Source organism: Falsiphaeobacter marinintestinus (assembly GCF_007923355.1).
Lineage (GTDB): Bacteria > Pseudomonadota > Alphaproteobacteria > Rhodobacterales > Rhodobacteraceae > Phaeobacter_A > Phaeobacter_A marinintestinus.
Window position 1 is genome coordinate 1 of sequence record NZ_VOGO01000003.1, and the last position, 227,261, is coordinate 227,261.

Annotated in this window: 223 protein-coding genes and 2 tRNA genes (1 of these 225 running past the window's edge); 113 read left to right on the forward strand and 112 right to left on the reverse strand. The window is 58.7% G+C overall.

Annotated elements, in window-relative coordinates; genetic code table 11:
• Positions 1-39: 39 nt before the first annotated feature.
• Positions 40-807 carry a hypothetical protein gene (locus FOY56_RS07200; RefSeq protein WP_146345169.1) on the reverse strand — a complete coding sequence of 256 codons (768 nt, stop codon included), beginning with the start codon at positions 805-807 and terminating at the stop codon, positions 40-42.
• A 544-nt stretch (positions 808-1,351) separates the two neighbouring features.
• On the opposite strand from FOY56_RS07200, the gene FOY56_RS07205 reads away from it, so the two are divergent.
• Both FOY56_RS07205 and FOY56_RS07210 read left to right on the forward strand, forming a co-directional pair.
• Entirely contained in the window at positions 1,352-2,323 is a 972-nt protein-coding gene (locus FOY56_RS07205) for a DUF808 domain-containing protein (protein WP_146345170.1), read from the forward strand.
• A gap of 70 nt (positions 2,324-2,393) precedes the next feature.
• A complete protein-coding gene (locus tag FOY56_RS07210) occupies positions 2,394-3,194 on the forward strand; it encodes a thioesterase family protein (RefSeq protein ID WP_146345171.1) in 801 nt (266 codons plus the stop codon).
• A gap of 161 nt (positions 3,195-3,355) precedes the next feature.
• Here FOY56_RS07210 and tkt read toward each other — a convergent pair whose 3' ends face one another.
• Positions 3,356-5,380, reverse strand: coding sequence for a transketolase (gene tkt / locus FOY56_RS07215; RefSeq protein ID WP_146345172.1), 2,025 nt, complete (start codon positions 5,378-5,380; stop codon positions 3,356-3,358).
• Between the two features lie 260 nt (positions 5,381-5,640).
• Here tkt and FOY56_RS07220 point away from each other — a divergent pair, with 260 nt between their 5' ends.
• From FOY56_RS07220 to FOY56_RS07235, 4 genes are all read left to right on the forward strand, one after another.
• Positions 5,641-6,486 (forward strand): coiled-coil domain-containing protein, encoded by an 846-nt coding sequence (locus FOY56_RS07220; protein WP_146345173.1) that lies wholly within the window; start codon positions 5,641-5,643, stop codon positions 6,484-6,486.
• On the forward strand, positions 6,486-6,881 hold the full coding sequence (locus tag FOY56_RS07225) for a cell division protein ZapA (protein ID WP_146345174.1): 396 nt from the start codon (positions 6,486-6,488) through the stop codon (positions 6,879-6,881). Before FOY56_RS07220 ends, FOY56_RS07225 begins: the two co-directional genes overlap by 1 nt.
• Positions 6,882-6,957: 76 nt before the next feature.
• Positions 6,958-8,508 carry a sialate O-acetylesterase gene (locus FOY56_RS07230; protein WP_146345175.1) on the forward strand — a complete coding sequence of 517 codons (1,551 nt, stop codon included), beginning with the start codon at positions 6,958-6,960 and terminating at the stop codon, positions 8,506-8,508.
• A gap of 93 nt (positions 8,509-8,601) precedes the next feature.
• Positions 8,602-9,141, forward strand: coding sequence for a cytochrome b (locus FOY56_RS07235; protein ID WP_146345176.1), 540 nt, complete (start codon positions 8,602-8,604; stop codon positions 9,139-9,141).
• Positions 9,142-9,210: 69 nt separating this feature from the next.
• On the opposite strand, the gene grxD is transcribed toward FOY56_RS07235, so the two are convergent.
• The 8 genes from grxD to FOY56_RS07275 all read right to left on the reverse strand — a co-directional run bounded on the left by grxD (position 9,211) and on the right by FOY56_RS07275 (position 15,916).
• Positions 9,211-9,573, reverse strand: coding sequence for a Grx4 family monothiol glutaredoxin (gene grxD / locus FOY56_RS07240; protein ID WP_146345177.1), 363 nt, complete (start codon positions 9,571-9,573; stop codon positions 9,211-9,213).
• 168 nt (positions 9,574-9,741) lie between these two features.
• Positions 9,742-9,999: a hypothetical protein gene (locus FOY56_RS07245; RefSeq protein ID WP_146345178.1), complete on the reverse strand. Its 258-nt coding sequence runs from the start codon at positions 9,997-9,999 to the stop codon at positions 9,742-9,744.
• Complete coding sequence (locus FOY56_RS07250) at positions 10,000-10,236, reverse strand: BolA/IbaG family iron-sulfur metabolism protein (protein ID WP_146345179.1); 237 nt, start codon at positions 10,234-10,236, stop codon at positions 10,000-10,002. It lies immediately after the preceding gene.
• Between the two features lie 96 nt (positions 10,237-10,332).
• The gene (gene purL, locus FOY56_RS07255) at positions 10,333-12,492 is read right to left on the reverse strand and encodes a phosphoribosylformylglycinamidine synthase subunit PurL (RefSeq protein ID WP_146345180.1); all 2,160 of its coding nucleotides are present in this window, start codon (positions 12,490-12,492) and stop codon (positions 10,333-10,335) included.
• A 131-nt stretch (positions 12,493-12,623) separates the two neighbouring features.
• Positions 12,624-13,223 carry a cytochrome b/b6 domain-containing protein gene (locus FOY56_RS07260; RefSeq protein ID WP_246139436.1) on the reverse strand — a complete coding sequence of 200 codons (600 nt, stop codon included), beginning with the start codon at positions 13,221-13,223 and terminating at the stop codon, positions 12,624-12,626.
• Positions 13,224-13,235: 12 nt separating this feature from the next.
• Entirely contained in the window at positions 13,236-13,679 is a 444-nt protein-coding gene (locus FOY56_RS07265; protein ID WP_146345181.1) for a c-type cytochrome, read from the reverse strand.
• 162 nt (positions 13,680-13,841) lie between these two features.
• Entirely contained in the window at positions 13,842-14,486 is a 645-nt protein-coding gene (locus FOY56_RS07270) for a response regulator transcription factor (RefSeq protein WP_146345182.1), read from the reverse strand.
• Positions 14,483-15,916, reverse strand: coding sequence for a cache domain-containing protein (locus FOY56_RS07275; RefSeq protein ID WP_146345660.1), 1,434 nt, complete (start codon positions 15,914-15,916; stop codon positions 14,483-14,485). The genes FOY56_RS07270 and FOY56_RS07275 overlap by 4 nt, the downstream gene beginning before the upstream one ends.
• Before the next feature lie 253 nt (positions 15,917-16,169).
• Here FOY56_RS07275 and FOY56_RS07280 point away from each other — a divergent pair, with 253 nt between their 5' ends.
• The 4 genes from FOY56_RS07280 to FOY56_RS07295 all read left to right on the forward strand — a co-directional run bounded on the left by FOY56_RS07280 (position 16,170) and on the right by FOY56_RS07295 (position 21,367).
• On the forward strand, positions 16,170-17,252 hold the full coding sequence (locus tag FOY56_RS07280) for a TRAP transporter substrate-binding protein (protein ID WP_146345183.1): 1,083 nt from the start codon (positions 16,170-16,172) through the stop codon (positions 17,250-17,252).
• 99 nt (positions 17,253-17,351) lie between these two features.
• On the forward strand, positions 17,352-18,242 hold the full coding sequence (locus FOY56_RS07285) for a TRAP transporter small permease subunit (protein WP_146345184.1): 891 nt from the start codon (positions 17,352-17,354) through the stop codon (positions 18,240-18,242).
• A gap of 18 nt (positions 18,243-18,260) precedes the next feature.
• Positions 18,261-20,615, forward strand: coding sequence for a TRAP transporter large permease (locus FOY56_RS07290; protein WP_146345185.1), 2,355 nt, complete (start codon positions 18,261-18,263; stop codon positions 20,613-20,615).
• A gap of 125 nt (positions 20,616-20,740) precedes the next feature.
• Complete coding sequence (locus tag FOY56_RS07295) at positions 20,741-21,367, forward strand: hypothetical protein (protein WP_146345186.1); 627 nt, start codon at positions 20,741-20,743, stop codon at positions 21,365-21,367.
• 42 nt (positions 21,368-21,409) lie between these two features.
• Here the strand turns inward: FOY56_RS07295 and FOY56_RS07300 are convergent, their stop codons facing one another.
• The 6 genes from FOY56_RS07300 to FOY56_RS07325 form a co-directional block, all read right to left on the reverse strand.
• Entirely contained in the window at positions 21,410-22,501 is a 1,092-nt protein-coding gene (locus FOY56_RS07300) for a DUF2855 family protein (RefSeq protein ID WP_146345187.1), read from the reverse strand.
• A gap of 62 nt (positions 22,502-22,563) precedes the next feature.
• A complete protein-coding gene (locus FOY56_RS07305) occupies positions 22,564-22,947 on the reverse strand; it encodes a VOC family protein (protein WP_146345188.1) in 384 nt (127 codons plus the stop codon).
• Positions 22,948-22,952: 5 nt separating this feature from the next.
• Positions 22,953-23,768, reverse strand: coding sequence for an arginyltransferase (locus tag FOY56_RS07310; protein ID WP_146345189.1), 816 nt, complete (start codon positions 23,766-23,768; stop codon positions 22,953-22,955).
• Positions 23,769-23,839: 71 nt separating this feature from the next.
• Complete coding sequence (locus tag FOY56_RS07315) at positions 23,840-24,277, reverse strand: RDD family protein (RefSeq protein ID WP_146345190.1); 438 nt, start codon at positions 24,275-24,277, stop codon at positions 23,840-23,842.
• Positions 24,278-24,352: 75 nt separating this feature from the next.
• Positions 24,353-24,823, reverse strand: a complete 471-nt coding sequence (locus tag FOY56_RS07320) for a DUF2852 domain-containing protein (RefSeq protein WP_146345191.1) — start codon at positions 24,821-24,823, stop codon at positions 24,353-24,355.
• Positions 24,824-24,937: 114 nt separating this feature from the next.
• Positions 24,938-25,405: a YbaK/EbsC family protein gene (locus FOY56_RS07325; protein ID WP_146345192.1), complete on the reverse strand. Its 468-nt coding sequence runs from the start codon at positions 25,403-25,405 to the stop codon at positions 24,938-24,940.
• A gap of 74 nt (positions 25,406-25,479) precedes the next feature.
• On the opposite strand from FOY56_RS07325, the gene FOY56_RS07330 reads away from it, so the two are divergent.
• The 5 genes from FOY56_RS07330 to FOY56_RS07350 all read left to right on the forward strand — a co-directional run bounded on the left by FOY56_RS07330 (position 25,480) and on the right by FOY56_RS07350 (position 31,235).
• The gene (locus FOY56_RS07330; protein WP_146345193.1) at positions 25,480-28,269 is read left to right on the forward strand and encodes a [protein-PII] uridylyltransferase family protein; all 2,790 of its coding nucleotides are present in this window, start codon (positions 25,480-25,482) and stop codon (positions 28,267-28,269) included.
• Positions 28,259-28,531 carry a hypothetical protein gene (locus FOY56_RS07335; RefSeq protein WP_146345194.1) on the forward strand — a complete coding sequence of 91 codons (273 nt, stop codon included), beginning with the start codon at positions 28,259-28,261 and terminating at the stop codon, positions 28,529-28,531. Before FOY56_RS07330 ends, FOY56_RS07335 begins: the two co-directional genes overlap by 11 nt.
• Before the next feature lie 155 nt (positions 28,532-28,686).
• The gene (locus FOY56_RS07340; protein WP_146345195.1) at positions 28,687-29,442 is read left to right on the forward strand and encodes a DUF6778 family protein; all 756 of its coding nucleotides are present in this window, start codon (positions 28,687-28,689) and stop codon (positions 29,440-29,442) included.
• A gap of 39 nt (positions 29,443-29,481) precedes the next feature.
• Positions 29,482-30,693 (forward strand): RSP_2647 family RNA methyltransferase, encoded by a 1,212-nt coding sequence (locus FOY56_RS07345; RefSeq protein WP_146345196.1) that lies wholly within the window; start codon positions 29,482-29,484, stop codon positions 30,691-30,693.
• Complete coding sequence (locus tag FOY56_RS07350) at positions 30,690-31,235, forward strand: RSP_2648 family PIN domain-containing protein (RefSeq protein ID WP_146345197.1); 546 nt, start codon at positions 30,690-30,692, stop codon at positions 31,233-31,235. Before FOY56_RS07345 ends, FOY56_RS07350 begins: the two co-directional genes overlap by 4 nt.
• A gap of 8 nt (positions 31,236-31,243) precedes the next feature.
• On the opposite strand, the gene FOY56_RS07355 is transcribed toward FOY56_RS07350, so the two are convergent.
• From FOY56_RS07355 to FOY56_RS07365, 3 genes are all read right to left on the reverse strand, one after another.
• Positions 31,244-31,933: a M48 family metallopeptidase gene (locus FOY56_RS07355; protein ID WP_146345198.1), complete on the reverse strand. Its 690-nt coding sequence runs from the start codon at positions 31,931-31,933 to the stop codon at positions 31,244-31,246.
• A gap of 102 nt (positions 31,934-32,035) precedes the next feature.
• A complete protein-coding gene (locus FOY56_RS07360) occupies positions 32,036-33,931 on the reverse strand; it encodes a DUF3604 domain-containing protein (protein WP_146345199.1) in 1,896 nt (631 codons plus the stop codon).
• Positions 33,932-33,987: 56 nt separating this feature from the next.
• Positions 33,988-35,901 carry a DUF3604 domain-containing protein gene (locus FOY56_RS07365; RefSeq protein ID WP_146345200.1) on the reverse strand — a complete coding sequence of 638 codons (1,914 nt, stop codon included), beginning with the start codon at positions 35,899-35,901 and terminating at the stop codon, positions 33,988-33,990.
• A gap of 226 nt (positions 35,902-36,127) precedes the next feature.
• Here FOY56_RS07365 and FOY56_RS07370 point away from each other — a divergent pair, with 226 nt between their 5' ends.
• Positions 36,128-37,894, forward strand: a complete 1,767-nt coding sequence (locus tag FOY56_RS07370; protein WP_146345201.1) for an adenylate/guanylate cyclase domain-containing protein — start codon at positions 36,128-36,130, stop codon at positions 37,892-37,894.
• A gap of 107 nt (positions 37,895-38,001) precedes the next feature.
• On the opposite strand, the gene FOY56_RS07375 is transcribed toward FOY56_RS07370, so the two are convergent.
• From FOY56_RS07375 to FOY56_RS07395, 5 genes are all read right to left on the reverse strand, one after another.
• Positions 38,002-39,186 carry a vWA domain-containing protein gene (locus FOY56_RS07375; RefSeq protein WP_146345202.1) on the reverse strand — a complete coding sequence of 395 codons (1,185 nt, stop codon included), beginning with the start codon at positions 39,184-39,186 and terminating at the stop codon, positions 38,002-38,004.
• Between the two features lie 3 nt (positions 39,187-39,189).
• Positions 39,190-39,357 carry an apolipoprotein acyltransferase gene (locus FOY56_RS07380; protein WP_146345203.1) on the reverse strand — a complete coding sequence of 56 codons (168 nt, stop codon included), beginning with the start codon at positions 39,355-39,357 and terminating at the stop codon, positions 39,190-39,192.
• A gap of 6 nt (positions 39,358-39,363) precedes the next feature.
• Entirely contained in the window at positions 39,364-40,734 is a 1,371-nt protein-coding gene (locus FOY56_RS07385; RefSeq protein WP_146345204.1) for a DUF2927 domain-containing protein, read from the reverse strand.
• Complete coding sequence (locus tag FOY56_RS07390; RefSeq protein WP_146345205.1) at positions 40,731-41,186, reverse strand: GNAT family N-acetyltransferase; 456 nt, start codon at positions 41,184-41,186, stop codon at positions 40,731-40,733. Before FOY56_RS07390 ends, FOY56_RS07385 begins: the two co-directional genes overlap by 4 nt.
• A gap of 322 nt (positions 41,187-41,508) precedes the next feature.
• A complete protein-coding gene (locus FOY56_RS07395) occupies positions 41,509-42,354 on the reverse strand; it encodes an AAA family ATPase (protein ID WP_146345206.1) in 846 nt (281 codons plus the stop codon).
• Between the two features lie 473 nt (positions 42,355-42,827).
• Between FOY56_RS07395 and dksA the strand changes: the two genes are divergently transcribed.
• Together dksA and FOY56_RS07405 are read left to right on the forward strand one after the other, a co-directional pair.
• Complete coding sequence (dksA, locus tag FOY56_RS07400) at positions 42,828-43,250, forward strand: RNA polymerase-binding protein DksA (protein WP_146345207.1); 423 nt, start codon at positions 42,828-42,830, stop codon at positions 43,248-43,250.
• A gap of 101 nt (positions 43,251-43,351) precedes the next feature.
• The gene (locus FOY56_RS07405; protein WP_146345208.1) at positions 43,352-44,524 is read left to right on the forward strand and encodes an FAD-dependent monooxygenase; all 1,173 of its coding nucleotides are present in this window, start codon (positions 43,352-43,354) and stop codon (positions 44,522-44,524) included.
• A gap of 7 nt (positions 44,525-44,531) precedes the next feature.
• Here the strand turns inward: FOY56_RS07405 and xth are convergent, their stop codons facing one another.
• Positions 44,532-45,311, reverse strand: coding sequence for an exodeoxyribonuclease III (gene xth / locus FOY56_RS07410; RefSeq protein WP_146345209.1), 780 nt, complete (start codon positions 45,309-45,311; stop codon positions 44,532-44,534).
• A 366-nt stretch (positions 45,312-45,677) separates the two neighbouring features.
• On the opposite strand from xth, the gene FOY56_RS23535 reads away from it, so the two are divergent.
• From FOY56_RS23535 to FOY56_RS07425, 3 genes are all read left to right on the forward strand, one after another.
• On the forward strand, positions 45,678-46,664 hold the full coding sequence (locus tag FOY56_RS23535; protein ID WP_186766274.1) for a DUF6749 family protein: 987 nt from the start codon (positions 45,678-45,680) through the stop codon (positions 46,662-46,664).
• Positions 46,665-46,731: 67 nt separating this feature from the next.
• Positions 46,732-47,808, forward strand: coding sequence for a DUF6902 family protein (locus FOY56_RS07420; protein ID WP_146345210.1), 1,077 nt, complete (start codon positions 46,732-46,734; stop codon positions 47,806-47,808).
• Positions 47,805-48,737 (forward strand): DMT family transporter, encoded by a 933-nt coding sequence (locus FOY56_RS07425; RefSeq protein WP_146345211.1) that lies wholly within the window; start codon positions 47,805-47,807, stop codon positions 48,735-48,737. The genes FOY56_RS07420 and FOY56_RS07425 overlap by 4 nt, the downstream gene beginning before the upstream one ends.
• A gap of 6 nt (positions 48,738-48,743) precedes the next feature.
• Here FOY56_RS07425 and FOY56_RS07430 read toward each other — a convergent pair whose 3' ends face one another.
• Complete coding sequence (locus tag FOY56_RS07430) at positions 48,744-49,067, reverse strand: HesB/IscA family protein (protein WP_146345661.1); 324 nt, start codon at positions 49,065-49,067, stop codon at positions 48,744-48,746.
• An 81-nt stretch (positions 49,068-49,148) separates the two neighbouring features.
• Between FOY56_RS07430 and FOY56_RS07435 the strand changes: the two genes are divergently transcribed.
• The 7 genes from FOY56_RS07435 to FOY56_RS07465 all read left to right on the forward strand — a co-directional run bounded on the left by FOY56_RS07435 (position 49,149) and on the right by FOY56_RS07465 (position 56,141).
• A complete protein-coding gene (locus FOY56_RS07435; RefSeq protein ID WP_146345212.1) occupies positions 49,149-50,324 on the forward strand; it encodes a deoxyguanosinetriphosphate triphosphohydrolase in 1,176 nt (391 codons plus the stop codon).
• Positions 50,325-50,411: 87 nt separating this feature from the next.
• Entirely contained in the window at positions 50,412-52,157 is a 1,746-nt protein-coding gene (gene argS, locus FOY56_RS07440; RefSeq protein WP_146345213.1) for an arginine--tRNA ligase, read from the forward strand.
• A gap of 89 nt (positions 52,158-52,246) precedes the next feature.
• Positions 52,247-53,308, forward strand: a complete 1,062-nt coding sequence (locus FOY56_RS07445; RefSeq protein ID WP_146345214.1) for an SPOR domain-containing protein — start codon at positions 52,247-52,249, stop codon at positions 53,306-53,308.
• Positions 53,305-54,312 carry a beta-N-acetylhexosaminidase gene (gene nagZ, locus FOY56_RS07450; RefSeq protein WP_146345215.1) on the forward strand — a complete coding sequence of 336 codons (1,008 nt, stop codon included), beginning with the start codon at positions 53,305-53,307 and terminating at the stop codon, positions 54,310-54,312. The genes FOY56_RS07445 and nagZ overlap by 4 nt, the downstream gene beginning before the upstream one ends.
• On the forward strand, positions 54,302-55,093 hold the full coding sequence (locus tag FOY56_RS07455; protein ID WP_146345216.1) for a segregation and condensation protein A: 792 nt from the start codon (positions 54,302-54,304) through the stop codon (positions 55,091-55,093). Before nagZ ends, FOY56_RS07455 begins: the two co-directional genes overlap by 11 nt.
• A 50-nt stretch (positions 55,094-55,143) precedes the next feature.
• On the forward strand, positions 55,144-55,758 hold the full coding sequence (scpB, locus tag FOY56_RS07460; protein ID WP_146345662.1) for an SMC-Scp complex subunit ScpB: 615 nt from the start codon (positions 55,144-55,146) through the stop codon (positions 55,756-55,758).
• A 110-nt stretch (positions 55,759-55,868) separates the two neighbouring features.
• Positions 55,869-56,141 carry a hypothetical protein gene (locus FOY56_RS07465; RefSeq protein WP_146345217.1) on the forward strand — a complete coding sequence of 91 codons (273 nt, stop codon included), beginning with the start codon at positions 55,869-55,871 and terminating at the stop codon, positions 56,139-56,141.
• Positions 56,142-56,207: 66 nt separating this feature from the next.
• On the opposite strand, the gene FOY56_RS07470 is transcribed toward FOY56_RS07465, so the two are convergent.
• The 9 genes from FOY56_RS07470 to FOY56_RS07510 all read right to left on the reverse strand — a co-directional run bounded on the left by FOY56_RS07470 (position 56,208) and on the right by FOY56_RS07510 (position 61,967).
• Positions 56,208-56,396: a hypothetical protein gene (locus tag FOY56_RS07470; RefSeq protein WP_146345218.1), complete on the reverse strand. Its 189-nt coding sequence runs from the start codon at positions 56,394-56,396 to the stop codon at positions 56,208-56,210.
• A 92-nt stretch (positions 56,397-56,488) separates the two neighbouring features.
• Complete coding sequence (locus tag FOY56_RS07475) at positions 56,489-57,565, reverse strand: 2'-deoxycytidine 5'-triphosphate deaminase (protein ID WP_146345219.1); 1,077 nt, start codon at positions 57,563-57,565, stop codon at positions 56,489-56,491.
• A 58-nt stretch (positions 57,566-57,623) separates the two neighbouring features.
• Positions 57,624-57,700 (reverse strand) — tRNA-Pro (locus FOY56_RS07480).
• A 58-nt stretch (positions 57,701-57,758) separates the two neighbouring features.
• On the reverse strand, positions 57,759-58,481 hold the full coding sequence (locus FOY56_RS07485; RefSeq protein ID WP_146345220.1) for a MerR family transcriptional regulator: 723 nt from the start codon (positions 58,479-58,481) through the stop codon (positions 57,759-57,761).
• A gap of 13 nt (positions 58,482-58,494) precedes the next feature.
• Entirely contained in the window at positions 58,495-58,803 is a 309-nt protein-coding gene (gene ihfA / locus FOY56_RS07490) for an integration host factor subunit alpha (protein ID WP_146345221.1), read from the reverse strand.
• 100 nt (positions 58,804-58,903) lie between these two features.
• The gene (locus FOY56_RS07495) at positions 58,904-59,875 is read right to left on the reverse strand and encodes a beta-ketoacyl-ACP synthase III (RefSeq protein WP_146345222.1); all 972 of its coding nucleotides are present in this window, start codon (positions 59,873-59,875) and stop codon (positions 58,904-58,906) included.
• Complete coding sequence (gene plsX / locus FOY56_RS07500) at positions 59,872-61,002, reverse strand: phosphate acyltransferase PlsX (protein WP_146345223.1); 1,131 nt, start codon at positions 61,000-61,002, stop codon at positions 59,872-59,874. The genes FOY56_RS07495 and plsX overlap by 4 nt, the downstream gene beginning before the upstream one ends.
• Positions 61,003-61,022: 20 nt before the next feature.
• Positions 61,023-61,229 carry a 50S ribosomal protein L32 gene (gene rpmF / locus FOY56_RS07505; protein WP_146345224.1) on the reverse strand — a complete coding sequence of 69 codons (207 nt, stop codon included), beginning with the start codon at positions 61,227-61,229 and terminating at the stop codon, positions 61,023-61,025.
• Positions 61,230-61,430: 201 nt separating this feature from the next.
• Complete coding sequence (locus FOY56_RS07510; RefSeq protein ID WP_146345225.1) at positions 61,431-61,967, reverse strand: YceD family protein; 537 nt, start codon at positions 61,965-61,967, stop codon at positions 61,431-61,433.
• A gap of 84 nt (positions 61,968-62,051) precedes the next feature.
• Between FOY56_RS07510 and FOY56_RS07515 the strand changes: the two genes are divergently transcribed.
• The 3 genes from FOY56_RS07515 (at position 62,052) to FOY56_RS07525 (ending at position 65,283) form a co-directional block, all read left to right on the forward strand.
• Positions 62,052-62,522 (forward strand): outer membrane protein assembly factor BamE, encoded by a 471-nt coding sequence (locus FOY56_RS07515; protein ID WP_146345226.1) that lies wholly within the window; start codon positions 62,052-62,054, stop codon positions 62,520-62,522.
• Positions 62,523-62,673: 151 nt separating this feature from the next.
• The gene (locus FOY56_RS07520; protein ID WP_146345227.1) at positions 62,674-63,402 is read left to right on the forward strand and encodes a GNAT family N-acetyltransferase; all 729 of its coding nucleotides are present in this window, start codon (positions 62,674-62,676) and stop codon (positions 63,400-63,402) included.
• Positions 63,403-63,471: 69 nt separating this feature from the next.
• A complete protein-coding gene (locus FOY56_RS07525; protein ID WP_146345228.1) occupies positions 63,472-65,283 on the forward strand; it encodes an ABC-F family ATP-binding cassette domain-containing protein in 1,812 nt (603 codons plus the stop codon).
• A 63-nt stretch (positions 65,284-65,346) separates the two neighbouring features.
• Here the strand turns inward: FOY56_RS07525 and FOY56_RS07530 are convergent, their stop codons facing one another.
• Positions 65,347-66,201 (reverse strand): GNAT family N-acetyltransferase, encoded by an 855-nt coding sequence (locus FOY56_RS07530; protein ID WP_146345229.1) that lies wholly within the window; start codon positions 66,199-66,201, stop codon positions 65,347-65,349.
• A 234-nt stretch (positions 66,202-66,435) separates the two neighbouring features.
• Here FOY56_RS07530 and FOY56_RS07535 point away from each other — a divergent pair, with 234 nt between their 5' ends.
• Positions 66,436-66,933: a lactoylglutathione lyase family protein gene (locus tag FOY56_RS07535; protein WP_146345230.1), complete on the forward strand. Its 498-nt coding sequence runs from the start codon at positions 66,436-66,438 to the stop codon at positions 66,931-66,933.
• An 87-nt stretch (positions 66,934-67,020) separates the two neighbouring features.
• On the opposite strand, the gene tyrS is transcribed toward FOY56_RS07535, so the two are convergent.
• A complete protein-coding gene (tyrS, locus tag FOY56_RS07540; RefSeq protein WP_146345231.1) occupies positions 67,021-68,268 on the reverse strand; it encodes a tyrosine--tRNA ligase in 1,248 nt (415 codons plus the stop codon).
• A 107-nt stretch (positions 68,269-68,375) separates the two neighbouring features.
• On the opposite strand from tyrS, the gene FOY56_RS07545 reads away from it, so the two are divergent.
• Entirely contained in the window at positions 68,376-69,485 is a 1,110-nt protein-coding gene (locus FOY56_RS07545) for an anhydro-N-acetylmuramic acid kinase (RefSeq protein ID WP_146345232.1), read from the forward strand.
• A 72-nt stretch (positions 69,486-69,557) separates the two neighbouring features.
• Here FOY56_RS07545 and FOY56_RS07550 read toward each other — a convergent pair whose 3' ends face one another.
• Together FOY56_RS07550 and FOY56_RS07555 are read right to left on the reverse strand one after the other, a co-directional pair.
• Positions 69,558-70,448 carry a fatty acid desaturase gene (locus FOY56_RS07550; RefSeq protein WP_146345233.1) on the reverse strand — a complete coding sequence of 297 codons (891 nt, stop codon included), beginning with the start codon at positions 70,446-70,448 and terminating at the stop codon, positions 69,558-69,560.
• Between the two features lie 42 nt (positions 70,449-70,490).
• Complete coding sequence (locus tag FOY56_RS07555) at positions 70,491-70,910, reverse strand: cupin domain-containing protein (protein WP_146345234.1); 420 nt, start codon at positions 70,908-70,910, stop codon at positions 70,491-70,493.
• A gap of 69 nt (positions 70,911-70,979) precedes the next feature.
• Between FOY56_RS07555 and FOY56_RS07560 the strand changes: the two genes are divergently transcribed.
• Positions 70,980-72,398, forward strand: a complete 1,419-nt coding sequence (locus FOY56_RS07560) for a protein adenylyltransferase SelO (protein WP_146345235.1) — start codon at positions 70,980-70,982, stop codon at positions 72,396-72,398.
• A 59-nt stretch (positions 72,399-72,457) separates the two neighbouring features.
• Here FOY56_RS07560 and FOY56_RS07565 read toward each other — a convergent pair whose 3' ends face one another.
• Complete coding sequence (locus tag FOY56_RS07565; RefSeq protein ID WP_146345236.1) at positions 72,458-73,003, reverse strand: hypothetical protein; 546 nt, start codon at positions 73,001-73,003, stop codon at positions 72,458-72,460.
• Positions 73,004-73,280: 277 nt separating this feature from the next.
• Positions 73,281-74,138 (reverse strand): DMT family transporter, encoded by an 858-nt coding sequence (locus FOY56_RS07570; RefSeq protein ID WP_246139437.1) that lies wholly within the window; start codon positions 74,136-74,138, stop codon positions 73,281-73,283.
• Positions 74,139-74,262: 124 nt separating this feature from the next.
• Here FOY56_RS07570 and FOY56_RS07575 point away from each other — a divergent pair, with 124 nt between their 5' ends.
• The gene (locus FOY56_RS07575; RefSeq protein ID WP_146345238.1) at positions 74,263-74,982 is read left to right on the forward strand and encodes an endonuclease/exonuclease/phosphatase family protein; all 720 of its coding nucleotides are present in this window, start codon (positions 74,263-74,265) and stop codon (positions 74,980-74,982) included.
• Between the two features lie 71 nt (positions 74,983-75,053).
• Positions 75,054-75,470: a Fur family transcriptional regulator gene (locus FOY56_RS07580; RefSeq protein WP_146345239.1), complete on the forward strand. Its 417-nt coding sequence runs from the start codon at positions 75,054-75,056 to the stop codon at positions 75,468-75,470.
• 61 nt (positions 75,471-75,531) lie between these two features.
• Here FOY56_RS07580 and FOY56_RS07585 read toward each other — a convergent pair whose 3' ends face one another.
• Positions 75,532-76,740: a glutaredoxin family protein gene (locus tag FOY56_RS07585; RefSeq protein WP_146345240.1), complete on the reverse strand. Its 1,209-nt coding sequence runs from the start codon at positions 76,738-76,740 to the stop codon at positions 75,532-75,534.
• 156 nt (positions 76,741-76,896) lie between these two features.
• Here FOY56_RS07585 and FOY56_RS07590 point away from each other — a divergent pair, with 156 nt between their 5' ends.
• The 3 genes from FOY56_RS07590 to FOY56_RS07600 all read left to right on the forward strand — a co-directional run bounded on the left by FOY56_RS07590 (position 76,897) and on the right by FOY56_RS07600 (position 79,898).
• Positions 76,897-77,766, forward strand: coding sequence for a DMT family transporter (locus tag FOY56_RS07590; protein ID WP_146345241.1), 870 nt, complete (start codon positions 76,897-76,899; stop codon positions 77,764-77,766).
• Positions 77,767-77,847: 81 nt separating this feature from the next.
• A complete protein-coding gene (eno, locus tag FOY56_RS07595; protein ID WP_146345242.1) occupies positions 77,848-79,125 on the forward strand; it encodes a phosphopyruvate hydratase in 1,278 nt (425 codons plus the stop codon).
• A gap of 86 nt (positions 79,126-79,211) precedes the next feature.
• Positions 79,212-79,898 (forward strand): haloacid dehalogenase type II, encoded by a 687-nt coding sequence (locus FOY56_RS07600; RefSeq protein WP_146345243.1) that lies wholly within the window; start codon positions 79,212-79,214, stop codon positions 79,896-79,898.
• 7 nt (positions 79,899-79,905) lie between these two features.
• Here the strand turns inward: FOY56_RS07600 and FOY56_RS07605 are convergent, their stop codons facing one another.
• A complete protein-coding gene (locus FOY56_RS07605) occupies positions 79,906-80,355 on the reverse strand; it encodes a GNAT family N-acetyltransferase (RefSeq protein ID WP_146345244.1) in 450 nt (149 codons plus the stop codon).
• Positions 80,352-81,293: a nucleoside hydrolase gene (locus tag FOY56_RS07610; RefSeq protein WP_146345245.1), complete on the reverse strand. Its 942-nt coding sequence runs from the start codon at positions 81,291-81,293 to the stop codon at positions 80,352-80,354. The genes FOY56_RS07605 and FOY56_RS07610 overlap by 4 nt, the downstream gene beginning before the upstream one ends.
• A gap of 112 nt (positions 81,294-81,405) precedes the next feature.
• On the opposite strand from FOY56_RS07610, the gene FOY56_RS07615 reads away from it, so the two are divergent.
• Positions 81,406-82,281 carry a hypothetical protein gene (locus FOY56_RS07615; protein WP_146345246.1) on the forward strand — a complete coding sequence of 292 codons (876 nt, stop codon included), beginning with the start codon at positions 81,406-81,408 and terminating at the stop codon, positions 82,279-82,281.
• A gap of 198 nt (positions 82,282-82,479) precedes the next feature.
• Entirely contained in the window at positions 82,480-83,880 is a 1,401-nt protein-coding gene (locus FOY56_RS07620) for an MATE family efflux transporter (RefSeq protein WP_146345247.1), read from the forward strand.
• 23 nt (positions 83,881-83,903) lie between these two features.
• Here the strand turns inward: FOY56_RS07620 and mazG are convergent, their stop codons facing one another.
• Entirely contained in the window at positions 83,904-84,719 is an 816-nt protein-coding gene (mazG, locus tag FOY56_RS07625) for a nucleoside triphosphate pyrophosphohydrolase (protein ID WP_146345248.1), read from the reverse strand.
• 65 nt (positions 84,720-84,784) lie between these two features.
• On the opposite strand from mazG, the gene FOY56_RS07630 reads away from it, so the two are divergent.
• From FOY56_RS07630 to FOY56_RS07645, 4 genes are all read left to right on the forward strand, one after another.
• Positions 84,785-85,960 (forward strand): M20 aminoacylase family protein, encoded by a 1,176-nt coding sequence (locus tag FOY56_RS07630; RefSeq protein ID WP_146345249.1) that lies wholly within the window; start codon positions 84,785-84,787, stop codon positions 85,958-85,960.
• Positions 85,961-85,972: 12 nt separating this feature from the next.
• Positions 85,973-86,938: an agmatinase gene (gene speB / locus FOY56_RS07635; protein WP_146345250.1), complete on the forward strand. Its 966-nt coding sequence runs from the start codon at positions 85,973-85,975 to the stop codon at positions 86,936-86,938.
• Positions 86,935-87,882 (forward strand): agmatinase, encoded by a 948-nt coding sequence (gene speB, locus FOY56_RS07640; RefSeq protein ID WP_146345251.1) that lies wholly within the window; start codon positions 86,935-86,937, stop codon positions 87,880-87,882. The genes speB (FOY56_RS07635) and speB (FOY56_RS07640) overlap by 4 nt, the downstream gene beginning before the upstream one ends.
• A gap of 69 nt (positions 87,883-87,951) precedes the next feature.
• Positions 87,952-88,353 (forward strand): DUF1499 domain-containing protein, encoded by a 402-nt coding sequence (locus FOY56_RS07645; RefSeq protein WP_246139438.1) that lies wholly within the window; start codon positions 87,952-87,954, stop codon positions 88,351-88,353.
• On the opposite strand, the gene FOY56_RS07650 is transcribed toward FOY56_RS07645, so the two are convergent.
• Positions 88,291-88,578, reverse strand: a complete 288-nt coding sequence (locus FOY56_RS07650) for a hypothetical protein (RefSeq protein ID WP_146345253.1) — start codon at positions 88,576-88,578, stop codon at positions 88,291-88,293. The genes FOY56_RS07645 and FOY56_RS07650 overlap by 63 nt on opposite strands.
• Positions 88,579-88,723: 145 nt before the next feature.
• Here FOY56_RS07650 and FOY56_RS07655 point away from each other — a divergent pair, with 145 nt between their 5' ends.
• From FOY56_RS07655 to FOY56_RS07670, 4 genes are all read left to right on the forward strand, one after another.
• Positions 88,724-89,719: a calcium-binding protein gene (locus FOY56_RS07655; protein ID WP_146345254.1), complete on the forward strand. Its 996-nt coding sequence runs from the start codon at positions 88,724-88,726 to the stop codon at positions 89,717-89,719.
• Positions 89,720-89,810: 91 nt separating this feature from the next.
• Positions 89,811-90,866, forward strand: a complete 1,056-nt coding sequence (gene prfA, locus FOY56_RS07660; protein WP_146345255.1) for a peptide chain release factor 1 — start codon at positions 89,811-89,813, stop codon at positions 90,864-90,866.
• Between the two features lie 17 nt (positions 90,867-90,883).
• Positions 90,884-91,696, forward strand: coding sequence for a peptide chain release factor N(5)-glutamine methyltransferase (gene prmC / locus FOY56_RS07665; protein WP_146345663.1), 813 nt, complete (start codon positions 90,884-90,886; stop codon positions 91,694-91,696).
• A 233-nt stretch (positions 91,697-91,929) separates the two neighbouring features.
• Positions 91,930-92,574: a DUF4167 domain-containing protein gene (locus FOY56_RS07670; protein WP_146345256.1), complete on the forward strand. Its 645-nt coding sequence runs from the start codon at positions 91,930-91,932 to the stop codon at positions 92,572-92,574.
• A gap of 41 nt (positions 92,575-92,615) precedes the next feature.
• Here FOY56_RS07670 and FOY56_RS07675 read toward each other — a convergent pair whose 3' ends face one another.
• The 6 genes from FOY56_RS07675 to lptG form a co-directional block, all read right to left on the reverse strand.
• Positions 92,616-93,386, reverse strand: a complete 771-nt coding sequence (locus tag FOY56_RS07675; RefSeq protein WP_146345257.1) for a hypothetical protein — start codon at positions 93,384-93,386, stop codon at positions 92,616-92,618.
• Between the two features lie 81 nt (positions 93,387-93,467).
• Positions 93,468-94,307 carry a 16S rRNA (adenine(1518)-N(6)/adenine(1519)-N(6))-dimethyltransferase RsmA gene (gene rsmA, locus FOY56_RS07680; RefSeq protein ID WP_146345258.1) on the reverse strand — a complete coding sequence of 280 codons (840 nt, stop codon included), beginning with the start codon at positions 94,305-94,307 and terminating at the stop codon, positions 93,468-93,470.
• Positions 94,304-95,335 carry a 4-hydroxythreonine-4-phosphate dehydrogenase PdxA gene (gene pdxA, locus FOY56_RS07685; protein ID WP_146345259.1) on the reverse strand — a complete coding sequence of 344 codons (1,032 nt, stop codon included), beginning with the start codon at positions 95,333-95,335 and terminating at the stop codon, positions 94,304-94,306. Before pdxA ends, rsmA begins: the two co-directional genes overlap by 4 nt.
• Entirely contained in the window at positions 95,332-96,570 is a 1,239-nt protein-coding gene (locus tag FOY56_RS07690; protein WP_146345260.1) for a peptidylprolyl isomerase, read from the reverse strand. Before FOY56_RS07690 ends, pdxA begins: the two co-directional genes overlap by 4 nt.
• Positions 96,555-98,714: an LPS-assembly protein LptD gene (locus tag FOY56_RS07695; protein WP_146345261.1), complete on the reverse strand. Its 2,160-nt coding sequence runs from the start codon at positions 98,712-98,714 to the stop codon at positions 96,555-96,557. Before FOY56_RS07695 ends, FOY56_RS07690 begins: the two co-directional genes overlap by 16 nt.
• Positions 98,711-99,811 (reverse strand): LPS export ABC transporter permease LptG, encoded by a 1,101-nt coding sequence (lptG, locus tag FOY56_RS07700; protein ID WP_146345262.1) that lies wholly within the window; start codon positions 99,809-99,811, stop codon positions 98,711-98,713. Before lptG ends, FOY56_RS07695 begins: the two co-directional genes overlap by 4 nt.
• A 226-nt stretch (positions 99,812-100,037) precedes the next feature.
• Here lptG and FOY56_RS07705 point away from each other — a divergent pair, with 226 nt between their 5' ends.
• The 3 genes from FOY56_RS07705 to FOY56_RS07715 are packed head-to-tail and all read left to right on the forward strand — an operon-like array spanning position 100,038 to position 102,435.
• A complete protein-coding gene (locus tag FOY56_RS07705; RefSeq protein ID WP_146345263.1) occupies positions 100,038-101,522 on the forward strand; it encodes a leucyl aminopeptidase in 1,485 nt (494 codons plus the stop codon).
• 51 nt (positions 101,523-101,573) lie between these two features.
• Positions 101,574-101,975: a VOC family protein gene (locus FOY56_RS07710; protein ID WP_146345264.1), complete on the forward strand. Its 402-nt coding sequence runs from the start codon at positions 101,574-101,576 to the stop codon at positions 101,973-101,975.
• A gap of 1 nt (position 101,976) precedes the next feature.
• Positions 101,977-102,435, forward strand: a complete 459-nt coding sequence (locus FOY56_RS07715) for a DNA polymerase III subunit chi (protein WP_146345664.1) — start codon at positions 101,977-101,979, stop codon at positions 102,433-102,435.
• Between the two features lie 8 nt (positions 102,436-102,443).
• On the opposite strand, the gene FOY56_RS23540 is transcribed toward FOY56_RS07715, so the two are convergent.
• Positions 102,444-103,562 carry a calcium-binding protein gene (locus FOY56_RS23540; RefSeq protein WP_186766275.1) on the reverse strand — a complete coding sequence of 373 codons (1,119 nt, stop codon included), beginning with the start codon at positions 103,560-103,562 and terminating at the stop codon, positions 102,444-102,446.
• A 119-nt stretch (positions 103,563-103,681) separates the two neighbouring features.
• Between FOY56_RS23540 and FOY56_RS07725 the strand changes: the two genes are divergently transcribed.
• Complete coding sequence (locus FOY56_RS07725) at positions 103,682-104,524, forward strand: LytTR family DNA-binding domain-containing protein (RefSeq protein ID WP_186766276.1); 843 nt, start codon at positions 103,682-103,684, stop codon at positions 104,522-104,524.
• On the opposite strand, the gene FOY56_RS07730 is transcribed toward FOY56_RS07725, so the two are convergent.
• From FOY56_RS07730 to FOY56_RS07745, 4 genes are read right to left on the reverse strand one after another with little or no spacing between them, the layout of a single operon-like run.
• Positions 104,493-105,074 carry a retropepsin-like aspartic protease family protein gene (locus FOY56_RS07730; RefSeq protein WP_146345266.1) on the reverse strand — a complete coding sequence of 194 codons (582 nt, stop codon included), beginning with the start codon at positions 105,072-105,074 and terminating at the stop codon, positions 104,493-104,495. The two genes, FOY56_RS07725 and FOY56_RS07730, sit on opposite strands and share 32 nt — an antisense overlap.
• A 54-nt stretch (positions 105,075-105,128) precedes the next feature.
• Positions 105,129-105,746: a MarC family protein gene (locus FOY56_RS07735; RefSeq protein WP_146345267.1), complete on the reverse strand. Its 618-nt coding sequence runs from the start codon at positions 105,744-105,746 to the stop codon at positions 105,129-105,131.
• 6 nt (positions 105,747-105,752) lie between these two features.
• Complete coding sequence (locus FOY56_RS07740) at positions 105,753-106,148, reverse strand: ACT domain-containing protein (RefSeq protein WP_146345268.1); 396 nt, start codon at positions 106,146-106,148, stop codon at positions 105,753-105,755.
• Positions 106,145-108,007: an ABC-F family ATP-binding cassette domain-containing protein gene (locus FOY56_RS07745; RefSeq protein WP_146345269.1), complete on the reverse strand. Its 1,863-nt coding sequence runs from the start codon at positions 108,005-108,007 to the stop codon at positions 106,145-106,147. Before FOY56_RS07745 ends, FOY56_RS07740 begins: the two co-directional genes overlap by 4 nt.
• A gap of 142 nt (positions 108,008-108,149) precedes the next feature.
• On the opposite strand from FOY56_RS07745, the gene ndk reads away from it, so the two are divergent.
• Positions 108,150-108,572 (forward strand): nucleoside-diphosphate kinase, encoded by a 423-nt coding sequence (gene ndk, locus FOY56_RS07750; RefSeq protein ID WP_146345270.1) that lies wholly within the window; start codon positions 108,150-108,152, stop codon positions 108,570-108,572.
• A gap of 86 nt (positions 108,573-108,658) precedes the next feature.
• Here ndk and gph read toward each other — a convergent pair whose 3' ends face one another.
• Positions 108,659-109,312 carry a phosphoglycolate phosphatase gene (gph, locus tag FOY56_RS07755; RefSeq protein WP_146345271.1) on the reverse strand — a complete coding sequence of 218 codons (654 nt, stop codon included), beginning with the start codon at positions 109,310-109,312 and terminating at the stop codon, positions 108,659-108,661.
• A complete protein-coding gene (locus tag FOY56_RS07760) occupies positions 109,312-109,869 on the reverse strand; it encodes a thioredoxin family protein (RefSeq protein WP_146345272.1) in 558 nt (185 codons plus the stop codon). Before FOY56_RS07760 ends, gph begins: the two co-directional genes overlap by 1 nt.
• Positions 109,870-110,065: 196 nt before the next feature.
• Here FOY56_RS07760 and FOY56_RS07765 point away from each other — a divergent pair, with 196 nt between their 5' ends.
• From FOY56_RS07765 to FOY56_RS07775, 3 genes are all read left to right on the forward strand, one after another.
• A complete protein-coding gene (locus FOY56_RS07765) occupies positions 110,066-111,682 on the forward strand; it encodes an acyl-CoA carboxylase subunit beta (protein WP_146345273.1) in 1,617 nt (538 codons plus the stop codon).
• A 14-nt stretch (positions 111,683-111,696) separates the two neighbouring features.
• Positions 111,697-113,631, forward strand: coding sequence for an acetyl-CoA carboxylase biotin carboxylase subunit (locus FOY56_RS07770; protein ID WP_146345274.1), 1,935 nt, complete (start codon positions 111,697-111,699; stop codon positions 113,629-113,631).
• A 198-nt stretch (positions 113,632-113,829) separates the two neighbouring features.
• Positions 113,830-114,042 carry a hypothetical protein gene (locus tag FOY56_RS07775; RefSeq protein WP_186766277.1) on the forward strand — a complete coding sequence of 71 codons (213 nt, stop codon included), beginning with the start codon at positions 113,830-113,832 and terminating at the stop codon, positions 114,040-114,042.
• Between the two features lie 460 nt (positions 114,043-114,502).
• On the opposite strand, the gene FOY56_RS07780 is transcribed toward FOY56_RS07775, so the two are convergent.
• Positions 114,503-114,592, reverse strand: a tRNA-Ser gene (locus FOY56_RS07780).
• Positions 114,593-114,711: 119 nt separating this feature from the next.
• On the opposite strand from FOY56_RS07780, the gene FOY56_RS07785 reads away from it, so the two are divergent.
• The 9 genes from FOY56_RS07785 (at position 114,712) to FOY56_RS07825 (ending at position 122,411) form a co-directional block, all read left to right on the forward strand.
• Complete coding sequence (locus tag FOY56_RS07785) at positions 114,712-115,551, forward strand: DUF2059 domain-containing protein (RefSeq protein ID WP_146345276.1); 840 nt, start codon at positions 114,712-114,714, stop codon at positions 115,549-115,551.
• The gene (locus FOY56_RS07790) at positions 115,551-116,360 is read left to right on the forward strand and encodes a DUF2059 domain-containing protein (RefSeq protein ID WP_146345277.1); all 810 of its coding nucleotides are present in this window, start codon (positions 115,551-115,553) and stop codon (positions 116,358-116,360) included. The genes FOY56_RS07785 and FOY56_RS07790 overlap by 1 nt, the downstream gene beginning before the upstream one ends.
• Positions 116,361-116,673: 313 nt before the next feature.
• Positions 116,674-117,309, forward strand: a complete 636-nt coding sequence (locus tag FOY56_RS07795; RefSeq protein ID WP_146345278.1) for a 50S ribosomal protein L21 — start codon at positions 116,674-116,676, stop codon at positions 117,307-117,309.
• Between the two features lie 11 nt (positions 117,310-117,320).
• A complete protein-coding gene (gene rpmA / locus FOY56_RS07800) occupies positions 117,321-117,590 on the forward strand; it encodes a 50S ribosomal protein L27 (protein WP_146345279.1) in 270 nt (89 codons plus the stop codon).
• A gap of 179 nt (positions 117,591-117,769) precedes the next feature.
• Positions 117,770-118,378 carry a LysE family translocator gene (locus tag FOY56_RS07805; RefSeq protein ID WP_146345280.1) on the forward strand — a complete coding sequence of 203 codons (609 nt, stop codon included), beginning with the start codon at positions 117,770-117,772 and terminating at the stop codon, positions 118,376-118,378.
• Positions 118,375-118,905 carry a GNAT family N-acetyltransferase gene (locus FOY56_RS07810; protein ID WP_146345281.1) on the forward strand — a complete coding sequence of 177 codons (531 nt, stop codon included), beginning with the start codon at positions 118,375-118,377 and terminating at the stop codon, positions 118,903-118,905. The genes FOY56_RS07805 and FOY56_RS07810 overlap by 4 nt, the downstream gene beginning before the upstream one ends.
• 35 nt (positions 118,906-118,940) lie before the next feature.
• A complete protein-coding gene (obgE, locus tag FOY56_RS07815; RefSeq protein ID WP_146345282.1) occupies positions 118,941-119,975 on the forward strand; it encodes a GTPase ObgE in 1,035 nt (344 codons plus the stop codon).
• Positions 119,963-121,069: a glutamate 5-kinase gene (gene proB, locus FOY56_RS07820; RefSeq protein WP_146345283.1), complete on the forward strand. Its 1,107-nt coding sequence runs from the start codon at positions 119,963-119,965 to the stop codon at positions 121,067-121,069. The genes obgE and proB overlap by 13 nt, the downstream gene beginning before the upstream one ends.
• A 79-nt stretch (positions 121,070-121,148) precedes the next feature.
• On the forward strand, positions 121,149-122,411 hold the full coding sequence (locus FOY56_RS07825; RefSeq protein WP_146345284.1) for a glutamate-5-semialdehyde dehydrogenase: 1,263 nt from the start codon (positions 121,149-121,151) through the stop codon (positions 122,409-122,411).
• A 7-nt stretch (positions 122,412-122,418) separates the two neighbouring features.
• Here FOY56_RS07825 and FOY56_RS07830 read toward each other — a convergent pair whose 3' ends face one another.
• Positions 122,419-123,015 carry a histidine phosphotransferase family protein gene (locus FOY56_RS07830; RefSeq protein ID WP_146345285.1) on the reverse strand — a complete coding sequence of 199 codons (597 nt, stop codon included), beginning with the start codon at positions 123,013-123,015 and terminating at the stop codon, positions 122,419-122,421.
• Positions 123,016-123,044: 29 nt separating this feature from the next.
• Here FOY56_RS07830 and FOY56_RS07835 point away from each other — a divergent pair, with 29 nt between their 5' ends.
• From FOY56_RS07835 to olsA, 3 genes are all read left to right on the forward strand, one after another.
• Positions 123,045-123,227 (forward strand): DUF3553 domain-containing protein, encoded by a 183-nt coding sequence (locus FOY56_RS07835; protein WP_146345286.1) that lies wholly within the window; start codon positions 123,045-123,047, stop codon positions 123,225-123,227.
• A gap of 116 nt (positions 123,228-123,343) precedes the next feature.
• Positions 123,344-124,108 (forward strand): L-ornithine N(alpha)-acyltransferase, encoded by a 765-nt coding sequence (olsB, locus tag FOY56_RS07840; RefSeq protein WP_146345287.1) that lies wholly within the window; start codon positions 123,344-123,346, stop codon positions 124,106-124,108.
• A complete protein-coding gene (olsA, locus tag FOY56_RS07845) occupies positions 124,105-124,935 on the forward strand; it encodes a lyso-ornithine lipid O-acyltransferase (protein ID WP_146345288.1) in 831 nt (276 codons plus the stop codon). Before olsB ends, olsA begins: the two co-directional genes overlap by 4 nt.
• A gap of 18 nt (positions 124,936-124,953) precedes the next feature.
• Here the strand turns inward: olsA and FOY56_RS07850 are convergent, their stop codons facing one another.
• From FOY56_RS07850 to FOY56_RS07860, 3 genes are read right to left on the reverse strand one after another with little or no spacing between them, the layout of a single operon-like run.
• Entirely contained in the window at positions 124,954-125,994 is a 1,041-nt protein-coding gene (locus FOY56_RS07850) for a lipocalin-like domain-containing protein (protein ID WP_146345289.1), read from the reverse strand.
• Positions 125,984-128,395 carry an ABC transporter permease gene (locus tag FOY56_RS07855; protein WP_146345290.1) on the reverse strand — a complete coding sequence of 804 codons (2,412 nt, stop codon included), beginning with the start codon at positions 128,393-128,395 and terminating at the stop codon, positions 125,984-125,986. Before FOY56_RS07855 ends, FOY56_RS07850 begins: the two co-directional genes overlap by 11 nt.
• Entirely contained in the window at positions 128,392-129,045 is a 654-nt protein-coding gene (locus FOY56_RS07860; RefSeq protein ID WP_246139439.1) for an ABC transporter ATP-binding protein, read from the reverse strand. The genes FOY56_RS07855 and FOY56_RS07860 overlap by 4 nt, the downstream gene beginning before the upstream one ends.
• A 168-nt stretch (positions 129,046-129,213) precedes the next feature.
• Here FOY56_RS07860 and FOY56_RS07865 point away from each other — a divergent pair, with 168 nt between their 5' ends.
• Entirely contained in the window at positions 129,214-129,657 is a 444-nt protein-coding gene (locus FOY56_RS07865; protein ID WP_146345292.1) for a potassium channel family protein, read from the forward strand.
• Here the strand turns inward: FOY56_RS07865 and cls are convergent.
• From cls to FOY56_RS07930, 13 genes are all read right to left on the reverse strand, one after another.
• Complete coding sequence (gene cls / locus FOY56_RS07870) at positions 129,654-131,066, reverse strand: cardiolipin synthase (protein WP_146345293.1); 1,413 nt, start codon at positions 131,064-131,066, stop codon at positions 129,654-129,656. The two genes, FOY56_RS07865 and cls, sit on opposite strands and share 4 nt — an antisense overlap.
• 20 nt (positions 131,067-131,086) lie before the next feature.
• Entirely contained in the window at positions 131,087-132,064 is a 978-nt protein-coding gene (locus FOY56_RS07875) for an HAD family hydrolase (RefSeq protein WP_146345294.1), read from the reverse strand.
• Positions 132,065-132,146: 82 nt separating this feature from the next.
• Complete coding sequence (locus FOY56_RS07880) at positions 132,147-133,697, reverse strand: arylsulfatase (protein WP_246139447.1); 1,551 nt, start codon at positions 133,695-133,697, stop codon at positions 132,147-132,149.
• Positions 133,698-134,105: 408 nt separating this feature from the next.
• The gene (locus tag FOY56_RS07885) at positions 134,106-135,362 is read right to left on the reverse strand and encodes a BatD family protein (RefSeq protein ID WP_146345296.1); all 1,257 of its coding nucleotides are present in this window, start codon (positions 135,360-135,362) and stop codon (positions 134,106-134,108) included.
• Positions 135,359-136,870, reverse strand: a complete 1,512-nt coding sequence (locus tag FOY56_RS07890; RefSeq protein ID WP_146345297.1) for a VWA domain-containing protein — start codon at positions 136,868-136,870, stop codon at positions 135,359-135,361. Before FOY56_RS07890 ends, FOY56_RS07885 begins: the two co-directional genes overlap by 4 nt.
• Positions 136,867-137,853: a VWA domain-containing protein gene (locus FOY56_RS07895; protein WP_146345298.1), complete on the reverse strand. Its 987-nt coding sequence runs from the start codon at positions 137,851-137,853 to the stop codon at positions 136,867-136,869. Before FOY56_RS07895 ends, FOY56_RS07890 begins: the two co-directional genes overlap by 4 nt.
• Positions 137,853-138,329, reverse strand: a complete 477-nt coding sequence (locus FOY56_RS07900) for a DUF4381 domain-containing protein (protein ID WP_146345299.1) — start codon at positions 138,327-138,329, stop codon at positions 137,853-137,855. Before FOY56_RS07900 ends, FOY56_RS07895 begins: the two co-directional genes overlap by 1 nt.
• Complete coding sequence (locus FOY56_RS07905; protein WP_146345300.1) at positions 138,326-139,279, reverse strand: DUF58 domain-containing protein; 954 nt, start codon at positions 139,277-139,279, stop codon at positions 138,326-138,328. Before FOY56_RS07905 ends, FOY56_RS07900 begins: the two co-directional genes overlap by 4 nt.
• 11 nt (positions 139,280-139,290) lie before the next feature.
• Positions 139,291-140,283, reverse strand: a complete 993-nt coding sequence (locus FOY56_RS07910) for an AAA family ATPase (RefSeq protein WP_146345301.1) — start codon at positions 140,281-140,283, stop codon at positions 139,291-139,293.
• Between the two features lie 88 nt (positions 140,284-140,371).
• Positions 140,372-140,860, reverse strand: coding sequence for a phage holin family protein (locus FOY56_RS07915; RefSeq protein ID WP_146345302.1), 489 nt, complete (start codon positions 140,858-140,860; stop codon positions 140,372-140,374).
• Positions 140,857-141,123, reverse strand: coding sequence for a hypothetical protein (locus FOY56_RS07920; RefSeq protein WP_146345303.1), 267 nt, complete (start codon positions 141,121-141,123; stop codon positions 140,857-140,859). Before FOY56_RS07920 ends, FOY56_RS07915 begins: the two co-directional genes overlap by 4 nt.
• Positions 141,123-142,229 (reverse strand): AI-2E family transporter, encoded by a 1,107-nt coding sequence (locus FOY56_RS07925; protein WP_246139440.1) that lies wholly within the window; start codon positions 142,227-142,229, stop codon positions 141,123-141,125. The genes FOY56_RS07920 and FOY56_RS07925 overlap by 1 nt, the downstream gene beginning before the upstream one ends.
• Before the next feature lie 14 nt (positions 142,230-142,243).
• On the reverse strand, positions 142,244-142,477 hold the full coding sequence (locus FOY56_RS07930) for a hypothetical protein (RefSeq protein ID WP_146345304.1): 234 nt from the start codon (positions 142,475-142,477) through the stop codon (positions 142,244-142,246).
• 132 nt (positions 142,478-142,609) lie between these two features.
• Between FOY56_RS07930 and FOY56_RS07935 the strand changes: the two genes are divergently transcribed.
• The 4 genes from FOY56_RS07935 (at position 142,610) to FOY56_RS07950 (ending at position 146,796) form a co-directional block, all read left to right on the forward strand.
• Positions 142,610-143,695 (forward strand): AI-2E family transporter, encoded by a 1,086-nt coding sequence (locus FOY56_RS07935; protein WP_186766278.1) that lies wholly within the window; start codon positions 142,610-142,612, stop codon positions 143,693-143,695.
• Positions 143,688-144,590, forward strand: a complete 903-nt coding sequence (locus FOY56_RS07940; protein ID WP_146345306.1) for a YihY/virulence factor BrkB family protein — start codon at positions 143,688-143,690, stop codon at positions 144,588-144,590. Before FOY56_RS07935 ends, FOY56_RS07940 begins: the two co-directional genes overlap by 8 nt.
• Positions 144,583-146,511 (forward strand): multiheme c-type cytochrome, encoded by a 1,929-nt coding sequence (locus FOY56_RS07945; protein WP_146345307.1) that lies wholly within the window; start codon positions 144,583-144,585, stop codon positions 146,509-146,511. Before FOY56_RS07940 ends, FOY56_RS07945 begins: the two co-directional genes overlap by 8 nt.
• A 90-nt stretch (positions 146,512-146,601) precedes the next feature.
• Complete coding sequence (locus FOY56_RS07950; protein WP_146345308.1) at positions 146,602-146,796, forward strand: hypothetical protein; 195 nt, start codon at positions 146,602-146,604, stop codon at positions 146,794-146,796.
• A 9-nt stretch (positions 146,797-146,805) separates the two neighbouring features.
• Here the strand turns inward: FOY56_RS07950 and FOY56_RS07955 are convergent, their stop codons facing one another.
• A complete protein-coding gene (locus FOY56_RS07955; protein ID WP_146345309.1) occupies positions 146,806-147,522 on the reverse strand; it encodes an RlmE family RNA methyltransferase in 717 nt (238 codons plus the stop codon).
• 83 nt (positions 147,523-147,605) lie between these two features.
• Complete coding sequence (locus FOY56_RS07960; protein WP_146345310.1) at positions 147,606-148,718, reverse strand: Ppx/GppA phosphatase family protein; 1,113 nt, start codon at positions 148,716-148,718, stop codon at positions 147,606-147,608.
• A gap of 243 nt (positions 148,719-148,961) precedes the next feature.
• Between FOY56_RS07960 and FOY56_RS07965 the strand changes: the two genes are divergently transcribed.
• From FOY56_RS07965 to FOY56_RS07990, 6 genes are all read left to right on the forward strand, one after another.
• The gene (locus FOY56_RS07965) at positions 148,962-149,258 is read left to right on the forward strand and encodes a virulence factor (RefSeq protein ID WP_146345311.1); all 297 of its coding nucleotides are present in this window, start codon (positions 148,962-148,964) and stop codon (positions 149,256-149,258) included.
• 26 nt (positions 149,259-149,284) lie between these two features.
• Positions 149,285-150,211 carry a methylenetetrahydrofolate reductase gene (locus tag FOY56_RS07970; RefSeq protein WP_146345667.1) on the forward strand — a complete coding sequence of 309 codons (927 nt, stop codon included), beginning with the start codon at positions 149,285-149,287 and terminating at the stop codon, positions 150,209-150,211.
• A 12-nt stretch (positions 150,212-150,223) separates the two neighbouring features.
• Entirely contained in the window at positions 150,224-151,300 is a 1,077-nt protein-coding gene (locus tag FOY56_RS07975; RefSeq protein ID WP_146345312.1) for a methyltetrahydrofolate cobalamin methyltransferase, read from the forward strand.
• Positions 151,301-151,406: 106 nt separating this feature from the next.
• Positions 151,407-152,579 (forward strand): M24 family metallopeptidase, encoded by a 1,173-nt coding sequence (locus FOY56_RS07980; RefSeq protein WP_146345313.1) that lies wholly within the window; start codon positions 151,407-151,409, stop codon positions 152,577-152,579.
• 3 nt (positions 152,580-152,582) lie between these two features.
• Complete coding sequence (locus FOY56_RS07985) at positions 152,583-153,344, forward strand: maleate cis-trans isomerase family protein (RefSeq protein WP_146345314.1); 762 nt, start codon at positions 152,583-152,585, stop codon at positions 153,342-153,344.
• Positions 153,341-154,174, forward strand: coding sequence for a polyphosphate kinase 2 family protein (locus tag FOY56_RS07990; RefSeq protein WP_146345315.1), 834 nt, complete (start codon positions 153,341-153,343; stop codon positions 154,172-154,174). The genes FOY56_RS07985 and FOY56_RS07990 overlap by 4 nt, the downstream gene beginning before the upstream one ends.
• Before the next feature lies 1 nt (position 154,175).
• On the opposite strand, the gene FOY56_RS07995 is transcribed toward FOY56_RS07990, so the two are convergent.
• Both FOY56_RS07995 and FOY56_RS08000 read right to left on the reverse strand, forming a co-directional pair.
• On the reverse strand, positions 154,176-155,042 hold the full coding sequence (locus FOY56_RS07995) for a CobW family GTP-binding protein (protein WP_146345316.1): 867 nt from the start codon (positions 155,040-155,042) through the stop codon (positions 154,176-154,178).
• On the reverse strand, positions 155,039-156,667 hold the full coding sequence (locus FOY56_RS08000; RefSeq protein WP_146345317.1) for an amidohydrolase: 1,629 nt from the start codon (positions 156,665-156,667) through the stop codon (positions 155,039-155,041). Before FOY56_RS08000 ends, FOY56_RS07995 begins: the two co-directional genes overlap by 4 nt.
• Before the next feature lie 936 nt (positions 156,668-157,603).
• Between FOY56_RS08000 and FOY56_RS23915 the strand changes: the two genes are divergently transcribed.
• On the forward strand, positions 157,604-162,691 hold the full coding sequence (locus FOY56_RS23915; RefSeq protein WP_246139441.1) for a Hint domain-containing protein: 5,088 nt from the start codon (positions 157,604-157,606) through the stop codon (positions 162,689-162,691).
• An 81-nt stretch (positions 162,692-162,772) separates the two neighbouring features.
• Here the strand turns inward: FOY56_RS23915 and FOY56_RS08025 are convergent, their stop codons facing one another.
• Together FOY56_RS08025 and FOY56_RS08030 are read right to left on the reverse strand one after the other, a co-directional pair.
• Entirely contained in the window at positions 162,773-163,378 is a 606-nt protein-coding gene (locus FOY56_RS08025) for a nucleotidyltransferase family protein (RefSeq protein ID WP_146345318.1), read from the reverse strand.
• Between the two features lie 31 nt (positions 163,379-163,409).
• On the reverse strand, positions 163,410-165,818 hold the full coding sequence (locus FOY56_RS08030) for a GcvT family protein (RefSeq protein WP_146345319.1): 2,409 nt from the start codon (positions 165,816-165,818) through the stop codon (positions 163,410-163,412).
• Positions 165,819-166,026: 208 nt separating this feature from the next.
• On the opposite strand from FOY56_RS08030, the gene FOY56_RS08035 reads away from it, so the two are divergent.
• Together FOY56_RS08035 and FOY56_RS08040 are read left to right on the forward strand one after the other, a co-directional pair.
• On the forward strand, positions 166,027-166,248 hold the full coding sequence (locus tag FOY56_RS08035) for a hypothetical protein (RefSeq protein WP_146345320.1): 222 nt from the start codon (positions 166,027-166,029) through the stop codon (positions 166,246-166,248).
• Positions 166,249-166,374: 126 nt separating this feature from the next.
• Entirely contained in the window at positions 166,375-168,795 is a 2,421-nt protein-coding gene (locus tag FOY56_RS08040; RefSeq protein ID WP_146345321.1) for a GcvT family protein, read from the forward strand.
• A 69-nt stretch (positions 168,796-168,864) separates the two neighbouring features.
• On the opposite strand, the gene FOY56_RS08045 is transcribed toward FOY56_RS08040, so the two are convergent.
• From FOY56_RS08045 to FOY56_RS23555, 5 genes are read right to left on the reverse strand one after another with little or no spacing between them, the layout of a single operon-like run.
• Complete coding sequence (locus FOY56_RS08045; RefSeq protein ID WP_146345322.1) at positions 168,865-170,487, reverse strand: MFS transporter; 1,623 nt, start codon at positions 170,485-170,487, stop codon at positions 168,865-168,867.
• The gene (locus FOY56_RS08050; RefSeq protein ID WP_146345323.1) at positions 170,484-171,779 is read right to left on the reverse strand and encodes an HlyC/CorC family transporter; all 1,296 of its coding nucleotides are present in this window, start codon (positions 171,777-171,779) and stop codon (positions 170,484-170,486) included. Before FOY56_RS08050 ends, FOY56_RS08045 begins: the two co-directional genes overlap by 4 nt.
• A gap of 54 nt (positions 171,780-171,833) precedes the next feature.
• Positions 171,834-172,790, reverse strand: coding sequence for a tyrosine recombinase (locus FOY56_RS08055; protein WP_146345324.1), 957 nt, complete (start codon positions 172,788-172,790; stop codon positions 171,834-171,836).
• 3 nt (positions 172,791-172,793) lie between these two features.
• Entirely contained in the window at positions 172,794-174,314 is a 1,521-nt protein-coding gene (locus FOY56_RS08060) for a hypothetical protein (RefSeq protein ID WP_146345325.1), read from the reverse strand.
• Positions 174,304-174,453 (reverse strand): hypothetical protein, encoded by a 150-nt coding sequence (locus FOY56_RS23555; protein ID WP_186766279.1) that lies wholly within the window; start codon positions 174,451-174,453, stop codon positions 174,304-174,306. The genes FOY56_RS08060 and FOY56_RS23555 overlap by 11 nt, the downstream gene beginning before the upstream one ends.
• Positions 174,454-174,535: 82 nt before the next feature.
• On the opposite strand from FOY56_RS23555, the gene FOY56_RS08065 reads away from it, so the two are divergent.
• Entirely contained in the window at positions 174,536-175,126 is a 591-nt protein-coding gene (locus tag FOY56_RS08065) for a shikimate kinase (protein ID WP_146345326.1), read from the forward strand.
• Positions 175,126-176,238 carry a 3-dehydroquinate synthase gene (aroB, locus tag FOY56_RS08070; RefSeq protein WP_146345327.1) on the forward strand — a complete coding sequence of 371 codons (1,113 nt, stop codon included), beginning with the start codon at positions 175,126-175,128 and terminating at the stop codon, positions 176,236-176,238. The genes FOY56_RS08065 and aroB overlap by 1 nt, the downstream gene beginning before the upstream one ends.
• Positions 176,239-176,249: 11 nt before the next feature.
• On the opposite strand, the gene FOY56_RS08075 is transcribed toward aroB, so the two are convergent.
• On the reverse strand, positions 176,250-177,320 hold the full coding sequence (locus FOY56_RS08075) for a site-2 protease family protein (RefSeq protein ID WP_146345328.1): 1,071 nt from the start codon (positions 177,318-177,320) through the stop codon (positions 176,250-176,252).
• Positions 177,321-177,352: 32 nt separating this feature from the next.
• Positions 177,353-177,877, reverse strand: a complete 525-nt coding sequence (locus tag FOY56_RS08080) for a single-stranded DNA-binding protein (RefSeq protein ID WP_146345329.1) — start codon at positions 177,875-177,877, stop codon at positions 177,353-177,355.
• Between the two features lie 194 nt (positions 177,878-178,071).
• Between FOY56_RS08080 and FOY56_RS08085 the strand changes: the two genes are divergently transcribed.
• On the forward strand, positions 178,072-178,668 hold the full coding sequence (locus FOY56_RS08085; protein ID WP_146345330.1) for a lytic transglycosylase domain-containing protein: 597 nt from the start codon (positions 178,072-178,074) through the stop codon (positions 178,666-178,668).
• Between the two features lie 88 nt (positions 178,669-178,756).
• Complete coding sequence (locus FOY56_RS08090) at positions 178,757-179,905, forward strand: cytochrome-c peroxidase (protein WP_146345331.1); 1,149 nt, start codon at positions 178,757-178,759, stop codon at positions 179,903-179,905.
• 121 nt (positions 179,906-180,026) lie between these two features.
• Here the strand turns inward: FOY56_RS08090 and FOY56_RS08095 are convergent, their stop codons facing one another.
• The 5 genes from FOY56_RS08095 to miaA form a co-directional block, all read right to left on the reverse strand.
• Positions 180,027-182,114 (reverse strand): dipeptide ABC transporter ATP-binding protein, encoded by a 2,088-nt coding sequence (locus FOY56_RS08095; RefSeq protein WP_146345332.1) that lies wholly within the window; start codon positions 182,112-182,114, stop codon positions 180,027-180,029.
• A gap of 98 nt (positions 182,115-182,212) precedes the next feature.
• Entirely contained in the window at positions 182,213-183,400 is a 1,188-nt protein-coding gene (locus FOY56_RS08100; RefSeq protein ID WP_146345333.1) for an ABC transporter permease, read from the reverse strand.
• Positions 183,401-183,415: 15 nt separating this feature from the next.
• Complete coding sequence (locus FOY56_RS08105) at positions 183,416-184,471, reverse strand: ABC transporter permease (RefSeq protein ID WP_146345334.1); 1,056 nt, start codon at positions 184,469-184,471, stop codon at positions 183,416-183,418.
• A 370-nt stretch (positions 184,472-184,841) separates the two neighbouring features.
• On the reverse strand, positions 184,842-185,654 hold the full coding sequence (locus FOY56_RS08110) for a helix-turn-helix transcriptional regulator (RefSeq protein ID WP_146345335.1): 813 nt from the start codon (positions 185,652-185,654) through the stop codon (positions 184,842-184,844).
• 78 nt (positions 185,655-185,732) lie between these two features.
• A complete protein-coding gene (gene miaA, locus FOY56_RS08115) occupies positions 185,733-186,608 on the reverse strand; it encodes a tRNA (adenosine(37)-N6)-dimethylallyltransferase MiaA (protein ID WP_146345336.1) in 876 nt (291 codons plus the stop codon).
• 117 nt (positions 186,609-186,725) lie between these two features.
• Between miaA and pyrH the strand changes: the two genes are divergently transcribed.
• The 13 genes from pyrH to FOY56_RS08180 all read left to right on the forward strand — a co-directional run bounded on the left by pyrH (position 186,726) and on the right by FOY56_RS08180 (position 199,583).
• A complete protein-coding gene (gene pyrH, locus FOY56_RS08120; protein WP_146345337.1) occupies positions 186,726-187,472 on the forward strand; it encodes a UMP kinase in 747 nt (248 codons plus the stop codon).
• A 279-nt stretch (positions 187,473-187,751) separates the two neighbouring features.
• Positions 187,752-188,315: a ribosome recycling factor gene (gene frr / locus FOY56_RS08125; RefSeq protein ID WP_146345338.1), complete on the forward strand. Its 564-nt coding sequence runs from the start codon at positions 187,752-187,754 to the stop codon at positions 188,313-188,315.
• A gap of 10 nt (positions 188,316-188,325) precedes the next feature.
• Positions 188,326-189,060 (forward strand): polyprenyl diphosphate synthase, encoded by a 735-nt coding sequence (uppS, locus tag FOY56_RS08130; protein WP_146345339.1) that lies wholly within the window; start codon positions 188,326-188,328, stop codon positions 189,058-189,060.
• Complete coding sequence (locus tag FOY56_RS08135; RefSeq protein ID WP_146345340.1) at positions 189,057-189,845, forward strand: phosphatidate cytidylyltransferase; 789 nt, start codon at positions 189,057-189,059, stop codon at positions 189,843-189,845. The genes uppS and FOY56_RS08135 overlap by 4 nt, the downstream gene beginning before the upstream one ends.
• Positions 189,845-191,005 (forward strand): 1-deoxy-D-xylulose-5-phosphate reductoisomerase, encoded by a 1,161-nt coding sequence (dxr, locus tag FOY56_RS08140; RefSeq protein ID WP_146345341.1) that lies wholly within the window; start codon positions 189,845-189,847, stop codon positions 191,003-191,005. The genes FOY56_RS08135 and dxr overlap by 1 nt, the downstream gene beginning before the upstream one ends.
• 16 nt (positions 191,006-191,021) lie before the next feature.
• Positions 191,022-192,371 carry an RIP metalloprotease RseP gene (rseP, locus tag FOY56_RS08145; RefSeq protein WP_146345342.1) on the forward strand — a complete coding sequence of 450 codons (1,350 nt, stop codon included), beginning with the start codon at positions 191,022-191,024 and terminating at the stop codon, positions 192,369-192,371.
• 359 nt (positions 192,372-192,730) lie between these two features.
• Complete coding sequence (gene bamA, locus FOY56_RS08150; RefSeq protein WP_146345343.1) at positions 192,731-195,124, forward strand: outer membrane protein assembly factor BamA; 2,394 nt, start codon at positions 192,731-192,733, stop codon at positions 195,122-195,124.
• A 7-nt stretch (positions 195,125-195,131) separates the two neighbouring features.
• Positions 195,132-195,716 (forward strand): OmpH/Skp family outer membrane protein, encoded by a 585-nt coding sequence (locus tag FOY56_RS08155; protein WP_146345344.1) that lies wholly within the window; start codon positions 195,132-195,134, stop codon positions 195,714-195,716.
• A 75-nt stretch (positions 195,717-195,791) separates the two neighbouring features.
• Entirely contained in the window at positions 195,792-196,259 is a 468-nt protein-coding gene (fabZ, locus tag FOY56_RS08160) for a 3-hydroxyacyl-ACP dehydratase FabZ (protein ID WP_146345345.1), read from the forward strand.
• Between the two features lie 2 nt (positions 196,260-196,261).
• Positions 196,262-197,047: an acyl-ACP--UDP-N-acetylglucosamine O-acyltransferase gene (gene lpxA, locus FOY56_RS08165; protein WP_146345346.1), complete on the forward strand. Its 786-nt coding sequence runs from the start codon at positions 196,262-196,264 to the stop codon at positions 197,045-197,047.
• Between the two features lie 2 nt (positions 197,048-197,049).
• Positions 197,050-197,844 (forward strand): LpxI family protein, encoded by a 795-nt coding sequence (locus tag FOY56_RS08170; RefSeq protein WP_146345347.1) that lies wholly within the window; start codon positions 197,050-197,052, stop codon positions 197,842-197,844.
• Positions 197,844-199,001 carry a lipid-A-disaccharide synthase gene (gene lpxB, locus FOY56_RS08175; RefSeq protein ID WP_146345348.1) on the forward strand — a complete coding sequence of 386 codons (1,158 nt, stop codon included), beginning with the start codon at positions 197,844-197,846 and terminating at the stop codon, positions 198,999-199,001. Before FOY56_RS08170 ends, lpxB begins: the two co-directional genes overlap by 1 nt.
• A 3-nt stretch (positions 199,002-199,004) precedes the next feature.
• On the forward strand, positions 199,005-199,583 hold the full coding sequence (locus FOY56_RS08180; RefSeq protein WP_146345349.1) for a hypothetical protein: 579 nt from the start codon (positions 199,005-199,007) through the stop codon (positions 199,581-199,583).
• 6 nt (positions 199,584-199,589) lie between these two features.
• Here FOY56_RS08180 and mnmA read toward each other — a convergent pair whose 3' ends face one another.
• Positions 199,590-200,735, reverse strand: coding sequence for a tRNA 2-thiouridine(34) synthase MnmA (gene mnmA, locus FOY56_RS08185; protein WP_146345350.1), 1,146 nt, complete (start codon positions 200,733-200,735; stop codon positions 199,590-199,592).
• A 131-nt stretch (positions 200,736-200,866) separates the two neighbouring features.
• On the opposite strand from mnmA, the gene sciP reads away from it, so the two are divergent.
• The 5 genes from sciP (at position 200,867) to FOY56_RS24055 (ending at position 206,689) form a co-directional block, all read left to right on the forward strand.
• The gene (sciP, locus tag FOY56_RS08190; protein ID WP_146345351.1) at positions 200,867-201,145 is read left to right on the forward strand and encodes a CtrA inhibitor SciP; all 279 of its coding nucleotides are present in this window, start codon (positions 200,867-200,869) and stop codon (positions 201,143-201,145) included.
• Positions 201,146-201,242: 97 nt separating this feature from the next.
• Positions 201,243-201,959: a response regulator transcription factor CtrA gene (gene ctrA / locus FOY56_RS08195; RefSeq protein ID WP_146345352.1), complete on the forward strand. Its 717-nt coding sequence runs from the start codon at positions 201,243-201,245 to the stop codon at positions 201,957-201,959.
• A gap of 131 nt (positions 201,960-202,090) precedes the next feature.
• Positions 202,091-204,307, forward strand: a complete 2,217-nt coding sequence (gene ligA / locus FOY56_RS08200) for an NAD-dependent DNA ligase LigA (RefSeq protein ID WP_146345669.1) — start codon at positions 202,091-202,093, stop codon at positions 204,305-204,307.
• Positions 204,304-206,394, forward strand: a complete 2,091-nt coding sequence (gene recG / locus FOY56_RS08205) for an ATP-dependent DNA helicase RecG (RefSeq protein WP_146345353.1) — start codon at positions 204,304-204,306, stop codon at positions 206,392-206,394. Before ligA ends, recG begins: the two co-directional genes overlap by 4 nt.
• Positions 206,395-206,566: 172 nt before the next feature.
• Positions 206,567-206,689: a hypothetical protein gene (locus tag FOY56_RS24055; protein ID WP_281288807.1), complete on the forward strand. Its 123-nt coding sequence runs from the start codon at positions 206,567-206,569 to the stop codon at positions 206,687-206,689.
• 193 nt (positions 206,690-206,882) lie between these two features.
• Here FOY56_RS24055 and FOY56_RS08210 read toward each other — a convergent pair whose 3' ends face one another.
• Complete coding sequence (locus tag FOY56_RS08210; RefSeq protein WP_146345354.1) at positions 206,883-207,512, reverse strand: MarC family protein; 630 nt, start codon at positions 207,510-207,512, stop codon at positions 206,883-206,885.
• 57 nt (positions 207,513-207,569) lie between these two features.
• A complete protein-coding gene (locus FOY56_RS08215; RefSeq protein WP_146345355.1) occupies positions 207,570-208,022 on the reverse strand; it encodes an iron-sulfur cluster assembly scaffold protein in 453 nt (150 codons plus the stop codon).
• Between the two features lie 68 nt (positions 208,023-208,090).
• On the opposite strand from FOY56_RS08215, the gene hisI reads away from it, so the two are divergent.
• Positions 208,091-208,450 (forward strand): phosphoribosyl-AMP cyclohydrolase, encoded by a 360-nt coding sequence (gene hisI / locus FOY56_RS08220; RefSeq protein WP_146345356.1) that lies wholly within the window; start codon positions 208,091-208,093, stop codon positions 208,448-208,450.
• Between the two features lie 74 nt (positions 208,451-208,524).
• Here the strand turns inward: hisI and gluQRS are convergent, their stop codons facing one another.
• The 4 genes from gluQRS to FOY56_RS08240 all read right to left on the reverse strand — a co-directional run bounded on the left by gluQRS (position 208,525) and on the right by FOY56_RS08240 (position 212,425).
• The gene (gene gluQRS / locus FOY56_RS08225; RefSeq protein ID WP_146345357.1) at positions 208,525-209,370 is read right to left on the reverse strand and encodes a tRNA glutamyl-Q(34) synthetase GluQRS; all 846 of its coding nucleotides are present in this window, start codon (positions 209,368-209,370) and stop codon (positions 208,525-208,527) included.
• The gene (locus FOY56_RS08230) at positions 209,367-209,981 is read right to left on the reverse strand and encodes a class I SAM-dependent DNA methyltransferase (protein ID WP_146345358.1); all 615 of its coding nucleotides are present in this window, start codon (positions 209,979-209,981) and stop codon (positions 209,367-209,369) included. Before FOY56_RS08230 ends, gluQRS begins: the two co-directional genes overlap by 4 nt.
• A gap of 22 nt (positions 209,982-210,003) precedes the next feature.
• Complete coding sequence (trmFO, locus tag FOY56_RS08235) at positions 210,004-211,359, reverse strand: methylenetetrahydrofolate--tRNA-(uracil(54)-C(5))-methyltransferase (FADH(2)-oxidizing) TrmFO (RefSeq protein WP_146345359.1); 1,356 nt, start codon at positions 211,357-211,359, stop codon at positions 210,004-210,006.
• A 280-nt stretch (positions 211,360-211,639) separates the two neighbouring features.
• On the reverse strand, positions 211,640-212,425 hold the full coding sequence (locus FOY56_RS08240) for an enoyl-CoA hydratase (protein WP_146345360.1): 786 nt from the start codon (positions 212,423-212,425) through the stop codon (positions 211,640-211,642).
• A gap of 58 nt (positions 212,426-212,483) precedes the next feature.
• Between FOY56_RS08240 and FOY56_RS08245 the strand changes: the two genes are divergently transcribed.
• Both FOY56_RS08245 and FOY56_RS08250 read left to right on the forward strand, forming a co-directional pair.
• Positions 212,484-212,912 (forward strand): PaaI family thioesterase, encoded by a 429-nt coding sequence (locus FOY56_RS08245; RefSeq protein ID WP_146345361.1) that lies wholly within the window; start codon positions 212,484-212,486, stop codon positions 212,910-212,912.
• 121 nt (positions 212,913-213,033) lie between these two features.
• Positions 213,034-214,026 (forward strand): SLAC1 anion channel family protein, encoded by a 993-nt coding sequence (locus FOY56_RS08250; protein WP_146345362.1) that lies wholly within the window; start codon positions 213,034-213,036, stop codon positions 214,024-214,026.
• Positions 214,027-214,102: 76 nt separating this feature from the next.
• Here FOY56_RS08250 and FOY56_RS08255 read toward each other — a convergent pair whose 3' ends face one another.
• Entirely contained in the window at positions 214,103-214,330 is a 228-nt protein-coding gene (locus tag FOY56_RS08255; protein WP_146345363.1) for a DUF1127 domain-containing protein, read from the reverse strand.
• Positions 214,331-214,428: 98 nt separating this feature from the next.
• Between FOY56_RS08255 and FOY56_RS08260 the strand changes: the two genes are divergently transcribed.
• The 4 genes from FOY56_RS08260 to FOY56_RS08275 all read left to right on the forward strand — a co-directional run bounded on the left by FOY56_RS08260 (position 214,429) and on the right by FOY56_RS08275 (position 217,685).
• A complete protein-coding gene (locus tag FOY56_RS08260; RefSeq protein WP_146345364.1) occupies positions 214,429-215,847 on the forward strand; it encodes an aminotransferase-like domain-containing protein in 1,419 nt (472 codons plus the stop codon).
• 161 nt (positions 215,848-216,008) lie between these two features.
• On the forward strand, positions 216,009-216,467 hold the full coding sequence (gene rplM / locus FOY56_RS08265) for a 50S ribosomal protein L13 (RefSeq protein WP_146345365.1): 459 nt from the start codon (positions 216,009-216,011) through the stop codon (positions 216,465-216,467).
• 5 nt (positions 216,468-216,472) lie between these two features.
• Entirely contained in the window at positions 216,473-216,958 is a 486-nt protein-coding gene (gene rpsI, locus FOY56_RS08270; protein WP_146345366.1) for a 30S ribosomal protein S9, read from the forward strand.
• Between the two features lie 109 nt (positions 216,959-217,067).
• Positions 217,068-217,685, forward strand: coding sequence for a class I SAM-dependent methyltransferase (locus FOY56_RS08275; RefSeq protein ID WP_146345367.1), 618 nt, complete (start codon positions 217,068-217,070; stop codon positions 217,683-217,685).
• A 34-nt stretch (positions 217,686-217,719) separates the two neighbouring features.
• Here FOY56_RS08275 and FOY56_RS08280 read toward each other — a convergent pair whose 3' ends face one another.
• From FOY56_RS08280 to FOY56_RS08320, 9 genes are all read right to left on the reverse strand, one after another.
• Positions 217,720-218,628: a glycosyltransferase gene (locus FOY56_RS08280; RefSeq protein WP_186766280.1), complete on the reverse strand. Its 909-nt coding sequence runs from the start codon at positions 218,626-218,628 to the stop codon at positions 217,720-217,722.
• Between the two features lie 134 nt (positions 218,629-218,762).
• Entirely contained in the window at positions 218,763-219,380 is a 618-nt protein-coding gene (locus tag FOY56_RS08285; protein ID WP_146345369.1) for a TetR/AcrR family transcriptional regulator, read from the reverse strand.
• A complete protein-coding gene (gene ppk2 / locus FOY56_RS08290) occupies positions 219,373-220,242 on the reverse strand; it encodes a polyphosphate kinase 2 (RefSeq protein WP_146345370.1) in 870 nt (289 codons plus the stop codon). The genes FOY56_RS08285 and ppk2 overlap by 8 nt, the downstream gene beginning before the upstream one ends.
• A gap of 52 nt (positions 220,243-220,294) precedes the next feature.
• Positions 220,295-221,248 carry an alpha/beta fold hydrolase gene (locus tag FOY56_RS08295; RefSeq protein ID WP_146345371.1) on the reverse strand — a complete coding sequence of 318 codons (954 nt, stop codon included), beginning with the start codon at positions 221,246-221,248 and terminating at the stop codon, positions 220,295-220,297.
• The gene (gene metA, locus FOY56_RS08300; protein WP_146345372.1) at positions 221,238-222,155 is read right to left on the reverse strand and encodes a homoserine O-acetyltransferase MetA; all 918 of its coding nucleotides are present in this window, start codon (positions 222,153-222,155) and stop codon (positions 221,238-221,240) included. The genes FOY56_RS08295 and metA overlap by 11 nt, the downstream gene beginning before the upstream one ends.
• Positions 222,156-222,209: 54 nt before the next feature.
• Entirely contained in the window at positions 222,210-223,073 is an 864-nt protein-coding gene (locus FOY56_RS08305; RefSeq protein WP_146345373.1) for an ATPase, read from the reverse strand.
• A gap of 50 nt (positions 223,074-223,123) precedes the next feature.
• On the reverse strand, positions 223,124-224,026 hold the full coding sequence (locus FOY56_RS08310; RefSeq protein WP_146345374.1) for a DMT family transporter: 903 nt from the start codon (positions 224,024-224,026) through the stop codon (positions 223,124-223,126).
• 27 nt (positions 224,027-224,053) lie between these two features.
• Positions 224,054-224,923 carry a DMT family transporter gene (locus tag FOY56_RS08315; protein WP_146345375.1) on the reverse strand — a complete coding sequence of 290 codons (870 nt, stop codon included), beginning with the start codon at positions 224,921-224,923 and terminating at the stop codon, positions 224,054-224,056.
• Between the two features lie 247 nt (positions 224,924-225,170).
• Positions 225,171-226,715 (reverse strand): trimethylamine methyltransferase family protein, encoded by a 1,545-nt coding sequence (locus FOY56_RS08320; protein ID WP_146345376.1) that lies wholly within the window; start codon positions 226,713-226,715, stop codon positions 225,171-225,173.
• Positions 226,716-226,797: 82 nt separating this feature from the next.
• Between FOY56_RS08320 and FOY56_RS08325 the strand changes: the two genes are divergently transcribed.
• A protein-coding gene (locus tag FOY56_RS08325; RefSeq protein WP_146345377.1) for a DUF2270 domain-containing protein crosses the window boundary here: on the forward strand, positions 226,798-227,261 show its 5' portion. It continues 361 nt past the right edge of the window; only the first 464 of its 825 coding nucleotides appear in the window; it begins with the start codon at positions 226,798-226,800; the stop codon falls past the right edge of the window.

Below are 227,261 nucleotides of genomic sequence, written 5' to 3' on the forward strand. Positions count from 1 at the left end.
AGATCAGACATGTCACCGCTCCGTTTTGGAAGCGGTGAATCACGCAGCGCGCCGAAAATCAATGCATCCTGACCCTAGGTAGTCATCCATGTTTTTTGTGCGAGAAAACTCTGCTGAATTTCTCATATCGCTGTAAAACAAGGCACACTCAATTTCGGTGCCGTCACCACGGCTCGTTTGACCCTTCAGAACCCGAGAGCCTGAGATGGGTCCCAGATACCGATCCAGCAATTCTGACACCAAAATTCGGTCGATTGCCACGCGTATACAGACACACAGTGGAGAAATTAATCGCTCTAATCCGTCGAGTTCAGATGACGAAAAACCAGCAAGCCGCTTTGTACAAAAAGCAATAACCGCACCTTTCAAATCAATCGGAGAAGCAGGCAACGGTGTTCCAGGCGGCGTGAAGCTTCGACCAAAACCGAGGTAGTGCGTGACTCCCTGTTCATACAATTTTTCGAAGATCAAGAACCGCTTGACTTCCTCAGGGTTTGTCAATCGCGCTGAAATGACTTTCTCCTCTGTGAGTGACAGATGTCCGAAAGGAGTGGCTAGCACCTCTTCTCTGATAAGTTGCGATGGCGGGGTGAACGTGATGTCAACGTTCCGGTGGTCCGGGGTCCATTCTAGTGTTGCTAAGCCGATGACTGGATGCGCCATACCCCTACCGATAACGATACGGCAAACCGGCACGCCCGCGGCGACAAGCCGTTTGCCTAACTCGTCCAGCGTTTCAGAGAGATCGGCGTCCTCAATGGCCTGGTTCAGAAGCCATTTACCAATCGTGTCGAATACGTCCGCCATGTTCCATCCAATTGTAAAGTCTGCACTCCATCAATTATATCTTAATCTTTTTGAAAGGGCATTGTTTCCTGCCGCCTTCGGCCTTGAACTTGCCATTTACAGCGAAAATCAGCAGCGACGGATCAAGGCTAGAAGCCGCCTTGCGGCAGTGCAGAGAACATCTCAGTTTCAAGCGAATGTGAATGTCGGCTTCCAGTGTCTCGGCAGAGTTGGTTTGCAGGCGCAGCGAATGGCCGGTCTCCGCCCTCTGTGACCGGTGTTGTGACGTCCTGGAATTTCCTGAATCGGTCTCCAACGCATCGCGGGGATCTCTCAAGCAGTCGGAGTTGAAAGTCCCAAAGTCAAAATCCGCGTGGCCAAATCCGGGCTCTCGCCGCCCAAGGGCACTGAACATCCCTGATCACGGGGAAAATCCCGACAATTCCTTTTGTACAAAACGGAACACACTGCCCCCACACCATGTACAAAACGGTCAAAATTCGCTTAACCCCCGGGGGTTTCCGCGTTATGAGGGCAAAGGTTTCGAGTAGAGAAAGAGTATGTCATGAGCGGTCTTCTGGCACTTCTGGATGATGTGGCGGGTATCGCCAAAGTGGCTGCCGCATCGATTGACGATGTCGCAGCCCAAGCCGCCAAGGCAGGCGCCAAGGCCGCCGGGGCGGTGATCGACGATGCGGCCGTCACGCCAAAATACCTGCACGGTTTTGAGGCCAAACGCGAACTGCCGATCATTTGGAGAATTGCCAAAGGGTCGTTTAAAAACAAGCTGTTATACCTGTTACCTGCGGGATTGTTGCTGGCCGAATTCGCACCTTGGGCGATCTCTCCGCTGTTGATGCTGGGTGGGGCCTACCTGTGTTTTGAAGGCGCGGAAAAGGTCTATCACGTCCTTGTGCCCCATGATCAAACCCATGTGTTCAAAGAGGACGAACCCGGCGACCCGGCCCATTTGGAAGAAAAGAAAGCCGCAGGTGCCATCAAGACCGACTTCATCCTCTCCGCCGAAATCATGACCATCTCCCTCGCCGCGATTCCCGACAACAACATCTGGATGGAAGCCGCAACGCTGGCCCTGGTCGGGATCGGCATTACCGTAGCCGTTTATGGAAGCGTGGCGCTGATCGTGAAAGCCGATGATGTTGGCCTGTACGCCGCCCAAAATGGCCGCCTGGGGATCACCCGTTGGTTGGGGCGTGGCTTGGTCAAGGCGATGCCTAGCTTTATGAAATTGCTGACAATTGTCGGCACGGCCGCGATGCTTTGGGTCGGCGGATCCATCGTGATTCACGGGATGGAAGAGTTGGGTTTTGGCTGGCTTGGTCATCACATCCATGACTGGGCTTATGCCGTGGGCCATGCGGTGCCGGCTCAGTACACTGGCTTTGTGGAATGGGTCGCAAAGGCCGGAATGGACGGCGTGTTCGGTCTGGCGCTTGGCTTTGTACTGATCCCCGTCGCGACCAAGGTCCTTGCGCCAATGATCGGGGCGATTACCGGAAAATCCGCCGCACACTGACGCAAGGTTCCTATTCGGTTCGCGGCGTCCTTCTGGGTAGGGTCGCAGGCAGGGACAGGAGAATACGCGCATGACCGATCTGACATTTACCGACGTGCTAAGCGCGGTGCAGGAAACCGAACCTGGGCTGGTGTTTCCGATCGCCGAAAACTGGACACAGGGACGCACGGCGTATGGCGGGTTTTCTGCAGGGCTGTTGCTGGCGGGCGCGCGGTATGGGCTCGTTGACCTGCCGCCGCTGCGGTCTGCCCTGATCAACTTCACCGCTCCCGTTGTCGCGCCGCCCACGATCCAAACCGAAGTATTGCGACAGGGGCGCAACGTGACCACGATCAGCAGCCGGGCCGAGATCGACGGAAAGGTCGTCGCAACCGGCACGTTTTCCTTCGGGGCGTCTCAGGATAGCCATGTTTCGTTGACATGCCCGTCCAAACCGTCGACGCCGCCAGAAGAAACCGAGGATTTCTTTCCGCCCAACATGACCCGGCTTCCGGCGCGGTTTTTTGAGAACTTCGACTCCAAACTGATCGAAGGGGATCGTCCGTTTGCCGGGGCTGATCGCGGGTATGTACGGGTCTGGGCGCGCCACAAAGACCCAGCCGCGCGGGGCACGATCGAAGGGCTGCTGTCCATCGCGGATATGCTTCCGCCTGCGGTTTTCTCGATGTGTAAAACCGTCGGACCGAATTCGTCGATGACGTGGATTTGCAACGTGTTGACCGACGATCTTGCGACGCGCGATGGTTGGTACATGATCGAGTCCGACCTGTCTGTGGCCCACGATGGGTACAGCTCGCAGGTCATGCGGATCTGGAACACGGATGGCGACCTGATTGTCGAAGGCATGCAATCGGTGATCATTTTTATCTGACATCTCACCGCAGGCTCCGGTTCGCTTCATCTTCCAAAGCACTCCGGGAAGTTCCCCGATTGAATCGGGGACGAGGCAGCACCGCCGAGTGCACGCCCAAAACGAAAAACCCCGGCACAAGGCCGGGGCAATTCCAATCATTCACTTCAAAGCCCGGGGCGTCAGCTCAGCAGGTCTTTGGCCTTGGCCGCTGTTGCGTCTGCGGTGATGCCGAACTTTTCATACAGCTCGTTTGCAGGCGCAGATGCGCCAAACCCGGCCATACCGATGAAGGCCGCTTTGGGTTCGCGTCCGCGTTCCCCCAGCAACCAGCGATCCCAGCCGCCATCGCGCACAGCGGCTTCAATGCCGATGCGAACGGGTCCAGCGGGCAGAACCTTGCGGCGATAGGCTTCGTCCTGTTCTGCGAACAGCTCCATGCACGGCATCGAAACCACGCGGGTGCCAATGCCTTCGGCTTCCAGCGTGGCGCGGGCCTCCATGGCGATGGCAACCTCGGATCCGGTTGCGATCAGGATCACGCGCCGCTTGCCAGCTTCTGCATCGGCCAGAACATAGGCTCCGCGCGCCGTCAGGTTGGTCTGTTTATAGTCGGTGCGCAGGGTCGGCAGGCCCTGACGGGTCAGCGACAGCACGGTCGGCGTGGTCTTTGACGTCAGCGCAATTTCCCAGGCTTCGGCCGTTTCCACGGTGTCGGCAGGGCGCATCACATAGGTGTTGGGCGTGGCACGGCTGATGGCCAGATGTTCGACCGGCTGGTGGGTTGGGCCATCTTCGCCCAAACCGATCGAGTCATGGGTCATCACGAAGACGGTCGGGATTCCCATCAGTGCAGCAAGGCGCATCGAGGGGCGCGCATAGTCGGTGAACGCCATGAATGTGCCACCATAGGGACGCACGCCGCCATGCAGGACCATGCCGTTCATCGCGGCGGCCATGCCATGTTCGCGAATGCCAAAATGGATGTACCGGCCTTTGCGGTTCTCCGGCAGGAAGATGCCCAGATCTGCGGTCTTGGTGTTGTTCGATCCGGTCAGATCCGCTGATCCACCAACGGTTTCGGGCATGATCGGGTTGACCACTTCCAGTACCATTTCCGAGCTTTTGCGCGTTGCGACCTTGGGGGCAGATTCGGCCATTTGCCGTTTCAGTGCGCGGATGGTGCCCGCCAGTTTCTTCGGTGCATCCCCGGCATAGGCGCGTTCGAAATCGGCGCGACGACGGTCTGAGGCTTCGGCCAGTCGGCCTTCCCACTGGGCGCGTTCTTCGGCACCGCGGACCCCGATGGTTTCCCATGCCGACTTGACGTCTTCGGGAATAATAAAGGCGGGTGCCGTCCAGCCATAATTTGCTTTGGCATCAGCGATCAGGGTCTCATCCGTCAGGGCACCGTGGCCTTTGGATGTATCCTGAGCCGAAGACCCGATCGCGATATGGGTCTTGCAGGCGATCATCGTGGGCTTTTTGCCCTTCTTGGCCTCGGTCAGCGCCTCGTCGATGGCCTGCGGATCGTGACCGTCGATTTCCAGAACCTGCCAGCCAGATGCCTTAAAGCGCAGGACCTGATCGGTGCGGTCAGCAATATCGACGGTGCCGTCGATGGTGATGTTGTTGTTGTCCCACAGGACGATCAGTTTACCAAGTTCCTGCCGTCCGGCCAGAGCGATAGCTTCCTGACTGACACCTTCCATCAGGCATCCGTCGCCCGCGATGACATATGTATGGTGATCGACCAACTTCTTACCGAACCGGGCGCGCTGAACTTCTTCGGCGATGGCAAAGCCGACCGAATTTGCAATGCCCTGACCCAGCGGGCCGGTGGTGGTTTCGATCCCGGTGGCGTGGCCATATTCCGGATGGCCTGCGGTTTTGGCGCCCCACTGTCGGAAGTTTTTGATCTGCTCAAGCGTCATGTCCTGATAACCGGTCAGGTGCAGCAGCGAATACAGCAGCATCGACCCGTGGCCCGCTGACAGGATAAACCGGTCACGGTCCGGCCAGTTCGGGGCGGATGCATCAAACTTGAGATGTTTTTCGAACAAAACGGTCGCGACATCGGCCATGCCCATGGGCATGCCCGAGTGGCCGGAATTTGCTGCATGAATGGCGTCGAGCGTCAGCGCGCGGATAGCGGCGGCCTTGGTCCAATGGTCGGGATTTGCGGTGCGCAGGGCAGTAAGATCCACGGGTGGTATCCTTTGGCGTTAAAAGCTGTTTTTTTGCTAATAGCAGTGCCTCTGCAAAGTTCAACCCGCAACGGGTCTTAGGCTGTTCGTGCTACATCAGGTGAGGGCCGCAAGTGCTTGAAAGCAAACAGGGGGGTATTTTTCCTGCGCATTAGGTAGACTAAGCAGAAATTGGCGTCAGCCCGATTCGCCGACTTGGGCCTTTCGGAGCCGCCACAGGCAAAAAAACAGCAAACCAACCGGTAAGGAAGGTGCGAGGCATGAGTCAGATTGAGGAATTGCAAAGCCGGATCACCGCTGCGATGGAGCGGATCGGCAAAGGTGTCGCGGTTTTGTCCACTGCGGCAGATACAGCGGCGCAAAGCCAGGCCAGCGCCGAAGCGGACGCTGAGCTGACAGTTGCGCTGGAAGAAGAAAAGCTTGTCAGCGCCCAACTGCAGGAGCGTCTGAAAAGGCTGAAAGCGCGCCATGCCGACGAACTGGCCGAGGCGCGACAGCATGGGCAGGATGTCGATGCCTTAAAGGCCGAACTGGAAAATCTGAAGTCTGACGCCGGCAAGGTCGAAGCCTTGCAGGCTGAATTGGACGACGCCAAAGCGGCGCTCGGCGGGTCCGGGGAAGCCGAAGCGTTGAAAGCCGAGCTGGCAGCCGCTCATGCGCAGCTTGAGGATACCAGCGAAACCGACGCCCTGCGGGACGAGATCGCCAGACTGCAGACCCGACTGGACGAGATGGCCGAGGTTGGGTCGTTGCGCGCCGATTTTGAAGGATCAGACAGCAGCGCCGAAGCCGAAGCCCTGAAGACCGACCTTGCGACGTTGAAAACTGAATATCGGGTTCAGGCCGACGCCATGGCGGATCTGGATGCCGACATGCAGCGTTTGCGCAAGTCGAACGATCAATTGCGCGAAGCGGTCATTGCCCTGCGCGATGCCAATGCCGCTGGCGTCGGTGACGCCGACCTGATCAACACCGCGCTACAGGCCGAGCTTGAAGGGCTGCGCGCGATCCGGGCCTCGGACGTGACCGAAGCAGGGGCTGTTCTGGCCCGACTGGAACCGCTGCTGGCCCAAGCGGCGAACTTGCCTGAAGGAGAAGCCGAATAATGCCTGAAGTGACAATTCATATCGGCGGTCGTGGATTCGATGTCTCTTGCCAATTGGGAGAAGAGGAGTTTCTGCATTCCGCCGCCAAGATGCTGGATGACGAAGCCCAGGTTCTGTCCGACCAGATCGGTCGCATGCCCGAAGCGCGGATGCTGCTGATGGCGGGCCTGTTGCTGGCCGATAAAACAGCCGCCGTCGAAGACCGCATCAAGGAAGTTGAAGCCCAGCTTGAACAGCGCGAGGCCGAATTGACGGAATTGCAGTCTGCTCCTGCGCCCGAGCCTGAGCGGGTCGAAGTCCCGGTTGTTCCTGATGCCGTGACCGATACGTTGGCCGAAATTGCTGCACGCGCCGAAGCGCTGGCAGGTGAGATCGAAGACCGCACAGCTGAATAAACGACGCGGATTGATGTGTCTCAAAGACTTCGGGGTCGGGGATCGGTTTAAACCTTAGCAATGGCGGGGAAAGACCATGCCCGACTCGACCGAAGTCAAGATTTTCATATTTGCCGGGCAGTCGAATATGTTCGGCAAGATGCTTGGCGACACTCCGGTCGACGCGGCAACTGTCAAAGAAAAGATCTATTACAGCTATCTTGATCAGGAAGTGCGGTCTGAGAATGGGCAGGATCCTGACAATCTTGCCAATTTCGGCCCTGAGTACGGGTTTATCAAATCGCTGCAGGCAAATGGCGTGGATGACTTTTATGTCCTGAAAACAGCCTGGTCCGGGACCTCGCTTACCCCTGACCGTGTCGGCCCTTTGCCCGATTGGCACCCCGACTCGGATGGCGAGCTTTTTGATGTCATGATCGCCGATTATCAGGCGTTGATTGCACAGGTCATCGCCGATGGCGGCACGCCGGTTCTGGAAGGGTTCTATTGGTCGCAGGGAGGAGGCGATCGCAAATTCCTGTCGACCTATGAAGAAAACCTGGAAGATTACTTTTCGCAGCTGCAGATCGAATTGGGACAAACAGTGGATGTCTTCTTCCTGGAAGAAACCCATACCACTGACCCGTTCCTGATCGATGATCTGAACGCGATACGCGACATTCAGCACAGCTTTGCCAGCACCCATGAGTACGTGACGATGATCAGCACGGCGGGTTACAGTTTTATCGACGGGCTGCATTTTGACGCGGCCAGCCAGTACGACATCGGCCGAAATCTGGCAGAGCGGTATCTGGCCACTGGCGACGACCCCGTGCTTGAGCCTGAACAGGCAGAGAACGTGTTTTTCGACCACGACGACCGCAACAGGTTTTTCGGAACAGACGCCGACGAGATCGTTTTTGGATACCGGGGCAATGACCGGCTGGATGGGGCAGACGGAAATGACAGCCTGATCGGGGATGGCGGTGACGACATCCTGTATGGCCGCGCCGGAGATGATTATCTGGACGGGGGCGTCGGGTTCAACGTGTTGTACGGCGGTACGGGGGAAGATGTTCTGAACGCCAAACACGGATCGGTCCGGGGCTTTGGCGGTGGCGACAACGACATACTGATCGGCTGGCTCTTGGACGACGTTTTTCGCGGCGGCCTTGGCCACGACCTTCTTCTCGGGGATCGCGGCGATGACCGGCTGTTTGGTGGGTTGGGCAATGACGAGCTCCTTGGCGATGACGGCAATGACATTCTGTTTGGTGATGGCGGCAAGGATTCGATCCGGGCCGGTGCTGGCGATGATCAGATCACCGGCGGGCAGGGCGATGACACCATCATTCTGGGGGAAGGACACAACCAGGTGAGGTTTGACATCGAAGACATGTTGAACGGATCTGACGTCATCTACTTCTTCGATGTTGAGCAGGATAGCCTTTTGATTAAACGGGATGCTTCTCTTGGGTATTCTCGGGTCGATTTGCCCGAACTGGTGACCATGCAGATAAATCAGGGCAAAGCGAAATTGTATCTGGACACGGATGACGGTGCCGTTTTGTTCCTGACCCTCGTCGATGTCGACGACTCTTTGACAGTGGCCGATATGGTTGAAGACGGGTCTCTGATCTTCCTATAAGCGACCCGACTGTCAGACGTACCAGAATTCTTGCGACGGAATTGCCCGGCTTGCGCGTGTAAGGGGTGAATTGCACGTCACAAGGAGTTACCGATGGCTGCTGTCAGAAGATTGTATAGCTATGATTTCATGTCGCGTCTGAACCATTGGATCGTGGCCGCTTTGATGATCGGGATGCTGGCGATGGGCATCTACGTTTTCAAAATCATGCCACCCAGCCCGGATCGGGGGGCCATTGTCGGGATTCACAAAAGCATCGGGTTGCTGGTGCTGTTCTTTGGAACGTGGCGTGTTGGATGGCGATTGGCGCAGGGCTTCCCGGAAGAGGTGACGCATGGGATGCAGGCCGTGTTCGCGCGCGTGGTGCATTGGGTTCTGCTTATCGGCATCGTGATCATGCCCGTGTCCGGTTTGATTGGATCAGCATATGGTGGGCGCGAAACGTCGTTCTTTGGCCTGTTTGCCATTCCGGCGGGCCCCAAGATCGAATGGATTCACGATGTGGCCTATGGTGTGCAAGGCGTGTTCGCGATGCTGCTGATCGGGGCTACGGTGTTACACGTGGCAGGCGCTCTGAAGCATCACTTCATCAACCGGGATTTCACACTTTTGCGGATGGTTGGCAAAGCCTGACCACTCACGATGAACGACATCCGCAAAGATCAGTTCCGGCCCGTAAGGCCGGAACTTTTTCATTAAAAATCAGCCGTTTGCTTCGCGGATCTTATCCGCAGCGTCTTTGTCGTATGTGACGTCATTGTCTTCGAAAAGCTGGTCCAGTTCGCCGGACAGTGTCATCTCGGTGATGATGTCACAGCCGCCGACAAATTCGCCTTTGACGTAAAGCTGCGGAATGGTCGGCCAGTCGGAAAATTCCTTGATCCCGCCACGGATGGCTTCGTCGGCCAGAACGTTCACATCGGCGAAATCTACGCCCATATAGTTCAGCACGCCGGCCACGCGGGACGAGAACCCGCATTGCGGCATTTCCTTGGTGCCCTTCATGAACAGCACAACGTCATTGGCTTTTACGGTTTCGGCGATCTGGGTCTTGGTATCGGTCATATTTTACTCCGTTCGTAAGCGCGACGTTTGATCGCGCGCATGACACGCCAATAGCGGGGGCCATGGCGTAGAAATCCGATGATGTCCGGGCACCACCTCAGAGACTCCAAGGTATCGGCCATCGCAAGCATCATGGTTCACCATCGGGTGTGCCAACCGGTTCACCATTCATTTCTCTGTCCGTTCGGTGCCTTTGGGCACGAACAGGCGGTTGTATTCTTGTGGATCACGAGGGATTTCATACGTCGTATGATGTCCGCCCAACCCCGACGAATATTCCGCATTGATCGTATGATAGCCCTCTCCGGGTTCGGAGCCGCGCATCGGACCTTGAGCGGCCTCACGCCGGACTACGTAAAGCGCCCGGGCCAGCAGGATCACAACGATCAGCGTTGATACTGTCGCTATGAACCCGAAAGACGACATTTAGTCGGGCGCCTTGGTGGTCAGGGCCAAGGCATGCAGTTTGCCGCTGTCGATATCGGCCTTGACGGTCGCGTTGACAGCCCTCTGCTGCTGAATCCGGCTCATCCCCTGAAAGCTGGCATCCACCACCTCGGCGGCCCAGTGGTTTCCATCGCCAGCAAGGTCGGTGATGGTGATCTTGGCGTCGGGAAACCCGGCGCGGATCAACTGTTCGATTTCATGGGCTTGCATTGCCATGCGGCAGTCTCCTGATACGTCTTGTTCAAAACTAGGTCGTCACCGCTATAGGTGCAAGTGATCTGCGCCTTTTCAAGGTGAAACGGTACAGATGCGTCAGGCGATTGCCGCAGCAAAGCTGCTGCGGAACAGGTCGCTCAATTCGGCAAGCGGGGCTTCGCTGCTGCCGATGCGGACTGTGTCACCCGTGAACTTGCCGACCGAACTGATTGACACGCCCGCCTGACCCGCAACGATCATCAGCGCCTCGGCCTGATCGAAATTGCAGGCGATCAGGTAACGGGCCTGATCTTCGCCAAACAGGATTTCGGTTGTCGCGTCATCCAGTTGAACACCGACACCAGCGCCTTCGGCCAGTTCGAACGCAGCCAGAACCAGCCCGCCATCGGACAGATCAGTGCAGCCTTTGATGAATTCGTGGTTGTCGCGAATGAAGTCGCCGTTTGTTTTTTCTGCGTCCAGATCGACTGCAGGGGCATCGCCGTCTTCGCGGTTGAACACTTCGGCCAGAAGGGCGGACTGACCCAGATGCCCGGTGGTTTCACCAACCAGAAGCAACACATGCCCGTCGCGGACTTCGCATCCGATCACGTCTTCGGCGTTTTCGATCAGGCCGACAGCGCCGATGGTGGGGGTCGGAAGAATGCCTTCGCCGTCAGTTTCGTTGTACAGCGACACGTTGCCCGACACGATGGGCATATCAAGCGCTAAACAGGCTTCGCCAATGCCTTTGATCGCACCAACGAACTGGCCCATGATCTCGGGCTTTTCGGGATTTCCGAAGTTCATGTTATCTGTTGTTGCCAATGGCTTGGCGCCTGTTGCTATCAGATTTCGATAGGCTTCGGCCACGGCCTGCTTGCCGCCCTCGAACGGGTTGGCGCGGACATAGCGCGGGGTCACGTCGCTGGTGAACGACAGCACCTTATCTGTGCCGTGGACACGCAATAGGCCAGCACCCAGACCCGGCGTGCGGACGGTGTCGGCCATGACCATCGTGTCGTATTGCTCGTACACCCATTGCTTGGCCGCATAGTTGGGCGATGAGATCAGCGCCTTCAAACCGTCAATCGGGTCGATCTGAGGCACGTCGGCCAGCGGTTCAGCCTCGGGTGTTGGCACCCACGGGCGGTCGTATTCTGGTGCTTCCGAACTGAGCTTGGACAGCGGCAGGTCGGCTTTGCAGATGTTGTTGTGCATGATCAGGAAGCGGTCTTCGGCGATGGTTTCCCCGACGATTGCGAAATCCAGATCCCATTTGTCGAACACCGCTTTGGCTTCAGCCTCAAGCTCGGGTTTCAGGACCATCAGCATCCGTTCCTGCGACTCTGACAGCATCATTTCATAGGCGGTCATGTTTTCTTCGCGGCAGGGAACCTTTTCGAGGTCAAGCCGGACGCCCAGTTTGCCCTTGTCGCCCATCTCGACGGCTGAACAGGTCAGGCCAGCCGCGCCCATATCCTGGATCGAAATCACGGCCCCGGTTGCCATCAGCTCAAGCGTGGCTTCCATAAGGCGCTTTTCGGTGAACGGATCACCAACCTGAACAGTGGGGCGCTTTTCTTCGATCGTATCATCGAACTCGGCCGAGGCCATGGTGGCCCCGCCAACGCCGTCGCGTCCGGTTTTTGCACCAAGGTACACAACCGGCATCCCGATGCCTGAGGCCGCAGAATAAAAGATCTTGTCCGCATCCGCCAACCCGGCGGCAAAGGCGTTTACAAGGCAATTGCCGTTGTAGGCTGGGTGAAAGCGCACTTCGCCACCTGCGCAAGGCACGCCGAAACAGTTGCCATAGCCGCCGATACCTTCGACCACACCATTGACCAGCTGCCGGGTCTTGGGGTGCGAGGTTTCACCAAAGCTGAGCGCGTTCATCGATGCGATGGGCCGCGCGCCCATTGTGAAGACATCGCGCAAAATACCGCCAACACCGGTCGCCGCGCCCTGATAGGGTTCGATATACGACGGGTGATTGTGGCTTTCCATCTTGAACACCACGGCCTGACCATCACCGATATCGACAATCCCGGCGTTTTCGCCCGGGCCACAGATCACTTGCGGGCCTTCGGTCGGCAAGGTGCGCAGCCACTTTTTTGAGGACTTGTAAGAACAGTGTTCGTTCCACATGGCCGAGAAAATACCCAGCTCGGTAAAGCTGGGTTCGCGTCCTATGATGTCGAGAATGCGGTCGTACTCATCCGGTTTGAGCCCATGGCTTGCGATCAGGTCGGGCGTGATGGCCGGTTCTTGCATTCTTGTGAGTCCCCAGATGTGGAAGTTGGCAAGGGTTTAGTGCAAGCCAGACCGGGGGAAAAGCCCCTGTCAGGGTGCTTCCGTCGATTTGAGCCGGGACAAAACGATAAAAGGGGCGTTGCGTGGCTTGATCAGTCCTTGGGTTGGCGGACCAGCTTCCATCCGGTGATCATCGGCGTGACCAGATTTTCGCCTTTATAGCGCTTGTAAAAGACGATGGCCGCGATGTGCAAAAGCACCAGCACAAGGATCAGCCATTTCACTCTGTTGTGGACCCAGGTCGCGGTGCGATTGGTTTCCGAGCTGACCATATCGGCCAGCGGACCCACATTGATGTAATCATCTGGATCAGCAAACAGGCCGGTCGACACCTGAATGATCAATGCCGCGAGCAGGGCGAACACCGACAAGGCCCCAACCGGATTGTGACCGGGCCAATAAGAAGGTTTGCGATCTTTCAATGTTGCGACGTACCGCGCCGTCGTCGCCGGGCCATAGATGAAATGGGAAAAGCGGGCAGGGGCCGGGCCAACCAGCCCCCAGACCACGCGGAACACCAACAGCGCGATGACCGTGTATCCGACATAGAAATGAAGCGTCATGATATTGGGGCCAAACTGCCCCAGATACCAAGCCGCACAAACACAGATCGCCAGCGACCAGTGAAACAGGCGCAAGCCAATGTCCCAGAGCTTTACCCGTTTAACGCCCTCGGGGATCTGGTCGGACACGAATATCAGCCCTTAGTCGGCGCGATAATTGTCGTGGCACCCTTTACACGCACCGCCAAGGGTTCCCAAGGCAGAGGTCATTTCGGCTTTGCCCTGACCTGCCAGGGTCTGCATTTCGGCCGCGGCCGATGCAAAGGCGCCTGCTTTGTCCTGAACACCTGGGAAATCATCCCAGATCTTTGCCAGGGCGCGCGTGTCTTTCATATCGCTGGACGATGTGCCCGGCGCAAACAGATGTGTCAGGTCATATTTTGTGAGTGTGACAAGGTTGTCTGCTGCCGTCTGGGCCGCCGCAGCATCATATTCGATCTTGCCTTTGGCCATCCCCGCCAAAGCGCCCATATTGGCACCAACCAGTTTGAAATACCCTTGACGTGCAGCAACAGTATCTTCGGCAGGTCCGGCCAGCGATAGGGTCGGGGCGGCGATAAGAGCGGCAATAATGGCATAACGCATGATGTGGGGTCCTTAAAAATGGTGGCTGCGGTTTGTGGCTGCACTCAGTCTACCCGCACTGTGTTACAGTTCGTCAACGAAATCCGACGCCAAAGCGCGGCAGATCACCGAAATGTTAACGTAGCGGCAGCGTGTTGCGGCCCGTTTGCGCAATCCCGCACCTCAGAACTTGACGCTGGTGCCCTGCAGAACGCCGTGTTCCAACGCATAGCGGGTCAGCCCGGCGGTCGAGGATATGCCCAGCTTGCGCTTGATGTTCTTGCGATGGGTTTCGACCGTGCGGACCGAAATATCAAGCGCGATGGCAACTTCCTTGTTGGACTTTCCCTGCGCCAGCTGCAGTAAAATGGTCTGCTCGCGACCGGTCAGTGCCTCGCGACCTCCGGTCTCTTTCGGCTCCAAAGATCCCTTGGCCCCGGTGCACAGATATCTTTCTCCGCGCATCACCGTATCGATGGCTTGCTTGATCTCTTCTGTCGGCACGTCCTTCAAGACATAGCCCATCGCCCCATGGCTGAGTGCGGATGAGATGTATTCGGGGCTGTCATGCATCGACAGGATCAGGATCCGCGTGTCGGGGGCGCGTTCCAGCAGAATTTCAGTCGCCGACAGCCCCCCCAGTTCGGGCATGTTCAGATCCATCAGGATCACATCCGGTTGCAAATCCAAAGCCTGATCGACGGCTTCCTGTCCGTTGCACAGCGTCGCAACGACATCAACATCGTCATAGCTTTCCAGAATCGACTGGATGCCTTCGGCCACCATCGGGTGGTCATCGACGATCAGAACCCGAACCGGGGATGTCATGCTTTGGCCTCCAATTGCGTGACACCTGCATCCTCGGGTGGGAGCAGATGGCTAAGCGGAACGCGTGCTTCGATCACGGTGCCGCTGTCAGCGCCGCGTGATGACAGAATACGCAATGTGCCGTCAAGCTGTTCGATCCGTTCCTGCATGTTGCGCAAGCCCAAACCGGCCTTGTCGCGCTCGGACCCGGTCACCAGACCACGGCCATTGTCCGAAATCCTGAGCGTTGCCCCGGTCTTGTGCCCGCGCAGATCAATCGTGACCTTGGTCGCGCCCGAGTGACGTTCGATATTGGTCAGCGCCTCTTGCGCGATCCGGTAGAGCGCGGTTTTGCTGTCCTGATCAAGTCGATTGCGAAACACCACAGTGGCGAAATCGGTGTCTATACCGGTGCGTTCGCGGAAATCATCGGCAAGCGCCTTGACCGCAGGCCCAAGCCCAAGGTCATCCAGAACACCGGGGCGCAGGTCGCGGCTGATCCGGCGGACTTCGGTAATGGCGGTCCCCAGGTTTTCGATCCCTTTGTCCAAGGGGGGCAGGGCGCCTTTTTGGTCATCACGCCCCAGGCGGCGACGCGCGTTGTCCAGCGTATAGCGAACCCCAACCAGAATTTGGCTGATCCCGTCATGCAATTCGCGCGCCACACGTCCGCGTTCTTCTTCCTGGGCGTCAAAGACCCTTTGGGTCAGTTCTTTCAACTTGGCATCGGCCAGACGCCGTTCCCGGATGTTCAGCAGCATTCCGGATACGAACACGATGAACAGCGCCAGCAATGTAATGACACCGATGTAAATGAATGTCGTGCGCACCCGGTTTTCCACTTCGGCCCGGGCCGAGGCGACCGTGGCCAGCACGTCGTCGATAAAAACGCCGGTTCCAACGGCCCATCGCCAATCCTGCAACCCCAGAACATAGGCCACCATCAAAGCCTCTTCGCCTGTGGAGGGTTTCGGCCAGAGAAACGTGTGATACCCGGACCCTTGCCGTGCCAAGTTGATCAGCTCATCAACAATCGGCGTGCCTGCGCTATCGGTCAGGCCGGACAGGTCATTACCGATCAAACCGGTGCGACGTGGGTTAACAAGGTTCATCCCGTCATAGTCGTAGACAAAAAAGGACCCCTCAGTGCCATAGATCATCGCGGCCAGAATTTGTGCCACTTCAGTTTTGGCCAGATCATCGTCAGGGGCGGCCAGACCATAGATGAAGTAAAACCCGTTGCGCGCCTGGGTGACATAGTTGCGTAATTCGGCCTTCTTGGCCTCAAGCAACTGATGTTCCAGCGATTGAACTTCACGCTCGGCCAGAACCCGGGACTGATAGGCGACAATGGCTGCAATCGCGGCCACGGCCAAAATCAGCGGAATGGCCGCCAGAAGCGACAGCTTCTGAGCATAGTCCGGACGTAGAATGCGGCGCAACTGACCCATGGCGAATCGATATGCGGTTTTGAGGCGGAAATCAAAGACCACACTGTCCGGCAACTTCATCCCCAGATGACCGCCATGCCCCCAAGTTCAGTATAACTGCGTAATCCCGCACCAGAAAACCTGCGATGTGGTCGATTTCTACGCAGTAATAGGTATTCACAACCCGATCCGAATGCGTAGTCTAGGCGCACTCAAAAACGATCCGCCCGTGCGATAACGGTGCGGACATTTCCATTCTAGGGGAGGATACCTTATGGATCGTCGTTCATTTCTGAGAACTTCGGCACTTGGTGGCGGCGCAGCCGCGGCTACGACACTGGCAGCACCGGCATATGCCCAGGGCAAGCGCACACTGACCATGGTAACATCGTGGGGCCGTGGCCTTGCTGGCGTTTTCGACGCGGCTCAGCACTCGGCAGATTCGATCACCGCGATGTCCGATGGCGACCTGACGGTCGAAATCAAAGCGGCTGGCGAACTTGTTGGCGCGTTTGAAGTCTTTGACGCCGTGACCGCCGGTCAGGCAGACATGTATCACGCGGCTGACTATTACTTCACTGGTCAGCACCCGGCTTATCAGTACTTTACGGCTGCACCTTTCGGCATGACCGCACAGGAACTGGCCAACTGGTACTACCATGGCGAAGGCGGCATGCTGCATGACGAACTGGGCCAGATCTTTGGCCTGAAATCCTTCCTTGCGGGGAACACCGGTGCCCAGGCGGGCGGCTGGTTCTCGAAAGAAATCAATGGTCCGGAAGACTTCAACGGTCTGAAGTTCCGTATGCCCGGCATGGGTGGTCAGGCGCTTGGCAAACTGGGCGCATCGGTTCAGAACCTTCCGGGTTCGGAAGTGTACCAGGCGCTGGCGTCCGGTGCGATTGACGGCACCGAGTGGATTGGTCCCTGGGCCGACGAAAAGGCCGGTTTCCAGGAAATCACCAAGATCTATTACACCGCTGGTTTCCACGAGCCGGGCGCAGCCCTGACACTGGCGACCAACCGCGACGTGTTCGAAAGCCTGTCGCCGGCACACCAGAAGATCATCGAGATCGCGGCTGCCGAAACCCACCAGTGGAACCTGGCTCAGTACCTGAACAACAACGGCGCAGCCCTGCAGCGTTTGCAGGCCGCAGGCGTGAAAACCCTGCAGTTCCCGGATGCTGTTTGGGATGCCTTCGGTGGCGCGGCTGCCGAGACTCTCGACGGGTACATGGACGACGAACTGTTCGCGAAAGTCCGCGCCAGCGTCGAAGCCTCGATGAAAGACTCGTCGGGCTGGCTGGTGAAGTCGGAAGGCGCGTACCGCGCTCAGCGTGACCGGATCCTGGGTTAATCCCCGATCTTCTAACGTAAAACAAAAGCAGGCTCGCCATAAGGCGGGCCTGTCAACGCAGGTTCAACTGCGCGCAAGTCAAGACGGGGGATGGGACAAATGCTGGACGCACTGTCCTGGTTTTTCACCAATATCGCCAATGCCTTTGTGAATTTCGGCTATGCCATTTCGCATCCAAGCATGTGGCTGGACTGGTCCGATAAGAAAGCGGTTATGCGCTTTGTCTATTATGGCGGATCGGTCGAGTTTTTCTTTGTCGTACTCACGTTTTTTCTGGTTCTGACCATCATCTGCCTGACAAACCGCAAATGGATGTGGGGCGTTGTGCGCGTGACAGAAGGATTTGCCAACTCGATTGGCCGGGTTGTCGCCTGGGCCGGTTTGCTCATGGTGTTGCAGCAGATCGTCATCGTGTTCATGCAGCGGATCTTTACGGCCGCCCAAATCTCGTTCGGGTTTGGGATTCCTTTGACGAAAGATGTCAGTTGGTGGGCCGAAGAACTGAAGCTTTATAACGCGATGGTTGTCGCTTTGTGTGCCACCTACACCTTTGTGCAGGGCGGGCATGTGCGGGTCGATCTGGTCTATTCAGCCGTCAGTTTCCGCACCAAGAAAGTCATCGACATGTTCGGGGCCGTGGTCTTCATGATGCCTGCCGCCGTGCTGGTCTGGATGTATGGCTGGTACTTCCTGTGGCGCCATCTGATCGTGCCAAAACCGTCGGCCAGTGACACGCTGGAACGACTGCTGCTGAAATCGCGCGCCATGCGCTGGAACGTTGAGACAATCGGGTTCAGCCCGAACGGGTTCGACGGCTACTTCCTGTTCAAGATCCTGTTGTGTGCCTTTGCCGGGATGGTCTTTATCCAGGCCTGGTCAATGCTGTACCGGTCGTATCTTGAATTCCGCGAAGGCGAAGAGAGCGAAAACAAATTCCTCGACAAGGACACGCTTGGCGAGGGCGAAGAAGCCTTTGAAGGCGCGCATTAAAGCGAAGGACGAAACCAAATGCTTTTCGGTCTTGATGGCGTCGAAGTCGGCCTGATCATCCTGTTCCTCTGCCTTTTCGGAGGCATCCTGTCCGGTTTCCCGGTGGCCTTTGCCATCGGCGGAGCTGGCGTAATCTCTTTCGGGATCATTGCGGCGCTCGACAGCGCCGGGATCCTGATTCACCAAGCCATCGACACCTCGTCGCAGGCGTACCGCGACCTTGTCGCAACCGGGATGCATCCCGACAAGATTTCGATCTTCCGAAATCCGGACCTGCCACGTGTGGCGGAATCCGTGTTCCCGGGCGGATGGGAAACTGCGCTGGATCGTAACGTATCGTTCATCGTGAACCGTATGAATGAACGGGTCTTTGCCGGTCAGTCGATTGAAACGCTTCTGGCGGTTTTGATGTTCGTCATGATGGGCATCACGCTGGAACGGTCCAAGATCGCCAACGATCTGCTGACCACAATGGCACGCGTCTTTGGCCCGCTGCCGGGTGGTCTGGCCGTGTCGATTGTAGTTGTTGGGGCGTTTCTGGCGGCTTCCACAGGCATCGTCGGTGCAACCGTGGTCACCATGGGCCTGCTGGCCCTGCCAACCATGCTGCGCAACAATTACTCACCGGAACTCGCGACCGGTGTGATCGCCGCGTCGGGCACTTTGGGGCAGATCATTCCGCCCTCGATCGTGATCGTTCTGCTGGGAACCCTTGCTGGCGATTTGTATTCCACCGCGCAAGAGGCGCGCGCAAACACCGCTGGCTGTTCGGACGCTCTGACCTATCTGGGCGAACCTGCCGTTGTGTCGGTCGGGACGTTGTTCCAGGCGGCGCTGTTGCCGGGGATCATGCTGGCGTTGCTCTATGCGCTTTATGCCTTTGGCTATGCGCTGTTGAACCCTGAAAAGGCCCCTGCGGTCGAAATGGGCGCCAGCAATCAGGAACCCATCACCAAGGGCGAGGCTTTTGGCTGGTTCCTTGGCGCGCCCATCGCTCTGATCGGCGGCGCGATCCTGCTGGGGCAGGTCGGTCTGATCGGCAGCCAGGACGTTACGGTTTCAAGCTATTCCAATGTGACTCAGTCTGCCAGCCTGCGCACAAACGTATCGGAACAATGTCAGGCGTCGATGATCGAGCTGCACGGGCAAGAGGCTTGGGACAGCGCGTTGGAAGAGCAGGCAGCGATTGATGCCGCAGGCGGTGCCAGTCAGTCCCAGCGCTTGAACGATGAGGAAATCGCGGCCGCAAAAGAAGCCAAAATCGCCACGGCTGCGCCGATTGGCACTGGTGTTGCTGTGATCCTCGTCATGATGGGTTTGGTTCTGGTTATGGGGCGCGGTATCTCGCCAAGCTCAGATTCGCGTCCGTTGCTGATTGGCGCTGTCGGTCTGATCCTTGCGATCCTGATCGACATGTTCCTGATCTCGCCGGTCTCGTCGCCGGGCGTGACATTCGTGTTGATGGCCGGTCCGTTGGCGATTGCCTTCTATGGGTGCAAGGCTGCTGCGGCGCGTCTGGCCAAAAACGAACTGATCCGCGTGGTGTTCCCACCGCTGGTTCTGATTGTTGCGGTTCTGGGCTCTATCCTGGGCGGTATCACCAACCCGACGCCGGCAGCGGCGCTTGGGGCCGGTGGTGCGATCATGCTTGCGGCCTATCGCAAGCTGCAGGACGAGAACAAGTCAGGCAAGGTCGTGATCTGGTCCACTTTCGCGATCCTGATCTGTATCCTGATCGGGGTGAATTTCGATCTGCGGATTACTCAGGAAACCGTCAGCTTTGAAACCTGGGTTGCCTTTGCCTTTGCCAAGCTCACCTATCTCTATGCCTTCTTCGGCCTGCTCTATGGCTGCTGGGTGCTATTCGCCGGCGGGGTTCTGACACCGGTTGTGCGCGAAACGGCCAAGGTGACCTCGATGGTGTTTACCATCCTGATCGGATCGCAACTGCTGAACCTTGTGGTGATCTCGTTCGGTGGTGAGCACTATATCCAGCAATTCCTGAAGAGCTTTGACAATGAATTCACGGTCTTCCTGATCGTGATGCTGGTGTTGTTCTTCCTGGGCTTCGTGCTGGATTTCCTTGAGATCATCTACATCGTGATCCCCATCGTCGGGCCAGTGATCTATGGCGGATCGTTCGATCCGAAATGGGTGACCATCATGGTGGCGGTGAACCTGCAGACGTCGTTCCTGACGCCGCCGTTCGGGTTTGCGCTGTTCTATCTCAGGGGCGTTGCGCCCAAGGAAGTCACCACGGGCCACATCTATCGCGGGATCCTGCCGTTTGTACTGATCCAGGTCGGGGGGCTTGCGTTGTTGTGGTTCTTCCCAACCATTGTGACCATCATCCCGGATCTGATCCCGAACTGATCAAAGCGCTTAGTACCAAAACTAAAGGGGGCCGTTTGGCCCCCTTTTTCGTGCTTGCTGCTGGTTCGGGGTTTCCTGTCGCGCTAAGGTTCCTGCTGGACAGATTGCACCGGACGTTGCCCCAGATGACCATTCAGATCCTTCCGCTGACCAAAGACCGGATGCCGGAGGCGTTCGCGCTTGCCACCAAAGTGTTCATAGATGCCAGTACCTTACACCGGGTTCTTGGCGTGGATGTCGACATCTATCGAGAGTACCTGCGGGCCCCGTTTCAACAGATGATCGAACAAGGGCTATCGGTAGCGGCCATTGACACGGCGACGGACAAAATGGTCGGCTGCCTGATCCTGTCGGACTACGTCTGTCAACCGTCGGCGGATGTCGCGCGCTTTCCCACGTTTCTACCACTGTCGGCATTGGCGGGCGAATTGGATCAACAGTACAGGGCCAAGCGAACCCTTGCCCCCGGTCAGGCGGCGCTGGTCGATATGGGGGCCGTGTCGCCAGATGCTGGCGGCTCAGGCATCTACCAGATGCTGCGATCCAAAGCGCATAAGATCGCGCGGGAAAAGGGATTCAGGTGGATCATCGGTGAACTGTCATCTGCTGCGACGCAGCACGTTATCCTGACCCGACTGGGGCATAAAAAGATGGCCGAAGTCAGGTTTGACAGCTTTCAAATCAATGGCCGCTGTCCCTTTCGCAAGATCACCGAGCCGCCCAGTATCATTTTGGCAGAAGGCCCGTTGTAACCCGATGATCGGGGCAACCTGGCCTTCTGCGGAATACGGACTTCAGTCGCCTACGGTCACAGTCCATGCACGGTCAGCCGGGGTTTTACCTGCCAGCACCTCGCGATAAGCGGCTTCCGCCTCAGTTGCTCCGTCAGCGTGGGACAGGGTCAGCCAATCCGCACTTTTGCGCATGGCTTCTTGCCAGAACGCGCCTGAGCGGCGTTCGAACTCACCCGGACCCCAGTCATCATTTCGCTTGGCGATATGGCCGGGGGCGAAAAACATTTCGGATCGGTCGCGAATATACCCTTCACCCATTCCGGCCTCGGAATAATGCGTCAGGCCGACATGGCTGGTGAACTGCATGTTGTCGCCCAGTAGGCCGTGTAACCGGCTGATAACGCTGCCGGACCCGGACATGTCGATGATCAGGGTTGCCTTGTCCGAAGGCAGATGGGTTTCGATCTGATCATAGGTCAACACATCGTCATAAAGGTCCAGTGCGACGACCTTGTCCTTGTTCCCGGCCGACGTCAGGCCGATCACTTTTGGGGCGTCCGGATCAGCCTTGAACGCGTATCCCGTGCCGATCCCGGTTTTGGACGAGGCGGACACAATCAGCACCTGTTCAGCTCCGAACCATTTGTTATCAAGCGCAAAATCGTAAAGGCAAAACGACGTCGCATAAAGCGGCCACAGCACCATCCGCATGTCATCTGTCGACGGATCATCCTTGGGGTCGTTCGACAGGCGCAGATAGCGGTTATAGACGGCGGCCAGTTTTGAGCGGTGTGCCGCGCCGTCGAAAAACTGCAAGTCCTTGATCCGCGTCGGCTCCAACATCGTATGACTGCCCATCGGCCAGTACCCATAAAGCCGTTCGCCAACCGCAATACCCTCAACGCCGCTTTGTTCAACGACACCGATGCCCCAGACCGGGATCACACCCCAGTCAGAATCGGCGGTCGGAAAGAACTGCCAATACCCGATGCGGTCGCCCACGACCCCATAGGTGATGTTGTTGGCCGTCAGTCCGAAACGTACAATCCGTACAAAAACCTGACCGTTTTGTACGGTCGGGGCGGGCGTGTCTGTGACGCGCAGATCCGACAGATCGGATTTGCGGATTTCGAGTGTGGTGATTCCGGTCATGCGTTCCTCCCGTTTCAGCGCAGCCTAGCGGGTTTGGCAGACGACGGGGCAGGGACGCCACGTCAGGTGAACTGGATCAGATCCCAGCGGTTGCCGAACGGGTCGCGCCAGACGGCGACGGTGCCATAGGGTTCGTGGCGCGGGTCTTCTTCGAATGTCACGCCGTTTGCCGTCATCGCCGCGTGGTCGCGGGCAAAATCGTCTGTCGCCAGAAACAGCCCGACGCGCCCGCCAAACTGATCCCCGATGGCCCTGCGCTGCGCGTCGTTTTCGGCGCGGGCCAGGATCAAGCTGCCAGTCTCGGCACCGGGTGGCAGGATGCGGACCCAGCGCTTGCGGCCCTGATCAACGTCTTCGGCCAAAGAGAACCCAAGCGTTCCACAATAAAACGAAATCGCGTCGTCATAATCGGGCACGACAAGGGAAACGGCGTGAAGAAATTGCACCGGACCTAGGACTTGGGTGCACGCCGATCAGGAAGCGCGATATTGGCGACCTGTTCGGCAATCGGATCTGTCGACAGCGGATGGGTGCTGGCGGAAAACTCCTCGGGATCCGTCATTGGCCGCCATTCGCCACCAAAATAAACTTCCAGTCCTTTGAAGTTCGCCTTGTATCCCATCTTGGGACTGCCGGGCACCCAATAGCCGAGATAGACATAGGGCAGGCCGTTTTCCCGGGCGATGTCGATGTGATCCAGGATCATCCATGTTCCGAGGGATGCTTTCTGGCGGTCCGGGGCATAGAACGAGTAGACCATGCTTAGCCCGTCTTCCAATACATCCGTCAGACACACGGCGATCAGGTCCTGTCCATCGCCGTATTCGATGACACGGCTTCTGACCGGGGTTTCCTCGATCATCGCGGCAAATTCGAACACGTCCATATCGGCCATGCCCCCATCTGCATGGCGCGCATCCAGATAGTCCCGGAACAAGGCATATTGTTCTTCACTGGCCCAGGGCGATGTTGCGCGGCGCTTTAATCCGGCGTTCCGGCTGATCGCCCGTCTTTGGCTTTTGGAGGGGGAGAATTCCGCAAGGTTGATCCGCGCCGACAGACAGGCGGCGCAATCTGCGCAAGAGGGGCGGTACAACACGTTCTGAGATCGCCGAAACCCTTGATGCGACAGGGAATCATTCAGCCGACCAGCGCCTTCGCCCTGAAGCGCGGTAAACAGCTTTCGCTCCATCCGACCTTCAAGATAGGGGCAGGGTTGCGGGGCTGTGACATAGAATTGCGGCGCAATCGGCAGCGTGTGACGCATCAGGAACTCAGAAATTGTTTCGCTGGATGATAGCAACGGTTTTCGAACCCGCCAAGCGGGTTCTCATCCGGTCAGATTGTGGCGCGGCGATTGAGCATCACGGTACCAAGGAAGGCATCAGTCAGGCCCTGTCCACGGCTTCCGGTCAGCATCATGGCGACCGAGACCACCTGAATGACGGGAAGCGATATACTAATCGTGTATCCGGCAGTGTGTGCGATCGCTTGCCCCATATCCAAAGGCGCGCCATGGGCATCGCGCAGTTCGATCCCGGCAAACCGCATGCCCAACGTGGCCGAGCCATTCGCGATGGTCACAACGCGATAGGCAAACCCGATCGCAAGATACAGGAATGGCCAGATAAACAGGCCGACAAAAGCCGTCATCAGAACGGTCAGCAGGGCCAGCGCAAGGATGATCACGGTGTCGGCAATCCAGGCGATCAGGCGCTTGGTCGGGACCGAGTCATAGAACTGGGGTTGTTGAAACGGATCAGGAAGCAGGGACATGGCACCGATGCTCAGGGGTAAGATGACAACGGCCCCGGAGTTTGGTCCGGGGCCGGGATGTGGGTTGCGTGCGGATCAGGCGGCCTGATCGGGTTGATCGTCGTCAGACGGATCCGGGGCACGGTGGGCGCGTTCGTCCATGAACTGGTCGAATTCGGCCTTATCCTTGGCGTCACGCAGGCGTTCGAGGAAATTTTCGAACTCGCTTTGTTCGTGTTCCAGACGGGCCAGCGTGTCAGCTTTGTACTGGTCGAAAGCCGAGTTTCCACTGGGAGCGGCGGCCTTCATGGCGCTGCGTTGCCATTCGCGCTCGTTGCTCCAGGCGTTACGGTGGCCGCGTCCGCTGCGGCGACAGGACTTGCTGAACATGCGTTTGCTCCAGATCATATAGGCCAGAACGGCCAGACCAACTGGCCAGAAGAAGACAAAGCCCAGAACCATAGTGGCGATCCAGGCACCTTTGCCCTTGTCGTCAAGCCAAGCTTCTGCGCGGTAAAACCAGCCCGGGTTCTCCGGGGCAGGGAGGGGGTCGGTCATGGTTGTCATGGTTTTGGTCTCTCCTCGTCGGGGTGAATGTGAATGCTCTTCACATTACAAGAGATCGGGATTTGCCGTCGGGTTTGCAAGGTTCGATGTGAAGGTTTTTTACATTTTTCGTTTTTACTGTTTGAAATCAGAGACCTGCGCTTTGGAAATATCTTTCAGAAAGGTTGGATTGACCGGAAAAACATGGTTTGGCGTGCCTGCAGCGGCCCAAATCGTATCAAAATCGCTCAAACGGGCATCCATAAAGCAGCGGATCGGGGTCAAATGGCCCACGGGCGACACCCCACCAATGGCGAAGCCGGTTTGTGCGCGAACCAATGCTGCATCCGCCTTGCCCAGCGGTTCACCGGCCAAAACGCTGGCTTTGTCCGGATCGACCTGATTGCCGCCTGCGGTCAGAAACAGGATCGCGCGGCCGGACACGTCGCCGCGAAAGACAATCGACTTGACGATCTGGTCAATGTCACATCCTACGGCGGCTGCCGCATCGGCAGCGGTGCGTGACCCTTGGGTTTCCTTGATCTCGGGTGTCACCCCGGCGGCTTCCAAAGCGGCGCGGACGCGTTTCAGGCTTTTGCTCATATCGGGAATGTCGCGCTGTCCCCGCGCGAATTCAACCCATTGACGTCCCCCTTGGGCAGTCGCACGTTGCGAACATGTCCAATGCTCTGACCATCACCCGCCTGCCGCGCCCGTTTGACCCAGCTTTAGGGGCCGAAACGCGGGCATCCATCCCCGACCTGTCCGACGACCACGCGGCCTTGATCGAAGGCGTTGGCGGGTCCAGCCCCTATCTGAACGGGTTGATCGCGCGCGAAGCCGATTGGCTGGTGGGGGCCTTGGATGATCCTGATGCCAGGGTGGCGGATCTGTTTGATACTGTCCGGTCTCTGGCGCCGGATCAGTTGCCGGTCGGGTTGCGACAGGGCAAACGACGTTTGGCGCTGATAACGGCCTTGGCGGATCTTGCTGGCGCCTGGCCTTTGGAGAAGGTCACCGGATTGCTGACAGAGTACGGCGGTCTGGCCTGCGATGTGGCGCTTAAATCCGAGATTGCCAAGTTGATAAAGCGCAAGAAACTGCCGGGCATGACCGAAGACGACATCGAAACAGCTGGCGGGATGACCGTGCTTGCGATGGGCAAGATGGGCGCGTACGAGCTGAATTACAGCTCGGACATTGATCTGATTTGCCTGTTCGACGAAACCCGGTTTAATCCCGACGATTATTTCGAGGCGCGTCAGGGCATGACCCGGGCCACACGCCACATGAGTGCGCTGCTGAACGACCGGACTGCGGAAGGGTATGTTTTTCGCACCGACCTGCGCCTGCGGCCTGACCCGGCAGTGACCCCGGTTTGCATGGCGATGGCAGCGGCTGAAACCTATTACGAAAGCCTTGGTCGCACGTGGGAGCGTGCCGCGTATATCAAGGCGCGGCCCTGCGCCGGGGATATCGAGGCAGGCACGCGGTTCCTGCGCACCTTACGGCCTTTCGTCTGGCGGCGACATCTGGATTTTGCAGCCATACAGGATGCGCATGACATGCGTCTGCGCATTCGCGAGAACAAGGGCGGGCACGGGCCGGTTGTCGTGCCGGGGCATGACATGAAACTGGGGCGCGGCGGCATTCGCGAGATCGAGTTTTTCACCCAGACCCGCCAGTTGATCGCCGGGGGTCGCGATCGTGACCTGCGGGTTCGGGGCACTGTCGAAGGCTTAGAGGCGCTGACTGCCAAGGGCTGGGTCGCGGAAGATGTCTCGACCGTTCTGGTCGAGCATTACCGCGCCCATCGCACCGTCGAACACCGCATCCAGATGGTGAATGACGCGCAGACCCACAAGATGCCGACCACGGACGACGGGATCGAGCGCGTTGCTTGTTTGATGGGGATCGACCGGGCCACGCTGATCGGGGATGTGAAACGGCGACTGGTGGAAGTGCACGATCTGACCGAAGACTTCTTTGCCCCCGACGCCGCCCCAACGGAGCTGGTCGATGCTCCGGAATTTGATACCGACATCATCAGCCGCTGGACCAACTATCCCGCGCTCAGAACCGAGCGGGCCCGGCATATTTTCCACCGCCTGAAACCCGATCTTTTGGCCCGTCTTGCGCGTACCGCAAAACCCGAGGAGGCTTTGCTGGCGCTGGACGGGTTCCTGGCCGGATTGCCAGCCGGTGTGCAGCTTTTGTCGCTGTTCGAAGCGAACCCGCAACTGGTTGATCTGCTGATTGATATTGTCGGCACATCGCCCGAACTGGCGGGATTCCTGTCGCGCAACTCGGGTGTGTTCGACGCTGTGATCGGCGGGGATTTCTTTGCCAAATGGCCGGGCGAAGCGGCCTTGCGGGCCGATCTGGCGGACACTCTGGCCGGTGAAACCGATTACGAAGCGCAACTGGATACGGCGCGGCGCTGGATGAAAGAATGGCATTTCCGGATCGGAGTTCATCATTTGCGCGGCTTGATCGATGCTGGGCAGGCCGGAGAGGAATACGCCGGGCTGGCTGGTGCTGTGATCTCGGCGATGACGCCGGTTGTCATTGACCAGTTCGCCCGCAAACACGGTGCCCCTCCGGGGCGTGGGGTTGCCGTCGTTGGCATGGGGTCGCTTGGGGCAGGGCGGATCAATGCGCAGTCCGATCTGGATATCATCGTGATCTATGATCCGGGCGATGCTGACAGTTCGGACGGGCCGCGACCGCTGGCGGCGCGACCGTATTATGCGCGTCTCACGCAGGCTCTGATCACGGCGCTGACGGCCCCGATGAGCCAGGGCAAGCTTTACGAGGTCGACATGCGCCTGCGCCCGTCGGGAAGTCAGGGACCGGTGGCGACCAGTTGGGCAAGCTTTACCAATTACCAACGCACCGAAGCCTGGACATGGGAGCATCTGGCCCTGACCCGTGCCCGGGTTGTCGCGGGCGATGATGGTCTGGCCGGGGATGTCGAAGCGTTTCGGCAAGAGGTTTTGGCCGCCCCCAAAGACCGGGGCAAGCTGTTGGGCGATGTGGCCGATATGCGAGACCGCATCGCGGCGGCCAAGGCGCCGGATGGCGTGTGGGACGCAAAGATCGGGCCGGGCCGGATGCAGGATATCGAACTGTTGTCACAAGCGGGCGCGCTTTTGGCAGGGTCTGCGTCGCACAGTGTGGCGGGTGGTCTTCTGGCCGGGGTCGACTGTGGCTGGCTGGACGCCGGGGCCGCAGCAGACCTCACAGACATCTATGACTTGTTCTGGTCGGTGCAAACGGCGGGCAAGCTGATCTCGGGCAAAGGGATCGATGCCGGTCGTATCGGAGATGGCGGGGTTGACTTCCTGTGCCGAAGTACCGGCTATGACAGCGTCGAAGACTTGCAGGCAGCGCTTGAGCAAGGCTATGACCGGGCGGCGGTTTTGATCGCCAGTGCACTCACGACGGAGGACTGCGATGAAGGGTGACATGCCGGAAGACCACAAGGGTCTGATCCGCGAAGCGTATCGCATTGACGGCATCACAGCCGAAGAATGTCGCAGTATTTTCCTGGACTGGGCGCTGAGCCTGTCGGCTGAACATGACACCGCAAGCTCGATCACCGCGCTGATCGACCGATACGCGCCGGATGCGCCCGATCACCCAATGACGACTGTATTGCGCGATGGAACCGAAAGCATGACGAAACCGCGCCGCCGGGGCGGCTGGAAATCACGCCCGCGACCATGATGTGCTGCGCTGCAGATAAGTCACACGAGGCTGCCCAAAGGCCCGAAATCTTCAAATCGCGCTAAGTTTGTCCCAATTTTGCCCTAATTCGGCAGCATCCCTTGTTCCAAACCAAGGGCGAATTCCGTTTCGCCGCGTGTTCAAGGAGAAGCGTTATGAAATTCGCAGGACTGATGTTGGCAATGGGTGTTGGGCTAAGCTTGTCGGCGTGTGCCACGATTGATGTTCCAACCCGGAATATGCCGTTCGAAGCCCTTCCGACCGGGGCCACTGCTGCACCGGCTGGATACCAGTCCAGCCAGACCGCTGACCAGATACCGGCCCAGCAGGCTGCCGTTGTGGCATCGACACAGCGTGAGGGCGGCGGTCAGTTGACATCACAGCTTGTGGTGGGGCAGGCGCCGGTGACCATCGATGCCGTCAGTGTCCGCGTGCCGCGCTCGCTGAAAGTATCCGAACGCAACAGTTATCTGCCGTTTGGTGACATTGTCTGGCGCGGAGACCCGATGGGGGACCGTCACGCTCAGGTTGCCAAAATCATGCAGGATGCCCTGACACAGGGCGTAGCACCGCTGAACGGACCGATTCATGCGAACCTCGAAGTTCAGGTCAACCGCTTTCATGCCCTGACTGAAAAGGCGCGTTATTCAACAGGTGGCGTGCATTCGATCAGTTTCGACATGGTTCTGACCGACCCCAAGACCGGCGAAATCCTGATGCCCGTGCGTACGGTGGATGCCGACTTGCAAGCCTTTGGTGGGCAAGAGGCGCTGGAAGCCGAAGCGCGTGGCCTGACCCAGAAGGTGCGGATCAACGCTTACGTGGCCGAGGTCATCCGGCAGGAACTGACCAACCCCGAAGGGTATCAGAATGCATCGCTGGGCCTGATCCAGTGGGCCAACCGTCTCTGAGCCCTTTTTTCTAGCGAACAATCCCAGTAAGAGGGCGCTATGACAGCGCCCTCTTCGTCGTTTGATCGACCCCGTGTTCGCCTTAAGCCCAAAGCCAACGCCCGTGCCATCCGGCACGGCGCGCCCTGGGTTTATGACAATGAAATCGTAAGTGATCGCCGCACCAAGGCGATTGCCCCCGGCAGTCTGGCCGTACTGGAGGACGAGGCACGTTCGCCTTTGGGTCTGGTGGCAGTGAACCCGAACTCGCGCATTTTTTGCCGGATGCTGGACCGGGATCCTGATGCGGTGGTGGACAAGGACTGGTTTGCGCAGCGCCTGTCGCGGGCGCTGGCTTTGCGCGAACAGCTGTTTGATGCGCCGTTTTATCGTCTGATCCATGCCGAAGGCGATGCATTGCCGGGCGTGATCATCGACCGTTTCGGCGACACTTGCGTGGTTCAGCCCAATGCGGCCTGGGCCGAAACCCATCTGGACGCCCTGAGCGAGGCTTTGGCCGAGGTGACCGGGGTGTCTACGATTTTGAAGAACGCCAGTGGCAGGACCCGCGCATTAGAGGGACTGGACGATGCCTCGGACGTGTTGCGCGGTGACTTGCCAACGGCTCCGGTGGCCGTGCCGATGAACGGCGCGACCTATATGGCCGATCTGACAGGCGGGCAGAAGACCGGGCTGTTTTATGATCAGCGCCCCAATCATGCCTTCGCTGCGCGGCTTGTCGCCCCCGGCGCGCGGGTTCTAGACGTGTTTTCGCATGTCGGTGGCTTCGCTTTGGCGATGCTGGCGGCCGGTGGCGGAAGTGCATTGGCCGTGGATGGCTCTGCGGCGGCTCTGTCGTTGGCCGAAAATGGCGCACGTGAAAGCGGTGTTGGCGACGTGTTTTCGATCCGGCAGGGCGATGCGTTCGAAGTGATGACCGCCCTTGTTGACGAAGGCGCGCAGTTTGACGTGGTGATTTGTGATCCGCCCGCATTCGCGCCTTCGAAACAAGCCTTGGACCCCGGGTTGCGCGCTTATGAGCGTGTGGCGCGGCTGGCGGCTTCGCTGGTGGCCGAGGGCGGATATCTGGGGCTGTGTTCGTGTTCGCACGCGGCAGATCTGGGCAAATTCCGCACCGCATGCAATCGCGGTATCGGGCGGGCCGGGCGCAGCGCGCAGCTGTTGCATACCGGATCAGCCGGGCCGGATCATCCGCAACTGCCGCAACTGGCGGAAACCGGGTACCTCAAGGCGCTGTTTTACCGGCTGTGAGACTTGTCCTGGATACCTGCGTCCTGTTTCCAACGGTTATGCGCGAAGTCCTGTTGGGCGCGGCGCGGCTGGGACATTTCACGCCGCTCTGGTCTGAGCGGATTTTGGAAGAATGGGCGCGGGCATCTCTCAAGCTGGGGCCGACCGGCGAGGCGCAGGCGCGCGCCGAGATTGCCTTGTTGCGCGCGGCATGGCCAGATGCGGAACGGCCCGCAGCGCCGGGCATCGAGGCGCGGTTGTGGTTGCCGGACACAGGTGATCTGCATGTGCTGGCGGTGGCCGTTGCAGCGTCTGCGGATGCGATCCTGACGGTGAACCGGCAGGATTTCCCAAAGAACATTCTGGCCGAAGAAGGGCTGGACCGGCTTGAGCCGGATGGCTTCCTGTTCAGTCTTTGGCAGAAGGATCCCCAAGGTTTGGGCTTGGTCGGACAGTCTGTGCTGGCAGAAGCCAACCGGCTGTCCGGGCAGACCTGGGAGATGCGCGGATTGATGAAGAAAGCGCGATTGCCACGCCTTGGTAAGGCATTGGCGCAAAGCTGAGCCGCGGTTTAAGTCACGCTGTTCCAGCGCGTTTCAAGCTTTTCGAGCGCAGCGATCCTGTCATCGGTTTTGGGGTGGCTCATCAACCACGCAGGCGCAACGCCAGCGCGGGCCTGGGTCAGGTCCTCAAGCTTGGAAAACAGGGTCTTTTGGGGATCGGTGCCGATACCGGCTTTGGTTAGCAACGCGGCCGCGTATTCATCAGCCTCGTATTCATCGGATCGTGACAGGCCTGCGGCCAGCATCATGGTGACCAAATTGGCAATCCAGACGCCGACAAACGGGATAAAACGGCCCAAGACCAAAGCAAGCGCGGTGCGAAGAGCGTTCTGGCCGGAAAAATCGATCATCCGCTTGCGCGCGTGGCCCAAGGCAACGTGGCCCAGTTCATGCGCGATGACGCTGGTCAGTTCTTCTCCGGTGACCTCGCCGTTCTGGTATTTGCGATAGAACCCACGGGTGATGAAGATCCGCCCATCCGGGGCCGCGAGGCCGTTGACCGGATCAATCTCGTACACATAGACGGGAATCCGGGCCACCCCGAGCGCTGCGGCCAAGCGATCCGTCAGGGCTTTCAAACGCGGATCCGCCAGTTCGGTGGATTGCATGTCCAGCGACCGATGCGTGCGCCAGACCGAAAACCGGTACATGACGAAGGCATAGACGACGGCCAAAAGGATGGGCGTGAACTTGAGCATGTTACAGATATGGGGCCGATGGCCCGGCCCGACAAGCGGATATGCCTGGGGCGGGCCGGGGATTTGGGTATTTGGAAACAAGAAAGAAGCGAAAAACGCATTTTATCCTTTGGGCATGTACCAGATCGGCGAGGTATAGGCGCGTTCCTGCACCGTCATGGGGACCTCGGGATCCATGGTGACACCGAACCGTTTCGCTTCATATGCTGTCCAGCGCGGGGTGGGGATTTCGATCACGCGGGCATAGTAGAAGGCCGGCAGCGCAGGGTCGAAATCGGGATCCTGCCAGTAGGACAGCAGCTCGGGCGCGCCGATGCTGTTGGTCCATGTGGCGTTGGGCACGTCGACCGTGTTGCCGACAGCAGGAAGCTTGCCGTTGGCATCCGGCGCGCGGTCGCCGGACCAGCTTACATCGTAAACCTTTTCGTCGCGCGTTCCGTCAGCGTTGACCCAGCCTTTGACGATCTGGATGCGGTCGAGATTACCCGAATAGGCATCCTTGAGGGCGGCGGTCAGGAAGGTCGGAGCACCCTCGCCACGCGCGGCTGGCAGGTCACCGCCCATCGGAACACCCTTGGCATAACCGATATCAGCGGGCAGGCGCGAGGCCGCGTCTTCGGGTGCGAAATCCCAGCCGCCGAAAAAGCGCACGGTCATGCGCGGGCCGGTGGTGGCATAGACTTCGCGGCGATAAAACGCGTCCCAGATCGCTTCGCGGGTGTTTTCGGTGGCCCAGACCCCGGCATAGCCACCGGCGGCCTGTTTCCAGCCATAGATGGTGAATTCGGGGTTTGGCGCTTCGATCACCATATGTTCCCAGCGGTTCGGTTCAGGTTCGACGCCAGAGTGCTTGCCAAAAAAGTTCTCTTCTTCCGCCGTGGCCATACCGGTATGAGAGTCGGTTGAGCCGATCAGGCCGACCTTGAACGGGTTCACGCCCAAGTCCTGTTCGATCTCAAGCCCGAGTTTCAGCGCCTCGCGCGCGTATTCATGTGGCAGCATCTCGGGTGTTTTGGCGACGGTTCCGTTCAGGTTGGCGGCGTCCCAGGTGTCAAAATCGGCGAATTCGTCATCGGGGGAGAGCATCGGATGTGCCTCGCCGTCGCCTTTGATCTGGGTGGCTTCATAGACCTTTTCGAACCGGGCACGCAGGGCGGCGAGTTCGGGGTCAAGGGGCGAGCCGTCGAAATTGGTGGTGGCAAACATGCGCCCGTTTGACAGGTTGCCGTTATGAGCGATGGCCATGATGTCGCCGCCGCTGCGGTCTTCGTAGTCGGCCAGATAGGCCCAGAGATCTTCCGGATTTTTGCTGTCAAATTGCGAAAACGGAAGCACCATGTTGGCCAGATCGGCATCATCGCGGAACAGGATGTTTCGGTGAATGTTATCGGCGCCGATCGAGGTCCATTCAAACCCGATGATAGCGGAAAAACTGCCGGGGTCGTTATAGCGTTCGGCCAGCGCGGTATACTCCTGCCACGCACTTTTGGTGGCTTTGGGGTTGTCGATGGGCGGCACGTCACCGGAGAGGGAGGCCACGATCTCCATCGCTGTGTCAAAGGCAACCTGAGGATCACCGCTGGTCAGCTTGTCGTGCCATTCCTTGCCGGTGGGATTGGACAGGATGTCCTGATTGCCTGCCAGAAGCTGGGGCATCAGCCCGTACATTTCAGCGTGATCGGCGATCACCAGCCAGTCCAGAGGGCGGGACAGTTTGGCCCTGAGCCCGTGCGTGGTGGTGACTTCTTCGCCCCGGGCAAAGCGATAGGCGTCTTCCTGGCTGAGGCGGGTCATGGTGCCGGCATCGACCGACACTTCGGTGTGCAGGTGCGTATCGCCCCACAAGACGCGGGTCGGGAAGGCGCGCCCGGCGTAGGGTGAAAAGTGATCGGCCTGGAATTTCGTGGCCGTGTGTTCGGGCGACGGCAGCATGTCCTGAGCCAGCGCAGGGGTGGCGAGACCGGCCAGAAGTGCAATCAGCGAAGGTGTACGGGTCATTTGAGTGCTCCAACTTTGGGGTTGGGGCAGGGCCGTCAGGCGGCCCCGCCGAATTGTCAGGGCTTGTACCAGATCGGCGAGGTATAGGCGCGTTCCTGTCCGATCAGGACAGCGTCTTCGGGCAGCTCGGCACCCAGACGGATCTTGTCGTAGAGAACCCAACGCGGGGTCGGGATTTCGATCACGCGGGCATAATAGAATGCCTGCTGTGCCGGGTCGAAATCAGGATCAGCCCAGACCGTGGCCAGTTCGGACGCGCCGATCGTGTTGGTGTAATTGGCGGCCTCGATATCGACGGTGCTGCCCACGGGGGGCAGTTTGCCGCCGTCGCGCGGCGTGCGGTCATCTGACCACGCAACATCATAGACTTTTTCGTGCAACTCGCCGGCGTCATCAATCCAGCCTTTGACGATCTGAATGCGGTCCAGGTTGGCTCCGATTGGGTCGCGCAGGGCGTAAACCATGAAGGTTGGCGCATCGCTGGTTGCAGGGCGCATGTCGCCGCCCATGGGAACGCCTTTTTCATAGCCGCGGAAGGCAGGTTGGCGCGAACGCAGGTCGTTGTCGTCAAAGTCCCATCCGCCAAAGAAGCGCACCGCCATGCGGGGGCCAGTGGTGGCGTAAACCTCGCGCCGCACCATCGCGTCCCACAGCGATGCGCGCGTGTTATCTTCGGCCCAGACACCGGTATAGCCAGAGGCCACAAGCGACCAGCCCGGGAAAATACCGTTTTCGGTTTCGGTGAACGGATGCGTGGCGCGGGTGGTTGACGGTTCGGCATTTGTGGCTTTGCCGAAATAGTTGTCGCTGTCGGCTGTGGAGAGCGACGTGTGGCTGTCGGTGGCACCGGAGAAGCCAAACTTATAGGGGTTCACGCCGAACTTCTTTTCCAGCATGAAGCCTTGTTTCAAGGCTTCGCGGGCATATTCACGCTGCAGCATGTCGTCGGTTTTAGCTGAGCTCAGATCAAGGTTGCCAGCGTCCCATGTTTCATAGTCGGCAAATTCGTCGTCGGGGCTGAGGCGCGGGTGGGTTTCGCCATCGCCCTTGATCTGGGTGATTTCATACAACGGCTCCCATTTGGCGCGGGCTTTGACATAGGCCTCATCGACCGGATCGCCGGTGAACCGGGTTTCGGTCGGGAACATGATGCCGTTGGACAGGTTGCCGTTATGGGCCAGCGCAAAGACTTGTCCGCCTGTCTTGGCCTCGTAATCTTCGAGCCAATTGTAGAAATCCATCGGATCATTGCTGCCAACAGGCGGTTGGGTGACCATTGGTTGCATCTGCAACGCTTTATCGGCGTCGTCGCGATAGATCACGTTGCGATGCAGGTTGTTGCCTTTTTCAAGCGAGGTCCATTCGTACCCGATAAACGCTGTGAAGCGACCGGGTTCGTTGTATTTCTCGACCGTGTTGACGATATCATCCCAGACCGAGGCATAGATGGGCGAACCGGGCGAGTAATCGACAATCAGGGCTTCGTCCATCGTGCCCTGCGAGAAGTTGGTGATCAGGTCCAGCGCGGCTGCGGCTGATGCGTCGCCACCCTGTTGGATGGCTTCGCTCCAGCGTTTGCCCTGTTCGCTGGCCAGGATATTCGGCGCGCCTTTTTGCAGATCAAAGATCATGCCCATACCGTCTGAATGTTCGGTCAGGACCAGCCAGTCCAGCGGGCGGGCCAGCTTGATCGGCTGGCCGGATGCGCTTTCGACTTCTTCACCGCGGGCCAGCTGAAAGGCGGTATCGGGACCGGTCGAGTTGCCGAACAACCCCGCATCCATGGAATACCCTGTGTGCAGGTGGGTATCGCCCCAGAACACCTGACTGGGGAAACTGCGCTGCGCATAGGGAGAATAGGCCTTGCCCGGATACAGCCCTTGCAGGGATTCCGGCGAGGGTTTGAACTGGGCAGTGGCAGGCACGGCGAGCGTTGTCAGGGCAAAGGCAAACAGGGAATGGCGGAACATCGGAAACCCTTTCGAATCAGGACTTGTGAAGCTATCGAACCAGTGTCGCACAAGCACGCGAACTCGAGAAAATGTATCTTTGATACCGCCATTTACCGCATGTTCTCGCGCCGGCCAGGATCGGTTCTGAGCTCGGTTGGCCTGGTGACGGGGGTCTGACACGTTCAACTGCTGCTGGTACCGGCTACCTTGTCTTGTTAGGCTTGATGAAACTGGAGAAGCCTAGATGGAACGCCGCCTTGCCGCGATAGTTGCTGCCGACGTAGTTGGATACAGCCGCATGATACGGCTGGACGAAACCGGCACGCTGGCTGCGCTGCGAACCGCGCGGGCAGATGTGGTTGACCCTGCCATCGCAGAAAACCGTGGCCGGATCGTGAAGCTGATGGGGGATGGCATACTTGTCGAATTTGCCAGCGCTGTCGATGCCGTGACCTGCGCCGTCATCGTTCAACGGACGATGTTGGGCTGGAACAGTGACCGGCCCGAGGATCGCCGCCTCACGTTTCGCGTGGGCATCAATCTTGGCGATGTGGTGATAGATGGTGGTGATATTCACGGTGACGGAGTGAATGTGGCGGCCCGACTTGAATCTCTGGCAGCACCCGGCTCGGTTTGTGTTTCGAGCGCTGTGTATGATCAGGTCCGGGACCGGCTTGATCTGAGTTTTGATGATCTTGGCGGGCAGGAGTTGAAGAATATCGACCGACCAGTTCAGGTATGGCAATGGACCGACGGCGTCGAGGCGCTTCAAACTCTGCCCGAAGACGTCGTACTGCAACTGCCGGAAAAGCCGTCCATCGCGGTGCTTCCCTTTGACAACATGTCGGGTGATCCCGAACAGGAGTATTTTGCCGACGGTATCGCCGAGGACGTGATCACAGCCCTTTCCCGGCACAGTGATCTGTTTGTTATTGCCCGGAACAGCAGTTTTACATACCGCGGCAAGGCGGTGGACATTCGCATGGTCGGCAAGGATCTGGGGGTGCGGTTTGTTCTGGAAGGCAGCGTCAGGCGCGCAGGGGACCGCGTGCGTATCACTGCGCAGTTGATTGAAGCCGCGACCGGAAATCACGTCTGGGCGGAACGTTATGATGGCCCGGTTGATGACATTTTCGACGTGCAGGACGAAATCACGATGAATGTTGCCGGGGCCGTCGGGAGCGAAATCCGGGCCGCCGATGTCAGGGCATCTGCCGAAAAACGATTTGAGGATCTTCAGTCCTGGGAACGCCTGATGAAGGCGTATTGGCATATCTACCGTTACAATCCCGACGATAACGCCAAAGGGCAGGCGATTTGCCGGGCTGAAATTCAGGCCACGGGTGGAAGCGCTGCAATTCATTCGGCCGTGGTTATGGCTTGTATGTTCGAGTTGCTCTGGGGGCTGGGAAACCGGTCGCCAATGGACGTCATCAAAGATGGAACGCAGGCCGCCCATGCTGCAATTGCGCTGGATCCCAACAACGAAGGCGCGCATGCCAATCTGAGCCTGCTGTTATGGGCAAGCGGCGACCATGACGGGGCCGTTCGGGAAGCCACGACTGCCGTCAATCTCAGTCCGCACAGTTTTGTATGTCATCTGTCGATGGGAATGGCGCTGGCTTTTTCCGGTCCCGAGCATTGTGATTCCGCATTGGAACACCTGAAGATGGCCGCCCGTCTGGGGCCGCGCGACATAAATATCGATTGGGTTTACGCCCCGATGTCGGTTGTTGCGTTTCAATCCGGGAGTTACAGCGACGCAATTAACTATGCGCATTTCGCGATACGTCAAAACCCTGGCAATGGATCCGCTTACAGGTTCCTTGCGGCTTCACTGGCCCGCGATGGTCAATTGGATCAAGCAAAAACCACATGGGCTCGTGCCTGGGAGATCCAACCACTGGACATGACTGGATACGTGTCATCCCTGCATCGGATGTACAAACGCGGGCAGGATGCCGAGAACATGATCGACGCGATGCGACTGGCCGGTGCGGCGTTGCCTTAGATCCTGACCGGGGAAACCCGGCCCATTTTTTGACATATGTCGCACCTGCCAGGGGGAGCCTTGCGGAACCGGACTCTTTCTTCTGGCTGTCGGAAAGGCCGCGCAAGTCAGCGCGTGAGTTCGCGCATGCCTTTTTCCAAGCCCTGCAGGGTCATCGGCACCATCCGGTCGTCAAAAATTTCGCGGATCATGCTGATCGAATGGGTGTATTCCCAGTATTTCTGGGGCACCGGATTGATCCACAGATTCGACGCCCATTGTTCGCGTGCGCGGCCCAGCCAGACCTGACCGGATTCGGCGTTCCAATGTTCGTTGGCACCACCGGGATAGGCAATTTCGTAAGGTGACATCGAAGCGTCACCGACAAAGATACACTTATAGTCGGACCCATAGGTGCGCAGGACTTCATCCATCGGCAACTGCTGGTCCCAGCGGCGGCGGTTGTCGCGCCACACGCCTTCATAGAGGCAGTTGTGGAAATAGAAGTATTCGAGGTGCTTGAACTCGGTCCGGGCGGCGGAAAACAGCTCTTCCACAACCTTGATATGCGGATCCATCGACCCGCCAACATCCAGAAACAGCAGCACTTTGACAGCGTTGTGCCGTTCAGGGCGGGTTTTCACGTCGAGATAGCCGTTTTCGGCTGTGGAACGGATTGTACCGTCCAGATCAAGTTCTTCCTGCGCGCCTTCGCGGACCCAGCGGCGCAGACGTTTCAGCGCCACCTTGATATTGCGGGTGCCCAGTTCGACCGTGTCATCGAAATTCTTGAATTCGCGTTTGTCCCAGACTTTGACCGCGCTTTTGTTGCGGCTTTCTTTCTGGCCGATGCGGACCCCTTCGGGGTTGTACCCATAAGCCCCAAAGGGCGAGGTTCCGGCGGTGCCGATCCATTTGCTGCCGCCCTGATGCCGGCCTTCTTGTTCTTCCAGACGTTTTTTCAACGTCTCCATCAGCTTGTCAAAGCCACCCATGGCTTCGATTTCGGCCTTTTCTTCGGCGCTGAGGTGCTTTTCGGCCATCTTGCGCAGCCATTCTTCGGGAATATCGACAGCTTCCAGCACGGCTTCGGCGCTGATTGCTTCAAGCCCTTTGAAGGTCGCCCCGAAGGCGCGGTCAAACTTGTCGATGTTGCGTTCGTCTTTCACCATTGCCGTGCGGGCGAGGTAATAGAACGCTTCCACGTCATAAGTCGACAAGCCCACCTTCATGCCTTCGAGAAATGTCAGATATTCGCGCAAAGACACCGGAACGCCGGATTTGCGCAGATTCTCGAAGAAGGGAAGGAACATGGCTTATACTGCTGCGCGGTGGATCATGATTGTTGCTAGCATTCCAACAATGCCAAAAGCAATCGCATAGACCGCCGCGTACTGCGCAATATCCGCCGGTTTGCCGTTACGTTTTTTCGCCGTCAGCGCGCCGAGTATGGCGCCAGCCAGCACCGCAAAAATGACAATCATGTTGTATTATCCGCCCAAACCCATGTGGGGGTTCAGGGCCGCGACTTCCTGCATCTTGGCCCGAACCGCCCAATCCGAGCCGAAGCCGTAGCGCGCCCAGCCCAGACTGTCCACCCTGACCGCGCGGGCCTGATCAGGACGTCCGGTCATATCCAGCGCTTCGGCCTGCAACAGCATCAGCGTCGACAAAAGGGCGGCGTTTTCGTGTTGGCGGGCCACGCTAAGCATCGGCTTGATCTGGCGCAGAGCGGTATCGCCGTCACCTATCGTGATCGCATAGGCTGCCGTCTGCGTGGTGATATAGGCGCGATGCAGATCGGTGGCCGGGGTCTGGCTGAGCAGTTTCAGGGCCGTATTGTAATGCGCCTGAGCGCTGGCCGGATCATAGGCCTGGGTCATGCGTCCCAGCATATACAGGCTGAAGGCGCGGCGATGATCCTGCCAGCCTTGTTCGCCAGCCGTGCGCGCCGCGCTGATCGCCGCACTGCGTCGGGTTGCCGGATCGGTGCCAGGGCCAAGCGCGGTTTGCACGGCTGTGATCCATTCACGAGGTGTCGGTTGGATCTGGCGGCTTGCGACGCCACCGCCACGCGGGTTTTCACGGGCCAGAATGGCAGGCAAACGCGTCGCCACCTGATCACGGGACATCCCGGTGTGCAATTCTGGCGCATAGGTCGCGCGCAGGATCAGCATGTCAAACCCGGTCAGTACGGTGTGCACGTTGTCGTCGTTAAAAACGGAATCGGGCAGGCGGTAGAGGTCGTTCAGCGGGCCAATGGCTTGTGCCAGTTCTTCGTGCAAACAATCGCGCAGTTCCTGGGGGCTGGCATCACCGGGAACAAAGATCGCCAGACGGTCGCGGCTTTGCAGCTTTGTCCAGTCTGTCTTGGGATTGCGCCGGTTGTTGCGGTATTCCCGCAAGCTCGACACGTTGGGAACCACGAAGCAGGCGGCTTGCGGCAGGGCTTTGCGGATCTCGGCCCGGCGGACCACTTCGATGGTCAGGTTGGCGTCGCCGCCGGACACTTGCGTGATGTCGATCCCGGCCTCGCGGCGCAATCGTGATAAAAGGCGGCTCAGATCCGGGCCCAGACTGGCTGGTGGCTGTCCGGTGACGCGAACCGTGATCGGGGCTTCGAACCGGGTAAAGGCGGGCAGGGCGCGGCCACTTTCCAACTCGAAATGCAACGACAGAAAGTCTGCTGCAATGTTGCTGTTAGAGCGTGCAGGCGCATCGGGATGCGGGCTGGAAAACGCTTTCATCGGCGGCAAGGCGGTGGACGATGTATTGGCGCGGGTTGGCGTGTCTTCGATCGGGACGCTGGCACACCCGGCAACCGTCACGGCCAGACAGAAACACAAGGAACGGATGATCATCGCTGGTACCTGATAAAGGGGGTTTTCTGGCCGATCCGATCATAAAGCTGCCGGGCGGTGTGATTGAAGTCTTGTGTAAGCCAATAGACGGATGGTGCACCGGCTTCGTCGGCGGCGGCATACACCGCTTCGATCAACGCGCGCCCGACGCCGGTGCCGCGTGTTTCTGGCAGGGCGTACAGATCTTGCAGATAACAGACGTTTTCGACCTTCCAGGCGTGACGGTGAAACAGATAGTGGGTCAGGCCAACGGGTCGGCCGTTCTGTTCGGCGATGATGCAATTGAAATCCTGCGGGTCATCGCCCAGCAAACGATCAAACGTCGTGGCAAAAACGTTTTCCGGAACCGATGTTTCATAGAACTCAAGGTAGCCGGTCCACATGGTGGTCCAATCGGCCTGATCATCCGGCCTGAGGGCGCGGGTCAATATCGGTGGCGGTGTTGTCGTCATGCCGATCTCAAGTCTTTCCTATAAGGCCTTGGCACAACAGTTAACTTTTTAGTCCGAAAACCAAGCTTTTTCTGGGCAGAATTAGGGCGCCGCCAGTCGTTTGGTCGTCCCCTCAGGCGGCGCAACAAATTTTCTTCAGACTAAGGCGCTGAAATTGTTGGAAAAGATAGGTCGGTTGTTGCCGGGGTGCAGCATGCCGTCTGCGCATTGAGCAAAGTGGTTGCTTGCGAGTCGTTCATGTCCTGGCGACAATTCTCGGTGTTGGTCCAAAATTGTCGCCAGATTTGCGGGCAATGCGTCGAAATCTCGAATCGAGGCTGGGTCAGCGCTGACTGCGGGCCATGAACGCCAGCCGTTCGAACAAATGAACGTCCTGTTCGTTCTTCAGCAGGGCGCCATGCAACTTGGGCAGGGCATTGGCCCCGTCACGTTTCAGATCCTCGGCTGTCAGGTCTTCCGCCAGCAGCAATTTCAGCCAATCCAGAACTTCGGACGTCGATGGTTTTTTCTTCAGGCCGGTCTGTTCGCGCAGCTCAAAGAACTGGGTCAGGGCGGTGGTCAGCAACGATTCCTTGATCCCGGGATGATGCACTTCGACAATTTTGCGCATTGTCGCCTCGTCCGGGAAGCGGATGTAGTGGAAGAAACACCGGCGCAGGAACGCGTCTGGCAATTCCTTTTCGTTATTGGACGTGATGATCACGACAGGCCGCTGACGGGCGCGTACCGTTTCGCCGGTCTCATAGACGTGGAACTCCATCTTATCGAGTTCCTGCAAGAGATCGTTGGGAAATTCGATGTCGGCCTTGTCAATCTCGTCAATCAGAAGAACGACCTTTTCATCCGAGTCAAAGGCCTGCCAGAGCTTGCCTTTCTTGATATAGTTCCGGACGTCGTGGACTTTTTCTTCGCCCAGCTGGCTGTCGCGCAAACGGCTGACCGCGTCGTATTCATACAGGCCCTGCTGAGCACGGGTGGTCGACTTGATGTTCCATTCGATCATCGTCAGCCCAAGCGCCCCGGCGACCTGTTTGGCCAGTTCGGTTTTGCCGGTGCCCGGCTCGCCCTTGACCAGCAGAGGACGTTCCAGTGTCACGGCCGCGTTCACGGCGATGGTAAGGTCGTCGGTTGCGACGTAATCCTTGGTGCTTTCAAAGCGTTTGTTCATGATTCTGCTCCCCGCCGGTTGCGCGCCTGTCTTTTGTCGCTGGTAATATCAGGGTCCGGTTTTGGCAAGCGAGCGGGCACAGGAACGCTGCGTGCAAACGTCATTTCGGTGGATGTTTCGTACACATTGGCGGCATTTCAGATCAGATTTACGTTACGTCAGGTGTGGCCTTCTGCCGCCGTTTTTTCCAAAAGAGCCCCAGTCTTGCCGGGGTCGGGTTTGATTTCGGTGCGATTTAGGTGAGCGGACCTTTGCCAGACGGCAGGGGTCGTAAATATGCTTTCTGAATTTCTGTTTTGTTTCGTGGGTTTGTTGGTGCTTTGATCACAGGGTCTTGTGCAGATTTTCCCGCACGCCGGGCGCATCAGCTAGTGACAACTCCACGATGTTGAAGTAAATGCAGCCGCAGGGGAGCACGGGTGAATAACGTGACATCGACAGAACAACCCGCGCCAAAAAAAGGTGAAGGTGGTATGAAAGCAGAAGTTTTCCTGCCGGATGATTATCGTCCCGCTGAGAACGAGCCATTCATGAACGAACGCCAGGTGGAATATTTCCGCCGCAAGCTTCATGAATGGAAAGACGATCTGATGAGCGACAGCCGGGATACGATTGAGGGGCTGCAAGACGGCACCCGCAATATTCCCGACGTTGCCGACCGCGCCAGCGAAGAAACCGACCGCGCGCTAGAGCTGCGGACCCGGGATCGTCAGCGCAAGCTGGTTGCCAAGATCGACGCGGCCCTGCGCCGCATCGACGAAGGCGAATACGGATACTGCGAAGTGACCGGTGAACCGATCTCGCTCAAGCGGCTGGATGCACGTCCGATCGCAACGATGAGCCTGGAAGCCCAGGAACGTCACGAGCGCCGCGAAAAGGTCCACCGGGACGACTGATCCGGTCAACCTGCGACAAGATGCAAAACCGCCGGGGCTTGTTGCTCTGGCGGTTTTGCGTTTACGGCTTGGGCCGACATTGCAGGGGAAAGGCGCGGACCATGGCGCTGAACGGACAGCATATTATCGTCATCGGTGGTGGCATTGGCGGGCTGGCAGCCGCTTTGGCGTTTCGCCAGCGCGGTGCTTCGGTCACTGTGCTGGAACAGGCCGAAGCCGTTACCGAGGTGGGGGCCGGTCTGCAGATCAGCCCTAACGGATTTGCTGTTATCCGGGCGCTGGAGCTGGACGCGGCGCTGGCGCAAAACTCGGTTCGGGCGCGGGCCGTTGTTCTGCGCGACTATCGTAAACCCGGAGAGGTTTTGCGACTGGATCTGGCGCGTTTCGCCGCGGATCAGCATTTTCGCTTCGTCCACAGGGCCGATCTGATCACCATATTGGCAAATGCTGCGCGCGACGCGGGGGTGCAAATACGTCTTCTGCAAAAGGTTGCGTCGGTCGAGGCCGGACCAGAGCCGGTGGTGCGTCTTTGCAGTGGGGCCGACAAACGGGCCGATCTGGTTATCGGGGCCGACGGGCTGCATTCGAAGGCGCGTGAGGCGTTGAACGAACCCGATTCACCGGTTTTCACCGGTCAGGTTGCCTGGCGGGCGATCGTGCCGAACGATCCGGGCCTTCCGGCCGAAGCACAGGTTTTCATGGGACCCGGGCGACATATGGTCTGTTATCCATTGCGCGGCGGATCGGTCGTTAACATTGTTGCCGCTCAGGAGCGGGCAGAATGGGCAACGGAAAGCTGGTCGCACCGCGATGACCCCAAAAACCTACGCCGGGCCTTTTCTGAATTCGATGGAACGGCGCGGGCTTTGCTGGAGCGGGTCGAGGACGTGGCCCTTTGGGGGTTGTTCCGCCACCCTGTGGCCGAGACCTGGCACAAGGGACGTGTCGCGATCCTTGGCGATGCGGCCCACCCGACGTTGCCTTTTCTGGCGCAGGGCGCAAACATGGCACTGGAAGACGCCTGGGTTCTGGCAGATTGCCTGGACGGTGCAGAAACAACCGGGGCAGGGCTGTCCGCCTATCAGGCGCGCCGCCGTGATCGTGTTGTGCGCGCCATCAAAGCGGCCAACGGCAATGCGTGGAAGTATCATCTGAGCATTCCGCCTGTCCGCGGCGCGGCGCATCTGGCATTGAAACTGGGCGGCAGGCTGGCACCCAAACGGATGCTAGGACAGTTTGACTGGCTATACCGTCACGACGTGACACGAGGCTGACGCCCCGTCAGAGATCCAGATCAACCCAAACCGGAACATGATCAGAGGGCTTTTCATAGCCGCGGATCTCTTTATCGATCTGGCAATCGCGCAGCAGGTCGGCGGCTTGCGGCGTCAGCAGGAAATGATCGATGCGGATCCCGTCATTCCTGTTCCATGCCCCGGCCTGATAATCCCAGAAACTGTATTGTTCGGGGGCTGTGTTGCAGGCGCGGAAGGCTTCGGTAAAACCAAGGTTCACAATCCGCTGAAACGCGAGGCGGCTTTCGGGGCGGAACAGGGCATCGTCACGCCAGGCATCCGGGCGGGCTGCATCTTCGGCTTGCGGGATGATATTATAGTCACCGGCCATCAAGGCGACCTCTTCGCTGGCCAGCAAAGCCTTGGCCCGCGCATGCAAACGGTCCATCCACGCCAGCTTATAGTCATATTTCGGGCCCGGAGCGGGATTGCCGTTGGGAAGGTATAGTCCGCAGAGCCGGATCGCCTGTTTTCCGACCACCGTTGCCTCGATCCAGCGGGCCTGTTCGTCACTGTCGTCGCCGGGCAATCCGCGCGTGACATCCTCTAACGGAAGTTTCGAAAGGATCGCCACCCCGTTGAACCCCTTCTGGCCGTGGGTCTCGACATTATATCCACGGTCTTCGAACAGGGCGCGTGGAAAGGCTTCGTCCACCGATTTGATTTCCTGCAGTAAAACCACATCAGGCTGTGCATCATCCAGCCAGGCGGGCAGGGCCTGAGCCCGGGCCTTGATACCATTGATGTTGAACGTGGCGATTTTCATGGCATCTCTCCTGGCGCTGCGTCGGCTGATCTATTGCGCATGGATGGGCTCAGGGCAAGAGACCGCAGCGCATCGCTCAGGCTGGTCAATCAACGATTCGGAAACAATGGCGACGCGATTCTGGCTGATTCGGCGGTAAATCAACGGTTTAATCGGAATTTCCAGACTTTTTGCCCCCTGTGGATAAGTTTTTTTGCCGGTATTGGAAACAATAGCTTTTGGCCGAGTCTCAGAAATTTGTCAGGCGAAGCTCATGTGGATAACTCTCAAAAGTCACTCGCCATGGTAGAAAAAATTGTTTTCAACTCGCGTCACTGGTGCAACCGTGAAGAGGCAACCAACTTCTCAAACTGGGGACTTCAAACCATGAACGTACAACGCAAAGTCTATGAAAACGTTACACTTACTGCCAGCGACGAAATCAGCCTTTTCGACGGCGACGGAACTGCCATGTTCTCGTCAGGGTCCGCACCGAGCTGTGCATCAGACGCTCTGACCGGCGACGCGACTTACCTGTTCTCTTCCGGTTCGGCTCCATCTGCCGATCTGACCGCATTCAGCGGCGAAGGTGTTGAAATGTTCTCGTCCGGGTCAGCCCCAAGCCTGTCGAGCACCGCACTGACCGGCGAACTGGTTCACATGTTCTCGTCTGGCTCAGCCCCATCTGCTTCTGCCGATGCGACAACCGGTGAGGGCACGCATATGTTCTCGTCTGGCTCAGCCCCAGCCGCTTCTGCCGATGCGACAACCGGTGAGGGCACGCACATGTTCTCGTCTGGTTCGGCCCCGGCTGCTTCTGCTGATGCAACAACTGGCGAAGGCACGCACATGTTCTCGTCTGGCTCAGCCCCGACTGCTTCTGCCGATGCGACAACTGGTGAAGGCACGCATATGTTCTCGTCTGGTTCGGCTCCGACAGCTTCCGCCGATGCGACAACTGGTGAAGGCACGCATATGTTCTCGTCTGGTTCGGCTCCGACAGCTTCCGCCGATGCGACAACTGGTGAAGGCACGCATATGTTCTCGTCTGGTTCGGCTCCGACAGCTTCCGCCGATGCGACAACTGGTGAAGGCACGCATATGTTCTCGTCTGGTTCGGCTCCGACAGCTTCCGCCGATGCGACAACTGGTGAAGGCACGCATATGTTCTCGTCTGGTTCGGCTCCGACAGCTTCCGCCGATGCGACAACTGGTGAAGGCACGCATATGTTCTCGTCTGGTTCGGCTCCGACAGCTTCCGCCGACGCGACAACTGGTGAAGGCACTCAGATGTTCTCGTCCGGGTCTGCTCCGGTTGCCAACAGCGACACGACCGTGGGTGACGCAACCCACATGTTCTCGTCCGGTAGCTGAGCCGTCTCGAGTTAGCTGAAGTTGGTCACGGGGCGTTCAGAGGACGCCATTTGAAAAGGGAAACCACATGTCAAATGTCATCCATCTGAACGTTCCGGCCCAGCGTCAGAGCGCGGCAGCCCGCCGGTCTGCCTTGATTGCCAGTTTCGCACAACATCGCCGGTTCGGAGATGATGTGTTCTGGTTGAAGGAAAACGCCGAGCTTCTGAACATACTCGAATGCACCGGGGCGCGCCTGGACGATCAGGCGCTCATCCCACACGACGGGTTTTATGCCGGGGTCGAAAAACGCCTTGGCTTTTTCCCACAGTATTACCGTTTCTTGTTGTCGATTTGTCTGGATCTGGAAGATCTGGGCATGACCGGTAACAAGGCCGAGGCGCTATGTGCCTGGGTGGCCCGCGAGGGTCTGGCCGATGCTGAGCTTTCGGATCTTCAACGTGCTGAGGCGCGCCGGTTGATGCAGCGTCGTGGAATCGACCCGATGGCGGGTGATCCCGGGCTGGAAAACAGGCTTCGCGCATTCATCGGACGGTCTGACACGTTTTCGATGCCGAACAAGAAAGCCGCCTATGAACTGACCCACATTGTGTTCTACCTCAGCGAGTATGGCCGCAAAGACCCGGCGCTTGACCAATCGGCGATCACCTCGTTGGAATTCGCCGGTATTCTGGCCTATCTCGATCAGAATGCTGATCTGTTGGCCGAGATTTGCGTCGCCCTGCGCTTTGCCGGGGTCGAACCTTCGGCGATTTGGGAGGGCTGGCTTGAGCGTGAAACGCACAGATTCGCTGTCACGTCTGGGCCAAATGTCACCACTTCGGACAATTATCACGACTATTTCGTGTGTAACTGGCTGATGTCAGTGTCGGGGCGCGACAGCTTTGTAAAGCCTGCAGAACACGAAAGAATGTCCTTTGCGCGCGCCGTTCCATTTTCGGGCCCCTTGAGGGAAATGTCGGAATGCATGTTCCAGATGGAAGAAAATCGTAGCGATGACTGGACAATTATGCGACCTATGGTTGAAGATGCTTTGACCGAGATAGGGTATGACATTCTGAGTGAGGCGCAGAAGAGCAGTGAGAAGTTTGCAGATTTCTTTGCCGGTTTTGCGAGAACCGGCTTGCGTGGAGTGACGCTTTGACATCAACCGCCAGACAGGCTGCAGCCTTTGGGGCAGGGCTTGTCATCATCTACACGGCGCTGATTTCGTCAGCGGATGCGATCACGAAACTGATTGCGGGCGGCTATGCCGCCCCGCAGCTGTTTTGTCTGTCCGGCCTGATGGTCATGGGGCTGAGCGTTCTTGCTGACCGTTATCCGTCACAGCGTCTTGGGCTGCGCACACAATGCCCGCGCGCCATGGCGGTGCGGTCTGGCGCCACCGTTCTCGCGGCTGTCAGCTTTTTCTATGCGTTCAAGTTTCTGCCCTTTGCCGAGGTTTTCTTGTTCATCGGCATGATGCCAATTCTGGCCGGTTTGATGTCAGGCCTGATCCTGAGGGAACATGTGCGGCCCGCAGCCTGGATGGCGCTGGTGGCCGGGTTCGCCGGGATGTTGTGTCTGTTTCCGGGTGGGTTCGGATCGGTGTCTATCGGGCATGTCTTTGCGATGTCGGCTGCGTTTTTCGGAACGCTCAGCATGGTGATGGCGCGCTTTATCGGACGGTATGAAAGCAATTCTTTGGCGCAGGTGTTTTACCCCAACGCGGCCATTTTCGTGACCATGGCCTTCGCGCTGCCGTTTGTGTGGAAACCTATGCCGGTGACCGACCTGTTGTGGGTGGCCGCCTATGCTGGGTTCCTGTTTGGGGCCCGCTGGCTGTTGGTTATCGCCCTGCGCTTGCTGGCGGCATATGCGGTTACACCGCTGATGAACCTGCAATTTGTCTGGATGGTGGGGCTGGGGGCCGTGTTCTTTGGTGAATACCCGGCGGCCAACACCTATCTGGGTGTGGCCATTGTCATTGGCACGGGCCTGTTCCTAGTCTGGGATCAGTTCACAAAGCCCGAACAGCGTAAGCCGCTGTTCGATTTGTCTTCTGTTTTCAAAAACTTCCGGACCGACCCTTAACCAGGTTTACATCGAAAAAGATGTTCCGCATCCGCAGGACGATGTCGCATTCGGGTTTTCGATGACGAACCGGGCGCCGATCAGTTCTTCTGTAAAGTCGATCACCGCATTGGATAGAAACGGCAACGAAACGCTATCGACGACGACGCTTTGACCATGGCCCTCAAGGACCAGATCGTCGGTTGCCGGATCATCCAGAGCGATCTCGTACTGAAAACCGGAACATCCGCCACCTTCGACGGCAATGCGCAGGGCTTTGCCCTGATCGGCGGCGCCGATTTCGGCAAGGCGCGTAAAGGCACGCTCGGTGACTTTGGGGGGCAGTTGCATCATCGACTCCGATGGTTTCCTTATGTCTCAGCGTACAATATAGAAGGCCGAAGGACAGGCCACAAGGACAGGAGGCGACATATGCGTGCCCCCTATGCTTCGGACCCGGGATTGAGCAGGGGACGGCTCGTACCGGAAGAAGAAAGCGACTTTCGCTCCTGCTTTCAGCGGGACCGGGACAGGATCATTCACGCCAGCGCGTTTCGGCGGCTGAAACACAAGACCCAGGTCTTCGTTGAACACGAAGGCGACAATTATCGTACGCGCCTGACCCATTCCATCGAGGTGGCGCAGGTGGCTCGGACCATTGCGGGCGCGTTGGGTTTGAATCAGGAACTGACCGAGGCCGTGGCGCTGGCCCATGATCTTGGGCATACGCCGTTCGGCCACACCGGCGAAGACGCGCTGCACGCATTGATGGCACCTTATGGCGGGTTCGATCACAATGCGCAGGCGATCCGTATCGTGACCGCGCTGGAACGGCATTACGCATCGTTCGACGGGTTGAACTTGACCTGGGAAACCCTTGAAGCCATTGCAAAACACAACGGCCCTGTTGTGGGAAACCTGCCATGGGCCTTGGCCGAGTGTAACGATTGTATCGATCTGGAACTGCATACTCATGCCAGCGCCGAAGCGCAGGTCGCCGCCTTGTCTGATGACATCGCCTATAACAATCACGATCTTCATGACGGCTTGCGGGCCGGGCTGTTCACCGATGCCGATATCGAACCACTTGCCCTTGTCGGCCCGGCTTACGCCGAGGTCGATCAGCTGTATCCCAGGCTGGACGCAGATCGCCGCCGTCACGAAGCACTGCGCCGTGTGTTTGGCGTGATGGTCAGCGATGTGATCGAAACGTCCAGCACGCTTCTGAAGCAGGCCAATGCCGGGTCTGTCGAAGATATCCGTCATCTTGGGCGTCCGGTGATCCAGTTTTCGCCCGGACTTTGGGTGAAGCTGAAAGAACTGCGCGCATTTCTGTTCCAGCGCATGTATCGCGCACCGTCGGTGATGAAAACACGGACCGAGGTGTCCCGTATTGTCGAAGAACTGTTTCCATTGTTCATGCAGGCGCCCGATTTGCTGCCCGACCGCTGGCAGGGCGACTTGCACGATGCAGATGATGAAACCGCTTTGGCGCGGATCGTGTGCGATTATATCGCGGGTATGACCGATCGTTTTGCGCTGCTCGAACACAAGCGTCTGACCGGGCAGGAAAACCCGGATGTGCTAAGGGCGACCCGGTTTCTTTGAGCGAAACTGGCGTGGTCGCAGGCGCGGCCTGCATTGACGCGACCGGGATGCGTGGTAAACCGCAGCCCAAGACAAAGGACATCCGACATGAACCTCTTCGCCGATATTCGCGCGCTCGTTATCGATAATCTCAACGCAATGACCGCCGAGGGTCTGCTGCCCGAGGGGCTGAGCTTTGACAATGTCGCCGTCGAGCCGCCGCGCGATGCTGCGCATGGCGATATGGCGACCAATGCGGCCATGGTGCTGGCGAAACCGGCCAAGATGAAGCCGCGTGATATTGCTGATGCTCTGGCACCCCGACTTATGGCGGATGACCGGGTGGCCAAAGCCGAGGTCGCCGGACCGGGCTTTCTTAACCTGCGGCTGGCGAATGGTGTCTGGCAGGGTGTTGTCGAAACCGTGCTAAACCAAGGCGACGCGTTTGGGCGCTCACAAATGGGGCAGGGCCAGAAGGTCAATGTGGAATTTGTCAGTGCCAACCCGACGGGTCCGCTGCATGTCGGCCACACGCGGGGCGCGGTGTTCGGAGATTCGCTGGCCAGCCTGCTGGCGTTTGCCGGATATGATGTGACCCGCGAGTACTATATCAATGATGGCGGATCGCAGGTCGATACGCTGGCCCGATCGGTGTACCTGCGGTATCTCGAAGCGCATGGTCAGGCGGTGGAATTCCCCGATGGAACCTATCCCGGGGATTACCTTGTGCCGGTTGGCGCCGCATTGAAGGACAAGGTCGGTGACGCCTATGTCGGGCAGCCCGAAGATGTCTGGCTGGTCGACGTTCGCGACTTTGCCACCGAACGGATGATGGACCTGATCCGCGAAGATCTTGCAGCACTTGGCGTCAAAATGGACGTCTTCTTTTCGGAAAAATCGCTTTACGGCACCGGGTTGATCGAAGCGGCGCTGGACAGCCTGTCCAGCAAGGGCCTGATCTATGAAGGTGTGCTTGAGCCTCCAAAAGGTAAAAAGCCCGAAGACTGGGAGCCGCGTATACAGACGTTGTTCAAGTCAACCGATCACGGGGATGATGTTGATCGCCCGGTCAAGAAATCGGATGGCAGCTGGACGTATTTTGCGCCCGATATCGCGTACCACTATGACAAGGTTGAACGCGGCTTTGACGCGCTGATCGACGTGTTTGGCGCGGACCACGGCGGGTATGTCAAACGCATGAAAGCGGCTGTGTCGGCGTTGTCGGATGGTCGTGTTCCGCTGGATATCAAGCTGTGCCAGTTGGTCAAACTGTTCAAGGACGGCAAGGAATTCAAGATGTCCAAGCGGGCAGGGACCTTTGTGACCCTGCGCGACGTGATTGATGCCGTTGGGCCGGATGTGACCCGGTTCATGCTGCTGACGCGCAAGAACGATCAGGGGTTTGATTTCGATCTGGACAAGGCGCTGGAGCAATCCAAGGACAATCCGGTCTATTATGTGCAATACGCCCATGCCCGTGTCATGAGCGTGCTGCGCCGCGCAACCGAGGCGGGTATCGCTGTCGATGACGCAACGCTGAACGCGGCCGACCTGTCTGGCATGGGGCACGAAAGCGAACTGGCCGTGGCCAAGAAACTGGCCGAATGGCCAAGGCTTGTCGAAACCGCCGCGCGCACCAATGAACCGCACCGGGTGGCTTTCTATCTGTACGAATTGGCCGGCGATTTGCACGCTTTGTGGAACAAAGGCAGCGATGTGCCCGCTTTGAAGTTCATTCAGGAGGGCGATCCGGCAACAAGCCAGTCGAAAATCGCGCTTGCGCGTGCCGTTTCCGTTGTGATTTCCGCTGGCCTTGGTATTCTTGGAGTCACACCGGCACAGGAGATGCGGTAACAAAACCGCACACAGATTTGGCCGGTCCGAGGCAGAGGCAATGGATCCGAGCGACGGCAAACGCCGCGTAATCGGGCAGTGAGGCGGACATGGCGGATATTGGGTACACGGAATACGTGTATGAAGAAGGCTTGTATGAGGATGAAATCCCTCAGTCAGGGCCACAGGCGACTCAGAAAAGCGGGTCGGTCAGCAAATTTGTAAGCATCGCAGGGGCAGTGGCGTCGATCGCACTGGTCGCGGGTGTTGGTGTCTGGAGCTATAAGTTGATGGTTCGGGACGTCAGTGGTGTGCCGGTTGTGCGCGCCGCCGAAGGGCCGATGCGCGTGCAACCTGAAAATCCGGGCGGGCGTCAGGCCGATCATCAGGGGCTGGCCGTCAACGCGGTTGCAGCCCAAGGCACAGCGGCGGCGACTGCTGACCGATTGGTGCTTGCGCCGCGTCCGGTTGATCTGGCCGAAACCGATGGTCCGGTACAAGATGCGCTGCCGGGTCCGGCAGTTCCGGCCCATACGCAAGCAACCGCGCCGAACGAGGCTGTGGACGAAACCGTGCCTGTCGGCAGCGAAGACGCGCTTGCAGCGTTTCAGAACGGATCCGTGGCAGCACTTGTCGATCAACTGACCCAAGGTGTGACACCGCTCAGCGAAACCGAAGAGCTTGCGCTTGAGGACGTGGCCGATAGTGGGCAGCCCGAAACCCTGATTGATGAATCCCAGGCCGTCGCGGAAGCGGCACCTGCGCTATATGTTGGTCCCGGTCTTGCCCGGTCGCTGCGTCCTTTGGCACGCCCGGCCACGCTGGTCATCGCGTCAACCAACAACGATGCCATGGCCGAGGCCCTGTCCAATGCAGTTGACACATCGGCCAGCCTGGATGTCGACCCCGACAGCTTGCCGGTCGGAACGCGCCTGGCCCAGCTTGGGGCTTACGACAGCGCCGAGGTCGCCAAAGAAGAATGGGACCGGATTTATGCTCGGTTCGAAGATTACATGCAGGGCAAACAGCGCGTGGTTCAGAAGGCGTCAAGCGGTGGCCGCACCTTCTATCGCCTGCGCGCCATGGGATTTGACGACCTCAGCGATGCACGGCGCTTTTGTTCTGCGCTTGTCGCGGAAAGCGCTGACTGTATCCCGGTGACAACCCGGTGAGCTTCGGAGCAACGATCCTTGATGCCGAGGGTCTGCGCCTGACAGCAGACGAAAAAGCGCTGTTTCGCGATGCGGACCCGTTCGGGTTTATCCTGTTCGCGCGAAATATCGACACCGCCGATCAGGTCCGCGCGCTGTGCAGCGATTTCCGAGAGGCGGTGGGCCGGGACTGCCCGATCACCATCGATCAGGAAGGTGGGCGTGTTCAGCGTTTGCGTGCTCCGCTGGCGCGCGAATGGCTGCCGCCGCTGGATCATGTGACAGTGGCTGGGGAAAATGCCGCGCGTGCCATGTATTTGCGATATCGCCTGATCGCGCATGAACTGCGTGAACTTGGTATCGACAGCAATTGCGCGCCGATGGTCGATCTGGCGGCGCCCGAAACGCATCCGTTCCTGAAGAACCGCTGTTATGGGGCGGACGCCGAAACGGTTGCCGATTTGGGCCGCGCCGTGGCCAATGGTATGCTGGACGGCGGTGTGCTGCCGGTTCTGAAGCATGTCCCCGGACATGGCCGCGCGACGCAGGACAGCCACTATGATCTGCCCCACGTAACCGCGCCCATGGAAGATTTGGACGACACCGATTTTGAGGCTTTCCGCGCGTTGAACGATCTTCCGATGGGGATGACGGCGCATCTGGTTTACGACGCCATCGATCCGGCCCCGGCCACGATCTCGCCGGTGATGATGTCGCTGATCCGCGAACAGATCGGATTCGACGGGCTGATCATGACAGACGATTTGTCGATGAAAGCGTTGGCCGGATCCCTGAGCGATCTGACGACCCGTGCTTTGTCTGCCGGATGTGACGTGATCCTGTTGTGCAATGCCGATTTCGCTGACCGGGCCCGCGTCGCTGAGACCGCTGGCAAGATGTCGGATGCGGCCCAGACCCGTGCTGAGCGGGCTCTTGCCGCCCGGCACGCCCCTGCAGAGCTTGACATCGACGCCGCTGAAGCCGACCTTTTCCGCCTGATGGGCGGAACGGTGTATGCAGGATAACCTTTTCCAGGAAGACGAAATGTCCGTGCGCGAACGGCTGGCCGCCGAGTCGCTGATCGTTGATGTGGACGGGTTCGAAGGGCCGTTGGATATCCTGCTGACCCTGTCGCGGACCCAAAAGGTGGATCTCCGCAAAATCTCGGTTCTGGAGCTGGCCAAACAGTATCTGGCTTTCGTGGAAAAGGCCAAGGCGCTACGCATCGAACTGGCCGCCGATTATCTGGTGATGGCTGCCTGGCTGGCGTTTCTGAAATCGCGGCTTCTGCTGCCGCCGGATCCGTCCGAAGAGGGGCCATCGGGCGAGGAACTGGCCGCGCATCTTGCATTTCAGCTTGAGCGCTTGCAGGCAATGCGCGATGCGTCAGCCCGATTGTGGGCGCGTGATCGGCTGGGGCGTGATTTCTTTGCCCGGGGCCAGTCCGAGGATGTGACCCGCATCCGCACCGTGACCTATTCGGCGACGCTGCTGGATCTGATGCAGGGCTATGCGCGGATCCGGACACGGGATGAGTTTCGCCCCTTCGTGATGGATCGGGATTCGGTGTTCACCATGGAGCAGGCTTTGGAGCGGATGCGCCCGCTGATCGGGTTTGCGGGCAGTTGGACGGCGATGGAAAGCTATCTGCCACAGGGCTGGGGCGCGGATCCGGCCAAGCGTCGGTCTGCCACGGCGGCAACATTTGCGGCGTCTCTGGAGCTAGTCAAGGAAGGCCAGCTTGAGATCCGCCAGTCAGAACAGTTCGCCCCAATCCAGCTGCGCAAGAAGGAACCCCGGACGTGAACGATGAGACCTCGCATGAGGATACTGACAGCCTGTTCGCAGCCCCTCCGATGGCCGAGCAGGAGCGCATGATCGAAGCCATGCTGTTCGCCAGTTCGGAACCCGTCACTGTGCGCGAGCTTGAAGTGCGGATGCCGCATGGCTGTGATGCCGCCGAAGCCCTGGCGCATCTGCGCAAACGATATGAAGGGCGCGGGGTGCACGTCGTGCGGGTTGGTGACGGATGGGCCATGCGCACCTCTCCGGATCTGGGGTTTCTGATGCAAAAGGAAACCGTCGAGACCCGCAAACTGTCGCGCGCGGCGATCGAAACACTGGCCATTGTGGCCTATCACCAACCCTGTACCCGGGCCGAGATCGAAGAAATTCGCGGGGTATCCGTGTCTCGCGGGACCATCGATCAGTTGCTGGAGCTTGAATGGATCCGGCTGGGGCGGCGCAAGATGACGCCGGGCCGCCCGGTGACGTTTGTGGTCACGCCTATTTTTCTGGATCACTTCGGCCTTGAAAGCGCGCGTGATCTGCCGGGGCTAAAAGAACTGCGCGCCGCTGGCCTTTTGGAAAATCGCGCACCGCCGGGGGCGTTGTCGCTTGGTGGAAGCGGTGAGGACGACGAAGCTGAAAGCGAAGGATTGGATGGCCAGTCCGAGCTTTTTGAAGACTAACTGGATAAGGCCCTGAAAAATGCACAATTAAGTGCTACATTACTACTGTCTAGCAGAGAGGCTTTGGCATGGGATTTGAACGGATCATAATGATGTTTGGGCGAATGTTCATGCGTAAAGCGATGAGCAAAGGCATCAACGAGGGCATGAAATACATGTCGCGTGATGACAAGCCACAGCAACAGCAACAACAGGCCCGCGTATCACAAGACGGTCCGTGGGACGGTGAGCAAAAGCAGGAATTGACGCAGGAAGAGCGTCAGCAACGCCGGGCCGCTCGTAAGGCCCGGATGCAAGAGCGCGAGCAACGCCAGAAATCGGGAAACACGCAGAAAACTGCGCGTCAGGCGACCCGCATGATGCGCCGCATGGGGCGTTTTTAGGTTTTTGCAGAGAACGACCACCTATTTAGGCGGAACTTTCTCATGCTGACTGACGTGATGGCGGGGTTAGCAAAGGTACCATTCATCCGGTGGGTTCGCCGGGTCAATGCTTTCAAACTGAGCTTCCGAGCAATAGTTCTGAGCCAGTGCCAGGCCTTCTGGCGTCGACTGACCGATCTGGATTCTGGGTTGAACCTCGGATGTGCAGCCAGCCGCTGCGATCAGTCCTGCAAAGACAATTGTGCGAAATAACATCTTGGTCTCCCTTGGAGGCGTTAACCGGCTCAGGCTAGGTGTTAACTTCTGTGTTTTCAACAAATTCCGCCGTGAAGGGATCGACCGCCGCGCTATGGTGCGCGGAAATGCTTTGAAAGCTTCAGACCCTGACCCTGATAGTTCGACGCAATGCCAGCCCCGTACAGCTGGGTTGGCACTTCGGCCATGCGTTCATACACCAACCGCCCAACGACCTGCCCATGTTCCAGAACAAACGGGGCCTCGTGACAGCGCACTTCCAGCACGCCACGCGAACCTGCGCCGCCTGCAGCGGCATGGCCAAAACCGGGGTCGAAAAACCCTGCGTAATGCACCCGGAATTCACCCACCATGGCCAGGTAAGGGGCCATTTCGGCGGCGTATTCTGGCGGGATGTGAACAGCTTCGCGGCTGACCAGAATATAGAAGGCGCCGGGGTCCAGAATGATGCGGCCATCTGTTGTGCGGATTTCTTCCCAGTATTCGGAAGGATCATAGGCCCCGATGCGGTCAAGATCGATCACGCCGGTGTGCGGCTTGGCGCGAAACCCAACCAGATCGGTCCCTTCCGGGCGCAGATCGACCGAAAACCCCAATCCGTCCTGAATAAGCGCCGTGCCATCGACCAGACGGGCCTCGGCGTGCAGCGCTCTGAGAGTGGCGTCATCGAGCACCGCTTGTCCCTGCCGGAACCGGATCTGGTTCAGGCGCATGCCTGGGCGGGCTAGCACCGAAAAGCTGCGCGGACAGATTTCTGCATAAAGTGGTCCGGTGTAACCTGCTGAAATACGGTCAAATTCGGTGCCGCTATCGGTGATCGTACGGGTCAGAAGATCAAGCCGCCCGGTCGAGCTTTTGGCATTTGCGACCGCTGTCATATCATCCGGCAGGGCCAGAGATTCCTGCAAAGGCACGACATACACGCACCCTTTTTCCAGAACGGCCCCGTTACTCAGATCGATTCGGTGCATTTCGAATTCGGCCAGACGCTCAGTAACTGTTCGCCCCTGACCGGCCAGAAAAGAGGCGCGCACGCGATAGGCCACATGGCCCAGTCGCAAATCCAGACTTGCGGGTTGCACCTGCGCGGGCAAAATCGGCGTTTGCGCCGAAATCGCGCCCTCGGCGATCATCGATTCGATTTGCTGATTGGGGCAAACGCCTGTCATGCTGCTTCCCTTGTTTGCACGGGCAGCAGGGGGCATTTCCGTATCGTCGGTGATTTTTTGGTCGGGCTAGCAGGACTCGAACCTGCGACCTTCCGTCCCCCAGACGGACGCGCTACCAGGCTGCGCCATAGCCCGACGATGGGCTGTTCATACTGCTTTTGCCGCTGGAGGCAAGGGAAAAGCATCGATTTTTCTAGCCGTTGCGCAGGTTTGTGGCGCGGTCGCGCCAATCCCTCAGGGCCTGCGCCAAAGTTGCGATCTTGGCATGTTCTGCGCCCGTCAAATCCCGCAGGTTTGGGAGAACGCTCAGGATGCCCGGCGTTGCTGCAAGTGTGTCAGCCGCAGGAGGGTCGGCAATGTCGACGATGATTGGTTGCGGCGCTGAGGTCGCGTCAGCCACAGCATCGGGCAGGGGCTCTGCTACCGGGTCACCGGTTGGTTCTGCCGCAACCGTTTCGACAACAGTATCGTCAACGGGTTCGGCTGCTTGCCCGAGGTCCATCGAGATCTGCACGTCGTCATCGACCTCTTCGGTTTCGGACGGTGTCGTACTGCGTGTGGGCGAAAACGGAGCAATCGTTGCTGAGTCGTCCTCGATCGGTACCGGATCGACATCAAACACGGGTTCGGGGCTGGGGTCGTCAATGGATTGGGACAATTCGGATACGTGCCCGACGCCCTTTTCCCGCAGGACTTTTTGCACGCCCTTGATGGTGATCCCATCGTCGTGCAGAAGCTTCTTGATCCCGCCAAGAAGCAGCATGTCTGCCGGGCGATAGTATCGCCGCCCGCCAGCGCGTTTCACCGGCTTCACCTGCGTGAATTTACTTTCCCAGAACCGCAAGACATGAGTTTGAATCCCCAGCCATTCCGCAACTTCACTTATGGTGCGAAAGGCGTCGGGTGATTTGCTCATGCCGTGTTCCTATTCAGCTACTGGATTTGTTACCGGCGGCCACGCGGTCTTTCATCAGGTGCGATGGCCGGAAAGTCAGCACGCGGCGCGGCTGAATCGGAACCTCTTCCCCTGTCTTGGGGTTGCGGCCAACGCGTGCCGATTTCTCGCGCACGCTAAATGTACCGAAGGACGAGATCTTGACCTGCTCGCCGCGCACAAGCGCGTCGGACATATGCTCAAGAACACTCTCGACCAGTTGCGCGCTTTCATTGCGCGACAGACCCACCTCGCGGAACACAGCTTCGCTGAGATCCATGCGAGTCAAAGTTTTTCCGCCCATACCATTCCCCGTTTTATCGAGTGAAGAATACGGTGCGTTGTTTTTTGCTGTCAATGTTATTGTATTGCAATGGGTTGGTTAAGCCGCTTGATGCCGGGTGTTACCAGCGTATTACGACCGCTCCCCACGCTAACCCGCCGCCAATCGCTTCGGTTACGATCAGATCGCCCGATTTGATCTGCCCACGCGCTTTTCCGACGGACAGGGCCAGGGGAATCGATGCAGCAGAAGTGTTGCCGTGGTCCTGAACAGTGACCACGACTTTTTCCATGGACAGGCCCATTTTCTTTGCTGTCCCCTGAATGATGCGGATATTTGCCTGATGCGGTACGATCCAGTCGACGTCTGATGGGCCGAAACCTGCAGATTCCAGGGCAGTTTCCGCAGTTTTGGCCAGTTTCTCGACGGCGTGGCGGAATACCTGATTGCCCTGCATACGCAGAAAGCCGGTGGTTTGGGTCGAGACCCCGCCATCGACATAGAGCAGATCCTGATACCGTCCGTCCGAGTTCAGATCGACGGCAAGAATGCCACGATCCGCATCGTTTTCGCCAATTTCATTGGCTTCCAGAACCAATGCGCCAGCCCCGTCACCGAACAACACACAGGTCGATCTGTCGGTCCAGTCCATGATGCGTGAAAACGTTTCCGCCCCGATCACAAGGACGCGTTTTGCCTGTCCCGACAGAATCAGGGCGTTGGCATTGCTCAGCGCGTAAACGAATCCGGCGCATACTGCCTGAACATCAAAAGCAAAACCGCGGGTCATCCCCAACCGGGCCTGCACCATGGTCGCGGCTGACGGAAAGGTCAGATCGGCCGTGGACGTCGCCAGAATGATGGCGTCGATATCATCGGCAACAAGCCCTGCATCGGCCAGTGCCGCCGTTGCGGCGTGTGTGGCAAGGTCGGACGTGTTTTCGCCCTCGGCTGCAAAATGGCGCCGTTCGATTCCGGACCGGGATTTGATCCAGTCGTCGCTTGTGTCCAGCGTCTGTTCGAATTCCGAGTTGGGAACCACACGTTCAGGTAGGTAGTGGCCGACACCGACGACGACTGCGCGTTTGGTCATGTCTGAGGTCTGCCCTTCTTGGAGTCATTTTCTGCAGGCGAGTCCTGCGGGTGCTGGCCATCTTTAGTAAGCTCGGCACTGGTTGCAACCCGTGCCGCCAGCTTTTCAGCGAAACCTGTCTCGGCCAGATGAAAGGCAAGCTTGATTGCAGCCGACACGCCAATTGCATCTGCGCCGCCATGCGATTTGATAACGGTTCCGTTCAACCCAAGAAACACGCCGCCATTCACGCGGCGCGGGTCGATGCGTTTCTTGAGGCGGTTGAGCGAGGTTAGCGCCAGAAGAGAGGCAAGCCGCGACAAGGGCGAGAACTTGAACGCTTCGCGCAGCAGATCACCGATCAGGCTGGCTGTGCCTTCGCCAGTCTTGATGGCGACATTCCCGGTAAACCCATCCGTGACGATCACGTCAGCCACATCACCGGGAATATCGCTGCCTTCAACGAAGCCGACAAAATCGAAATTGGCATTGTCGGCGATGCTTGAGATCAGCGCATGTGCTTCTTTAAGCTCGGTCCGGCCTTTGTGTTCTTCGGTGCCGACGTTCAACAGACCAATGCGCGGGCGTTTCAGATCCATGCCGTTGCGGGCATAAGAGGCGCCCATCAACGCATATTGCAGCAGGTCGCCCGCATCGGCGCGCACATCGGCGCCAACATCCAGCATCACGTTGAACCCCTGAACGTTGCGCGATGGCCAAAGCACTGCAATGGCAGGGCGGTTGACACCGGGAAGCTTGCGCAGACGCAGCATCGACAACGCCATCAACGCGCCGGTGTTGCCACAGGACACGGCTCCGTCAGCCTCGCCATTGCGCACGGCCTCAAGCGTCGACCACATCGAGGTGCCCTTGCCGTGCCGCATGACATGCGAAGGCTTGTCCTGCATCGTCACGACGTCGTGGACATCGCGAAATTCCACACGACCGGACAGATCGCGGCGTCGGGCAACCAGCGCGCGCAGCTCTTGTTCCGGGCCATGCAGAATGAACCCGATGTCCGGGTTCTTATTTGCAGATTTGGAAAGTCCGGCCACCACAACAGCGGGGCCGGCATCACCACCCATGGCATCCACCGAGATGACAATGCGCCCCTGTCGGGCGCTGGTCTGTTCCGGTGAAGCCATCATACAGGGTGTGTCGGCGTTGCTTATGCCGCGTCTTCGTCCAGATCGATATCGTCGGTCAGCGCGACGATCTCTTTGTCTGCATAGTGGCCGCAAGACGGGCAAACGTGGTGCGGACGCTTCAGTTCGCCACAGTTCGTGCATTCGTTCGGGTTGGCAGCGACCAGGGCATCGTGTGCACGACGGTTGTTGCGACGCGACTTGGAAACTTTGTTCTGTTGGACAGCCATGTCTCAACCTTTGTCTGTTCGGGGCCCGGGACGATCCCGACGGCCGTGTTTCGATTCCGTTTCAAACGGTGTGACGTGCGTTTAGGCCGCAGCCCGCGCGATGTCCAACCTTAAATCCGGTGAGCGCGCGAAAATACTGCAAAACGGGGGCGGCGCAAGCGGTTTTTCACAGCGCACAAGCGCTGTGATTGGTGTTCAGGTTTAACTATCTTTCTTCAGCGCATCGCGCAATCCGGCAAGGCCTGCAAAGGGGCGGGCATCTTCATCGGTCATCGGTTTGACCCCGGGTTCGGTATATGATGCACGATCAATGGTGGCGTCTTCCTTGCGGGGATACAGCGGCAAGGCCAAAGCCAAGGCTTCGGCCATAACCACTGCCGGATCGATATGAGAGCCCAACGGCTCGGCCGCGTCATCTTCGGGCATTTCAATCTCGGCGTCTTCCGGGGTTGTCATGTTGGCGACAAATACCCGCGTGACCGGCACGTCTATACGCGTGGTCACAGGATCCAGTGTCGCGACACAGGGTTGAACCACAGTCGCGCCCAGTTTGCCCTCAAGCGCCCAGTCACGTTTGCCGAAGGCTTTGATCGTTCCCTCGAAACGCAATTTGCGGAGTCCTGATATACCAAGCTCTTGTGCCAGAGCGGCGCGCGCGTTGGCATCTGGTACCAAAGCGAACGGGGTGGGTGTATTCTGCTGCAGGTCTGCGACCCGCAGCGCGGTGGACTTGGTCATTGCTGGACTTTCGTTTCTTGAACCGGCTGCTCTTTTCTCGTATCCGGGATAAAAGCCGCAGTAAGCCAAGGCAAGAGGGCAGGCATGTTGAGCACCATTAACAAATTAAAACCGGCATTGCGCATTGGGCTGATCGGGATGGCTGCGGTGTCTTTGTCGGCTTGTGTCGCACTCTATCGCAATCATGGTTATGTCCCAAATGACGAAGACCTCGCCGAAATTCAAGTCGGCGTGGACACGCGCGATTCGGTGACCGAGGCGGTTGGCACCCCGGGCTCGGCTGGCGTTCTGCGAGACAGCGGCTTTTACTATGTCTCGACGCGCATGCGCCACTATGGTGCGACGGCGCCCAAAGTGGTGTCTCGCGAGCTTGTGGCCATCAGTTTCAATCAGTCTGGCGTGGTGCAGAACATCGAAAGATTTGGTCTTGAAGACGGGCGTGTGGTGCCGCTGTCGCGCCGGGTGACCAGTTCAAGCGTCGAAAGCAATACGTTTCTTCGCCAGTTGATGGGCAACCTTGGCAACTTCAATCCAGGCGACGCCCTGGGCGAGTAAATTACTGAAACTGTTGCATAATATGGGCAGTCTATCCCTGTCTTGTGCGGAGCGCGTGCTGTTTTGCCAAACGCTTCACGCTCATCTCACATCTTGTATGCTTGGTCGCGCGGAACCAGATTAAAACAGCGAGTTTGCGGAGGGCCGTCCGATGCCGCTTTTGACCAAGGGCAGATATTCTGCCCGTGTTGCTGAAACCGCCGAAGATGTTATGCAGGCGCAAGCGTTGCGGACCCGCGCTTTTGGCACCATCACGCAAGACCGTGATGAGTTTGACGACATCTGCACGCATGTCCTGATTGATGACCTGCGCTCGGGCGATCTGGTTTGCACATTCCGGATGCTCTCACTGAACGGTGGGAGCGAACTGAATAAAAGCTATTCGGCGCAGTTTTATGGCCTGAACGGTTTGCGGGGGTTTGAAGGCCGCATGGTCGAGATGGGCCGGTTTTGCGTGCATCCGGACTGGGTTGATCCGGATATCCTGCGTGTGGCGTGGGGGGCAATGACGACCTATGTCGATGAAAACAATGTTGAAATGCTGTTTGGCTGCTCGTCGTTCGCCGGGACTGAAACCGAAGACTATCTGGATGCTTTTGCGATGTTGAAGCATCGGCATCTGGCTCCGAAACGCTGGCTTCCACGCGTCAAGGCGCCGGATGTGTTTAATTTCGCGGCCCGTCTGCGCCGCAAACCCGATGTGAAAAAGGCAATGCTGCGGATGCCGCCTTTGTTGCGCACCTATCTGATCATGGGCGGATGGGTCAGCGACCACGCTGTGGTCGACCGTCAGATGAACACGTTGCATGTCTTCACCGGGCTTGAAATCGGCGCGATTCCGCCCGCTCGCAAACGGCTGCTAAGGGCTGTTGCCGGTTGAATTTGAGTATTTGGAAAGAGAAGAAGAGCGGGCGTTGACCCCGGATGCTGTGCGGTTTAGCAGGCTGACATGGCGCGCATTCCTTTACTTCAGCTTTCCAATATTTCCCTGACATTCGGTGGTGATCCGGTGTTCGACGACCTGGATCTGGTCGTTCAACCCGGTGACCGTGTCGCTCTGGTCGGACGCAACGGGTCTGGTAAATCCACACTGATGAAGGTGATGGCCGGGCTGGTCGAGCCGGATCGCGGTGATATCGTGATTCCTCCCGGTGTTTCAGTTGGTTACATGGAGCAAGATCCCGACATGAGTGGCTTTGCCACGCTGGGGGATTATGCCTCAAGCGCGCTGGAGCCGGGTGAATTGTACAAAGTGGAACGGGCTGGCGAGGGGCTAAAATTCGACCCTGAGCGGGCTGTCGAGACCGCATCGGGCGGGGAGCGGCGGCGGGCGGCCTTGGCCAAGCTGATGGCCGAAGCGCCGGAATTGATGTTGCTGGACGAGCCGACGAACCATCTGGATATCGAGGCAATTGGCTGGTTGGAATCCGAATTGCAGACCACGCGAGCGGGATTTGTCCTGATCAGCCATGACCGGGCGTTTTTGCGGGCGTTGACGCGGGCGACGCTGTGGATCGATCGCGGGCAGGTGCGGCGGCAGGAAAAGGGGTTTGAAGACTTTGAAGCCTGGCGCGACAAGATCTGGGAAGAAGAAGACCAGCAACGTCACAAGCTGAACCGGCTGATAAAGTCAGAAGGCAAATGGGCGGTCGAAGGAATTTCGGCACGGCGCAAGCGCAATCAGGGCCGTGTACGGGCCTTGCAGGCGCTGCGGGCCGAGCGGTCCAGCCAGATCCGGCGCCAAGGAACGGCCGGTATGGCTTTGGAATCAGGTCCTAAATCTGGCCGCAAGGTGATCGAAGCCATCAAGGTGGACAAGCGGTTCGAGGACAAGGAGATCGTCAGGAACTTTTCGCTGACGGTGATGCGTGGGGATCGGGTGGCCTTTGTTGGTCCGAACGGGGTCGGCAAAACCACGCTGTTGAAAATTCTGCTGGGGCAGGAAGAACCGGACGCCGGGCAGGTCAAATTGGGCACGAATCTTGAGATCGCGGTGTTCGATCAGGCGCGGGCGCAACTGGATCTGGAACAAACGCTGTGGGACAGTCTGACGGGCGATCCAACGATGCGGGTTTCGGGCAAGGCCGATCAGATCATGGTGCGCAATCAGCCCCGGCATGTCATTGGTTACCTTAAAGAATTTCTATTCGACGAACGACAGGCGCGGGCCAAAGTACGGTCTCTTTCGGGGGGCGAAAAGGCGCGGTTGTTGTTGGCCAAGCTGATGGCGCAGCCGTCGAATATGCTGGTGATGGACGAACCGACCAACGATCTGGATGTGGAAACGCTGGATCTGTTGCAAGAGATCCTGGACGATTTCGACGGCACGGTTCTTCTGGTGAGCCACGATCGCGACTTTCTGGACCGGGTTGCGACCACGACGGTCGCCATGGAAGGGAACGGGCAGGCCGTGGTCTATGCGGGTGGGTGGAGCGATTATCAGGCGCAGAAGCCAGTTGATGATAGGATAGAAAAATCAAAGGGTTCGAAGCCAAAGATCAAGTCGGCAACGGTGTCGGAAGCGACCGCTCAGCCCAAGCTGTCTTTCACGGAAAAGCACCGTCTTGAGGCGCTTCCGGCCGAGATTGAGCGGCTTGAAGCCGAGATTGGCAAGCTTGAGCAGCTATTGGCGGACCCAGAGCTTTACACGCGCGAACCGGTGAAATTTCGCAAGGCGACCGAAGCCTTGACCCAGCGGCAGGAGAAACTTGCCGCCTCGGAAGAGGAATGGCTGGAGCTTGAGGAAAAGGCGGACTCCTAGAGTTTTGACCGTTTTGTACCGGGCGCGCATGGGGGTTTGTCCGTTTTGTACACAGTTTTTCGCCTAAACTTTCGACCGAACAAGGCTGCGCGAGACGGGCGGCCACCACAGCCAGGTTCCGCCCAGTGATCTTTCCTGCGCCCCGGTGCCCAGCTTGAAGCGCGCAAGGCCGGGGCTGGTGTCGGTCCGACCAAGTTCGAGCTGGTCGCATTCCGAATTGGACAGGTGAACGATGGCGTCCCACAACAGCAGATTATGCGCCGATAGCTGACGACCACGCGCGGTGGTGTGACCGATGTGATAGGTGGCGGCAGTGCCGTGGCGCAGGAACAGCATCGCGGCGACGGGGGTGTCGTTTTCATACGCCGTCATAAGCAGCGCAGCACCGGGGGTGGCCCGGATCCAGGTTTGGGTCAGTTTGGACGGCCAGGTGCGGTAGCCGCGTTGGGCCTGTTGCTGTGATTCTTTTGACAGCAGCCAATCCAGTTTCGGGCCCAACCCACGGGATATGCGCACGGTCATACCGTTACGTTCGGCGCGGTTCAGGCGGTTGCGCCATTTCTGGTGAAGTCCGGAACGCAGCGTTGTGGGATCGGTTCGAAGATCAAGCTCGGCTATTTGGGTCGTGCGGGCAACGCGCACCGCGCGAAACCCATCTGGCATCGGGTGGTCGGGGGTGAGGATGATCAGATTGCGATGCAGGCCTGCCTGCCTGAGCGACGACAGCAGTTCATCCGGTGCGGGCAGAGTAACCCGCGGCAACATGGTGGCGCGCACCCCGCCGGGCAGGCGACGGTGCAGGGCAAAGTGACCGGAGCACAGCCGAAGCGGATTTGCGCCCCACGCCGTCAACGCAGCCGCGTATTCGGCGCTTTGGTGCAAAGGGGCGGCGGACAGGGGCGGCGCAAGATCGAACATGATCCTGATGTAGCGCACGCTTTGTTAATGGAGCGTTAGCTGGCGAGCCGGTGCGTAGTTTTCAAAGTTGGGACCACCAAGCAACCAGTCGGTTAATCGCCGCGCTTTATGAGCCATGTGCATCCCTCAGGGCGTGAGGGATGTCTAGGTTGGGAGCCAAACCTTGGTTCCTTGAACGCGGCACGGTACGCTGCCCAGATAGGCTTTAAGAACTCTTATCAGGATGAAGACTCCATGCCACAACACCCAAGAAGTTTTTCCCATATCGGGCTTTCTGTGCCGGATGTGGATGCCGCCGTAAAATTTTACTCAGAAGTTTTGGGCTTTTACGTCATCATGCCTCCAACCGACGTGACAGAGGACAAAAGTGACATCGGAACTATGTGCACAGATGTTTTTGGACCGGAGTGGAAAAAACTCCGCATCGCTCATCTTGCAACAGCAGACCGGGTCGGCATCGAGATCTTTGAATTCGATGGGAATTATGCGCCTGACAACAACATCGATTTCCGTCGAAACGGAACGTTTCATTTCTGCATTCAGGACCCGGATGTCGAAGGGTTGGTCGAAAAGATCGTGAGCGCTGGTGGAAAGCAGAGAATGCCGATCCGTTACTATTATCCCGACGAAAAACCGTATCGTATGGTCTATGTGGAAGATCCCTTTGGCATTGTCTTCGAGATCTACAGCCACTCGTACGAGTTAACCTATTCGTCAGGAGCCTACACCTGATTTCCATCTAAGTTCGGCGACTTAGAGCCGCCATTCGCGTGTTTGCGAAGTTGGTCTGCGCTGTCCCGCAGCGCAGACCGCAGTCGTTTAGCCGTCCAGTTGCACCAGTGCGTGGCGTTTTTTGCCAGCGCTGAGTTTGATGGGCGAGGACAGGGCGGCGGCGTCGATCATCAGGCCGCTTTCGGTCAGGGGGGCGTCGTCGATCTTGGCGCCGTTTTCGGCGATCAGGCGTTTGGCCTCTTTCCCCGATTTGGCGAGGCCGGATTTGACGATCAGTTGGATGACCGACACCGGCAGATCATCGGCTGAGAGCGTGAGCGTGGGCAGGTCATCGCCAATGCCGCCTTTTTCAAAGACCTCGCGCGCGGTGGCTTCGGCGGCGGATGCAGCCTCGGCCCCGTGCAGCAGGGCGGTGACCTCGTTGGCGAGGCGAATCTTGGATTCGTTGATCTCGGCCCCGGCCAGCGCGCCAAGGCGGTCACATTCGTCGACGGGCAGTTCGGTATAGAGTTTCAGGAACCGGCCCACGTCGGCATCGGTGGTGTTGCGCCAGAATTGCCAGAACTCGTAAGGCGACAGCATGTCGGGGTTCAGCCAGACCGCGCCGGACAGGCTTTTGCCCATTTTCTTCCCGTCGCTGGTGGTCAGCAATGGCGAGGTCAGGCCAAAGATCTCGTGATCAAGCACCCGGCGGGTCAGGTCGATGCCGTTGACGATGTTGCCCCATTGATCCGATCCGCCCATCTGCAGGATGCAGCCATAGCGGCGGTTGAGTTCGAGGAAGTCATAGGCCTGCAGAATCATGTAGTTAAATTCAAGAAACGACAGCGATTGTTCGCGGTCGAGCCGGGATTTCACCGATTCAAAGGCCAGCATGCGGTTGACGCTGAAATGGCGCCCGATGTCGCGCAGGAAATCGAGGTAATTCAGGTCGTCCAGCCATTCGGCGTTGTTGATCATCAGCGCGCCGGTGGGGCTGTCGTTGTAGTCGACATAGGCCGAGAATACCTTTTTGATACCGGCGATGTTGTTGTCGATTTGGGCGGGCGTCAGCAGCGGGCGTTCATCGGCGCGGAATGATGGGTCGCCGACCTTGGTGGTGCCACCGCCCATCAGGGTGATCGGTTTGTGGCCGGTTTTTTGCAACCAGCGCAGCATCATGATCTGGATCAGCGAGCCGACATGCAGCGATTTCGCCGTGGCATCAAAGCCGATATAGCCCGGGCGGGCCCCTTGCAAGAGCGCGTCGTCGAGGCCCTGATAGTCAGTGCAGTCGGCGAGAAATCCGCGCTCCATCATCACCGCGATGAAATCGGATTTGGGATGGTAGGTCATGGCTTGCCTCGGGTTGGAATTGCGGGGCAGTGTATAGAGCGCATTGGGCTGGGTGGAAACAGGTTTTCGCCCAATTGCGCGGGCAGTTTGAGCAAAGGATAGAGGTCATGACACGGGCCATAAGGGGCACAGGCCCCGTCAGGGCACTGGGCGCGATGAGTGGGACGTCGCTGGACGGGGTCGATGCGGCGGTTGTCGACACGGACGGGCACCGGATCATCGGCTTTGGTGAGGTCGGATACAGGGCGTATTCTGACGCCGAACGCGCAGTTTTACGGGACGCTTTGGGGGTCTGGACCGGGGCGGCCGCCGAGGCGGCGGGTCGGGTTGTGGATGCAGCCCACGTCGATGCTTTGGCCGGGTTCACGGGCGTTGAACTGGTCGGGTTTCATGGCCAGACACTGGCGCATGAGCCGCGCGGGCGCGGGACGTTTCAGGTGGGCGACGGGGCGGCTTTGGCTGACGCCTTGCAGGTGCCGGTGGTCTGGGATTTCCGATCCGACGATGTGTCGATGGGCGGCGAAGGCGCGCCGTTGGCGCCGTTTTTCCATTTTGCCTGCGCCAAGTGGATCGGGGCGGAAGCACCGGTGGTGTTTCTGAACCTTGGTGGGGTTGGGAATGTGACTTTTGTCGACCCATCCAGGGAACGGCCCGAGGAGGCTGGGGCCTTGCTGGCGTTTGACACAGGGCCTGCGAACGCTCCGATCAACGATCTGATGCAGGCGCGGTTGGGGCTGGAGATGGACGAGGGCGGCCAGTTGGCAGCCAAAGGCGAAGTTGAAACCGGGGCGTTGGAGTTGTTTCTGGCGGAACCTTATTTCGCACGCATGCCGCCGAAGTCATTGGACCGGAACGATTTTGCCGAGATGATCGAGTTGGTGGGCGAATTGTCGGATGCCGATGCCGTGGCGACATTGACTGGTATGTGTGCCGCCGCCGTGGCGCAGGGGATCGAACATTGTCCGGTGCCGCCCTCGCGCATTCTGGTTACCGGGGGCGGGCGGCATAATCCCGTGTTGATGCAGATGCTGAGCGTGTCGCTGGAATGCCCGGTCGAGCCAGTCGAATCCGTCGGGTTGGACGGGGACATGCTGGAGGCGCAGGCTTTTGCCTATCTTGCGGTACGGGTGGCGCGGGGATTGCCGACCTCGGGCCCGGCCACGACCGGGGTTCCGGCCCTGGTGGGCGGCGGGATCGTCAGCACGGTGGACGATTAGGGGGCGCTGCCCCCATCGCCCTGCGGGCGACCCCCCCGGAGTATTTTGAAAGAGAAGAAGGGGGGCCGGGCGTTATCTGCGTAACTGTCGCACATAGTCCGTGGTGAACGCCGTATAGCCGTCAGACGTCGATTTGAGATGCGAGGCCGTCCAGGCGTGAAAGGCGGGCAGTTTGTGGAACGGCACGTTTGGGTAACTGTGATGTTCGGCGTGATAGGGCATGTTCCAGGCCAGCGCGCGGATCAGCCGGGTTGTGAAGGTGGTGCGGGAGTTTTCCAGCATGTCGGCCACGGGCGGGCAGAGCCCGTGTTCGGCGAGCAGGTAGAGCCTGAGAAACGGCTGCGCGATCAGCACCGGCAGGAGCCAGAGGATCAGCAGAATCGGTGTGGCCAGCAGACTGAGCAGGGCCAGCGCGTAGAGCGCAAGGATGACGCGCGCCTCGGTTCGCATGGCGCGGTGGCGCGACGGCGGCAGGTAGGGCGCCGAGATCGTGCCGAAGGCGTTTTGCCAAAGCGTGCGCGCCATGCCGCGCCAGTATCCCCAGCCGCTGAGATAGATCAGCCAGTGCGCCCGGGTTTCGGGGCGGGGCCCGTGTTCCAGTTCGGGGTCACGCCTGGGGTCGTTGGTGAACCGGTGATGCGCCAGGTGGAAGTAGCGAAACCAGATAAAGGGCAACACCAGAATGGGCGCGATGGCGTGGCCCACAAGATCGTTCAGCCAGCGGGTGCGGAACGGCGTCTGATGCGTGCATTCGTGGCTGAGCGTGAACAGGAACACCAGCAGGATGCCTTGGGGGATGAGCAGCAGCGGCCAGAGCGGGATCTGGGCGATGATCCCGGCCGTTGTCAGCGCGATCGCGCCGAGGTGCAGTGCAAGGTGGCGCAGACCGGCGCGGTCTGAGCGTTCAGTCAGATCGGCTTTTGCCTTGGGCGGCAGGGATTTCAGCAGGTCGATATGGCTCATCACCTGAGCCTGTCGGTGGGATCGCGCCTTGGCAAGCGGTGTTTATCCGCGCGGGATGTCGAACCCGGGGGCGGCCAGCACGAAGCCGTCAAACTGGAACCCGGGCGAGACCGTGCAGCTGACCAGCGTGAAGTCTCCGGTGCTGCGGGCGGCTTGCCAGTGGTGTTCGGGCACGATCAGTTGCGGTGCACCCTGGCTGAGATCAGGGGTCAGAAGGTGGTCGGTGGCGGGGCCTGTGTCATCCGGGCTGATCGACAGGATCAGCGGCGCGCCGGAATGATAGAGCCAGATTTCGGTCGCATCGACCTTGTGCCAATGGCTGGATTCGCCCGCTTTGAGCAGGAAATAAATGCAGGTCCCGGTGGCGCGGCCTGTATTGTCGGCGATCCAGGTTTGTTTGAACCAGCCGCCTTCGGGGTGCTGTTCAAGGTCAAGGTGGGCGATGATCTGATCTGGTGTCATGGGGGCATTAATACAGGTCCGGGCCGGGTCAGCTATGGCAATCTTGGTGGAATGCCATAAATTCTGCGCATGACCTTATTGATCCCCTTCGACAACAGTTTCGCCCGTCTGCCGCCGGTGTTTTTCTCGGCCCAGGCGCCATCCCCCGTGAAAGAACCGCGTTTGGTGGCTTTCAATGATGATCTGGCCGCGCTTTTGCAGATTACGCCGGGTGAGACGCTGGAAATGGCGCAGGTCTTTGCCGGGAATCAGGTGCCCGAGGGGGCCGAGCCGCTGGCGCAGCTGTATGCGGGGCACCAGTTTGGCAACTATAATCCGCAGTTGGGCGACGGGCGCGCGGTTTTGCTGGGCGAAACCATTGGTGCGGATGGGAAACGCCGCGATATCCAGCTGAAGGGGGCCGGACGTACGCCGTATTCACGCGGCGGCGATGGCCGGGCGTGGCTGGGGCCGGTGCTGCGCGAATATGTGGTGTCCGAGGCGATGCACGCGCTTGGTATTCCGACGACGCGCGCGCTGGCGGCGGTTGAAACCGGGGAGCCGGTGTATCGCGAACAGGCTTTGCCGGGGGCGGTGCTGACCCGGGTGGCGGCCAGCCATTTGCGGGTGGGGACGTTTCAGATATTTGCCGCGCGGGGCGATGTGCGCAGCCTGACGCAGCTGACCGACTATGCGATTCAGCGCCATTACCCACAGGCCGTGGGGCCGATGGGGTTGCTGACAGCGGTGCGTGATGCGCAGGCGGACCTGATTGCGCGGTGGATGAGCGTGGGGTTCATTCACGGGGTGATGAATACGGACAATTGCGCGATTTCGGGTGAGACCATCGATTATGGGCCCTGTGCGTTTCTGGATGTGTATCACCCGCAGACGGTGTTCAGCTCGATCGATCGGGGCGGGCGGTATGCGTATGCGAACCAGCCCGACATTGCGGTGTGGAACCTTGCGCAACTGGCGACGGCGCTGATCGGGCAGATGGACGACAAGGACGCCGCCGTGGAAGAGGCGACCGAAATTGTGCATGCAATGCCCGGGATCATTCAGGGGCATTGGTTGGATCTGTTCCGGGGCAAGCTGGGATTGGCGGAGCCCCATGAGGCGGACATGGAGCTGATCACCAGTCTGATGGTGCGGATGGCCGAAAACCAGGCCGATTTTACCAATACCTTCCGGGCACTGGCGACGCCGCGCGCGCGGGATCAGTTCACCGATCCGGCGGCGTTTGATGCGTGGGAGGCAGAGTGGGCGGCGCGGTTGGGGGATCAGACCGGTGTTCGTGCGCGGATCGAGGCGGCGAACCCTGCGTTCATTCCGCGAAATCACCGGATCGAGCAGATGATCTCGGCTGCTGTTAAGGACGACTATGCGCTGTTTGACCGTTTGAACGCGGTCTTGGCGCGCCCCTTTGACGATCAGCCCGAGAACGCGGATCTGTCGCGGCCGCCAACTGTGGATGAAGTTGTGCCTGCGACGTTCTGCGGGACGTAGTGGCGTAACAACAAATGGCGACGCAGGTGCGCCGCCATTTGCTTGGGATCAAGTTGGGATCAGTCCCAGAGATTCGCAGGCTGGTCGTTGATGTGCACCCAGAAACGGCTTCCCGGCGTATTGGACGCGTCATGGTAGTTGTCGGCTTTCCTCAATTGCAGAAGGGCCTTTGTACCAGGTGCGATACTGCCACCGACGTTCCAGCCGCCGACACCATTGTCGTGATGTTCCAGCATGCGCGCATTGGGATCGACATCTGTGGCACAAAATTGGTCGGCCGTGGCCAGCGAAGTCAATTGGGTGCCGCTGTAGGGCTCGGACAGGCCGATCTGACCACCCGACCAGGCGTGATAAAAGGCGTCATACTGGCCATTGAAATGGTCTTGATAAGCGTTCCGGACAATGTTTCCAGAGGTGCTGGCCTGCGGTTCGGGGGCGCTGCCGGGGATGAAGCACAGGATGCGGCGGCTTTGATTGTCGGCGGTGTCGCCAGCATAGGCGTCTGTTGTGGTGTCAGCGCCCACAATAATCCATTCTGGGTTGCCGGCGGGGTTTACCACGCCATTGTTGGTAATTTCCTGACGGCCTTTGACCACCCAGGTCATTGCTTTGGGTCCGGCGTGAACTGTGGTTGCAAATGCGGCGAGGGCCAGAGTTGCGGTGAATACACGTGTGAAAATTGTCATTCAATCGTTCCTTCTAATAGCGCTTATTTACGCCGATTGACCCGCTGCAATATTGCGCATCATCGACAGATTTAAATTTGCTTTGATCCAATACGTAATCAATAACGTGCAAATGTTATCGGATAACACGCTGAAGGTAAACCATTTAATGAAGGTGTGGTTTGGGCGGAAAATATGGCGCTCGGACCTTGAAGGGTCATTTGCGATTGATAAGAACGACCCCGATCGCGACCAGCCCCAATGCAATCCAGACCTGAAGGCCAATTGATTCGCCAAGCAATAGCCAGCCAAAGACAACGGCCAAAACCGGGGACAGGAAACTGAAAGACGCAACTGAACTGGCGCGATAAACCGACATCAGCCAGAACCACAACAGAAAGCCCAGGCTGGCAATGCAGATTGCCTGAAACGCGAGGCCTGCGAAATGGATTGGCGCAAGGTCGCGTATAAAATCTCCGAAAAACGGTGACAGGATCAAAAGGACGGGGGCCGACACGACAAGCTGGAACCAAAGCTGCACTTCGGGGGCCGACTTTGACAGGGGGGTCATGCGCACGACCAGAGCGATTCCGGCCCAGCAGAAGGCGGCCAGCAAGGCCAGCACATCGCCAAGCAGATTGCCCCCTGCTGCGCTTCGGTCAAGCAGGGCCAGAATCACACCACCCATGGCCAGCATCAGACCGGTCCAGCGAATGGCGTTCAGCCGTTCGCCGGGAAGCCAGACATGGGCAGCAAGGCCCAGCCAGACAGGCATGGAATAGAGCATGATCGACGCGCGCGAGACAGCGGTAAGGTCGATGGCGATGTACAGAAACAGGAACTCGATGGCGAACAGGACACCGCCCAATATGCCCCAGCCGATGATATTGCGCGGCAGCGACAGCGGCACGTTGCGCGCCCGCATCCAGATCAGCAGCACCACCAGCCCAAAGGCCGACCGCAAACCGGCCTGAAACACCGGGCCGAACCCGCCTCCGGTGACTTTTATGACAACCTGGTTGAAGGCCAGCATCGCGGCAAAGGCGATCATGATCGCCGTGCCGCTTGCGTCCATGGCGCGTTTTTCTTCCATCTGCACAAGGGATGGGCAGATGGTGAACAAGTCAAGGGGTGGCGCAAACAGTCGCCTTGCTGATCCCGGACAGTTTGGTCAGAAAGGGGCACACGGAGCGAACACCATGACCCTGGGCACATTGCCAACCGAACAGCTGCGCATCGCCAGCTATAACATTCAGAAATGCGTCGGTCTTGACCTGCGCCGCCAGCCAAGGCGCATCCTGAATGTGCTGAACGATCTGAACGCCGATATCGTGGTGTTGCAGGAGGCCGACAAACGTCTGCCGCCACGCCCTGCCGCCTTGCCGCATTTCGTGATCGAAGAAGCCGGGTGGCAGGCGGCCAATCTGGGCGGGGCCGGGTCTTTGGGCTGGCATGGCAATGCCGTGATCTGGCGCCGGTCCGATATCCGGCTGGCTGAACTTGGGCATATACGTCTGCCCGGGCTGGAACCACGTGGCGCGGTGCGGGTGACGTTTGAAACCGGGATGGGGCCGCTGCGCGTGGTGGGTATGCATCTGGGGCTGTTTTCAGCGCATCGCCACAAGCAGGTCAAACATCTTGCCGATGAAATGGCGCGCTGGCCGGATCTACCCACGGTCTGGGCCGGGGATTTCAACGAATGGTCGGCGCAACCGATTCTGGACCGGCTGGCCCCGAGGCTGCGGTTTCTGCCGCCGCGGCCCAGTTTCCCGTCACCACAACCAATGGGGCCGCTGGACCGGATTGCCCTGGGTGCCGGTCTGGTGGCGTTAGATCATGGGGTGCACAGCACCCGCCCGGCGCATATTGCATCGGATCATCTGCCGGTCTGGGCGGATATTGCACCCGCCGAAAGCTGAGGCAAAAAACCCGGTAGCCGAAGCCAGAAACTCCCGCTAAACCGGTAACCCAAACCGGGACTGGGGACGTCATGCCAGATACGATCATCTCACGCTGCGAGGCCAAGGGTCTGCGCATGACAGGCCAGCGCCGCATCATTGCGGCGGTTCTGGAAGAAAGCGATGATCATCCGGATGTGGAAGAACTTTATGCTCGGGCCAGTGCGCGGGACGCCGGGATTTCAATTGCAACCGTGTATCGCACCGTCAAGCTGTTCGAAGAGGCCGGCATTCTGGAGCGGCTGGAGTTCGGCGATGGCCGGGCGCGCTATGAAGATGCGGAACGCGACCATCATGATCACCTGATCGATCTGAATTCGGGCGAGGTGATCGAGTTTGTTGATTCCGAGATCGAAGCGCTTCAGGAACGCATCGCCGCCAAGCTGGGCTATGAGTTGCGCGGACACAAGCTGGAGCTTTATGGGGTCCCGATCCGAAAGCGGCGCTGACATCTGCCCGAGTCGCTGCCGTTTGAGAAAATTCGACGAATTTTCTTGCGCGTGTTGCGGGTCAGGCGAGCAGATCTGGCCGCAGTACCATGACTGCGCCCAGCACCAGCAGAACCACGCCGCCGATCAGATGCGCAGCGCGGGAATAGCGCCCGGTCGTCACCGCCGATCTGAGCGTCAGCATGGCGATGACAAACAACACCGCGTCATCCAGAAGAAACACCACGAGGTAGAGCAGGATATATCCGTAATGCTGGGCCGGGCTTAGGTCATGCATGGCCAGAACCTGCGTAAAAACCGCAGGAATTCCGGCGGAACAGACCAGTTCGATCAGGTTCACACCAATGGCCAGCATCGCGACTCCCAACGCTGCGACCAGCAGGCTGGGTTGTTCGACCATATGCCGGAACGCATCCGAGATGGTTTTTCGGTTCCCGGACGGGGTCACACGACAGATCCCTTCGGGGTTGGTCCAATAGTCGCGCAGGTAGTAAATGCCAGCACCGATTGCCAGCAGCCCGATGGCGATGCGCAGCCAGGCGACGGCGCCAATCCACAGGACAACATTCAGCCAGGCCGCCATCACCGCAAAGTACATCGCTCCGGTGGCCAGCAGGAACACCGCGCCCAGTGTCCACATCCGGCGCGTATCCCGGACCCCCAGAAGCAGACCGATCAGCAGGGCCAGAACCCACATTGCACAGGGGTTGAACCCGTCGACCCCGGCCAGAACGATGGTCACAAGCGGCAGGGACAACCCGTGCAGATCGACATCGCCAAGGATCGGCACCGATACGGCGTCGGGAATGTCGTTTACCGAGGGCTGTGCCGGGGGCTGTATTTGGGGTGCCCCATTGGGCACCGTCGTCGTGAAATCGGGGCAGGGACCCGCGCGACATTCAGCGATCATCCGGGCATAGCGGGCGACGCTGCGGCCATCGCCGGAGAAGCCCAGTGCGTGTTGATCTCCGATCACCACCAGCGGAACGGCAGGGGTTTCAATCTGGAAGTGGTCCACGGCGGCGGCGAACAGGGCATTGTTTTGCGCGGATATGCCCAATTCTACGGTGTTCAGGCGTAGCGCAGGGTTGGTCCGGGCCATGTCGTCAAGGGCGGCGCGGGCCTGTTTGCAAAATGGGCATCCTTCCTGCCAGAACACATAAGCCGTGACCTGGTCGCGGACCTCTGCCCGAAGCGGCGTCAGGCTGAGCAAAAGTGCCATCAACGTGCAGGCCAGCAGACCTAGGGGCAAAAGCAAACGCATCGGCATGATTGGCTCCGGTTTCATGGGGTTACCACTTGCTAACAGACGCACGACCCGGTGCTTTGATTGGTGTCAAACCGGGATTTCATACCGGGGGCCGACCCTTGCCGACTCGGCATCGGTCTGACATGGGCGGCGACAGCCCTTATTGACGGACCCCCAATGGAAAACCTGCGCGGTGCTGCCCTGATGACCCTGGCCATGCTGGGCTTTGCCATCGAGGATATGATCATCAAGATGATGGCCGGTGCTTTGCCGACCTGGCAGATCATCGGATATCTGGGGGCAGGTGGGGCAATGGTGTTTGCCGTGGCCACGCGGCTGCGCGGACAGCCGTTGTTCACCCGGGCCTATCTGGCCAAAGCGGTGGTACTGCGCAACCTGGGTGAGTTGATCGGCACGATGGGGTTTGTCACGGCCATTGCGCTGACGCCGATATCCTCGGCTTCGGCCGTGTTGCAGGCGACACCCTTGGTTGTGACGCTGGGGGCGGCGGTGTTTCTGGGCGAGCCGGTGGGCTGGCGGCGGTGGAGCGCGATCTGGGTCGGATTTTTTGGCGTGTTGCTGGTGATCCGGCCCTGGGACACACAGTTTGACGCCAATTTGCTGTTCGCGGTGCTTGCCGTTGTCTGTCTGGGCGGGCGCGATGTGGTGACCCGGCGGGTGCCGGGCGACATTTCGTCGTTTCAGCTGAGCTTCCTGGCCTTTTTGATGCTGATCCCGGCGGCGGGGATCTTGTCAGTTCTCAGCCCGCAAACCTATGTCGCCCCGACGCCGGCGCTGTGGGGCATGGCGCTGATGACAGTGGCTCTGGGGGCGTTGGCCTATTACGCCATCGTGGCGGCGATGCGGGTGGGCGAGGTTTCGTTTGTCACGCCGTTTCGCTATTCGCGGATGATCTTTGCGCTGATCGTCGGCGTCGTCATTTTTGGCGAACGGCCCGACGGGGTGATGCTGCTTGGGGCGGCCATTATCGTCGCATCGGGCATCTATACGGTCTGGCGTGAGCGTAAACATCGCGCTGCGGCCTGAGCGCCCCTTTTCCTTGCGCGCCGCGGGCGTTATGAGGCGCACAACCATTGCCCCAAATCCGTAGATCAAGGGATACGCACCATGAGCACGATCATCGACATTCACGCACGCGAAATTCTGGACAGCCGGGGCAACCCGACCGTCGAAGTCGACGTTATGCTGGAAGACGGCACCATGGGCCGCGCTGCCGTGCCATCGGGCGCATCGACGGGCGCGTATGAGGCCGTTGAAAAGCGGGATGGCGACAAAAGCCGGTACCTGGGCAAAGGCGTGCTGGAAGCGGTTGCAGCCGTAAACGGCGAGATTGCCGAAGAGCTGGTCGGGTTTGACGCAACCGAGCAGGTTGCGCTGGACAATGCGATGATCGAACTGGACGGGACCGACAACAAGGGCCGTCTGGGTGCGAACGCGATTCTGGGCGTGTCGATGGCGGTGGCCAAGGCGGCCGCTGATTTCACCACCCAGCCGCTGTTTCGCTATGTTGGCGGCACATCGGCCCGGGTTCTGCCAGTGCCGATGATGAACATCATCAACGGCGGCGAACACGCCGACAACCCGATCGACATTCAGGAATTCATGATCATGCCGGTCGCTGCGGACAACATCCGCGACGCGGTTCGCATGGGGTCCGAAGTGTTCCACACCCTGAAAAAAGAGCTGTCGGCAGCGGGCCTGTCGACTGGGATCGGCGACGAAGGCGGGTTTGCCCCCAACATCGCCTCGACCCGAGAAGCGCTTGATTTTGTGCTGAAATCGATTGAAAAGGCAGGATACAAGCCGGGCGAGGAAATCTATCTCGCGCTCGATTGCGCGGCGACGGAATACTATAAGGACGGCAAATACGTCCTGTCCGGTGAAAGCAAAACTCTGTCTTCGGATGAAAACGTCGCCTATCTTGAAGCGCTTGTGAACGACTATCCGATCATCTCGATCGAAGACGGCATGTCGGAAGATGACTGGGACGGCTGGAAAGCTCTGACGGACGTTCTGGGCGACAAGGTGCAGCTGGTTGGCGACGATCTGTTCGTGACCAACCCGGTGCGTCTGGCCGAAGGGATCGAGCGTGGCTGCGCCAATTCGATGCTGGTCAAGGTGAACCAGATCGGCACGCTGACCGAAACGCTGAAAGCCGTCGATATGGCCCACCGCGCGCGGTATACCAACGTGATGTCGCACCGCTCGGGCGAAACCGAGGACGCGACGATTGCCGACCTCGCCGTGGCGACCAATTGCGGTCAGATCAAAACCGGATCGCTGGCGCGGTCGGACAGGTTGGCCAAGTACAACCAGCTGATCCGCATCGAAGAAGCGTTGGGCGAAATTGCCGAATACGCGGGTCGGTCGATCCTGAAAGGCTGAGGTTTTGCAGGCCGGCCGGAAATCCGGCTGGCTGTCTGACAAAACCTCGCTAGATTGGCCGGGACCCTGAGGCAAGGAGCCCGGCCATGATCAAGGCTGCCATTTTCGACGTCTTCGGAACCTGTGTCGACTGGCGATCATCCGTTGCGCGGGATGTCAGGGCAATACTGCCACAGGTCGATGCGCCCTCGTTTGCCGACGCTTGGCGGGATGAATATGATCCGGCGATGGCCCGTATCCGGGATGGCGCGCGGGGTTATGTGCCACTGGATGATCTGCATCTTGAAAACCTTGATCGGGTGGCTGCCGCGTTTGGTGTCGATGTGCCTGATCCGACCGGCCTGAACCAAGCTTGGGAGCGGCTGGATCCGTGGCCGGATGTGGTTGAGGGGCTGAAAAACCTGAAACATCAGATGATTATTGCGTCTTGCTCAAACGGATCTATCGGGTTGATGACCCGACTGGCGCGCTATGGCGGGTTGCCGTGGGACTGTATCCTGGGGGCCGAGTTGGCACAGGATTACAAACCGCAGCCTGCGGTTTACCTGGCAAGCTGCGCGGCCTTGCGTCTGCCGCCCGAGGCCGTTGTGATGGTCGCGGCGCATAATAACGACCTGCACGCCGCCCGGGCGGCCGGGCTGAAAACCGCATTTGTTCCGCGACCGACCGAGCATGGGCCTGGTCAGGCGATTGATCTTGAGCCGGAAGCCGACTGGGATTTGGTCGCGGGCGATTTTATCGATTTGGCACAGCAGCTTGGGTCTGGATCCTGAACCCGAGTCAAAGCTTTTTCGACATCAGTATATAGCGTTCGCGCGGCTTGAACTTGGCCCGTTCATACAACCGTTTCGCAGGGTCGTTATCGCGATCGACCTCAAGGTGCAGGGCTTTCAGGCCCGCGGCCGCCAGCGCCTTGGGCAATTCGAACAAGACGTTGCCGGCAATGCCGCGGCCCCGCACGGCACGCCGTATGAAAATCTCGTCGATAAACCCGTCCATGCCGCCGAATTCGACCGACCAACCGAAGGTGACGATGACATAGCCCAGCGGCGCACGGGCCGGGCCGATCAGGTAGATGCAGCCGTGGGGAATGCCTTCGAGCAGGGGGATGAGGGCGGCGCGTCGGTCTTCATCGGTGCTGACCAAGCCTTCTTCGGCATGAAAAGCGGTGACAAGGGCCAGAACCCGGTCAAGATCTTCGGGGCGCGCAAGGTGCAATGCAGTGCTCATAACCGGCCCAGCCGGTCGGTCAGAAGGTCAAAGAATCCGTCGGCATCGACATCGCCCATGAACATCGCGTTTGGCGCGCGGTCGGTGACGCGCCACCAGTCAGCGACGGTCATGCCAAGGGTCAGGTCGGACCGGGTTTCGATTTCGACATTCACATGGCGCCCGGTGAACAGATCGGGCCGGAGCAGATAGGCGATCACGCAAGGGTCATGCAGCGGCGCACCGGTGGAGCCGTATTTTTCCTTGTCGAACCGTTCAAAGAAATCCGTCATTTCCGCCACGGCGATGCCAACCGGCGTGCCAAGGGCGCGGAACCTATCATTGCGTGGCTTGGTCACCAGCGCCTTGTGCGTGACATCCAGCGGCATGACAGTAACTTCGACGCCTGACTTAAACACAATATCAGCGGCTTGTGGGTCAACATAGATGTTAAATTCGGCTGTCGGCGTGATGTTCCCAACCTCAAAATAGGCACCCCCCATCAGAACGATCTCGGCCACGCGGTCCATGATATCGGGGGCTTTTTCAAAGGCCATTGCGATGTTGGTGAGCGGGCCAAGCGGGCAGAGCGTCACGGCACCTGAATCCTCGCGACGAACGGTGTCGATGATGAAATCAACCGCGTGGTCCTGTTGCAGGGGCATGACAGGATCGGGCAGCACAGGCCCGTTCAATCCGGTTTTACCATGCACATGTTCAGCCGTGACCAATGCGCGCCCCAGTGGACGGTCGCATCCGGCATAGACCGGGACATCGGGTCGCCCGGCCAGTTCGCAGACGATGCGGGCGTTTTTCGACGTCAGCGGGAGCGGCACGTTGCCGGCAACTGCGGTGATGCCCAGAACGTCGATGTCTTCCGGGCTGGCCAGAGCCAGCAGTATAGCGACGGCGTCGTCCTGACCGGGATCGGTGTCGATGATAATCTTGCGAGGGGTCATGGCGCGCTTCCGTTCTGGCATTTGGTGTCTGGATAGCGGATTCGAATGGCCTTTGACATTGCGTTTCTTCAGGGGGTGAGGAAAGGTGCCGAAAACCCGGGGTCGTGCGTAAATGTCAAACAAGGTTCATGTTCATATCGGGGCGCATCGCACCGGGACAAGCTCGTTCCAGTTGTGTCTGGATGTGAATCGCGACGTGATCCGCGCCGCCGGATATCGGGAAGGGTTTCCATCGCGCGACGGGGTGTCATCGGGCCAGTTGTCTTTGCGTCTGCCGCAGCCGCGTCACAAGGAAATCGAAGAGTTCCTGCCGCGCATTCGCCGTCAGGTCGCACGCGATCCTATGAATTATCCGACGCATCCAATTGTGATATCAGAAGAAAATATCATCGGCGGGTTGTTTCACTTTCAGCAGGGCCAGTTTTATCCGGCGGCTGAAAAACGGTTTCGCACGCTAAATACCGCGCTTGAGACCACGCCTGAACATGCGTTGATCGTCGTGCGCGACTATGGCCCGCTTTACGTGTCCTGCTTTCGCCAGCGGGCGGTTGACCGCAAGGTGGGTAATTTCCGCGACGCGGTGCCACATTATCTGGCGATGGATCGCGGCTGGCCAGAGCTTGTGACGGCGATCCGATCCGTGTTGCAGCCGCGCCACCTGACCGTGGTCCGGTACGAGAACCGGGGCGAAAGCCGCAAACTTTTAAGCCTGCTGGTGCCGGATCTGCCCGTTGATCAGCTGATTGAACCCGAACGCACGCTGAACGTGCGGGGAACGGATGCGGCGATGATCGCCTTGCAGAAACGTTATGAAACCGGCGAAGACATGTCGCGCTGGGATCGACGCAAGCTGTTGGAAGATATGGCAGGCGATACCCGAAATCTGGGCTTTGCTGAATTTACGGATACCGAAGCCAAGGCGTTAAGCCTGCGGTATCAGCAGGATCTTGAGCGGCTCGCGGACATGGATGGGTTTACGTTGATCTGATGGTATTGTTCGGTCTTGACGCTTTTTCGAGATTGATCTAGCCAGGGGGCAGGGTACAGACGCCCGCCGCCCGCTGGCCATATGGCCCCGGTAAAGATCTGCTTACAGAAATTTCTTGTCTTCCTCGCTTGTCGCGCGGATTGCAATGCGGGCCCTTTCCACTTCTTGCGCGATCCTTGTGACCTGGGAGCTTGAAGTATGACCGTTTCACCAACCAATACGTTTCTGACGGGGCCGCTTGGCCCGATTTATCTGAAAACCGCCTTGCCTATCATTTTCGTCATGGGGATGAGCGGGCTGTTATCCGTGGCTGATGCTTTGTTTCTGGGGCATTTCGTGGGCCCCGAGGCTTTGGCGGCTGTGACCCTGATGTTCCCGATTTATATGCTGATCGTGTCGCTGGCGACGCTGGTATCGGGCGGCATGTCCAGTCTGCTGGCCCGCCATCTGGGTGGCAACCGGACAGAAGAGGCGGGCGCTGTGTTTGCCGGGGCGCATGGGCTGGCGCTGGCGGCGGCTGGCCTGTTGATCGTCGGGTTTCTGGCGATTGGCGAGCATGTTGTGCATCTGGCCGCAGGCGGGTCTGACGCGTTGGCGGCCATGGGGCTGACATATCTGCGGATTACCATCTTTTGCACCCCGCTTGTGTTCATCCTGTCGGTCAATTCCGACGCGTTGCGCAACGAAGGCCGGATCGGATTCATGGCCGCGATGAGCCTTTTGGCGTCGGTCGCCAATATCGGGTTCAACTATGTCTTGATTGGCGTGTTTGAGATGGGAGTCGCCGGATCGGCCTATGGCACGGCGCTGGCTCAGGCTTTGGCGTTTGCGATCATTCTGGGGTTTAGGTTGAACGGGACCACAGTGTTGCGGCCCGTTACCGTTTTGCAGCACCGTCTGACCTCTGACTGGCGCGGCATTCTGGCGCTTGGGGCACCGCAAAGCCTGAATTTCATCGGTCTGGCGCTGGGGTCGGCGGTGGTCATGGCAACGTTGCAATGGGTTCGAACGCCCGAGTTCGAATACACGATTTCGGCCTATGGGATCATCACCCGCGTGCTGACGTTTGGATTCTTGCCCCTGTTGGGGTTGTCGCACGCCATGCAGACCATCACCGGGAACAATTATGGCGCTGAGGGGTGGCAGAGGTCGAACATCAGCCTGCGCATCGGCCTGACGGCGGCGCTGATCTATTGCGGCATTGTTCAATTTGCGTTGACGGTTTGGGCGCCGCAGATCGGTGCGATGTTTGTCGATAATCCGACTGTCATTGATGAGGTCGCACGCATTCTGCCGATCATTCTGACGCTGTTTTTCATCGCCGGACCGTTAATGATGATTGCGACACATTTTCAGGCCATCGGAGATGCGCCCTTGGCCGCGTTGCTGGGGCTGACCAAACCCTATCTGTTTGTGATTCCACTGACATTTGGGTTGGCCGTCAGTCTGGGCGAGCCGGGTATCTGGGCGGCAGGACCAGTTGCCGAGGCGTTACTGCTGTGTCTGACGGTGCTGGTGTTGATCAGAACGCAACGCAGCCGAGGGTTGCGGTGGGGCTTGTTTCGCACGGACTTTGAAAAGGCCCTTGTGAGGCGGTGATTGGCAAACCGGGACGGGCGGGGTTACGCCCGCTCGTCGCGTTTGGCTTCGTCCCACAGCGCGTCCATTTCGGCAAGATCACTGTCGGACGGGGTCTTGCCGCGGGCGGCCAGTTTGCTTTCGACCGCTTCAAAACGGCGAATGAACTTGGCGTTGGTGCGGCGCAGGGCGGCTTCGGGTTCGACCCCCAGATGGCGGCCCAGATTGGTCACGACGAACAAAAGGTCGCCGAATTCATCCTCGATTTCATCCGCGCTCAGGTTGTCGCGGGCATCGATCAGTTCTTGCGATTCCTCGGCGATCTTGTCGATGACATGGCTGGCATCGGGCCAGTCAAACCCAACGCGGGCGGCGCGTTTTTGCAGTTTATAGGCACGCAGCAGGGCGGGCAGGTTGGATGCGACCCCGTCCAGCGCGCCTTTCTGCTCGATACCGGCGCGTTCGGCGGCCTTGATCGCCTCCCAATCACGGGTCTGCTGTTCTGCGGATTTATCGCGCGATTCGTCGCCAAAGACGTGAGGATGCCGGGCCACCATCTTGTCCGAGATCTTTTGCACGATGGATTGGAAGGTAAACCGCTGATCCTCGGCGCCCATCTGGGCGAAATAAACCGCCTGCAGCAGTAGATCGCCCAGTTCGCCCTCAAGTTCGTCCCACTGGCCGCGTTCGATCGCGTCGGCAACTTCGTAGGCTTCTTCAATGGTATAGGGGGCGATGCTGGCATAGGTCTGTTCGATGTCCCAGGGGCAGCCGGTATCCGGGTCGCGCAATCGGCGCATGATTTCCAACAGACGGTCTATTCCAGCGTCCTTGTCGTGGATCAAAGGGTCTTCGGCCATTGCGGTGCCTCTCGTTCCGGTGTCAAATTGCATGAATCACCGAGCAGCCCGCAGGAGTCCACCCCATGCCCGTCGTCAATCGTATCGCAGACTACGCACCACAGATGACCCAGTGGCGACAGCATTTGCACCAGATCCCCGAACTGGCGCTGGACTGTCATGAGACGGCGGGCTTTGTTGCTGACCGACTGCGTGAATTTGGCGTTGATGAGATTCATGAGGGTATCGCGACCACGGGGATTGTCGCGATCATCACCGGGCAGGGCGACGGGCCGACCATCGGGTTGCGGGCCGACATGGATGCTTTGCCGATGTCTGAGGAAACCGGGCTGGACTATGCGTCAGAACGGCCCGGCAAGATGCACGCCTGCGGGCATGATGGACACACGACAATGCTGTTGGGCGCGGCGAAATACCTTGCCGAGACGCGCAATTTCACCGGGCGCGTCGCGCTGATCTTTCAGCCTGCCGAAGAAACGATTGGCGGTGCGCGGATCATGGTGGAAGAGGGCATCATGGATCGGTTCGACATCGGTCAGGTCTATGCCATGCACAATGTTCCCGGGGTCGAGCCGGGGACGTTCTTTACCGCGCCGGGGCCTGTGATGGCGGCGGTCGACACGTTCCACGTTCACATCAAAGGTGTCGGTGGCCATGGCGCGACCCCGCATGAAACCAAGGACCCGGTGATGGCGGCCTGCGGGATTGCGCAGGCGATCCAGACCATTGTCAGCCGCAACCATTATGCGCTGGATGATCTGGTGGTCAGCGTCACTCAGATCCATGCGGGAACGGTTGATAACGTGATCCCGGAAACTGCCTATCTGAACGGAACCGTGCGCACCTTTGACCCTGCCGTGCAGCAGATGGTGATGGAGCGGATGAAGACCATCGTTGCCGGGCAGGCGGCCAGTTACGGGGTTGAGGCTGAATTGGATTATGAGGTCGGATACCCCGCCACCGTCAACAACGCTGACAAGGCCGCGTTTGCGGTTGAGGTTGCCAAAGGCGTGTCGGGCGATGACCGCGTTGTGGGCGATGCGGGCCGCGTGATGGGGGCCGAGGATTTTGCATATATGTTGCAAGCCCGTCCCGGGGCCTATGTCTGCATCGGGCAGGGGGATAGCGCCGGGCTGCACAGCCCGGAATACAACTTCAACGACGAGATCGCGCCGGTGGGGGCCTCGTTCTTTGCGCGATTGGTCGAAACCGCGCAACCGATTGCCCGTGTGGCAAAATAGGAAGGCACTGACATGGCTCAGCAAAGTGATGTGGCAAATATCGTCGACGAAGCGATCACGCGGGACGACCTGAAAGGTCTGTCGCTGGAGGCGTCTTATGCCGGGGTGTCGTCGTTTATGCGGCGCAAATACACCAAGGATCTGACCGGGGCGCAAATTGCCGTAACCGGGGTGCCGTTTGATCTGGCCGTTTCAAACCGGCCCGGAACACGGCTGGGCGCGCGCGGGATTCGCGAGGCATCGAACTATCAACCTTACGAAAACCCCTATGGCTGGCCATTTGGCGCGCTGACGGATCTGGCGATTGTCGATTATGGCGATGTGGCATTTGATTATGCCAAGATCCAAAGCTTTCCGCCCGCGTTGACCGACCATATTCGGGGCATTCTGGAGGCCGGAGTGGCGCCTGTGTCATTGGGCGGGGATCACTATGTGACCTATCCGATCCTGAAAGCGTTTGCCGAGAAATACGGGCCGATCTCGCTGTTGCAGTTTGATGCGCATACCGACACATGGGCCGATGATGATCCGGACCGAATTGATCACGGCACGATGTTTTACAAGGCGGTGAAAGAGGGGCTGGTTGACCCCGCGCATTCCGTGCAGGTCGGCATCCGCACCACCAACGAAGACACGATGGGCGTGCACATCATCGACGCGGCCGAAGTGCATGAACTGGGCCCGGTCGAAACCGCCAAGCGGATCAAACAGATCCTTGGCGAAAAGCCGGTTTATCTGACCTTTGATATCGACTGTCTGGATCCTGCCTTTGCGCCCGGCACCGGCACACCGGTCTGGGGTGGTCTGAGCAGCGCACAGGCATCGCGGATCTTGCGCGAGATCGCCGGGATCAACATCAAGGGTGGCGACGTGGTCGAAGTGTCGCCTCCGTTTGATCCGGCGGGCATCACTTCGGTCGCAGGGGCCCATGCGGCGATGGCGATCATTTGCCTTCTGGGATGGAACATGCGGGCATGAGCGACTTCAACCAACCCCTTGGCGGCAATGAACTGGCCCGGTTTTCCGGCCCCAACACGTTCATGCGGTTGCCATCGGCCACTGATCTGACCGGGCTGGATGTGGCCGTGCTGGGCGTACCAATGGATATCGGAACGTCGTGGCGGTCGGGCACGCGGTTTGGCCCAAAGCAGATCCGGTCTGAAAGCGCGATGATCCGGCCCTATAACATGGCGACGGGGGCGGCGCCGTTTGACAGTTTGCAGGTTGCGGATATCGGTGATCTGGCGATCAACACGTTCTCGTTGGCCGACAGTTTGCGTATCATTCAAGACAGTTACGCCTCGATCCTAAGCCATGATCTGATCCCGGTGGCGATGGGAGGTGATCATTCGATCACCCTGCCGATCCTGCGGGCCATCGCGGCGAAACACGGGCCGGTGGCCCTGATCCATGTCGATGCCCATGCGGATGTAAATGATGAGATGTTTGGCGAGCGGGAAACCCACGGCACCGTGTTTCGCCGCGCCTATGAAGACGGATGCCTGATCGCCGACAAGGTCTATCAGGTCGGTATTCGCGGCACCGGCTATGCCGCAACCGATTTTGCCGAGGCGCGGGGCTGGGGGTTTCAGCAATTCCCGGCGCACGAGCTGTGGCACCGCAGTCTAAGCCCGTTGGGTGCGGAAATACGTCGCGATATCGGCGATAGGCCCGTCTATGTGACCTATGATATTGATTCCCTTGACCCCTCGGTTGCGCCGGGCACGGGCACGCCGGAAATCGGCGGGCTGATGACGCCTCAGGCGCTGGAACTGATCCACGAACTGAGGGGGCTTAACATTGTGGGCTGCGATCTTGTCGAAGTGTCGCCGCCATATGATCCGTCGGGCAACACCGGCCTGACGGCGGCTAATCTGTTGTACGAGTTGCTTTGCGTTCTGCCGGGTGTGGCATATCAATAGCGGACCCGGCACCTGCCCGGACCCGCGCGGGGGAAAAAGGGCAGACCTGGAACAATGGAAAGAACGGCGATGGTAATCTGGATCATTGTGGCGCTGGTGTTTGTGGTTGGCGGATACATTCGGTTGGCCCCAAGCGACCCTGCGCGCTGGCATGTCGAACCCGAAGTCACCGAGAACCGCGAGATGCCCAATGGCGTATTGCGAATCGCGACCACAGGCCCGGACGGGTTGGAACGGTTCAACGAAGTGGCATTACAAACCCCGCGCACGTCGGTCGTGTCGGGGTGGGTCAGAACCGAACAGGTTACTTACGTCACACGCAGCAAAATCTGGGGATTTCCCGATTACACAACCGTAAAGCAGGATGGCGACCAGCTTAAGATCTATGCTCGGGCACGGTTCGGGCGGTCAGATTTTGGCGTAAACGCTGCGCGTGTTGATGGCTGGCTTAAGGCGATCGAGGCGCGATGACATACAGCCTTCCTGCACTTCGCGCCACATCGGCACGTTCAGGGACATCTGGCATTGCGCCGTAAAGGCGCGGCCATCGACATACAGACAAATCATTTCGCCCAGTTCGACCCGGCTGCCAGATTTGTCGGTGCAATAGCAATCCTGCACCTTGCCGCCCGGGCCGATGACATCGGCATAAACAGGGCTGGCCAGGGCAGCCAATATCGCAACAAGTCTCATCATAGGTGGATTCTAACGCAGACAAGCGGATTGGCCAAGGATTTTGCGGCTCACTGGGCCCGACTGGCGAAGGGCCGCCGCAAATGAAACATTGAAGGAATCTGGCTTTTTCGTTATGGTTCAATCTTTATTTTAAAGGAAATTTGTTATGCTGACTGAATCCGTTTATGAAAACGTTGTTGTCGTTGCCGCAGGCGAAATTCTGAATGGATTTGGCGCAGCCGGATATGCCGAAGATGCGCCGACTGCCTTGATCAATTATGGGCATATATCCGAAATCACAGCGCCAGAGGCAATTTATCTTGACGGTTTCTATGCCGGCTTCGAAATCGACAACTATGGCACTATCAGCGAAGGCGGCTATGCGATGCATGCCCGTTACGCGCCAGTCCACCTGAATAATTACGGTGAGATTTACGGGGATTTCTATCTGGAATCGTCGCCTATTGTTGTCGTCAACTCGGGCGTGATCGAAGGTCAAATTTATGCAACCGACATACTTATTCTTGGACCGGTGAAGATCGAGAACAGCGGCCTGATATCGAGCCCGGACTCGTACGCAGTGATATCCGGCGGCAGATTCATCCGCGATGTCATCGAGAATTCGGGCGTAGTCGAAGGGGACATTTACACGTGGGGCGGAAGCGACTGGGTGTTCAATGACGCGGGCACCATTGATGGAACCGTCTATCTTGGCGATGGTCACGACATTTACCGCGCCGTGGAAGGTGTCGTCACGGGCGACGTGTTGGGCCAGAACGGCAATGATGAGCTCACCGGTGGTAATTCGGACGACCGTTTGTCGGGCGGCATCGGTCGCGATGTGATTGATGGCGGTGCCGGGAATGACCATCTGATGGGCGGACGTCATTTTGACATTCTGACAGGTGGCGAAGGTCGAGATGTGTTTGAATTTCAGCGTGGTTATGGCGGCGAACATATCACCGATTTCGAAAACAACAGGGACACTCTGTTGCTGGACGAAGGCATCTGGGGCGGCGGGTTAAGGCCAGCGCAGCTTTTGGAGCGGTTTGGCTCGACCACTGATGGCGTGACGCAGATTGATTTCGGCGGTCGTGACGTGATCACGCTGGACGGGATCGACGATTACCGCCTGCTGGCCAATGATATCGTGTTTGGCTGAGACACCGTGCCTTTAAACATACGGGCAGGGGCCGGGCGCAAAAGCGCGGCGGCCCCTTGACCAAAGCCGCGCGATATCCGACACCCTGCGGATGGTTCCAGAGCAACGTCTTCATCAGATTACCCAGCGGTTTCAGTATCTCGAAGCGGCGATGGCCGATGGCGTCAGCGGTGCAGACATTGCGGCGTTGGCCAAGGAGTATTCGGATCTGCGTCCGGTGGTGGAACAGATCAGCGCCTGGCGGGTTTTGGTGACCGATCTGGAAGAGGCCGAAGCCATGCTGGACGATCCTGACATGCGCGAACTGGCCGAAGAAGAGATCCCGCTGTTGAAAGCGGCGATCCCTGCGGCCGAGCATGCGTTGCAATTGGCGCTGCTGCCCAAGGATACGGCCGACGACCGGCCCGCCATGCTTGAGATCCGCCCCGGAACGGGTGGTGATGAGGCGGCGTTGTTCGCGGGTGATCTGCTGCGCATGTATCAACGCTATGCCGAAGCGCGCGGTTGGAAGGTCGAGATCATCGAAGAACAGGCCACCGAATTGGGCGGCATCAAGGAAGTCGTGGCCCGGATCACTGGTGACCGGGTGTTTGCCCGGTTGAAATACGAATCCGGTGTGCACCGGGTGCAGCGGGTTCCGACAACCGAAAGCGGTGGGCGCATTCATACCTCTGCGGCCACCGTCGCGGTGTTGCCCGAGGCCGAAGACGTCGACATTCACATCGATCCCGGCGATATCCGGATCGATACCATGCGCGCCTCGGGCGCGGGTGGGCAGCATGTGAACACGACCGATTCTGCGGTCAGGATCACGCACGAGCCCAGCGGGATCGTGGTGACAAGTTCCGAGAAATCGCAGCACCGCAACCGCGAGATCGCCATGCAGGTGCTGAAGACCCGGCTGTTCGATCTGGAACGTCAGCGTGCCCATGACGAGCGTAGCGCCGATCGGGCAGCACAGGTTGGGACAGGGGATCGGTCAGAACGGATCCGGACTTATAATTTCCCGCAAGGCCGGATGACAGATCACCGGATTAATCTGACGCTCTATAAGCTGGATCAGGTGATGCAGGGCGATCTGGACGAGGTGATTGACGCGCTGACCGCTGACGCACAGGCCCGCATGCTGGCCGAGATGGGCACGTGAGCACGGCAGCCCAGGCTATGGCGTCGGCCGCAGCGCGCCTGCGGGCCGCTGGCGTGGCCGACCCGGCGCGCGATGCACGGGTGCTGTTGGCCCATGCCGCCCGGATCGAAGCGTCGCGTGTGACCCTGATCGCACCCGAGGCTTTGGCCGAAGAGGTCGAGGACCGCTATGAACAACTGATCGCACTACGGGCCGTTCGCGTGCCGGTGTCGCATTTGCTGGGCGAGCGGGAGTTTTATGGCCGCCGGTTCAAGGTCAGCCGTGAAGTGCTGGATCCGCGTCCGGAAACCGAGATTCTGATCGAAGCGGCATTGGCGGAACCCTTTGATCGGGTTCTGGATCTGGGGGTCGGGTCGGGCTGTATTCTGGTTACGTTGCTGGCAGAAAACACCGGTGCGCAGGGCGTCGGTGTGGATCTGAGCGAATCCGCCTGCCTGCAGGCCAGCGCCAATGCGGTGCTGCACAGGGTCCAGGACCGCGCACTAATCATACAATCGGATTGGTTCGGTGCGGTCGACGGGTGTTTTGATCTGATCGTTTCAAATCCGCCCTACATCGCCCAGCACGAAATGGCCGGGCTGTCAGAAGAGGTGCGTCGTCACGAACCCGAAATGGCGCTGACCGATTACGGCGACGGGTTGGGGGCATATCGCCGGATCGCCACCGCAGCCAGAACACATCTGGCGCCCAAGGGGCGATTGTTGGTCGAAATAGGACCGACGCAAGCCCGGGATGTGACCGCTATTCTTGCGGCACAGGGGTTCGACGACCTGCGGGTTATTCCCGATCTTGATGGCCGGGATCGGGTTGTTTGCGCGGACATTTCCTGAAATCGGCAACACTCGGCTTTGAAAAATCGCAAATATGACCGATATCCGAGAAAAAATCATCAAAACCCCTTGTCTGAGGCTGTTGGACGTGGTTATTCGGAGGGGTCGCTCCGGCAGACGCTTTTACAGCGCGCGAGTGGCATTAAGCCCAAAAAGTCCGGTTTCTGTCGCACACAACGCAGTCTGCGTATGACGGATCAAGGGACAGTGAAGACAAGGCTGACACTAGATAAATGAGATCTTCTAAATCACGTTCGCGGTCAAAATCGAACCGCAACCGGCCCACATCGGGCAATGTCGTCAACCGGGTCTTTGACAGCTCCGGTCCCGAAGGCAAGGTGCGCGGTACGCCGCAACAAATCATCGACAAGTACAATCAGTTGGCACGCGATGCGCAGCTGTCCAATGATCGCGTTGCGACTGAGAACTTTCAGCAGCATGCCGAGCATTACTTGCGGTTGCTCAGCGATGCGCAGCGCGAGCAGGACGCCCGCCGCGAAGATCAGGAACGCCAGAACCGGGAACGCCAGGCCGAACGCGACCGTGAACGGCAGGACCGTCAGGAACGCGAAGCAGCGGCCCCTGCGCCTGCGCCTGCTGCTGCGCCCATTCCGGTCGAAGATCCCGCCGCGTCCCCACAACCGGATGTGCTGGATCTGAGCGAAGCGACGGATAGTGACGACAACGGTCTGGTGGAAACGCCCGAAAGCAAGCCGAAGAAACCGGCATCGGCCCGCAAACCGCGTTCGACCGCGTCGCGCAGCAAAAGCCCCAAGGCCAGCAAGCCGAAGGACACCGGCGAAACGGCTCAACAATCGGCCCCAGACGCACCGTCAGAAAAGCCCGGACCGGATGATTCCAAAGCGGCTGCTGAGTAATCTCAGCGGCCGTTGCCGGGTTCATACGCTTTGTGAATTTCCTAGAACATGAGGATCTGAATGGCGTTCCCGCGCACGTTTGTGGGGCCGATCATCTGCCGAACGGGCTGACCGCTGTTCTCCAGTTTCTGTCGCACCAGCTCGGCCTGTTCCTCACTTCCTTCGGCAAAAACCACAAACGTATCTCCGGGTCGCGCTGATCGCGCGAGATTCGTTTCGGTCAGATCGCTTTCGCGTCTGGCGACACCCGCCCCATTCTTTGTCAGATACGTTTCCAACTGGCGCGCCTGATCAAGGCGACCGGATCGATAAAACACCGAAATCGCCTGTCCAAGAAGCGGCGGATCCACTTCGGGCGCGGAAGGGGTCACGCGCGTCTGACTTTCCAGCGCAGACACGCGTTTCAGCAATACGGCGACTTCCTGATGTAGGGATTTTGTCTCTGCCGAACGCTCAAGCTCTTCTCCACGCTCTTCACAAATACGTTGCGCAAATTCGCTGTCGCGCGACACCAGGTCAATTTCCATCTGGGCGGCCGCAATTTTCGAAACCACGGGAAGCGCGATAAGGAGACAGCCAGCAATCAGCAAAAGCTTGAAGTTGGAGTCACTGAGCGGCGACGGAAACGCGTGATCCTTGGCCAATCGCCCGACAAATGTCGCAAGAACCGCCAGAGTCAGGGCGATAAAACACCCAATCCCGGCCCATTTGGCCCACTCAAAAGCGCCAGCATCAAACCCTGCTCGGCTAAGTGCTGTGATACATTCCTGAATAAATGCCGTTGTCGGGTCACCAATTGAAGAACCATTCATAAGAGTATCCTGAAATCAATTATCTTAATATGAATTCAGAATAGCATAAAAAGCCGATCAATGCAGGGTCAGTGTTTTGGTTTAGGTCGCAACCAACCGCGCCAGCGTACAGAATTGTTCCAAAGACACTTGCTCGGCCCGGTCCGTGGGCTTGATGCCCGCGCTGATCAGCCGGTCTTCGATATCTGGCGCCATACCTTTCAACGAGGCGCGCAGCATCTTGCGGCGCTGATTGAACGCCGCAGCGACGACCCGTGACAGGGTTGCCGCATCGGCCGGATACCTGGGCTCGGGCAGGGCGGTCAGATGGACCACTGCGCTGGATACTTTCGGTGGCGGGGTAAACGCTTCGGGGGGAAGCGACAGTACGATCCGGGCCTCGGCCCGCCACTGCGCAAGAATTGCCAACCGGCCATAAGTCTTGCTGCCTGGCTGCGCCACAATACGTTCCGCCACTTCGCGCTGGAACATCAGCGTTAGACTTTGCCAGAAGGGTGGCCATTCAGGCGGGGTCAGCCAGCGCACCAGCAATTCGGTGCCGATATTATACGGCAGGTTCGCCGCAACCCGGATCGGCGGCGTCAAATAAGCCAGCGGATCGATTTTCAATGCATCGCCGCTGATCACTTGAAGCCGCCCGGGATACGCCGCTGCAATTTCTTCCAAAGCAGGCAAACAGCGCGCGTCCTTTTCAACGGCCAGCACCTTGCGCGCGCCTTCGGACAACAACCCACGTGTCAGCCCGCCGGGACCAGGACCGATTTCAAGCACATCGCAATCGCTCAGATCTCCGGCCTGACGGGCAATCTTGGCGGTCAGGTTCAGATCCAGCAGAAAGTTCTGTCCCAACGCCTTTTTTGCAGACAATCCGTGCGTCGCGATCACCTCGCGTAACGGGGGAAGCGTATCGATTGCACTCACAGTCCGGGTTCCGCTTCTTTCTTGTTCGAAATACCCCGGGGAGCGCGAGGGGCTGGCCCCTCGCTCCTGCCAGATGCCATGTCCTGTGCCATTTTCAATGCGGCGATCAGGCTGTCGGGCCGGGCAATCCCCTGGCCCGCAATGTCAAACGCGGTGCCGTGATCGGGGGAGGTTCGGATAAAAGGCAGGCCCAGCGTGACATTGACGCCGCCGTCAAAATCCAGCGTTTTGATCGGGATCAACGCCTGATCGTGATACATGCAAACCGCCACATCATAGCGGGTCCGGGCGGCTGCGTGAAACAGGGTATCGGCGGGATGTGGGCCGGTCAGGGCAAAGCCCTGTCTTTGCATGTCGATGATCAGATCCGCGATCCAGTCGATCTCTTCGCGTCCCATCGCGCCGCCTTCGCCGGCGTGCGGGTTCAGCCCGGTCACGGCGATGCGGGGCTGCGCAATGCCGAACTTGTCGCGCAAGCCACGTGCGGTGATTTCAATGGTTTCGCGCAACAGCCCGGGGGTCAAAACCCGGGGCACGTCTGACAGGGCGATATGGATCGTGGTCGGGACAACCCGCAAGTCCGGGCTGGCCAGCATCATCACGACCCGTTCGACGCCTGCCAGAGCGGCGAGAAATTCAGTATGCCCGGGATAGGCAAACCGTGCCCCGTCAATCAGCGCTTTCTTGTGGATCGGCGCCGTGCACAGGGCCGAGGCGCGGCCTTGCTGAACCAGCGCGACGCCGTGCTGGATGGCCGAGATGACGCCCGCTGCGTTTTGCGGATCGGGCTGGCCGGGCGTTGTCGGGGCCGCAAAGTCATGCGCCAGCACAGGCAATGCATCAGCCGAAACGGTGGCCGCCTGAGAGGGGTCATCCAGCAAGACAGCAGGTGTTCCTTCAGGCAGGTGGCGCGGATCGCCGATCCAGAAGAACGGCACTGCGTCGCGCAGGGCCGCCCAGGCTTTGACCGCCAGCTCGGGGCCGATTCCGGCAGGTTCTCCGCAACTCAGCGCGATGGCCTGGCTCATTTTTCGACGATCACCGCGTCTGCGCGCAACTGGCTGAGCAGACTGTCGGCAAACGACGCAAGCCGCTGGTTGGCCAGCGCGCTTGATATTTGCTCGCGTGAGGCATCTTCGGCCAGCTCGGTTGTTCTGCCGCACAGCATCAGCAGGATCAGGTTCTGACCGCCGGATGTGGTGAGCGCGGTCGAGGTTTCGCCGCTGTCAAGCTTGGCCAGTTCTATTGCGATATCGTTTGGAATGGAGCCGGGGGCTTTCGAGTGGATCTCAAGAACTTCAGGCGGTTGATCTTTGGCGACGCCATAAAGATCGTCGCAGGTGTCGATACGATCGGCAATGCTGGCCGCCGTGGCCAAGGTTTCGGCGGTACGGCCCCCGGCGATGTAATAGGTGGCGTATTCGATCGAGGCGTATTTCGGCGTTCCCGTCGCGGCCTCGCGGATTCCGCGCATCTGAAACAGGGCCACGGCATTGGGCAGTGTGACGGGTTCGGTCACATCACCCGGGTTCAGCGCCATGATCACCGGCTGCAAGGCTGGCGGAAGCGTCGACAGGGTCAGCCAGTCCATCCGGCCGCCATTGTCGCGGCTGGCGGCGGCAGAGTACTGCAAAGCGGCCTGGGAAAACTCTTCATAGCTTTCCAGGTTCGCGATCTGGTCTGCCAGTTCTTCGACCTGACCCAAAGTCTGCGGGCTGACAGGAATGATGATCTCGGACAACAGAACCTGAACGCCGCCACCTGTTCCGCCCTGGCCAATGGCCCGGTCGATTTCGGCATCGGTGGGCCGCGCCTTTCCGCTGAACCGCCCGCCGATATACTCTCGCCAGGTGATCGTCACATCGATGAAGTTTTCCATTGTCTGACGCGCGACGCCGGCCTCTTCCAGAGCCTTGATCATCTCATCACCAGACAGATTGGCGCGGCTGGCGAATTCGTCGATTCCGGCCTTCACGTCTTCGGGACTTGATGAGAAATCGATCTGATCGAAAAGTTGCTGTTTCAACCGGTCATCAATCAGGCCTTCACGGGCCAGTTTATTCCGGTCACCGGGGGCACTCAGGATCTCAAGAAACAGTTGGCGCTGTTCCAGTTCGAACCGGGTGATCGGATCGCCATTGACGGTGATCACCGGAGAGAACAGCGACTGGGTGTGCGCCGGCAAGGCCAGCGAGACGGTCAGCGCCAGTCCGGCGGCAATACGTTTCAGGGGCTGTGCCGGGAAAGTCAGGAATGTTTGCATGATCGCCTGTATTTTTCTGTACCGCTGTCGACGGAGAACCCGCTGAGTGCGATGGTAAAGCCGAAATCGGTCGAAGGCTCAACACTTGTTGACGAAGTGAATCGGCGGCTGAGCGAAAGATCGACCGTGACACATTCATTTTGATAGACCAGCCCGACGCCTGCACGTGTCGCGCGGTCATCTGCGATGTCATAGCGCAGGTTGGCGCTGGCGGTCCAGTTGGGGTTCATCTGATAACTTCCGTCGAACCAGAATTCAGACACTTCGCTGGTCCGGCCTTCGTCAGCGTCGATCCCGAGCCAGATGTATGACCCGGTGACAATGGTCCGATCGCTAAGCCAGTCTCCACGCAGTTCGGCCTTGTCCAGGTCCAGCCCGCCGGTCAGCAACCCACGGGCCGTAAGCGACAGTCCGGTTTCCATCTGGACCTGTCCGGCCAGCAATATGTCAGATGATGTGCCCGACAGGCCTGACGTGGTGGTGAAATCCGACAATGCGGTTGGGCGGAACACCTGGCCGATGGTGGCAAACGCATTCCAGCCATCCGTGCCATAGCGCGCCCAGTTCAACCCCAGAACCATTGATGCGCCGTCTTCGCGCCTGTCAGGCGACGGGAAACGGGACATCGACAGCAGATTGCCCTGATCGAATTCGACAAAGGTGCTTTCGTCATTGGGCACCGATCCGCCAGTGACATCGGCCAAGCCCAGTTGCATCACCGGTTCCAGATAATGCACAGCGCCGGTCGTGGTGCGCTTGGTCATGGGATAGCTGAGTTTCAGGGCCGTGCGCGGGGTGTTTTGCGTGGCACTGGGCGGATAAGCGCTGTCGTGTCGGACCTCGAACCAGTCGGCGGAAAACCCGACCTCCCAGTCGGCCCGTAAACCGCTATTGAACGTCCAGTTGCGGCGCCAGTCGATGTCGGCTGTCATTCGCGCCATATCGCGCCCCAGGATATCCAGATCTGAGGCGCGGGAATGCCCGTGCCCGTTCAGGCTGAGCCGCATTTCGCCGCCAATTGCGGTCGGGAACAGGCGTTTCTGATAGTAGATATCCGCGATTGGAGTGGCCACAAGCGACTCATCTTCGCTGTCGCGCAGAGAGTCATAGTGGATCAGCGAGGTAAAAAACGCGCTGTCACGCCGGATCTGTTCCAGGCTTAACTCGCTGCGCAGGCGGTCGAGGTCTTCCAGCCCGTAATCTGCCAGATAGGCATTGTCCGACACGGCTTTGAGATCGAAAGCGAACCTGAAGTCATTGGCGAAGTTGAATCCGCCAGCACCGAAAATATAGCCGCGTGAATCTCCGGGTTGCAGATCGTCCCGCGTGTAGGCCCCATTGAATTCCATACGCCCGTTGCGGAAGGCCTGACGATAGCGAAGGTCCAGAGTCCGGGTTTTGGACGACAGATAGGGGCTGACGGTCAGATCTTTGCTGTCTCCGATCCGGAAGAAGTAGGGAACTTTGATCCCGGTGCTGAGCAGCGAAGTCGTCCGGACGGACGGGATCAGAAAGCCACTGGCGCGCTCCAGCGTGGGATCGGGCAAGCGCATACCCGGGAAATAGAAAATCGGAATATCAAGAACCCGAAAAGTCGCGTCCTCAAAGTACATCTGACGCTCTTTCTGATCGTGAGTCACCGTCCGCGCACGGATTTGCCAGAGAGGAGGTTTGCCATTTTCACATACGTGACAAGAGGTTACGGCAGTTTTATAAAGCTGCGTATAGCGTCCGCCAACCCGGGTCATCTGAAGCGCGGCAAGCTGAAGCTGCTGTTCGAACACCAGCCGGGCGCCGGTTAGAATTCCGTTTTGCAACCCCTGATCCATTTCGGCGGCATTGGCCAGAACCACAAGCCCGTCGCCTTCGTCGATGCGGATCGGGCCTTCGATGATCAGTTTACCGTTGGCGTCGTCATAGGTGATTTTGCTGGCGGTGAGGCGGGTTTCGCCTTGAAACGCTTCGACATTGCCCTCGGCGATCAACTGGCGTTCGGGGGTGATGGTGACCTGATCGGCAACCAGAATCGCGGGCGGTCCTTCGGACGTCTCTGTGTTGGGTTCCGGGCTTTGGGCGGCGGCAAATCCGGCCCAAAGGCACAGCAGCAGGCAAGTCAGCCAACATGTGAGGGACGGGCGCGTCATCCGTCCTCCGCATGCAGCAAAAGCCCGAGGGCCAGGAAAATTGATGCGATCGGCGCGGCCCAAGCGGCCATCGCGACAGGGATCTGGCCGTTTTCGCCAAGGATCTGGGCGAAGTTCCGCATGAAATAGAGCGCAAACCCCAGCAGGACCGACGCCAGAACCGCAACGCCGGTGCCGCCAAACCGGGTGTGGCGCATGGTAAAGGCCGCACCAACCAGCACCATCGCAACCAGAAACAGCGGTCTGGCCAGTTCGGCCTGATACCAGACCTCGTGTCGGCGGGTCGAAAATCCGGCTTCCCGCAGTTGTCGGATGCTTTGAGGCAGGTCGTAGATCGAGATCCCGGTCGACCGTCCAAGGCTTTCGCGGATCCGGTCTTGGGTCAGGGTCGTCGGGATCAGCAATTCGTCGTGCCGGGCCGCGCTGCTTTCAGGGTTCAGACCAGCGGCCAGCGGCCAGACTTTTACGTTTGAGAGCACCCATGTGTCGTCTTCCAAATCAGCCGTTTCGGCGCGGATTTCGCGCACCGGTCCGCCGCCGTTGGCATAGGTCAGAATGGTCACATCAAAGAGCGTAATGCCGTCTTCGCCAGAAAAGCCGTTGGCATGAATCACCGATTGTCCGCGATCCCCCCCCTGACGCAGCCACAGTCCTTCGCCGCTGAGCGACAGAACAGAGGGTCCGCCGCTGCGATAGGTTTCGGACAAAGTCTGGTACAGATTGGATGTCGCGACGACGATGGGGTTCAGCGTGCTGACGGCCAGCCCGCCGATCACGATGGCAACCATCACGGGCGCCACAAGGGCGCGCAGACCGGACCGCCCCAGTGCCCGGGTCACAACCAGTTCGCTGGACCGCGCCAAACCGACAAACAGAATGATGGTCGACAGGATCATGATCAGCGGCAAAATCTCGCTCATGGCCGCGGGCGCATTCAGCAGGGTCAGGCGAAACAGCTGCCCGAACCCGATGTCGTACCCCTCAAAGCGACGCAATTGTTCGATCAGGTCGATCAGAGTCAGCAGGGTCAGAAAAACCACTGCAATCAGCAGGAAGGCCTGAAGGAACTTGCGGGCGAAATACCGGTCGAGGATCATGCAAAACACCGCATGTCAGACACAAGGACGGGCAGGCTAACCCATCCCGTCAAAAGCGAAAAATGCGACAGAAAAGAACTGTCGATGCCTGACACTGCGATCCCCCCGGCGCCCGCTGCTTTGTTTTGCCGGACCATAAAACAAAACCCAACCGGGGAAAACTGCTATCTGGTCAACCGGATTTGGGCACGCTACCTGTTGCAGCAACAGGCAACAGGAGACACACATGGCCCAGCACACCCCGATCCGTTTCGTTCCGGTCGACGCAGACGCGCTTGAAACAGCGCAAGGCCGCGTTGCGATCATGGTGACCCCGGACGGCAAGATGAGCGTATCGGCACGCCGGATCAACCGCCTGACACGCGGGGCGCTGAACCGGCTTGTGGAAAGCGAGCGGTTCGCAAAGGTGAAACCCGGTGACGTGATCACGATGGCCTGGCCGTCGGGCATGGCCGCCGAAGCGCTGGATGTGCTGGTCATTGCCAAGAATGCGTCCGATATCGAGGCGCGCAAGGCAGGTGCTGCATTGGCGCGTCTTGCGGCGGGCAAATCGGTTCTGGTTTCGGTCGCAGGGCTGAAGCGCGCCGAGAGCCTTGCGATGGGCATGGCGCTGCGGACCTATGAATTCAACGTGCACAAGACGGCTGAGGACGACAGCGCTGCGGGTGAATATCTGGTGGCTGTTGCCAAACCCGAGGAAACCGAAGCCGCCGCCGCCCCGATGCTGGCCGTGGCCGAGGGCGTGCACATGACCCGCGATCTGGTCAATGAACCGGCCAACGTTTTGACCACCACCGAATTTGCCAACCGCCTGGACGAGATGTCGGCGCTGGGGCTTGAGGTCGAAGTACTGGACGAAGCGGCGCTGGAAAAGCTGGGCATGGGGTCGTTGCTGTGTGTCGGACAGGGTTCTGACAGCCCCTCCAAAGTTGTTGTCATGAACTGGAAAGGCGGCGACGCAGACGACGCGCCGCTGGCTTTGGTCGGCAAGGGTGTCGTGTTTGACACCGGCGGGATCTCACTAAAGCCTGCGGGCGGCATGGAAGACATGACTATGGATATGGGTGGCGCCGGCGTCGTCGCGGGCACCATGCGTGCCCTGGCGCTGCGCAAGGCCAAGGCCAATGTCGTGGGTCTGGTTGGGCTGGTTGAAAACATGCCGTCGGGCAATGCCGTGCGTCCGGGCGACGTGGTGACATCGATGAAGGGCGATACGATCGAGGTCATCAACACCGATGCCGAGGGCCGTTTGGTTCTGTGTGACGTGCTTTGGTACACGCAAGAGCGGTTCAAACCTGCGGGCATCATCGATCTGGCAACGCTGACCGGTGCGATCATCATCGGGCTGGGGCATGAAAATGCCGGTGTGTTCTCGAACGACGACGCTTTTTGCAAGTCGTTCCTGAAGGCGGCCGAGGCCGAAGGTGAAGGCGCGTGGCGGATGCCATTGGGCAAAGCCTATGACGACATGCTGAAATCGCGCGTTGCCGACATGAAGAACGTTGGTGGACGCCCTGCCGGGTCGATCACGGCTGCGCAATTCCTGCAACGCTTTATCAAGGACGGAACGCCGTGGATCCATCTGGACATCGCGGGTGTGGCGTCGGTCAAGACCGCCACCGATTATGCGCCCAAAGGGGCCACGGGCTGGGGCGTTGCTGCACTGAGCCGGTTGGTTCAGGATGCGTATGCGACGCGCGACGAAGAGTAAACGCAGCAGGGCCGGGGGCAGGGTGCTTCCGGTTCCGCTCAGGAGGTTGTCATGCTGATTCCCACCACCCGGTATCGTGATTGCGAGACCGCTCTGGCCTTTTTGACCGAGGTTCTGGGGCTGTCTGAACACGCTGTTCACCGGGACGCGTTGGGGCAGATCGTGCATGCCGAGCTGATGCTGGGGCAGGGCATGGTGATGTTCGGGCCTTGGTCCAAAGGCGCGTTTGATCAGTTCATGGTCGATCCAACCTCCGTCGGGGGCGAAACCACGACGATCTATGGCGTGGTCGACGATCTGGCTGCGCGGTATCAGCGTATTGTCGACGCCGGGGCAGATGTCGTGCTGCCTTTGGAAGAGCAATCTTATGGCGGCGGCAATTTCAGCGTGCGCGACCCCGAAGGCCATGTCTGGAGCTTTGGCGATTATGACCCGCTCGCGGGCCGGGGCTAAGATGGGCGCGGTTTACTTTTATCACCTGACCCACCGACCAGTCGAAGACACGCTGACTGTCCTGCTGGGCAAAGCGCGCCAGGCCGGGTGGCGGATTGCCGTGCGTGGCGCGGATCGGGATCGGCTGACCTGGCTGGACGAAAAGCTGTGGCAAGGTCCGGATGACGGGTTTCTGCCGCATGGGTTGGCCGGGGGGGCGCATGATGCGGATCAACCTATATTGCTGACGTCTGAGCCTGTGGCTGCCAATACTCCGGCGTGCGTCATGAGTGTCGATGGCGCGGATATCCAGCCCGACGAGGTCGCCGGGCTGGAGCGGGTTTGTATCCTGTTTGACGGGCATGACAGCATGGCCGTTGACCACGCGCGGGGTCAGTGGAAAGCGCTGACCGCCGCGGGATGTTCGGCGCAATACTGGTCCGAAGAATCGGGCCGGTGGGAAAAGAAGGCCGAGCGTTAGGACGCTATTCAGACCATGGGAAACGCGCCGATGTAAAAGCCCGACACGTCGCCGCCATAGGTGTCGAAAGCGTAAGTTCCGTTATCGACGCGGGTGATGTTTTCCAACATAATCGTCAGATACGGATCACCCCCCGGCGCGCAACCCAGCTCGCCTCCGCTGCTGGCGCTGTCAAACAGCTCTACAGCCTCGGCCGCCGTCTGTTCGGTGAACAGCAACATGTCAAGATTGATATCCTCGGCCTGAGCGCCGCGCAGGATCACCTGTGCATCGCCGGTTCGGATCTCGACTCCACGAACGGTCTCACGCCATTGGAAATGATCCAGCGTGCCGTTTTCCAGATCGGCCAGCGTGCCGTCTAGCTTGCTGATAGTGCATTCCTGAAGCGAACTGGTGAAAACCAGCATATCCTGAGGGTCAAAATCCATCACGCGGGTGCGCAGCACATTGGGGCCGCCTCCGCCCGAGTTGTCGAACGAGTCAAATATGAAAATATCGCTGCCCAATCCACCGCGCGCGATGTTCACACCGCCCTCGAACACCATCACGTCATTGCCGGCGCCGCCATTGGCGGTGTCGTTCCCGGACCCGACGATCAGCAGGTCAGCATCGCTGCCACCGATCAGCCGGTCATTGTTCGCGCCGCCAATCAACAGATCCATGCCGCGCCCGCCCAACAGGACGTCATTGCCATCGCCGCCATAGGCCGCATCGTTGCCGTCGCGCATGTCGAAGCGGTCATTGAAGTCAAACCCGGTGCCCCAGTCATCGCCGCCGCGCCCGCGCACGCTGATCGCCGTGTCGCCCAGCAGCGCGGCGTGCACGTCGGTGCTGAGAACGTCGATCCAGTTGGTCCCGCCCATTGGTTCGGGCGTTTCAAACGCCGCCGTAAACGCGGCGACGCCTTCGTCCCAGCCTGCGAGGCTTTCGACATGGATCTCATCGCCGATGGTCACGTAATTCAGGCGCAGTTCCTTCGTGCCGCCGTCCATCAAGAACACTGCGGTGCCTGTCAGTTCGGTTCCCATGCCAGATGTCGAGAATAACCCCAGTTCCAGCGCGTTGAACCAGTCAATGAAATCGTCTGCTTTGTGGTCCACCACGGACAGCGTCAATTTATTGGGCATGAAATCGTCCTTTCAAATTTCGTTGTCCGAACGCTAGACCGGGGCTGGCGGTCGCAAAAAGTGATACTTCGTCAAAACCGTTGAAAACACGGGGTCTTATTCGTAGAAACATGTTCACGATGCGTGAAATTGATGTTGTCTTTGACCCTGAGAGAAAGCTGTTTCTCTATTTCGGCGTGGCGTTTATGGCCATAGCTGTCGGCCCGTTTGGCACCTACGAGGCGATGGGGTTATGGGATCGCACGGTTTTCTGGACGCTGGATGTGATGGGCGGAATGGTAATCATCGTGCCTGTCTTGCATGTGTTTTATCACAGCCGCCTGATGGCCGGGCTTCCGTCGCTGGTTCGGTTCGGGCTGGGGGTTGCGTTGGGCGCCTTGCCGGCTGCCGGATTTATTACACTGCTGTATGGAACGATTGGAGCCGACCTGCAGATTTCGACCCCGTTCCCGGTTCTCTATATCGAGGTCACGGTCTTTTCGACGCTGCTTTTGCTGACCGAATTCATCCTCTGGCCGATGGTGTTTGGCACGCCTGAACCGCAGCCCGCCGTGGTCGCCGCACCCCATGAGCCGGTGCCGGTTTCAAAGTCCCCGGTCCCAGCGCTGTTGACGCGGCTAGCGGTCGAACATCGTGACGCGGCGATCATCTCGATTTCGATGCAGGATCACTATGCCGAGGTGACCACAACTGTCGGAACGGCGCTGATCCTGATGCGGTTGAACGATGCAATCGATCTGCTTGAAGGATATCCCGGTGCCCGCATCCAACGCTCACATTGGGTCGCCAAGGATTTCGTCACAGGAATCGAACGGTCCGGGCGGCGCGTTGAGGTGCGTTTGCAGGATGGCAGAACCCTGCCAATCGGGGCAACTTATCTGAAAGCCGTGCAACAGAGCCTTGGGTTTGCCGTTACCGACGTAAAGGCGCCTAACGGGTCAGAAGCAGCCCGTCGCGGGTGATTTCGATCTTCTGGAACCGTTGCAGATAGGTCATGCCCAGCAAGGATTGCCCCATCTCGCCCTCGTTGACCTGAGCGGGCAGATTGGTGTCCTTGATTGGACCAAGCGCCACGGTATCCAGCCGGATGGGGGCAGTTCGGACCTCGCCATTGGCGGTCATGGCGCGACCTATGTAGGCCAGCGAACCAAGGTCGATCCCGGCGCGTTTGGCGTCGGCCTGGGTCAGCACGATCTGGCTTGCGCCGGTGTCGACCATGAAGGTCACCGGCGTGTCGTTTAGTTTCAGGGTCAGATAATAGTGGCCATCGGGCGCGCGCGGCACCTCAATCCCGCCTGTGGAGGTGACACTGCCCAATTGCGGGCGCAGGGTGGTGCGGATGTCGTCCCACAGGCCAACCATGGCAATGACGCCGACAAAGATCAGCAGCCAGGCCATTGCGTGTTGTAAGGTGCGCCCCAACGACTGGCGGTTGTGTACAAAGAACCACGTCAGCAGCGCACCGACCAGCAACAGCAGGTAGATCATTCTGCCCCAATCCATGTCGGTCATGCGGTGTCTCCGTGTGGTGCCATGGGATACATGTAGGCGCTGGTTGCGCCGATCCTAGGCTCCAAGGCCAAATGCGCGCAGCCCGTCGAGCACGAATTGTACCGACAAGGCCGCCAGAAGCATCCCCAGCAAGCGCGTGACGACATTGATCACAGTGCGCCCCAGCAGGCGTTCGAAATGACTGCCGAGGCGGAACAGCACAAAGACAAGCACCAGTACGGCAACCATGACACCCAGCACCGACGCAAGACCCAGCAGACCGGGTTGCTGGCCTGCAAGCAGAATGATGGACGCGATGGAGCCCGGTCCGGCAATCAGCGGGATCGCCAGCGGGAAGACGGAGGGATCATTGTGATCCTCTTCTTCGGCCTGATCTTCGCGGCGTTTGGTGCGGCGTTCGAACAGCATGTCGAGCGCGGTAATGAACAACAGAATGCCGCCTGCCACGCGGAAGGCGGGCATCGAGATGCCGACAAAGCCCAGCACGGCCTCGCCCGAGATTGCGAACAGGGTCAGCAGAATCGCAGCGACCCCGCAGGATCTAAAGGCGATGGCATTGCGTTGTTGCGGGGTCATGCCCTGGGTCAGAGCGATGAACAGCGGCATCAACCCGATTGGATCGACGATCACGAACAGGGTGACAAAAGCGGTGATCAGAAAGGCGCTGTCCATGCGGGGTTATCCCTGACGTTCGGCTTGCGACCGCGCGATCAGGATGGACAGCGCCCGGTCGGCCATATTGGCGGGAACAAAGATGTGGTCATGGTGAAAGGCTGCGATCACGTTGCAGGGGATTTTCGCCTCGGATAGGGCAACCGCCACGGCAGCGGTCAGCCCGATCCCGTCCAGGGCAGACTGCACATGCAGCGTGATGCACCGCATCACGTGATCGTCGGTGTCATTAGCGGGCAGGATCAGCGACAGGCCTTCGTCTTCGCGAAAGCTGGCCAGGGCGTTGGGAATGTGCGCAGCAGCGTCAGCGGCATCGGAAAAAGTTCGAAATACCCATGTGCCGGGCTGCAGTTCGGGTTGCATTTGTGCAATCATTGCAAAGGTTTCGCGAACTGTGCTCATCCGGATTTCCCTTCACCCTTTTCAAGCGCATCCAAAGCCTCCATCCACATGGCCTCGGCCCGATCAAGGCCTTCCATCACCTCGGCATGTTTCTTTTGCCACAACGAGATTTCGTGTTGGCGTCCGGGGTCATAAAGAGTCGGGTCCGCCAGCTTGGTATCCAGTTTCTCGCGCATCCCGGTCAGTTTTTCGATCCGTTCTTCGGCTTTGCGCACGTCTGTCCGCAACGCTGTCAAAGCATCGCGCGACAGGCGTTTGGGTTTGCCATTTTTTTTCGCACCCGATTTCGATACGGGTTTGTCTTTGGCCAGCAGAAGGGTGCGATAGGCGTCAAGGTCGCCCTCGAACGGTTCAACCGTGCCGTTCGACACCAGCCAGAGCCGGTCCGCCACAAGGCTGAGCAAGTGCATGTCGTGGGTCACAAGGATCACGGCACCGGAATAGTCGGTCAGCGCCTCGACCAGCGCCTCGCGGCTTTCGATATCGAGGTGGTTGGTCGGCTCATCAAGGATCAGCATATGCGGCGCGTCGATGGTGGCGATCAGCAGGCTGAGACGCGCCTTCTGTCCACCCGACAGGCGGCCAACTTCGGTCAGGGCCTGATCCGCGTTCAGACCGAATCCTGACAGGCGCGAACGCCATCTTGCAGGGGATTCACCGGGTCTCAGTCGCCGCAGGTGATCAAGCGGGGTTTCATCGACATAAAGCTCATCAACCTGATGCTGGGCGAAATAGCCGATGCGCAGTTTTGACGACTTTGTCATGTGACCGGCCATCAATGGCAAACGATCACTGAGCAGCTTGGCCAGAGTCGATTTGCCCTGACCGTTTTTGCCCAGCAGCGCGATCCGGTCGTCCTGATCGATCCGCAGATTCAGACGCCGCAGCACCTCGGTTTCACCATAACCGGTTATGCCGCCTTCAAGGTTGATGATCGGCGGCGACAGTTCTTCGGGCGTGGGGAAGGAAAACGCACGCAACGCGGCCTCTTGCGGGGATGAGATCGGCTGAAGCTTGGCCAGCGCCTTGATCCGCGATTGCGCCTGTTTCGCCTTGTCCGCCTTGTAGCGGAACCGATCGACGTAAGATTGCAGATGCGCGCGACGGGCGTCTTGTTTCTTGGCCATCGCATCGGCCTGGGCCAGCTTTTCGGCGCGTTGGCGGGCGAACTGGTCGTAGGGGCCCTGATAGAGCGTCAGCTTGCGGTCTTCCAGATGCAGGATCGCGCCGACGGCCCGGTTCAGCAGGCCCCGGTCGTGGCTGATGATCAAAACGGTGTGCGGATACTTGGCCAGATAGGTTTCAAGCCACAACGCGCCCTCAAGATCCAGATAGTTGGTTGGTTCGTCCAACAACAACAGGTCAGGCTGGGCAAACAAAACTGCCGCCAGGGCAACACGCATCCGCCAGCCGCCCGAGTAATCGGAACAGGGGCGTTGCTGGTCGTCGTTGTCAAAGCCAAGCCCCTTAAGGATGCTGGCAGCACGGCTTTCGGCGGACCAGGCATCGATATCGACCAGACGGGTCTGAATGTCGGCGATCCGGGTCGGGTCGGTGGCGGTTTCGGATTCGGCCATCAGCGCGGTGCGTTCGGTATCAGCCGCCAGCACTGTATCGATCAGCGACACACCCGACGACGGGACTTCCTGTGCGACGCCCCCAATGCGGGCACGCGAAGGCAGCGAGATTGCGCCTGATTCCAGCACCAGCTCTTCGCGTATCAGGCGGAACAGGGTGGTCTTGCCGGTTCCGTTGCGACCCACCACACCCACCTTGTGGCCATCGGGTATGACGGCACTGGCCTGTTCGAACAGCGGGCGGCCTTCGACCGCGTAGGTTATGTTATCAATCCGTAGCATAGCGAGGCCCCTAGCAGAGCGTGGCCGGCTTTGCCAGCACGGTTCTCAGCCCCCTTCCCAAAGCCATCAGGCCATGCTAGGCGAGCGCCAAATTCATTCACGGAGGTCCGCGTGGGCCCCGTCAGACGAGGAGAACGCCAAAATGGCTTTGGAACGCACTTTTTCGATCATCAAGCCCGATGCAACCCGCCGCAACCTTACCGGTAAGATCAATGCGAAATTTGAAGACGCCGGTCTGCGGATCATCGCTCAGAAGCGCATTCACATGACCAAAGCGCAGGCTGGCAAGTTCTATGAAGTGCACGCCGAGCGCCCGTTCTATGGCGAACTGTGTGACTTCATGTGCTCCGAGCCGGTTGTGGTTCAGGTTCTGGAAGGCGAAAACGCCATCACCAAGAACCGTGAAATCATGGGCGCCACCAACCCAGCAGACGCGGCGCCGGGCACCATCCGCGCCGAGTTCGCAGAATCGGTTGGCGAAAACTCGGTCCACGGTTCGGACGCACCAGAAACGGCCGCTATCGAGATCGCCTACTTCTTCTCGGGCCTTGAACTGGTTGGCTGACCCATACGGGGTATCGTAAGATTTCGAACGGTTTTTGTACCGTTTGTAAAAACAGGCCGCTCATCTGAGCGGCCTGTTTTGGTTTGTCAGACGCCCGTCAGGCAATGATCGACACGATCCGACAGGTCAGAAAAATCCGAAAACGCAACAGTATGCTGGATCTGGTCGATCGGGGTCTTTCGATAGCCTTCCGTAAACAACAGAAACGGGATGCCCGCACGCTCAGCCGTTTCGGCATCAACCTCGCTATCCCCAACATATAACACCGGGCCCGAGCCCAATGCATCGCAGGCGGCGTGAAGCGGGGCGGGATCGGGTTTGCGTTTAGGCAGGGAGTCGCCTCCTATGACGCAATCAAACGGGTGCAGGTTCAGCTTTTTCAGGATGTCCCGGGCAGGTTGTTCCGGTTTGTTGGTACAGATCCCAAGGGTATGGCCATTGGTCGCCAGCGCGGTCAAAGCCTGTTGAACGCCAGGGTACAGTACCGACTGGGTGCCGCTGACTGCGTTATAGTGATCGAGAACGCGTTGCGTGAGCTCGGCGTGGTCTTGCATATCCAGAGCCGTCGCGTTGATCACGAGTTTAACAAGATGCGGTAACCCGTTGCCTATGAATGAAATCACTGTGCCAAGATCAAGCGGCGCACAGCCTTCTTCCTTGAGCATGAGGGCCACAGCGGCGTGTATGTCAGGCGCGCTGTCGATCAGAGTTCCGTCCAGATCAAAGACGATCCGGGCCATCAGCTGGCCTTCCATTTGATCGAGCAGCCCATTGACGGGATTTGATCGGTCGGGCCATTGCCGGTTTCGGCGACTTGCAGCATGGCTGTCACAAGGTCGCGTTGCATGTCAGCAGGACGTGGGTTTTTACCGGCAGCGTCCAGACGGCCCCGGTATTGCAGGCCCAGATCGGCATTGAACCCGAAGAAATCCGGTGTGCAACTTGCGCCATAGGCTTTGGCGACCTCCTGAGATTCGTCATACAGGTATGGGAACGGAAGGCCGCGTGTTTCGGCAAGGACCGCCATTTTGTCGAAACTGTCGGCTGGATAGCTGGCCACGTCATTGGATGAAATCGCTGCGACCCCGATTCCGGCGATCTGCAGTTCGGCCACGTCGATGATCAGACGATCCAGCACGCCCAGAACATATGGGCAGTGATTGCAGATGAACATGATCAGCGTGCCCTTGGGACCGGCTATGTCGCTTAGGGCATAGGTTTTGCCATCTGTTGCGGGCAGCGAGAAATCCGGGGCCGCCCAACCAAAGTCGCAGACGGGAGGGGAAACGAGGGACATGGCGATCTCCTTCAGGTGTACCGGACCTTAGATGGCGCGGTTTTGCGCGCAGTTTAGCCAATCGCGCCCGGGTGTCGATTGATGGAATGTGCAAATGCGCCGTTCCGTCATTGTTGCCAAGCCTTGCCAATTGCGCCCTCATGTTACTGGAAACAGGGAGGAGCGCACCCCGCAGTGCGGGGGCGAGAACAGGACCATGGCCAGACTTCAGACCTCGATTTCGCCAGCATCCGAGGCGTTCAACCAAAACAGGCAGGGGATGCTGGATCTGCTGCAAGAGGTGCACAGCATCGAGGCCCGCACCCGCGCTGCGTCAGAACGGTCGCGCGAAAGATTCGAGAAACGTCACCAATTGCTGCCACGGGATCGGGTGGCGTTGCTGTTGGATCCGGGGAGGCCGTTCATAGAACTGTCCAAGCTGGCGGGCTTTGGACTGGATACCAAGAATATCGAAAAGTCGGTGGCTGGGGCCGGGGTGATCGCCGGGATCGGCTTTGTTTCGGGTATTCGCTGCATGATCAGTGCGTCGGATTCCGGTATTGCTGCTGGTGCGCTGCAACCGATGGGGCTGGACAAGCAGTTGCGGGTTCAGGAAATCGCGCTGGAAAACAAGCTGCCGTTGATCCAGCTGGTCGAAAGCGCGGGCGCGAACCTGATGGCGTACCGGGTCGAAGATTTCATTCATGGCGGCAGCTTGTTCCGCAACCTCGCCCGGTTTTCAGCCGCCGGATTGCCGGTGATCACCATCACCCATGGCAGTTCGACGGCGGGCGGAGCCTATCAGACCGGATTGTCGGATTACATCATCATGGTGCGGGGACGCACCCGGGCGTTTCTGGCCGGGCCGCCATTGCTGAAGGCGGCGACGGGCGAAGTCGCAACCGAAGAAGAGCTGGGCGGGGCCGAGATGCACACCGGTGTTTCGGGGCTGGGGGATTATCTGGTCGAGGATGACCGCGAAGCGATTGGGCTGGCGCGGTCCATCCTGTCCAATATCGACTGGAATGATGCGCCCGAGGTGGCGCGCGGGTTTGAACCACCGGCCTATGCGCCCGAGGAATTGCTGGGCGTGATGCCGATGGACTATCGCCAGCCGGTTGACATGCGCGAGGTGATCGCGCGGGTCGTCGATGGCTCGGACTTTGTTGAATTTGGCGAACGTTATGGCGGGGCCACGGTTTCTGGTAATGCGCGGATTGCGGGCTGGCCCATCGGGATCATCACCAACAACGGCCCGATTGACCCGGCAGGCGCCACCAAGGCGACGCATTTCATTCAGGCCTGCTGTCAGGCAGGAACACCGCTTTTGTACCTGAACAACACCACCGGGTTCATGGTTGGCAAATCTTATGAGGAAAGCGGCATCATCAAGCATGGGTCCAAGATGATCCAGGCGGTGACCAATGCGACGGTGCCGCAGTTTACGTTGTATTGCGGGGCGTCATTCGGGGCGGGAAATTACGGCATGTGTGGGCGGGGGTTCGACCCCCGGTTCTGCTTTAGCTGGCCCAACGCCAAGACGGCGGTCATGGGCGGGGAACAGGCAGCAGGCACCATGGCCGTGGTACAGGAGGCCCGTGCGGCGCGCACGGGAGAAGCGGTGGATCCACAGATGATGGAGGCTATGAAGGCGCAGATCGTGCAGACTTTTGACGGTCAGATGAGCGCTTTTTACACCTCGGCCCGGATGCTGGACGATGGTGTGATCGACCCGCGTGATACGCGCGAATTGATGATCGAGCTGATGAAGATCACCCGCGAAGAGGCCGCCCGCAGCCCGAATGAAATCCAGTTCGCTGTGGCGCGCCCGTGATGGAGACTTCTCAGATGACACCTTTAGACACCCTTCTGGTTGCCAACAGGGGCGAAATTGCGGTTCGGATCATGCGCACGGCCAAAGCGATGGGGCTGCGCACCGTTGCTGTGTATTCTGAAGCCGATGCCGCGGCGCTGCATGTTTCACTGGCCGATCAGGCCGTGTGCATCGGCGGTGCGTCGGCAACTGAGTCGTATCTGCGGATAGACCGGATAATCGAGGCCGCACAGGCCACAGGCGCACAGGCGGTGCATCCCGGATATGGGTTTCTGGCGGAAAACGCCGCGTTTGCCGATGCCTGTGACAAGGCGGGGCTGATCTTTGTCGGGCCATCGGCGCAGGTGATCGCCAGCATGGGCGACAAGGCCGGCGCCAAGGCGTTGATGCAAGCGGCGGGTGTTCCTTGCGTGCCGGGGTATCAGGGCGAAGATCAATCGCCCACGCGCTTGCGGGACGAGGCACGCCAGATCGGTTTCCCGGTGATGATCAAGGCCACATCTGGCGGCGGTGGGCGCGGTATGCGGCTGGTCGAACGCGAAGAGATGTTTGACGAACTGCTGCGCTCGGCCCGGTCCGAGGCTTTGTCGGCCTTTGGCGACGATACAGTGTTGCTGGAAAAGGCGATTGTGAACCCTCGCCATGTCGAGATCCAGGTGATGGCCGACAGTCAAGGCAATGCCATTCACTGCGGTGAGCGGGATTGTTCGGTGCAGCGGCGACATCAGAAGGTCATCGAAGAAGCGCCGTCTCCGGCGGTTAACGAAGCTTTACGGGCGCGGATGGGCGAAGCGTCTTTGAACGCGGTGCGCACGATTGGCTATGAAGGGGCAGGGACGTTTGAATACCTGCTGGATCGTGAGGGTGCCTTCTATTTCATGGAAATGAACACGCGCCTGCAGGTCGAACACCCTGTCACCGAAGCGATTACCGGTCTGGATCTGGTCGAATTGCAATTGCGCGTGGCCGCCGGTGAGGTTTTGGCCCTGTCGCAGTCCGACGTGCGGTTTCACGGCCATGCCATCGAAGTCCGGTTGTGCGCTGAAGATCCGGCTGCCGGGTTCATGCCGCAAAGCGGAGTGATGGGGCGGTGGCGTCCATCGCCGGCTTTGCGCACCGATAGCGGGCTGTTCGACGGGGCCGAAATCCCGGTGCACTACGATTCGATGGTGGCAAAGCTGATCGCGCATGGCGACACCCGTGAAGATGCGAGAAGGGCGCTGAGGGGCGGGCTGTCAGACACTGTTGCTTTGGGCGTCACCACCAACCAGTCGTTTCTGAGCGCCTGCCTGGATCATCCCGACTTCGTTGCCGGGACAGCGACAACAGGGTTCATCGAAACGCATAAGTGCGATCTGTTGCCAGACAACGCGACGCAAGACGCGCATATGGCGATGATCACCGCCGCCCTTCTGCGCGCAGGGCCTACGACGCGGCTGAGCCACGGTTTCCCCACGCCACTTAGGTTGGAACGGGGTGGGGTGGTTCACACGCCAACCGTCGCAGCGCTGCCAGAGGGAAGATGCCGGGTCACGATGAACGAGCGGACGCTGGACATGACAGTGTCCTCGGTCGACGGCATTCAGGCCCGGTTCAGCATCGATGGCACAGCACAGACCGCCCAGATCCTGCGGATTGACGGGCAGATTGCGGTGCACACACAGGACGGTCCGTTCACGTTCACGGATCTGACCTTTGAGCCTGTCGTGACCTCAGGCCCTGCCGGAGGGGATGGCAAGGTGCGCGCGTCGATGAACGGAACCGTGGTGTCCGTTGGGGTGTCCGTCGGGGATACAGTGGCACCCGGTCAGACGGTGCTGGTGCTGGAAGCGATGAAGATGGAGCATACCCATACTGCGCTGGTCGATGGCACGGTGACGGCCGTGCATGTGGCGCCGGGCAGTCAGGTCACAGCACATTTTGTCGTTGTCGAGATCGACCCGGGATGACGGATGCACCCCGCATCCATGGCTTAGGCTGCGGCTCGCGTCACAAAAAAACCGGTCACGGAGGCGGCGACAGATAATCGCCGACCCCTCGTGCGTTCATTGGGACCGGGAGCCTCCCGGTCTTTGCGTTTTGCGACGTGGCCGAGGATTGACAGGTGGACATCGGCCATCAACGATGGTGATGAAATGGAAGTCATCATGTTTGGTCTGGTTCGAAAAACGGAGTCCCCAAAGACGCGCTTCCTAATCTGCCAGTCGGGAAGTGATTTCGAAATCGTCGGGGAATCGCATTATCAGACTGCGCTTGAACGCTTGGCTGGTGGCAAAAAGCCAGACGGGGTTGAGGTGGATACTGGTGCGCTTTTGATCCCTGAACCCGAAAACCCATATGATGAAAATGCGGTAAAATAGAAATCGACGGGCAAAAGGTCGGGCATTTGGCCCGTGATGATACAGCAGCCTTCCACCGGGCATTGCGGCAGTATGGTGCAGAACAGGCGTTTTGCGCGGCTCGAATTGTCGGCGGATGGGACCGAGGCGATGGTGACATAGGCAGCTTTGGCGTAAAGCTGGACTTGATATGGCCACCCAACGGGAAAACTAGCGAGCGCTGAATTCCAACAAAAATGTTGTTGCGCCCCATTCCACCAGGACGTGATCCCATAGATAGCCAGACATTGGGGCAGGTGCCTGTGTCATAACGTGAGCGAGACACTCATGACTTTTGTCATTCACGGCCTTGGCGACCAAAAGGCAAAAAAATGTGCGAGAATACACATTATTTCACAGCGTTTTGGGGGTGTTGGATTCTTTGGCAGTTCGCTGAGTTGAGTTTTCTTATGAAACGAAAGCAGTGCGCTAGCAGCCATGATGGCGGAGAGACAGGGATTCGAACCCTGGGAACCCGTAAAGGCTCAACGGTTTTCGAGACCGCCCCGTTCGACCACTCCGGCACCTCTCCGCGGGGATCGGGAGGCGTGTAATTCGGATTTCCACGGGTGGCAAGGGCCGATTTTGAAAGGTTTCGCCTGAATGCGATTTTTCATTGCACCCAGGTCAGGAAGAGCTAGGTTTTCAGACATGAGACATATGCGTTTGCTTCGCCCGGCGCTGATCGCGCTGACCTTTTGTGTTTTGGTCTTTCAGTCCGGCTGGGCCCGGGCTGCAGATCGCGACCAGATCACCGCGTTTCTGCAGGTGACCGGCTTTGATGTGGCTCTCGACAGTATATCCTTGTCCGCCGCCAGCGCCCCACAGATGCTGGGCATCGATCCTGGCGCTTTCGGATCCGAATGGACCCGGCTGAGTGAACAGGTCTTTGACACTGCAGAGATGCGCTCGCTGGCCATCGATATTCTGCAACAAACCCTCAGCGACGCGGCTTTGGGACATGCTGCAGCGTTTTATGCATCGGATCTGGGGCAGCGTCTGGTCGAGGTCGAAAATGCGTCTCATATGATGGACGACGACCAAAAGCAGGACGAAGGCAAGCGGCTGGTGTCTGAAATGGTGCGCGCTGGCGACGCGCGGCTGCAGGAACTCAAGCGGATGAACGCGGCGATCGGGGGCGTTGATTCCAGTCTGAAGGCCCTGCAAGAGATACAGTTTCGCACCCTGATCGCGGCCAGCAGCGCAGGCGTGGTGGAACTGCGGATCGACCCCGACGAATTACGCGCTGTTCTGGCCGAAAACGAAGCCGAGATGCGCATCGCTCTGCAGACATCGGCGTTGGCTGGTGCGGCTTATACGTATCGAGACTTCCCCGATGATGAGATCACCGCTTATACGGATGCACTCGAAGATCCGCTGATGAAGGAAGTTTACGAACTGCTGAATGCCGTCCAGTTCGAAATCATGGCCAACCGGTTTGAAGTTCTGGCCGGACGCATGGCGGGAATGAAGCCGGGGCAGGACATCTGATGTTGCGCGGGCTGGTCGTTTGCCTGCTGATCGGCCTCAGCGGCCCCGTAATCGCAGATAGTACAGCGACAGACCTGGCGCGGATTCTCAGACTTGGCGACGTGGCTCAGGTTCTGCGCGACGAGGGCATCGCCTATGGGCAGGATCTTGATCACGATATGTTGGCAGGCGCAGGCGGTGCCTTTTGGGAAGATCAGGTTGGCACAATCTACCGGCCCGGTCGCATCGAAACTGCGGTGACGTCCGCCCTTGATACAGGGATGACTGCCCCCGAGATCGAAGCCGCCTTTGCCTTCTATGCCAGTCCCGAGGGACAGGAAATCGTGTCTCTCGAAACCACGGCGCGGATCGCCATGGCAGATCCCGAAGTCGAAGACATTGCGCGTCGGTTTGCCCGTGACATGCGCGACGCTGCGGATCCGGCGCTGGATCCGATCCGGCGCTACATCGACCTCATGGATCTGGTCGAGCGAAACGTAGCAGGGGCGATCGAAGACAACCTTCTGTTCTATCGCGGCATGGTGGACGGCGGCGCACTGGATCTGAGCGACGGACAGATTGAAGACACCGTTTGGGGGGACGAGAGTGCGATCCGCGCGGATGCGCAAGACTGGGTCTATGGCTATCTGCTGATGGCCTACCGACCATTGTCCGTTGCACAGATGACGTCCTATCTGGACTTCAGCGAAAGCCCGGCGGGGCAGGCGCTTAACAGTGCCATGTTCGAAGGGTTCTCGGTGGCCTATCGCCAGATCTCTTATGAGCTGGGCCGGGCCCTGGCCCGAGCAATGCACAGCACAACCCTGTGATTGACCGACTGACCGGCTTCTTTCTTGTCTGAAGTACCCCAGGGAGTTTGAGGGACAGCGTCCCTCATCCCATATTCGGAATGCGCCGCCGGCGCGCAATTTGATCCCGTCAGCGCCCAACGTGCCGACCATCGGGAAACCTGTTGACACCGTCCCGGGTTCTGACCATAAGCGCGCATCCCGGCCCGAGTCCGTTCGCGCCGGGTTTCGTTATCAATACGGCCCTCAAAGGGCGCGCTGTTCGCGGTGGCAAGATGCCAAAACGTCCGGATGATCCGGGGACCACAGAACGCGGTAGAAAAAGGAAGCACGCATGTTCGCGGTTCTAAAAACCGGCGGCAAACAGTACAAGGTTCAGTCGGGCGATACGCTCCGGGTGGAAAAACTGGCTGCCGATGCAGGTGAAAAAATTCAATTCAACGATGTTCTGATGCTGGGCGGCGACGCACCGGTCGTCGGCGCACCGTTCGTCGCAGGCGCGGCCGTACAGGCCGAAGTGATCGACCAGATCAAAGGCGAGAAGGTCATCAACTTTGTCCGTCGTCGTCGTAAGCACAGCTCCAAGCGCACCAAGGGTCACCGTCAGAAGCTGACACTAGTTCGCATCACGGATATTCTGGCCTCGGGTGCCGACGCGTCTGGCGTCAAGGCTGCCACGGGAACCGGCGCTGTTTCTGCCACACCCGTTGCTGCAGCTGAGCCCGCCGCCAAAGCCCCCAAGGCCAAAGCTGCACCCAAGAAAGCGGCCGGTGCGGACGATCTGTCGACGATTTCCGGCATCGGTCCGGTCATTGTCAAAAAGTTGCACGCCGAAGGCGTGACAACGTTCGCGCAGATTGCTGCGTGGACTGATGCAGACGTCGAAGCTATCGAAGCGAAACTGTCGTTCAAAGGTCGTGTCGGTCGTGAAGACTGGATCGCACAGGCCAAAGAACTGATCAAAGGCTAAGGAGAGACAGAATGGCACATAAAAAAGCTGGTGGTTCCTCCCGTAACGGTCGCGACTCAGCGGGTCGCCGCCTTGGCGTGAAACTTTATGGTGGTCAGGCCGCCAACCCGGGCAACATCATCGTGCGTCAGCGCGGTACCAAGTTCTGGCCGGGCGAAGGCGTCGACATGGGCAAGGATCACACGATCTTTGCGGTCGTCGACGGCGCAGTGAAGTTCCACAAAGGCCTGAAAGGCCGCACGTTTATTTCGGTTCTCCCAGTGGCGGAGGCCGCAGAGTAAGCCGTACCCGAAGACGACTGAAAAATTTGGGGATCGGCGTAACCCGCCGGTCCTTTTTTTCGTTTCTGGACCCGTTTGCGATCAAGGAGCCGAAAGATGCCGACAGACCTTTGCCAGAGTTTCGCAGCCGTGTTCGATCCGGACGCGTCTCTTAAGCTGGCCGCAAAGAGAAGCCCGGCATGAGCGTCGCCACAGCCAGTTTCCTTGTTTTTGCCGCCAGTCAGGTGGGAACGCCTGGCCCGGCGAACATGGCCCTGATGGCGACGGGGGCGCGATTCGGGTTTCGGGCGGCATTGCCTTTTGTGGCTGGGGTGGCTTTGGGCAAACAGGTAATCATCTGGCCCATCGGCTTTGGCCTGATGGAACTGGCAGGACGTCTGCCGGGGCTGTTTCTGGGGCTTAAATGGATATCTGCAGCCTATATCATATGGTTGGCCTATAAAGTCGCGAACCTGCGACTGACGCCGGGCGGCGCGGCGGAACAGGCACCGGGGTTTCTGGCAGGTCTGGTGGTTCATCCGCTCAATCCTAAGGCCTGGGCAATGATCATTGCAGGTTTTACCGGTTTTGTCGCACTTGGAACCCCCAGTCTGGAAGCAACGGCCATCATCGCTATATGCTTGTTGTCCTGCCAGGTGGTGCTGCACCCGCTCTGGACGTTGGCAGGTGACAGGATGGCCCATGCCATTGTGGGCACCGGCTATGAAAAATATTTGATGTGGACACTGGCGGCTTTGACTGTTGCGTCCGTTTTCTTTGTGTTGTTCGGAGGAGGAACTGACATATGACCCTCGATCACATCTTGAACCAACCGGTTATTCAGGTCGAGACCTGTGTTCTGCGTCCTTTGCGCAGATCAGACATGGGGCTGATCGAACACTATGGCGGTGACCCGCGCGTGGCCAACATGACCACATCGATCCCGCATCCCTATCCTCCGGGGGCGGCGGAAGCTTTTGTAACGCGGGCCATGTCGCATGACCGCGAAGAAGACATCTGGGCCATTGACGGATTAGGCGGGGCCGAGTTGAAAGGCGTGATGTCGCTGACAAAGATGGATCGCGACCAATCCGAAGTCGGATACTGGACGGCGCCGATATTCTGGAACTCTGGCGTGGCCTCGGATGCGTTGCAGGCGCTGATTGATGCCAATCCACAGGGCAACAAAACCATGTTTGCCAGCGTGTTTCAGGACAATCTGGCCTCGGCCCGGGTTCTGACTCATTGCGGGTTTGAATATCTGGGCGACGCCGAAAGCTTTTCGGTCGCGCGCGGCGCAACCGTACCGACTTTCACCTATAGCCGAAAACTTTGATTGTGGCCTGACCGGCCTTTGCGTAAGGACATCCCATGAAATTTCTCGATCTCGCAAAGGTCTATATCCGCTCGGGTGGCGGTGGCTCCGGATGCATCAGCTTTCGGCGTGAAAAATATATTGAGTATGGCGGCCCTGACGGCGGCGATGGCGGCAAAGGCGGGTCGGTCTGGGCCGAAGCGGTCGATGGGCTGAACACGTTGATCGACTTCCGCTATCAGCAGCATTTCTTTGCAAAAAGCGGACAGCCTGGCATGGGCCGTCAGCGCACCGGCAAAGACGGCGACGAAATCGTTCTGCGTGTTCCCGTCGGGACCGAGATTCTGGATGAAGACCAGGAAACCGTTATTGCCGATATGACCGAGGTCGGCCAGCGCGTGCAACTGGCGCGCGGCGGCAATGGCGGGTTCGGCAACCTGCATTTCAAATCATCGACCAACCAGGCCCCGCGCCGCGCCAATCCCGGTCAGCCGGGTGTCGAGCGGACGTTGTGGTTGCGGCTGAAGCTGATCGCCGATGCGGGCCTTCTGGGGCTGCCCAATGCCGGTAAATCGACCTTCCTGGCGGCCACGTCGAACGCCCGGCCCAAAATCGCAGATTATCCGTTCACCACTCTGGCCCCGAACCTTGGCGTTGTCGGTGTGGATGGGGCAGAGTTTGTGATTGCCGACATTCCGGGCCTGATCGAAGGTGCCCATGAAGGGCGCGGCCTTGGCGACCGGTTCCTGGGCCATGTTGAGCGCTGTTCCGTGTTGTTGCATCTGGTCGACGGTACATCCGAAACCATCGCCGAGGATTATGCCACCATCATAGGCGAGCTTGAGGCCTATGGCGGCCATCTGGCTGACAAACCCCGCGTAACTGCCTTGAACAAGGTCGACGCCTTGGATGATGAAGAACGCGATGAAGCAAAAGTAACGCTGGAACAGGCCGTTGGTCGATCTGTTTTGATGATGTCAGGTGTGTCCGGTGAAGGTGTGACGGACGTTCTGCGCGCTGTGCGGGCCGAGATCGCCGAAGATCGGTTGCGCCTGAAACCCGTCGAAGAGGAAGACCAGTGGCGTCCCTGACCCAAGCCCGCCGTCTGGTCGTCAAGATCGGATCAGCTTTGCTGGTCGATCGGGCCACGGGGGCTTTGCGTGAGGACTGGCTGCGCAGCCTGGCGGCAGATGTGACCTGGCTCAAAGAGCAGGGCGCGGACGTCATTCTGGTGTCATCCGGGTCAATCGCATTGGGGCGGGGCGTGCTGGGATTGCCGCTGACAGAACTGCCGTTGGAACAATCACAGGCCGCCGCCGCTGTTGGCCAGATACGTCTGGCGCGTGCCTATGAAGAGGCGCTGGCCCCGCACGGGATCACCACGGCTCAGATCCTTGTCACGCTGGAAGACAGTACAGACCGACGCCGGTATCTGAACACCCGCGCCACGCTGGAAACGCTTCTGGGATTGGGCGTGGTGCCGATCGTCAACGAAAACGACACCATCGCAACGGACGAGATCCGCTATGGCGACAATGACCGACTGGGGGCCCAGGTCGCCGTTACGGTTGGGGCTGACCAGTTGATCCTGTTGTCGGATGTCGACGGGTTCTATACCGGCAACCCTGCGACAGACCCGAATGCCACCCGCTATGACGTGATTGACACGATCACGCCCGAAATCGAAGCGATGGCTGGCGACGCCGGATCGGGTCTCTCCAAAGGTGGGATGAAGACCAAGCTGATGGCCGGAAAGATGGCCACGGATGCCGGTTGCGCCATGGCGATTACAGAAGGGTCGCCTTTGAACCCGCTGAAAACGCTTGAAAATGGTGCAAATGTCACATGGTTCACCGCACAACTTGATCCTCAGGCTGCCCGCAAACGCTGGATCGCCGCGATGAAGCCCCGGGGTGTAATTGTCATAGACGCCGGGGCAGCGCGCGCGCTGTGTAACGGCAAAAGCCTGCTGCCGGCCGGGATCACCGACGCCACTGGCCGTTTTGGGCGCGGCGACCCGGTCGCGATCACCGGCCCTGACGGTCGCAAACTGGGGCAGGGTCTCAGCCGCTATACAGCCAGCGAAGCGCAGGCCATCAAGGGCCGCCACTCGGGCGAGATCGAAACCGTGCTCGGTTATCCCGGCCGTGCGGCTTTGATCCACCGTGATGATATGGCGCTTTGATGCTTCTTTCTTGTTATAAATACCCAAATCCCGCCACTGCCGCTTACGCAACGGCCCGGACACTGAAAGGCGTGCCCAGATGAAAGACATCGACAATATTCCCGCCCTGATGGCCGATATCGGGGTGCGCGCCAAAGCTGCCGCTGCCGACCTTGCCTTCGCCAGTGCAGAACGCAAGCATGCCGCCCTGATCGGGGCCGCCGAAGCCGTGTGGAACAACCGGGCCGATATCATCGCCGCCAATGCAAAAGACATGGACTATGGCCGGGACAAGGGGCTCAGCCCCGCCATGATGGACCGTCTGATGCTGGACGAGGCGCGGATTCAGGGCATCGTCGATGGCTTGCGGACCGTCGCCGAACAGGCCGATCCGGTGGGTGAGGTGATCGCCGAATGGGATATGCCGTCGGGTCTGAATATCCGACGCGTGCGGACGCCCTTAGGAGTGATCGGCGTGATCTATGAAAGCCGGCCCAACGTGACGGCGGATGCCGGGGCGCTGTGTCTGAAATCCGGCAACGCGGTGATCTTGCGCGGCGGGTCAGAGAGCTTTCATTCCTCCAGTGCAATCCATGCCTGTCTTGTTCAAGGCCTGAAGGCCGCGAACCTGCCCGCAGACGCAATCCAACTGGTTCCAACCCGCGACCGCGCGGCGGTATCTGAATTGCTGACCATGATCGATTATGTTGATGTGATCGTGCCACGCGGCGGCAAAGGGCTGGTCGGCCTGGTGCAACGCGAAGCGCGCGTGCCGGTCTTTGCCCATCTTGAAGGGATCGTGCATATCTATATCGACAAGGCGGCGGATCTTCAGAAATCGCTCGACGTGGTTCTGAATGCCAAGACCCGACGCACCGGGATCTGTGGGGCTGCCGAATGTCTGCTGGTGCATCAGGACGTGATCGACAGTATTGGCCGCCCGGTGATCGAAGCCCTTCAGGCTGCCGGAGTGGATGTGCATGCCGAAGGCGCGTTGGCGCTGGATGGCACGACACCCGCGACGGATGCGGATTGGGGCAAGGAATTCCTCGACAAGATCATCGCGGCAAAGCCCGTGACCGATATCGACGCTGCTATCGCTCATATCCGCCAATACGGGTCGCAGCATACGGATTGCATCCTGACCGAGGATGATGCCGCTGTTGCGCGCTTCTTTGAACGGCTGGACAGCGCGATTCTGATGCACAACGCATCAACCCAGTTTGCGGATGGCGGAGAATTCGGGATGGGGGCTGAAATCGGCATTGCGACCGGTAAAATGCATGCGCGTGGCCCGGTTGGTGCGGCGCAGCTGACCAGCTTTAAGTATCTGGTGACCGGCGACGGAACAGTTCGCGGCTGATCCGCCACTAGAACCGCAATGTCACCTCGGTGTCACTGTGCGTGACGGACACCCTGCGCCCGATGTCGGCGGCGACCTCGGGCAGCAGGGCGAATTGCACGACTGCGGGCGTCAGGTCTGCTGCTGTGTCTGCGGTATCCAGTTTGGACCACAGGTTCTGATCGATGCTGACCATTTCTCCCTTGCCGCAGACCATCCAATGGTCGTCTTCGACGCGGATCTGAACCTGACCGCCGTAAGGCAGTGCGGTTTCACAACATTGTAGTGCCAAGAACGCCAGCCGGACCTCGGCCCTGGGGTGCGGCTCTAACGGCCCCCACAGCGCCTGTACGCGCGTTCCGCGATACACATCGTTCAGGACCGAACAGATTTCGGTCCGGCCCATGGATTGATCGCCAGCCGCACCATAGGCGATGCGAAAAAAGCGGATCCGGGCACCGGCATTGCCCGCGCTGTCAGCAATCAGGTCAAATTCAGGTCCCTCAGCCGCGCCGGTCAGTTCCAGCAGTTCAAGCCCGTTGGCAATTGCCCCGATCGGGCTGATCAGATCGTGACAGATCCGCGACCCTATCAGCGCGGCTAGATTGGTCCTATTGTCCCCCATATACACTTCTCCCAACCGGACGGATGCCCATGTCTGATCTAAATGCGTTTCTCACCCCTGGCATGCTGGTGCGTCACCCCGATTGCCCGGATTGGGGGCTGGGGCAGGTGCAATCAAACATCGGCGGCAAGATCACCGTGAATTTTCGCGAGCAGGGAAAAGTGGTGGTTGATGGAAACCGCATCACCCTGACACCTGTCTTTGATTCCTGAAATCTGTTGAAGATGTGTTAACGCAGGCCGCGGCCAATTGCGGCAGGTTGCAATCTAAGGTCCGGATGCGGTATCAGCCCGTTAGAATTCCCCAACGGTCGCGAGCCTGAAAACGCATGTCCGACAGCGGCCCCACCTTCACCGTCAAAATCGCAGAGACTGATGCAGAACTACGCGCCGCGCAGGCCTTGCGGTACGAAGTTTTCGTGCGCGAACTGGGCGGTGGCGGTACCATGGTAGATCATGACGCGGGTATCGAGAGGGATCGATTCGACCCCTATTTTGACCATATGATCGTGACGGATGTCAGAACCGGCCAGGTTGTCGGTGTATACCGCCTGTTGCGCGACGATCAGGCGCAAGAGATCGGGCAGTTCTATTCTGAAGACGAATATGACCTGACGGTTTTGAAGAACAGCGGTCGCAAGCTTTTGGAACTTGGCCGGTCCTGCCTGCATCGCGATTTTCGCAGCGGGATGGCGATGTATCATCTTTGGAACGGTCTGTCCGACTATGTGACACGGCACAAGATCGAGGTCTTGTTCGGTGTGGCCAGCTTTCATGGCACAAATATTGCCACTTTGGCCAAGCCGCTGTCGATGTTGCACCACAATCATCTGGCGCCGCCAGATTTACGGGTGCGCGCGCAGGCAGAGCATTTCCAGTCGATGGACCTTGTCCCCGAGGATCAGCTGAACCGGCGATTGGCAATGGTTGAAACTCCCGCGCTGATCAAAGCCTATTTACGGCTTGGCGGTTTTGTGGGCGAGGGTGCCTATATCGATCATGACTTTAACACCACAGATGTTTGTCTGATCCTCGACACATCGCGGTTGAATGAACGTCAGCGGCGGATTTATTCGAACGAGCGTGGGACATGACCACAACCTGGCAGAGCGAAGATGATCCCGAGCATTTCACACCGGGGTTTGCCGACTGGTTGCGGATCGTGCCGCGCGCGCTGGCGTTGATCGTGCTGATACTGGTTTGTTTGGTTCTGCTGTTGCTGATCCGCCTGATCGAACGGCCTGTGTTCGGTCTGGGTCGGCCAATCACGCCACACATCACGCAGTTTGTCTGCCGCAACGCGTTCCGTATTCTGGGCATGGGGTTTTCGACCACAGGCACGTTGATGACAGAACGCGGCGCAGTGGTGGCCAACCACAGTTCGTGGCTGGACATCTTTTCGCTGAACGCCAGAAAGCGGATCTATTTCGTGTCGAAAGCCGAGGTCGCAAACTGGCCCGGGATCGGGTGGCTGGCCAGAGCGACCGGTACAGTATTCATCGAACGCGATCCAAGACAGGCCAAGGCGCATACCGACCTGTTCGAGGCCCGACTGAAGGCCGGTCACAAGCTGCTGTTCTTTCCCGAGGGCACGTCGACCGACGGGCTGCGGGTGCTGCCGTTCAAGACCACGTTGTTTGCGGCGTTCTTCACGGATCATCTGCGTGACTTCATGTATGTTCAGCCTGTCACGGTAATCTATCATGCCCCGAAAGGTCAGTCGGAGCGGTTTTATGGCTGGTGGGGCGACATGGAGTTTGGCGAACACCTGCTCAAGACGCTGGCGGCTCCACGACAAGGGTCGGTCGAACTGGTTTATCATACGCCTGTCAAAGTGGCGGATTTTGCCAACCGCAAGGCTTTGGCAGCGCATTGCGAGGCGGTTATCCGGGCCGGTCACGAGGCGCATCTGAATGTCTGACGCGCCCGTGTCCGGTAATCAGTATCCGGTCATTTCAAGATAGCCCCGTCCCGTGTGGCTTCCGGTCACGGAAACCGGCCCTTCCCAATAGGCGAATGCGGTGCCCATCCAACTGTTGGGGTTTAGCGCCATCACCTGCGCATCCAACCCGCGTTCTGGTACGTAAACGCGCCATCGGGTCGGGACCTGCCGACCCGCAACCTCGGTCGTGCCCAAGGGGTCCGCCTGAAACGCGCCGTGCGGCAGGGCGGTTGCTGTTCCATCCGCTGCAATCCACGTACCCGAAGTGAAATCGCCCTGCGCGCCCCGCAGGATAAACCCCATCAGGCGCTCACCATCGTCGAACGACAGTGAAAACCAGTCCCACCCGGTCTGATCCTCGGCCAGCGGTTGCGACGACCACTCGCGATCCAGCCAGCCATCCCCGGTCACGCGGACCGGGCCGTCAGGCAAGTGCAGCACGCCGTCGATCTGATAGGCCGGTTGCGAGTAGTAATAGCTGGCCTGACCCGCCTCGGACTTGACGGAATACCCGTTATCGCCGTGCCGGATAAGCGCGCCGTCGGCCTGCATCCGCAGATCATACGAAAACACATCACCGCGTGCGACCAGACGCAGGTCTGACAGGTCGTCTCCAGCCATTTGCCAGTCGTCTATCCAAGCATCAAAAGGGTGCGCCGTGACACCCGCCTGACCGATGCCACCGCGCGCCAGACGTTCTGCAAAATAATGCTGTGTCGGGGTCGTCAGACCAGCATGGCCCATCCAGACCTGCGGGCTTTGCCAGCCTTCGGCCTCGGTTGGCGCCAGGGCGGATCGAAACAGCGTCCACTGGATCCCATAGTCGACGCCATCTTCGCCGGTCAGGGTCGCCGTCAGATACCACCATTCGATGCGGAAATCCGGATGCGGACCGTGATCTCGCGGGAACTGCAGGTCAGTGCCCCGTTGCGGCGTCGCAAATCCATCGGCGTCGGTGCCCAATCCGGCAAAGCCCTGGGCCTGGGTCAGGGTGCCCAATGCCATCAACACCGCAATCAACAAGGCCTTAACGGGCATCGGCAAACACCTTCAACAGATCAGAGGGCGGCAGGCGGTATAGTCGGCGCGCCGGGATCACCGCGGCCAGACCGGCTGCCAGCAACGCCAACAAGAACAGCCGCAGCCAATCCAGCGGGAAGAGATACATGGGCAATCGCCAGCCAAATGCCTCGACATTTATCACTGCCAGAAGAACCCAGGCCAATCCAAGCCCCAGCGGCAAAGCAATCAGGGCGGTAAGGGCGGCAAGGGCCAGACTGCGCACCACTTCCAATCGGGCCAGCTGCGACCGGGTCATCCCCAGCGCCCAGACCGGGGCAAGTTGTGGAAGGCGCAGCGACCAAAGTGTCAGCAAGCTTGTCAAGATCGCGAACCCAGCAACGCCAAGCGTCAGCAAGTTCAGCGCCCCGGTGACGACGAAAGTTTTGTCAAACACCTCCATCGAGCGCGCCTTGAGCCCGGCCTGATTGATCAGGGCCGTCGAAGGCAGATCAAACCGGGTCTGCAGTTCCTGTGACAGGGCGCGGACGCGATCAGGCGCCACGCGGATGCCAAAGCGCCGGTTCGGAACGTCACGCGCATGACTTAACAACGCGTCCAGCGAGACGATGGCTTGACCGGTCGGGTTGCCATAATCGGAATAGACCCCGGCGACAGGCAGGCTCCATTTGGGTGAAATGGTCAACGTATCACCGGGCCAGATCTGAGAGCGGCGGGCGAGTTGTTCGTTGATCAGCACACCTGTGCCAGAGGCCACCATATCCCAAACGTCAGGCGTGTAGGCGAGCAGGGGCCAGTTGTCGCGATACGTGGCGTGATCACGGATGCCATAGACGAACAACGGGGTGCCTGCGTGGCTGAATTCGAACGACCGGATCGGCAGAACCGCGTCGACCTGCGGGGTCAGCCAGTCTTCGATCGCGGCCCCCTGAGCGTCATCGCGCGCAGTCACGTACAACTCGGATGCAAGACGCTGATCCAGCCATCCGGTAAAGGTCAAACGGAAGCTTGAAACCATCGTGCCAACGCCGATGTTGGCGGCCAGAGCCAGAAGCAGGGCCATCAAGGCCAGCGAAACACCGGGCAGTTGGGCGCGCAGATCGGCCCAGATCCATTCGGAGATCGGCCCATTTGCCGTGCGCGCACCAAGTCGCAGGATCAGGCTTAGTATCGGCGCCAGTATAAGGGCCGCCCCCAGCATCATGCCCGCGAGCAGGGCAAACCCGGCCACCAACCCGTCGAACAGCACCATCGCCACAACGCCTGCCAGAAACAGCGCGATGCCGATGACGGCCATAATCCGGTTGGTCCGCCGCGCGCCCGCAGCCCAGGATTGCAAACCTGGGGCCGCCAGAAGTGGCATCCGCCACAACCGCCACAGCGCCTGCACACTAGCCAAACCGGTGCCAAGTATCGCCATACCAAGACCGCTGGCCACCCATTCAGGCCTAAGGTGCAGCGTGTTCGCGGCTGGCACGCCATAAAGCCCGCGCAATGTGGTCGAGACATCCGGTAGCAACGCCCCGGCAATCGTATATCCGGCGGCAAGCCCCAGAAGGCCGGCAATGACGGCAAAGATCATAAGTTCGGCGACAGCCAGAACCGTCAGGCGACGCAGCGGCAGGCCCAGGGCACGCAGGGTGCGAAACATGGCGCGGCGTTGTTCAAACGACAGGCCGACCGTGCCGTGAACGATGAACAAACCAACGGCAAATGCCAGCAGGCCAAACGCCGTCAGGTTTAGATGGAAGCTATCGGTCAGACGATCCGTCTCACCCGAGGTTTGTGTGCTGCGTCGCAAGTTGGGTGCGATATCAGCAAGCGGCGGTATCCCGGCAGATTGCACGGGCATCACCCGTAGCCGGTCAATTTGGCCGGAGCGGTTCAGCAGCTGCTCGGCGATGCCAATATCCGTCAGGACCACATCGGGGGGAACATTGGCGGTTTCGATGATCGGGGGAAGGTCCGGCAAATGTGCAAGACTTGCTGCAGTCTCCGGTGACGCAAACAGACGGCCCGGCGGGGTCAGAACATCGGCTGCTTGAAAGTTCTGCGCGGCCTCGGGAGCCGCAAAGGCAGGCAGATCGGCAGAGCTTAGCAAGTCAACGCCCAGCACGCGAAAGCTCTGACCCTCGCGGCGCAGGGTGCCATCAAGCACAGGGCTGACTTGCCATCCGGCGCGGCGCAGTGCGACGTATTGGGAAACAGCGATCGGCCCGTCCAGGGCGGTCAGGATTTCGGTTCCATCGACACCCAGTTGGACTGCGGCCTGCGCATAGCTGGCACGGGCTTCGGCGTTGATGGCCTGAACGGCGGACCACAGCGCTGTCGCCAGCGCCAAACCGGCAATCAGGGTGAAAAACTGCACCGGATGGCGCCGCCAATGGGACCAAAAGGCCAAAAGCGCCATACGGGTCATGCGATCTTTCCGCCGCTCAAGTGAACGTGGCGGTCAAGTCGGTCTGCGATCTGCCTCGAATGCGTAACCAGAAACAGGGCCGTTCCGCTTAGGGCGACCAGATCCAGCATCAGATCCAAAACGGCACCGCTGGCGGTTTCGTCCAGATTTCCGGTGGGCTCATCGGCCAAAAGAAGGGCAGGGCGACCGGCAAGGGCCCGGCCAATCGCCACGCGTTGTTGTTGCCCGCCAGACAGGTGTTCGGGATACCGATCGGTCAGGTCAGCCAAGCCCAGACGGCCCGTCAGTTCCTGCAGCCAGGCGGTATCCAGACGTCCGGCCATACGGGCATGAAAGCTGAGGTTCTGAGCGACGGTGAGCGATGGGATCAGGTTGAACTGTTGGAAGACAACGGCGACCGTATCGCGTCGCAGGGCTGCGCGCCCGGTATCGTCAAGGCTGGACAGGGCGGTTCCGTCGACCGTGATTTCACCACCATCGAACGCATCCAACCCGGCTGACAGATGTAGAAGCGTGCTTTTGCCACTGCCACTTTCGCCGGTCAGGGCCACAGTTTGACCACGGTTCAGTGTCATGGAAACATCCCGCAGGACGGGGCGTGCGTTGGCTCCGTCATAGGTCTTGGTAACATTGCGAATATCGAGGAGCACCGGGACCTGCCATTCTTGCCCGCCACGCGGGATTTGCCTTCCGATACCGAAGCATAGCACGCGAACCTGCTCCGGCAACCGTGCGCCATTGACCAATTGTCACTGCTGCGAAACAAACGTATTCTGCGCGGCGCACGACATGGCACATGGCTAGAACGGACGCATCGCGTGACACTTGATCAGCAGATATTTTGGGGCAGCGTGTTTCTGGGTGCCTGCCTTGTGGTTCAAGTTGCCATGGTCGTCTATTGCAGTGCCGCCCTGAAGCATTTGGGGCAGCGTTATGCGCACAGTTCTAACTGGTTTTTCATAAGTGTGATGACCGTGACCACAGTTGCATTTGTGGTGCTTAACCATACGATTCAGGTCTGGATCTGGGCTGCCGCTTGGATCCATTATGGTGTCTTTACGGATTGGAACGTGTCGCTGTACTTCTCAATGGCGACCTATGCCACCGTGGGGTACGGGGATGTCGTCTTGAACCACGGAACACGCATTTTCGGGACGTTTGCAGGCGTTACCGGCATTCTGGCTTTCGGCATCAGCACCGCGTTTCTGGTTGCCGTGATGACTCGGATCTTGCCGTCCCACGTGTTTGGCAATCGCGGTTAAAGCAGCGGCGCGAACAGCCGGGCGACAGGTGCCCCGTGGCGGATATACCGGGATTGAGACGCCATCTGTATGGTCAGCTCGAAACATTTTTCAAAATCGGCACGTAGCATCTTGTCGACGTCCGCTGCCATACGCTGATCAAAAAACAGCGCCATACATTCAAAATTCAGCCGGAAGGACCGGTTATCAAGGTTGGTCGTACCCACCGCGGCCAGCGAGTCATCTACGACAAAAACCTTTTGGTGCATGAACCCGTCGGTATAGCGGAAAACGCGGACACCAGCCTCCATGATCTCGTCAAAATAGGCGAATGCCGCCAGCCAGGGAATGCGATGGTCAATGACATCCGGCACCAGGATGCGCACATCGACGCCGCGCAGAGCGGCATGGCGCAGGGCAGTCAGAATATCGAGATCGGGCACGAAATAGGGCGAGGCGATCCAGATCCGATCCGTCGCTTCGGTGATGGCGGAAAAGAACAACAGGCTTCCGGTTTCGCTGACATCGCCGGGGCCGGTGGCGACGATCAGACCGACCGCGTCGGTCTCGGTCTCGTCGGGCAGCCAGTGGAGATCATCCAAAAGCGCCTCTTCGGTTGACCAATGCCAGTCCTCGACAAAGATCAGCTGCAATTGCGTGACCATCGGACCTTGCAGCTTGATATGTGTGTCGCGCCAAAGTCCGAAGACCGGGCTAAGCCCCATGTATTCGTCGCCGACATTCAGACCGCCGGTAAACCCGATACGCCCGTCAACAATAACAGTTTTTCGGTGGTTGCGATAGTTGATCTGAAACCGGAACCTTGGGCCGCGTGAATTGCGCGGATCGACAACCTGAACGCCCGCGTCCCGCAGTTTGGCGAAATAGCTTTCGGGCAGGGTGATGCTGCCCACCGCATCCGTCATCATACGCACGGTTACGCCGCGTTGCGCGGCGGCGATCAGACGGTCCTGAAAGGCTTTGCCAAGGGCATCGTCGTGTATGATGTAGAACTGAGCCAGAACATAGTTTTCGGCGGCATCAATGGCTGCAAAAATCGCGTCAAATGTCGCGTCACCGTCGATCAACAGTTCTCCGGAGTTGCCTTTGACAGCGGGCAGGCCAGCGCAGTACTCGAATGGCCCCAGCGCGACACCCACAGAGTCCGGTTCGGGGGCGTGACGATGTCCGAAGTTCTTGATCGCTTCGACCACCCGGCTGGTTTCACGCCGCGAGATCAAATAGCCTTTCAGACGGTGGTGACCCAGGATCAGGTAGAACGGAATTGCAAGGAATGGGACAGTCAGCAGGAACACCACCCAACCGACTGCACCCTGTGGGGTGCGGGCGGTTTGGGCGGCATGAATCGCTCCTGCTATGGCCGCGACGTAGACTGCTGCGACCGCAACGCTGCTGATAGCGACCCACATATTACCTGCCCGATTTCCCCCTACCGAACGCCAGTATAGATGCGATGCCAATCCTGCGCCATGTCGATGATCAACCAGCCCATTTCAGGCCCTTTGTCCAATCCGTCGACCAGTTTTCCGATATGGCTGTCGCGATCATAGGCGTACTCTCGATCCGCATCCGTGTGATGTACAATCAGGCCAAGACGCGGACCATCGCCCGCCGTGCTCCACTCCAGCATGGCGAAATCTCCGTCCGAGTTTCCGGCGGCAAGGATTGGGCGCTTGCCAATGATCCGTTCGATGTTGACCGGCTTGCCGTCCTTGTCATCGACAAACCCAATGGCCGGGGCCTTTATGATCATTGGAACGCCGTTTTCGACCGTGTACTGGGTTTCGGTATAGGTGCCGATCACCTGTTCGGACGGGATGCCATAAGCCTGCTCAGCGAAGACCCGCATAAAGTGGATGCCACCACCGGACACAATATAGGTTTTGAAGTCTTCATCGCGCAGATAGCGCAACAGTTCGACCATCGGCTGATAGGTCATCTGGTCATAGCGCAGGCCGGTTTGCGGGTGGGTTGCTGTGCTGACCCATTCCGCGACACGGGCCTGAAAATCGGTGACGCTCATGCCTGCATGCGAGGCGGTCAATACTTCGATAACGGCCTCTTTGCCACCCGAAATGACGGCTTTATAGTCTTTTGCAGCCGCCGCCTTCAGGGGGTCTGAGGTCAGGATTGATGGGTCTTCCCGTGCCATATCGGCGATCACGTCGATGGCGAAAATCAACTGGAAATAGATCGGCTGCTCAGCCCAGAGCGTGCCGTCATTGTCGAAGGTCGCGATGCGGTTGGCAGGTGTAACATAGTCATCTGATGCTGGATCAGTGACGCTTTCGACAAAATCGATGATGCGCGACTTTGCGTCTGTGTCGTTCCAGGATGGCAGAGGATCGGCCAAGAGTGCGCTTGCTGCAAAAGCGATTGTCGCGGCGAGAGGTGCAATAAGTTTCATGTCCAACCTATTAGAGTTCAATGTAAAAAGGCCGCCGCAATACGTACGGCGGCCTTGATTTGTTTACGACAAAGCGTGGGCTTTACTTGGACCCGGTCGCTTCGAGGATCATCGCCGACGCGTCACCAATGGTGAAGCTACCCGGTTTCTGACGCGGTGGGAACTCTTCGAACGTGGCCAGGAACTTGCCGACATAATCAGCCGCTGGAAGCAGCAGATAGACGCGGTCCAGATACCAGTCCCAATAGGTGTTGGACGTGATGTTGGAACGTTCGTAAGGGTCACGACGCAGGTTGAACAAGAGCGGAATACGCAGCTCGGTCCAAGGCTCGGCCCAGGCGCGAAGGGTCTGGGGATAACGATGCTCAAGGAAGATAGCTTTCCAGTCGTCATAACGCAGAGCGGTCAGGTCACCGTCATCCGAGAAATAAAAGATCTCGTGACGTGGGCCTTCATCAGCTTCACCTGTAAGATAGGGCAGGAAGTTGTAGCCATCCAGATGCACGCGGTATTCGCGTCCAATCGCCTGAACACCGCCTTCAAGCAGCTGCTCTTTGATGTTCGGGTTTCCGGCAACGGCCAAGTAAGTCGGCAACCAGTCCATGTGGTGCATGATCTCGTTGCTGATAGAACCGGCTTCGATTTGACCGGGCCAACGCACCATCGACGGCACACGCCAGCCGCCTTCCCAGTTGGTGTTCTTTTCACCCCGGAACGGTGTCATCGCAGCATCTGGCCAGCTGTTCATGTGCGGGCCGTTGTCGGTCGAGTAATGCACGATGGTGTTGTCGGCGATGCCAAGTTCGTCCAGCAGGTCAAGGAACTGACCGATGTGCAGGTCATGTTCGACCATACCGGCCTGATATTCGTCCAGGTGCTTACCAGCGATTTCGTCAGCCTGTGTCCGCATTTCGTCTTTGACGTGGGTGCGGAAGTGCATCCGGGTGCCAGACCACCAAACGAACCAGGGAACACCTTCTTCGGTCTTGCGCTTGATAAAGTCGATGGCCGCGGCAGACGTTTCGTCGTCTACGGTTTCCATGCGTTTTTTGGTCAGCGGGCCGGTGTCTTCAATGGCACCATCAGCGCTGGATTTGATCACCCCGCGCGGGCCAAAACGCTCGCGAAATTCAGGGTTTTGCGGATAATCTTCGTTCTCGGGCTCTTCTTCAGCATTCAGGTGATACAGATTGCCGAAAAATTCGTCGAAACCGTGGTTTGTCGGCAGCATCTCATCCCGGTCACCCAGGTGGTTTTTGCCGAACTGACCCGTGGCATAACCTTGCGCTTTGAGAAGACCGGCGATTGTCGGATCTTCAATCTGCATGCCTTCCTTGGCGCCTGGCATGCCGACTTTCGACAGGCCGGTGCGGAAGACCGATTGCCCCATGATGAACGACGACCGCCCGGCGGTACAGGATTGTTCACCATAGTAGTCGGTAAAGATCATGCCTTCGTTGGCGACCCGGTCGATATTGGGCGTTTGATAGCCCATCAGTCCCATCGTGTAAGCCGAAATATTCGACTGTCCGATGTCATCGCCCCAGATCACAAGAATATTTGGTTTTTCCGACTGTGCCCAAGCTGGCGCGGCCAGCAGAACGGCGACTGACAAGGTCGCTATCCCGTGCATGGACCGTCGGCAACTGTTTGCCACGGTTTTAAAGTCTATCATTGGTGTCTCCTAACAACTCCGCGCCTGATAAAGCCCGAATTTCTTTAACTAGCCCGCCGAAAAAAAACGTCGACGTCACAACGCATCCAACCCCCAAAATTAACAAAAAACGAATGGAATCGGACCTCAGAAGCTTACGCCAGCTTCGGTAAATCGAACACGCCAAATGTCGGATTATTCCTGTACCTTCGGGAATCCTTCAGGCATCTGAATACGCCTTTCGGATAGATCGGGTACCCGGTTGGCGGGCTTTGCGGCGCAATGTCTTGTGGGTCGCAACACCGTTGTGGGCGGGCGTCATAGGCTGGAGTGGACGAACCGGGCCTAGGAACGGATACTTGGCCACACAGCATAGACGATAGAGGGCTAAGTAGAACCGAGCGGATTCAAGAGGGGAAGGCGGTCTGGAAGCGCATTGCGGGTTTTGACAGTCGCCCTTAGCACCCCAAAGGCTTTGCTGACGTCGTTCCAATTCTCCGGGCCTTGGGTCTGGCCCCCAAATCGTGCGGCCCCGATATGCTGCAACGCAGATGTCAACGCCGCCGCTTCGGGCAAAGCATCGGCCTGTTCGCAAAAGCTGCGCCAGTGATCAAGCGCTGCATAAGTTGTGTTGAGATCCTTTGCCGCCACAGCCATCTGAACGCGTTGTGCAGCATAGTCTTCTGATGCTTCCCAAGCGGCTTTTTTCGAAGCGCGCCAGTTCCGTAACTGCGGGGCCAACCAACGCCACAGGAAATAGCCCAAGAGCGCGGCCAGCAAAACCGCCAGAGCCCATCCTGCCACGTCCCACGGGTCCATCGGCGGCGCCGGTGGCTCGGCCACAGTCAATTCGGTGCCGGGCAGCGTGATAGTTTCGACCGTTTTGCTGTCCAGATTGTACCAATTCAGAGTGATCTCGGGCAGGCTGGTCGTTCCGCCGGTCTGCGCGACATAACTGACACGTTCGGTCCGGGTGCCCGATAGCGTCCCGCGATTTTCGGTTTCGCTCACACGCGGTTCATCCGCGTAGGCGCGCAAAGGCCCGTCTTCCGGGCGGGACAGCAGATTGGGGATCAGGATGGGAGTGGTGCCGTCGATCCGGGCCGTCAGGGTGCGGGTGATGGCGTCGCCCACCTGCAGTTCTCCTTCTGAGTCACCTTCGAATGTCTGATCGACGGTGAACCCGACAGCTGCGATAAACGGCGACAGGTCTTTTGCCGCGTCCGGTACAATTGCCGTGATCAGGATCGGGGCAAGCGACAGGTTGTCGGTCACCGGATCGGAACTGCCCGGCGCGGCATAAGTGATCGTCAGCGTTTTGCCGGAAATGTTGAACTGTCCCGGTGCCAGCGGATACAGCCGGTAGGCCCGGCTGGTGCCGGACCATGTCTCGCCGTTCACTTTTTCGCTGACGGGTGTTGTCGCGCGTTCTGGCAGGCGGACCATCAGGTCAGGTTGTTCAAGGTTGGGATAGACGGGCGGCGTTGGCATCCAGGTCGGCACCAGAACTTTGATCCTCAGCACCACAGGTTGGCCCGCGATGACCTCGGTCGTGTCCAGCGTCACGTCGACCCGTGGGCTGTCTTGCGCCAAGGTCAAAGCGGGCCAAAGCAACAGCAGCAGACATACAATCAGGCGTCTCATTGATTGTCCCCCGCGTTGTCCATCAGAAAACGGCTGCGCAGGAACTGGGTCATATTCGTATCGATGCTGCTGATCCACTGATCTGCCGTCAGTGGGGCGGCGTCTTCGCTGGGCGCTTCGACCTGGGTGGTCGCGCCGCGCGCCTCGTCATTGTCAAACACGACATCATCGGCCCCAATGCCTGAATCTTCGCCGGTGTCGGATTGTTCGCGAGCGTCTTCGATATAGTCGAGGGTATAGCGGGCGACTTCGAGGTTGTGTTGCGCTTCCGGGAAATCGGGCTGGCGTTCCAGCGCTTTTTCAAAGGCGGCTATGGCCGGGCGGTAGCCCCGGCTTTTCATATGCGCCATACCTTCGCCAAAGGCGGCCTCGGCGGTGGCGATTCCGGCAAAGACCGTCGCTGCCTCTTCGTACTGACCCGCTTTGTATTTGGCATAGCCGTTCAGATAGGGGTCGGCGAACACTTCTCCTGCGCGAGCGTATTCCTTACGGTTCAGGGCAATCTGACCTTGCTGATCAGGTGTGAAGAACCAGTCCACCCACCCATCTGCGCGCGCGCCGGACGGCGCAAAAGCCGAGGCGAGCACGATGATCCAGACCCAGCGCATGGTCCAGCCGCGTCGGAACCATAACAATATCAGCAAAGCAGCGGGCCACGCCAACCACCAGCCACGATCCTCCCAGCGCAGGCGTTCGTCACCCGCCAGAGCGGCAGCATAGGCCGCGCGGACACGGCGTTCGATCTGATGGATGTCATGGTCATCGGGCGAAATCCGAACAATCGTCGCGCCATCAATCCGATCCAGCTGGGGCAGGGTCACGCTGTCGGGCGCCGCAATCAAGAACAGCACTGGTGGCAGATCTGGGGCATTGAAGGCTTCGACCGCAGTGGGACCAAGATCGTCAAGAACAAACAGGATGGCGCCTGGGGTGTCCGCGTCGCTTAGAATGCTTGCCGCGATATCCAGTGCGGCGGGGGCGTTTTCACCGTCGACGGGCATCGCATCAGGGGTCAGGCTTTCCAGAAGCGGCCGCAGGATGTTCGGGTCTTCTGTCAGGGGCGCGACCCGGTGTGCGGTTCCGGCATAGGCAACCAAGGCAGTGCGCGCCCCGGCGCGTTCAGCGATCAGGTCCAGGATCTTGAACCGGGCCCGGTCGGCACGTGACGGCGCAAGGTCTGTGCCCTGCATCGACGGCGTCACTTTCAGCGCAACGACCAAAGGCGCAGTATCGGCAATCAGCGGGTTGGGGACACGGGTCCAGGCCGGACCTGCAACTGCGATCGCGATCAGAACGGCGGTGAGGGCGACCCCATCGATGGGAAGAATGCGGCGTTCGTCGACTTTTCCGACGCGCAATGCGGCGGCCAGATGCGGCGCAATCCCGCTTTCGTTCGATTGCCCGGCGGTTTTATGGGGACGTACCATCCACCACAGGATCAGCACCACCGGCACGGCGATCAGCCAAAGCGGGCGCAGAAAATGAAACAGGTCGAAAAACTGGCTCATGTCCGGGCTTTCGATTTGCGGGCGGTCAGATGCATGGCCGCGACCCCGCCCAGCAGCAGGATCAATGCAACTGCAAGAGGAATAAAGGTCAGGCTTTCGGCGGGGCGATAACTGGTGGTTTCAACCTGGCGCGGGTTCTGTTCGTCGATCCTGGCATAGACTTCGGTCAGGGCCTGTTCTTCGTCTGCGAAAAAGAATGAACCGCCAGTGCGATCAGCGATGTCCTTTAGCGTTTCCAGATCGACCTTGTCTTCGCCCGACGCATCGGGGTCGCCGACACCGATCGTGTAAATCGTGACGCCCTTATCCTTGGCGATGCTGGCGGCGTTGACCGGGGTCACCCGGCTGGACGTATCGGCCCCGTCGCTGAGCAGGATCATCAGACGCTGATCGACTTCACTGGAGTCGAATGTGCGGATGGCAAGCCCGATGGCATCGCCCAATGCCGTGTTCGGGCCGGCCATGCCGACCTCGGTCTGGTCCAGAAACCCGTCAAGGCTTTGCAGATCTTCGGTAAACGGAGCCTGAACAAAGGCGCGGGTGCCGAATACGATCAAAGCCATGCGATCACCGTCGCGATCCGCAATGAACTGGCGCATGACATGTTTGACGGCGTCCAGACGTTGATGGTTTTCGCCGTCAGCCCCCTTGAAATCCCGCTGATCCATCGACCCCGAGATATCAAGCGCCAGCACCACGTCACGGGCCGCCGTTTCAATGACAATCGGGTCGCCCAACCGTTCAGGACGGGCCAGGGCCGCGACCAATAACACCCAGACGGCAATTGCGATGGCCATCTGGATCCGACCGCGGCTTAGAACCACGGCGCCTTTGCGGCCTTCCACTCCGGCGGCTTGCGTCACCATCCTGAAGAACGGGATACGAGTCGCCGAGGTTCTGTCGTGATGCGGAGGCGCGAACCGCCAGACCAGCCAGGGCAGAGGCAACAACAGAGCAACCCATGGAACGGCAAAGGACAGCATCAGACCCCCTCGGACCGTTTGTGGGTTTTGATCCAGTCCCGGGCGAGCTTGCCCAGATCGGAGGAGGGCGCCGTGTCGCGATACGCGGCCGTGGTCAACACCTGTCCGGGGCCACTGGCAAAGCCAGAACCGGGAAAACTCTGATCCAGAAACGTCAGCCAGTCCTGGCCATACAGACCCGCGACCTGTTCGCGTGGAAAGGCAGCCAGCGCTGTGCGGCGCAGCACATCGGCGATCCGTGCGGGATCGTCTGCTGTCTGCCCAAGTTCGGCAAGGGCCGCTTTGCGATAAGCTTCGGCGCGACGATGGTTGCGCACCCGGCGATAGACGACGATCGATATAGTCAGCAACACAATGCCAAGAACGATCCAACCGGGTGTTTGTGGCACCATCGAAACCGGCGCAGGCACAGGAACCTCCTCAAGAAGCTCAAGCAATTCGATCAGGTTTTTGCCTTGCAGCTCGGCTTCCGTCATCGCCGTGCTCCGGCATGACCGAACAAGCGCAACATCTGATCCAAGGCCGGTTCAGCCGAGGTCATCGGCACAATCGGAAACCCATACCGGCGCGACCAGCCATTAAGCTGCGCCAGACGATCCCGCGACGCTGTCAAGACCCGGGCCTTAACAGCAGGATCGGACGCGTCCAGATCGGCCTGCAAATCTCCATCTGAAACGGTCACGCGAAAATCATCCGGCAGGGCTGATACGCCCGTCGGGTCCGAGACATGGAACAGGATCAGGTCATTGCTGGCCGAAAGACGTCGCAGCAGCGCTTCGGATTTTTCGTCGATGCCATCAAAATCGCTGAACACCAGAACAAGGGCGTTGGTGTGGGCAATGCGGATGGCCGATTGCAGAATGCGGTTCAGCGCGATCTGACCCTGCGGACGCAAGTTTGGGTTCAACAGGGCATTTGCATCGGCGATCGAGTTCAAAAGCCGGTTCAGCGCCAATGAACGGCGCTGCGGGCGGTGTTCGGCCACAGTATCATCGCCAAAAACGATTCCACCGACCCGGTCGCCCTGCGCCAGAACACGGAGCGCGGCAATCGCCGCAGCCTCGGCGGCGATGACGGATTTCATGTACACTTGTGTTCCGAAGAACATCGACAGGCGTTGATCGACCAGCAGCAAAACCGGACGGTCGCGTTCTTCTGTATACACACGGACATGCGGCTCACCGGTGCGCGCGGTGACCTTCCAATCGATAGAACGCACATCGTCGCCGGGCATGTAATTGCGCAGTTCTTCGAAGTTCAGCCCGCGTCCGCGCAAGCGCGAAGAATGTCGCCCATTCAGGACGGATTGCGCCGGTTGGCGTGGCAGGAAAGACAACGCTCCGGCCTGTCCGCCCAAACGGCGCAGGTGATCGGCATCGACATGGATGCGTGGATCGTTCGGTGGGATTGAGCCGGGTGCGGCCATCGAACGGTTCCTTACGGCAGCGCCACCAGTTTTGCGATCTCACTCGTCACATCATCGGGCTGCATGCCGTCGCCCTGCGCCTCGAAGCTGAGAGTCATGCGATGGCGGAAAACGTCCGGCAGGACGGCGCGGACGTCCTGCGGATCGACATAATCGCGTCCCGCAAGCCAGGCATGGGCCCGTCCGCATTTGTCCAGCGCCAGCGAGGCACGGGGGCTGACGCCGATTTCGATCCATCGGGCCAGATCATCGCTCAGACTGGCCGGGGTGCGGGTGGCATAGACCAGATCGGCCATGTACCGCTCCATCGCGTCAGACACGTGGATCTGACCGATTTCGGCACGGGCCGCGAACACGGCATCTTGTGAAATCGCCGCCTTTGGAGCTGGTTTCTCGGCCTTGTCTTGCGCGCTTTCCAGTGCTGCAATTTCTTCACCCCGCACCAGCCGGATCACTTCGACTTCGTCTTCGACAGGCGGATACGTGATATTCACATGCATCAGGAACCGGTCCATCTGGGCCTCGGGCAGCGGATAGGTGCCTTCTTGGTCCACCGGGTTCTGCGTGGCCATGACGATGAACAGGGGTTCCATGACATGGGTCGTCCCGGCGACAGTGACCTGCCGTTCTTCCATCGCTTCCAGCAACGCGGCCTGAACCTTGGCCGGGGCGCGGTTGATTTCATCGGCCAGAACGATGTTGGCAAAGATCGGGCCGGGATCAAACCGAAACACGCCGCCCTCATCGGTCTGGGTATACACCTCGGTCCCGGTTACGTCCGATGGCAACAGGTCTGGCGTGAACTGGATGCGACTGAACCGTGCGTCAAGGTTTTTGGCCATCGCCTTGATCGCGCGGGTCTTGGCCAGCCCGGGCAGGCCTTCGACCAACAGGTTGCCGTTGGCCAGCAGGCCGATCACCAGCCGGTCGATGACATCGGTTTGCCCGATGATCGACTGGCCCATACGGACCTTAAGTTCGATAATCTCGTCACGTGCCGTCATCAGCTGTCCTCGTTTGCCATTCGTAGTGCACATTTGCGTCGATCCAACCTGTGTTCAAGGTTTGCACTTGTCACAGTCCAAGACGACGTCAGTCGTCTTTTTTCTTGGACCCTTTCAATAGCATCCCCAACAATGGTCCGATCAGAGAGGGCAGGACACTGCCCAGCGGATCCTGGGCCATGCGCCGCACATCCTGGGCAATGCCGCGCACTTCGGTCACGGTTTCATCCAGATCAGCCTCAAGTTCGGCCACAGCCAGGTCGCGCATTTCGTTCGCGGGCTCCAGTTCTGAGCCGGGGGCCTGACGGGACGCGATCTGGGCCAGCAAAAACACCAGAACAAAGTCCGCGCCGGCCACGATCAAGGCAGCGCCATAGGCCGGGAACGATGACTGCAGGGCAAAGAACGCGGCCAGGTTCAGCATCACCAGACCCATGACCGCGATCAGCCCGGCAAAAGCCATCAACCCGGTTTGCTTGATGATCGCATCCATTTGTCGGCCAGCAATCAGTCGTTCACTGCGCAGGATCAGACGGATGTTGCGGCCTATGCGGTTCATGCTGCGATTATCGCTCATTTCGACATCCTTCCTATGATAAATCCCAGACCGAACGCGGCGACGACAGTCATCAGTGGTTTGCGCTCGGGCAGGTGCCCAAGTTCTTCTGAAAACTGCGACCACAGCGCGTCGATCTGATCCTTGTCGACCCCGTGACTGCTCAGCATGTCGGCCAGGGTCTGCTTTTCCGGAGGATCCTGATCGTCCTGATCCTTTTGATCCCTTGCGCGGTCTTCTTTCAACGCTTTCAATTCGTCTTCAAGTTCAGCTTTTGTCGGCATCAGGATTTATCTTTCTTGTCGGCCCTGGGGATACTGAGTTTGCCGTCAATCGACATCAGGATCGCCACCGGGCGTGTTGCGGGAATTTGGCTAAGGATGATCAGGATTCCGACTGTCAGCGGAACGCTTAAAAACGCACCGATCAGACCCCAGACCGCGCTCCAGAACGTCAGCGCGATAATCACCATGAAAGTCGACAGGTTCAAGGATCGACCCAATAAGGCGGGGTCAAGAATATTGCCGATCAGGAACTGGACGGTGCCGCAAAAGAACACAATCACCAGAAAGGGCGTGATCGAGTCAAACTGGACCAGCGATACCAATGCTGGAAAGATCACCGCCACCACCGACCCGATGGATGGAATAAAGTTCAGCGCAAAGGTCAGAACCGCCCAGGTTTCGGGGAAGTCCAATCCCAGAACGCGGAATGCAGCATAGCTGAACAGGGCTGTCAGAGCACTGATGAAGGTTTTGACCCCGATATATCGCTGCAGACTGTCCGAAATCGTGCCTATCATCGTCGAAATCTCGTGCCCGAGTTCCGGGTCGCGAACCGCGAGTAGCATTTTATGCGCCATGACCGTCCGTTCGGCCATCATGAATCCCACATAAATGCAGATCAGCAGGAAGGCGTTGATAAAGGACGTGGCCCCACCAAATGCGCTTAGTGCAAGACGGGACAGGTCAATGTTGATCAGGTTGGTTTGCAAAACCGCCGTCAGGTCAGCCCCCAAAAGCCCACCGATGCGGGTGATCGCCTGATCGAACTGGGCCTCATAGCGGGGCAGGGCGCGGGTGAACTGGGTCGCCTGACTGCCCAGCACATACATGATTGCAAGCAGTCCGCTCAGCACCAGCAGCACGCCCACAAGGTTGGCGAACCAGCGCGGCAGTGTGAAAAACGGATTAGATATTCGCAAAACCCAGTCACTGGCCGCGATGATCAGAACGAAAACCAACACGGCCAGCGTCAGCGGCACAAGAAACCCGGCCCCGGCGCTGAGCCCGAAGACGGATACCGCCAGTACGATCATGACATCACGCACCACCGATAGCGACGGTCTCAGAATTCCGGGATCGGGATCGTCTTCAGGGGTATGTTTCAATTTATGCTTCGGACCTAAGTTTTCTTCATACGATCAAAAGCGGACTTGAGCTTGAGTCCAAGGTCGCGGGCCGCATCAGCGACTTCTTCGGAAGATTTTTCAAGTTGGGCTTTGGCCGCGAACTTGTCCCATTCTCCGACCAGCTCATCCCATTCGTCTTCAGCTTCCTTAGAGCCGAGATGCAGCTGTAGTTTGATCTCGTCTCGGGTTTGTTTGAGTTTTTCTACCCAGTCGTCTGTGGTCGACATATCTGAAATTCCCCATCAATCTACCTGAGCCGCATTTCATATACGGTCGGGACGATGTTGCATCGTCCGGGCGAGTTGTGCAACGTCGCCGTAGTGGCGATGTGCCCAGTTTCTGTCGCGATCCGAGGTCGAATGCCTGGCTTTCCTTCAATATCGAACGATGTGATGCGATGGCTGGCGCTGTTGGTGGCAACGCTGGTGATTTCGGTCGGTTTTTTCAGAATGACCAGCGGCTTGCTGGTCCCGCTGGTTCTGGCGGCCATTGTCGGTGCCATTTCCCGGCCCATGAACCAATGGATTGCGCGGCATCTGGGCGGGCGCATTGCCCTGAGCAGCGCGATCAGCCTGTTGATGCTTGCGGCACTGGTTTTCATTCCCCTGATGGGCCTGCTGACCCTCGCCGTGTCCCAGGCCGCAGCGCTTTTGGATGGTCTTGAGACCCTTGCCACCCGCGTCGAAAAGACCGAATGGGATCGTGCGCTGCCGTCCTGGCTGCCGTTCGAAGGCACCCTGCAGGATGTGTATGACAAGGCGCTGGAAAGTATTGGGACGATCGCGCGCGAAGCGGCGGGCTTTTTCGTAACCTCGGTTTCGGTCGTTACCATCGGGGCGGCGACGTTTTTCCTGCACTTCTTTGTCTTCCTTTATGCCTTGTTCTTCTTTCTCCAGATGGACACGCCAGTGATCCTGCAGATCCTGCGGTTTTCAGGTCTGCGACATAAAACGCAGGTTTTGCTGAACGAACGTATCGTGTCGGTCAGTCGCGCCACGATAAAAGGCACGTTGATGATTGCGCTGATTCAGGGCAGCATGGGCGGCATCAGTTTCGCGCTGGCGGGCATTGATGGGGCAGCGTTCTGGGCCGTTGTGATGATGGTACTAGCGATGTTGCCGGGATTTGGCGCCCCCTTTGGCGTTGTTTGCGGAGCGATTTACCTTGGTGTCGAAGGTCAGTATATCGCCGCAATCGTTATGCTGGCCTGGGCCACCGTGATCAGCGTGATTGACAACCTGTTGCGCCCGACGCTGGTGGGCCGAGATGCGCAGTTGCATGATCTGATCATTTTGGTCAGCACGCTGGGCGGTCTGGGCATGTTTGGTGCCACCGGTTTGATACTTGGCCCGGTGCTGGCGGGTTTGTTTGTTGCCATCTGGCAAACATTGGCCGAAACCATGGGCGAAACAAACTTACCCGAACAAGAAACGCCGGATGCCTGAACTTAAACGCCAACCTCCGCCCCAGCCTGTGGAACGCAAGTCAGCGCGCGATTTCCTGCAGGCGTTCCTGCATGCCTTTGTTCGCTTCAATCGCAAGAACGGCGCTGTGATGAGCAGCCATGTCGCCATGTCGATGATGATGGCGTTGTTCCCATTTATCCTGTTTGTCGTGTCGCTCGCCGGGATCATTTATCAGGACGTTCCCGAAGATGTGCTGATCGAGCTGTTTTTTGGCTATTGGCCCGAAGATGTGGCGGCTCCGATTGTCAAAGAGGTGCACGCCGTTCTGGCCACGGCCAATACCCGACTGTTGACGGTTGGGGGCGTTCTGGCGATCTATTTCGCCTCGAACGGCGTGGATGCGGTGCGCGTGGCGTTGTGCCGGGCCTATCACGACACCGATCCGCGCCCCTTCTGGGAAACCCGCGCCATCGCCATCGGCTGCGTGATCGTGGGGGCCGGCGCGTTGTTGCTGGCCGTCGTTCTGGAAATCTGGAACCCGCTTTACACCAATATGGTGACAGCCTCGGTCCCCGGAGAGATATCATCTTGGTTCTCAGGCGTCGGGCCAAGCTGGTTGGCCATTCTCAGTTTGCCAATGCTGGCCGTCCTTGTGTGTCATCTGGTCCTGCCGGGGCGACGTCACAGTTTCTGGCAAGTTTTGCCGGGGGTCGCGATGACACTGGCGTTATGGGCGATTTCGGGCTGGGCCTTTTCAATCTATATCGCCAGATTCGCCACTTACAGTGCAACCTATGCCGGTTTGGCCGGGGCCATGTCTGCACTCATATTCCTGTACCTAATGTCCGTCATCCTGATACTCGGGGCCGAATTCAACGGTGCCCTTTTGGGTGTGACCGATGCCGATGATGACGAGGAAATGTCACATGCCTGATCGCGTTCGTTTTGGTTTTGTCCTGTGTTTGGCGATCTGGCCCTTTGGCGCGGCTTGGGCGCAAGAGCCCCCGGAATACGTCGGATCAGAGGCCTGTGTCGGCTGTCATGAAGAAGCCGCACAAGCGTGGACGGGGTCTCACCACGATTTGGCCTGGACCGAGCCCGGTCCGGACACGGTTGTTGCCGACTTTGATGGCACCCAGTTTGCCCTTGATGGGATGGACGTGGCGTTTCGCCAAGAGGACGGCGATTATTTCGCCAAGGTGACCGAACAGGACGGGGTCACGACCGATTACAAAGTCCACTCCGTTGCAGGGATCGAACCGCTTCAGCAATATCTGCTGGAAACGGAACCGGGGCGTTTGCAAAGCTTCGATGTGGTTTGGGACACTGAGAAAGGCGAATGGTTTCATCTGTATCCCGATCAGGATCTGCCACCGCAGGACGGCTTGCACTGGACCGGACCCTACAAAACCTGGAACGCACGCTGCGCTGAATGTCATGCCACGGGGTACAAGCGAAACTTTGGCCCGCGCACGCAAAGCTATGCGTCTACACAGGTTGAAATTGGTGTCGGATGTGAAGCCTGTCACGGACCAGGATCATCGCATCTGGACTGGACCGTCGGCAAAGAACTCTCGGAAGAACTGGATGCGTTCGGTTTCACGATGAGCTTCGGGCAAGGCGATACCGAGGCCGAGATCCAGCAATGTGCAGGGTGCCATTCAAGACGCGAGTCGTTGGGCGACGGCAATCCGGTTCCCGGCAGCCCTTACCACGATGATTTCACCTTGGCCCTGTTGCGACCCGGATTGTATCACGCGGATGGGCAGATCCAGGACGAAGTGTATGTTTATGGCTCGTTCCTGCAATCCAAGATGTATGCCCGTGGGGTCGGCTGCATGAATTGCCACGACGCACATGGTGCAACGCTTAAGGCCGAAGGCAACGCCGTCTGCACCCAGTGTCATTCGGCCGCCGGAAATCCCGATTTCCCAACCTTGCGGCAGGCCGAATATGACACGCCTGCGCATCACAACCACACCGAAGGCAGCGAAGGGGCACAGTGCAAATCCTGCCATATGATCGAGCGGGTTTACATGGGCAATGACGGAAGACGCGACCACAGTTTCCGGGTACCGCGCCCGGATCTGGGGGCCGAGACCGGTGCGCCGGATGCCTGCACAGATTGCCACGACGATCAGACGCAGGCCTGGGCAGCTGACCAGATTGCAACCTGGTTCCCGGACTCGCAGCATCGCGGGCCGCATTATAGCGAACCTTTTGCTGTGGCGCGCGACAACCCGCAGGCTGTATCCGGTTCATTGATTGACATCGCTATGGATGAAGGCCAGCCGGACATCGTGCGGGCAACGGCGCTGTACTTGCTGCAACCTCTGTCGTCGCCAGAGCTGGCTGATAATGTGGCTCCATTGCTCAGCAATCCTGACCCCTTGGTCCGGGGCGGGGCTGCTGTTCTGCAACGCGGTGCGCCCATTACTGAACGGGCCGACCGGTTACGCGGCGCATTGTCTGATCCCATGCGGTCGGTTCGAATTGCAGCAGCCAAACAGATGCTGGATGCACCGGCAGAGCAATTGCAGCCGTCACAGCGGGCCTTGCTGCAAGAGGCGATGAATGACTGGCAACGGTCGCTGGCACTGCGGTTGGATTTCCCAGAAACCCATCTGGTTCTGGGCGGAATGGCGTTGACGTTCCGAAACGCCGAGGCGGCTGAGCGTGCGTTTGGCGAAGTCGTGCGTATGGATCCCCAACGGGCCGAGGCCTGGCCAATGCTGGTGCGCCTGACGCAAATCACGCGTGGGCCTGATGCCGCACGGGCCGTATTGCGCGATGGGATGAAAGCGGTACCGGACAATCCCGAACTGCTGCGTTTGTGGGAAGAACTGAACCGCTAGTTATCAACAGCATGTCAGACCGTGGCAGAACAGGGAAAAACCCTGCTTCTGCCACGTTGCGCACTTTTTCCGTTGGCAATGTGCATGTCTATGACCATGCACACAAACCCCGGCCCCCAGCGCCATGCGCAATTGTTTGAACTGCTGCGGCAGAAATCGCTGGCCGATCAGGTGGCCCGTCGCATCAAGCGTGCAGAGCGGAATGCACCGTCACGCGGTGACACGACCATGTTGAAAATGCAGGCGTTGCGGTCGTTGCAGGCCCCAAGGCCTAGTCACGCCTGAGAACTACAGTTACCCGCGAAAACCCGTCGCAACCACGAACTTTTCTGAACTGTCCGACCGGGACGAAGGCGGTTTCACGTTTGCCACTTTGTCAAACTTCTGTTTGAGCAGCTTTTGCATCTCGCCCTCGGCACCGCCAGCCAGAACCTTGGCGACGAACGTGCCGCCGACCTCCAGAACATCAAACGCGAAATAGGCCGCAGCCTCGCACAACGCGATGATGCGCAAGTGGTCGGTCTGTTTGTGGCCTGAGGATGAAGCCGCCATGTCAGACATCACCACGTCGGCCTTGCCGCCCAGCCATTCCTTGACCTGCAGATCGGCGTCATCGGCCATGAAATCCAGTTGATGAATCTCGCACCCTACGATTGGTTCGACCTCTTGCAGATCGACACCCAGAATGGTTCCGACCTTTTTGCCCGATCTTTCGTCCAGCGCATTCACCCGCTTGACGGCCACCTGACACCAGCCACCCGGGGCACAGCCCAGATCGACCACGCGTGCGCCGGGGACCAGAAACCGGAACTTGTCATCCACTTCCATGATCTTGAAGGCCGCACGACCGCGATAGCCTTCTTTCTGAGCACGTTGCACATAGGGATCGTTCAGCTGGCGCTGCAACCAACGGGTCGAGCTGAGCTTGCGCCCGCGCGCAGTCTTGACCTTGACCGTCAGGTCACGGCGCCCGCGTCCGGATGTGTTCTTTCCTGTTGGTGTCTTGGCCACGATACGTCTTTCATTCTTGCATTGCAGCGATATGGCCGCTGCAACGCGTGTCTGCAAGGGCGGAACATGCCGCAACGGACCGTTCAGAACGGCCCGTCCTCCAAAACCCCATCCGCGCTCATCTGCGCATACAGCAATCCTTCGCGCAGACCTCGGTCTGCCACAGACAGCCGATCTGTCGGCCAACAACGCAACAGCGCCTGCAGGATCGCGCTGCCGGACATGATCAAAGCCTGTCGGTCTTCGCCGATGCGTGGATCGCGGCGGCGTCCTTCGGGGCCAAGCGTCAGATATTCGCGGATCACCTTGTCGATCTGTTCCGACGTCATCCGCAGCCCGTCGACCTTGGTCCGGTCATAGCGTTTCAACCCGAGATGGCTGGCAGCAACAGTGGTGACTGTGCCGGACGTGCCAACGATCTGAAACCGCTCGCGCGCCTGTTCCCCCTGATAGGGTGAGAAACTGGCAAGGTTTTCCTCAAAGAACCAGCTCATCAGAGCAAACCGGGCCGAGTCGTCTTCGACGTCGTTGAACTGATCGCGCAGCGTCGCAACGCCCAAAGGCACCGAAATCCAGTCGACCACCTTGGCCGCCGGAAAGGGGCTTTCAGGCGGATGGAACCCAGCATGCAGACGCATGATCGCGGCAGGACGGTCGCGCCGAGGGACAGAAGAAATGTCGATCCAGACAAGCTCGGTCGAGCCCCCGCCGATATCGACAACCAAAAGCTGCTCGGTCCGGGTCGACACCAGCGGCGCGCATGAAATGACCGCCAGCCGCGCTTCTTCCTCGGGTTCAATGATTTCCAGCGTCAGACCGGTCTCGCGTTTGACCCGCCGGATGAAATCACGCGAGTTTTTTGCGCGGCGGCACGCCTCGGTCGTAACAAGCCGCATGCTTGTGACCTTGTTGCGTTTCAGTTTCTGCTGGCAGATCCGAAGGGCCTGTATGGTGCGGGCCATGGAAGACCGCGACAAACGACCAGTTCGTTCCAACCCGCTTCCGAGTTGGACCGATTTCGAAAAACTGTCGACCACATGAAAACCGCTGCCCTTTGGCTGGGCAATCAACATGCGACAACTATTTGTGCCCAAATCCAGAGCCGCGTACAGCTCATCCGGGTTGGGCGGTTTCGGCACGGGGCTTTCAACCACTTTCGGGAACGCGCCCGCACCAATGGGACGCTTGGGCGCCATCAGTCACGCCCTCCGATTTCGAGTTACCCTGACAATAGGCGCGTGAATTCATTCCTGCAAGAGACGCGATGCCGGATGGTTCATCATCTTCATGAGGATTTAGGGTCACGGCCCGGGTGGATTGCGCCAACTCGGTCAGGTAGGTCTTTGCGAGGTCGCAGGAAAAGCGTGTTCTGTCGAAAACAGGCGTCGGTGTGCGGACTGTCTGGCGTAAACAAAATGCATCGATAAGGGGAATCAGACATGCCCGATGTTACGGTCGTCTACTGGCGCGATATTCCGGCTCAGGTTATTGTTGGCAAAGGACGCCGCGGGGCCAAGCAACAGCTGGCCGAGCGGTTCGAACAAGCCATTGATCGCGCGGCGATGAAGGCCGGAGCCGGTGACACCGATGCCTATCTGGCCGAATGGCGCAAAGCTGCGCCGTATTCGGTCGAGGGTGATCCGGCCGAGATCGTCAAGGCCGAGGCAGAACGTCTGGAAACCGAATTCGATCAGGACCGATTAAAGGTTCTGATTGGCAATGACGGGTGGGCATGAGCCCGCGTTCAGTATTGGAGGCCATGATGGCACTGTTGAACTTCCGCAAGAAAGACACCGCCCGCGACATTCCGGTAAACGGTCAGGTCGAAGCGTTCCTGCAAGGCTATTCGATCGAGGTGATGCCACGCACCGCCGCAAAGGTCGAAGATTTCCGCGCGCTGCTGCCCGAAGGCACCCGGGTGTATATCGCCCATATCGAAGGCACTCCGATCGACGAAATGGTTTCGACGGCCAAACGGTTGGCTGAAGACGGATACCCCGTGATGCCGCATTTCCCCGCGCGGATCATCAAGGACCAGGCGACGCTGGCCGACTGGATCGCCCGTTATCAGGGTGAGGCGGGCGTGGATCAGGCGCTGCTTCTGGCGGGCGGTGTGAACGAACCTCACGGAGCCTTCGACAGCTCGATGCAATTGTTGGAAACAGGGTTGTTCGACAAGGCCGGGTTCAAGCGGCTACATGTTGCGGGCCATCCCGAGGGCAACCGGGATATTGACCCGGACGGGTCAATGACCAACGTCGATGATGCACTGCGTTGGAAACAGAAGTTTTCGGAAACCACCGATGCCGAGATGGCGCTGGCCACCCAGTTTGCCTTTGACGCCAAACCAATCATCGCATGGGCGGACGGTTTGAAGGCCGCCGGCATCGACCTGCCGATCCATATCGGCATCGCAGGACCTGCGAAGCTTCAGACCTTGATCAAGTTCGCCATCGCCTGCGGTGTCGGCCCGTCGCTGAAAGTTCTTCAAAAACGTGCAATGGACGTGTCCAAGCTGCTGCTTCCGTACGAACCGACCGACGTTTTGACCGAACTGGCGGCACACAAGGCTGCGAATCCCGATTTCAACATCACCAACGTGCACTTCTTCCCGCTTGGCGGCATCAAGACCAATGCCAACTGGGCCATTGAAAACGGCGGCGCTTCGGCGCAGCCCGCCAACGTCTGAGAAAGACCCCGAATGACCCGTACCGTTATCGAATCTAAATCGAAAACCGCGTTGATCGGCTTTGATCAGCCGTTCTGCGTGATCGGCGAACGCATCAACCCCACGGGCCGCAAGATCCTGAACGAAGAGCTTGAGCGCGGTGATTTCAGCCGGGTCGAAGCCGACGCACTGGCGCAGGTTGCTGCCGGGGCCAACGTGCTCGACATCAACTCGGGCGCCGTGTTTTCCAACAAGATGGCCGAAGACCCGCGCTATGCGGACAACAACTTTGTCGAACCCACGCTGATGAAAGAACTGATCGAGCGGGTTCAGGCGATCACCGACTGCCCCTTGTGCATCGACAGTTCGGTTCCGGGCGCTTTGGAAAACGGGCTTGAAGCCGCCGAAGGCCGCCCGTTGCTGAACTCGGTCACCGGCGAAGAAGAGCGGCTGGAGATGGTTCTGCCGCTGGTCAAGAAATACAACGTGCCGGTCGTGGCGATTTCCAACGATGACACCGGGATCTCGGAAGATCCCGATGTGCGGTTCGCCGTTGCCAAGAAGATCGTCGAACGCGCCGCCGATTTTGGCATTCCGGCGCATGACATCGTTGTTGATCCGCTGGTCATGCCAATCGGGGCCATGGGCACGGCCGGTTTGCAGGTCTTTACGCTGGTGCGGCGTCTTCGTGAAGAACTGGGTGTGAATACAACCTGCGGCGCGTCAAACGTTTCGTTCGGCTTGCCCAACCGGCATGGTATCAACAATGCATTCCTGCCAATGGCGATGGGTGCAGGAATGACATCGGCGATCATGAACCCCATTGCTTTGCCGGTGGGCCCGAAGAAACTGGCCGAGAAAAAGGCCCAGGTCGCTGCGGCTGGCATTGTTCTGCCCGATGACATGGATGACGAAGCCTTTGTCCAGATGTTCGGCATGGGGTCGACCCTGCCGCGCGCTGGCAAAGAGATGGAGGCGATCTTGGCCGCCAACTTCCTTGTCAATCAGGACGAGGGCGGCGCGAACTGGATCCGGTTCAACAAGCCTGCTGGCGAAGCCGGTGAAGGCGGACGCCGCGGCCGGTCGGGCGGACGACGCCGTCGCGCCTGATTGGATCTATGTTCTTACTACAAAGACCCCGGCAATTTGCCGGGGTCTTTTCGTTTGAGGCCGGGACGGGCTTGACGGGGCAGGGCGCATCGCATTGGCTGGGAATATGACAACAAGCCCTTTGACCCCTGCTGGCTTTCCTGCGTCCGAGTTCGCCGACCGACTGGCGCTTGCGCAATCTGCGATGGCTCATGACGGGCTGGACGCCCTGCTGCTGACGGCCGAACCGGATGTTCGGTACTTCAGCGGCTTTCTGACCCGTTTTTGGGAAAGCCCGACACGTCCGTGGTTTCTGATTGTACCGGTCTCGGGCAAGCCGATTGCCGTTATCCCGGCGATTGGCGCGGCGTTGATGCGACAAACCTGGATCGAAGACATCTATACATGGGATGCACCTGATCCGGACGATGACGGGGTCAGTCTGCTGGCCGACGTCCTGCACCGGATCTGTGGACCAAATGGGCGTGTTGGCATCCCGATGGGGATTGAGACACATCTAAGGATGCCGCAAGACGATTGGGCCAAGTTTCAGACTTTGTCGGGTTTGCAGTTCGGCTCTGACTCCGGGATCGTGCGGCGGTTAAGGATGATCAAATCCGAAGCCGAGATCGCCAAGATCCGCGCGGCCTGCGGTATTGCCGACCGGGCGTTTGCCCGTGTTCCCGAGATTGCGCAGGCCGGGGTGGGTCTGGACGTGGTATTTCGCCGGTTTCAGATGCTCTGCCTTGAAGAAGGCGCCGATTGGGTTCCGTATCTGGCAGGGGCCTCGGAGCAAGGCGGATATGCGGACGTTATTTCGCCTGCTGGCCCAGACCCGCTGAGACAGGGGGATGTGCTGATGCTGGACACCGGGTTGGTGCGGGACGGGTATTTCTGTGACTTCGATCGGAATTTCGCCGTTGGCGCAGCAGATCAAAACATTCGCGACGCCCATGCTCATCTTGTCGAAACAACCCTTGCTGTCGCCGAACTGGCGCGCCCTGGCACCACGGCGTCCGAGCTGACCGCTGCGATGGCCAAACGTCTGTCCGCGTTTTCGGGCGCGACCGAAGCCGGACGGCTGGGTCACGGGCTGGGGATGCAGCTAACCGAAGGACTGTCGCTGATTTCTGACGATCACACCATTCTGGAACCCGGCATGGTGATCACGCTTGAACCGGGGCTGACGTTGGGGCCCGACAAGATCATGGTGCATGAAGAAAACGTTGTCATCCGTGATGGTCCGCCCGACTTCCTGTCGACCCCGGCAAACCCTGAAATCCCTGTTCTGGAGGGCTGAGCCATGCAGGTCTTTGCACATGATGTTGTACCGGCCACCGAACACGCGGCGGGTCTGATCGCTCTGCAAACCGATGAGCGCATCGAATCCGACATGCGCCGTCTTTTGCCGCCGGATATGCCGCTGTTCGTATCGCGTGTGCCAAGCGCGCCGGAAGTGACCCGCGAGACCCTGGCGCAAATGGAAGGGCATCTGACCGGCGCTGCGACGCTGTTGCCGCCATCGGCGCGGTTCAGCGTGATCGGATATGGGTGTACTTCCGGCTCGGCCCAGATCGGAACTGACACCGTCGCGGATCGTGTTCGCGAAGGGGCAAATACGCGCGGTGTGACCAACCCGGTCAGCGCCTTGCTGGCAGCCTGCGCAGCCCTGGGGATCAGGCGTTTAGCGTTGTTGTCACCGTATGTCGCAGCGGTGTCGGATCAATTGCGGACCGTTTTGGCCGAGAACGGTGTTCAGACCCCGGTTTTTGGAAGTTTCGATGTCTCGCAAGAGGCACGTGTGATCCGGATCGCGCCCGCGTCGATTATCGACGCAGCCGAGACCTTGATGCGATCTGGCGACGCCGATGCCGTGTTCTTGTCCTGCACCAACCTGAACACGCTGGATACGATAGCCGAATTGGAAGACCGGACTGGCCTTCCCGTGCTGTCAAGCAATCTGGTTCTGGCCTGGCATATGGCCCGGCTGGCGGGGCGTCAGGTGACGTTTGAGTCCTGCCTGACGCGTGCTTGGCGTCCGGACCTGGAAGGATCTGCTGCATGACAAAAGCCCCTAGTAACCCTCCGCAACTGACCGATGCCGACATGACCAAGCGTCTTGGCAAGCAAAAGTATTTCCGGAAACTTGCCGAGCTTCAGTTGAAGCTGGCCCAGGTCCAGCAGGCCTTTTTGTTTTCCGGCGATAAGGCCGTCATTGTTTTTGAAGGATGGGATGCGGCTGGCAAAGGCGGCACAATCCGGCGGATTTCGCAGGCGTTGGATCCGCGCAGTTTCAAGGTCTGGCCGATCGGCGCACCGCGCAACTACTATCTTGAGCGACACTATATGCTGCGGTTTATGGAGCGCTTGCCGCCGTCCGGGGCGATCGCCGCCTTTGACCGGTCCTGGTACGGGCGGGTGATGGTTGAGCGGATCGAAGAATTCGCACCGGAACACCGCTGGCGTGCCGCCTATGACGAAATCAACGATTTCGAACGGATGCTGATTGATGACGACGTCCGGCTGGTGAAGCTGTTTTTTCACATCACACCCGAAGTGCAGATGCAACGCTTTGCCGAACGGCTGCGAAATCCGCTGAAACGCTGGAAGCTGACCTATGAAGATTTCCGCAATCGTGAGAAATGGGCCGACTACGACACAGCAATCAACGAGATGCTCGAACGCACATCGACCGATATTGCGCCCTGGCACATCGTGCCGGCAAACAACAAGAAATACGCCCGGATCAAAGCGATGAAGCTGATCCTTGACGCGCTGACCGACGGCGTAGACCTCAGCCCGCGACAAATCGAAAGCCGCGTTCTGGACGAAGCGCACAAACATCTGGATCTGGACAAGTCCCTGATCGAAAGCCTGCGTGGACGAACCGAGTGACCTAGGCTCCAGTCCACCACGCTTCGATCTGATCCGTTGTGATCCGATCAGCCGGACCAAGCCCGACCAGCACGGTTCGGTCGGCCTGCGCCCGACGGGCATGAACATAGCGGCCAACGACATGTACCTCATACGCGCCATCATCGGTCTGAACAAAGCCCTTCAGGCGGTAAAGGCCATCGGGGCGGTTCTCAAGCAGGGTGCCCATCGCGCGACGGTCGACAATACGATCACTGTCATGCTGCCAACTGGCATAGGCCGGGTGGGGTGCGGTACGCAGCCCGCCACGCGGCAAAGGCACGAGGTCGAACAACAAGGGGGCCAATGAGTCATCCGACAACTGTGTCAGGTTGCGGGCGGGCAGCGCAGTGAGCCTGGCATTGAACGCAGGATCGGGCGTGTCCGTCTTGGTCAGCAAAACCAGATCGGCGGCCGTGATTTGTTGCGCGACCTGCGGCGCGATCAGGGAGTCATCCAGCAAAGCCCCACCGTTCAGCCCATCTACCAGAGTGATTATCCCGGCATAGCTCAGGTCTGGTTCGGCAATTGCGGCATTGGCGATGGCGGCAGGGTCGGCAATGCCGCTGGCTTCGATAATCAAATGATCAGGGCGCGGGACACGATCCAGCGCATCGCCCAGGGCCATGAACAGATCCGCCCCCATGGTGCAGCACACGCAGCCATTGGTCAGCGCGATAGTGTCATCACCGGCCTGCTCGATCAAAGCCTGATCGATATTGATCGCGCCGAAATCATTGACCAGCACCAAAAGACGCAGCCCGTGATCTTCGGCCAGAAGCCTGTTGATCAACGTGGTCTTACCTGCGCCCAGATAGCCGCTGATCACCGTCAGAGGAAGTCGGGTCATGCCAGGTTCACCCGGCCCCCGAATACGGTCCCCAGAACGGGGACGTCTTTCAAGGCGTCTGGTGCCACGGCTGTCGGATCTTCACCCAACACGGCGAAATCAGCACGTTTTCCGGTTTCGATGCTGCCAATCTCTGCGTCCAGCTTCAGCGTATAGGCCGCCCCCAAGGTGATTGCATACAAGGCTTCGTCTACGGTGATCTTTTGCTCCTCCCCCAGCGTGCGACCGGTCATGGTCAGGCGATTGACGGCACACCATGCAGTGAAAAGCGGCCCCATCGAGGTGACCGGCGCATCGCTGTGAAGCGCGACGTGCACCCCTTCGTCCAACGCCGAGCGGGCCGCGTTCATTCGCAGAGCGCGGTCTTTGCCAATGGTCAGGGCCACATGCTGATCGCCAAAGAACCAGATATGGTTCGAAAAGATGTTGCTACATACGCCAAGGTCCGCACAACGGCGGAACTGATCCGGTCCCATCATCTGGCAATGCTGCAAAACATGCCGGGCCCCCGGCCAGGGATGCTTGCGTGCGGCTGCTTCCAGCGCATCAAGCGTGATCGACGATGCCTCGTCCCCGTTGACGTGCAGATGCATATGCAGGCCTTCCTTCTGGAAGGTTTCGCATTGCGCGTGGATCAGCTCGGGCGGGGTGTTCCAGATGCCATTGGGTTGGCCACCGACGTAGAAGGGCCATTTGACCCGCGCCGTCCACCCCTGGATTGATCCGTCGGTCATCACCTTGACGGCGCCCATCCGCAGTTTGTCGGTGGAACTGGCCTTGAGTTTCAGTGCCCTGGCAGCAATGTCTGCGGGCGCAGCCCCGGCGGCGCCCAAAGCAGGCACGATACGCAGGCAGAAATCATCCTGTCCAGTGACGGACAGAAGCGTGTCCAGATCCTCTTCTTCCATCTGGGAATAGAGGTCGGTCACCGTCGTCACCCCGGCCAGTCGGCAGACATCGGCATAAGCGTTGATGGCCTGTGCGCTTTGCGACAGACCGCGAAAATCCATACCAACGCGGCGCATCACCGGGAACATGGCGGCCATTTCCTGCAACTCGCCGGTTGGTTCGCCCTGCGGGTCTTTCACGACGCCTTCGGCGTTGGTCTCGCGCGAATACCCAGCCTGTTCCAACGCCTTTGAGTTCACGCACATTAAATGAAAGTTCGAAAACATGATCGCGATGGGTCGGTCGGTCGAGACCTGATCGAGATGGGCACGGCTGAGGCGTTCGTCGGTCAGAAAGATCGGATCAAGACCCCAGCCCAACAGGGGCGCATCATCGGGCAGGGCGGCTTCGTCCTGTTCAAGCTTGGCAATGACCGCGTCCAGATCGGTCATGCCCTGATGCAATGTGCCCTGAGGGTCGATGCGGTCGTGATAGCCAACATACGTCAGGTTCCAAATCGCGCCGGCCATCATGTGGGCATGCCCTTCGACCAGACCGGGCATCAGGATAGTATTGCTCAGACTGTCATCATGGGTAACCGGCCCCCAATCATCGGCGCAGGTCGCGTCACCAACGGCCAGAATGTGCCCTTCCCGTACCGCAACATGCGTGGCGCTGGGTCGGCTGGGGTCCATTGTAAGGATTTTTCTGGCGCTGAAGACGGTGATATCTGACATGGTTTTCTCCCGTTGATGACCAAGGGGTAGCGTAGGTTTGGTTAACTCCAAAACAGATTTTGACGGGATAGGCCGACTTTGCCGCGACAGATGCTGGCAATAGCCAAATATACAGTACTCAACGTTCGATGCCTTTGACGCCGATCAGCAACAGCGTAAAACCTGATGCCGCCTCAGGGGCAGCGCCTGCGCTCACAAGCCCATTTTGCGGGTCGAAATAGCCTTGGCTTTTTTCCGCCGTTTTTGATCCCGATTCGAGGCAGAATCACGTCGCATTGGTCTGAAGTTGTCACCAATGAGCCCCCAAAATCGGGAATGGTTCCGAAATTCCCTGAATCTGGGCGATTTTGTGACGGCGGATACCTGCGCATGCCGTGGGGAAGCGAGGCAACCTCATCGTTATCAAAGCAGAAACAACGATTGTATGAGATGTGACCGAAATGACGTCAAATCGCGTCATCTGTACCAGAATTGTGCAATTTTCTTCACTTATAGCCTGATTTCGGTGGGGACAATTTGAAACAATCTTCAACCATTAGGCGAGTGAACCCAAGGTAAACTTCAAATAAAACCTCAGTCGTTCTGCCAAAGCTCGAATTTTCAAACAATTTTTCCTTTTGCGGATGATGCCGCTTGGGTAATTATACAGATAGCCCAACTGGGGGGCGATGTTTGCTGGTCACGAGGACGACCGTTTTATTCCGTATCAGACTGGTGCGGCAACGATACGGGTCCGTCTGGAACTCTTCTTCGTGACGTTACCATAGTTCACGGCCATGTGGTTCGTGAGCGATGAATGCTGTCGTCTTTCCTCTCTGTTTGGCCGTGTGTTTGCGTATGACGTGGTTTGTATGTGCTACGTCCGTCGCGCTGTAGGTGGTTCATGTTTTGATCATTGCGGTGGGCTTTTTCCGCCCGTCGAAAAGGAGTTGAAAGATGCCTACTGGAATCGTGGACGGAACCGCAAACGGCGACCAAATTGACGAGACATTTGTCGACGCCGATGGTGAGATTATTGACGGCGGTGACGCAACGCTGGCTGGTGAAGGCCCAGACGATGATATTGTTGACGCTCTTGGGGGCGATGACGTCATCGCATCCGGTGAGGGCGACGACGAGGTATATGGCGGCAGCGGCGCGGACACGATTGACGGCGGCGCAGGCAATGACGAGATTTTCGCTGACGGGAATTACTCTGGCGGCAGCAGCGGCGGCACCGGTCGCGAATCCTTCAATTGGGATCTGGCGCCCGACCCGGACGATGGCGGCGAAGTAGACGATGGCGACAACCTGACCTGGGGGTTCTCTCAGGACACCGGATCGGTAACTGTTGATTTTGTCACGCTTAGCCGGGACATCGGAACAACTGGCGAATTCAGCAATGACACAAATTCTCTGAGCGGGATCGACACGGGCAGCGCAGCCACAACTTCAGATAGTGCATTCGAATCGACGACCAATGACATTGGGTCTCAGGCGCTTTATCGGCTTGATTTCTCCGAAGCCGTTGAAAACGTTCAGTTCAACATCAACGACATCGATAACCTGGATCAAGTTACAGTCTGGGCATGGGACGCCGATGGTAACCAGATCGAAGTGAACCTGACAGGCGGTGCAAACGTCTCTCTGCAGGACACGGACTGGATCGCTGGCGCAGATACAGCAACCGGAAACGGTAGCGATGGCACTGCGGCGGATAGCGACTACTCTGTCCTGGTCGATGTTCCGGGACCCGTTTCGCAGATCAAAATCATTCACCACCAGGTCGATGGAGACAGCTCGGATATTTCCGTCAGTGATGTCTATTTCGACGGTGAGGTCATCGTTGATGATGGCCCGGATGGTGACGACATTGTCGACGGTGGCGATGGCGATGACATTATTCATGGCGGCGGCGGTGACGATGACCTAACCGGTGGCGACGGGTCCGACACGATCAATGGCGGCGACGGCGACGACATTATCGATACGTCCGGATCAGGCCCGCTGCCTGACCGTGGTTTCCCGTCGTACGAGGGCCTTCCCGAAGTTCCGATTGACCCGGATTTCTACGATGACCGCGATATCGTGGACGGCGGCGCCGGTAATGACATCATCACCACGGGCGATGATGAAGACCTCATTTTTGGCGGCGAAGGCAACGACACCATCGACGGCGGTCTGGATGACGACACCATCAGCGGCGATGCTGGCGATGACCTGATCGTAGGTGGTGAAGGCGCGGATGAAATCGACGGCGGTGACGGCAACGACACCATTTACGGTGGACTTGATCCCGCATTGCCGGATGTGCTGAACATTCTGGACGACGGATCGGACGGGCGTGACCCGGACCCGGATCCGACCAATGGCATGGACATCCTGATGGGCGGCGCCGGGGATGACACGATCTATGGCCAGGACGACGATGACGAACTGTATGGCGGCGACGGCAACGACGTGCTTGATGGCGGCATCGACGAAGACGACATTTATGGCGGAACCGGTGACGATACCATCATCGGTGGTCAGGGCGCTGACACCATGTTCGGTGGCGACGATCAGGATACCTTCGTCGGTGGCACGGACGGAGACTACATCGATGGCAACGAAGGCGGCGTGGACTTCGACACCCTCGACCTGACCGGCCTTGGTGAAGTGACGTTTGTCTTTACCGATCCTGACGAAGAAGATGGCTATGCCATCATTCATGACACCAATGAGATCATCGAATTCCACAACATCGAAGATCTGATGTCGGACCCCACCACCAGAGACGGTGATGATGGCATCGTGCGCGGCACAGATGGCGACGACACCATCGATCTGGTCTATGAAGACCCGTTTGACAACGACGTGATTGATGGCGAAGACGCGATCCTTCCCGGTCAGGCGCCGAATGATGACATCGTGGTGGCTTACGAAGGTGACGACACCATTTCGTCCTTCTTGGGTGACGACACGATCTTTACCGGTGGTGGCAACAACCTTGTCGACAGTGGCGTTGGCGATGACCGCGTCTTCGGCGGAGACGGCATTGATAACGTCGAAGGCAATGACGGTGACGATGAAATCCACGGCGGTGCGGGCGATGACGTTCTTGCCGGCAATGATGGCGCTGACCTGATTTACGGCGGCGACGGCAACGACATCGTCGAAGGTGGTCTCGACAACGATTTGCTGTTCGGCGAAGACGGCGACGATTACCTTGATGGGTCGGGCGGCAACGACCTTCTGGTCGGCGGCGCGGGCAATGACACCCTCGACGCGGGCGGTGGCGACGACATTCTTGAGGGTGGCGACGGTGACGACTATCTGACCGGCAACCCGGGCGATGACATCCTGCGGGGCGGTGCCGGGGACGATACGATCGTCGGCAATGACGGCTCCGATACCATTGATGGTGGTGCTGGGAACGACTTGATTTCGACGGGCCCGGGCGAAGATCAGGTGGATGCAGGCGATGACCGCGACACGATCATTGTCATCGGTCAGGACGATCAGTTCATCGACGGTGGCGAAGGTGGAGACGACTTTGACACGCTCGAAATCTTCGGAAATGCCGAAGTCGAGTATGACGCCGACAATGCTGAAAACGGTGTCGTCTATTATCTTGACGATGCGGATGTTCGCACTGGGGTGACCACGACGTTCATCAATATCGAGAACGTAGTGATCATCGACCCCGGCCTGATTGACGGTGTCGTTGAAGGCACTGATGGCGACGATCTGATCGATGCGTCTTATGTCGGCGACCCGGAAGGCGATCTGATCGACAACTTCGACTCGCTCGACAACTTCGTCGATGAACCCATTGACTCGGACGTGCCGTCCAGCTTCTTCGAATTCCCGGGCGGCACACCGCGCGCCGACAACCGCGATGCGGTGGACGCAGGTGCCGGTAATGACACCGTGTTCTCGGGGCAGGGCGATGACGTCGTGCACGGCGGGTCGGGCGACGACCTGATCTATGGTGAGGATGGATTTGACGATCTGTCTGGCGGAGACGACAACGACGAAATCTATGGTGGTCTTGGCACTGACAAACTGTTTGGCGAAGCCGGTGACGACTTGTTGGATGGCGGCGAACAGGATGACATCATTTATGGCGGCGAAGGCAACGACACCCTTCTTGGCCAGGACGGCGCGGATTTCCTGTCCGGCGGCGACGGCGATGACGATATCGAAGGTGGTTCGGGCGCTGACGTCATCGACGGTGGTGACGGCGACGATAACATCTTTGGCGGGTTCGGTGACGATATCATCCGGACTGGCGAAGGGTCGAACTATGCTGACGGCGGATTGGGTGACAACACGATCATCGCCGGGGCTGGTGACGACACGCTGATCGGCGGCACAGGTGACGACAACGTCGAAGGCGGCGCAGGCAACGACACGATCCTGACCGATGGCGGCGACGACTTTATCGATGCGGGCGCGGGCGATGACACGATCGAGGCCGGAGACGGTGACGATACGATCATCGGCGGCATCGGCATGGATACGATCAATGCTGGCAGCGGCAATGACATCGTGCGCGGCGGCGACCCTGATCTGACCGGCGTGGCGTCAGTGGGCTTTACCCCTGACATCATCAACGGTGGCAGCGGCGACGACCAGCTGGAAGGCGGGTCGGGTGACGATATTATCTCGGGCGGCGACAACGATGACCAACTGTTTGGTGGCATCGGCGGCGACACGCTGGATGGTGGCAACGGCGATGACATCGTCTATGGCGACTCGGATCTGGGTCTGGTGGTTCCATCCGACATTGAAGACGCTCTGATCCTTGAGCCGGGACATGACACGATCACCGGCGGTGACGGTGACGACCAATTGTATGGCCAGGATGGCAACGACGATATTGACGGCGGCAGCGGTGACGACATCATCGCAGGCGGTACAAGCGGCGATGTGATCTCGGGCGGCGACGGCGACGACACCATTTTTGGCGGCGACGGCAACGGCGTATCCAGCCTTGCTCCGGCTTTGGAAGACGGTGTCGGCGACCAGATCGATGGTGGTTCGGGCCAGGATACGATCTTTGGCAGCGACTTCGATGACATGATCGAAGGTGGCGATGGCGACGACGATCTGGACGGTGGCGACGGTGACGACGTGCTGTCGGGTGGAACCGGTCAGGATGTCATTGAAGGCGGTGCTGGCAACGATACGCTGCAAGGTGGCGAAGGCGTCGATACCCTGTCGGGCGGCGATGACGAAGATCTCTTTGTTGTAAATTCGGTTGCCGACGGGAACAACGACACAGTTTCTGGTGGCGACGGTGGTGTCGACTTTGACACGCTGCAACTGTTCGGAACCGAAGGCGTCGATTTCCAGCTGACCAATGTGGTTACGGACAGCGACGGGAACGGTATTGACGGAACTGTCGAGTTCCTTGATGGCAGCGGCGGTGTATCGGGTCGGCTTGAGTTTACCAACATCGAAGAAGTCACGCCGATCTGCTTCACTCCGGGAACGCTTATCGCCACTCCAAAAGGCGAACGCCGCGTCGAAGACCTGCGGGCTGGCGACCGGGTCATCACCCGTGACAACGGTATTCAGGAAATCGCCTGGGCCGATAACCGGGTTCTGAACCGTCGCGAGCTGACGATGGGGCAGCACCTGCGCCCGATCCTGATCCGGCAAGGGTCGCTTGGCAATGGTCTGCCTGAGCGTGACATGATGCTGTCACCCAACCACCGTCTGCTGGTGTCCAACGAGAAATCGAACCTCTACTTTGAAGAGACCGAAGTTCTTGTGGCGGCCAAGCATCTAACCGGCCTTGAAGGCGTGGATCAGGTGGATACCGGATCGGTGAATTACGTCCACTTTATGTGCGAACGCCACGAAGTTGTCCTGTCGGATGGGTCCTGGACCGAAAGCTTCCAGCCGGGCGATGTCTCTCTGGATGGTCTCGGTAATGCGCAGCGGACCGAGATTTTCGAACTGTTCCCTGAACTTGAAACAACCGAAGGGCTTGAAGCCTACCCGTCGGCCCGCCGGTCGCTGAAGAAATTCGAAGTCGAATTGCTGATGCACTGACACTTTGACCGGGTTTTGCAGCTTTGCGTGACCGCCCGGCGCGCGATTGACAAAAGGCGGGAGGGCAACCTCCCGCCTTTTTTATGTCCGGTTGGCGGCCCAGTCGGCCCAGGCTTCTGGCGTGTCCAGATCGGTCCGGGCCCGGTTTCCAGGGAGTGGCACAAGCTGGGTTTTGGTCTTGTGGCGCTGCACCACGGATTGCGCGCCTGCATCGCCGGTCAGTTTGGCCAGGTCAGCAAACAAGTCAGCCGAAAAGATCACCGGGTGGCCGGGTTCACCGGTTTCTGTCGCGCCGCGCCAGATGCTGAATTCAGGTTCCAGATCAACGGCTTCGGATACCAACTTAAGATCATGCGCCGTCAGATCGGGCAAATCGGCCAGCAGGATCATGACAGCGGCGCTGTTTTCGGGAAGCGCTGCGATCCCTCGGCGCAAGCTGGCATTCATCCCCTCAAACGCGTCCGGGACAGGCACCGTTGTGACGTCCATGCCTTCGACGGCCCCATATCGGGGGTGCGGCAGTGTCGGAAGCGCCAGGATGACCGGACCAATCCCGGATTGCAGCGCAATCCCGGTGCTGCGCCGCAGCAATGGTTCACCATCAATGGGTTGCATAAGTTTGTCAGCCCCGCGCATGCGATTGGACTGGCCTGCCGCCAGGATCAGGATCGGAATCTCAGTTATCATGCCGCAACACTGCCTTGCCGCAGCGACATTGTCACCCGCGCATGCGGGCGTTGTCGGCATCAAACAGCGGCGTACTAATGACTCTGGCTTTACGCATCTGACCGAGGATTTCGATCTCGACTTCCAAACCGTCCAGAACCCGATCAGCGGGAAGGAACCCCTGCGCCACGGATTTTTGCGCATAATGCGAATACCCACCGGATGTGCAGAACCCCTGAACCGTGCCGTCCAGCCAGATCGGTTCATAGGCGCTGACATCTGCATCGTCGGCGTCCACCTCAAACGCGACCAACCGGCGCGAAGGGCCTTTGGCGCGCTCGGCCTCAGCAGCCGCACGACCGATGAAAGCGACGTTTTTCTTGAATGATATGAACCGGTCTAACCCGGTTTCCGCAGCCGTGTAATCGGGCGAGAATTCAGACATCCAGCTGCCAAAGAACTTGTCCAGCCGCAGCGACATCATCGCGCGCATTCCAAACGGCGTGATATCGTGGGGTACTCCGGCCTCCCACAAAGTCCACCAGAGTTGACGCTGGGCCAAAGGATCACAATAGATTTCATACCCCAGATCGCCGGTATAGCTGACCCGCTGAACCAGGCAATCGGTCATGCCAACGACCATGGGGCGCACGTCCATGAACTTCAGGCCCGAAATGTCGGTCCGGGTACATGCGGCCAGCACATCGCGGGCTTTCGGTCCGGCGATCTGAAACCCATTTCGTTTATCGCTTATATTTTCAATAGTTACGCCATCTTCCGCTTGTTGCACGAACCAACGCATATGAAAGGCCTGCGACCCGTAAGAGGCCGTCACCTGAAACGTTTCGGGGGTCAGACAGGATACGGTGAAATCGCCGATCAGTTTGCCCTTTTCCGACAACATCGGCGTCAGCGACAAGCGCCCGGGCTGCGGAATGCGACCGGCCATGATCCGGTCAAGCCAGTCACGCGCCTTGGGTCCGGAAATCAGATATTTGCCGAAATTATGCACCTCGTTGATGCCAACCCCGTTGCGCACGGCCATAACTTCGCGGCCTGTTGCATCGAATGCATCCGATCGACGGAAGGACGGCGTTTCATACGTGGGTTCAGTGCCTTGCGCGAAATAGTTCACAACTTCCAGCCCGTATTGCTGGCCCCAAACGGCACCCATATCGCTAAAGATGTCGTACATCGGCGTGGTGCGATTGGGCCGCGCCGCTGGCAGTTCTTCGTTCGGATAGCTCACTGAAAACCGCTTTTGATAGTTCTCGATCACCTTAGGGCGTGTATATCCCGGTGAAATCCAGTCGCCGAACCGGGCCACATCCATCGCCATCACATCGCGCTCGGGCTCACCCTCGATCATCCATTGCGCCAGCGTCAGGCCAACACCGCCGCCCTGACTGAACCCCGCCATGACGCCACAGGCTGACCAATAATTGCGCACACCGGGCACGGGCCCGACCAAAGGATTGCCGTCCGGGGCAAAGGTAAACGGGCCGTGGATCACGGATTTCACACCCGCCGTGGCCAGCACCGGGAAACGTTTGTAAGCAAATTCAATACTATCGGTGATTTTGTCAAAGTCATCAGGCAACAGTTCATGCCCAAAGCTCCACGGGGTCCCGTCGACGGCCCAGGGTTTGCAGGGCTGTTCGTAGAATCCGATGCACAGACCGCGTCCTTCCTGCCGCAGATAGCTTTCACCAGCCGGATCCATGACATGAGGGTGTTCGGCGTCGCGGTCATAGATTTCCGCGATATCGTCGGTCACGATATACTGATGTTCCATCGGGTGCAGCGGGAAATAGATGCCAGCCATTGCGCCAACTTCCCGCGCCCAAAGACCGCCCGCATTTACGATATGTTCGGCGTGAATCGTTCCCTTGTCGGTCACCACGTCCCATGTGCCATCCGCGCGCTGGTTGGTTTCTTTCACCATGCAATGGGTTTCAATCGACGCGCCCCCCATCCGGGCGGCCTTGGCATAGGCATGCGTCGTGCCTGACGGATCAAGATGCCCATCAAGCGGATCATAAAGTGCGCCGATGATACCATCCGTATTGGTGATCGGAGCGATCTTCTTGATCTCGTCCGGTCCGACGACTTCGGTTTCCAGCCCCATGAACCGATGCTTGGCCCGCTCGGCCAGCAACATGTCAAAACGGTCCTGATTGTCGGCCAGCGTGACGCCGCCAACGTGGTGCAGCCCACACGACATTCCGGTGATCGCCTCTAACTCTTTGTAAAGACGTATGGTGTAGCCCTGAAGAGCGGCCATGTTGGTATCGCCGTTGAGCGTGTGAAAACCGCCCGCAGCGTGCCAGGTGGAGCCGGAGGTCAGTTCCGAGCGTTCCAGCAACATGACATCCGACCACCCCAGTTTGGTCAGGTGATAAAGTACGGATACGCCTACAACTCCTCCGCCAATAACGGCAACGCGTGTGGTGTTTTTCATAGCAGGCCCCGCTTTCCTTTTTAGGGAGCTAGTCAGCTTCGGAACGTGCCCGCAAGTCAGGAAACGACACAAGGCGTCGTTTTCCAAAAGCATCAGCGCCTTCTGGGTGCTGAGAAAACGCGCAGCGCAGTGCCGAAAATGACGACCGGTCGCGGCAGGGCCATCACCACGGGCTGACCATCTCGAAACACAAGTGAAGGAGTTGGATTTGAAGGTATTCAAAATGAACCTGGCCATGATGGCCGGGGCGATTGGGGTGGCAGGCTGCACTGTGGTGACCGTCCCGGCAGAGCAGTTGGCGCATGGTGCGAACGCGGTGTCTGTGGGCGATATCAACGCGGGCCCGCCGGGCACATCCGTCTGCACGCGGATCGATCCAGACACAGGCACATGTCCGTCTGATGCATGGGTGGTCTTGCCCGCCGACTAGGGCAGCCAATGCTCCGCAAGCTCGCTTCGGCGCTGTGATGCCGTTTTGTGTCGCAAAACGGCATCAAATCAGTGAACGGATGGGTGCAGGTTTGGTACACGTCAACTAACCGAAGCGGGACCCAAAATGCGAACCCATGCTCAGGCTGTCGTTATCGGCGGCGGCGTCATCGGATGCTCGATCCTTTATCACCTGACCAAGCTGGGATGGAGCGACGTTGTCTTGTTGGAACGGGACGAGCTGACCTCGGGGTCGACGTGGCATGCCGCAGCCAACATCCACGGCCTGCATGACAGCACCAATATCAGCCGCATCCAGCATTATACGATGAATCTGTATAAAGAGCTTGAGGCTGAAACCGGGCAGGGGTGCGGCGTGTTCCAATCCGGGTCCCTGTATCTGGCCCAGACCGAGGCCCGCGAACATCAACTGCGACTCCAGGCGTCCAAAGCCAAGCTTTACGGCATGAATTTTTACGAAATCACCCGGGACGAGGCCGAACGCCTGCATCCGCTTGTCGATTTCGATGGTGTCCGCTGCATCATGTTTGAACCGGATGGCGGCAATGTTGATCCGTCAGGCGTGACCAACGCCTATGCCGTCGGGGCGCGTCAAAGAGGCGGCGAAATTCACCGCTTCACACCGGTCACCGGGACAGAGCAGCAACCCGATGGCACCTGGATCGTGCGAACACCCAAGGGCGATATCCGCACCCAGTGGGTGGTGAATGCCGCCGGCCTTTGGGGGCGCGAGGTGGCAAAACTGGCCGGGTTCGAGCTGCCACTCCAACCGACCGAACACCAGTATTTTGTCACCGAATCCATCCCCGAGATTGCCGCGATGGATCGGCGATTGCCCTCGGTCGCCGATCGGGACGGAGAGTATTATCTGCGTCAGGAAGGGCAGGGCCTGCTGATCGGCGCTTATGAGCGCGACATGCGGTTCTGGGCCGAAGATGGGACCCCGCTTGATTTTGCCCACGATCTGTTCCCGGACGATTTGGAACGGATCGAAGAAAACATGATGCGCGCCATTGACCGACTTCCGGCAGTGGGGTCAGCCGGGATCAAACGGGTCATCAATGGACCGATGATCTGGTCCCCGGATTCCAACGTGCTGTTCGGACCGGTCCCGGAACTGTCCAACTACTTCTGCTGCAACGGCATTATCCCCGGGTTTTCGCAATCGGGTGGCATGGGGCAAGCGGTGGCCGAATGGATCATCGAGGGTGAGCCAAAGTACGACCTGTTCGCCTGGGACATGGCCCGGTTTGGCGGCTGGGCGTCGAAAGAGTTCACCAAAGCCAAAGTGCGCGATGTCTATGCGCATCGTTTCGCTATCCATTTCCCGAACGAAGAACGCGCGGCCGGGCGACCAGTCCGCACGCGGCCCGTTTATGAGATGCAGAAAGAAATGGGCGCCGTGTTCGGCCTGAACTATGGCTGGGAACATCCGCTTTGGTTCGCTGATACGCCGGGAACCCAGGATACCAATGGGTTCACCCGCCAGAACTGGTGGGCACCGGTCGGGGACGAATGCCGGATGCTCCGGGACCACGCCGGGATCATCGACATTTCAAACTTCGCCAAATACCGAGTCACGGGACCCGGTGCCGAAGACTGGCTGAACGCCGTGTTTGCCAACCGCATGCCCAAGTCGATGGGCCGGTCGTGCCTGACCCCATTGATTGGCGTGCGGGGCGGGATCGCCGGAGATTTCACCGTAACACGTCTGGACAAAAACGAATTCTGGGTGATCGGGTCCGGCATGGCCGAACGCTATCATCGGCGGTTCTTCAAACAGGTGCCATTGCCCGATGACACCACGTTCGAAAGCCTGACGGATGCGGTCTGCGGTTTCAACGTGGCCGGGCCACTATCACGATCGCTGTTGCAGCGGCTGACCAATACCTCGCTTGAGACGGTCGAGTTTCCGTTCATGCGATCAAAGCGGATTGATCTGGCCGGAATCGAATGCATGGCTTTGCGCGTGTCTTTCACCGGAGATCTCGGGTGGGAACTGCATTGCGCGGCCGAGCATCAGGCGGCCCTATATGCTGCCTTGTTGGAGGCCGGACGAGAATTGGGCGCTGGCCCCGTCGGCAGCCGTGCCCTGATGAGCCTGCGCGTTGAAAAGGGCTATGGCTCGTGGAGCCGGGAATATAGCCCGGAATATTGGCCTCAGGAGGTTGAGCTGGATCGGCTGGTAAAACTGGACAAGCCGTTTCTGAACAAGGCGGCGGTTGAAAAAACGCTGGCGCAGCCCGCGCGGGAACGTTTGGTTTTGCTGGCACTTGAGGCAGAGGATGTCACTGCATCGAATGCGGATGCCACGGGAGGTGAACCGATCTTTAAGGATGGTCTGGGTATTGGCCGCGTCACATCGGGCGCTTATGGGTACACGGTCGGCCAGTCCCTTGCCTTGGGCTATGTGAAGGGCGCGGACCCCGGAGACCGTGTCGAGGTTATGGTTCTTGGGCGTCCGCATCGCGCGACAATCCTGAAAGAACCACCTTTTGACCCGCAAGGTCTGCGTTTAAGAGCTTGACGATGTGGCCTGTGGCCATCTTCAGAAATTGGGTATTTTAAACAAGAAAGAAGCAGGAGGGCTGCCGCGTTAATCCGGGCTGCGAAAGGCTGATCTTTGGACGATCAACACGGTCAGCAGGGGCAACAAGACGGTCAGGACGGCCACGGTGATCAGCAAATACCCCAGTTGAGAATAGTCAGCAGGCGTTGTGATCACGTCGTCTGGGCCCGTCACCTCGCGGGTCACCTCAAAGATCTGGTTGAGGTATTTGGTGCCCAGGCTGCTGGCAGACAGAGCGAGATTGGTAAAAGACGCCATGACGGCGAAGAAGGTCGCCTTGAGGTTTTCGGGCGCGTTGCGGGCGATCCAGGCCAGCATCGGGATCATCGCGATCTGGCCAAGCGGGCTTTCAACGGCTGCATCTATCAGCGCGATGAACCTTGCATCAACAATGCCGCCGGTGACTGCGGCGGTCCATTCGTGCACCCCGTAATATAGCGCTATGTTCGGCAGCGCCAGAATTCCCGAAGCGACCGACAGCAGAATCACGATGTAGACGATGGTGTGGTTCGCCATCAATGGACGTAATACCAGCATACCGACAAGTGTGAGCATCGAAGTGATCAGCGACAGCACCGACAGGAATTGTTGATCAAACCCCAGCATATCGATGGTGAACCACGTGGATCCGGCACCGGGCAGGGGCATGGCCCGGAAAACGAAAACAATCACTGCTGTGCCGACAAGAGCCCGCGCTTTTTCAGGGGTAAGGGCTGATATCAACTGACGCATCAGAAACAGAACGATGCCCATGGACCCGGCAAAGACGATTTCCTGACTGAAGGGCACATCCGACAAGCCGACAGTCAGAGACATCGCAACAAAGGCGCCACCCCCAATGAAGTACCACCAGTTCGGGGTGACTTCGCCGCCTTGAGGAGCGAAATGGGCTTCGGCTGTGGGTCTGTCGATGCCCGTCTCAACCAGGCGCGCGATCTGGCGGCGTTGCTGAACCATGGCGAGCAGCACGCCTGAGACGGAAATCAACGGGATGAACAGGCCGATCAGATAGATCCGCCCATACGTGGCAGCCTTGGCCTCGGGCGTGACCTCTTCGATCCCGGAAAAAAGCGAAATGTTGAGCGCGGCGACGGCGCTGAGTGCGCCGATCAGGGCGATCCGGCCCAAGGTTTGCATCGTTGTATGCAGGGCGCGCGTTGTCGCTTCGTCCAGCGGCTGACCGGTGTCATCGACACGCGGCACAGCCTCGACCGACAGCGCGTCGGCGACGGCATCCTGCACGACAAACCCAGTGGGCGCCAACAATGTGGCCAAGACGTACCACGCTGTGATTGACATGATGTCCTGCATCCACGGCACGCTGGTGGCGAGCCCATACATGATCAACAGGCTGGTCGAAATCAACCCTGCACCGATGAACACCATCAGCCATTTTTGACGCCAGAACAGGTCGACCAGATGGCCCATAGGCATTTTCAGCGCCCAGGGCAGGCCAGCCCAGAAGGCCAGCCCGGCGATGAAGGCGGCTGACACATCAAGATATTCCTTGATGAAGAAGGTCCCTACGATGGCCGTCAACCCCGACGCACCATAAGCAAAATAGACCATCAGAGGCGGCAGGAAAGACCAGCGCATTTGCCGGCCCAGGTCCAGAACGACCGCGTCGAACCAACGGCCCATACGTGTCATAGCGGTCGGATCTTAAGGCCAGTGATGCGGTTGCCGTGGCGCCCGGTGACCTCGAATCGGAAATTATGGAACGAAAACACCTGACCCACCGTCGGGATCATCTGCGCCTCGTGGATGACCAGCCCTGCGATGGTGTTGGCCTCTTCATCAGGCAGGTTCCAGTCGCTGGCGCGGTTCAGGTCGCGGATGGTCATGGCCCCGTCGACCAGAAAGTGACCGTCTTCGGTTCGCGTGACGGGATGATCTGCATCGGGGTCGAATTCATCGGTGATTTCGCCGACGATTTCTTCCAGAATGTCTTCCAGCGTGATCAGCCCCTGAAGCGAGCCATATTCATCCACAACCAGGGCAAAATGGGATCGCATCCGAAGAAACTGGCGCATCTGGTCATCCAGCGTCGTGGTTTCCGGAACGAAATACGGCGGTTTGGCCACGTCGGTAATCCTGAAGTCTTCGAGCGCCTTGTCGCTGTCCAAATGCTGATAAATGTCGCGCAACAGATCCTTGGCGTGGATCACACCGATGATGTTTTCGGGTTCGTTGCGAAACACCGGCAACCGGGTGTACGGGCTGGACAGGCATTGCTGGATGATCGCTTGCGGATCTGCGTCGGCGTCGATCATTTCGATGTTGGAACGGTGCAACATGATCTCTTCGACCGCACGTTCGGCAAGATCCAGCGCGCCCAGAATACGGTCGCGGTCTTCCTTTTCGACAACGCCTTCGGAATGGCCCAGTTGGAGGGCGCCAGCAATCTCTTCACGCACCGCCAGTACATGGCTGTCTGGGTCGATCCGAACGCCAAACAAGGCCAGCACACCCCGTACCAGCAAGCGAACGGCGCTGACTATCGGTGCAAAGACGGTTACGATAATCCCGATCGGCGTTGCCACGGCGGCAGCAGCTTTTTCGGAATTGGTGATGGCATAGGTTTTTGGCAACACCTCGGCAAAGACAAGCACCAGCAGTGTCATCACCAGCGTGGCCAGTGCGACCCCGCTTTCCCCGAACATCCGGGTGAACAGAGCGGTCGCCAGTGATGTGGCAAGGATGTTGACCAGATTGTTGCCAAGCAGAACCGAACCGATCAGACGTTCGTTGTCTTCGGTGATGTCCAACGCTTTCTGCGCGCCGCGCGATCCTTTGTCGGCCTGCGCCCTCAACTTGCCCCGCGACGCGGCCGTCAGAGCGGTTTCTGACCCCGAAAAGAAGGCCGAGAAAACCAGCAAAAGCACGATAGCCCCGGCGGAGACCCAAAATGCGCTGTCCAGAACGGTGGACGTGTGTTCCATTTGTCGAAAAATCCCTGTGTCCTGTATCGGTTATGGGGCCGCGTTGACCTGCGATCAAGAGCCTGTGCTGTCCTTATCGCGAGCCAGCGGATGATGTTCGAGCACCAGTTGCGACAAGCGTTCGTCCAGAACATGGGTATATATCTCGGTCGTGGCGACATCGGCGTGGCCCAATAATGTCTGGATTGACCGCAAATCCGCACCATTGGCCAGTAGATGTGTCGCAAACGCATGGCGCAGGGTATGCGGCGTCACTTTAGCGGGGGAGACCCCGCCCGCGACGGCAAGTTCCTTGATTAACAGGTAAAACCGATGCCGCGTCAGATGGCCCGTTTTACCACGTGACGGAAAGAGGAACTTGGACGACGGCGCGCCCTTGGCGCGTTTGGCGTCCTCGGCCTGATCGCGCTCGGCCAGCCAGGCGGCCAGCGCGTCACGGGCAGGCGGGGACAAGGGCACCATGCGTTCTTTGTCACCCTTGCCGCGAATCAACAGCATCCTTGGATCGCCGCGGGTCGACGACACCGGGAGTTCGACCAGCTCGCTGACTCGCATGCCAGTGGCATACAGCAGCTCCATCAGGCATGTATTACGCAGACGGTCAGCGGCGCTTCGCCCGGTTTCGCGTGCGGCATGCAGCAAGCGGTCGACTTCGGCAATCTCAAGCGTCTTGGGCAGACGCTTGTCCCGGCCCGGCCCCTTGATCTGAATCGCCGGATTATCCTCGCGCCAGCCTTCGTCGAACGAAAAGCGGAACAGTTGTTTGATCGCCGAAAGCCGCCGCGCGCGGGTCGCTCGCGATAACCCCTGAGCGTCGCAATCGATCAGATAGGCTTCGATCTGATCGCGATCGGCTTGCGTTGGGCTGGTCTTGCGCCGGTCCAGCCAGCCGACGAAATCCTTCAGATCCCGGCCATAGGCCAGTTGCGTGTTCGTCGCAGCGCCCAGTTCTGCGGCTTGTGCTTCCAGAAAGGTAGAAATCCACTGGTATGAGTCGGCGGGTGCGGTCATGGCCTAACCATGCCCCAATAGCATCAGATGCAAAGACGCCCGGCGCGCTGTGTCTTCCAAACCCATCCTGCGGAACGCCGAAATGGCGTTTGCAAGATCCGCCGGGTTGCCGCTGGCGCCGCTGTCAAACAGGTCCATCGTCATAAGAATAGCTTCGCCCAAACGCGCATCGTCGATTGCGCGGCGGATATCGCCCGTTAGGGGGACGTTACCTGAAAAGCCTTCGGAAATGGCTTCTGCAAGGTCACTGGGGGCCTCCACTCGTCCGGGATCCCCCTGGGCCAGTGCCGCCAGAAATAAACTCATCTCACTGGTGTCGGGCGGATAATGCGCAGCCGTTTCATAGGCGGATGACAACAGTCGGATGCGCCATGCAAGATTGACAGCCCCGGGGTCAGTCAGATCCTGGCTTGCTAGCGGATCGGCAAATAGTTCGGCGAATGGCACACCCAGACCGACTCGACGCATTGCGGACCAGACCGGAGGCAGCGTTTTGGCGACGGCATCAGGGCTGCGCGTCCCCAACGCGGTTTCAAACCGCTGCAGGGCGTCGACACGGTCCCAGATCCCGCCGGACGCGGCGGGCAACCGTTCTGTGTAAAGCCCCAAAAGCTGGTTGGCGCTGAGCGCGCCGACGCGAGTCAAACGTTCCGCAGCCTCAAGTTGCGCCTTCCAACCCGCCACATCGCGCAGGTCCGCAGTCGCAAAAGCACGGGGCAGATCTTGGGACGACAGGCGCTCACCAATCGCTTCGCGAATGCGATAGGCCAGCGGATCGACGCTGGCGGGCGCGGGCAGGGGCGGTGCGCCTTCATAAATCTCAGGGCTTAGGAACCGGTCCAGCAGATCCAGTTTCCACTGCGGCAACAGGGTCAACGCATGCGCGGTTTCAAGCGTCAAAGCGGCAGTTTGCCAATCTCCGGCGCGCGCGGTGCAGAAAATCCGTGCATCGTATCCGGGTGCAAGATGCGGCTTGGCGGTCAAAACCCGGCAGCTTTGTTCTTCTTCGCCGGTCAGAAGCGTGGCGTCAAACCAGCGTTGAAACAGGGCAGCACTGGCCATCGGATCAGCGCGCCGCGTCAGGGCCTGGGCCGGATCAACGGCCCCAAGCGCCATCAACCGATCGATTCGCGCCAAGGTCAGCTGTTCCGCCGCGTCGCCACCGGGCGGACGGGTTTCCGACAAGAGCAGCGAATACAACAGCGCCTGCATCGACGGGCTGTCAGCCACCGGCACCGTGGCAATGTGATCGGTCAGGTCATCGATATCGCTGGCGACCCACAGATCCAGCGGCATTCCGGTCACCGAGCTGGGCACCAGCCCCAAAGGCGGCGCCAGTTCTTCCAACGGGCTGACTTCGATCTCGGGATTGACGATGCCGTTGGCGACCGGCGGCTCCATCACCACGGTGCCGGGTAACCCCGTGCCGGGGTGATCGTTCAGCCAATCGATGACGGATAGCGGCTCTTGTGCAGCGGTTGCTGCGGGAATCAATAGCGCTGCAACGACCGCCTTAATCCGCATCCAACGTCACCGGAATGCGGATCTCTGACTGTGGCGGTGAAAAATCTGCACCGAACCAGGGGCCCACATATGCATAAATCACCACTCCAACCGCTGCCAGAACGATCAGGTAAAACAAGTATTTGATCAAACGTCCCATCATGGCCTGCCGTGCCTCAACAGATGATTTTTGAGAGTTTTATATATGGCCTTTTTCCAAAGATCACGTCATTCACAGAAGAATGAGCGGAATTGAGCATGATGGTGTTGGGATTGCACGGCAAAACACACCGGGACAACTAAAAAAGACCATCGTGATGGTCGGTATGATGGGGGCCGGAAAGACAGCCGTCGGGCGGGCTTTGGCCGCGCGCCTGAATGTTCCTTTCCTGGACAGCGACGCTGAAATCGAAGCGGCCGCGAATATGACTGTTCCCGAAATCTTCTCTCGTGATGGGGAATCTTTCTTTCGAAAGAAAGAAAGTCAGATTATTCAAAGGCTTCTGCAGAACGAGCGATGTGTTCTGTCGACCGGTGGCGGGGCCTTTCTGGCCGACAGTAACCGCCGGATGATCTCTCAATCCGGCGTGTCCGTCTGGCTGAATGCCGATCTGGATACGCTTTGGAATCGGGTCAGGCACAAAGATACGCGGCCTTTGTTGAAGACGCCGGATCCGCTTGCGACGTTGCGCAACCTTTATGACGCACGGGTTCCGATCTATGCCGAGGCCGATCTGATGGTGTCGTCCGATGGGCAGACGCAGATAGAAGAGATGGTGGACCGTGTTCTGGAGGCGCTGAAGTCGCGTCCAGACGTTTTAGGGCAGGATTGATGCAAAATACCGTGCACGTTGAACTGGGTGAGCGTTCCTATGATGTGGAAATCGGCCCCGGGCTGATTCCCACAGCGGGCGCACGCATTGCCCCCTTACTAAAGCGCAAAAAAGTTGCGGTTTTGACGGATGAAACCGTCGCGGGGCTGCATCTCGAAGCGTTGCGTGACGGGTTGGGATCCGCCGGAATCAACATGGAGGCGCTTGCGCTGCCACCCGGCGAATCGACCAAAAGCTGGCCGCATTTTGAACGGTCTGTGGAATGGCTGCTGGATCAAAAGGTCGAACGAAATGATGTCGTTGTGGCCTTTGGCGGTGGCGTGATCGGCGATCTGGCCGGGTTTGCCGCAGCCGTTTTGCGCCGTGGCGTTCGGTTCGTGCAAATTCCGACCTCGCTGTTGGCGCAGGTTGATAGTTCGGTCGGGGGCAAGACCGGAATCAACGCGCCGCAGGGTAAGAACCTGATCGGCGCATTTCATCAGCCATCGCTGGTTTTGGCGGATACCGCCGTATTGGGCACGCTGACGGCGCGCGACTTCCTGGCCGGCTATGGCGAGGTGGTGAAATACGGCCTTTTGGGGGACTCCCGGTTCTTTGAGTGGTTGGAAACCCAGGGTCCTGCATTGGCGTCTGGCGATATGAACGCCCGGGTCGAGGCTGTGACACGGTCCGTCCAGATGAAGGCAGATATCGTGGCACGGGACGAAACCGAACAGGGCGACCGGGCCTTGTTGAACCTTGGCCACACATTCTGCCACGCTTTGGAAGCCGCGACCGGATACTCGGACAGGCTGATGCATGGTGAAGGCGTGGCGATAGGCTGTGCGTTGGCGTTTGAGTTGTCCTCCAGACTGGGTCTGTGTTCGCAAGAAGACCCCAGCCGGGTCCGTGCCCATCTGCGCGCGATGGGAATGAAGACGGATCTGGCCGACATCGACGGCGACCTGCCGGGGGCCGAAGGCTTGCTGAACCTGATGGGACAGGACAAGAAAGTTGTCGATGGTCAGTTACGGTTTATTCTGGCGCGTGGAATCGGCAGCGCCTTCATGACATCCGATGTGCCGCGCGACGCGGTTATGTCAGTGCTTAAAGATGCGCTTTCAACCCGTTGAAACAACAGGGATCAACGGCTTTTGACCACCATTAGCTCACCCACGTTTTCGCGTGTGATATAGCCCAACAGGTGGCCATCCTTGTCGCAGACCGCAATCGCCGCCGCGCCCTCGTAAAGGCGATCCAGAATGGTTTCCAACCCCGCTGACAGATCGACCCGTGGGATGTCGGCTTCCATAATCTGCGAAACAGGCCGCGTGCGCGGGGCATCTGCGGCAAGTGCTGAGAACAGGGCACTGCGCGTCAAGAACCCCAACAACACACCGTCCGTGTCCAGAATCGGAAACTCGTGCTGGGTCGTGCGGATCAGGGTGTTGGCCGCCGCATCGATACTGTCACCGGGCAGCAAGCTTTCATAGTTTGTGATCATCGCATCGCGCGCCATCAGGTGTCGCGCCACGGATCGCATGACCACATCCTGACTTTCCGCGTTCGCCGCCATAAAGACGAACAAAGCGATCAGAACCAAAACCGGATTGCCCCCGGTCAGGCCCCAGAATCCCAACAAAAACGCGACAATCTGCCCGGCAGTCGCAGCCGCCCGCGTGGCCTGAACGCGCGGCATGAACAGGCTGAGAACGGCGCGAAAGACCCGCCCACCGTCCATCGGGAAGGCCGGGATCATATTGAAGAGCGCCAGGAACAGGTTGACCATGGCCAAGCGCTGGAGAAAGCTGATGTCGGTCGACTCCAACTCGGCCGCCGACTCCATCGATACGCCAGCACCCAGCAAAACCAGAACGGCCCAGATCGCCACATTGACCAGCGGACCGGCCAACGCCACCACGATTTCTTGTTGCGGCTGCTCGGGCATTTTTTCAAGCCGCGCCAAACCACCAATCGGCAGCAGCGTGATATCCGGCGTTCGAATGCCATAGCGGCGCGCTGTCAGGGCGTGGCCGAACTCATGCGCGACCACGCAGGCAAAAAGCGCCAATACAAACAGGATGTTCTCAACAGCGCCCGCCCAGCCATTTTCAGCAAAGGCGGCCCATCCGACCCAGGCAAGCAGAAGGAAAAAGGTGACATGCACCCGAAGTTCAGACCCGAACAGTCGGCCCACTGAAAACGACCAGCTCATCGGGTTACCCTCCGGCTGCCAAGCCTTTTCGGTTAAAACGGTATTTCGTCATCATCGATGTCGCGCGAGGATGGTCCGCGACCACCACCGCTGGAACTGCCGCCGCCTTGGCCACCACCATAGGGGTCATCCATCGGGGGGCTGTCATATCCACCACCGCCACCGCCATAGTTGCCGCCACCTTGACCGCCGCCACCGCCACCATCGCGACCGTCCAGCATGGTCAGTGTCGATCCGAATCCTTGCAAAACAACCTCGGTCGAATAGCGGTCCTGGCCGGATTGATCCTGCCATTTGCGGGTTTGCAGCTGGCCTTCGATATAGACCTTGGACCCTTTGCGCAGGTACTGCTCGGCCACGCGAACCAGACCTTCGTTAAAGATCGCCACCGAGTGCCACTCGGTCCGTTCCCGACGTTCACCGGTATTGCGGTCTTTCCACGTCTCAGACGTCGCAATCCGCAGGTTGCACACCTTGCCACCGTTCTGGAACGTCCGGACCTCGGGGTCGCGGCCCAAATTGCCGATAAGAATTACTTTATTCACTGATCCCGCCATGGCGCTCCCCGGTTCTTCTTAACTGTCGCTGTGCGCCGATTCCGACGCTGTTCGCGCACCCTATACATCCTGACGCAAGGTTGAAACACGGTTAATATGCAAGACGGAACGGCAGAACTCCGCTACCCGCCTTTTAATAATTCTCACACAGGGTATATTGCGCAAAATTGGTGTTGGGGCAGGATCAAACCAATATGCGCAAGATAGCGTCAAGCATGGCCATAGCAGCCGTCGCCGTGTCCGGGTTCGTCAGTGGACCCGTTTTTGCTGACATGTTCTCGACCAAGAACCGCATGGCCGTTTTCAAATCGCAAGGCAAAGTTCTGGATTCCCGGGCGTCATCCCAATATGCGAACTCGGTTCGGCTGCAACCACCCTCGGTTCTTACGCCCAGCAAGTGGGGGGCGCTGCCTTACACGGGCAAGTACCGGGGCAAGTATCTGCAAATGGCCCGAGATGCTGCGCGTCGCCACAGGGTTCCGGAAGATCTGTATCTGCGGCTGGTGCAGCAGGAATCAAATTGGAACCCAAACGCAAAATCCCACAAAGGGGCATTGGGTTTGGCGCAGTTGATGCCGTCGACCGCCAAATCGTTGGGTGTAGATCCTGCCGATCCCTATGAGAACCTTGATGGTGGGGCAAAGTATCTGTCCAAACAATACCGCAAGTTTAAATCCTGGCGATTGGCTTTGGCCGCTTACAACGCCGGACCACAGGCCGTCAAAAAGCATGGTGGCGTACCGCCCTATGACGAAACCCAAAACTATGTGAAAAAGATCTGGGGCAGCTGAGCCCTTGTTTTCACGTCCGGACTTGCGATAGATCAAATTCCGACTATTTCGCTCTGGTATGCTGCGCGAAACCGCCGGAGCGCCTGACATGTCGAATCCTTCCTTTGCACTCCCTCTGATCCTGTTGGGTCTAGTGACGGCTGTGCCCGGCACCGCTGAAACCTACGACACGGTTGAACAGTTGGGCGAAGCTCTGTTCTTTGACACCAACCTGTCGCTGAACCGCACCCAGTCCTGCGCCACCTGTCATGATCCGCAATACGGTTTTGCTGATCCGCGCGAAACACGGGCTGGGCGGGCTGTATCCTTGGGCGATGACGGCGAATCGCTGGGGGATCGCAACGCGCCAACTGCCAGCTATGCGGCGTTCACACCTGCGTTCACCCAGACCGAAAGTGAGGTTTGGGTCGGCGGAATGTTCCATGACGGTCGTGAACCGGATCTCGAAGGGCAGGCGGGTGGTCCCCCCCTGAACCCGATTGAGATGGGTATGCCCGACAAAGCCTCGGTGGTTGAACGCCTGCGCGAAGACCCAGCCTATGTTGCGGCCTTTACATCGCTCTGGGGTACAGGGGTCTTTGAGGATACTGATCAGGCCTATCGCGCGATGACCGAGGCGATTGCCGCCTTTGAGCGCACTGACGTTTTTGCGCCCTTTGACAGCAAGTATGACAGGTATCTGCGTGGCGAATATACGTTGTCTGCTGACGAAGAACTGGGCCGTTTGCTGTTCTTTTCCGAACAGTTCACCAACTGCAATCTTTGCCACCAGCTAAAGCGCAGCCCGATCGACCCGGGCGAAACGTTTTCGAACTATGAATACCACAACATCGGAGTGCCCGAGAACCTGCAAGTACGTGGTCAGAATGGTGTTGCGGTGGGGCATGTGGACGGTGGTTTGTTTGAAAACCCGTTAGTTTCCGACCCATCCCGACGTGGACAATTCAAGGTGCCGACCCTGCGCAACGTCGCGGTGACCGGACCATATATGCACAACGGTGTCTTTGATGACCTGCGCACGGTGGTGTTGTTTTACAACAAGTACAACACCCGGTCAGAAGCCCGCCAGATCAACCCCGAAACCGGCGCGACCTGGAACGCCCCGGAATACGCCCCGACCTTGTCCGTCCAAGAACTCACCCACGGGCCCGCTTTGGATGACCAGCGCATCGACGCGCTGGTGGCGTTTATGAAAACCCTGACCGATGCAAGATACGAACATCTGCTGGAACGGTGACGTCGCAAAGGAAGTGCTGAAACAAATGCCGGCCGCCTTCTAGGGCCGAAACATGCATCCGGGCCACACCCCGCCAAAGCTATCCAGCAGGATGTGGCGGGATCTTAATGTTTTACAGCGCTCACTCGGCTGCCATCTTGATCACCGGCTGCATCTCGGCAAGCGTTTCATCGCTCAGGTGACACTTGATCTGATGCCCACTGGCCAGATCGCGCACCGGCGGCACCTCTTTGTCGCACAGCCCATTGGGCACTTGTGACTTCCAGCGGCACCGCGTCTGGAACGGGCATCCCGACGGTGGGTTCATCGCCGACGGGATATCGCCTTCCAGCACGATATGTTCTTTCTCGATCGACGTGTCGGCGATTGGCACAGCCGACAGCAGCGCCTCGGTATAAGGATGATAAGGCGGGCTGAACACCTGTTCGGTGTCCCCCAGTTCGACCACATGCCCCAGGTACATCACCATGACCCGGTCGCTGAGGTACCGCACAATGCTCAGATCGTGTGAGATGAACAGCAGCGTTGTCTTTTCCTCACGCTGAATCTCCATCAGCAGATCCGTCACAGCAGCCTGCACCGACACATCCAAGGCCGATACCGGTTCATCCGCCACGACGATCTTGGCACCACCGGCAAAGGCGCGGGCAATACCAACGCGTTGCTTCTGACCACCCGACAATTGCCGCGGCATCCGCTCGGCAAACGCGCGGGGCAGTTTCACCAGATCCAGCAGTTTCAGCATCCGTTCACGCCGTTCAGCGTCATTGGCTCCAATGTCAAAGATCTCCAGGGCCCGGATGATCTGGCGCCCGACCGACATCGATGGGTTCAGCGTGTCGAACGGATTCTGAAACACCATCTGCACCGAACTCACCGTATCGGTGTTGCGCATTTCGATCGGAATGTCCTGGATTTCCTGATCATACAGCATGATCTTGCCATCGGTCGCCGTTTCAAGCCCCATCAGAACCTTGGCGAGGGTCGACTTTCCGCAACCGGATTCGCCAACAATGGCCAATGTCTCGGATTCGCGTGCTTCAAAGCTGAGCGTCTCGTTGGCCTTGACCACTTTGGTCTCACCGCCTCCGAACAACGCGTTCGCTGCCACCTCATAGTATTTCTTCAGGTTATCGATCTTGAGAACCGTCTTTCCGACCTTGCCCTCTTCCTTCTGCTCTTCGGCCACAAACGGGGCGTCCCAGTCGATGTCTTTGAATCGCAGGCAGCGCGTCGTGTGCCGATCATCCCCATCGACTCCCGACATCGGAATGTCCGAGCCATTGCACAACCCGTCCTGAAAATAGTCACAACGCGGCCCGAAATTACACCCCGGAGGCCGTTCGTGGGGCAGGGGGAAGTTGCCGGGAATCGCCTTCAACGGGCGTGCATTCTTGTCGGCCCCCGGCAGCGGGATCGACCGGAACAGCGCCTGCGTATACGGGTGCTGCATCTTGTCGAACACATCCTCGATGGATCCGGTTTCCACCGCTTCGCCCGAATACATCACGCACAGACGGTCGCAGGTTTCCAGCACCAGCCCCAGATTGTGCGAAATGAATAACATCGAGGTGCCGTATTTTTTGCCCAGATCCTTGACCAGATCGACCACGGCCGCTTCGACTGTCACGTCCAGCGCAGTGGTCGGTTCGTCCAGGATCAGCAACGCCGGCTTTGACATCAACGCCATGGCAATCACAATCCGCTGCTGTTGGCCACCCGACAACTGGTGCGGGAACGAATTCAACATCCGCTCGGGGTCAGGCAACCGCACATCGGTGACAACCTCCAGCGCGCGTTTGTAAGCCTCGTCCTTACTGACCCTTTCATGGATCATCGGGACTTCCATAAGCTGATTGCCGATTTTCATCGCCGGGTTCAGCGAGGCCATCGGTTCCTGATAGATCATTGCGATCTCGTTACCGCGAATATCGCGAAGCTCGTCTGCGCTCATCTCGCTCAGATCGCGGCCCTTGAACTTGATCGTTCCGCCGACGACGCGCCCGTTCTTGCCCAGATCCTGCATCACCCCCAATGCAACAGTCGATTTACCGCAACCGGATTCGCCAACAAGGCCAACGGCCTCACCGGGCTGCACCACCACCGAGAAATCCATCACCGCAGGAATTTCACGCAATCGCGTGAAAAACGAAATGGAAAGATTGTCGATCTCAAGGATCGGTCCGCTATAGTCCGCCAGTTTGCTCATCTTTTTTCTCCCTCAAGGGAGCAGAACCGCAATCCTGCTTCTTTCTTGTACAAAATACCCCGGGGGTCCGGGGGCGGTGCCCCCGGCCGGGTCGTTTATCAGTCCTTCAGGCTTTCTTCGCGCAAACCATCTGCCAGCAGGTTCAGCCCCAGCACCAGCGACAACAGCGCAAACGCGGGCGGCAGCGCCGGGTGCAGGTACAGCAAAAGCAGACGGCGACCTTCGTTGATGGTCGATCCCCAGTCGGGGCTTTCCGGTGGCAGACCCAGACCGAAGAAACCCAAGGTACCCAGAAGGATGGTCGTATAGCCAATGCGCAGACAGAAATCGACGATCAGCGGTCCGCGTGCATTGGGCAGGATTTCCCACAACATGATGTACCAGGGGCCTTCACCACGGGTTTGGGCTGCGGCGACATAGTCGCGGGTCTTGATGTCCATCGCCAGACCGCGAACGATCCGGAAAACGGTCGGCGAGTTCACGAAGACCACAGACACGAACACCACCAGAATTCCGCCGGGCACATCAAAGAAGTCCAGCGGCCAGAAGCCGATCTTCGATCCTGCTTCATTGACCACCGACATATAGATCAGGAACAGTGGCAGCAGAACAACGATCAGCCATGTCCGGTTCTTTTTCGGCTGGGTTCGGAAGCGCGAATTGATCAGCACTCCGAAAAAAACCAGCGGAAAGATGAACAAGACAACCGCCATATATTGCGGCAACCCGGTCGCCACGATCTCGGGGGTCACCAGCAGATAGAATAGCAGGATCACCGGGAAGGCAAGGATCAGGTTGGCTAGGAACGACAGCAGCGTATCCAGTCGCCCGCCGTAATATCCCGCCGGCAAACCCAGCGTGATCCCGACCATGAAGGCAAACAAGGTCGCCAGAGGCGCAATCTGCACCACGATCCAGGCACCGCTGACCATCCGGCTGAACACATCACGCGCCAGGTTGTCACCGCCCAGAAGATACCATTCGTATTGCCCTTCCTTCGGACTGCGCAGCGGAGTGCCGGGGCCTTTATTCTTCATACCGGACAACTGCGCCAGCGGATCATGGGTAATGATCAGATCCATGGCTCCGTAAATGCCGGTGAACACCCAGAACATGACCAGCGCAAAACCGATCATACCGATGACACTGTCAAACAGCTTTCCGTACAATCCCAGCTTACGTTTGTACGTTATGGACAATCCGAACAAGACGGCCAGGGATATCCAGACCGGCAGGAACTGGACAAGTATGCGGGTGAAAATTTCGAATCCCGTAAGAGGTTCCATAGTGATGTTCCTTCTTTACGAAATTCGGATGCGTGGGTTCAGGTAGACATAGCCGATATCCGATATCAGCTGGGTCACCAGCACCACGATCACCGACACAACCGAGACGCCCAGAAGCAGCTCAATGTCGTTGTTGCCCGCCGCCTGAACCAGCGTCCAGCCGAAGCCCTTGTAATTGAACAGAGTCTCGACGATCACGACGCCGTTCAGCAGCCAGGGAAATTGCAGCATGATCACCGTGAACGGCGCGATCAGGGCATTCCTGAGCGCGTGCTTCACAACGATATTGCCGAAACTCACGCCTTTAAGCCGTGCCGTTCGAATGTACTGAGCGGTCATCACCTCGGTCATCGAGGCCCGTGTCATACGCGCGATATACCCCATGCCATACAAGGCGATGGTCAGCACCGGCAGAAAGAAATTCTCGAACGTCGCGTTTTCCATCGCACCCGTCGCTGTGCCCTTGAACCATTTCAGTCCGGCAGCGGAAGAGGCGAAGACCGCGATAAAAATCACGCCCGACACGTATTCAGGTGTCGCAGTCGTTATGATTGAAACAGTCGATAACGATCGGTCCAATACGGATCCCTCGCGCATCCCGGCCATCACTCCGATCAACAAGGCCGATGGGATCATCAGCATGAGAACCCAGAACATCAGCTTTCCGGTCAGGGCCAGACGCGTACCGACGATGGTCGACACCTCGTCCTTGAACACGGTTGAAAATCCCCAGTCCCCCTGAATGATGCCACAATAGGTCGCTGCATCCTCGGCTTCGGCCGGTGAGACCGCGCCCGTCAGGCAACGTCCTGTAACAGCGCCTTCGTCGTTTGTCTTGGTCCAGCCGGGCAGAACACCCAGCCATTGACCATATTTCACCGTCAGCGGCTGCAAGTACCCGTTACTGTCCAGATAGCTGGTCACGGCTTCGTCCGACATGCGGAAGTTGCCTTGGGTTTTTGCGAGTTTTTCGAGGTTCGGGTAGAGGTTCGTCAGAAAGAACACGATGAAGGTCAGGCAAAGTGCCGTCACAATCATCACGCCGGTTCTGCGCAGAATGAACTGTCCCATGTGTTTCCTTGTCGGTCAGGCTTCAGTCCGGCCCGCTTGCGGGCCATGCTGTGGCGGCGAATGCCGGGCAGGGCGGTCAGATCGACCTTTGCTTTGAAAATGCAGATGCGATGGGTCGCGGCGGTCCTGCCGCCTTTAGGTCAATCTTCATATGTCGTCCCCTGTCGTCTTGGCGTATGGGCAGCGCGGTTGGCAGCGCCTTGCCGTAGATCGGTACCAGACGGGCCGGTAGTTTGTTTTTATAAATGGCCCTTGACCCATTCGGCACGAGAAATCGTCGCTGGTCAACGGTTGCAATCGGCAAATCCGGCTTCAAATGCGACATTGGCTTTGTTCAAAAGCGACAAAGCGGTGTCTGGCCGCTGAGGGTTTATGGCTTTGGCCGGGCGGAACGGCGCAAAGTTGTGGGCGACTGGTCAGTATGTTGTTGAATGAACCGCGTGAAATAAGCGGCGCTGCCAAACCCAAGGTGACGGGCGATATCCTGTACTGGAACATCGGTCGAAATCAGCAAGGACCGTGCAGCATGCAAAACCCGCTCGGTCAGCAATGTGGCCGCGGTTTTCCCGGTTTCACTGCGGCAAACGCGGGTCAGATGGGTCGGGGTTACCCCCAGCGCCGACGCATAGTCGGCCATGCTGGCACCGGTGGCAAAATCCCTGACAATCCGCATACAAAAGCTGCGCACAAGGGTCTGCGCCGCTTTTTCGCGACGCGGGAACCCTTCGGACTCGTCCATGTGCCGACGCAGCCAGATCATCATCAGGCTGGCATATGCCTCGACGGCGCTTTGACACAACGGACGTTTGCCGTTCTGTTCTCGCCCCGCCGCTTCGAACAGCCCGGTCAGTTCATTCTGGGAACTGACATCGCGAATACGAAGATGCTGGATTGACTGCGGCAGGGTCATATCCAAACCGTTTGGCAAAGCCAGAACCTGCCCGAACGCCTGCCGTCCGATCTCAAAACTGATCAAATGGCGAGAGGGAACAAAAATCGCATTGTGCAGCCCCAGCCCCCGGCGTTCCCCATCCAGCAACGCGACACCCTGACCTCGGGTGAGCCAAATCAGCAGCGATTCGGAGCGATCATGAGCCAGTTCCAGCTGCCACGACCCGGCTGGCGCAAGTTGCGGCAGGGTCAGAAGGCGGATCTCGCCAGAGGGTTCAGGATCGAAGGCCATTATTCGAATTTGTCATGTCCTGGCTAAAATTGGTACTGCCAGTGCGGCTCTAAAGTCCGATTGTGACAAGAGAAGGGCCTAAATCTGTGGATGGACGGCGGTCCATTGCCGCATTTTTGAGCGAAACCATGTTCGCTGACGTTTGGCGAATTGCCGTGTCGCGATTGTTGCCCGCATACGGGCCTCGTCCAACGAGATGTTTCCTTGAACATAGTTCATCAATTCGGGCACGCCGATGGCCCGACAAGATGGAAGTGCAGGATCGTACCGCTCGCGCATCGCAGCGACCTCATCCAAGGCCCCGGAGTCAATCATCAGATCAAAGCGCCGAGTCATACGCTCGGACAACCAGTCTTTGGGCACGTCGAACAGAAGCGGCACGGCGTCGTCCAGGCTCAGCAGCGGCGGCGGTGTCTTGTCCTGCCAGTACGCCAGCGATTGACCCGTGGTTGCCAGAACTTCCCATGCGCGCTGAACCCGTGCCCGGTTCTGAACGTCGATCCGCGCCTTGGTGTCGGCATCGATCCTGTCAAGCAAAGCTTCATGCGTCATCGTATCGGCCGTGGCACGCACGTCTTCTGGCGTGGCCGGAATATCAGCCATGCCGTGAGTCAGGGCCATGAAGTACAATCCGGTTCCGCCAACGATGATCGGCCGTTCAGGGCCGGTCAAAAGCGGTGTCACATTGCGCAACCAATGGCCTGCGGAATAAGCCGCATCGTAGGGCACGTGACCATACAAGCGATGCAGCGCTTGCGATTCTTCGGCCAGGGACGGACGGGCGGTGATCACCCGCCAACAATCATAAACCTGACTGGCATCGGCATTCACAATGACCCCGCCGTGTTTCTGCGCGAGCCGTAACGCCAGATCCGACTTGCCCGAAGCCGTCGGTCCGGCGATCAGAATCGGGCGATCGTCCGGAATGTCGGGCAATCCGATCAACTTTGTCATCGCTCAGAGCTCATTTGTCTTAGATTAAGTCAGATACCCGGCGGATGCTCCATTGAATCCGCCGACGATTTCCGACATTTTGCGACAAAATACACCCGTGCAAATGCGGAGCGCAATATGACCTCTACATCCGACCAGGAAATCGACCAACTGGCCACCAAATATAAAAGGGTCATGTTGAAGATCTCGGGAGAAGCCCTGATGGGCGATCAGGGGTTCGGCCTGCATCCGCCGACCGTGCAGCGTATCGCCGAAGAGGTGAAATCGGTCCATGATCTGGGGGTCGAAATCTGCATGGTGATCGGCGGTGGTAACATCTTCCGCGGCCTCAGCGGATCGGCCCAGGGGATGGAACGCACAACAGCGGATTACATGGGGATGCTGGCCACGGTTATGAATGCGTTGGGGATGCAATCGGCGCTGGAAGAGATCGGCGTTTTTACACGGGTGATTTCGGCGATCCCGATGGATCAGGTCTGTGAACCCTACATTCGCCGCCGCGCGGTCCGTCACCTTGAGAAAAAGCGGGTCTGCATTTTTGCCGCCGGAACCGGCAACCCCTATTTCACGACCGACACCGCCGCGACCCTGCGCGCCAATGAAATGGGGTGTGAGGCGATCTTTAAAGGCACGAAGGTCGATGGTGTCTATGACAAGGACCCGGTCAAACACGCCGATGCCAAGCGCTATGACACTGTGAGCTATGATGACGTTCTGGCCAAACGGCTGGGGGTCATGGATGCCAGCGCCATCGCACTGGCCCGCGACAACAACCTGCCGATCATCGTGTTTTCACTGGATGAACCCGGCGGGTTCCGCGGCATTCTGGCCGGTCAGGGAACCTATACCAAGGTTCAGGGATAAGCGAGCGCCCTTTTGACCTTGTGGGAACCAAGGATGAGGGACGCTGTCCCTCAAACTCCCTGGGGTATTTCGAACAAGAAAGAAGCCGTTTTGGCGTTGCTCTGTTTGGTGCTCTGCCGTTTCTGGATGAGGGTTGCCGCTTTGGCGCGTCCAGAGCTGCAACGTACAGTCTAGATTGGGGCCGCAGGGGCCTCGGTTCCGGGTCAAGATCGCTATACATCTTGTCATCAATGGCTTAAGACCCCTCTGAACAGCGCCTGAGCGAGAGGAGTGAGCAGCATGTCTGACGATTTTGAACTGGACACCGATGATCTGCAGCGCCGCATGGACGGCGCCATGGCCAATCTGCGGACTGAATTTGCGTCTCTGCGGACCGGTCGCGCGTCCGCCTCGATGCTGGAGCCGGTGATGGTGGATGCCTATGGGTCGATGACGCCGATCAACCAGGTGGGCACAGTCAACGTTCCCGAGCCACGCATGGTGACGATCAACGTCTGGGACAAGTCCATGGTGGGTAAAGTCGAAAAGGCGATCCGCGAATCCGGTCTTGGTATCAATCCGCAGTTGAACGGCACAATTATCATGCTGCCCATTCCGGAATTGAACGAAGAACGCCGTCGCGAATTGACCAAGGTCGCCGGACAATACGCCGAGCATGGCCGCGTCGCGATCCGCAATGTACGGCGCGATGGCATGGATCAGATCAAGAAAGCCAAGGCGGACGGCATGTCGGAAGACGACCAAAAGTTCTGGGAAACCGAGGTTCAGGACCTGACCGACAAAATGATCAAAGCGGTCGACGAGGCTTTGGAAACCAAGCAAACCGAAATCATGCAGGTCTGAGACCCGAACCATGTCGGCAGACCCCGCCAAAGGCGATGACTTCAGAGGACCGCGTCACGTAGCAATCATCATGGATGGCAACGGACGTTGGGCTCAGGCGCGTGGGCGGCCGCGTCTTTTTGGCCATCATGCAGGTGCGCGCCGGGTGCGTGAGGTGGTCGAAGCCTGCCCTTCACTGGGCGTCAAATACTTAACGATATTTGCGTTTTCGACGGAAAACTGGAAGCGGACTCAGGTGGAAGTTGCAGGCCTGATGAGCCTGTTTCGTCGCTATATCTCACGCGAGGCAAAAGCGCTGGACGCCCGGGGCGTGCGCGTGCGGTTTATCGGCGACCGGGTTCGACTGGACGACAAATTGATCGCGTTGATGGATCATCTGGAAAAGCTGACCGAACAGAACGACAGCGTGCATCTGACGATTGCGCTGAATTACGGTGGCCGCGATGAGGTCGCGCGGGCGACCAAGCGGTTGGCACAGGATGTGGCGGATCACAAACTGCTGCCTCAGGACGTCGACGAAGAAACATTGCCGCGATATCTGGACACCTGTGTTCTGCCCGACCCGGATCTGGTGGTTCGAACCAGTGGCGAGGCCCGGATTTCTAACTTTCTGCTGTGGCAATCGGCCTATGCCGAATACGAATTCATAGACACGCTCTGGCCCGACTTTACGGCCGAAGAGCTTGCCAGGCTCTGCGGCAGCTATGGTGATCGGGATCGCCGGTTCGGCGCCGTCAAAACATGAGCGGGTCGTCCGGGCGCTGGTCTGATTTGTCGGCCCGTGTGGCGTCGGCAGTGGTTCTAACAGCCATTGGCGCTATCGAAATCTGGGTCGGCGGACTGTGGTTCGAGGCCTTTATCGGCTTGGCCTGCAGCCTGATGATCTGGGAACTGGTGCGAATGATCGCACCCGACCGAGGCGCCATTGCTGTCCAAATGGCCATACTTGCCGGCGCGGCCGTCGTCATCAGCTATCATTTGCCACCGATCTACCGGTTACCGGTGCTTGGCGCGGTTGTTCTGGTCGGGGTGGGGCAGGTCGGTGACCGGCGCGCGATTTTTGGAGTTTACGCCCTGTGGATCATGGCGGCGGGTCTGGGATTCATTTCGATCCGCGAAACCATGGGCTTTGGGTGGATGCTGTGGCTGATCAGCGTTGTGGTGGCGACGGATGTGGCTGGGTACTTTGTTGGAAAATTGATCGGTGGCCCAAAATTCTGGCCACGTGTCAGTCCGAAAAAGACCTGGTCCGGCACGGCGGGCGGCTGGGTCGCTGCAGCTTTGGTCGGCACAGGGTTTGCGATCTATTTTGATCTTGGCGCGGGGCTGGTGGTCATCTCGGTCCTTGCATCGATGGCCAGTCAGGCGGGCGATATCGCCGAAAGCGCGATCAAGCGCCGCTGTGGCGTCAAGGATGCATCGAATCTGATCCCGGGACATGGCGGATTTCTGGACCGCTTTGACGGCATGATGGGGGCATCGGTCTTCGTGTTGTTGACCTCATTGATCTATACGCCCGGAGTGATGTGATGCGTCGGGCGACGATTCTGGGGGCAACCGGATCAATTGGCCAAAACACAATCGATCTGATCGCGCGCAATCCGCAGGCCTATGATGTGGTGGCTCTGACCGGGGCCGGAAATATCGCCCAACTGGCAGCCGATGCGAAACTGCTGAACGCAGATCTGGCGGTAACGGCCTATGATGACCGGCTGGATGAACTTCGGGCAGCCTTGGCCGGAACCGGAATCGAAGCGGCCGCAGGGCAGGCGGCCCTGACCGAAGCGGCGGCAAGACCAGCAGACTGGGTGATGTCGGCCATCGTCGGGGCTGCAGGCCTTGCCCCCGGGTTGGCGGCGCTGGAACAGGGCGCAACCCTGGCGCTGGCCAACAAGGAAACGCTGGTGTGCGCCGGGTCGCTAGTTTTGGAAACCGCGCACAAACACAGTGCACGCCTGCTGCCGGTGGATAGTGAACATTCGGCGGTGTTTCAGGCCCTTGTCGGCGAAGAGATTGACGCGGTCGAACGCATTGTTATTACCGCCAGTGGCGGGGCGTTTCGCGATTGGCCCTTGGCAAAACTGAAAACGGCCAGTCTGGCCGAGGCTTCGCAGCATCCGAATTGGGACATGGGGCAGCGGATCACGATCGACAGTGCCTCAATGTTCAACAAAGCGTTGGAGGTCATTGAAACGCGAGAGTTTTTTGGAGTTGATCCGGGAAAAATAGAAGTGTTGGTGCATCCCGAATCCCTGATTCACGCAATGGTCGGGTTTCGTGACGGGGCACTTATGGCCCATGTCGGCGCACCCGATATGCGCCATGCCATCGGGTATGCTCTGAACTGGCCCGATCGTAAGGATCTGCCTGTGCCGCGACTGGACCTTGCGGCAGTCGGACAGCTGAATTTCAGCGCCCCGGATGAAGCGCGATACCCGGCATTGCGGCTGGCCCGCGAGGTCATGGAACGGGGCGGGTTGGCCGGAGCTGTTTTCAACGCTGCCAAAGAACGCGCGCTGGATGCATTTATTGCGGGGCGTATCGGATTTCTGGACATGGCCGCTGTTGTCGAGCACGTTTTAGCCCAGATTGATGCACAGCCCGGACTAATTGATGCCGCAATGACTCTTGATAACGTCATCGAAACAGACCATCTGACACGGATGTGTGTCGACCGTCACATTAGTTAACAAGCAGGGAAGTAGTTTGGATTTTGCTGGTTTGATTCCGCAGTTTGGTGGTTTTATCTACACTCTGGTTGCGTTTGTGGTGGCTTTGTCAGTGATCGTGGCCGTTCATGAATATGGTCACTACATAGTCGGACGCTGGTCCGGCATTCATGCCGAGGTGTTTTCGCTGGGTTTCGGGCCTGTGTTATGGAGCCGGATCGACAAACGCGGAACGCGCTGGCAAATCGCGGCCCTTCCTTTTGGCGGATACGTGAAATTCCTGGGCGATGCCAACGCGGCGTCGGGCGTTGACAGTGAAACAATGGCCGAACTTTATCGCTCTGATCCGGACAGTTTACGCCATACCATGCATGGCGCGCCGCTTTGGGCGCGTGCGGCGACCGTGGCTGCGGGGCCGGTGTTCAACTTTGCTCTGTCGATTGTTGTTTTTGCGGCTGTGTTCATGGCCCAGGGCGTGGCTCGTGATCCGCTGACCGTGGGAACGCTCAGTCCGAATCCGGTCGTGCAAGGGTTGCAACCGGGCGACGAAGTTGCGGCAATTGCTGGCATCGCGACCCCCAGTTTCGAAGACGCAGCAGCCTGGGCTGCCTTTACCAAGAACCTGCCACAGCAGGAATTGCTGGATTATGATGTCGTGCGGGACGGCAGCGACATGACGGTCTCGGGGCCATATCTGTTCCCGCCTCAGGTGAACCGTGTCGCACCGCGCAGTGCTGCCATAGACGCCGGTTTGGCGCCCGGCGACGTGATCGTTGCCGTGAATGGGGAAAAGATCTGGTCCTTTGATCAACTCAAAGGGTTTGTCGAATCGTCTGATGGCAAGCCGTTGATGCTGGCGGTCTGGCGCAATGGCAATGTCAAAGACTTCACTTTGGTTCCCCGGCGAACGGACGAACCGCAAGCGGATGGCGGATACGTCACACATTGGCGAATTGGAATCGTTGGCGGCATGGCCTTCGACCCGGCGACCGAGGCCTCAGGCCCAGTTGAGGCTGTTACCGGTGGTGTTGTGCAGGTGTTCAACATCATGAAAGGGTCTTTGTCGGGCCTGTGGCATATGATCACCGGCGCGATCAGCAGCTGCAATATGTCCGGCCCACTTGGGATTGCCGAAACCTCAGGCGCTATGGCCAGTCAGGGGGCACAAAGTTTTATTTGGTTTATCGCGGTTCTTTCCACGGCTGTCGGGCTGCTGAACCTGTTCCCCATCCCGGCGCTGGATGGCGGGCATCTGGTGTTTTATGCCTATGAACTGGTCACCGGAAAGCCCCCCAGCGACGGAGCGTTGCGCATTCTGATGACTGTGGGAATCGCCCTGATCCTGTCCATCATGGTTTTTGCACTTTCCAACGACATTTTCTGCTGAAACGGCTGATCGCCCTGGTTTTGGGCATGTCGTCAAAGTGTTGCCACATTCGGCCACTAGTCAGACCTTGCACTTGGCAACCCAGCTAAGATCGGAAGGGGCGGAATATGCATACATTAGAGCAGTCATACCGTGGCGTCACACTCTTGATGGAGCTGAACTGGGACCGTTTTCTGTTTTTGGCCACGATCTGCCTTTCCCTGTTGTGCGGTGCCTGGCTCGGAAGCCTCTGACAAGAAGGCTATGCCCCCTGTGGGCAACTGATGGCCGAATGCGCAGAAGGCAAATTGCGCTTTTGACAACGCAGAATAATCCCGATACTCAACTCAAGATGTCTGCTAAACATTGGGTTTGATAAGATGGGACTGGTGAAAGACGCGGGGATATCCTGCGCTTGTGACCACGCGCGCGTCAATATGTTGTGTCGCGCACTTGCTTCGCTGAGTTTGGCGATCTTGCTTTGCTTTGCTGTTTTTGGAACGTCTGCTCAGGCGCAATCCTATACATTTAATTCGGTCAAGATTGAGGGCAATCAACGTATCGAGAGCGGGACGATTCTGACCTATCTCGGGATCGACCGGGGTAAATCTGTTTCGGCAGCAGACCTGAATGATGGGTATCAGCGGCTGGCTGATAGCGGTGTTTTCGAGAATGTTGAACTGATTCCGCAGGGCAGCACTCTGATCGTGAAGGTTGACGAGTATCCCACGATCAATCAGATCAGCTTTGAAGGAAACCGACGCGTCAAAGATGAAACTCTGAGCGAGGTGATCCAATCCGCACCTCGACGGGTCTTCGATCCGACACAGGCGGAAAATGACGCCACCAACATCGCCATTGCTTATTCGGCGCAAGGCCGGACCGCGGCAACCGTTACCCCCCGTATCATCCGGCGCAGCGAAAACCGGGTCGATCTGGTTTTTGAAATTGCAGAAGGCCAGACAATCGAAGTCGAGCGTGTCAGCTTTGTTGGCAACCGGGTTTATACAGACCGGCGCCTGCGCCGTGTGCTAGAAACCAAACAGGCCAACTTTTTGCGTACGTTTCTGCGGTCTGACAACTTTGTCGAGGACCGGATTGAATTCGACAAGCAGGTCCTGCGTGATTTCTATCTGTCGCGCGGATATGTCGATTTCCGGGTGAACAGCGCCAATGCCGAATTTACCCAGGAACGCGATGCGTTTTTCCTTGTGGTGGATGTTACAGAAGGCCAGCAATTCACGTTTGGCCAGATCACCACTGTCAGCGAAATAAGCGAAGCTGTCGCCGCAGATTTTCAGGACGCCATCAAGGTCAAGCCCGGTGTAGTCTATTCCCCGGCATTGGTTGAAAACGAAATTGCCAGACTTGAGCGTCTCGCAATCCGGCAGGGTATTGATTTTCTGCGCGTCGAACCGCGGATTTCCCGCAATGATCGCGACCTGTCGCTGGATGTCGAATTCGCGCTGGTTCGCGGACCGCGAATTTTTGTCGAACGCATCGACATCGAAGGCAACACGACAACCTTGGACCGTGTCGTGCGCCAACAGTTCCGTATTGTTGAGGGCGATCCGTTCAACCCACGTGAAATTCGCGAAAGCGCCGAACGGATTCGGGCGCTTGGGTTCTTTTCTGTATCGGATGTAGAAACGCGGGAAGGGTCGGCACCAGATCAAGTGATCATTGATGTGGACGTCGCAGAACAACCGACCGGCTCGCTCAACCTAGGTGGCGCATACTCGGTTACAGACGGATTCGGGATTAGCGTCGGCTTGACGGAAAACAATTTCCTTGGTCGTGGGCAGCGACTTGCGTTCAACATTTCGACCGCAACAGAAGCAGAGAGTTATATTCTTGGCTTCAGCGAACCGAATCTTCTGGGTCGCCAGTTGAGGTTCGATTTGGACCTTGGAACAGCGGCGCGTACATCAAGCTTCGCAAGTTATGACGCCAACCGCCGATTCTTTCAGCCTGCTTTAAGCTTCGCCCTTGGCGAACGATCATTGCTCAAACTGAAATACAGCTGGCAAAGCTCCATTATGGAAGCCCGCAGTACACCTGAGCACGGCAACGTCATCGACTCTGAAATCCAGCAAGGTCGGCTGAGTTCCAGCGCCGTAGGGTTTGTCTATGCGTATGACACCCGGTTGACCGGCCTGAATCCCAATGCTGGCTTTTTGTTTGAGTTCGGCTCTGATTTCTCGGGGCTTGGCGGCGACCAAAAGTATATAAAAACGACGGCCAAGGCCATTGCGCAAACAAAAATCTTCAATGAGGAAGTTACGTTGCGGGCGACTCTGGAAGGCGGCGCGCTCAACTGGATGGGGGATAACACCAGCCGGACCATGGACCGTTTTGTCCTGTATCCCGAAATCATGCGTGGGTTCGAACCCGGCGGCCTTGGTCCACGCGATATGTCGCCGGACGCTTCTGGTAACGCCTATGACGACTTCCTGGGGGGTAACCTCTATGCCGTGGCGCGGTTCGAAGCCGAGTTCCCATTGGGGCTACCAGAAGAGTTGGGCCTGCGTGCCGGTATCTTCTATGATGTCGGCAACTTGTGGGATCTGAAGAACACCGATCTGTCTGGTGCTGGCACCTGTGTTGGCGGCTGTGTTGTCGGAGCCGATGGCGCTTGGCGCCAGGTGATTGGCCTGTCGATTTTGTGGACAACCGGTTTCGGCCCTTTGCGTTTCAACTTCACAAAGGCTCTCTCGAAAGAAACCTATGACAAAGAGCAGACATTTGACCTGACACTTCAGGCCCGGTTCTGATCCAGGTATGGCAGGCCGAACCCGTCTTTTGATCCGGACAGGTCAGGCTCTGGCCCTGATCCTTCTGACGGCGTTTGCCGCGACGACCTCAGGCGTGGCACAGCAATTGGGTGTTCCCAACAGTGCCATTCTGACGCTTGAATCGGACCGCCTGTTTTCGCGATCCGCCTTTGGTCAGAGGGTCGCCACCGAGATCGAGGCGGATAGCGCGGTTCTGGCGGCAGAAAACCGCAGAATCGAAGCCGAACTGAGCACTGAAGAGCAGGACCTGACCGATCGCAGGGTCGAAATGGAACCAGAGGCGTTTCGGGCGCTGGCAGATGCCTTCGACCAAAAGGTACAAACCAACCGTCAGACACAAGACGCAAAGGCCCGTGCCCTGAACCAACGCGGGGAACAGGCCCGCATAGAGTTTCTGCGCGCTGCGCGGCCGATCCTGGAAACCATGATGCGCGAAGCTGGTGCCAGCATGATCATGGAACGGTCCAGCGTCTTCCTGAGTTCCAATTCCACGGACATCACAGATCTGGCCATTGTCCGAATCGACACAATGATCGGAGACGGAGCCCCCAAGGATCCGCCACAGGATTAAAACCATCGCTTGCTTGCCCGATAGGCCCTGTATTGATAGAGCAACGAGCGATTTCCAAGATACAGGATACTGTTCATGACCGCAGAACTGAAAAGCGCCGATATCCAACTGATCCAACGCATTCTGCCGCATCGCTACCCGTTTCTTCTGGTCGACAAGGTGGTTGATATCGATGGCTACAGCGCGGCGCGCGGGATCAAGAACGTCACCATGAACGAACCGCATTTCCAGGGGCATTTTCCCGGAACACCAATCATGCCGGGCGTGACGATAATCGAGTCCATGGCGCAGACGGCAGGTGTGATGCTGGGCGTGGCCTTTGACGTGATTGACACGAATCTGCTGATCTATTTCATGTCGATCGACAAATGTAAGTTCCGCCGCAAAGTCATCCCCGGTGACGTCATGGAGATGCAGGTGACCACGTTACGCGGCAAACCACGCGGCAAGATTTTCAAGTTTGACGGGGTTGCTACGGTCGAAGGAGAGGTTGCCGCCGAGGCCCAGTTCTCGGCCTTCGTCGACTGGGCACCGGGAGAGTAAGAATGGCCAGCATCCATCCGAGCGCGATCATCGAAGACGGCGCCCAATTGGGAGAAGGCTGTTCGGTTGGGCCGTTCAGCTATGTCGGTGCCAATGTGGTTCTGGGCGACCGGGTCGAACTGAAAAGCCACGTGGTTGTGACGGGCGATACCAAGATCGGTGACGACACGGTTATCTTTCAGTTTTCGGTGATTGGCGAGATCCCGCAGGATTTGAAGTTCAAGGGTGAAAACAGCCGTCTGGAAATCGGCAAACGCAACCGGATCCGCGAACATGTGACCATGAACTGTGGCACCGATGGCGGTGGTGGTGTGACCCGTATTGGGGATGACGGGCTGTTTATGGCAGGATGCCATATCGCCCATGACTCGCAACTTGGCGACCGAGTGATTGTGGTCAATAGCTGTGCCATTGCAGGGCACTGTATCCTTGAGGATGATGTGATCATTGGCGGCCTGTCAGGGGTACATCAGTGGGTTCGGATCGGGCGCGGTGCAATTATTGGCGGCATGACCAAGGTCGTGAGCGACGTTATTCCGTATGGTCTGGTTCAGGCCGAAAATGGGCGGTTGGACGGTCTGAACCTGATCGGTTTGAAGCGGCGCGGCGTGCCGCGATCAGAGATTTCGGCGTTGCGGAGTGGGTTCAAGGCTTTGGAAAAGGGCGAAGGAACGTTTCTTGAGCGCGCCCGACGTCTGGGCGAAGAAACCGAAAGCGAATACGTCAAAGAGATCGTCGACTTCATTCTCGGCGATTCTGATCGTTCCTTCCTGACGCCGGGGCACTGACCATGTGGGCTCTGATCGCCGGTGCCGGTGGCCTGCCGGCTGCCTTGGTTGATGCCGCGCCAGAGCGGCCTCTAATTTGCGCGCTTGAGGGCATGGGGCCCGACACGCTGGATGTGGATGTGACGTTCCGGCTGGAACAATTGGGGTCCTTACTGGCCGATCTGAAGGTGCGTGGAGTAACCGAGGTGTGTTTTGCCGGTGCGATCAGCCGCCCCAAAATCGACCCGGTCCTGATCGATGCAGCCACCATGCCGCTTGTTCCAGTAATTCAGAAAGCGTTGACCAGCGGAGATGACGGGGCTTTGCGCGCGGTGATCAGTGTGTTCGAACACTCCGGCTTCACGATGCGCGGCGCGCATGAAATTGCGCCGAACCTTTTGCTGTCAGACGGTTGTCCGACCGTGGCTCAGCCAGACGCAGAAGCTCAGAAAGATGCCGAACGCGGTGCCGCAATCGTAGCCGCAATGGCAGCCGTCGATGTCGGGCAGGCCTGTGCGGTGCATCGCCAACAAGCGCTGGCGATCGAAACGATCCTTGGAACCGACTGGATGCTGACATCGCTCGCGACCCGTACGGACGGATCTGGCGGTATTCTTTACAAAGCGCCAAAACCGGGTCAGGACCACCGCGCCGATCTGCCCACCATTGGTCCGGCCACTGTTCAGGCTGCAGCACAAGCGGGGCTTGAGGGCATCGTTATTCAGGCTGGTGGCGTAATCGTGCTGGACCAAGCGAATGTCCTGTCCGAGTGTAATCGTCTGGGTCTGTTCCTTTGGGTCCGCGAGGCCGCCATTTAATGCGCGTCTTCCTCATCGCGGGCGAACCGTCGGGTGACCGGCTTGGCGGCGCGCTGATGGAAGGGTTGCGCAGCTTGCGTCCCGATGTTGAGTTTCTGGGCGTCGGAGGCGACCATATGCAAGCGCAGGGGCTGAGCAGCCTGTTCCCGATGTCCGAACTCAGCATCATGGGATTGGCCGAGATTATACCGAAGTATTTCGACCTGAAACGACGCATCGAAGAAACGGCCCAAGCCGTGATCGCGGCGCAGCCGGATGTGGTGATTTCCATCGACAGCCCCGATTTTTGCCTGCGTGTGGCCAAGATTTTCCGGGCGTCCAGTGACATTCGAACCGTGCATTATGTGGCACCATCCGTTTGGGCATGGCGGCCCAAGCGGGCCGACAAGATGGCCAGGGTCATCGACCATGTTCTTGCGCTGTTGCCGTTCGAGCCACCCTATATGGAAGCCGCCGGGATGGAGTGCGATTTTGTCGGCCACCCCGTCGTGTCAGAACCTAAAGCAACAGTCGATGATATCGCGGCGTTCCGCCAGCACTTTGACCTTGGCGATACGCCGATCTTGCTGGTCCTGCCCGGATCCCGCAAAGGCGAGGTCGAGCGTCTGACCCCGCCCTTCGGAGAGGCTGTGAACAGGTTTCTGGCCGACAAACCCGATATGCGCGTCGTCATCCCGACCGTCGGCCACGTTGCCGATCTGGTGGCTGACAAAACGTCCTCATGGTCCGGCCATCCAGTGATCATCGACCCGCGTCAGTTGGATCAACCAACCGCCACGTCGCTGAAACGATCTGCCTTTGCAACCGCCGACCTTGCTTTGGCGGCGTCTGGGACCGTGTCGCTTGAACTGGCCGCCGCTGGCACGCCGATGGTCATTGCCTATAAGCCGAACTGGCTGACATTCGAGATCGCCAAACGGATGTTCAAGATCGATACCGTGACGCTGGTCAACCTTGTGACAGACAGCCGAACGATCCCCGAATGCCTTGGACCGGATTGCACACCGGATCAGATCGCAACAGCGTTAGAGCAGGTCTGCAAGGACCCGACCGCACAGACCGAGGCCATGGCGCTGACCATGCAGCGATTGGGGCAGGGCGGTGAGGCACCGGGCCTGCGCGCAGCCCGTGCCGTGTTGGAGCGGATGGGGGCCTAGGTATTGGCGGGTGGTCTTGCCTTTGGCGCGTCGGCAGCCCTGTTGTGGGTCATGACAAACCTCGACAACCTGGCGGCGCTGATCGCGCTGGTTTTGGTGGTCGGTGCCGGGCGCGGCGTTCTGGCGTTTGCAATTGCGCAATCTCTGGTTCTGATTGCCGCAATGGCAACGGCGATGGGCGTCGGCATGATGCCGGGCTGGACTGGGTATCTGGGGGTGATCCCAATTGGTCTCGGCGCATATGCGTTGTGGCACCAGATGCGGCGACCTGATCAGGATGATCTGCCTCAGATGGGGCGAAAGTCATCGGTCCTAGCAACAGCCTTGCTGTTTCTGACCATGTCGACCGACAGTTTCGCGGTGCTGACGCCGTTCCTGGCCGACGCACAACCGGGTTACCGCATTGCCGGGCTGGTCGGGGCTGCGTTTGCAGCAGCCGGGCTTGCCATGCTCGGGTTTGCAGGCGCCCATGCGGCGGCTGCGCTTGGCAGCTGGACACACCGGCTGGAGCGGGTTGCTCCGATCGTTATGATCCTCGCCGGTCTGTACGTTCTGGCCAACACAACCACTGATCTGATCTGAGTGACGTCAGGCGCCGCGCCAGATCCAGCCACCGCCAAAGATGCGGCTGCCTTCGGTTTCATAGAACACGCAGGCCTGCCCGGGTGACACACCTTCTTCGGCCGTCAACAGCTCCACTTCAGCCTCGCTGTCTGAAATCGGGCGCAAGATCGCCTCGCGCGGCGGACGGGTCGAGCGGACCTTGACCGACACGTGCCATTCAGGCTGTGACATCAAAGGCGTGTCGCCCAGCCAGTTGATTTCGCGCACAGGCACTGTTCGGGTCGACAGAAGGTCTTTGGGGCCAACGATGACCTGCTTGGCATCGACATCAAGTTTCACGACATACAGCGGATCGGCAAGGCCACCGATGCCCAACCCACGCCGCTGTCCGATCGTGTAATGGATGACCCCGTTGTGCTCACCCAGCACGCGGCCATCGACATCGACGATCTGCCCGGGTTCAGCCGCGCCCGGACGCAATTTTTCAATGACACTGGCGTAATTGCCGTTTGGTACAAAACATATGTCCTGACTGTCCGGTTTGTCCGCCACGGCCAGACCGTATTCAGCCGCCATTTCGCGGGTCGCGTCCTTGGACGGCAAATGCCCCAAAGGGAACCGCAGGAATTCCAGCTGATCGGGTTTGGTCGAAAACAGGAAATAGGATTGATCGCGGCTGGCATCCGCAGCGCTGTGCAATTCGGGGCCGTTTTCGCCCATCTTGCGCTGGATGTAATGACCGGTGGCCATGCAGTCGGCCTCAAGATCCTTGGCGGTTTCCAACAGATCCTTGAACTTCACCCGTTCGTTGCAGCGGATGCACGGCACCGGAGTCGCCCCCGCCAGATAACTATCGGCGAATTCGGCAATCACGGCGTCCTTGAAGATGTTTTCATAGTCCAGCACGTAATGCGGAAACCCGCGTTCTTCGGCCACACGGCGGGCATCATGTATGTCGATCCCGGCGCAGCACGCACCTTTTTTGGCCAGCGCCGCCCCATGATCGTACAGTTGCAGGGTCACGCCGATCACGTCATAGCCCTGATCGGCCAGATAAGCGGCGACGACGGAACTGTCGACACCCCCGGACATCGCAACCACCACCCGTGTCTGTGAGGGCGGTTTTGCAAATCCAAGTGAGTTGACTGCGGTGTCATTGTCCAGCGCCATCGCGGCGGTTCCTTGTCCAAGGGGTGCGGCAGCGCAGAATATAGGAAAATCCTACATACTCTCAAGCCCTCGTTTCATTTCTCGTTAAACACGCTGCGGCACAGTGCCCGTACCATCAGAAGGGAAAGGCAATGTTTCTGAAAAAAGTCGAAGGCCCGCGCGCTGTCACGCTTCCGGACGGAACTACCATGACACGTGCCGATTTGCCGCGCTCCGAAACTCAACGTTGGGTTGCTTCCCGTAAAGTCGCAGTGGTGCGCGGTGTGATCTATGGATTAATCACCAAAACCGAAGCAAAACAGAGGTATAAACTAAGTGATGAGGAATTTGACAGTTGGATCAAGGCAGTAGCCGATCATGGAGAAGAGGCTCTGAAAGCCACAACCTTGAAAAGGTATCGACAACCTTAGGTTGTTGTGAAATAACCTAATCAAGGTAACCGCGGATTAACTATTATTCGGCACGGTTAACGGCATGAATTGGGACAGAAAAAAGACGGAGATTAATATGCGTGTTCTGTTGGTCGAGGACGATCCGACAACATCGAAAAGTATCGAGCTGATGCTGACTCATGCCAATCTGAACGTCTATGCCACCGATCTTGGCGAAGAGGGAATAGATCTGGCCAAACTCTATGACTACGATTTGATTCTACTTGATCTGAACTTGCCAGACATGAACGGGCACGAGGTTTTGCGCCAGATCCGGCTGGCGCGGATCGAAACACCTATTCTGATCCTGTCTGGCGAAGACGACACAGACAACAAGATCAAGGGGTTCGGATTTGGGGCGGATGACTATCTGACCAAGCCGTTTCATCGCGAAGAACTGGTGGCACGCATTCATGCAATCATTCGCCGCTCGAAGGGACATTCGCAATCAATCATCCATACCGGCAAGATATCGGTCAATCTGGATGCCAAAACCGTCGACGTCGGCGGTCAGTCGGTGCATCTGACCGGCAAAGAATACCAGATGCTAGAGCTTTTGAGCCTGCGCAAAGGCACCACGCTGACCAAAGAGATGTTCCTGAACCATCTGTATGGCGGCATGGATGAACCCGAACTCAAGATCATAGATGTCTTCATCTGCAAACTGCGCAAGAAGCTCAGCACGGCAACCGGCGGGTCGAACTATATCGAAACGGTTTGGGGCCGTGGGTATGTTCTGCGCGATCCACAGGAAGATGAATCCCACGGCAGCCGACTGGCCGTCGGCGCCTGACGCAACGATTTTTCTCAGGTCCAACCACTCACGGAACATTGCTTCATCTGGACCTGATCTCCGCCTCGCCCTATCACTTGTTTCAAATCAAGTGAGGGTGGGGCGTGACGGACGAGATCGAAGTTTCCCAATTGACGGAAGATCAGGCGCGGGCAGACCTTGCGCGTCTTGCTGCTTCTATTGCAGCTGCCAACGATGCATATCACCGCAAAGATACGCCCGAGATTTCGGACGCTGAGTATGATCGCCTCAAGCGGCGCAATTTGGCGATCGAGGACCAGTTCCCGGATCTGAAACGGGACGACAGCCCCACGGATCAGGTTGGCGCGCGCCCGGCGGATGGGTTCACGAAAGTCTCTCATGCCGTTCGCATGATGTCGCTGGGCAATGCCTTTGACGATGAGGATGTCGCCGGGTTCGATTCGAGCGTTCGCAAATACCTCGGGCTTGGCGACACATCGCTGACTTACACCGCTGAACCCAAGATTGACGGATTGTCACTGTCCCTGCGGTACGAACACGGCAAACTGGTTCAGGCCGCAACACGCGGCGATGGTGAAACCGGCGAAAACGTGACCGCGAATGCCCGGACCATTTCTGACATTCCGACCCGGTTGAATGGTGCGCCTGACATTCTTGAGGTGCGCGGCGAAGTCTATATGTCCCATGCCGACTTCGCGGACTTGAATGATCGTCAGGAACAGGCGGGTGCCAAGCCTTTTGCCAACCCGCGCAATGCGGCAGCCGGATCCTTGCGCCAGCTGGATCCGGAAATAACCCGTGCGCGGCCCTTGCGATTTTTTGCCTATGCGTGGGGTGAAATCTCAGACCCTCTGGCAGAAACGCAATTCGGTGCAGTTGAACGGCTAAAGGGTATGGGCTTTTCAACCAACGATCTTACGATCAGATGTCATGGAGTCGCTGACCTTCTGTCCCATTACCGGGCCATCGAGGAACAGCGCGCAACCTTGCCCTATGATATTGATGGCGTCGTCTACAAGGTCGACGATCTTGGGTTTCAGGCGCGTCTTGGGTTTCGCTCGACCACGCCCCGATGGGCCATCGCGCATAAATTTCCGGCCGAGCTGGCCTGGACCCGATTGGAAACCATCGACATTCAGGTCGGGCGAACCGGCGCGCTCAGCCCGGTAGCGCGGCTCACGCCGGTCACGGTCGGCGGAGTGGTGGTGTCAAACGCCACGCTGCACAATGAAGATTATATTCAGGGGCGCGATTCCAAGGGGGAAACGATCCGCGACGGCAAAGACATCCGCATCGGTGACTGGGTGCAGGTTTACCGCGCGGGGGATGTGATCCCGAAAGTCGCAGATGTCGATCTGTCTAAACGCCCGGAAGGTACGCAGCCCTTCAAATTTCCGACGACCTGCCCCGAATGTGGAAGTGAGGCAATCCGCGAAGACGGCGACGCGATACGCCGCTGTTCAGGTGGTGTGATCTGCCCAGCTCAGGCGGTTGAAAAGCTGAAGCATTTTGTGTCACGCGCCGCATTTGACATCGAAGGTCTGGGGGCCAAACAGGTTGAACAGTTCCACGGCGATGGCTGGATTCAAGAGCCGGCAGACATTTTTACGCTGGAAGACAGGTTCAGCAACGGCCTGCAACAGTTGAAGAACCGCGAAGGATGGGGCGACAAATCGGCGACCAACCTGTTCGATGCCATCCGGGAAAAGCGAACGATCCCCTTGGCGCGGCTCATCTTCAGCTTGGGCATTCGACACGTGGGCGAAGTCGCAGCGCGCGATCTTGCGTTGCATTATCGCAATTGGACCGCTTTGACGACCAGTGTCGATCTGGCCCGACCAGCCGCCTTGGCGCATCGGGCCGCCGACCGGGAAGAAGAAGCCGAACGCCGGGCAGCCGCGCAAGACGGCCGTCGCGCGCGCGTTTCCGACGTTCGGTCGGCGACGATTGCGGCTTGCAGCGTATCCGAGGACGCCACCGCAGCCTGGGCCGATCTGGTTGGCGTCGACGGTATCGGCGCAACGCTGGCCTTGTCCTTGTCAGACGCGCTGGCCAACACCGACGAACGCGCCGCATTTGATCGGTTGACTGCTATGTTGACCATTGTGCCGCCGGATGCGCCGTCCAATGACAGCCCCGTTGCTGGCAAAACGGTCGTGTTCACCGGAACGCTTGAAAAGATGACCCGGGCCGAGGCCAAAGCCAGGGCCGAGGCGTTGGGGGCCAAAGTCTCGGGCTCGGTCAGCGCCAAGACCCATCTGCTGGTTGCTGGGCCCGGGGCGGGATCCAAGGCGAAGAAAGCTGCTGACCTTGGCATCGAAGTGCTAAACGAAGATGGCTGGCTGGCCCTGATCGGCGACGCATGAGTGGTCGTCCCGAAACTCTGTTCCCGCTGTTTGCCGGTCTCGAAACCCTTGAGGGGGTCGGGCCAAAAACCGCGCGCCTTCTGGAACAGCTCGACATCACATCGCCGCGCGATCTGTTATTCTCGCTGCCCTATGCGGTGGTTGACAGGCGCCGGCGTGAGACGATTCAGGGCGCTGATCTGCCACAGACGCTGACGGTTGAGGTCACGGTTGGTGCGCATCGTCCACCGCGTAACCGGGGCGGGGCGTATCGTATTCATGTCGAAGATTCGCAGGCTGATTTCCAGTTGGTGTATTTCCACGCCCGCAGTGATTACCTTGCCAAGCTATTGCCGGTTGGTGCACGCCGGGTGGTATCAGGTAAGTTGGAATTGTTCGACGGGATGGCGCAGATGGTGCATCCCGATCATGCATTGCCGGTGGACGAGGCCGATGACATCCCGGAATTCGAACCGGTGTATCACCTGACCCAAGGCGTGTCGCAGAAGGTCATGTTCAAGGCGATTCAGGGAGCATTAACACGGGTGCCGGATCTGGCCGAATGGATCGATCCGACGCAGGTTTTGAAAGAAAACTGGCCCGACTGGGCGGATGCCATGCGCACGGCGCATCACCCCGAGGCCATGGATGACTTAAGCCCAAACGCTCCTGCCCGGGCAAGACTGGCCTATGACGAACTGATGGCGCATCAGCTGACGTTGGCGCTGGCCAGACTGCGCGAACGCAAAGCCCGTGGGATGGTCAGTATCGGGTCAGGCTGGTTGCGCGGCAAAGTGTTGGAAGCGCTGCCCTATCGTCCAACCGGGGCACAGTTGCGCGCGATGGAAGAAATCGCGGCTGACATGGCCTCCGAAGCCCGCATGAACCGTCTGCTGCAGGGCGACGTCGGCTCGGGCAAGACTTTGGTGGCGTTCTTTGCCTTGCTGGTGGCCGTGGAGGCCGGCGGGCAGGGCGTGATGATGGCCCCAACCGAAATTTTGGCACGACAACATATGGAAGGGCTTCACCCGCTGGCCGAAGAAGCGGGCGTTGTTCTTGAGATCCTGACAGGGCGCGACAAGGGGGCCGAGCGTCGGGCGAAACTGGCGGCTCTGGCTGCGGGAAAGATCCAGATCCTGGTCGGCACCCATGCCGTTTTTCAAAGCGACGTGGAGTTTTCGGACCTGCGGCTTGCGATTATTGATGAACAACATCGCTTCGGGGTGCGGCAACGCATGGAATTGTCCGACAAGGGTGTCGCGGCGGATGTGCTTGTGATGACTGCCACGCCAATCCCGCGATCGCTGTCATTGGCGCAATATGGTGACATGGACGTGTCGGTTCTGGACGAAAAGCCGCCCGGGCGAAAACCGATCCGCACGGCGATCATCGGAACCGACCGTATGGACGAAGTCATCGACCACCTGCGTCGGGCCGTGGCCGAAGGGCGGCAGTGCTATTGGGTGTGTCCGCTGGTTGAGGAATCTGAAGTAGTCGACCTGACATCGGCCGAAGATCGGTTCAAACGGTTGCGGGCCGTGCTGGGCGACGGCGTTGTCGGGCTGGTGCATGGTCAAATGCCCGGGGCCGAAAAAGACGCCGCAATGGCGGCGTTCCAGTCTGGCGAAACATCCGTTCTGGTGGCCACGACGGTGATCGAAGTCGGGGTCAACGTGCCCAACGCCACAATTATGGTGATCGAACGGGCCGAAACCTTTGGACTCGCACAGTTGCACCAGTTGCGGGGCAGGGTCGGGCGGGGCGAGGGCGCGTCTACCTGTCTCTTGATGTATCAGGCCCCTTTGAGCGAGGGCGGCCGTCGCCGGCTTGAGGTTCTGCGCGAGACCGAAGACGGGTTTCGTATTGCCGAAACCGATCTTGAAATGCGCGGCGCCGGTGATCTGATCGGGACGGCGCAATCCGGACTACCCCGATTTCGTATCGCCGATCTTGAGCGGCAGGCCAATCTGATGGCGATTGCCCAAAGCGACGCGCGCGCGCTTTTGGACAAGGACCCGGCACTGACAAGCGACCGGGGCAAAGCGGCCCGCGTACTTTTATGGTTGATGAAACAGGATCAAGCGATCCGTTTGATTTCTGTCGGATAGATCGAACCAAAAATCGGTCAAAAATACTGTTTCCTGACAAACGGTTAGGCCTGTGCGTTCTCATAAGTTCGCAAATGTTCTTATAAAGTTCTTTACATGCAGGATGGAACATGAGAACAAAGGGTCAACAAATACTTAACTCCCCAGCCTGACCGACCTTGGAGACCTCAAGATGCTGAGCCAGATCAAAACCGCCCTGAACGCTAGCCGAAACACCCTGCTTCAGGATGCCATCGGCGCTGCCTCGCTGGCTGTTATGCTGATCGTGGCACTGCACTTGCCCGGGCTGATCTGACCCAAGTTTTCTGCCTGCGATCTCGTGCCGGACGTCCCGCATCCTGTCCCATTCGATGCAAAGGGTATGACCTGCCTGTCCGATCCCTGTTAGGGGCCTGCCTCAAAGCCCCGCCGGGACATTCTCCGGATCCCACATGAGACCCGCATACTTACCGCCGCCATCTCGCCCGAGATGAGCGGCGGCTTTTTTTTCAGAGGGTGCCGGTCTGGATGATATCAAGCATGGCCGACAAAACCGCGTTCACCGCAACGGATGCCAGGATCATTCCCATGACACGACTGACAATGGCTGATCCGGAATGACCGATCAGGCGAATGATCGGATCGGCAAACAGCATCAGAACGCAGGCAATGCCGACGACGGCCAGCATAACGCCGGCTGTAACCACCTGTTCCTGAATACTGAACCGGTTGTTGTCCGTCAACATCACGATGGCCAGCATCGCACCGGGTGACGCGATGGACGGGACAGCCAAAGGAAAGATCGCCGGGTTGGGTTTGTCAGAAACTTCGCTTTCAGACAGCTTTGTGTCTGAGTCGGGCTTGGATTCACCAAAGATCATGGTCAACGCAAACAGGAACAGCACAACGCCCCCGGCGACCTGGAATGAGTTGAGACCGATGTCGAGCGCATCAATCAGCAACTGGCCGAAAACCAGGAAGAACATCAGGATACCGGCACTGACCAGTGCGGCCTGAAACGCCGCCTTGCGCCTGTCGCCCGAACTGAGCGCGGCAGTCACGGCAATAAACACCGGGATCGTCCCAATCGGATCGATAACGACCCAAAGTGTTACAAATTGTTCGATCAGTGATGACATCCGGCAGCATCCTTACTGTTGCATGCAGCCCGGAACGGCGATCAGGCGTGCAAAGTGTCAGGCACAGTTGGCCTGTTCTGCTTTTTCGAAGGCTTCGGCCGTTGCGTCAAGGGTCAGCAGGATCGAAGCATGCCGGTTCTTGTACTCGCGGGCCGGAATCAGGACCTCAAGCCCATCAAATGGTGCATCCGGAATGGGGCCGTCCTTTTTGAGCATAGCTTTCAACTGATCCCGCGCGGTTTCGACCTGCTGTCGGGTACAGCCAATGATGCCCCCTCCAACGACGGCTGCCGACGCCTGACCCAATGCACAGGCCTTCACATCTTGCCCGAACTCGGAAATCCGACCGTCTTGCAGCTTGACGTCGACGGTCACAGTTGAGCCGCACAGCGGTGAGCGTTTTTTGACCGTGGCGTCAGGATCGTTTAGGCGCACATGATGTGGAATATCCGCCGCCAAAGCCAGAATACGCGCTGAATAGAGCTTGATCAGGTCGCTGTCGCCGGACATGGCTTTTCCTCCGTCATGGTTCCCCATACATAGGCGCGGACGTTCCCGATGCAAAAGGTTTTCCGCCCATGTCATTCGATCCTTCGACCTTGGTCTACACCGAAAAGGGATTGATCCCTGCAATTGCACAGGATGCCACGTCAGGCGAGGTCCTGATGATGGCCTGGATGAACGCCGAAGCTGTGGCGCGAACGCTGGAGACTGGCAAGGTGACATACTGGTCCCGCTCGCGCGCGGCGTTCTGGGTCAAAGGTGAAAGTTCTGGCCACGTGCAAAAACTGGTCGACCTGCGCGTTGATTGTGATCGGGATTGTTTGCTTGTTCTGGTCAACCAGACCGGGCCAGCCTGTCACACCAACCGGCGCACCTGTTTTTACACCGCCGTGCGGGATGGGGTCGAATTGGAATTGATGGCCCCGGATACATAAGGGCACATGGGGGGCGCTGCTCCCCCGGCCTTTGGCCTTCCCCCCGGAGTATTTGTCAAAGAGAAGAATAGGGGTCAAAGACCAACCATTTTGCGGATATCGTCCGGGGTTTTACCGTCAGCACGGTATGTCGCGATGGCGCGCGCATCATCGCGTTTGGCAAGGCGTTTGCCATGGTTGTCGCGGATCAGGCGGTGATGGTGATATTTTGGGGTCGGAAGACCCAGAAGATGCTGAAGCAGGACATGGATCTGCGTCGCGTCAAACAGATCTTCGCCCCTGACCACATGCGTGATGTGCTGGTCGGCATCGTCAATGACCACCGACAGATGATAAGAGCTGCCCATCTGGCGACGAACCAGGATGATGTCACCCACGGTTTCGACAAGAGCATCGGCGTTCAGCGCGTGCGTGCCTTGGTGGTGAGGCCCGGTTTCACAGAAGGACAAGGCGGGCAGGGCAGTGACCGCTTTTGTTATGTTGAGTCGGATCACATCTTTGGGGCCCGCATCCGACATCGCACGGGTGCGGCAGGTGCCGGGATAGATCCGCCCATCTGGCCCAAATTGCGGCACACCGTCTTGCGGGGCGCCGGCGGCGATTTCGATATCTGACCGGTTGCACCGGCAGGGATAGGTAAGGCCCATGTCTGTCAGCTGGTCCAGCGCAGCGTGATACAGCAGCAGGCGATCTGACTGGCGCATTACCGGCATCGGCCAGGTGAGGCCAAGCCAGTGCAAATCATCGTAAATCTGCGCCTCCCATTCCGGTCGGGCGCGGGACTGGTCGATATCTTCGATCCTGAGCAGGAATTGACCTTTGGCGGCTTGTGCCATGTCATGGGCCAATACAGCAGAATAGGCATGGCCCAGGTGCAATGGCCCCGTCGGGGACGGCGCGAACCGTGTTACAAAACTCACAAGCGTTCGAGCACGTAGACGGTTGAGCGCAGGTTGATGCCGGGAATGTGGTCACCATGCTCCCTGAACAGCACCCGGGCGCGGCCAGATGCACACCAGTCGGCCATGTGGCCTTCGTTTTCGGGGTCTTCCAGCGCGTGATCGTTAAACGACAGAACCATGCGCCCTCCGGAACCCAGGCGATCCATCAACATATCGAACACGCCAATCGGGGCTGCGCCGCCGCCGATGACACCGATGGCGGCAATAGCCGCGTAGTCGCCTTGGACAATGTCGGGCGGGGTTTCGCCATCGATCTGCTTCAGCGTGCGGTAGATGCCCTTGCTTTCAGCGCCTTTCAGCATGTCGCCCGACAGATCCATGCCATCCAGCGTGGTGAATCCTTCGGCGACCAGTGCCTTGCCAGACAGGCCCGTCCCGCACCCGAAATCCAGCACGGGCAGCGTCAGGTCTTGCATATTGGCGGCCAGCGCCACTGCACAGCGACCCGGCGTCGCGTAGCCGTTTTTGGTCAACTCAGCCTCGTAAGTTGTGGCCCAGTCGTCATAAAGCTGGCGCATGCTTGCGGTGTCGCGGGCCGAATAGGCTTGGCTGAGAAATCCGTCATTCATACAGCCAGCCTAAATCGCCGGCTCAGGCAGCGTCCAGAGCGAATTGTGCCAACCAGCCAGCCCAGTCGATTTTTGCGCGATCCGTATACGCCTTATAGCGATCCTTGCGACCGCGACGCCCGCCCTTCAAGCCATCGACAGGCGGGAACAGGCCGAAATTGACGTTCATCGGCTGAAAGGTCTTGGCCTCGGCCCCGCCGGAAATATGGGTGATCAGCGCCCCCGTGGCGGTGGTGTTTGGCGGAACGTCAACAGGCTGGCCGAGGATTTCGCCAGCCGCCATGCGACCCGCCAGCATCCCCATCGCAGCGCTTTCCACATAGCCTTCGACCCCGGTGATCTGACCGGCAAAGCGAACGTTTGGCCGCGAGCGCAGGCGCATCTGGTCGTCCAGCAACGTGGGCGAATTGATAAACGTGTTGCGATGAATACCGCCCAGCCGCGCAAAGCTGGCGTCCTGCAGGCCCGGGATCATCCGAAAGACGTCGGTCTGCGCCCCGTATTTCATCTTGGTCTGAAACCCGACGATATTATACAGCGTGCCCAATGCGTTATCGCGGCGAAGTTGAACCACGGCATAGGCTTTGACATCGGGTTGATGCGGGTTGGTCAACCCCACGGGTTTCATCGGGCCAAATCGCAGGGTCTCGCGCCCGCGTTCGGCCATGACTTCAATCGGCAGACAACCATCGAAGTACCCGGCGGTTTCACCTTCGTGAAATTCGGTCTTGTCTGCGGCCAGAAGCGCGTCGATGAAGGCTTCGTATTGGTCGCGGTCCATAGGGCAGTTGATGTATGCGGTCCGCTCGTCTTCGGTTTCGCCTTTATCATAGCGCGATTGCTTCCACGCCTGATCCATGTCGATGCTGTCCGCATAAACGATGGGCGCAATGGCGTCGAAAAAAGCAAGCGCCTCGGCCCCGGTTTCGGCGCTGATCGCAGCCCCCAACCCGGGCGATGTCAGGGGACCCGTGGCAATGATCCACTGGCCGTCGTCAGGCAGTTCGGTGATTTCTTCAAAAGAGGTCGAGATCAGCGGATGGGCGTTCAGACGCGCGGTCACGGTTTCAGCAAAGGGATCCCGGTCAACCGCCAACGCGCCGCCAGCGGGCAGGCGGTGATGATCGGCCGCAGACATGATCAGCCCGTTCGCAGCGCGCATTTCCCAATGCAGAAGGCCAACGGCGTTCTGTTCGTTGTCATCAGAACGGAATGAATTGGAACAAACCATCTCACCGAAGTGACCGGTTCTATGCGCGAAGGTTTCGACGTTTGGCCGCATCTCGTGCAGCACCACGGGAACCCCCATCTGGGCTGCCTGCCAGGCAGCTTCGGACCCGGCCATGCCGCCGCCGACTATGTGAAGCGTATGTGTCATGGGCAGCGACATAGGGGGATCAAAGGCCAAGGGCAACGTCGCGAATGCCAGTCAAGGCGAAATTCGATGTCTTTTGATCAGATATGAGATTGTGGCGGGGGTGTTTTGGGGTCGCCGCGGCTGCCTGTCGACCGGAGAGAGATCCGGCTGGAGGGACATGGAGCCTGCGGCGACCCAAAAAGCGTCTCGGTGTTAACCGTGCCACGTAAGTGACATAGTCTTGCCCATATTGAAAGTGCCGGATTGGAAACAATGCCAGCGATTTCGTGAAACGATCGCCCTATTGCTGCCAATCGGGGTCCCGCTTGTCGATGAAAGCCGCAATGCCTTCTTCGGTATCGCGATACAGCATGTTTTCGACCATGACGTCGCTGGCATATGCATAGGCATCGGCCATGGGCATCTGGATCTGCTGATAAAACGCCTCTTTCCCGATTTTGACAGCAGCGCCCAGTTTGTCCGCGATGGTCGAAGCCAGTTCTTCGGTGGCCGCGTCCAACTGGTCTGGGGGCACCGCCTTGTTGATAAGCCCCAGGGTTTCGGCGCGCGCGGCTTCGATGAACTGGCCTGTGGTCAGCATCTCTAACGCCTGCTTGCGTGGTATGTTGCGCGACAGAGCAACCATTGGAGTTGAACAAAACAGGCCAATATTAACGCCGTTCACACCAAACCGGGTGCCTTCGGCGGCAACGGCCAGGTCGCAGGTCGCAACCATTTGACAACCCGCCGCCGTGGCGATGCCGTGAACCTTGGCAATAACCGGCTGCGGCAGGGTTTGAATCGAGGTCATCATCGCGGTACAGCGATCAAACAGGTCCTTGAAATAGGCCCTCCCGCCATCTTCCGCCTGTCGGCCCGCAGTCATCTGTTTCAGATCGTGCCCTGCGCAGAACGCCTTGCCCGCGCCCGACAGCGTCACAACCCGAATCGAGCGATCTTGTTTCAGCGCATCAAGTTCGCTCTGCAACGCCGCGATCATCTCATCCGAGAGGGCATTCAAACGCTCAGGCGCGTTCATTTTTAGATGGGCCACGGCCCCCGTGTCGTGACGTTCCAGAATTGCCATCTTGCCCTCCCTATTGATCCTGCGGCAACTCTATGGGGAACGACGGGGAAGGAAAAGCATGTCACTGGCGCTGAACAAGGAAGAACTGACCGACTACCTGAACGAGGTGTTTCCGCAAATCCGAAACGATTTTTCGATTGATGAACTGACCGAAGACTCCATTACCATGCGGCTGCTGACCGCCGAGCGGCACCTGAGGCCCGGTGGAACCGTGTCTGGCCCGTCGATGTTCGCGCTGGCAGATGTGTGTGTTTATGCGATGGTGCTGGCGCGGATCGGGCGTAAGGCACTGGCCGTGACCACAAATTGCTCGCTGGATTTCATGCGCAAGCCCGAGGCCGACAAGGACGTGGTTGCTCACTGCCGCCTGTTAAAACTGGGTCGCGCTCTGGCTGTCGGAGATGTGCTGATGTTTTCGGATGGATCGGACAAACCAGTCGCGCGGGCCAGCATGACCTATTCAATCCCGCCGGTGCATGTCGGCTGATGCATTAAAGGCCGCCAGAAAGACCCGACACGATCACTCTGATCTGCAGGTTTGATTTGTATCAATGTCCGCGAGCAACCGACATGCGGGACTCCGGACAAACACCAACCTGGGGTCGCCCATGAATCACAACATCGACACATTATCCGGCCCCGAAACGGCTTCGTTCAGCCGACTGGAGCATTTTCCAGTGACGTTCTTTGCGGTGATCATGGGGCTGATGGGGCTGACTTTGGCTTTCCAGTCCTCCAGCCCCTTTTTGCCTGTGGCCGATGTGGCATCGCACGTGTTCCTTGCGGTCTCAATCTTGGTTTTTGCATGTATCGCAGGAATCTACGCGCTAAAGTTTTTGCGATATCCAGACGCGCTCAAAGATGAATGGAACCATCCCGTCAAGCTGGCGTTCTTCCCGACCATGTCAATCGCCCTGCTGCTGACAGCCACTGCGCTCTATACGGACTTTCCTGGAATTGCCCGGATCGTGTGGCTAATGGGCGTGGCCGCACAAGGCATCCTGACGCTTTCAGTTCTGACAGGGTGGATAAGCAACCGGTCGTTTGAACAGGGGCACCTGACGCCTGCGTGGTTCATTCCTGCCGTTGGCAACGTCATTGTACCAGTCGCCGGGGCACATATGGGATACACTGAGGTGTCGTGGCTGTTTTTCTCGGGCGGAATGATCTTCTGGATCGTTCTGCTGACCCTGGTGTTCAATCGCATGGTGTTTCACGATCCGATTCCCGGGCGGTTGTTCCCGACGATGGTGATCCTGATCGCCCCGCCGGCAGTGGCTTTTGTCGCTTACTACAACTTGGTAGGCCAGATTGATCCTTTCGCCCGCATTCTTCTGAACTCTGCTTACGTTTTTGCGCTGCTGATCGTGATGCAGTTGCCAAAGCTAGTGCGCTTGCCGTTTGCGTTGTCCTGGTGGGCGTTGTCCTTTCCGGTGGCGGCCCTGACAATAGCCTCGTTCCGATACGCACACATTATGCAATCCATGGCGCATCAAGTCATTGGTTTTATGTCCCTATTGACACTCTGCGTCATCATCGCCGGTCTGGTGTATCGAACCCTTGTGGCGATCACCCGCGATGAAGTCTGCCGCCCCGAATAGGGCCGCGACAAAAAAAAAGGGCCGGGGACAAGCCCCGGCCAGTAAGAGGTCCGAAGTGTCGGACGGGGAATTCGGATCAGGACTGCCAGAACGGTCGCGCAGCTTCCCTGCGCGCTTCGGCAGGGGTCAGGCCAACATCTTCCAGCATATGATTGTCGAGGTGTTTGAGGACGTGTCGGGTTCGGCGATTATGTTCCCATTCCGTGACCACGCTGGCAAAACGGATCGCCACAGCAGCGATCAGCGGCAGCCGGGGGCTGGTGGTCAACAGCATCAGAGCATTCGTTTGCATCAAACGGGTCATTGGTCACTTCCCTTTCCATTGTACCAATACAATAGCCTTTACTTGGCATGCATTATTGGTACATTCAAAGTTGCCACAAGTTCAAAGGAAAGATTGTAATGGGTACAATTTGGCCAAACACCCTGCCAAACGCCGACGGGCCGAAGTACAAGCAAGTGTCCGAAACGATCCGTAAGGCAATTGAGACCGGCAAGTTATCCGTTGGCGCCAAACTGCCTCCGGTTCGGGAACTGGCCTTCCAACTCAGCATCACGCCGGGGACGGTCGCACGGGCCTATACGGTCCTCACCGACGAAGGCGTTCTGACAGCCGAAGTCGGGCGCGGCACCTTTGTCGCGAAACCTTTCTTCGAAGACAAAACCGCTTCTGGCCGCCCCATAGAAATCGACGTTATCGCGCATAATGCGCCGCCGATCTCGGACCACGAGGTTAACCTGTTTTCGCCGCATCTGCCCAACACCGGTCAGACAACGCTGATCCGAAGTCTTTTGGCAGACATCGCCGCACTGCCGCCCTCGGGCCTGATGCACTATCCAAGTCAGGCCGGGGCCCGCCCGGCCCGCGAAGCCGTGGTGCACTGGCTTGACGGGTTGCCGCTGGGGCCGATTGCTGAACATCAGGTGGTTTTGGCGAACGGCGGACAGAATGCCATCTCGTTGCTGTTCCAGACTCTGCTGCGCGGGCGTCGCCCCGCAATTCTGGTCGAAGAGCTGTCATACCCTGGGTTCCGCCGCGCTGCCGAGTTGTTGCGTGCAGATGTCGTGCCGGTTGCAATGGATGAACATGGCGTCATCCCCGAAGCTCTAGACGCCGCCGCGCGCAATCACGACGCGCAGATATTTTGCACCACGGCAGATGTGCACAACCCGACAGGGCTGTTCACACCGACCCACCGGCGAGAGGCGCTTGTTGCCGTGGCCCGGCGGAACGATCTGCAAATTCTGGAAGACGCCTGTTATATGGTCCGCGACGGCAACGCGCCGTCCTATCGGATGCTCGCGCCCGAGCGGAGCTGGTACACGTCTTCGGTGTCAAAATCACTGACTCCCGCCTTGCGCTTTGGCTTTTCTATCGGGCCGGATGGCGCGGCTACGCGCATGCGTCGGACAGCCGAGTACGGGTTCTTTGGCGTTTCGACCCTGATCACCGACCTGATTGCGGCGCTACTGACCCATCCGCAATTGCCCCAAATCGAAGCCGAGATGCGTCGGGTCAACAGCCGCTACCTGCAAACTGCCGCGAACATTCTGGGCATGTATCAACTGGGCTGGCATCCGGAAACGCCGTTCATGTGGCTGACGTTGCCAGAAGGCTGGAGGGCAGGGGCGTTCTGTATGGCCGCCGAAAACGTCGGCGTTCGTATTCGCCCGTCCGAAGATTATGCCTGTCGCAATGCCCGAACGCCCCATGCGGTGCGTATGGCTGTTAACGCTGGCCTGCCTTTGTCGACGTTTGAAGACGCAATGCAGCGGCTGCGCGATCTGCTGGACAATCCATCGGGGAGCATAAGCGTCTAAAGGTGGGGTATTATTATACCTAATTTGCAAGCCATTGATAAGATGCACTTATTTAGATCTTGACGGCATTGACCAGAGCACGGGGTTTCCATATACCCCATCCATCGAATTCTGGCGGGTGCACGGTGCGCCCGCTTTTCACGTCAAACAGGACCGAAGCGATGAAAACCTTTTCTGCGACTCCGGCAGACATCGACAAGAAATGGATCCTGATCGACGCCGAAGGCGTTGTTCTGGGTCGTCTTGCCTCGATCGTTGCCATGCGTCTGCGCGGCAAGCATAAAGCCTCGTTTACACCAAACATGGACATGGGTGACAATGTCATCATCATCAACGCCGAAAAGGTGCAGATGACTGGCAAGAAGCGCGAAGAGCACTTCTATTGGCACACCGGCCATCCGGGCGGCATCAAATCTCGTACCAAACAGCAGATCCTGGAAGGTGCGCACCCCGAGCGCGTCGTGACCCAGGCCGTCAAGCGCATGCTGCCGGGCAACCGCCTGAGCCGTTCGGTAATGACCAATCTGCGCGTTTATGCCGGTGGCGATCACCCGCATGAAGCCCAGGCCCCTGAAGTTCTGGACGTGAAGTCCATGAACAAGAAAAACACCCGGAGCTGAACCAGATGGCTGATCAGATCACCACTCTCGAAGAGTTGAGCGCCGTCGCAGGCGTCGAAACCGTGGCCGAAGAACTGGTCTCGCACGAGCCCGTGCGCGACGAGCTGGGCCGCTCTTATGCAACTGGCAAGCGGAAGGACGCGGTCGCCCGCGTCTGGATCAAGCCGGGTTCCGGCAAAGTGACCGTCAACGGCAAAGAGATGAAAATCTATTTCGCCCGTCCGGTGCTGCAGATGATCCTGCGCCAACCGTTCCAGGTTGCCGGTGTCGAAGACCAGTTCGACGTCAATGCAACCGTCAAAGGCGGTGGCCTTTCGGGTCAGGCCGGCGCGGTCAAGCACGGTGTGTCCAAAGCCCTGCAGCTTTATGATCCGTCGCTGCGTGGCGCTTTGAAAGCCGCTGGCTTCCTGACCCGCGACAGCCGCGTTGTGGAACGGAAGAAATACGGTAAGCGCAAGGCGCGCCGGAGCTTCCAGTTCTCGAAGCGTTAATCGCTATTGCGACAAATTACAGAAAAGGCCGCTCACACTGTTGCGCGGCCTTTTTTGCGAACTATTCTGCCGCCAACGTATAAAATGCGCACAGCCTGGGGATCGTGACATGGGGTTCAAAGACAGCCGGTTTTACAAGCGTATTCGGTACGGCTCGGCCCTGATCGACTGGCTGGAAGATGGGTTTGATGTACCGGCCCCGGCCGTGGCCAAACGCAGTGTGCTGCAACGCTATGCCTTGCCGGATGCAACCTGGGTCGAAACCGGCACCAATATGGGCAATACCACCGCCTTTCTGGACAAGTTTGCGGCGCAGATCCACACCATTGAACCGATGCCTGAACTGCATGCCTCGGCTACGGCTCGGTTTGCGGACAATCCCAACGTCGAGGTGATCAAGGGCGTCAGCGAAGACGTGTTTCCCGACCTGATCCCGAAATTGTCAGGCAATGTCTGCTTCTGGCTGGATGGACATTATTCGGGCGAGGGCACGTTTCAGGGCGAAACTGATTGCCCCGTACGGGAAGAACTGCAGGCGATATCGGACAATATGGCCCAATGGGACGCCGTCGCCGTGATGATAGACGACATGCGCTGTTTCGATCCGGCCAAACCGGGGTTTTCGCAGTATCCGTCGCGCAGTTTTCTGGTGGAATGGGCCGACAGCCACGGTCTGATATGGGACATCGAACACGACATTTTCATCGCCCGCAGCAAGCAGCCCTAACTCAATAGGCGCCGATCGGCGCTGTGGCGGCCAGCTATTTAAAACGCCAGGGTTGCACACTGCGCTTCAAAGACTTGGCAAGGCTATGCCAGGCGGCAGCCCTTAGCGGTGGTGTTGTATCAGCGGATCTGATCACACGAAACAGGACGCCAACCGGTAAATGCCCGTTTCGCGAACAGCGCTCATACGCCGCCAAGGACAAACCGTTGCCTGCGTCAAGGGTTTCAAAAAACGCCTTCCACGTCCTGGCGCGATCCTTGGCGACCTGATCCACATCCGCAGATACGCCGCGTGTCCAATACGCCGAAATCGGCATCTCAAGATCCAGCCCCGAATACCCCTGCGCAATCATGCGAAGTATCAGGTCGTAATCTGCGCCTGCCGGATAAGAAATGTCATGACCCTCAAGCTTCAAAAAAACTGAGCGTCGAATAAAGACCGAGTTGTGCCCAAAGGGCATGCGCTGCAAAACGGCTTTGACATTCGTACGTGCGGATTCCTGCTGTTGCCCATCACTCGAAATCGGAACGTCCCGACCAAAGGCATAATCAGCGTTTGTCTGCTGCAAGCGATCAGCGACATTCTGAAATATGTCAGCCGACACCAAGGCGTCGTCCGAGTTGACGAACAGCAAATAGTCACCCGTTGCATGGGCGGCTGCTTTGTTCATTGCGTCGTACAGGTTCAGATCAGGTGCAGAATAAAACCGGACCTTGTCTGAATCGGCCGTCACGTTTTTTATCAGATCCTGCGTTCCATCGTCAGATGCGCCGTCCTGAATGATGTGCTCATATTCCCTGAACGACTGGCTGTTGATACATTCGACCATACGCTTGAAACTGTCTGCACGACCCGATTGAACCAAGTTCCAGGTCGCGGTGATGACCGAAATCAGGGGAGCAGGCGTCGCGGCGCTATCAGTCTTTGCGGTTTTTTCAGCCACGTCGATCCTCGGCAAAACTGCGGGTTTCAGACTTGCAAACACAGCCGGGTTCCAGTTCCGAGTCTGTAAATGCCCAGCACAAGCTGTTTCGCAGGGTCGCTATCATGCGGATTTCCAGAAGGTCAAGAAAACGCTCATTCATCTGGCGCGATCAGGCCAAGGCCACGCAGGTAAATCCCGATCCCGGTTTCAAGCAGGTCTTCGGGCGGAAAGGGCGATGCCGTGCCCGTATTGCGCGCATAAAGTTCAACGACTCCGTGGCTGAGCGCCCAGATATGCGCACTGAACATCGATGCCGGCGGGCGCTTTTCAGGCGGGATGCGTTGGGACAGATCCGCCGCAGCCTGCTCCAAAACACTGCGCGCGCGGGCCGCAGCGGCGGCCAGTTCAGGTGTTCGGTTCAGCGAGATACCGCTTTCGAACATCGCGATATAATGGCCTGGGTTCTTGCGGGCAAACGCCAGATACGCTCGACCTGTCGCCTCAAACGCCGCCAATGCCGATGGCTGGCCTTTGTCATAGGCAAATTGCATCAGATCCGCGAACATCTCAAAGCCCTGTCGCGCGGCCTCGGCGATCAGGTCTTCGCGACCTGCAAAGTGGCGGTAGACCGCCGCTGGCGTGACACCAGCCGTCTTGGCCGCCTCTGACAGGGTAAAGCCGGTCGGGCCTTTCTCTTCGATCAGCTGCAGGGCGGCTTCGATGAGGGCCTGACGCAGGTTGCCGTGATGATAACCACGCTTTTTAGCCACCCCAGATCTCCGGCCCGCCACATATCAACGGATCAGCACCCCCGAGCGCCTTTTCGTCCTTGCGGTCATAGTCCAGTGTCAACAGAACATGCCGAATGGCCGATAAACGCGCGCGCCGCTTGTCGTCCGAGCGGATCACGGTCCACGGCGTCGCGTCAGATTGGCTGCGGGTCAGGGTATCCTTGATCGCATCCGAATAAGCATCCCATTTCTGCAGGCCTTTGACGTCGATCGAGCTGAGTTTCCACTGCTTCAGCGGATCCTGTTCGCGATCCAGAAAACGGCGTAACTGTTCAGCCTGGCCCACGTTCAGCCAAAACTTGAACACATGCACTCCGTCATTGGCCAACGTCTGCTCAAACGGCACCACCTGGCGAAAGAACCGTTCACGTTGGTCGGGTTCGCAAAAGCCAAACACGTGTTCAACGACGCCACGATTGTACCAACTGCGGTCAAAAAAAACGATCTCACCACCCGAGGGCAGATGATCGATATAGCGTTGGAAATACCATTGCGTCTGCTCGGCTTCGGTCGGTTTTGCCAACGCCACGACGCGCGCACCGCGTGGGTTCAGATATTCACGAAATCGCTTGATCGTTCCGCCTTTGCCGGCGGCATCCCGACCTTCGAAGATCATCATGACCCGCTGACCGGTTTCCTTGGCCCAGTACTGCATTTTGACCAGTTCGATCTGCAACGCCTCAAGCTCTTTCTCATAGACCTTGCGGGCCAGCCGTTCTGAATGTGGATAATCGGGGTCAAGGATATCGTTTTTCTCGGCCCGCTTGATCGCATTCCGGATCTGATCCGGGGCTTCGTCCTTGAAAAAACGCGAAATCGCGCCGTCGAAGGGAAGGGTCATGTGCCTGCCTTTTGGTCTTGGTCTTTCAGGGTAATATGGGATGTTAATCGGATTAACGCAAACCCGCCCGTACGGCAGCACGATCCACGGCAGCCACAATTTCGGGCACGGCGACGTGTTGTGGCATGTGGCCGATCCCATCCAACCGGGTCAGAACCGCGTCTGGAATGTCACGCACCAGCGCCTCGGCGTGGATCGAAATACTGACCGTTGCGTCGTCCGTACCGTGCAGGATCTCGGTCGGGACTGAAATGTCGCGATAGGATTGAAACTGCGCCTTTATTTCATTTAGTAAATTCGCCCGCTGCACCGCATTGGCCCGCAAGGATTTACGCCGCAGGGTCAATCCGGGGCCGAAATGATGCCCATACCCGTCGGGCGTGGTTTGCGGGGCAAAGACCGAGGCAAGTTCGTGTTCGACCCGCTGATCGCTGACAAACGCGGTCAGCAAGGGCACGATCAAGGCGCTGCCCAGACGTGAGGACGTGACCCGGTAAAACATGCCCAGCGGCGTCGTCCAGGGGTGAGAGGCGCCCGAAACCGGAACCAGTGCCGACAGCGCATCGGGATGATGGACAGCCCAGGCCAGAGCAACAGCCCCGCCATAGCTTTGTCCCAACACGATGGGTTTATCTGCGCCCAGTTCCTGCGCTGCACGCCGCATCAGATCGGCCTGCTGAGCAATGGTGGCGCCAGTCGTGTTGATCCGGTCAGAATAGCCATGCCCGGGCCGATCGAACGCGATCACCCGATAGCGGTCAGCAAGCGCCGGGGCCAGGCGAAATGTCATGTCCCGCAAATTGCCGCTGGATCCATGGATCAGCACAACATCCGGACCACGGCCCATGACCTGAGCATGTACTTTGACCCCGTCCAGATCCACGATCTGGCCCGTGGGCGGATATGCGGCTTCGGCACGTGTTTCGTGCCGGGCCGCTTTCCACAGCACCAGAGCGACCCCAGCAACCGAGGCTAAAGCAATGAAGAACAGGAGGTTACTGGCCAATCTTATCAATATCGAACGGGGTTGTCTGATAAATCTGGTTTATCCAGTTTCCATATAGAAGGTGCGCGTGCGATCTCCACCGGTTTTGCGGTCGCTGGCTTGGATCATCATCGGGGTAATAGTTCACCGGCACGTTAATCGCCGTCCCGCTTTCAACATCGCGATCATATTCTTGCTTGAGCGTATCGCTGTCATATTCGAAATGGTTGAAGATATAGAGCGCGCGATGTTCGGGATCTTCGACCAGACAAGGCCCGACTTCATCACTGCCAAGCAGTGTTTTCAGCGCTGGCACCGCGTCAATTTCAGCCTGCTTCATTTCGGTCCAACGACTGACAGGTATGACGCAATCATCTGAAAACCCACGAAGAAACGGCGATGCCGGCTCAAGGTTTTGATGCCGAAAACAGCCGAATGCCTTGTGATCCAGCATATGCTTCTTGACCTTGTGCAGATGGTAAATCATCGCCATCCCGCCCCAGCAGACGCCAAAGGTCGAGTGCACGTTGGTTTGGGTCCACTCAAAAATCTCGGTCAATTCATTCCAGTAATCCACATCCGTGAATTCAAGATGTTCAATCGGCGCACCTGTGATGATCAGACCGTCCAGTTTCAGGTCTTTGACCTCCTGAAACGGGCGATAAAAACTGGCCATATGTTCAGCCGCCGTGTTCCGGGTTCTGTGGTCGCTCATCCGGATCAGCGTCAGTTCGATCTGAAGCGGAGTCGCTCCGATCAGGCGCGCGAACTGGTTTTCGGTCTGGATCTTCTTCGGCATCAGGTTCAGCAACCCGATTTTCAGCGGACGAATATCCTGATGAACGGCCGCATCGTCGTCCATCACCATCACACCCTCGCGCGTGAGCACGTCAAAGGCGGGAAGATCTGCGGGGATTTTGATGGGCATGTTCTTAAGCCGTTTGTTTGGGATTCAGGATAAAGGTGTGCTGGGATAATGGATTTATCCCTGCATCTCAAGCGTTTCGGCGATCAGACTGGTAAAGTCCTCGGCATCGCGGATCGCGGCCATCTGTTCTGCGGTGACAGTGATCCCCCAGTTATCGGCCATCGCCTGATAGCGTGGCTGGCGGTGGGCCATCGCCTTGGCATAGGTCCAGCGGATGAAGGTATCCGGATTAACATCTTCTTCCATGCAGTTGTTTTCGCTCAGATAAGCGGTCCACATCCTTGCCAGAAATTCAGGCTGGTAGGACATCGGCTTGGGTGCCCGATCAAAGCGACGGATCAGTTCTTCGGTATGGGCCTCGTCGCCCTTGATCCAGATCATCAAACTGTGTTTGGCCAGTTCGCTCAGCACCGGATCATCCGGGTTTGACGGGTCGACCCATTCGCAGATTGATCCACCAGTATCGCAGATGAAATTCGGATACCCATACAGCCGCTCGGAACGGTCGATAAAGTACTCGGTGTCCAGCAGGGCGTGGATTTCAGCCAGCCTGAACTGTTCCTGCCGGCGGCGATATTCTTCGATGGGCAGACCGCCACGTGCTGTATCGCCGGGCTTGCCAAGATAAGTGGACACCGGCGTCAGGTTCTCAAAGCTGATGTTGGAGCCGATATAGATCGAATCCGTCAGCAAAAGATCCCGCAGGAACGGCACCTTCATCGCCTCGGCTTTGGCGTTGTCGGTGATGTATTCCCCCATGTACCGGGTGCCGATGCGGTAATCGATGCTATAGTGAAACCAGCTACCGGCGTCGCGCAAGATGTTGCTGACATAGGTTTTTCCCAAGCCAGACATGCCAAAAAACAAAATGCGCTTGCGCGGGGCGTCCCGCCATTCTTTAGCCGAGTTGTACAGCATCTGACCCGATCCCTCTTTTCAACCCTTGCTAGACAGGGTCGCGAGCGGGGTCAATCGCGGCGGCGCCCGAATTTCCCGTTCAGGATCAGCAGGCCCAGCCCCAGAAGGGCAAACCCGACAAAGGCGCGTGGCGGCAGTTCTTCGTCCAGAACCCATGCGCCCAGAACGATGGCAACAGGTGGGATCAGCAAGGTCACCAGCATCAGATTACCAGCACCGGCCATGGCAAGCACACGGTAGTACAACAGATACGCTCCGGCGGTGGCGATCAGCGCATAATACGCGATGGCGGCCCAGGTCACTGGCTGCAGATCAAAGCCCACAGGCCCGTCAATGATCAGGGCCGCGGGGATCAAGACCAGCGTCGACCCGGTCAGCATCCCCGCAGCGGCGATCTGAGGCGGCAGGTTTCCAAGCCGCTTGCGCGCCCAAGCACTTGCAAATGCGTAACTAATGGTGCCTCCGAGGATCGCAAGCTGCGCGGTACTGCGCAGATCAAACGTCAGGAATTGTTCCAGACCGATGGCCGTCGCGACGCCCAGAAACCCAAGACCGACACCGATGATCTTGCGAACTGTCAGACGTTCATCCGCAAAAACCATCGCTGCCACAATCACGCCGAACACCGCCGTGGCCGCATTCAGGATCGAGGTCAGGCCACTTTCCACATGCAGCTGTCCCCATGTCATCAGACCAAAGGGAATGACGTTGTTCAACAGACCCATGACCAGGAAACTGAACCAGATCCGGGGATCACGCGGGATGGGCAACCTGAGGGCAAAAACCATGCCCCATAATACCAGCATAGCCCAAAAAGTCCTGTGAAGAACAGCAGTTACGACGGGTACCTCATCTAACGCGATGCGGATCGACAGAAAAGATCCGCCCCAGATCAGACCAAGAAGCGCAAGCTCGCCCCAGGCGCGGGGGGATATGGATTTTTGAGTGTTCATAACTGTTTATGAGAGAAATTCAGGCGTTCAGGCGACCCGATTCTTGCGGGTTTCGCTGAGAATATTCAGATAATTCCCGCCAAAGATTACCAACGCTCCTACTAGCACCCAGACGTCGAGCGGTTCGTTGTAAAGCAACATGCCGACGATGGCGATGGCGGGCAGGCGGGCGAAGTCAAAGGGGATGACAACGGTGGCCGGGGCAATCGCGAGGGCGTTGGTGATACAGAAATGCGCCAGCAGCCCTGCAAGGCCGACAAGCACCAGAAACGGCGCTGTCTGAGCCGTTGGCAGGGTGATCATTCCATCATAGGAAGATCCGATAAGTCCTAGAAAAGCTTGAATAACTGTGAGCCAGAACATGATGCACGCGATACTGACAAGACCCGTCAAACGCTTGGTGGCGATTGTGGTCAGGGCGAAGAAAAACGCCGCGCTGGCGGCGGTGATGACGCCGATGTTCAACTCGGTCGCGCCGGGGCGTGCGACGATCAGAATCCCGATGAACCCAATCACTGCAGACACGACGCGGACCCGGGTCAGGCGTTCGCCCAAAAGCATCGGGGACAGGACAATGACCCAGAGCGGGTTGGTGAATTCGAGCGCGAAAACCTGCGCCAATGGGGCGACCGTGATCGCGAAGAACCAAAGGTTTTGGCCGATAAAATGTACAGTGTTTCTAGTGACTTGCAAGCCAAAATGCCTGGTCGTTACTTGACCCCATCGGCGCGTGACCGTCAGAATCAGCGACACGACAAGGATACCGACAAAGCTGCGGTACATCATGATTTCAAAGGTATCATGCACCGTGCTTAGCTCACGGCCAGCGACCGCCATAGACGAGAAAGAGGCAATTGCCCCGAGCATCCAAAGTGCAGCTTTGAGAGTATTGGACACTTGGCTTTCCGGTGTCGGGAATTTGCGACATGAGCACCCCTTCGCGGGGCAGGGTCAAGCCCCAAACATGCCTGAGTACCGCGTAAAGCGCCGCGTTTGGTCCGTTTTGTACAGGCCCCGGACGGTGGTTGTGCCGTTTTGTACAATCCAGTTTCGCCACTGAATCGAACCCTGCGTTCGAAAAACCACCGCCCGTTTCCGGACTGTCCGAACGCAGAGTCTTTGAGTGCGTGACGCCGTCAGCAAGTCACATGAAGGCGTCTGGCATCGATGCTTTTTTCTGGGCGATGTATTCGGCCAGAGCACCGGCAATGGCCGGATCCAAAGCGGGCTGCTGATAGGTCGCCAGCATCGTGTTAACCTTTTCCGCCGCCAGCGCCTGGGTATCGCGCGCGCCTTCTTCTTCCCAGGTTTCGAACGGCTTGTAGTCAAACACGCCCGACCGCCAGAAGGCGTCCTTGAAATTGGCCTGTGTGTGTTCGCACCCCAGATAGTGACCGCCCGGACCGACCTCGGCGATGGCGCCCATGGCCTGGGCGTTTTCGTCGACGGATACTCCTTCGGCGACTTTATGCAGAACGCCGAGCTGATCGGCATCCATCACGAATTTCTCAAACGAGCTGACCAGCCCGCCTTCCAGCCAGCCACAGCTGTGCAGCATGAAGTTCACGCCCCCCAGCAAGGCTGTGTTTAGCGTGTTCGCGGTTTCATAGGCGGCTTGCGCATCGGGCAATTTCGATCCGCACAGCGAGCCGCCCGAACGGAACGGCAGACCCAGACGGCGGGCCAGTTGACCGGCGCCATACAGAATGTTGCTGGCTTCGGGTGTGCCGAACGTCGGCGCGCCACTGTTCATGTCGATTGACGACACGAAGGCGCCGAAAATCACCGGGGCACCGGGGCGCACCAGTTGCGAATAGGCGATCCCGGCCAGAACCTCTGCCAGAACCTGTGTCAGAGTGCCTGCGACCGATACCGGAGCCATGGCCCCGCCGACGATGAACGGGGATACGATGCAGGCCTGATTGTTCTTCGCGTAAACCTCAAGCGCGCCCATCATCACGTCGTCAAACGTGAGCGGCGAGTTGATGTTGATCAGCGAGGTCATCACGGTGTTTTCCTGCACGAAATCCTTGCCGAACAGGATCTCACACATCTCGACCGAATCCTGCGCGCGGCTGGGTTCGGTGACCGAGCCCATGAACGGCTTGTCCGACAGGGTCATATGGGCGTGCAGCATGTCCAGATGCCGCTTGTTGACCGGCACGTCGGTGGGTTCGCACACGGTGCCGCCGGAATGATGCAGCCACTTGGACATATAGCCCAGCTTCACGAATTTGCGGAAATCGTCCATCGTGGCATAGCGGCGCCCACCAGCGACATCGCGTACAAACGGGGGGCCATAAACCGGCGCGCAGACCAGAGTTTTGCCACCGATTACCACGTTGCGGTCAGGGTTGCGGGCGTGTTGGGTATAGCTGGACGGCGCGGTTTCGCACAGTTTGCGTGCCAATCCACGCGGGATGCGGACCCGTTCGCCTTCGATCTCGGCCCCGGCTTCGCGCCAGCGTTCAAGTGCGGCAGGGTTGTTGACAAAGTTCACGCCAATCTCGGCCAGCACGGTTTCGGCGTTGGTTTCGATGATTTCCAACGCTTCTTCGTTCAGGATCTCGAAATTCGGGATGTTGCGTTCGATATACTTGGCCGCTTCGATCCGAACAGCTGTCCGCTCGGCCCGACGGGCCGCACCGCCACCACCACGTGTTCTGCGCTTTGTTGCTGCTTCGGCCATGTGTCTGTCTCCCGGATCCGTCCGCCTGCGTTTGGCTTGTGATAGCCCACCATACGCGTCGACCGATTGAGAATTACGGCGCATGAGGGGAAAAAACGACATACGCGACATCGAACATGCCCCGGAGCGGCCCTTTGACCTTGCGGAAGACCCCGTGCAAGATGGCGTCGGGCAGGGTCTGACACGCCTTGGCTGCTATTGGGAGGATACGGCAATTACCGACACGAATACGGACGCGGATACCGAACGAAAGTCATTGAGTTCATCTGAAATCACTGCCGTTGCACATCTTTATCGCGGCGAAGTTTATCGCAGTACGATCTGGCGCACGCGGCTGGACACCACCACGAACTGGGCTGTTGTGACGTTGGGTGTCGCCCTGTCGATCTCTTTCGCGTCCCCTGATGCCTCGCCTTTGCCGCTGATTCTGGTCGGGGTTCTGATCATCCTGTTTTTGATGCTGGAGGCGCGTCGATACCGGTATTTCAACGTCTGGCGCGCCCGGGCCCGATGGATGGAGACACATTTCTATGCGCCGATGCTGGA

Excerpts from the sequence above, each read along its gene's own strand:
- frr (WP_146345338.1), top strand. The coding sequence starts at position 187,752 with ATGTCTGACGATTTTGAACTGGACACCGATGATCTGCAGCGCCGCATG.
- plsX (WP_146345223.1), bottom strand. The coding sequence starts at position 61,002 with ATGATGGCTTCACCGGAACAGACCAGCGCCCGACAGGGGCGCATTGTC.
- FOY56_RS08060 (WP_146345325.1), bottom strand. The coding sequence starts at position 174,314 with ATGCGGATTAAGGCGGTCGTTGCAGCGCTATTGATTCCCGCAGCAACC.
- FOY56_RS07915 (WP_146345302.1), bottom strand. The coding sequence starts at position 140,860 with ATGAGCGATAATCGCAGCATGAACCGCATAGGCCGCAACATCCGTCTG.
- FOY56_RS08065 (WP_146345326.1), top strand. The coding sequence starts at position 174,536 with ATGAGCGGAATTGAGCATGATGGTGTTGGGATTGCACGGCAAAACACA.
- FOY56_RS07785 (WP_146345276.1), top strand. The coding sequence starts at position 114,712 with ATGAGACATATGCGTTTGCTTCGCCCGGCGCTGATCGCGCTGACCTTT.
- FOY56_RS08170 (WP_146345347.1), top strand. The coding sequence starts at position 197,050 with ATGTGGGCTCTGATCGCCGGTGCCGGTGGCCTGCCGGCTGCCTTGGTT.
- FOY56_RS07205 (WP_146345170.1), top strand. The coding sequence starts at position 1,352 with ATGAGCGGTCTTCTGGCACTTCTGGATGATGTGGCGGGTATCGCCAAA.
- FOY56_RS07445 (WP_146345214.1), top strand. The coding sequence starts at position 52,247 with ATGGCGGATATTGGGTACACGGAATACGTGTATGAAGAAGGCTTGTAT.
- FOY56_RS07990 (WP_146345315.1), top strand. The coding sequence starts at position 153,341 with ATGACAAAAGCCCCTAGTAACCCTCCGCAACTGACCGATGCCGACATG.
- FOY56_RS07565 (WP_146345236.1), bottom strand. The coding sequence starts at position 73,003 with ATGACCTGGGTGGTCAAAGGCCGTCAGGAAATTACCAACAATGGCGTG.
- prmC (WP_146345663.1), top strand. The coding sequence starts at position 90,884 with ATGGCGTCGGCCGCAGCGCGCCTGCGGGCCGCTGGCGTGGCCGACCCG.
- FOY56_RS07420 (WP_146345210.1), top strand. The coding sequence starts at position 46,732 with ATGTCAAATGTCATCCATCTGAACGTTCCGGCCCAGCGTCAGAGCGCG.
- FOY56_RS07590 (WP_146345241.1), top strand. The coding sequence starts at position 76,897 with ATGGAAAACCTGCGCGGTGCTGCCCTGATGACCCTGGCCATGCTGGGC.
- FOY56_RS07795 (WP_146345278.1), top strand. The coding sequence starts at position 116,674 with ATGTTCGCGGTTCTAAAAACCGGCGGCAAACAGTACAAGGTTCAGTCG.
- FOY56_RS07610 (WP_146345245.1), bottom strand. The coding sequence starts at position 81,293 with ATGACCCCTCGCAAGATTATCATCGACACCGATCCCGGTCAGGACGAC.
- mazG (WP_146345248.1), bottom strand. The coding sequence starts at position 84,719 with ATGGCCGAAGACCCTTTGATCCACGACAAGGACGCTGGAATAGACCGT.
- FOY56_RS07330 (WP_146345193.1), top strand. The coding sequence starts at position 25,480 with ATGTCCAATGCTCTGACCATCACCCGCCTGCCGCGCCCGTTTGACCCA.
- FOY56_RS07745 (WP_146345269.1), bottom strand. The coding sequence starts at position 108,007 with ATGCTACGGATTGATAACATAACCTACGCGGTCGAAGGCCGCCCGCTG.
- FOY56_RS07525 (WP_146345228.1), top strand. The coding sequence starts at position 63,472 with ATGGCGCGCATTCCTTTACTTCAGCTTTCCAATATTTCCCTGACATTC.
- gph (WP_146345271.1), bottom strand. The coding sequence starts at position 109,312 with ATGGCCCGGATCGTCTTTGATCTGGACGGAACTCTGATCGACAGCGCG.
- FOY56_RS08250 (WP_146345362.1), top strand. The coding sequence starts at position 213,034 with ATGAATCACAACATCGACACATTATCCGGCCCCGAAACGGCTTCGTTC.
- FOY56_RS07620 (WP_146345247.1), top strand. The coding sequence starts at position 82,480 with ATGACCGTTTCACCAACCAATACGTTTCTGACGGGGCCGCTTGGCCCG.
- xth (WP_146345209.1), bottom strand. The coding sequence starts at position 45,311 with ATGAAAATCGCCACGTTCAACATCAATGGTATCAAGGCCCGGGCTCAG.
- trmFO (WP_146345359.1), bottom strand. The coding sequence starts at position 211,359 with ATGACACATACGCTTCACATAGTCGGCGGCGGCATGGCCGGGTCCGAA.
- olsB (WP_146345287.1), top strand. The coding sequence starts at position 123,344 with ATGTCCGACAGCGGCCCCACCTTCACCGTCAAAATCGCAGAGACTGAT.
- FOY56_RS07875 (WP_146345294.1), bottom strand. The coding sequence starts at position 132,064 with ATGAAACTTATTGCACCTCTCGCCGCGACAATCGCTTTTGCAGCAAGC.
- FOY56_RS07285 (WP_146345184.1), top strand. The coding sequence starts at position 17,352 with ATGCTGGACGCACTGTCCTGGTTTTTCACCAATATCGCCAATGCCTTT.
- FOY56_RS07850 (WP_146345289.1), bottom strand. The coding sequence starts at position 125,994 with ATGCCCGTTAAGGCCTTGTTGATTGCGGTGTTGATGGCATTGGGCACC.
- FOY56_RS08255 (WP_146345363.1), bottom strand. The coding sequence starts at position 214,330 with ATGACCCGTTTGATGCAAACGAATGCTCTGATGCTGTTGACCACCAGC.
- eno (WP_146345242.1), top strand. The coding sequence starts at position 77,848 with ATGAGCACGATCATCGACATTCACGCACGCGAAATTCTGGACAGCCGG.
- FOY56_RS07365 (WP_146345200.1), bottom strand. The coding sequence starts at position 35,901 with ATGTTCCGCCATTCCCTGTTTGCCTTTGCCCTGACAACGCTCGCCGTG.
- FOY56_RS07995 (WP_146345316.1), bottom strand. The coding sequence starts at position 155,042 with ATGACCCGACTTCCTCTGACGGTGATCAGCGGCTATCTGGGCGCAGGT.
- FOY56_RS07735 (WP_146345267.1), bottom strand. The coding sequence starts at position 105,746 with ATGGACAGCGCCTTTCTGATCACCGCTTTTGTCACCCTGTTCGTGATC.
- FOY56_RS08310 (WP_146345374.1), bottom strand. The coding sequence starts at position 224,026 with ATGAACACTCAAAAATCCATATCCCCCCGCGCCTGGGGCGAGCTTGCG.
- FOY56_RS07790 (WP_146345277.1), top strand. The coding sequence starts at position 115,551 with ATGTTGCGCGGGCTGGTCGTTTGCCTGCTGATCGGCCTCAGCGGCCCC.
- FOY56_RS07580 (WP_146345239.1), top strand. The coding sequence starts at position 75,054 with ATGCCAGATACGATCATCTCACGCTGCGAGGCCAAGGGTCTGCGCATG.
- FOY56_RS08275 (WP_146345367.1), top strand. The coding sequence starts at position 217,068 with ATGGGGTTCAAAGACAGCCGGTTTTACAAGCGTATTCGGTACGGCTCG.
- FOY56_RS07475 (WP_146345219.1), bottom strand. The coding sequence starts at position 57,565 with ATGACAGGCGTTTGCCCCAATCAGCAAATCGAATCGATGATCGCCGAG.
- FOY56_RS07645 (WP_246139438.1), top strand. The coding sequence starts at position 87,952 with ATGGTAATCTGGATCATTGTGGCGCTGGTGTTTGTGGTTGGCGGATAC.
- FOY56_RS07370 (WP_146345201.1), top strand. The coding sequence starts at position 36,128 with ATGGAACGCCGCCTTGCCGCGATAGTTGCTGCCGACGTAGTTGGATAC.
- olsA (WP_146345288.1), top strand. The coding sequence starts at position 124,105 with ATGACCACAACCTGGCAGAGCGAAGATGATCCCGAGCATTTCACACCG.
- FOY56_RS07465 (WP_146345217.1), top strand. The coding sequence starts at position 55,869 with ATGCGTAAAGCGATGAGCAAAGGCATCAACGAGGGCATGAAATACATG.
- scpB (WP_146345662.1), top strand. The coding sequence starts at position 55,144 with ATGGCCGAGCAGGAGCGCATGATCGAAGCCATGCTGTTCGCCAGTTCG.
- FOY56_RS07935 (WP_186766278.1), top strand. The coding sequence starts at position 142,610 with ATGCCTGGCTTTCCTTCAATATCGAACGATGTGATGCGATGGCTGGCG.
- FOY56_RS08210 (WP_146345354.1), bottom strand. The coding sequence starts at position 207,512 with ATGTCATCACTGATCGAACAATTTGTAACACTTTGGGTCGTTATCGAT.
- FOY56_RS07520 (WP_146345227.1), top strand. The coding sequence starts at position 62,674 with ATGCCGCTTTTGACCAAGGGCAGATATTCTGCCCGTGTTGCTGAAACC.
- FOY56_RS07765 (WP_146345273.1), top strand. The coding sequence starts at position 110,066 with ATGGCCAGACTTCAGACCTCGATTTCGCCAGCATCCGAGGCGTTCAAC.
- FOY56_RS07245 (WP_146345178.1), bottom strand. The coding sequence starts at position 9,999 with ATGTCGTCTTTCGGGTTCATAGCGACAGTATCAACGCTGATCGTTGTG.
- FOY56_RS07355 (WP_146345198.1), bottom strand. The coding sequence starts at position 31,933 with ATGCTCAAGTTCACGCCCATCCTTTTGGCCGTCGTCTATGCCTTCGTC.
- FOY56_RS07930 (WP_146345304.1), bottom strand. The coding sequence starts at position 142,477 with ATGTCGACCACAGACGACTGGGTAGAAAAACTCAAACAAACCCGAGAC.
- FOY56_RS07295 (WP_146345186.1), top strand. The coding sequence starts at position 20,741 with ATGACCATTCAGATCCTTCCGCTGACCAAAGACCGGATGCCGGAGGCG.
- FOY56_RS07940 (WP_146345306.1), top strand. The coding sequence starts at position 143,688 with ATGCCTGAACTTAAACGCCAACCTCCGCCCCAGCCTGTGGAACGCAAG.
- FOY56_RS08075 (WP_146345328.1), bottom strand. The coding sequence starts at position 177,320 with ATGAGCTGGTCGTTTTCAGTGGGCCGACTGTTCGGGTCTGAACTTCGG.
- FOY56_RS07515 (WP_146345226.1), top strand. The coding sequence starts at position 62,052 with ATGTTGAGCACCATTAACAAATTAAAACCGGCATTGCGCATTGGGCTG.
- FOY56_RS23535 (WP_186766274.1), top strand. The coding sequence starts at position 45,678 with ATGAACGTACAACGCAAAGTCTATGAAAACGTTACACTTACTGCCAGC.
- FOY56_RS08045 (WP_146345322.1), bottom strand. The coding sequence starts at position 170,487 with ATGACACGTATGGGCCGTTGGTTCGACGCGGTCGTTCTGGACCTGGGC.
- FOY56_RS07335 (WP_146345194.1), top strand. The coding sequence starts at position 28,259 with ATGAAGGGTGACATGCCGGAAGACCACAAGGGTCTGATCCGCGAAGCG.
- FOY56_RS07310 (WP_146345189.1), bottom strand. The coding sequence starts at position 23,768 with ATGCGTCACACGCTGCCGATTGCGCCGCAATTCTATGTCACAGCCCCG.
- FOY56_RS07690 (WP_146345260.1), bottom strand. The coding sequence starts at position 96,570 with ATGCAAACATTCCTGACTTTCCCGGCACAGCCCCTGAAACGTATTGCC.
- FOY56_RS07675 (WP_146345257.1), bottom strand. The coding sequence starts at position 93,386 with ATGAATGGTTCTTCAATTGGTGACCCGACAACGGCATTTATTCAGGAA.
- FOY56_RS07895 (WP_146345298.1), bottom strand. The coding sequence starts at position 137,853 with ATGCTGTCCTTTGCCGTTCCATGGGTTGCTCTGTTGTTGCCTCTGCCC.
- FOY56_RS07730 (WP_146345266.1), bottom strand. The coding sequence starts at position 105,074 with ATGACCGACATGGATTGGGGCAGAATGATCTACCTGCTGTTGCTGGTC.
- FOY56_RS23540 (WP_186766275.1), bottom strand. The coding sequence starts at position 103,562 with ATGCCCAATAAATTGACGCTGTCCGTGGTGGACCACAAAGCAGACGAT.
- FOY56_RS07950 (WP_146345308.1), top strand. The coding sequence starts at position 146,602 with ATGACCATGCACACAAACCCCGGCCCCCAGCGCCATGCGCAATTGTTT.
- FOY56_RS07545 (WP_146345232.1), top strand. The coding sequence starts at position 68,376 with ATGACACGGGCCATAAGGGGCACAGGCCCCGTCAGGGCACTGGGCGCG.
- recG (WP_146345353.1), top strand. The coding sequence starts at position 204,304 with ATGAGTGGTCGTCCCGAAACTCTGTTCCCGCTGTTTGCCGGTCTCGAA.
- FOY56_RS07230 (WP_146345175.1), top strand. The coding sequence starts at position 6,958 with ATGCCCGACTCGACCGAAGTCAAGATTTTCATATTTGCCGGGCAGTCG.
- FOY56_RS08230 (WP_146345358.1), bottom strand. The coding sequence starts at position 209,981 with ATGAATGACGGATTTCTCAGCCAAGCCTATTCGGCCCGCGACACCGCA.
- FOY56_RS08155 (WP_146345344.1), top strand. The coding sequence starts at position 195,132 with ATGGCAGGCCGAACCCGTCTTTTGATCCGGACAGGTCAGGCTCTGGCC.
- FOY56_RS07210 (WP_146345171.1), top strand. The coding sequence starts at position 2,394 with ATGACCGATCTGACATTTACCGACGTGCTAAGCGCGGTGCAGGAAACC.
- FOY56_RS07405 (WP_146345208.1), top strand. The coding sequence starts at position 43,352 with ATGGCGCTGAACGGACAGCATATTATCGTCATCGGTGGTGGCATTGGC.
- FOY56_RS07715 (WP_146345664.1), top strand. The coding sequence starts at position 101,977 with ATGGGCGCGGTTTACTTTTATCACCTGACCCACCGACCAGTCGAAGAC.
- FOY56_RS07605 (WP_146345244.1), bottom strand. The coding sequence starts at position 80,355 with ATGAGCACTGCATTGCACCTTGCGCGCCCCGAAGATCTTGACCGGGTT.
- bamA (WP_146345343.1), top strand. The coding sequence starts at position 192,731 with ATGGGACTGGTGAAAGACGCGGGGATATCCTGCGCTTGTGACCACGCG.
- speB (WP_146345251.1), top strand. The coding sequence starts at position 86,935 with ATGAGCGACTTCAACCAACCCCTTGGCGGCAATGAACTGGCCCGGTTT.
- FOY56_RS07985 (WP_146345314.1), top strand. The coding sequence starts at position 152,583 with ATGCAGGTCTTTGCACATGATGTTGTACCGGCCACCGAACACGCGGCG.
- dksA (WP_146345207.1), top strand. The coding sequence starts at position 42,828 with ATGAAAGCAGAAGTTTTCCTGCCGGATGATTATCGTCCCGCTGAGAAC.
- obgE (WP_146345282.1), top strand. The coding sequence starts at position 118,941 with ATGAAATTTCTCGATCTCGCAAAGGTCTATATCCGCTCGGGTGGCGGT.
- FOY56_RS07325 (WP_146345192.1), bottom strand. The coding sequence starts at position 25,405 with ATGAGCAAAAGCCTGAAACGCGTCCGCGCCGCTTTGGAAGCCGCCGGG.
- FOY56_RS07385 (WP_146345204.1), bottom strand. The coding sequence starts at position 40,734 with ATGATCATCCGTTCCTTGTGTTTCTGTCTGGCCGTGACGGTTGCCGGG.
- FOY56_RS07615 (WP_146345246.1), top strand. The coding sequence starts at position 81,406 with ATGTCAAACAAGGTTCATGTTCATATCGGGGCGCATCGCACCGGGACA.
- FOY56_RS07300 (WP_146345187.1), bottom strand. The coding sequence starts at position 22,501 with ATGACCGGAATCACCACACTCGAAATCCGCAAATCCGATCTGTCGGAT.
- FOY56_RS07920 (WP_146345303.1), bottom strand. The coding sequence starts at position 141,123 with ATGCCGACAAAAGCTGAACTTGAAGACGAATTGAAAGCGTTGAAAGAA.
- rplM (WP_146345365.1), top strand. The coding sequence starts at position 216,009 with ATGAAAACCTTTTCTGCGACTCCGGCAGACATCGACAAGAAATGGATC.
- aroB (WP_146345327.1), top strand. The coding sequence starts at position 175,126 with ATGCAAAATACCGTGCACGTTGAACTGGGTGAGCGTTCCTATGATGTG.
- FOY56_RS07435 (WP_146345212.1), top strand. The coding sequence starts at position 49,149 with ATGCGTGCCCCCTATGCTTCGGACCCGGGATTGAGCAGGGGACGGCTC.
- FOY56_RS08245 (WP_146345361.1), top strand. The coding sequence starts at position 212,484 with ATGTCACTGGCGCTGAACAAGGAAGAACTGACCGACTACCTGAACGAG.
- FOY56_RS08320 (WP_146345376.1), bottom strand. The coding sequence starts at position 226,715 with ATGGCCGAAGCAGCAACAAAGCGCAGAACACGTGGTGGTGGCGGTGCG.
- FOY56_RS07905 (WP_146345300.1), bottom strand. The coding sequence starts at position 139,279 with ATGGCCGCACCCGGCTCAATCCCACCGAACGATCCACGCATCCATGTC.
- FOY56_RS07770 (WP_146345274.1), top strand. The coding sequence starts at position 111,697 with ATGACACCTTTAGACACCCTTCTGGTTGCCAACAGGGGCGAAATTGCG.
- FOY56_RS07265 (WP_146345181.1), bottom strand. The coding sequence starts at position 13,679 with ATGCGTTATGCCATTATTGCCGCTCTTATCGCCGCCCCGACCCTATCG.
- prfA (WP_146345255.1), top strand. The coding sequence starts at position 89,811 with ATGGTTCCAGAGCAACGTCTTCATCAGATTACCCAGCGGTTTCAGTAT.
- FOY56_RS08305 (WP_146345373.1), bottom strand. The coding sequence starts at position 223,073 with ATGCTGTACAACTCGGCTAAAGAATGGCGGGACGCCCCGCGCAAGCGC.
- uppS (WP_146345339.1), top strand. The coding sequence starts at position 188,326 with ATGTCGGCAGACCCCGCCAAAGGCGATGACTTCAGAGGACCGCGTCAC.
- dxr (WP_146345341.1), top strand. The coding sequence starts at position 189,845 with ATGCGTCGGGCGACGATTCTGGGGGCAACCGGATCAATTGGCCAAAAC.
- tyrS (WP_146345231.1), bottom strand. The coding sequence starts at position 68,268 with ATGACCTACCATCCCAAATCCGATTTCATCGCGGTGATGATGGAGCGC.
- FOY56_RS07270 (WP_146345182.1), bottom strand. The coding sequence starts at position 14,486 with ATGACATCCCCGGTTCGGGTTCTGATCGTCGATGACCACCCGATGGTG.
- FOY56_RS07340 (WP_146345195.1), top strand. The coding sequence starts at position 28,687 with ATGAAATTCGCAGGACTGATGTTGGCAATGGGTGTTGGGCTAAGCTTG.
- FOY56_RS07575 (WP_146345238.1), top strand. The coding sequence starts at position 74,263 with ATGACCCTGGGCACATTGCCAACCGAACAGCTGCGCATCGCCAGCTAT.
- FOY56_RS07315 (WP_146345190.1), bottom strand. The coding sequence starts at position 24,277 with ATGTCCCTGCTTCCTGATCCGTTTCAACAACCCCAGTTCTATGACTCG.
- FOY56_RS08025 (WP_146345318.1), bottom strand. The coding sequence starts at position 163,378 with ATGATAACTGAGATTCCGATCCTGATCCTGGCGGCAGGCCAGTCCAAT.
- FOY56_RS08055 (WP_146345324.1), bottom strand. The coding sequence starts at position 172,790 with ATGACCGCACCCGCCGACTCATACCAGTGGATTTCTACCTTTCTGGAA.
- FOY56_RS07430 (WP_146345661.1), bottom strand. The coding sequence starts at position 49,067 with ATGCAACTGCCCCCCAAAGTCACCGAGCGTGCCTTTACGCGCCTTGCC.
- FOY56_RS07710 (WP_146345264.1), top strand. The coding sequence starts at position 101,574 with ATGCTGATTCCCACCACCCGGTATCGTGATTGCGAGACCGCTCTGGCC.
- FOY56_RS23555 (WP_186766279.1), bottom strand. The coding sequence starts at position 174,453 with ATGGGACGTTTGATCAAATACTTGTTTTACCTGATCGTTCTGGCAGCG.
- FOY56_RS24055 (WP_281288807.1), top strand. The coding sequence starts at position 206,567 with ATGCTGAGCCAGATCAAAACCGCCCTGAACGCTAGCCGAAACACCCTG.
- FOY56_RS07900 (WP_146345299.1), bottom strand. The coding sequence starts at position 138,329 with ATGACGGAAGCCGAGCTGCAAGGCAAAAACCTGATCGAATTGCTTGAG.
- sciP (WP_146345351.1), top strand. The coding sequence starts at position 200,867 with ATGTTTCTGAAAAAAGTCGAAGGCCCGCGCGCTGTCACGCTTCCGGAC.
- FOY56_RS07360 (WP_146345199.1), bottom strand. The coding sequence starts at position 33,931 with ATGACCCGTACACCTTCGCTGATTGCACTTCTGGCCGGTCTCGCCACC.
- FOY56_RS08240 (WP_146345360.1), bottom strand. The coding sequence starts at position 212,425 with ATGGCAATTCTGGAACGTCACGACACGGGGGCCGTGGCCCATCTAAAA.
- fabZ (WP_146345345.1), top strand. The coding sequence starts at position 195,792 with ATGACCGCAGAACTGAAAAGCGCCGATATCCAACTGATCCAACGCATT.
- FOY56_RS08085 (WP_146345330.1), top strand. The coding sequence starts at position 178,072 with ATGCGCAAGATAGCGTCAAGCATGGCCATAGCAGCCGTCGCCGTGTCC.
- ppk2 (WP_146345370.1), bottom strand. The coding sequence starts at position 220,242 with ATGACCCTTCCCTTCGACGGCGCGATTTCGCGTTTTTTCAAGGACGAA.
- FOY56_RS07585 (WP_146345240.1), bottom strand. The coding sequence starts at position 76,740 with ATGCCGATGCGTTTGCTTTTGCCCCTAGGTCTGCTGGCCTGCACGTTG.
- ndk (WP_146345270.1), top strand. The coding sequence starts at position 108,150 with ATGGCTTTGGAACGCACTTTTTCGATCATCAAGCCCGATGCAACCCGC.
- argS (WP_146345213.1), top strand. The coding sequence starts at position 50,412 with ATGAACCTCTTCGCCGATATTCGCGCGCTCGTTATCGATAATCTCAAC.
- FOY56_RS07885 (WP_146345296.1), bottom strand. The coding sequence starts at position 135,362 with ATGAGACGCCTGATTGTATGTCTGCTGCTGTTGCTTTGGCCCGCTTTG.
- rpsI (WP_146345366.1), top strand. The coding sequence starts at position 216,473 with ATGGCTGATCAGATCACCACTCTCGAAGAGTTGAGCGCCGTCGCAGGC.
- purL (WP_146345180.1), bottom strand. The coding sequence starts at position 12,492 with ATGCAAGAACCGGCCATCACGCCCGACCTGATCGCAAGCCATGGGCTC.
- FOY56_RS07320 (WP_146345191.1), bottom strand. The coding sequence starts at position 24,823 with ATGACAACCATGACCGACCCCCTCCCTGCCCCGGAGAACCCGGGCTGG.
- FOY56_RS07455 (WP_146345216.1), top strand. The coding sequence starts at position 54,302 with ATGCAGGATAACCTTTTCCAGGAAGACGAAATGTCCGTGCGCGAACGG.
- FOY56_RS08100 (WP_146345333.1), bottom strand. The coding sequence starts at position 183,400 with ATGGAACCTCTTACGGGATTCGAAATTTTCACCCGCATACTTGTCCAG.
- lptG (WP_146345262.1), bottom strand. The coding sequence starts at position 99,811 with ATGATCCTCGACCGGTATTTCGCCCGCAAGTTCCTTCAGGCCTTCCTG.
- FOY56_RS07550 (WP_146345233.1), bottom strand. The coding sequence starts at position 70,448 with ATGAGCCATATCGACCTGCTGAAATCCCTGCCGCCCAAGGCAAAAGCC.
- FOY56_RS07965 (WP_146345311.1), top strand. The coding sequence starts at position 148,962 with ATGCCCGATGTTACGGTCGTCTACTGGCGCGATATTCCGGCTCAGGTT.
- cls (WP_146345293.1), bottom strand. The coding sequence starts at position 131,066 with ATGTGGGTCGCTATCAGCAGCGTTGCGGTCGCAGCAGTCTACGTCGCG.
- rpmA (WP_146345279.1), top strand. The coding sequence starts at position 117,321 with ATGGCACATAAAAAAGCTGGTGGTTCCTCCCGTAACGGTCGCGACTCA.
- lpxA (WP_146345346.1), top strand. The coding sequence starts at position 196,262 with ATGGCCAGCATCCATCCGAGCGCGATCATCGAAGACGGCGCCCAATTG.
- FOY56_RS07655 (WP_146345254.1), top strand. The coding sequence starts at position 88,724 with ATGCTGACTGAATCCGTTTATGAAAACGTTGTTGTCGTTGCCGCAGGC.
- FOY56_RS08080 (WP_146345329.1), bottom strand. The coding sequence starts at position 177,877 with ATGGCGGGATCAGTGAATAAAGTAATTCTTATCGGCAATTTGGGCCGC.
- FOY56_RS07805 (WP_146345280.1), top strand. The coding sequence starts at position 117,770 with ATGAGCGTCGCCACAGCCAGTTTCCTTGTTTTTGCCGCCAGTCAGGTG.
- FOY56_RS08110 (WP_146345335.1), bottom strand. The coding sequence starts at position 185,654 with ATGGCCTTCGATCCTGAACCCTCTGGCGAGATCCGCCTTCTGACCCTG.
- FOY56_RS07390 (WP_146345205.1), bottom strand. The coding sequence starts at position 41,186 with ATGACGACAACACCGCCACCGATATTGACCCGCGCCCTCAGGCCGGAT.
- FOY56_RS07725 (WP_186766276.1), top strand. The coding sequence starts at position 103,682 with ATGCGTGAAATTGATGTTGTCTTTGACCCTGAGAGAAAGCTGTTTCTC.
- FOY56_RS07975 (WP_146345312.1), top strand. The coding sequence starts at position 150,224 with ATGACCCGTACCGTTATCGAATCTAAATCGAAAACCGCGTTGATCGGC.
- FOY56_RS07485 (WP_146345220.1), bottom strand. The coding sequence starts at position 58,481 with ATGAGCAAATCACCCGACGCCTTTCGCACCATAAGTGAAGTTGCGGAA.
- FOY56_RS07555 (WP_146345234.1), bottom strand. The coding sequence starts at position 70,910 with ATGACACCAGATCAGATCATCGCCCACCTTGACCTTGAACAGCACCCC.
- FOY56_RS07275 (WP_146345660.1), bottom strand. The coding sequence starts at position 15,916 with ATGGGTCAGTTGCGCCGCATTCTACGTCCGGACTATGCTCAGAAGCTG.
- FOY56_RS08095 (WP_146345332.1), bottom strand. The coding sequence starts at position 182,114 with ATGAGCAAACTGGCGGACTATAGCGGACCGATCCTTGAGATCGACAAT.
- FOY56_RS07705 (WP_146345263.1), top strand. The coding sequence starts at position 100,038 with ATGGCCCAGCACACCCCGATCCGTTTCGTTCCGGTCGACGCAGACGCG.
- FOY56_RS23915 (WP_246139441.1), top strand. The coding sequence starts at position 157,604 with ATGCCTACTGGAATCGTGGACGGAACCGCAAACGGCGACCAAATTGAC.
- pdxA (WP_146345259.1), bottom strand. The coding sequence starts at position 95,335 with ATGAGCCAGGCCATCGCGCTGAGTTGCGGAGAACCTGCCGGAATCGGC.
- FOY56_RS07760 (WP_146345272.1), bottom strand. The coding sequence starts at position 109,869 with ATGTCCCTCGTTTCCCCTCCCGTCTGCGACTTTGGTTGGGCGGCCCCG.
- FOY56_RS08030 (WP_146345319.1), bottom strand. The coding sequence starts at position 165,818 with ATGAAAAACACCACACGCGTTGCCGTTATTGGCGGAGGAGTTGTAGGC.
- FOY56_RS08135 (WP_146345340.1), top strand. The coding sequence starts at position 189,057 with ATGAGCGGGTCGTCCGGGCGCTGGTCTGATTTGTCGGCCCGTGTGGCG.
- rpmF (WP_146345224.1), bottom strand. The coding sequence starts at position 61,229 with ATGGCTGTCCAACAGAACAAAGTTTCCAAGTCGCGTCGCAACAACCGT.
- FOY56_RS07375 (WP_146345202.1), bottom strand. The coding sequence starts at position 39,186 with ATGTTCCTTCCCTTCTTCGAGAATCTGCGCAAATCCGGCGTTCCGGTG.
- FOY56_RS07825 (WP_146345284.1), top strand. The coding sequence starts at position 121,149 with ATGAAAGACATCGACAATATTCCCGCCCTGATGGCCGATATCGGGGTG.
- FOY56_RS08105 (WP_146345334.1), bottom strand. The coding sequence starts at position 184,471 with ATGGGACAGTTCATTCTGCGCAGAACCGGCGTGATGATTGTGACGGCA.
- FOY56_RS08040 (WP_146345321.1), top strand. The coding sequence starts at position 166,375 with ATGCGAACCCATGCTCAGGCTGTCGTTATCGGCGGCGGCGTCATCGGA.
- pyrH (WP_146345337.1), top strand. The coding sequence starts at position 186,726 with ATGACCTCTACATCCGACCAGGAAATCGACCAACTGGCCACCAAATAT.
- FOY56_RS07380 (WP_146345203.1), bottom strand. The coding sequence starts at position 39,357 with ATGATTGTCATTTTTGCGGTGCTGGCTGGCGCCATACTCGGCGCGCTG.
- speB (WP_146345250.1), top strand. The coding sequence starts at position 85,973 with ATGGCTCAGCAAAGTGATGTGGCAAATATCGTCGACGAAGCGATCACG.
- ihfA (WP_146345221.1), bottom strand. The coding sequence starts at position 58,803 with ATGGGCGGAAAAACTTTGACTCGCATGGATCTCAGCGAAGCTGTGTTC.
- FOY56_RS07535 (WP_146345230.1), top strand. The coding sequence starts at position 66,436 with ATGCCACAACACCCAAGAAGTTTTTCCCATATCGGGCTTTCTGTGCCG.
- hisI (WP_146345356.1), top strand. The coding sequence starts at position 208,091 with ATGTCATTCGATCCTTCGACCTTGGTCTACACCGAAAAGGGATTGATC.
- FOY56_RS07225 (WP_146345174.1), top strand. The coding sequence starts at position 6,486 with ATGCCTGAAGTGACAATTCATATCGGCGGTCGTGGATTCGATGTCTCT.
- FOY56_RS07855 (WP_146345290.1), bottom strand. The coding sequence starts at position 128,395 with ATGACCCGTATGGCGCTTTTGGCCTTTTGGTCCCATTGGCGGCGCCAT.
- FOY56_RS07530 (WP_146345229.1), bottom strand. The coding sequence starts at position 66,201 with ATGTTCGATCTTGCGCCGCCCCTGTCCGCCGCCCCTTTGCACCAAAGC.
- ctrA (WP_146345352.1), top strand. The coding sequence starts at position 201,243 with ATGCGTGTTCTGTTGGTCGAGGACGATCCGACAACATCGAAAAGTATC.
- FOY56_RS07235 (WP_146345176.1), top strand. The coding sequence starts at position 8,602 with ATGGCTGCTGTCAGAAGATTGTATAGCTATGATTTCATGTCGCGTCTG.
- FOY56_RS07280 (WP_146345183.1), top strand. The coding sequence starts at position 16,170 with ATGGATCGTCGTTCATTTCTGAGAACTTCGGCACTTGGTGGCGGCGCA.
- FOY56_RS07910 (WP_146345301.1), bottom strand. The coding sequence starts at position 140,283 with ATGACGGCACGTGACGAGATTATCGAACTTAAGGTCCGTATGGGCCAG.
- FOY56_RS07670 (WP_146345256.1), top strand. The coding sequence starts at position 91,930 with ATGAGATCTTCTAAATCACGTTCGCGGTCAAAATCGAACCGCAACCGG.
- FOY56_RS07560 (WP_146345235.1), top strand. The coding sequence starts at position 70,980 with ATGACCTTATTGATCCCCTTCGACAACAGTTTCGCCCGTCTGCCGCCG.
- FOY56_RS07200 (WP_146345169.1), bottom strand. The coding sequence starts at position 807 with ATGGCGGACGTATTCGACACGATTGGTAAATGGCTTCTGAACCAGGCC.
- FOY56_RS08260 (WP_146345364.1), top strand. The coding sequence starts at position 214,429 with ATGGGTACAATTTGGCCAAACACCCTGCCAAACGCCGACGGGCCGAAG.
- FOY56_RS07290 (WP_146345185.1), top strand. The coding sequence starts at position 18,261 with ATGCTTTTCGGTCTTGATGGCGTCGAAGTCGGCCTGATCATCCTGTTC.
- FOY56_RS08000 (WP_146345317.1), bottom strand. The coding sequence starts at position 156,667 with ATGTCAGATATCACCGTCTTCAGCGCCAGAAAAATCCTTACAATGGAC.
- FOY56_RS07945 (WP_146345307.1), top strand. The coding sequence starts at position 144,583 with ATGCCTGATCGCGTTCGTTTTGGTTTTGTCCTGTGTTTGGCGATCTGG.
- FOY56_RS07830 (WP_146345285.1), bottom strand. The coding sequence starts at position 123,015 with ATGGGGGACAATAGGACCAATCTAGCCGCGCTGATAGGGTCGCGGATC.
- FOY56_RS07890 (WP_146345297.1), bottom strand. The coding sequence starts at position 136,870 with ATGAGCCAGTTTTTCGACCTGTTTCATTTTCTGCGCCCGCTTTGGCTG.
- grxD (WP_146345177.1), bottom strand. The coding sequence starts at position 9,573 with ATGACCGATACCAAGACCCAGATCGCCGAAACCGTAAAAGCCAATGAC.
- FOY56_RS07650 (WP_146345253.1), bottom strand. The coding sequence starts at position 88,578 with ATGATGAGACTTGTTGCGATATTGGCTGCCCTGGCCAGCCCTGTTTAT.
- FOY56_RS07570 (WP_246139437.1), bottom strand. The coding sequence starts at position 74,138 with ATGGACGCAAGCGGCACGGCGATCATGATCGCCTTTGCCGCGATGCTG.
- FOY56_RS07695 (WP_146345261.1), bottom strand. The coding sequence starts at position 98,714 with ATGACGCGCCCGTCCCTCACATGTTGGCTGACTTGCCTGCTGCTGTGC.
- FOY56_RS07510 (WP_146345225.1), bottom strand. The coding sequence starts at position 61,967 with ATGACCAAGTCCACCGCGCTGCGGGTCGCAGACCTGCAGCAGAATACA.
- FOY56_RS07740 (WP_146345268.1), bottom strand. The coding sequence starts at position 106,148 with ATGAGCACAGTTCGCGAAACCTTTGCAATGATTGCACAAATGCAACCC.
- FOY56_RS07630 (WP_146345249.1), top strand. The coding sequence starts at position 84,785 with ATGCCCGTCGTCAATCGTATCGCAGACTACGCACCACAGATGACCCAG.
- FOY56_RS07495 (WP_146345222.1), bottom strand. The coding sequence starts at position 59,875 with ATGACCAAACGCGCAGTCGTCGTCGGTGTCGGCCACTACCTACCTGAA.
- FOY56_RS07600 (WP_146345243.1), top strand. The coding sequence starts at position 79,212 with ATGATCAAGGCTGCCATTTTCGACGTCTTCGGAACCTGTGTCGACTGG.
- FOY56_RS07345 (WP_146345196.1), top strand. The coding sequence starts at position 29,482 with ATGACAGCGCCCTCTTCGTCGTTTGATCGACCCCGTGTTCGCCTTAAG.
- FOY56_RS07395 (WP_146345206.1), bottom strand. The coding sequence starts at position 42,354 with ATGAACAAACGCTTTGAAAGCACCAAGGATTACGTCGCAACCGACGAC.
- miaA (WP_146345336.1), bottom strand. The coding sequence starts at position 186,608 with ATGACAAAGTTGATCGGATTGCCCGACATTCCGGACGATCGCCCGATT.
- FOY56_RS07220 (WP_146345173.1), top strand. The coding sequence starts at position 5,641 with ATGAGTCAGATTGAGGAATTGCAAAGCCGGATCACCGCTGCGATGGAG.
- metA (WP_146345372.1), bottom strand. The coding sequence starts at position 222,155 with ATGCCCATCAAAATCCCCGCAGATCTTCCCGCCTTTGACGTGCTCACG.
- FOY56_RS07250 (WP_146345179.1), bottom strand. The coding sequence starts at position 10,236 with ATGGCAATGCAAGCCCATGAAATCGAACAGTTGATCCGCGCCGGGTTT.
- FOY56_RS07470 (WP_146345218.1), bottom strand. The coding sequence starts at position 56,396 with ATGTTATTTCGCACAATTGTCTTTGCAGGACTGATCGCAGCGGCTGGC.
- FOY56_RS08050 (WP_146345323.1), bottom strand. The coding sequence starts at position 171,779 with ATGGAACACACGTCCACCGTTCTGGACAGCGCATTTTGGGTCTCCGCC.
- FOY56_RS07810 (WP_146345281.1), top strand. The coding sequence starts at position 118,375 with ATGACCCTCGATCACATCTTGAACCAACCGGTTATTCAGGTCGAGACC.
- lpxB (WP_146345348.1), top strand. The coding sequence starts at position 197,844 with ATGCGCGTCTTCCTCATCGCGGGCGAACCGTCGGGTGACCGGCTTGGC.
- FOY56_RS07960 (WP_146345310.1), bottom strand. The coding sequence starts at position 148,718 with ATGGCGCCCAAGCGTCCCATTGGTGCGGGCGCGTTCCCGAAAGTGGTT.
- FOY56_RS08215 (WP_146345355.1), bottom strand. The coding sequence starts at position 208,022 with ATGTCCGGCGACAGCGACCTGATCAAGCTCTATTCAGCGCGTATTCTG.
- mnmA (WP_146345350.1), bottom strand. The coding sequence starts at position 200,735 with ATGGCGCTGGACAATGACACCGCAGTCAACTCACTTGGATTTGCAAAA.
- FOY56_RS07970 (WP_146345667.1), top strand. The coding sequence starts at position 149,285 with ATGGCACTGTTGAACTTCCGCAAGAAAGACACCGCCCGCGACATTCCG.
- FOY56_RS08090 (WP_146345331.1), top strand. The coding sequence starts at position 178,757 with ATGTCGAATCCTTCCTTTGCACTCCCTCTGATCCTGTTGGGTCTAGTG.
- FOY56_RS07880 (WP_246139447.1), bottom strand. The coding sequence starts at position 133,697 with ATGCACGGGATAGCGACCTTGTCAGTCGCCGTTCTGCTGGCCGCGCCA.
- FOY56_RS07835 (WP_146345286.1), top strand. The coding sequence starts at position 123,045 with ATGTCTGATCTAAATGCGTTTCTCACCCCTGGCATGCTGGTGCGTCAC.
- FOY56_RS07980 (WP_146345313.1), top strand. The coding sequence starts at position 151,407 with ATGACAACAAGCCCTTTGACCCCTGCTGGCTTTCCTGCGTCCGAGTTC.
- FOY56_RS07775 (WP_186766277.1), top strand. The coding sequence starts at position 113,830 with ATGTTTGGTCTGGTTCGAAAAACGGAGTCCCCAAAGACGCGCTTCCTA.